Origin of the sequence: Amycolatopsis xylanica (assembly GCF_900107045.1) — a bacterium.
Lineage (GTDB): Bacteria > Actinomycetota > Actinomycetes > Mycobacteriales > Pseudonocardiaceae > Amycolatopsis > Amycolatopsis xylanica.
The window spans coordinates 168578-348174 of sequence record NZ_FNON01000009.1 but is presented as its reverse complement, the minus strand read 5'-3'; the positions used below and the strand labels follow the sequence as shown (position 1 = coordinate 348174).

Annotated in this window: 172 protein-coding genes (1 of these 172 cut by a window edge); 89 read left to right on the top strand and 83 right to left on the bottom strand. The window is 69.2% G+C overall.

What is annotated here, in order from left to right:
- The 6 genes from BLV57_RS35085 to BLV57_RS35060 form a co-directional block, all read right to left on the bottom strand.
- A partial coding sequence (locus BLV57_RS35085; protein ID WP_218134942.1) for a helix-turn-helix domain-containing protein occupies nt 1-191 on the bottom strand: 191 nt, incomplete at its 3' end.
- 132 nt (nt 192-323) lie between these two features.
- Nucleotides 324-1856, bottom strand: a complete 1533-nt coding sequence (locus BLV57_RS35080) for a CocE/NonD family hydrolase (protein WP_091296766.1) — start codon at nt 1854-1856, stop codon at nt 324-326.
- A gap of 21 nt (nt 1857-1877) precedes the next feature.
- Entirely contained in the window at nt 1878-3269 is a 1392-nt protein-coding gene (gene aspA, locus BLV57_RS35075; RefSeq protein WP_091296763.1) for an aspartate ammonia-lyase, read from the bottom strand.
- Nucleotides 3270-3341: 72 nt separating this feature from the next.
- Complete coding sequence (locus tag BLV57_RS35070; RefSeq protein WP_091296760.1) at nt 3342-4307, bottom strand: asparaginase; 966 nt, start codon at nt 4305-4307, stop codon at nt 3342-3344.
- Complete coding sequence (locus tag BLV57_RS35065) at nt 4304-5731, bottom strand: amino acid permease (protein WP_091296758.1); 1428 nt, start codon at nt 5729-5731, stop codon at nt 4304-4306. The genes BLV57_RS35070 and BLV57_RS35065 overlap by 4 nt, the downstream gene beginning before the upstream one ends.
- Nucleotides 5728-6402 (bottom strand): FadR/GntR family transcriptional regulator, encoded by a 675-nt coding sequence (locus BLV57_RS35060; protein ID WP_091296755.1) that lies wholly within the window; start codon nt 6400-6402, stop codon nt 5728-5730. Before BLV57_RS35060 ends, BLV57_RS35065 begins: the two co-directional genes overlap by 4 nt.
- 447 nt (nt 6403-6849) lie before the next feature.
- Here BLV57_RS35060 and BLV57_RS35055 point away from each other — a divergent pair, with 447 nt between their 5' ends.
- Together BLV57_RS35055 and BLV57_RS35050 are read left to right on the top strand one after the other, a co-directional pair.
- Nucleotides 6850-7338 (top strand): hypothetical protein, encoded by a 489-nt coding sequence (locus tag BLV57_RS35055; RefSeq protein WP_143047227.1) that lies wholly within the window; start codon nt 6850-6852, stop codon nt 7336-7338.
- Nucleotides 7339-7378: 40 nt separating this feature from the next.
- Complete coding sequence (locus BLV57_RS35050) at nt 7379-7813, top strand: VOC family protein (RefSeq protein WP_091296750.1); 435 nt, start codon at nt 7379-7381, stop codon at nt 7811-7813.
- Between the two features lie 64 nt (nt 7814-7877).
- Here BLV57_RS35050 and BLV57_RS35045 read toward each other — a convergent pair whose 3' ends face one another.
- Nucleotides 7878-9095: a DUF222 domain-containing protein gene (locus BLV57_RS35045; protein ID WP_091296748.1), complete on the bottom strand. Its 1218-nt coding sequence runs from the start codon at nt 9093-9095 to the stop codon at nt 7878-7880.
- A 246-nt stretch (nt 9096-9341) separates the two neighbouring features.
- Here BLV57_RS35045 and dnaE point away from each other — a divergent pair, with 246 nt between their 5' ends.
- The 3 genes from dnaE (at nt 9342) to BLV57_RS35030 (ending at nt 15917) form a co-directional block, all read left to right on the top strand.
- A complete protein-coding gene (dnaE, locus tag BLV57_RS35040; protein WP_091296746.1) occupies nt 9342-12932 on the top strand; it encodes a DNA polymerase III subunit alpha in 3591 nt (1196 codons plus the stop codon).
- Nucleotides 12929-14344, top strand: a complete 1416-nt coding sequence (locus BLV57_RS35035) for an MFS transporter (protein ID WP_091296744.1) — start codon at nt 12929-12931, stop codon at nt 14342-14344. The genes dnaE and BLV57_RS35035 overlap by 4 nt, the downstream gene beginning before the upstream one ends.
- A 415-nt stretch (nt 14345-14759) precedes the next feature.
- The gene (locus tag BLV57_RS35030) at nt 14760-15917 is read left to right on the top strand and encodes a low temperature requirement protein A (RefSeq protein ID WP_091296877.1); all 1158 of its coding nucleotides are present in this window, start codon (nt 14760-14762) and stop codon (nt 15915-15917) included.
- A 6-nt stretch (nt 15918-15923) separates the two neighbouring features.
- Here BLV57_RS35030 and BLV57_RS35025 read toward each other — a convergent pair whose 3' ends face one another.
- From BLV57_RS35025 to BLV57_RS35015, 3 genes are all read right to left on the bottom strand, one after another.
- Nucleotides 15924-16652, bottom strand: a complete 729-nt coding sequence (locus BLV57_RS35025; RefSeq protein ID WP_091296741.1) for an SIR2 family NAD-dependent protein deacylase — start codon at nt 16650-16652, stop codon at nt 15924-15926.
- A gap of 10 nt (nt 16653-16662) precedes the next feature.
- Nucleotides 16663-17844, bottom strand: coding sequence for a L,D-transpeptidase (locus tag BLV57_RS35020; protein WP_091296738.1), 1182 nt, complete (start codon nt 17842-17844; stop codon nt 16663-16665).
- An 84-nt stretch (nt 17845-17928) separates the two neighbouring features.
- Complete coding sequence (locus BLV57_RS35015; protein ID WP_091296735.1) at nt 17929-18798, bottom strand: patatin-like phospholipase family protein; 870 nt, start codon at nt 18796-18798, stop codon at nt 17929-17931.
- 70 nt (nt 18799-18868) lie between these two features.
- Between BLV57_RS35015 and BLV57_RS35010 the strand changes: the two genes are divergently transcribed.
- The 4 genes from BLV57_RS35010 to BLV57_RS34995 all read left to right on the top strand — a co-directional run bounded on the left by BLV57_RS35010 (nt 18869) and on the right by BLV57_RS34995 (nt 23361).
- Entirely contained in the window at nt 18869-19837 is a 969-nt protein-coding gene (locus tag BLV57_RS35010; protein ID WP_091296732.1) for a LysR family transcriptional regulator, read from the top strand.
- 101 nt (nt 19838-19938) lie between these two features.
- Entirely contained in the window at nt 19939-20514 is a 576-nt protein-coding gene (locus BLV57_RS35005) for a papain-like cysteine protease family protein (RefSeq protein ID WP_091296729.1), read from the top strand.
- Between the two features lies 1 nt (nt 20515).
- Nucleotides 20516-21283 carry a hypothetical protein gene (locus BLV57_RS35000; RefSeq protein ID WP_091296726.1) on the top strand — a complete coding sequence of 256 codons (768 nt, stop codon included), beginning with the start codon at nt 20516-20518 and terminating at the stop codon, nt 21281-21283.
- 134 nt (nt 21284-21417) lie between these two features.
- Nucleotides 21418-23361: an acyl-CoA dehydrogenase family protein gene (locus tag BLV57_RS34995; RefSeq protein ID WP_091296724.1), complete on the top strand. Its 1944-nt coding sequence runs from the start codon at nt 21418-21420 to the stop codon at nt 23359-23361.
- A gap of 730 nt (nt 23362-24091) precedes the next feature.
- Here BLV57_RS34995 and lipA read toward each other — a convergent pair.
- Genes lipA through BLV57_RS34980 form a run of 3 tightly spaced genes read right to left on the bottom strand, consistent with a single transcriptional unit; the run spans nt 24092 to nt 26607 of the window.
- Nucleotides 24092-25093, bottom strand: coding sequence for a lipoyl synthase (lipA, locus tag BLV57_RS34990; RefSeq protein ID WP_091296722.1), 1002 nt, complete (start codon nt 25091-25093; stop codon nt 24092-24094).
- Between the two features lie 37 nt (nt 25094-25130).
- The gene (locus BLV57_RS34985; protein WP_091296719.1) at nt 25131-26075 is read right to left on the bottom strand and encodes an oxidoreductase; all 945 of its coding nucleotides are present in this window, start codon (nt 26073-26075) and stop codon (nt 25131-25133) included.
- 19 nt (nt 26076-26094) lie between these two features.
- Nucleotides 26095-26607, bottom strand: coding sequence for a hypothetical protein (locus tag BLV57_RS34980; protein ID WP_091296717.1), 513 nt, complete (start codon nt 26605-26607; stop codon nt 26095-26097).
- Between the two features lie 128 nt (nt 26608-26735).
- Between BLV57_RS34980 and BLV57_RS34975 the strand changes: the two genes are divergently transcribed.
- Complete coding sequence (locus BLV57_RS34975; protein ID WP_091296715.1) at nt 26736-27326, top strand: TetR/AcrR family transcriptional regulator; 591 nt, start codon at nt 26736-26738, stop codon at nt 27324-27326.
- Between the two features lie 10 nt (nt 27327-27336).
- Nucleotides 27337-28275 carry an LLM class F420-dependent oxidoreductase gene (locus BLV57_RS34970; protein ID WP_091296874.1) on the top strand — a complete coding sequence of 313 codons (939 nt, stop codon included), beginning with the start codon at nt 27337-27339 and terminating at the stop codon, nt 28273-28275.
- Between the two features lie 40 nt (nt 28276-28315).
- Here the strand turns inward: BLV57_RS34970 and BLV57_RS34965 are convergent, their stop codons facing one another.
- Nucleotides 28316-29695: a hypothetical protein gene (locus BLV57_RS34965; RefSeq protein WP_143047226.1), complete on the bottom strand. Its 1380-nt coding sequence runs from the start codon at nt 29693-29695 to the stop codon at nt 28316-28318.
- Nucleotides 29696-29898: 203 nt separating this feature from the next.
- Between BLV57_RS34965 and BLV57_RS34960 the strand changes: the two genes are divergently transcribed.
- Nucleotides 29899-30507: a hypothetical protein gene (locus tag BLV57_RS34960; protein WP_091296709.1), complete on the top strand. Its 609-nt coding sequence runs from the start codon at nt 29899-29901 to the stop codon at nt 30505-30507.
- Here BLV57_RS34960 and lipB read toward each other — a convergent pair.
- The 5 genes from lipB to lpdA form a co-directional block, all read right to left on the bottom strand.
- Nucleotides 30500-31255 carry a lipoyl(octanoyl) transferase LipB gene (lipB, locus tag BLV57_RS34955; RefSeq protein ID WP_091296706.1) on the bottom strand — a complete coding sequence of 252 codons (756 nt, stop codon included), beginning with the start codon at nt 31253-31255 and terminating at the stop codon, nt 30500-30502. The two genes, BLV57_RS34960 and lipB, sit on opposite strands and share 8 nt — an antisense overlap.
- Nucleotides 31252-31866, bottom strand: a complete 615-nt coding sequence (locus tag BLV57_RS34950; RefSeq protein ID WP_091296703.1) for a phosphatase PAP2 family protein — start codon at nt 31864-31866, stop codon at nt 31252-31254. The genes lipB and BLV57_RS34950 overlap by 4 nt, the downstream gene beginning before the upstream one ends.
- Nucleotides 31863-32732 (bottom strand): TIGR01777 family oxidoreductase, encoded by an 870-nt coding sequence (locus tag BLV57_RS34945; RefSeq protein WP_091296700.1) that lies wholly within the window; start codon nt 32730-32732, stop codon nt 31863-31865. The genes BLV57_RS34950 and BLV57_RS34945 overlap by 4 nt, the downstream gene beginning before the upstream one ends.
- 104 nt (nt 32733-32836) lie before the next feature.
- Entirely contained in the window at nt 32837-34594 is a 1758-nt protein-coding gene (gene sucB / locus BLV57_RS34940) for a 2-oxoglutarate dehydrogenase, E2 component, dihydrolipoamide succinyltransferase (RefSeq protein ID WP_091296697.1), read from the bottom strand.
- Between the two features lie 53 nt (nt 34595-34647).
- Nucleotides 34648-36021, bottom strand: a complete 1374-nt coding sequence (lpdA, locus tag BLV57_RS34935; protein WP_091296695.1) for a dihydrolipoyl dehydrogenase — start codon at nt 36019-36021, stop codon at nt 34648-34650.
- A 184-nt stretch (nt 36022-36205) separates the two neighbouring features.
- Between lpdA and BLV57_RS34930 the strand changes: the two genes are divergently transcribed.
- Nucleotides 36206-36550, top strand: coding sequence for an oxidoreductase (locus tag BLV57_RS34930; RefSeq protein ID WP_091296693.1), 345 nt, complete (start codon nt 36206-36208; stop codon nt 36548-36550).
- 271 nt (nt 36551-36821) lie between these two features.
- On the opposite strand, the gene BLV57_RS34925 is transcribed toward BLV57_RS34930, so the two are convergent.
- Nucleotides 36822-37748 carry an SMI1/KNR4 family protein gene (locus BLV57_RS34925; RefSeq protein ID WP_342741229.1) on the bottom strand — a complete coding sequence of 309 codons (927 nt, stop codon included), beginning with the start codon at nt 37746-37748 and terminating at the stop codon, nt 36822-36824.
- Nucleotides 37749-37753: 5 nt separating this feature from the next.
- Nucleotides 37754-39259: a leucyl aminopeptidase gene (locus tag BLV57_RS34920; RefSeq protein ID WP_091296691.1), complete on the bottom strand. Its 1506-nt coding sequence runs from the start codon at nt 39257-39259 to the stop codon at nt 37754-37756.
- A gap of 105 nt (nt 39260-39364) precedes the next feature.
- Between BLV57_RS34920 and BLV57_RS34915 the strand changes: the two genes are divergently transcribed.
- Together BLV57_RS34915 and BLV57_RS34910 are read left to right on the top strand one after the other, a co-directional pair.
- Nucleotides 39365-40192, top strand: coding sequence for a hypothetical protein (locus BLV57_RS34915; RefSeq protein WP_091296689.1), 828 nt, complete (start codon nt 39365-39367; stop codon nt 40190-40192).
- Nucleotides 40185-40823, top strand: coding sequence for a ribonuclease FAU-1 family protein (locus tag BLV57_RS34910; RefSeq protein ID WP_091296870.1), 639 nt, complete (start codon nt 40185-40187; stop codon nt 40821-40823). The genes BLV57_RS34915 and BLV57_RS34910 overlap by 8 nt, the downstream gene beginning before the upstream one ends.
- Here the strand turns inward: BLV57_RS34910 and BLV57_RS34905 are convergent.
- Nucleotides 40810-41115, bottom strand: coding sequence for a hypothetical protein (locus tag BLV57_RS34905; RefSeq protein WP_245757638.1), 306 nt, complete (start codon nt 41113-41115; stop codon nt 40810-40812). The genes BLV57_RS34910 and BLV57_RS34905 overlap by 14 nt on opposite strands.
- Before the next feature lie 104 nt (nt 41116-41219).
- Here BLV57_RS34905 and BLV57_RS34900 point away from each other — a divergent pair, with 104 nt between their 5' ends.
- Nucleotides 41220-42323, top strand: coding sequence for a branched-chain amino acid aminotransferase (locus BLV57_RS34900; protein ID WP_091296687.1), 1104 nt, complete (start codon nt 41220-41222; stop codon nt 42321-42323).
- A 96-nt stretch (nt 42324-42419) separates the two neighbouring features.
- Here the strand turns inward: BLV57_RS34900 and cobT are convergent, their stop codons facing one another.
- Complete coding sequence (gene cobT / locus BLV57_RS34895; protein ID WP_091296684.1) at nt 42420-43499, bottom strand: nicotinate-nucleotide--dimethylbenzimidazole phosphoribosyltransferase; 1080 nt, start codon at nt 43497-43499, stop codon at nt 42420-42422.
- Between the two features lie 79 nt (nt 43500-43578).
- Between cobT and BLV57_RS34890 the strand changes: the two genes are divergently transcribed.
- Complete coding sequence (locus BLV57_RS34890; RefSeq protein WP_176968947.1) at nt 43579-44247, top strand: IspD/TarI family cytidylyltransferase; 669 nt, start codon at nt 43579-43581, stop codon at nt 44245-44247.
- Here BLV57_RS34890 and BLV57_RS34885 read toward each other — a convergent pair.
- Together BLV57_RS34885 and BLV57_RS34880 are read right to left on the bottom strand one after the other, a co-directional pair.
- On the bottom strand, nt 44231-45220 hold the full coding sequence (locus BLV57_RS34885; RefSeq protein ID WP_091296682.1) for an aldo/keto reductase family protein: 990 nt from the start codon (nt 45218-45220) through the stop codon (nt 44231-44233). The two genes, BLV57_RS34890 and BLV57_RS34885, sit on opposite strands and share 17 nt — an antisense overlap.
- A gap of 149 nt (nt 45221-45369) precedes the next feature.
- Nucleotides 45370-46014 carry a DUF3043 domain-containing protein gene (locus BLV57_RS34880; protein ID WP_091296681.1) on the bottom strand — a complete coding sequence of 215 codons (645 nt, stop codon included), beginning with the start codon at nt 46012-46014 and terminating at the stop codon, nt 45370-45372.
- Between the two features lie 136 nt (nt 46015-46150).
- On the opposite strand from BLV57_RS34880, the gene BLV57_RS34875 reads away from it, so the two are divergent.
- Nucleotides 46151-46525, top strand: a complete 375-nt coding sequence (locus BLV57_RS34875; protein ID WP_091296678.1) for a HesB/IscA family protein — start codon at nt 46151-46153, stop codon at nt 46523-46525.
- Between the two features lie 305 nt (nt 46526-46830).
- Here BLV57_RS34875 and BLV57_RS34870 read toward each other — a convergent pair whose 3' ends face one another.
- The 7 genes from BLV57_RS34870 to asnB form a co-directional block, all read right to left on the bottom strand.
- A complete protein-coding gene (locus tag BLV57_RS34870) occupies nt 46831-47010 on the bottom strand; it encodes a hypothetical protein (protein WP_143047225.1) in 180 nt (59 codons plus the stop codon).
- Between the two features lie 113 nt (nt 47011-47123).
- Nucleotides 47124-48365, bottom strand: coding sequence for an MFS transporter (locus BLV57_RS34865; RefSeq protein ID WP_176968940.1), 1242 nt, complete (start codon nt 48363-48365; stop codon nt 47124-47126).
- A complete protein-coding gene (locus BLV57_RS34860; protein ID WP_091296671.1) occupies nt 48362-49612 on the bottom strand; it encodes a phenylacetate--CoA ligase family protein in 1251 nt (416 codons plus the stop codon). Before BLV57_RS34860 ends, BLV57_RS34865 begins: the two co-directional genes overlap by 4 nt.
- Complete coding sequence (locus BLV57_RS34855; RefSeq protein ID WP_091296668.1) at nt 49609-52122, bottom strand: acyl-CoA reductase; 2514 nt, start codon at nt 52120-52122, stop codon at nt 49609-49611. The genes BLV57_RS34860 and BLV57_RS34855 overlap by 4 nt, the downstream gene beginning before the upstream one ends.
- The gene (locus BLV57_RS34850; protein ID WP_091296666.1) at nt 52119-53279 is read right to left on the bottom strand and encodes a LuxE/PaaK family acyltransferase; all 1161 of its coding nucleotides are present in this window, start codon (nt 53277-53279) and stop codon (nt 52119-52121) included. The genes BLV57_RS34855 and BLV57_RS34850 overlap by 4 nt, the downstream gene beginning before the upstream one ends.
- Nucleotides 53276-54403, bottom strand: a complete 1128-nt coding sequence (locus BLV57_RS34845) for a GNAT family N-acetyltransferase (protein WP_143047224.1) — start codon at nt 54401-54403, stop codon at nt 53276-53278. Before BLV57_RS34845 ends, BLV57_RS34850 begins: the two co-directional genes overlap by 4 nt.
- A gap of 370 nt (nt 54404-54773) precedes the next feature.
- The gene (asnB, locus tag BLV57_RS34840; RefSeq protein WP_091296659.1) at nt 54774-56699 is read right to left on the bottom strand and encodes an asparagine synthase (glutamine-hydrolyzing); all 1926 of its coding nucleotides are present in this window, start codon (nt 56697-56699) and stop codon (nt 54774-54776) included.
- A 178-nt stretch (nt 56700-56877) separates the two neighbouring features.
- On the opposite strand from asnB, the gene ctaC reads away from it, so the two are divergent.
- Nucleotides 56878-57786 carry a cytochrome c oxidase subunit II gene (ctaC, locus tag BLV57_RS34835; protein WP_483860472.1) on the top strand — a complete coding sequence of 303 codons (909 nt, stop codon included), beginning with the start codon at nt 56878-56880 and terminating at the stop codon, nt 57784-57786.
- 58 nt (nt 57787-57844) lie between these two features.
- Nucleotides 57845-58267 (top strand): cytochrome c oxidase subunit 4, encoded by a 423-nt coding sequence (locus BLV57_RS34830; protein ID WP_091296656.1) that lies wholly within the window; start codon nt 57845-57847, stop codon nt 58265-58267.
- A gap of 178 nt (nt 58268-58445) precedes the next feature.
- Here BLV57_RS34830 and trpD read toward each other — a convergent pair whose 3' ends face one another.
- From trpD to BLV57_RS34815, 3 genes are read right to left on the bottom strand one after another with little or no spacing between them, the layout of a single operon-like run.
- Nucleotides 58446-59477, bottom strand: a complete 1032-nt coding sequence (trpD, locus tag BLV57_RS34825; protein ID WP_091296653.1) for an anthranilate phosphoribosyltransferase — start codon at nt 59475-59477, stop codon at nt 58446-58448.
- A gap of 5 nt (nt 59478-59482) precedes the next feature.
- The gene (locus BLV57_RS34820; protein ID WP_091296649.1) at nt 59483-59884 is read right to left on the bottom strand and encodes a hypothetical protein; all 402 of its coding nucleotides are present in this window, start codon (nt 59882-59884) and stop codon (nt 59483-59485) included.
- 57 nt (nt 59885-59941) lie between these two features.
- Nucleotides 59942-60355, bottom strand: a complete 414-nt coding sequence (locus tag BLV57_RS34815) for a ribonuclease E inhibitor RraB (protein WP_091296647.1) — start codon at nt 60353-60355, stop codon at nt 59942-59944.
- An 84-nt stretch (nt 60356-60439) separates the two neighbouring features.
- Here BLV57_RS34815 and ctaE point away from each other — a divergent pair, with 84 nt between their 5' ends.
- The 5 genes from ctaE to BLV57_RS34790 all read left to right on the top strand — a co-directional run bounded on the left by ctaE (nt 60440) and on the right by BLV57_RS34790 (nt 65917).
- On the top strand, nt 60440-61063 hold the full coding sequence (gene ctaE, locus BLV57_RS34810) for an aa3-type cytochrome oxidase subunit III (RefSeq protein ID WP_091296645.1): 624 nt from the start codon (nt 60440-60442) through the stop codon (nt 61061-61063).
- A 67-nt stretch (nt 61064-61130) separates the two neighbouring features.
- On the top strand, nt 61131-61958 hold the full coding sequence (qcrC, locus tag BLV57_RS34805) for a cytochrome bc1 complex diheme cytochrome c subunit (RefSeq protein WP_091296643.1): 828 nt from the start codon (nt 61131-61133) through the stop codon (nt 61956-61958).
- The gene (gene qcrA, locus BLV57_RS34800; protein WP_091296641.1) at nt 61955-63112 is read left to right on the top strand and encodes a cytochrome bc1 complex Rieske iron-sulfur subunit; all 1158 of its coding nucleotides are present in this window, start codon (nt 61955-61957) and stop codon (nt 63110-63112) included. Before qcrC ends, qcrA begins: the two co-directional genes overlap by 4 nt.
- A complete protein-coding gene (qcrB, locus tag BLV57_RS34795; RefSeq protein ID WP_091296639.1) occupies nt 63109-64797 on the top strand; it encodes a cytochrome bc1 complex cytochrome b subunit in 1689 nt (562 codons plus the stop codon). The genes qcrA and qcrB overlap by 4 nt, the downstream gene beginning before the upstream one ends.
- Before the next feature lie 238 nt (nt 64798-65035).
- Complete coding sequence (locus BLV57_RS34790; protein ID WP_091296636.1) at nt 65036-65917, top strand: alpha/beta hydrolase family protein; 882 nt, start codon at nt 65036-65038, stop codon at nt 65915-65917.
- Nucleotides 65918-66056: 139 nt separating this feature from the next.
- On the opposite strand, the gene BLV57_RS34785 is transcribed toward BLV57_RS34790, so the two are convergent.
- A complete protein-coding gene (locus BLV57_RS34785; protein ID WP_091296634.1) occupies nt 66057-66341 on the bottom strand; it encodes an Lrp/AsnC family transcriptional regulator in 285 nt (94 codons plus the stop codon).
- 34 nt (nt 66342-66375) lie between these two features.
- On the bottom strand, nt 66376-68094 hold the full coding sequence (locus BLV57_RS34780; protein WP_091296632.1) for a DEDD exonuclease domain-containing protein: 1719 nt from the start codon (nt 68092-68094) through the stop codon (nt 66376-66378).
- A gap of 98 nt (nt 68095-68192) precedes the next feature.
- On the opposite strand from BLV57_RS34780, the gene BLV57_RS34775 reads away from it, so the two are divergent.
- The 5 genes from BLV57_RS34775 to BLV57_RS34755 all read left to right on the top strand — a co-directional run bounded on the left by BLV57_RS34775 (nt 68193) and on the right by BLV57_RS34755 (nt 74519).
- On the top strand, nt 68193-69554 hold the full coding sequence (locus BLV57_RS34775) for an NYN domain-containing protein (RefSeq protein ID WP_091296630.1): 1362 nt from the start codon (nt 68193-68195) through the stop codon (nt 69552-69554).
- A gap of 123 nt (nt 69555-69677) precedes the next feature.
- Nucleotides 69678-71429, top strand: coding sequence for a D-alanyl-D-alanine carboxypeptidase family protein (locus BLV57_RS34770; protein WP_091296627.1), 1752 nt, complete (start codon nt 69678-69680; stop codon nt 71427-71429).
- 86 nt (nt 71430-71515) lie between these two features.
- Nucleotides 71516-71785, top strand: coding sequence for a hypothetical protein (locus BLV57_RS34765; RefSeq protein ID WP_091296625.1), 270 nt, complete (start codon nt 71516-71518; stop codon nt 71783-71785).
- 446 nt (nt 71786-72231) lie between these two features.
- Nucleotides 72232-73290, top strand: a complete 1059-nt coding sequence (locus tag BLV57_RS34760; protein ID WP_091296622.1) for an NlpC/P60 family protein — start codon at nt 72232-72234, stop codon at nt 73288-73290.
- A gap of 71 nt (nt 73291-73361) precedes the next feature.
- A complete protein-coding gene (locus tag BLV57_RS34755; protein ID WP_176968939.1) occupies nt 73362-74519 on the top strand; it encodes a glycosyltransferase family 4 protein in 1158 nt (385 codons plus the stop codon).
- 89 nt (nt 74520-74608) lie between these two features.
- Here the strand turns inward: BLV57_RS34755 and BLV57_RS34750 are convergent, their stop codons facing one another.
- The gene (locus BLV57_RS34750; RefSeq protein WP_091296620.1) at nt 74609-75232 is read right to left on the bottom strand and encodes a nucleoside/nucleotide kinase family protein; all 624 of its coding nucleotides are present in this window, start codon (nt 75230-75232) and stop codon (nt 74609-74611) included.
- A 62-nt stretch (nt 75233-75294) separates the two neighbouring features.
- Here BLV57_RS34750 and BLV57_RS34745 point away from each other — a divergent pair, with 62 nt between their 5' ends.
- The 9 genes from BLV57_RS34745 to BLV57_RS34705 all read left to right on the top strand — a co-directional run bounded on the left by BLV57_RS34745 (nt 75295) and on the right by BLV57_RS34705 (nt 84311).
- Complete coding sequence (locus BLV57_RS34745; RefSeq protein WP_245757637.1) at nt 75295-75666, top strand: SRPBCC family protein; 372 nt, start codon at nt 75295-75297, stop codon at nt 75664-75666.
- A gap of 40 nt (nt 75667-75706) precedes the next feature.
- Complete coding sequence (locus tag BLV57_RS34740) at nt 75707-76870, top strand: cytochrome P450 family protein (protein ID WP_091296857.1); 1164 nt, start codon at nt 75707-75709, stop codon at nt 76868-76870.
- Nucleotides 76871-76951: 81 nt separating this feature from the next.
- Nucleotides 76952-78214 carry an adenosylmethionine--8-amino-7-oxononanoate transaminase gene (locus tag BLV57_RS34735; protein ID WP_281244456.1) on the top strand — a complete coding sequence of 421 codons (1263 nt, stop codon included), beginning with the start codon at nt 76952-76954 and terminating at the stop codon, nt 78212-78214.
- Nucleotides 78215-78273: 59 nt separating this feature from the next.
- Nucleotides 78274-80505 carry a SulP family inorganic anion transporter gene (locus BLV57_RS34730; RefSeq protein ID WP_091296609.1) on the top strand — a complete coding sequence of 744 codons (2232 nt, stop codon included), beginning with the start codon at nt 78274-78276 and terminating at the stop codon, nt 80503-80505.
- Nucleotides 80506-80536: 31 nt separating this feature from the next.
- Entirely contained in the window at nt 80537-81253 is a 717-nt protein-coding gene (gene bioD / locus BLV57_RS34725; RefSeq protein WP_176968946.1) for a dethiobiotin synthase, read from the top strand.
- A gap of 89 nt (nt 81254-81342) precedes the next feature.
- Nucleotides 81343-82356, top strand: a complete 1014-nt coding sequence (gene bioB / locus BLV57_RS34720) for a biotin synthase BioB (protein WP_091296605.1) — start codon at nt 81343-81345, stop codon at nt 82354-82356.
- On the top strand, nt 82343-82534 hold the full coding sequence (gene bsaP, locus BLV57_RS34715; RefSeq protein WP_091296601.1) for a biotin synthase auxiliary protein BsaP: 192 nt from the start codon (nt 82343-82345) through the stop codon (nt 82532-82534). The genes bioB and bsaP overlap by 14 nt, the downstream gene beginning before the upstream one ends.
- Before the next feature lie 57 nt (nt 82535-82591).
- Nucleotides 82592-83185, top strand: coding sequence for a DUF2567 domain-containing protein (locus BLV57_RS34710; protein WP_091296597.1), 594 nt, complete (start codon nt 82592-82594; stop codon nt 83183-83185).
- A gap of 64 nt (nt 83186-83249) precedes the next feature.
- Nucleotides 83250-84311, top strand: coding sequence for a M48 family metallopeptidase (locus BLV57_RS34705; RefSeq protein ID WP_091296593.1), 1062 nt, complete (start codon nt 83250-83252; stop codon nt 84309-84311).
- Nucleotides 84312-84389: 78 nt separating this feature from the next.
- On the opposite strand, the gene BLV57_RS34700 is transcribed toward BLV57_RS34705, so the two are convergent.
- Nucleotides 84390-85103 (bottom strand): LON peptidase substrate-binding domain-containing protein, encoded by a 714-nt coding sequence (locus BLV57_RS34700; protein WP_091296590.1) that lies wholly within the window; start codon nt 85101-85103, stop codon nt 84390-84392.
- Between the two features lie 41 nt (nt 85104-85144).
- Nucleotides 85145-85780 (bottom strand): NUDIX hydrolase, encoded by a 636-nt coding sequence (locus BLV57_RS34695; protein WP_091296587.1) that lies wholly within the window; start codon nt 85778-85780, stop codon nt 85145-85147.
- Between the two features lie 112 nt (nt 85781-85892).
- On the opposite strand from BLV57_RS34695, the gene nadA reads away from it, so the two are divergent.
- The 5 genes from nadA (at nt 85893) to BLV57_RS34670 (ending at nt 92055) form a co-directional block, all read left to right on the top strand.
- Entirely contained in the window at nt 85893-86915 is a 1023-nt protein-coding gene (gene nadA / locus BLV57_RS34690; protein ID WP_091296584.1) for a quinolinate synthase NadA, read from the top strand.
- Nucleotides 86912-88564: an L-aspartate oxidase gene (locus BLV57_RS34685; RefSeq protein ID WP_091296580.1), complete on the top strand. Its 1653-nt coding sequence runs from the start codon at nt 86912-86914 to the stop codon at nt 88562-88564. Before nadA ends, BLV57_RS34685 begins: the two co-directional genes overlap by 4 nt.
- Entirely contained in the window at nt 88561-89454 is an 894-nt protein-coding gene (nadC, locus tag BLV57_RS34680; protein WP_091296577.1) for a carboxylating nicotinate-nucleotide diphosphorylase, read from the top strand. Before BLV57_RS34685 ends, nadC begins: the two co-directional genes overlap by 4 nt.
- Before the next feature lie 259 nt (nt 89455-89713).
- Nucleotides 89714-90931, top strand: coding sequence for a sensor histidine kinase (locus BLV57_RS34675; protein WP_245757636.1), 1218 nt, complete (start codon nt 89714-89716; stop codon nt 90929-90931).
- Nucleotides 90928-92055 (top strand): S8 family serine peptidase, encoded by a 1128-nt coding sequence (locus tag BLV57_RS34670; RefSeq protein ID WP_091296853.1) that lies wholly within the window; start codon nt 90928-90930, stop codon nt 92053-92055. The genes BLV57_RS34675 and BLV57_RS34670 overlap by 4 nt, the downstream gene beginning before the upstream one ends.
- A 489-nt stretch (nt 92056-92544) precedes the next feature.
- Here BLV57_RS34670 and BLV57_RS34665 read toward each other — a convergent pair whose 3' ends face one another.
- The 5 genes from BLV57_RS34665 to BLV57_RS34645 all read right to left on the bottom strand — a co-directional run bounded on the left by BLV57_RS34665 (nt 92545) and on the right by BLV57_RS34645 (nt 95525).
- Nucleotides 92545-92925 carry a hypothetical protein gene (locus tag BLV57_RS34665; protein WP_091296570.1) on the bottom strand — a complete coding sequence of 127 codons (381 nt, stop codon included), beginning with the start codon at nt 92923-92925 and terminating at the stop codon, nt 92545-92547.
- Nucleotides 92926-93007: 82 nt separating this feature from the next.
- Complete coding sequence (locus BLV57_RS34660) at nt 93008-94309, bottom strand: WXG100 family type VII secretion target (RefSeq protein ID WP_091296566.1); 1302 nt, start codon at nt 94307-94309, stop codon at nt 93008-93010.
- Nucleotides 94306-94746, bottom strand: coding sequence for a hypothetical protein (locus tag BLV57_RS34655; protein WP_091296563.1), 441 nt, complete (start codon nt 94744-94746; stop codon nt 94306-94308). The genes BLV57_RS34660 and BLV57_RS34655 overlap by 4 nt, the downstream gene beginning before the upstream one ends.
- Before the next feature lie 101 nt (nt 94747-94847).
- The gene (locus tag BLV57_RS34650) at nt 94848-95147 is read right to left on the bottom strand and encodes a hypothetical protein (protein WP_091296560.1); all 300 of its coding nucleotides are present in this window, start codon (nt 95145-95147) and stop codon (nt 94848-94850) included.
- 21 nt (nt 95148-95168) lie between these two features.
- A complete protein-coding gene (locus BLV57_RS34645; RefSeq protein WP_091296557.1) occupies nt 95169-95525 on the bottom strand; it encodes a WXG100 family type VII secretion target in 357 nt (118 codons plus the stop codon).
- A gap of 284 nt (nt 95526-95809) precedes the next feature.
- On the opposite strand from BLV57_RS34645, the gene BLV57_RS34640 reads away from it, so the two are divergent.
- On the top strand, nt 95810-96727 hold the full coding sequence (locus tag BLV57_RS34640) for a hypothetical protein (protein WP_245757635.1): 918 nt from the start codon (nt 95810-95812) through the stop codon (nt 96725-96727).
- 19 nt (nt 96728-96746) lie between these two features.
- Nucleotides 96747-97415: a hypothetical protein gene (locus BLV57_RS34635; protein ID WP_245757634.1), complete on the top strand. Its 669-nt coding sequence runs from the start codon at nt 96747-96749 to the stop codon at nt 97413-97415.
- A gap of 67 nt (nt 97416-97482) precedes the next feature.
- On the opposite strand, the gene BLV57_RS34630 is transcribed toward BLV57_RS34635, so the two are convergent.
- Together BLV57_RS34630 and eccCa are read right to left on the bottom strand one after the other, a co-directional pair.
- Nucleotides 97483-98172, bottom strand: coding sequence for a S1 family peptidase (locus BLV57_RS34630; protein ID WP_091296552.1), 690 nt, complete (start codon nt 98170-98172; stop codon nt 97483-97485).
- 119 nt (nt 98173-98291) lie between these two features.
- Nucleotides 98292-102245, bottom strand: coding sequence for a type VII secretion protein EccCa (gene eccCa, locus BLV57_RS34625; protein ID WP_176968938.1), 3954 nt, complete (start codon nt 102243-102245; stop codon nt 98292-98294).
- A gap of 147 nt (nt 102246-102392) precedes the next feature.
- Between eccCa and BLV57_RS34620 the strand changes: the two genes are divergently transcribed.
- The 5 genes from BLV57_RS34620 to BLV57_RS34600 all read left to right on the top strand — a co-directional run bounded on the left by BLV57_RS34620 (nt 102393) and on the right by BLV57_RS34600 (nt 106411).
- Nucleotides 102393-103151, top strand: a complete 759-nt coding sequence (locus BLV57_RS34620; RefSeq protein ID WP_091296550.1) for a WXG100 family type VII secretion target — start codon at nt 102393-102395, stop codon at nt 103149-103151.
- 68 nt (nt 103152-103219) lie between these two features.
- Entirely contained in the window at nt 103220-104251 is a 1032-nt protein-coding gene (locus BLV57_RS34615; protein ID WP_091296847.1) for a WXG100 family type VII secretion target, read from the top strand.
- An 18-nt stretch (nt 104252-104269) separates the two neighbouring features.
- The gene (locus BLV57_RS34610) at nt 104270-104599 is read left to right on the top strand and encodes a YbaB/EbfC family nucleoid-associated protein (RefSeq protein ID WP_245757633.1); all 330 of its coding nucleotides are present in this window, start codon (nt 104270-104272) and stop codon (nt 104597-104599) included.
- The gene (gene eccD / locus BLV57_RS34605; protein ID WP_091296547.1) at nt 104596-105972 is read left to right on the top strand and encodes a type VII secretion integral membrane protein EccD; all 1377 of its coding nucleotides are present in this window, start codon (nt 104596-104598) and stop codon (nt 105970-105972) included. The genes BLV57_RS34610 and eccD overlap by 4 nt, the downstream gene beginning before the upstream one ends.
- A 106-nt stretch (nt 105973-106078) precedes the next feature.
- Nucleotides 106079-106411, top strand: a complete 333-nt coding sequence (locus BLV57_RS34600) for a hypothetical protein (RefSeq protein ID WP_091296544.1) — start codon at nt 106079-106081, stop codon at nt 106409-106411.
- Here BLV57_RS34600 and BLV57_RS34595 read toward each other — a convergent pair.
- Nucleotides 106408-107481 (bottom strand): type VII secretion protein EccE, encoded by a 1074-nt coding sequence (locus tag BLV57_RS34595; protein ID WP_425426061.1) that lies wholly within the window; start codon nt 107479-107481, stop codon nt 106408-106410. The two genes, BLV57_RS34600 and BLV57_RS34595, sit on opposite strands and share 4 nt — an antisense overlap.
- A gap of 133 nt (nt 107482-107614) precedes the next feature.
- Here BLV57_RS34595 and eccB point away from each other — a divergent pair, with 133 nt between their 5' ends.
- From eccB to BLV57_RS34580, 3 genes are all read left to right on the top strand, one after another.
- Nucleotides 107615-109021, top strand: coding sequence for a type VII secretion protein EccB (gene eccB / locus BLV57_RS34590; protein ID WP_091296539.1), 1407 nt, complete (start codon nt 107615-107617; stop codon nt 109019-109021).
- 3 nt (nt 109022-109024) lie between these two features.
- Complete coding sequence (locus tag BLV57_RS34585) at nt 109025-109690, top strand: response regulator transcription factor (RefSeq protein ID WP_091296537.1); 666 nt, start codon at nt 109025-109027, stop codon at nt 109688-109690.
- 141 nt (nt 109691-109831) lie between these two features.
- The gene (locus tag BLV57_RS34580; protein ID WP_091296535.1) at nt 109832-111646 is read left to right on the top strand and encodes a hypothetical protein; all 1815 of its coding nucleotides are present in this window, start codon (nt 109832-109834) and stop codon (nt 111644-111646) included.
- A gap of 299 nt (nt 111647-111945) precedes the next feature.
- Here BLV57_RS34580 and BLV57_RS34575 read toward each other — a convergent pair whose 3' ends face one another.
- Nucleotides 111946-113136, bottom strand: coding sequence for a glycosyltransferase (locus tag BLV57_RS34575; RefSeq protein WP_091296533.1), 1191 nt, complete (start codon nt 113134-113136; stop codon nt 111946-111948).
- A gap of 167 nt (nt 113137-113303) precedes the next feature.
- Between BLV57_RS34575 and BLV57_RS34570 the strand changes: the two genes are divergently transcribed.
- Nucleotides 113304-114137: a maleylpyruvate isomerase N-terminal domain-containing protein gene (locus tag BLV57_RS34570; protein WP_091296531.1), complete on the top strand. Its 834-nt coding sequence runs from the start codon at nt 113304-113306 to the stop codon at nt 114135-114137.
- Here BLV57_RS34570 and BLV57_RS34565 read toward each other — a convergent pair.
- Entirely contained in the window at nt 114134-114928 is a 795-nt protein-coding gene (locus BLV57_RS34565; protein ID WP_091296529.1) for a carbon-nitrogen hydrolase family protein, read from the bottom strand. The two genes, BLV57_RS34570 and BLV57_RS34565, sit on opposite strands and share 4 nt — an antisense overlap.
- A 73-nt stretch (nt 114929-115001) precedes the next feature.
- Between BLV57_RS34565 and hisD the strand changes: the two genes are divergently transcribed.
- The 3 genes from hisD to hisB are packed head-to-tail and all read left to right on the top strand — an operon-like array spanning nt 115002 to nt 118002.
- Entirely contained in the window at nt 115002-116318 is a 1317-nt protein-coding gene (gene hisD / locus BLV57_RS34560) for a histidinol dehydrogenase (RefSeq protein ID WP_091296527.1), read from the top strand.
- On the top strand, nt 116315-117406 hold the full coding sequence (locus tag BLV57_RS34555; RefSeq protein ID WP_091296525.1) for a histidinol-phosphate transaminase: 1092 nt from the start codon (nt 116315-116317) through the stop codon (nt 117404-117406). The genes hisD and BLV57_RS34555 overlap by 4 nt, the downstream gene beginning before the upstream one ends.
- Nucleotides 117403-118002, top strand: coding sequence for an imidazoleglycerol-phosphate dehydratase HisB (gene hisB, locus BLV57_RS34550; protein ID WP_091296522.1), 600 nt, complete (start codon nt 117403-117405; stop codon nt 118000-118002). Before BLV57_RS34555 ends, hisB begins: the two co-directional genes overlap by 4 nt.
- A gap of 61 nt (nt 118003-118063) precedes the next feature.
- Here hisB and BLV57_RS34545 read toward each other — a convergent pair whose 3' ends face one another.
- Together BLV57_RS34545 and BLV57_RS43480 are read right to left on the bottom strand one after the other, a co-directional pair.
- Nucleotides 118064-119029 (bottom strand): serine hydrolase, encoded by a 966-nt coding sequence (locus BLV57_RS34545; RefSeq protein ID WP_245757632.1) that lies wholly within the window; start codon nt 119027-119029, stop codon nt 118064-118066.
- 28 nt (nt 119030-119057) lie between these two features.
- Nucleotides 119058-119273 carry a hypothetical protein gene (locus tag BLV57_RS43480; protein ID WP_176968923.1) on the bottom strand — a complete coding sequence of 72 codons (216 nt, stop codon included), beginning with the start codon at nt 119271-119273 and terminating at the stop codon, nt 119058-119060.
- Between the two features lie 105 nt (nt 119274-119378).
- Here BLV57_RS43480 and BLV57_RS43475 point away from each other — a divergent pair, with 105 nt between their 5' ends.
- Nucleotides 119379-119537 (top strand): hypothetical protein, encoded by a 159-nt coding sequence (locus BLV57_RS43475; RefSeq protein WP_176968937.1) that lies wholly within the window; start codon nt 119379-119381, stop codon nt 119535-119537.
- 51 nt (nt 119538-119588) lie between these two features.
- Here the strand turns inward: BLV57_RS43475 and BLV57_RS34540 are convergent, their stop codons facing one another.
- Nucleotides 119589-121742 (bottom strand): MMPL family transporter, encoded by a 2154-nt coding sequence (locus BLV57_RS34540; protein ID WP_091296517.1) that lies wholly within the window; start codon nt 121740-121742, stop codon nt 119589-119591.
- A 196-nt stretch (nt 121743-121938) separates the two neighbouring features.
- Here BLV57_RS34540 and BLV57_RS34535 point away from each other — a divergent pair, with 196 nt between their 5' ends.
- Nucleotides 121939-122535 carry a TetR/AcrR family transcriptional regulator gene (locus tag BLV57_RS34535; RefSeq protein ID WP_091296514.1) on the top strand — a complete coding sequence of 199 codons (597 nt, stop codon included), beginning with the start codon at nt 121939-121941 and terminating at the stop codon, nt 122533-122535.
- 140 nt (nt 122536-122675) lie between these two features.
- On the opposite strand, the gene BLV57_RS34530 is transcribed toward BLV57_RS34535, so the two are convergent.
- Entirely contained in the window at nt 122676-123215 is a 540-nt protein-coding gene (locus BLV57_RS34530) for an RNA 2'-phosphotransferase (protein WP_091296512.1), read from the bottom strand.
- A gap of 30 nt (nt 123216-123245) precedes the next feature.
- Nucleotides 123246-123707, bottom strand: coding sequence for a redox-sensitive transcriptional activator SoxR (gene soxR, locus BLV57_RS34525; RefSeq protein ID WP_091296509.1), 462 nt, complete (start codon nt 123705-123707; stop codon nt 123246-123248).
- A gap of 52 nt (nt 123708-123759) precedes the next feature.
- Between soxR and BLV57_RS34520 the strand changes: the two genes are divergently transcribed.
- From BLV57_RS34520 to BLV57_RS34510, 3 genes are read left to right on the top strand one after another with little or no spacing between them, the layout of a single operon-like run.
- On the top strand, nt 123760-124407 hold the full coding sequence (locus BLV57_RS34520; RefSeq protein WP_091296506.1) for a thiamine pyrophosphate-dependent enzyme: 648 nt from the start codon (nt 123760-123762) through the stop codon (nt 124405-124407).
- Nucleotides 124408-124413: 6 nt separating this feature from the next.
- Complete coding sequence (locus BLV57_RS34515) at nt 124414-125304, top strand: transketolase family protein (protein ID WP_091296504.1); 891 nt, start codon at nt 124414-124416, stop codon at nt 125302-125304.
- A gap of 9 nt (nt 125305-125313) precedes the next feature.
- Nucleotides 125314-125748: an NUDIX hydrolase gene (locus BLV57_RS34510; RefSeq protein WP_091296502.1), complete on the top strand. Its 435-nt coding sequence runs from the start codon at nt 125314-125316 to the stop codon at nt 125746-125748.
- A 32-nt stretch (nt 125749-125780) separates the two neighbouring features.
- Here the strand turns inward: BLV57_RS34510 and BLV57_RS34505 are convergent, their stop codons facing one another.
- The 3 genes from BLV57_RS34505 to BLV57_RS34495 are packed head-to-tail and all read right to left on the bottom strand — an operon-like array spanning nt 125781 to nt 128830.
- Entirely contained in the window at nt 125781-126293 is a 513-nt protein-coding gene (locus tag BLV57_RS34505; RefSeq protein ID WP_091296500.1) for an NIPSNAP family protein, read from the bottom strand.
- Nucleotides 126294-126329: 36 nt separating this feature from the next.
- Nucleotides 126330-127499 carry an acyl-CoA dehydrogenase family protein gene (locus tag BLV57_RS34500; RefSeq protein WP_091296498.1) on the bottom strand — a complete coding sequence of 390 codons (1170 nt, stop codon included), beginning with the start codon at nt 127497-127499 and terminating at the stop codon, nt 126330-126332.
- Nucleotides 127496-128830 carry an MFS transporter gene (locus tag BLV57_RS34495; RefSeq protein ID WP_091296496.1) on the bottom strand — a complete coding sequence of 445 codons (1335 nt, stop codon included), beginning with the start codon at nt 128828-128830 and terminating at the stop codon, nt 127496-127498. The genes BLV57_RS34500 and BLV57_RS34495 overlap by 4 nt, the downstream gene beginning before the upstream one ends.
- Before the next feature lie 103 nt (nt 128831-128933).
- Here BLV57_RS34495 and BLV57_RS34490 point away from each other — a divergent pair, with 103 nt between their 5' ends.
- The gene (locus BLV57_RS34490) at nt 128934-129782 is read left to right on the top strand and encodes a hypothetical protein (protein ID WP_091296842.1); all 849 of its coding nucleotides are present in this window, start codon (nt 128934-128936) and stop codon (nt 129780-129782) included.
- A 60-nt stretch (nt 129783-129842) separates the two neighbouring features.
- On the opposite strand, the gene BLV57_RS34485 is transcribed toward BLV57_RS34490, so the two are convergent.
- On the bottom strand, nt 129843-130388 hold the full coding sequence (locus BLV57_RS34485) for a snapalysin family zinc-dependent metalloprotease (protein ID WP_143047223.1): 546 nt from the start codon (nt 130386-130388) through the stop codon (nt 129843-129845).
- Between the two features lie 207 nt (nt 130389-130595).
- Between BLV57_RS34485 and hisH the strand changes: the two genes are divergently transcribed.
- Both hisH and priA read left to right on the top strand, forming a co-directional pair.
- Nucleotides 130596-131225: an imidazole glycerol phosphate synthase subunit HisH gene (gene hisH / locus BLV57_RS34480; protein ID WP_091296839.1), complete on the top strand. Its 630-nt coding sequence runs from the start codon at nt 130596-130598 to the stop codon at nt 131223-131225.
- A 34-nt stretch (nt 131226-131259) separates the two neighbouring features.
- On the top strand, nt 131260-131997 hold the full coding sequence (gene priA, locus BLV57_RS34475) for a bifunctional 1-(5-phosphoribosyl)-5-((5-phosphoribosylamino)methylideneamino)imidazole-4-carboxamide isomerase/phosphoribosylanthranilate isomerase PriA (protein ID WP_091296492.1): 738 nt from the start codon (nt 131260-131262) through the stop codon (nt 131995-131997).
- On the opposite strand, the gene BLV57_RS34470 is transcribed toward priA, so the two are convergent.
- The gene (locus BLV57_RS34470; RefSeq protein ID WP_091296490.1) at nt 131994-132479 is read right to left on the bottom strand and encodes an anthrone oxygenase family protein; all 486 of its coding nucleotides are present in this window, start codon (nt 132477-132479) and stop codon (nt 131994-131996) included. The two genes, priA and BLV57_RS34470, sit on opposite strands and share 4 nt — an antisense overlap.
- A 5-nt stretch (nt 132480-132484) precedes the next feature.
- Nucleotides 132485-133282, bottom strand: coding sequence for an NAD(P)H-binding protein (locus BLV57_RS34465; protein ID WP_091296487.1), 798 nt, complete (start codon nt 133280-133282; stop codon nt 132485-132487).
- An 82-nt stretch (nt 133283-133364) separates the two neighbouring features.
- Between BLV57_RS34465 and BLV57_RS34460 the strand changes: the two genes are divergently transcribed.
- Nucleotides 133365-134285 carry an AraC family transcriptional regulator gene (locus tag BLV57_RS34460; protein WP_091296483.1) on the top strand — a complete coding sequence of 307 codons (921 nt, stop codon included), beginning with the start codon at nt 133365-133367 and terminating at the stop codon, nt 134283-134285.
- 141 nt (nt 134286-134426) lie between these two features.
- Here BLV57_RS34460 and BLV57_RS34455 read toward each other — a convergent pair whose 3' ends face one another.
- From BLV57_RS34455 to BLV57_RS34445, 3 genes are read right to left on the bottom strand one after another with little or no spacing between them, the layout of a single operon-like run.
- Nucleotides 134427-134810, bottom strand: coding sequence for a PPOX class F420-dependent oxidoreductase (locus tag BLV57_RS34455; RefSeq protein ID WP_091296480.1), 384 nt, complete (start codon nt 134808-134810; stop codon nt 134427-134429).
- 12 nt (nt 134811-134822) lie between these two features.
- Nucleotides 134823-135557: an ABC transporter permease gene (locus BLV57_RS34450; RefSeq protein WP_091296478.1), complete on the bottom strand. Its 735-nt coding sequence runs from the start codon at nt 135555-135557 to the stop codon at nt 134823-134825.
- Complete coding sequence (locus BLV57_RS34445; RefSeq protein ID WP_091296475.1) at nt 135554-136279, bottom strand: ABC transporter ATP-binding protein; 726 nt, start codon at nt 136277-136279, stop codon at nt 135554-135556. Before BLV57_RS34445 ends, BLV57_RS34450 begins: the two co-directional genes overlap by 4 nt.
- Before the next feature lie 85 nt (nt 136280-136364).
- Between BLV57_RS34445 and BLV57_RS34440 the strand changes: the two genes are divergently transcribed.
- Nucleotides 136365-137915: an alpha/beta fold hydrolase gene (locus BLV57_RS34440; RefSeq protein ID WP_425426060.1), complete on the top strand. Its 1551-nt coding sequence runs from the start codon at nt 136365-136367 to the stop codon at nt 137913-137915.
- Nucleotides 137916-137974: 59 nt separating this feature from the next.
- On the opposite strand, the gene BLV57_RS34435 is transcribed toward BLV57_RS34440, so the two are convergent.
- The 6 genes from BLV57_RS34435 to BLV57_RS34410 form a co-directional block, all read right to left on the bottom strand.
- Entirely contained in the window at nt 137975-138535 is a 561-nt protein-coding gene (locus BLV57_RS34435) for a hypothetical protein (protein ID WP_091296472.1), read from the bottom strand.
- Nucleotides 138532-139032 (bottom strand): SigE family RNA polymerase sigma factor, encoded by a 501-nt coding sequence (locus tag BLV57_RS34430; RefSeq protein ID WP_091296469.1) that lies wholly within the window; start codon nt 139030-139032, stop codon nt 138532-138534. Before BLV57_RS34430 ends, BLV57_RS34435 begins: the two co-directional genes overlap by 4 nt.
- Nucleotides 139033-139080: 48 nt before the next feature.
- On the bottom strand, nt 139081-140271 hold the full coding sequence (locus tag BLV57_RS34425; protein ID WP_425426059.1) for a phytase: 1191 nt from the start codon (nt 140269-140271) through the stop codon (nt 139081-139083).
- Between the two features lie 80 nt (nt 140272-140351).
- Entirely contained in the window at nt 140352-140933 is a 582-nt protein-coding gene (locus tag BLV57_RS34420) for a TetR/AcrR family transcriptional regulator (protein WP_091296464.1), read from the bottom strand.
- 1 nt (nt 140934) lies between these two features.
- Entirely contained in the window at nt 140935-141366 is a 432-nt protein-coding gene (locus tag BLV57_RS34415; protein ID WP_143047222.1) for a hypothetical protein, read from the bottom strand.
- 65 nt (nt 141367-141431) lie between these two features.
- Nucleotides 141432-143231, bottom strand: a complete 1800-nt coding sequence (locus BLV57_RS34410) for a tachylectin-related carbohydrate-binding protein (protein ID WP_176968936.1) — start codon at nt 143229-143231, stop codon at nt 141432-141434.
- Between the two features lie 351 nt (nt 143232-143582).
- Here BLV57_RS34410 and hisF point away from each other — a divergent pair, with 351 nt between their 5' ends.
- The 6 genes from hisF (at nt 143583) to BLV57_RS34380 (ending at nt 146771) form a co-directional block, all read left to right on the top strand.
- Complete coding sequence (hisF, locus tag BLV57_RS34405; RefSeq protein WP_091296454.1) at nt 143583-144344, top strand: imidazole glycerol phosphate synthase subunit HisF; 762 nt, start codon at nt 143583-143585, stop codon at nt 144342-144344.
- Nucleotides 144341-144712: a hypothetical protein gene (locus tag BLV57_RS34400; protein WP_091296451.1), complete on the top strand. Its 372-nt coding sequence runs from the start codon at nt 144341-144343 to the stop codon at nt 144710-144712. The genes hisF and BLV57_RS34400 overlap by 4 nt, the downstream gene beginning before the upstream one ends.
- Nucleotides 144709-145062, top strand: a complete 354-nt coding sequence (gene hisI, locus BLV57_RS34395) for a phosphoribosyl-AMP cyclohydrolase (protein WP_091296448.1) — start codon at nt 144709-144711, stop codon at nt 145060-145062. The genes BLV57_RS34400 and hisI overlap by 4 nt, the downstream gene beginning before the upstream one ends.
- Before the next feature lie 9 nt (nt 145063-145071).
- Nucleotides 145072-145431, top strand: a complete 360-nt coding sequence (locus tag BLV57_RS34390) for a DUF1304 domain-containing protein (RefSeq protein WP_091296443.1) — start codon at nt 145072-145074, stop codon at nt 145429-145431.
- A 102-nt stretch (nt 145432-145533) separates the two neighbouring features.
- Nucleotides 145534-146100, top strand: coding sequence for a hypothetical protein (locus BLV57_RS34385; protein ID WP_091296440.1), 567 nt, complete (start codon nt 145534-145536; stop codon nt 146098-146100).
- 86 nt (nt 146101-146186) lie between these two features.
- Nucleotides 146187-146771, top strand: a complete 585-nt coding sequence (locus BLV57_RS34380) for a hypothetical protein (RefSeq protein WP_143047221.1) — start codon at nt 146187-146189, stop codon at nt 146769-146771.
- Between the two features lie 53 nt (nt 146772-146824).
- Here BLV57_RS34380 and BLV57_RS34375 read toward each other — a convergent pair whose 3' ends face one another.
- Complete coding sequence (locus tag BLV57_RS34375; protein WP_091296832.1) at nt 146825-147442, bottom strand: TetR/AcrR family transcriptional regulator; 618 nt, start codon at nt 147440-147442, stop codon at nt 146825-146827.
- 88 nt (nt 147443-147530) lie between these two features.
- Here BLV57_RS34375 and BLV57_RS34370 point away from each other — a divergent pair, with 88 nt between their 5' ends.
- The 7 genes from BLV57_RS34370 (at nt 147531) to BLV57_RS34340 (ending at nt 154002) form a co-directional block, all read left to right on the top strand.
- Nucleotides 147531-149084 carry an anthranilate synthase component I gene (locus BLV57_RS34370; RefSeq protein WP_091296431.1) on the top strand — a complete coding sequence of 518 codons (1554 nt, stop codon included), beginning with the start codon at nt 147531-147533 and terminating at the stop codon, nt 149082-149084.
- 22 nt (nt 149085-149106) lie between these two features.
- Nucleotides 149107-149616: a Trp biosynthesis-associated membrane protein gene (locus tag BLV57_RS34365; protein ID WP_091296830.1), complete on the top strand. Its 510-nt coding sequence runs from the start codon at nt 149107-149109 to the stop codon at nt 149614-149616.
- 140 nt (nt 149617-149756) lie between these two features.
- Nucleotides 149757-150566 carry an indole-3-glycerol phosphate synthase TrpC gene (gene trpC, locus BLV57_RS34360; RefSeq protein ID WP_091296429.1) on the top strand — a complete coding sequence of 270 codons (810 nt, stop codon included), beginning with the start codon at nt 149757-149759 and terminating at the stop codon, nt 150564-150566.
- Nucleotides 150545-151771, top strand: a complete 1227-nt coding sequence (gene trpB, locus BLV57_RS34355) for a tryptophan synthase subunit beta (RefSeq protein ID WP_091296427.1) — start codon at nt 150545-150547, stop codon at nt 151769-151771. Before trpC ends, trpB begins: the two co-directional genes overlap by 22 nt.
- Entirely contained in the window at nt 151771-152553 is a 783-nt protein-coding gene (trpA, locus tag BLV57_RS34350) for a tryptophan synthase subunit alpha (RefSeq protein WP_091296425.1), read from the top strand. The genes trpB and trpA overlap by 1 nt, the downstream gene beginning before the upstream one ends.
- 190 nt (nt 152554-152743) lie before the next feature.
- Nucleotides 152744-153301, top strand: a complete 558-nt coding sequence (locus tag BLV57_RS34345) for a Uma2 family endonuclease (RefSeq protein ID WP_091296423.1) — start codon at nt 152744-152746, stop codon at nt 153299-153301.
- 47 nt (nt 153302-153348) lie between these two features.
- Nucleotides 153349-154002, top strand: coding sequence for a peptidoglycan recognition protein family protein (locus tag BLV57_RS34340; protein ID WP_091296421.1), 654 nt, complete (start codon nt 153349-153351; stop codon nt 154000-154002).
- 462 nt (nt 154003-154464) lie between these two features.
- Here BLV57_RS34340 and BLV57_RS34335 read toward each other — a convergent pair whose 3' ends face one another.
- Nucleotides 154465-155784: a glutamine synthetase family protein gene (locus tag BLV57_RS34335; RefSeq protein ID WP_091296419.1), complete on the bottom strand. Its 1320-nt coding sequence runs from the start codon at nt 155782-155784 to the stop codon at nt 154465-154467.
- Nucleotides 155785-155813: 29 nt separating this feature from the next.
- On the opposite strand from BLV57_RS34335, the gene BLV57_RS34330 reads away from it, so the two are divergent.
- The 3 genes from BLV57_RS34330 to BLV57_RS34320 are packed head-to-tail and all read left to right on the top strand — an operon-like array spanning nt 155814 to nt 159504.
- A complete protein-coding gene (locus tag BLV57_RS34330; protein ID WP_091296417.1) occupies nt 155814-157211 on the top strand; it encodes an APC family permease in 1398 nt (465 codons plus the stop codon).
- On the top strand, nt 157208-158341 hold the full coding sequence (locus tag BLV57_RS34325; RefSeq protein ID WP_091296416.1) for an amidohydrolase family protein: 1134 nt from the start codon (nt 157208-157210) through the stop codon (nt 158339-158341). Before BLV57_RS34330 ends, BLV57_RS34325 begins: the two co-directional genes overlap by 4 nt.
- On the top strand, nt 158338-159504 hold the full coding sequence (locus BLV57_RS34320; protein WP_091296414.1) for a M20 metallopeptidase family protein: 1167 nt from the start codon (nt 158338-158340) through the stop codon (nt 159502-159504). Before BLV57_RS34325 ends, BLV57_RS34320 begins: the two co-directional genes overlap by 4 nt.
- A gap of 437 nt (nt 159505-159941) precedes the next feature.
- On the opposite strand, the gene BLV57_RS34315 is transcribed toward BLV57_RS34320, so the two are convergent.
- Nucleotides 159942-160853 carry an ArsR/SmtB family transcription factor gene (locus BLV57_RS34315; protein WP_143047220.1) on the bottom strand — a complete coding sequence of 304 codons (912 nt, stop codon included), beginning with the start codon at nt 160851-160853 and terminating at the stop codon, nt 159942-159944.
- A gap of 98 nt (nt 160854-160951) precedes the next feature.
- Here BLV57_RS34315 and lgt point away from each other — a divergent pair, with 98 nt between their 5' ends.
- Entirely contained in the window at nt 160952-161995 is a 1044-nt protein-coding gene (gene lgt, locus BLV57_RS34310; protein ID WP_091296411.1) for a prolipoprotein diacylglyceryl transferase, read from the top strand.
- Here the strand turns inward: lgt and BLV57_RS34305 are convergent.
- Together BLV57_RS34305 and BLV57_RS34300 are read right to left on the bottom strand one after the other, a co-directional pair.
- Nucleotides 161939-163003, bottom strand: coding sequence for an NAD(P)H-dependent amine dehydrogenase family protein (locus BLV57_RS34305; protein ID WP_091296410.1), 1065 nt, complete (start codon nt 163001-163003; stop codon nt 161939-161941). The genes lgt and BLV57_RS34305 overlap by 57 nt on opposite strands.
- Nucleotides 163000-163788: an SDR family oxidoreductase gene (locus BLV57_RS34300; RefSeq protein ID WP_091296408.1), complete on the bottom strand. Its 789-nt coding sequence runs from the start codon at nt 163786-163788 to the stop codon at nt 163000-163002. Before BLV57_RS34300 ends, BLV57_RS34305 begins: the two co-directional genes overlap by 4 nt.
- A 309-nt stretch (nt 163789-164097) precedes the next feature.
- Between BLV57_RS34300 and gltB the strand changes: the two genes are divergently transcribed.
- Together gltB and BLV57_RS34290 are read left to right on the top strand one after the other, a co-directional pair.
- The gene (gltB, locus tag BLV57_RS34295) at nt 164098-168651 is read left to right on the top strand and encodes a glutamate synthase large subunit (RefSeq protein ID WP_091296407.1); all 4554 of its coding nucleotides are present in this window, start codon (nt 164098-164100) and stop codon (nt 168649-168651) included.
- The gene (locus BLV57_RS34290; protein WP_091296405.1) at nt 168644-170152 is read left to right on the top strand and encodes a glutamate synthase subunit beta; all 1509 of its coding nucleotides are present in this window, start codon (nt 168644-168646) and stop codon (nt 170150-170152) included. The genes gltB and BLV57_RS34290 overlap by 8 nt, the downstream gene beginning before the upstream one ends.
- A gap of 222 nt (nt 170153-170374) precedes the next feature.
- Here BLV57_RS34290 and BLV57_RS34285 read toward each other — a convergent pair whose 3' ends face one another.
- The 3 genes from BLV57_RS34285 to BLV57_RS34275 form a co-directional block, all read right to left on the bottom strand.
- Nucleotides 170375-171427 carry a hypothetical protein gene (locus BLV57_RS34285; protein ID WP_091296403.1) on the bottom strand — a complete coding sequence of 351 codons (1053 nt, stop codon included), beginning with the start codon at nt 171425-171427 and terminating at the stop codon, nt 170375-170377.
- A gap of 50 nt (nt 171428-171477) precedes the next feature.
- Nucleotides 171478-172164 carry a hypothetical protein gene (locus BLV57_RS34280; protein ID WP_091296401.1) on the bottom strand — a complete coding sequence of 229 codons (687 nt, stop codon included), beginning with the start codon at nt 172162-172164 and terminating at the stop codon, nt 171478-171480.
- Nucleotides 172165-172271: 107 nt separating this feature from the next.
- Nucleotides 172272-172868, bottom strand: a complete 597-nt coding sequence (locus tag BLV57_RS34275; RefSeq protein WP_091296399.1) for a phosphatase PAP2 family protein — start codon at nt 172866-172868, stop codon at nt 172272-172274.
- A 134-nt stretch (nt 172869-173002) separates the two neighbouring features.
- Here BLV57_RS34275 and BLV57_RS34270 point away from each other — a divergent pair, with 134 nt between their 5' ends.
- Both BLV57_RS34270 and BLV57_RS34265 read left to right on the top strand, forming a co-directional pair.
- On the top strand, nt 173003-173863 hold the full coding sequence (locus tag BLV57_RS34270; protein WP_091296398.1) for a trypsin-like serine peptidase: 861 nt from the start codon (nt 173003-173005) through the stop codon (nt 173861-173863).
- Between the two features lie 64 nt (nt 173864-173927).
- Nucleotides 173928-175319 (top strand): class II 3-deoxy-7-phosphoheptulonate synthase, encoded by a 1392-nt coding sequence (locus BLV57_RS34265; RefSeq protein ID WP_176968935.1) that lies wholly within the window; start codon nt 173928-173930, stop codon nt 175317-175319.
- A 53-nt stretch (nt 175320-175372) separates the two neighbouring features.
- On the opposite strand, the gene BLV57_RS34260 is transcribed toward BLV57_RS34265, so the two are convergent.
- The 5 genes from BLV57_RS34260 to pknB all read right to left on the bottom strand — a co-directional run.
- Nucleotides 175373-176638 (bottom strand): wax ester/triacylglycerol synthase family O-acyltransferase, encoded by a 1266-nt coding sequence (locus tag BLV57_RS34260; protein ID WP_245757630.1) that lies wholly within the window; start codon nt 176636-176638, stop codon nt 175373-175375.
- 260 nt (nt 176639-176898) lie between these two features.
- The gene (locus BLV57_RS34255) at nt 176899-177603 is read right to left on the bottom strand and encodes a hypothetical protein (RefSeq protein ID WP_176968934.1); all 705 of its coding nucleotides are present in this window, start codon (nt 177601-177603) and stop codon (nt 176899-176901) included.
- A gap of 56 nt (nt 177604-177659) precedes the next feature.
- Nucleotides 177660-179174: a flotillin family protein gene (locus tag BLV57_RS34250; protein ID WP_091296394.1), complete on the bottom strand. Its 1515-nt coding sequence runs from the start codon at nt 179172-179174 to the stop codon at nt 177660-177662.
- Between the two features lie 46 nt (nt 179175-179220).
- Complete coding sequence (locus BLV57_RS34245; RefSeq protein ID WP_091296392.1) at nt 179221-179430, bottom strand: hypothetical protein; 210 nt, start codon at nt 179428-179430, stop codon at nt 179221-179223.
- Nucleotides 179427-179597, bottom strand: partial view of a Stk1 family PASTA domain-containing Ser/Thr kinase gene (pknB, locus tag BLV57_RS34240; protein WP_091296390.1) — the 3' portion only. The gene runs 1881 nt beyond the window's last position; the window shows 171 of its 2052 coding nt (coding positions 1882-2052); its start codon lies off the right edge, out of view — the gene reads right to left on this strand; the stop codon is at nt 179427-179429. Before pknB ends, BLV57_RS34245 begins: the two co-directional genes overlap by 4 nt.

Here is a 179597-nt window from a genome sequence, read left to right as displayed (position 1 = left end):
GGCAACGCGGTCGGGTGGTGTTTCGGGGCGGTGCTGCGCCGGGTGAACCCCGCCGCTCCTTCGGTCCGGAACCGGTTCACATAGTGGTAGAACCGGTCACGTTTGACGTCGTGGTCACGGCAGAACCGCGTCACGTTGATCTTCTCGCCCGCCGCGACCCGCGCGACCATAGCGACGAACTCAGGATCCATCGAAAACCCTGCTCTGCCCATCGCCGCATGATCACCACAACACCCCTGGTCACCACACCGACAGGCCGGTCAGTGTCTGTGAGGTCCTGAAACATCAACTGTCGGGTAAGTCCTGAACGAAGACAGCCGGTTCTAACCGGTCATACCACTCACGACCGCGGGCAGTTCGATCCGGCTCGCGTGGGAAACCTTGATCTCGCAAGGGTTCTCCGCCGGGCGGTCGAAGCGGGGGAAGGCGCCGCCGGAGACCTGCACGCGCAGGCGGTGGCCGCGGTCGAAGCGGTAGGCAGTCGGGTCCAGCGCCACCTCGGCGACGGTCTGGCCTGGCCGGAGCCGGACGATGCCGTCGGTGACATTGCGCGAGACACCCTTGGGCGAGACGTCGCAGAGGCGGACGAAGATGTCGGCCTGCCCGGCGTCGACGTGGATGTGCGCGGTGATCTCGCCGATCACGTCGAGCTTGGCTTCGAGCGGCTCGCCGGTGTAGACGAGGACGTCCGGCCTGGCCTCGAGTTCGCGGTTGTCCTGCTGTTTGGTCTTGCCGGAGAGCGCCGCTCCGCCGACGGACGGCGTCGGGTCGGCCGGGTCGTAGGTGAACGAGTCCGAAGTGGACTCCGGATCACGTGAGAGCTTGCCACCGGGGCCCAGGTGCAGGGTGGTGCGAACGGCCTCGGCGGGCGGCCACCGGTCGAAGTCGAGCCAGCGGTCGGCGTTCTGCAGGAACAGGCGGACCGGACGGCGGTCCACCAGGGGCTCCAGGCCGAAGTGCGCGCGCAGCCAGGAGACCTGGTCGGTCAGCTGCGGCCCGATGCTCGACGGTTCCGCGTGGCTCCACGGGCCGATCGTGATCCGCGCCGGGGTGCCCGCCGCCTGGAGTTCCTTGAAATCGCGTAGCTGGCCCTGCAGGAAGATGTCGTACCAGCCGGTGAACAGGCTGGTCGGCGTCTTCAGGTCCGAGATCGCCTTACGGTGATGGATGTCCTGCCACGAGTCGTCCGGCGCGGTGACCTCGCGGATGAACGGGATGCGCTCGCCGGTGGCCGCGACGTCCAGTTCGGACACGGGCAACGACCGGATGGCGCGCGCGGTTTTCTTGCCCTGCAACGGACTTGTGCGCTGCTCCTGCTGAGAGACCATGACGCCCCACGGTCCCCAGGTGCCGAGCGCGAAGGCGCCGCCGGGGTAGAACGCGTCGGTCACGTCGGAGCTGACGATGGCCGCGCACAGCGCCTCGAGCTGCTCGTCGAGGTACGGGGCGGTCGCCCAGGCGGTGTAGCCGAGATAGCTCGCACCGGCCATGGCGACGCGGCCGTCGCACCAGCGCTGGTCGCGGAGCCAAGCCACGGTCGCGACACCGTCTTCGCGCTCCTGGTGGAACGCCGACAGGGTGCCTTCGGAGCCGAACGTGCCGCGCACGCTCTGGGTGACCACTTGCAGGCCGCGCCGGGCGAAGGCCGAGGCGACCAGGTCGGGGAAGAGGCCCTTGCGGCCGTAGATGCTGCGGATCAGCACCACGGGCATCGGCTCGTCGCCCGGCGGGCGGTAGCGGTCGGCGTAGAGGCGGGCGCCGTCGGGCATGGGCACGGCGATGTCGCGGGTGACGACCGGTTTGGGGCCCTCCGACGGTGCCAGGCCGAGTAACCGGTCGACCAGACGGTGCAGCATGGGGAGGGCCCCTTTCCAGTGTCAGCGCAGGCGCGCGAGTGTTTCCGGTCGTAGTAGCTCGGCCAGTTTCTCAGCCGGGAGCAAACCCTTTTCGACGACGAGTTCCGCCACGCCGCGGCCGGTGGCCAGCGCCTCCTTGGCGATCTCGGTGGCCGCCGCGTACCCGATGGCCGGGTTCAGCGCGGTGACCAGGCCGATCGAGTTCTCCACATAGCCGCGCATGATGTCGGCGTTCGCGGTGATCCCCGAGACGCAGCGCTCGGCCAGCGTGAGGCACGCCTGCTGCAGGTGCGTGATGCTCTCCGAGAGTGAGTGCAGGATGATCGGCTCGAACGCGTTGAGCTGCAGCTGACCGGCCTCCGCCGCCATGGTGATGGTGACGTCGTTGCCGATCACCTCGAACGCGACCTGGTTGACCACCTCGGGGATGACCGGGTTGATCTTGCCGGGCATGATCGACGATCCGGCCTGCACCGGCGGCAGGTTGATCTCGTTGAGCCCGGCGCGCGGGCCCGACGAGAGCAGCCGCAAGTCGTTGCAGCTCTTGGAGAGCTTGACCGCGATGCGCTTCAGCACACCGGACAGGTGCACGAACGCGCCACAGTCCTGAGTGGCCTCGACCAGGTCGGCGGCGGTGACCACGGGCAGCCCGGTGATCGCGGCGAGGTGCTTGCACGCGGCTTCGGCGTAGCCAGGCGCGGCGTTGAGCCCGGTGCCGATCGCGGTCGCGCCGAGGTTGATCTCGTGCAGCAGCGTGACGGCCTCGTTGAGGCGCAGGCGGTCTTCGCCGAGCATGACCGCGTAGGTCCCGAACTCCTGGCCGAGCGTCATCGGCACGGCGTCCTGCAGCTGGGTGCGGCCCATCTTCAGCAGGTCGTGGAACTCGACGGCCTTGGCGGCGAAAGCCTGCTCCAGCACGGTCATCGCTTCGGACAGCCCGCGCACCGCGATGATCGTCGCGATGTTGACCGCGGTCGGATAGGCGTCGTTCGTGGACTGTCCCAGGTTGACGTGCTCGTTCGGGTGGAGGTAGGCGTAGTCGCCCTTCTCGTGCCCGAGCAGCTCCAGCGCGCGGTTGGCGATGACCTCGTTGGCGTTCATGTTGGTCGACGTGCCCGCGCCGCCCTGGATGACGTCGACCACGAACTGGTCGTGCAGCGCGCCCTCGCGGATTTCCTGGCACGCGGCGCAGATCGCGTCCGCGAACTCGGGCGCCAGCAGGCCGAGCTCGGCGTTGGCGCGCGCGGCCGCCTCCTTGACCGCGGCCAGCGCCTCGATCAGGTGCGGGTACGACGAGATCGTGGTGCCGGTGATCGGGAAGTTCTCACGGGCGCGCGCGGTGTGCACACCCCAGTAGGCCTCCGCGGGGACTTCCTTGTCTCCCAGCAGATCGTGCTCGACACGCGTGGTCACGGTCGTTCTTCCCTTCAGGCTTGCTTTTCAGGCGGCATGCTCTTAGGCGGCTTGCTTTCAGGCGGCTTGCATTTAGACGGAATGGTGCACTTGCTTGGCCAGCTCGCCGACGACGGCGAGCCCGTCTTTCCCGTCCGTGCCCGCGAACGGCGCGAGCAGCGCCGGGTCGACCCCGGCCAGCGCGAGCGCGGCGGCGGTGACCGGCGGGCGCGCGCGGTCGGTGCCGTCGGCGATCTTGACGCCGATCGCGGTGCCGTCGGGCAGCGCGGCGATCTGGACGGCCTCGAAGCCGTCCTTGGCGATCAGTCCCGGCACCGCGCGCATCAGCTGGGTGACGTCGCGGCGGGTGCCGGCGACCATCTCCGGATGCGCTCGGATCGCTTGCGCGACAAGGCCTTCCTCGCGGGTGATGCGCCCGGCGGCGGTGGCGAGCCCGCGCAGCGAGACCGCGAAGAGCGGCGCGCCGCAGCCGTCCATGGCCACGTGCGCGATCTTCGCGCCGGTCAGGTCCTCCATGGTGGCGGCCATCTGGCGCTGCATCGGGTGCGCCGGATCCAGATAGTCCTTCGTGGACCAGCCCTTGAGTCGCGCGGTGCACAGCATCGCCGCGTGCTTGCCGGAGCAGTTGTGCGCGAGCTTGCGCGCGGCCCGGCCCGCGGCGACCCACTCCAGCCGTTCGACCGGGTCGTACGGCAGGTCGGCGGGGTTGCCCAGGTCGTCTTCGGTGAACTCGCCCGAGGCGAGGATGCGTTGCGTGCCGTCGAGATGGATCTCCTCGCCGGAGTGGCTCGCCGCGCTGAGCGCGAGCAGGTCCGGCGGCAGCGCAAGGCCCATCCTGGTCATCGCGACGGCCTGCATCGGCTTCGCGGTGGACCGTGGGTAGAACGTCGTCTCGACGTCACCGGCTTGGAACACGACTTCGCCGTCCGGCGCGACCACGACGACCGAGCCGTAGTGGATGCCTTCGATGAGCCCGTCCCGCAGCACGTGCACGAGCGGCACGTGCCGCGGAACGCCGATCGGGGGAGCGGGGTTCATTCCATCTTCTCCAGTACGGACATGTCGATGCGCTTGCGCACGGCGAACCAGCCGATCACCAGCGCGAGCGCGATGGCGGGCAGCGCCATGAGCGTGATCCGCCCGGTGTGGTCGAAGCCCATCAGCACCACGACGGCGGCCAGGAAGGCCAGCGTGACGATCTCGGTGAACGGCGAGAACGGCAGGCGGTAGCTCGGGCGGGTCAGCTCGCCGCGCTTCGCCTTGCGGACGAAGAGCAGGTGGCACAGCACGATGATCGCCCAGGTGGCGAGGATGCCGATGGCGGCGAAGTTCAGCACGATCTCGAACGCCTCGGACGGCACCAGGTAGTTCAGCCCGACACCGACCACGCAGACGGCCGCGGTGAGCATGATCCCGCCGAACGGCACCTGGTTCTTGTTCATCTTGCCGGTGAACTTCGGCGCCGAGCCCGCCAGCGACATCGACCGGAGGATGCGGCCGGTCGAGTAGAGGCCCGAGTTGAGGCTCGACATGGCGGCGGTCAGCACGACCAGGTTCATCACGCTGCCCGCGTGCGGGATGCCGACGTGCGAGAGCACGGTGACGAACGGGCTTTCCTTCTTGCTGTAGGAATCCCAGGGCATCAGCATGGCCAGCAGCACGACCGAGCCGACGTAGAAGATGCCGATACGCCACATGATCGAGTTGATCGCCTTGGGCATGATCTTCTCGGGGTTCTCGGTCTCGCCCGCGGCGACGCCGACCAGCTCGACGGCGGCGTAGGCGAACACGACACCCTGCACGATCAGGATCATCGGGATGATCCCGGCAGGGAAGATGCCGCCGTGGTCGGTGATCAGCTGCGGGCCGGGGATGCTGCCGTCGATCGGGTGGCTGGTCACCAGCAGGAAGATGCCGATCACCATGAAGATCACCAGCGCGGCGACCTTGATGATGGCGAACCAGAACTCCATCTCGCCGAACAGCTTCACGCTCACCAGGTTCAGCGTCAGCACGACCGCCAGCGCGATCAGCGCGAGCACCCACTGCGGGATCGGCGTGAAGAACGACCAGAAGTGCGCGTACAGCGCGATCGCGGTGATGTCGGCGATGCCGGTGGTCGACCAGTTGAGGAAGTGCATCCAGCCCGCGACGTACGCGCCCTTCTCGCCCATGAACTCACGGGCGTAGGACACGAAGGCGCCCGACGACGGGCGGTGCAGGATCAGCTCGCCGAGGCTGCGCACGACGAAGAAAGCGAAAAGACCGCAGACCGCGTAGACGATCGCGAGCGCGGGGCCCGCCTGCGCGAGACGGCCACCGGCGCCCAGGAAGAGCCCGGTGCCGATCGCGCCGCCGATGGCGATCATGTTGATATGACGGGCTTTCAGCGACTTGCTGTAGCCCTCGTCACCGGCGTCGACAGACTTGTGCTCGCCGTTGAGCATGGTTTGTTCGGTCACGGTGTCCTCTTGGTCGTTTTTGTGACAGTCGTTTTCGTGACAATGGTGGTGAGCGCGTTCTCGACATGCTCGAGATGAGCGGTCATGGCCGAGACGGCCGCGCTTTCGGAGCCATCGGCGATCGCGGTGACGATCTTCCGGTGCTCGCCGTTCGACTTCACCCGCCGGTCGCCCAGCTGGTTCAGGAAGGACGACTGTCTCGCGAGCGCGTCGCGGATCTCCTCGATCACCTTGCCGAAGACGGGGTTGCCACTGGCCTGGGCGATGGTGATGTGGAACAGCGAGTCCAGCGCTACCCAGGCGGTGTTGTCGGTCTCGTGCTCCATCCGCTCGAGCAGATGGGTCAGCAGGTCGAGGTCGTCGGTGCTGCGCCGCAGCGCGGCATAGCCCGCGACCGGGATCTCGACATGACGGCGTACCTCGAAAAGATCGCGGGCCGAATAGGGACCGAACGTAGGATTCTCGGCGGGACCGCTGGCGGTGACGAAAGTTCCCTTGCCGGTACGGGAAACCGTGAGGCCGAGTGCTTGCAGCCCGCGCAGCGCTTCGCGCACCACGGACCGGCTGACCTCGAACTCCTTCGACAGGCTCGCCTCGGAGGGCAGCTTGTCCCCGACCGCGTACTCGCCGTGCTCGATGGCGCCGCGCAGGTGCGCCAGCACGGCCTCCATCGCACTGACCCGCCGGATACCGTGTCCGGCTGTCTGGCTGTCCGACAGGTTCATGAGCGAATAGTGAGACCTGGCGTGAGCGGTTGTCAAGACCAGCGGTGATCCAGTGTCAGCTTGAGGTTGCTCGACGTTACGAAAGCCACATTCGAGCCGGCTCGCGCTGCGAAAGCCGTGGTCCTATGGGGCGGCCAAGGCGTTGGGGACGGGTTCGGGGATGGGGATGCGTGGGCGGGTGGCCCGATGTTGGCGCGGCCTGGTGTTGGGCTCGGGTCGAATGTGAGCGAGACCCGGAGTGTTGGGCGCTGGTCGCAGGTGGGCGAGGCCTGGGGTGTTGAGCGCTGTGGTGTGGGCGCGGCCTGGGCGGGATGTGGGCGGGGGCACCGGCATCGTGAGGTTCTGGTCGGCCGCCGGGACTTCCGGCGGCGTCGTTCGGAGGGGAGCTTCTTGATGGGGAAAGCACGCTGGACAGGTTTGACCGCCGCGGTGGGGATCGCACTGGCGATCCTCACGCCGGACGCGACTGCCGCGCCCGGCGACCACTGCGTCGCCGATGTGGGCACCGGAGCGGTCGCCTGCTTCGCGACCGAGGCGGCGGCCGACGCCTACCACCCCGCGGCCAAGCCCCGGGTGGAGCTCGCCCGGCTCTACGACCTGCCGGGCTACCGGGGACCCTCGCTCCGGCTGGACGGTGACGCCGCCCAATGCACCCCGAGCACGGCCGATCCCGAGGTTGCGGTGCCGAACCTCGCCCTGTCGCACTGGGACAACCGGGCCTCGTCCTTCAAGGTGGCCGCCCAGTGCCGGGTCAAGCTGTGGGACGGGGACCGCTACGCCGGCCAGTCCACGGAGGGTGGGCGTGACGGGTATCTGGATCACTCGGAGAACCTCGCGATCATCGGGTTCGACAACCGGGCGACGTCGCTGAAGATCTCTTAAACGGCGAGAACATCCGAGCGCGCGTGGCTAGGGTGGGCGCATGGGGTCGGTCAAGCAGTTCCAGGTCACGTTCGATTGTGCGGAACCCGAGCGTGTCGCTCGTTTCTGGTGTGAGGTGCTGGGTTACGTCATACCGCCCCCGCCTGAGGGGTTCGCCAGCTGGGACGAGTTCGATCGCTCGCTGCCTCCTGAGCACCAGGGTTCGTCCTTCGCCTGCGTTGATCCGTCAGGGATCGGCCCCCGGCTGTATTTCCAGCGCGTTCCCGAAGGCAAGGTCGTCAAGAACCGGGTGCATCTCGACGTCCGGGCCGGCACCGGTCTCGTGGGTGAGGAACGCCTCGCCGTGCTCGAGGCCGAGTGCGCCAGGCTGGTCGAACTCGGCGCGGTCTGCGTGCTGGTGCAGCGTGCTGACGGCATCAACGAGTCGTGCATCTGGATGGAGGACATCGAAGGCAACGACTTCTGCCTCGACTGAAGCCCGGCGCGACGCTCGCTCAGCACGGCCTCGTTCAGCACGGCCTCGTTCAGCACGGCCTCGCTCAACATGGCGGAGCCTCCGTGATCGGGGTCGTGGGGACGAGGGGGACCAGGGGCGTCTTCTCCTTCTTGTAGGTCTTCTTGGTGATGGCGGAGGTCCAGATGGGGTCGCCGTCGGCGCCTATCTCGACCTTCCAGAAGCCGCTCTGCCTGGCGCGGTGGTGGCGACGGCAGGTGGAGCGGCCGTTGTCTTTGCCGGTCCGGCCGCCCCGGCCGTGCGGGCGGGTGCGGTCGTGGCCGCCCTTGTGCGCGACTCGGGCGCAGCCGGGGGCGTGGCAGGTGGTGTCGCGGAGCCGGGCGAACTCCTTGAGGTGCTTGCCCGGGCGGTACTTCGCCTTGGCCATCTTCTGGGCGTGGCCCTCGTCGTCGACGAGGACGCCGGTCCAGGTGGCCTGCAGGCTGAACGCGATCTCGCGTAGCTGCGAGGCGGTGATGGGGCCGTAGCCACGCAGGGAGCCTGGCAGGTCGTCCAGGCCGAGGATGGTCGAAGCGTTGCCCGCGACGTAGACGTGGGCGACCGTCTTGCTGGAGAACTTGCCGAGCAGGAGGTCTCGGAAGACGTCCGCGCGGAGCCGGCTCATCGAGCGGGGATCCTTGGCGCGCTTGAGGTCGCGGGCGATCGTGTCGACGCGGTCGGAGACCGCCCCGACGGCGTCGGCCGTGTCGCGCCAGTGCAGCGTCGCCATGCCGTCCTCGTCGTTCTGGACCGAGACGCGGCGCTTCTCCCTCGCTTTGGCGTGGCGGGCCGCGGCTCCTTCGGGGTCGATCTTGAGCTTGGTGCGGCGGAGCAGCTCGCCCAGCTGTCTCGGGGTCTTGTCACAGGCGAGCGGGTGGATGATGTCGTCGAGCTCTCGGGCCATGGCCGCGGACAGGACCCAGGAGGCGCGGTCGATCTGGGCGGCTCTTCGCACGCTCAGGAGACCGGCCGCCAAGGCGGCTCTGGTCCGGGGTAGCCGGGTCTGGAGGCTGTACGCCAGCGCGACGTCGTTGCCCGCCATCGCGGTGCTGATCTTCTGCTCCGCGGCGAGGTGGTCGATGGCGGCTTCGGTGTCGCCGATGGCTTCGCAAAGACTGAAGATGACGTTGAGGCGGACGGCTTCCAGGCGGGCTTGGCTTCGGTTGATCGCATTGACGGCCTCCAGTGATTCGGCGGTGGACAGGGTCTCTGGGTTGAGGGTCAGCAGGTCTTGGACCGCGACCGGACATCTCGTGTCGCTCATACGTTCGACTTTAAGGACGTGGGACACTGGCCGCTAGGTGCCTCACTCGAACGTGTCGGCGCGGGAATGGCAATTCATGAATCGATCAGGCGTTCTATGCTGGAATTCGCATTCATGAACCCGGGTCGCCGCCGCGCAACACGCGCGCGGGTCCTACCGGGGAGGCGGCCGCCGAGGGCGCAGACTAGTCTGGTCGCCCGGGGCCGCAGTGCCGCACGTTGATCCACTTCGGGGAGGTTTTCGCTGGTGTCGAACGATTCCTTCGTCCACCTGCATGTGCACACCGAGTATTCGATGCTCGACGGTGCGGCGAAGATCGCGCCTCTGTTCAAGGAGGCGGCGCGGCTCGGGATGCCCGCGGTCGGGATGACCGACCACGGCAACATGTACGGCGCCGACGAGTTCTACCAGCAGGCGGTCAAGCACGAGCTGAAGCCGATCATCGGCATCGAGGCCTACATCGCGCCGGAGAGCCGGTTCCACAAGAAGCCGGTCTTCTGGGGACAGGCCAACCAGCGTGGCTCCGACGAGTTCGGTGAGGGCGGCGACGTCTCCGGTGGCGGTGCGTACACGCACATGACCATGCTGGCGGGGAACTCGACCGGGCTGCGGAACCTGTTCAAGCTGTCCTCGCTGGCCAGCATGCAGGGCTACTACCGCAAGCCCCGGATGGACCGCGAGCTCATCTCGGAGAACCACGAGGGCATCATCGCGACCACCGGCTGCCCGTCGGGCGAGGTGCAGACGCGGCTGCGGCTGGGTCAGAAGCAGGAAGCCATCCAGGCCGCTTCGGACTACAAGGACATCTTCGGCGCCGACAACTTCTTCCTCGAGCTGATGGACCACGGGCTGCCGATCGAGCGCTCGGTCCGCGAAGGCCTGCTGGAGATCGGCAAGCTGCTCGACCTCAAGCCGATCGCCACCAACGACTCGCACTACGTCACCAAGGACCAGGCGGACACGCACTCCGCGCTGCTCTGTGTGCAGGCGGGCAAGACGCTCAACGACCCGACCCGGTTCAAGTTCGACGGGGACGGCTACTACCTCAAGTCCGCCGCCGAGATGCGCGAGTACTGGGACAGCGAGGTGCCCGGCGCCTCCGACAACACGCTGCTCATCGCCGAGCGCGTCGAGTCGTACAAGGACGTGTACACGCACAAGGACCGGCTGCCGTTCTTCGCCGTCCCCGAGGGCTACGACCAGGGCACCTGGCTGCGCGCCGAGGTCGACAAGGGCCTCAAGTGGCGGTTCCCCGACGGCGCGCCGGAAGGCTACGCCGAGCGCATCGAGGTCGAGCTCGACGTCATCATCGGCAAGGGCTTCCCCGCCTACTTCCTGATCGTCGCCGACCTCATCAACTACGCGCGCAGCGTGGGCATCCGCGTCGGCCCCGGCCGTGGTTCCGCGGCTGGCTCGCTGGTCGCGTACGTGCTGGGCATCACCAACCTGGACCCGATCCCGCAGAAGCTGCTGTTCGAGCGGTTCCTGAACCCCGAGCGCGTCTCGATGCCCGATATCGACATCGACTTCGACGACCGCAGGCGCGGCGAGATGATCCGGTACGCGACCGACAAGTACGGCGTCGACAAGGTCGCGCAGGTCATCACCTTCGGCACGATTAAGACCAAGGCGGCGATCAAGGACTCCGCCCGCGTCCACTTCGGCCAGCCCGGGTACGCGATCGCGGACCGGATCTCCAAGGCGCTGCCGCCGCCGATCATGGCGAAGGACATCCCGCTTTCGGGCATCGTCGACTCCAGCCACGAGCGCTACGCCGAAGCCGCCGAGGTCCGCACGCTCGTCGAGACCGACGAGGAGTGCAAGACGATCTTCGAGACCGCGCGCGGCCTCGAAGGCCTGATCCGCAACGCGGGCGTGCACGCCTGCGCGGTCATCATGTCGAGCGAGCCGCTCACCAACGCGATCCCGCTGTGGCAGCGTGACGACGGCTCGATCATCACCGGCTGGGACTATCCGTCGTGCGAGGCCATCGGCCTGCTGAAGATGGACTTCCTGGGCCTGCGGAACCTGACGGTCATCGGTGACGCGATCGACAACATCAAGACCAACCGCGGGATCGACATCGACCTCGACCGGCTCGGCATGGACGATCCGGAGACGTACAAGCTGCTGGCCCGCGGTGACACGCTCGGCGTGTTCCAGCTGGACGGCGGGCCCATGCGTGACCTGCTGCGCCGCATGGAGCCGACGGTCTTCGACGACATCGTGGCGGTGGGCGCGCTGTACCGCCCCGGCCCGATGGGCATGAACGCGCACAACGACTACGCCGACCGCAAGAACAACCGGCAGAAGGTCAAGCCGATCCACCCGCAGCTCGAAGAGCCGCTGCGGGAGATCCTGGCCGACACCTACGGCCTGATCGTGTACCAAGAGCAGATCATGCACATCGGCCAGAAGGTGGCCGGGTACACCATGGGCCGCGCGGACGTGCTCCGCCGAGCCATGGGTAAGAAGAAGAAGGAAGTACTCGACAAGGAGTACGTCGGCTTCGAAGAGGGCATGAGGTCGAGCACGCTCGTCGAAGGCGGCTTCTCGCCCGAAGCGGTCAAGGCGCTGTGGGACACGATCCTCCCGTTCGCGGGCTACGCGTTCAACAAGAGCCACGCGGCCGCGTACGGCCTGATCTCCTACTGGACCGCGTACCTCAAGGCGAACTTCACCGCCGAGTACATGGCCGCGCTGCTCACCTCGGTCGGTGACAACAAGGACAAGTCGGCGATCTACCTGTCCGAGTGCCGCAGGCTGGGCATCAAGGTGCTGCCGCCGGACGTGAACGAGTCGGCGCTGAGGTTCGCGGCCGTCGGGGACGACATCCGCTTCGGCATGGGTGCCGTCCGCAACGTCGGCGCGAACGTCGTCGAGTCGATCATCAAGACCCGTGAGGAGAAGGGGAAGTACTCCTCCTTCACCGACTTCCTCGACAAGTCCGAGCTCGTGGCCTGCAACAAGCGGGTCATCGAATCGCTGATCAAGGCGGGCGCGTTCGACTCGCTCGGCGCCACCCGGCTGTCGATGATCCAAGTGCACGAGGACGCGGTCGAAGCCGTGGTGCCGCTCAAGCGCCAGGAGGCGATGGGCCAGTTCGACCTGTTCGGCTTCGGTGGCGACGACGGGGACGACACGGTGGCGGCCTCTTCTTCGCCGCTCGCGCACCTCAAGTTCGGCGAAGAAGAGTATCCGCGCAAGCAGATGCTGGGCTACGAGCGGGAAATGCTCGGCCTCTACGTCTCCGCGCACCCGCTCGACGGCGCGGAGTTCATCCTCCGCAAGCACGCGCCGAGGCCGATCGCCGCGATCCTCGCCGACCCGCCGAAGGAAGGTGAGCTCGTCATCTCCGGCCTGATCACCTCGCTCGAGCGGCGGGTCAACAAGAAGGGCGAGCCCTGGGCGATCTGCACGGTCGAGGACATGGACGCCGCGCTGGAGGTGCTGTTCTTCCCCAAGGCGTACGCGATGTTCGCCGGTGACCTCATCGAAGACAACGCGGTGCTGGTCAAGGGCAGGGTCAACTGGCGCGAGGACAAGATGTCCGTGTTCGGCGGCGGGCTCGTGCCGCTGGACCTGTCCGACGCCGCCATCGGCGAGGAGGAGCCGCCGCTGGTGCTGCTCGCCGCCGCCGAGAAGATCGACCAGGCCGTGGTGAGCGAGCTGAAGTCGACGCTGCTGGCGCACAAGGGCGACACCCCGGTGCACCTCAAGCTGGTCGGGCAGAAACGGCAGACCGTGTTCGCGCTCTACGACTACCCGGTGAAGGTCACCTCGATGCTGATCGGGGAGTTGAAGGGGATCCGGGGCATCACCGCGAACTCGCGATGACCGCCGCCGAGCCGGACCCGCGGCGCTGGAAGGCGCTCGCGGTCACGCTGGCCGCCGGGTTCATGGGGCTGCTCGACGTCAGCATCGTCAACACGGCGCTGCCGTCGATCCAGCGTGAGCTGCCCGCGTCCAACGGGGGCATCCAGTGGGTGGTCTCCGGGTACGCGCTGACCTTCGGCCTGGTCCTGGTGACCGGCGGCAGGCTCGGTGACATCCTGGGCAGGCGCAAGATGTTCCTGCTCGCGCTGGCCGGCTTCGTGCTGGCGAGCGCGTTCTGCGGCGCGGCGCCGAACGAGTGGACGCTGGTGCTCGCGCGGCTGCTGCAGGGCGCGGTCGCGGGCATGCTGACCCCGCAGAACAGCGGGCTCATCCAGGACATGTTCCGCGGGCCGGAGCGGGGCCGCGCGTTCGGCCTGTTCGGCGCGACCGTCGGGATCTCGACCGCGGTCGGGCCGGTGCTCGGCGGCGCGATCCTGTCCGTCGCGAGCTGGCGCTGGGTGTTCTTCGTGAACGTCCCGATCGGCCTGCTCGCGTTCGTGCTCGCGATGCGCTGGCTGCCGAAGGCGCCGCATCGGCACGGCAGGCTGCGTGACGAGGTCGACTTCGCCGGGATCGTCTTGCTGGGCATGGCGGTGCTGGGAATCCTGCTGCCGCTCATCCAGGACGGGATGTGGTGGCTGTGCGCGGTCGCCGTGGTGGCCGGGTTCGCGTTCGTGCGCTGGGAACGGCGGACCGTCGAGCGGGGCCGCCCGCCACTGCTGGACATCCGCCTGTTCACCGGCACGCCGGGCTACGCCTCCGGCGCCGCGGTCGGCGCGATCTACTTCTGCGGGTTCGCCGGGATCTGGCTGGTGTTCGCGATCTTCTTCCAGCAGGGGCTGGGATATTCGCCGCTGGAGTCGGGGCTCGCGGTGACGCCGTTCGCGCTCGGCTCCGCCGTGTCCTCGGCGGTCGCCGGGCGGCTGGTGTCGACCTGGGGCCGCAAGCTCACGGTCATCGGGCTGACCATGGTCGCGACCGGGCTGACGGTCGTCGCCGTCGTGGTGAACATCGCGGCGCCGCAGTACGCCGGGCTCGTCGTCGCGGTGCCGCTGCTGGTGGCCGGGATCGGCGGCGGAATGGTGATCTCGCCCAACATCACGCTCACCCTGGAGTGCGTGCCCGCGCCGCTGGCCGGGGTCGCCGGTGGCGCGTTGCAGACGGGGCAGCGGATCGGGACCGCGATCGGCACGGCCGTGCTGGCGGCGGTGTTCCACGCGCTGTTGCCCGGTGACTATCCGCGTGCGCTCTCGGCCGCTTTGGGCTGTGCGATCGTGATCACGCTGATCGCGCTCGGGCTCGCGCTGGCGGAACTCCGGGTTCGCCGTGCGCGACGACCTTTGCCCGAAGGGGCAGGAATTTCACAGGACTAGACCACCCAGATGGATCATCATGTCACCCAAGGTGATATATCATACTCCATCTGGGTGACGAGAGATCTGAGGAGCTAGCGCTACTTAGAGCAACCGGGTACATCTTATGGAGCCTTCGTCGAGTGCTACCACTACCCAAAGTGGCGACCTGGCAGGGTGACCCGGGGATGGGGTCGCCCGCCGGATCGTGACGACCCGTGCCCGGTCGCGTTGGGCATCGGAGTCACCTCTCAACCGAAGCACGGTCGGCGTCCGCGGGGGACCGTTCGGCCGGCTTGGGAGTGCCCACGGGTGATTCGGCGCGGGCGTGGGCCCGGGCGAGGGGGAACCGGGCCCACCTTGAGCATTACGGCGGAATTCGTGCTGGGATGTCCGGGTGACCGAGCACTCCGCCGCCCGCGCCTGGTACCGGCCGATGGTGTCCCGCTCCAGCGACGAGGGCCACCGCGCCTCGACCCCGCTCGAGCTGCTGTTCGACCTGTGTTTCGTCGTCGCGGTCGCGCAGGCCGCCGCGTCGCTGCACCACGCGCTCACCGAGAACCATTTCGGCAGCGGCATCCTCAGCTTCCTCATGGTGTTCTTCGCGATCTGGTGGGGCTGGCTCAATTTCAGCTGGTTCGCCTCGGCGTTCGACACCGACGACGTCGCCTACCGGCTGGCGACCATGGTCCAGATCGCGGGTGGCCTGACGGTCGCCGCCGGCGTGACGCGGGCGTTCGACACCGGCGACTACACGGTGATCGTGATCGGCTACGTGCTGATGCGCCTCGCGATGGTCAGCCAGTGGCTGCGCGCGGCCGTCACCGACCCGCCGTGCCGCACGACGGCGCTGCGCTACGCGGGCGGGATCGCGCTCGTCCAGATCCTCTGGATCGCGCGGCTCGCGCTGCCGGATTCGGTGCTGCTGCCCAGTTTCTTCCTGCTCGTGCTGCTGGAGTTCGCGGTGCCCGCGGTCGCGGAACGCACGGGCCGCACGAGCTGGCACCCCGCGCACATCGCCGAGCGATACGGCCTGTTCACGATCATCGTCCTCGGCGAGACGATCCTGGCCGCCACGATGGCGATCAAGGAGGGCATCGCGGCCGGTGAGCACACCGCGGCGCTGGCGGTGCTCGCCGCGGCGGCACTGGTGCTGGTCTTCTCGTTGTGGTGGCTGTATTTCGACCAGCCCGGTCACGCGCGCCTGATGCGCAGCACGACCATGCGCACCTCGCTCAGCTGGGGCTACGGCCACTACCTGATCTTCGCCTCGGCGGCGGCGGTCGGCGCGGGCCTGGAGGTCGCGGTCGACTACGACACCCACGCGACCCATCTCGGACCGGTCATGGCCGCGCTGCCGACCACGGTCCCGGTGGCGATCTACCTGCTCAGCGTCTGGCTGCTGCATATCGGCCCTACCAACGAATGCCGCCCGATCGCGATCGGCTACCCGGTGACGGCGGTCTTGGTGCTCGCGGCCTCGTTCACGCCCGCGCCGATCCACCTCACGGCATTGCTGGCGGCGGCCATGGTCGCGGTGACCGTGATCGCCCGCCACGGCGACAGCAAGACGCTCGGCGAGCCCGGGATTTAGCGGGCTTTATCCCACCAGCGTGGGTAAGGCCTCGCTGAGCGGCTCGCGCACGATCGCCGCGGCGAAGCCGTCGTAGGGCGTCTCCGAGGCGTTGCAGATGATGATTTTGGCGCCGTGTGACGCGGCGAGGCCGACCAGGCCTGCCGCGGGTTGCACGGCCAGTGACGTCCCGGCTGCGATGAGGAGATCGCAGGCGCGGGCCTCGTACTTGGCCGTGTCGAAGATCGCGCGGTCCAGCGACTGGCCGAACGAGATCGTCGCCGACTTCAGGATCCCGCCGCAGACCAGGCACGGCGGGTCCGTCTCGCCCGCGCGGACGCGGTCGAGAGCCTCGCGCATGTCGCGGCGGTCGGCGCAGGCCAGGCAGACCGACTCGAACATCGTCCCGTGCAGCTCGATCACGACCGAGGAGCCCGCCTTCTGGTGCAGGCGGTCGATGTTCTGCGTGATGATCGCCCGCAGCCGCCCAGTGCGCTCCAGGCCGGCGAGCGCGTGGTGGGCGGCGTTCGGCTCGGCCGACCAGCCGGGGTGGACGAGCCTGGCCTGCCACGTCTGCTCGCGGACCTCGCGGCTCGTGCTGTAGGCCCGCAGATTGGACATCTTCTCGGCGCCCGGGTTCTTGGTCCAGAGACCGTTGGGGCCGCGGAAGTCGGGGATGCCCGAGTCCGTCGAGATCCCGGCGCCGGTCAGCACCACGATCCGGCCGGCGCCTGCGACGAGCTCTCGGGCATCCACCCGTCCAGTATTACTTGATGGCGCTCCCGGCCTTCCACTGCTCCCAGGTCGGTGACCAGTCGCCGTAGAGGTCCCAGACCGGCAGCGGCTTGCCGCCGGAGTTGGTCACCTCGACGACGTCGCCGAGGCCGAGGTTCTGGTAGAACCACTGCGCGTTGGCGCCGTTGAGGTTGATGCAGCCGTGCGAGACATTCGAGCTGCCCTGCGCGCCGACGCTGTTCGGGTTCTCGTGGACGAACTCGCCGTCGTTCGAGATGCGCTGGGACCAGTTCTCGTTCGACTTGTAGTAACCCGGCTGGCCCTGGCAGACGCCGTAGGTGCACGAGTCCATCGTGTAGTGCTCGTGCTTGTCGGAAATGACGTGCGCGCCGAGGTGGGTCGGGGTGGAGTCCTTGCCGAGTGAGATGGGCATCGACTTGACCATCTCGCCGTTGTGGAAGATCTGCATCTGCTCGGTGTTGCCGTCGGCCTTGGCGATCCAGGAATCGTGCACCTTGTACGTTTCCACGCGATCTTCCGCGCCGAACACGCCGTTGCCGAAATCGACGCCGTAAATCTTCGCGGTCACCTTCAGTGTGGTGCCGGCCTGCCAGTATTCCTTCGGGCGGTAATGGGCGCTGTTGTCGATCCAGTACCAGCCGCCCTCTTGCTTCGGCGTGGATTCGACCGAGAGCTGCTTTTCCACCTCGGCCTTGTTCTTGACCGGCACCTTGAAGTCGAACACGATCGGCTGGCCGACGCCGACCCCGTTGTCCTTGACCGACGCGGGCGCCGGGATGAGGTTCGCGTTCGCCTGCTGCTTGGGCGAGATCGTGGTCAGCTGGCTCTGCTGCTCGACCGGCTTGCCGTCGGCGCCGGTCGCGTGCGCGAGCACCTTGTACGTGCTGCCGTACCCGAGTGGTTCGGTGGTGGCCCAGGAAAGCCCGTCGGCGGCGAGCTCACCCTTGACGGCCTTGCCCTTGGCGGCGTTGGTGACCGTGACATCGCTCAGCTTGCCGTTGGTCACCTTGACGGTGATCGGCGTCGCCGGGTTGACGTTCTGGCCCGCGGCGGGCTCGATGCTCACCGAGACGCCGGGCGCCGCCTGCTTGCCGCCTTCGGACGGCGCGGCGGCGTTGTCGCCGGAACTGCACGCGGACAGCGCCAGCCCCGCGATCAGCAAAGCGGAAAGTAAAGTCTTCTTGGGAAACATGTGGTCTCTTCTTGTGAGATACCTGGACGTCTTCTGCTTTCAAAACTACGCGATAGCCAAGACGTCCATTCCCGCGGAAGGTTGCTACGTGACCAGGCCCGGCGCGCCGTATAGGCCTGGGCCATTGATGACGATCTGGTCCAGAAATGTCCTGGCTGACTGATATGCCTGCTCCGACAATTCCTCCGTATGGCTGAAATCGAGCGGGCTGAGCCGGATCGGGGCCGGGCCTGGGAGATACACCACAGGCACCGACGCCGCCGCGACCGGTGCTTCGAGCACCGCCTGGTTGCGCATGCTGATCATCGCGGTGAACATCATCACCTCGGCGAACGTCTGCGGCCTGCTCGGCAGTTGCCCGGGGAAGGCGCAGTCGAGCACCACCAGCGAGCGGGCGCCCATGGCCAACGCCTGGCGCATCGGCACATTGGCGACCAGCCCGCCGTCATAGAGCAGCCTGCCGTCGTGCTCGACCGGCGGGTAGATGCCCGGGATGGCCGCGCTCGCCAGCAGCGCGGGCTTGAGCGGGCCGGACCGGATGAGCACGGGTTCGGCGGTCTCGACGTCCGTCACCACCACGCCGAGCGGCATCTTGGCGTCGTCGAAACCGCTGCCCTCGCCGAGATGTTCGTCGATGATCGCGGCCAGCCCGGTGTTGGGGAACAGGTGCGTCTTCGTGTGCCGCAGCGTCCTGACCTGGCTCAGCACCCCGCCGGGGAACGCCTCGTGCCGGGTCATCTGCGACCAGATCTTGCGCAGCCGCTCGGTCGAGTCGGCGGCGTCCCCGGTCGCCAGCACGGCGGCGTTGAGCGAGCCGACGGAGGTGCCGACGGCCAGGTCCGGCTTGATCCCGGTCTCGTCGAGCGCGCGCAGCATCCCGACCTGCATGGAGCCGAGGCTGCCGCCCCCGCCGAGCACGAAACCGACCGGACCGGGTAGGTGGGGCGCTGCCATGCGGCCGAATGTAACGGGCCCCGACTTTCGCAGGTCGTTTTGCCCCCGAAAAGGGGGATAACCTCACTGAATGGCTGAGCTGGAGCTGCGCCATCTGCGCGCCGTCCGCGCCGTGGCGGAAACCGGCAGCGTGAGCAAGGCGTCCACCGTGCTGGGCATCAGTCAGCCGGCGCTGACCGCTCAGCTCAAGCGGATCGAGCGGATACTCGGCGGCGAGCTGTTCGAGCGCAGCGCGCAGGGCTCGCGCCCGACGGCGCTCGGCGGATTCGTGCTGAACCGGGCCGACGCGCTGCTCGCCGACATGCGCTCACTGGTCGTTTCCGCGCGCAAGCACGGCGAAGGCGGGATACCGACCACGCTGCGTGTCGGCTACGTCCCGCTGCTGATCATCGGGAGCCTCATCGAGCAGCTGCGCACGCGGCTGGTCGAGGTCGACGTCCAGACCTGGGCGGAACCGGCCGCGCTGATGCTGCTCAAGCTGCTTTCGACGGGCCGTGTCGACTGCGCGCTCGTCGAGAAGTTCGACGGCACGGAGGCCCATCACTACGACGGACTGGTGGTGCGCCCGCTCGCCACCGAGCCGATCTTCGCCGGGATCGCCGAGGGGCACCCGGCCATCAAGGACGGGCAGGTCGCACTCGAAGAACTCGCCGACGTCGACTGGGTTTTGCCGCCACCGCACGAAAACGCGGTGCGCGTGCGGTTCCAGGCGGCGTGCGCGGCCGCGGGATTCGTGCCGCGGATCCGGCACTACACCTCGGAGGCGGGCACCGCGGGCACGCTGATCGCGCAGGGCGCGGTGTGCCTGGCGCAAGCCGCCTCCGCGCCGCCACCGGGACTGGTCGCGGTGCCGTTCAAGGGTGATCCGCTCTGGACGACGCTGCTGTTCGCGATGCGCGACGACAAGGCGTTGCTGCCGATGCTGGACGAGGTGTTCCAGTGCGCGATGACGGCTTATCGGGCGTCCATTGACCGGAATCCACACTTCGCCAAGTGGTGTAAGGATCACCCGCACGCGTTAGCAGAAGCGTCACTTTAAGTCAGATAACCCGCCCATAAGGTGGGTGTTATCCCCGATGGGATTACTGCTCCGTTCGTTTGCAGGCGAGTCTCGACAAGACCGACTGCAAAGGAGCAGAAATGCGGTTCAGACACTCCAGGATGGCGGGCGCGGTCATCGCGGGCCTGCTGTCACTCGGGCTGTTCGCGCCACCGGCCAACGCCGGTGTCGAAGCGGCCGTCACGGTGCCGATCTCCCAGCTCGTCCAGGAGCAGAACCAATGGTGCTGGGCGGCCAGCGGGCTCACCATCGCCCGCTCGCTCGGCTACGGCGCGAACACCAGCCAGAACACCTTCTGCGCTTACTCGCGTGGTTACCAGCCCGGCACCCCGTGCCCGAACCAGGCGGGCCAGCTCAGCTGGGTCCAGCGCGGCTACCAGGCGCTCGGCCTGCGGCCGGGCACCGTGACGCAGGCGCTGAGCTTCACCTCGGTCCGCACCGAGATCGACGCCAAGCGCCCGATCGAGACCGGCATCTACTGGACGGCAGGCGGCGGGCACGCGCAGGTCATCTACGGCTACGACTCGACGACGCAGCAGCTCTACTACGGCGACCCGTGGCCGTCGAGCCAGCGCTACAGCGCGATGTCCTACAACTCGTATGTCCGCAATGGACAGTTCCAGTGGGCACAGTCGCTCTACCGGATCGGGGCGTGACATGAGGAAGATCGCATTCTTTGGCGCGCTCGCCGCCCTGCTCGCGCTCGGCGCGGGCACCGCTTCGGCGTCGGCCGACGGTTATGGTGTCGGCGGTGTTTCCGACGCGGACATCGCCGCGGCCCGGCAGGTCGCCGCTTCGCCTGACACGCAAGCGAAACTGTCGAAGTTCTTCGTGCAGCTCGACCGCCGTTCGGGACTCGCGGTGCAGGCCGAGTCGGCCAAGGCTCCGCAGGTGACCGGCCAGCCGCTGCGCGTGTTCTCGCTGACGCCGGAGTTCGTCACCGGCCAGAGCACCGAACCCGCCGGGTTCGCTTACCTCGCGGTGAAGACCCGCGCGGCGAGCGGCCAGGAGGCCACCGTGTGGCTGACCCGTGACGGCCGTCAGGGCTGGGAAGCCTCCAACCTGACCACCGGCACCGAAGAGGTCACCTACCCGGCACAGGGCGGCACGGTGTTCACCGAGCCGCAGATCAACGCCTGGTACCGCGTGGACAAGGGACAGGTCGTGCCGTTGAACGACCCCGCTCGCGCCCAGGTTGGCCAGGGCATGAGCGTGGCCGCTTACCAGCGGCTCGTGCACCAGCAGTATGCCGACAAGCTGCCCGGGTCCGCCTATGTCCAGCAGGGCAAGCTGGGCGGTTTCACCCCGGGCGCGTCCCCGACCGGTGACGGCTCCAGCGCGCCGGTCTGGCCGTACGCGCTGATGGGCGCCGGTGTCGCACTGGTGGTGATCGGCTGGTCGGTGCGGCGGGTCTCCTCCCGCTGACCGGACCCGGCCTGCCGAGGAGTGGTGACCGGGCGAGCGCGGATTTCGCCCGGTCACCGCTTTTCATTTCCGCTACCGAGGGGTAACACTGATGAGTAACGCTCGTCACACCCCCCTTCGGCAAGGAGGCCGCCGTGGTCGACCAGGTGAAAGTGACCGAGAAGGAAGCCAGGGCTTTCGCCGAGGAGGCGCGGGAGACGGGCTGGTCCAAGCCCTCCTTCGCCAAGGAGCTGTACCTCGGCCGCTTCCGGCTCGACCTGGTCCACCCGCACCCCCGGCCGACGGCCGAAGCCGATGCGAAGGCCGCGAAGTTCCTCGAAGCACTACGCGCGTACTGCTCGACGATCGACGGCAGGGTCATCGAACGCGAGTCGAAGATCCCCGACGAGTACGTCAAAGGCCTGGCCGAGCTGGGGTGTTTCGGGATCAAGATCCCCGAGGAGTACGGCGGCCTCGGGCTCACGCAGGTCGCGTACAACCAGGCGTTGATGCTGGTCGGCTCGGTGCATTCGACGCTCGGCGTGCTGCTGTCCGCGCACCAGTCGATCGGCGTGCCCGAGCCGTTGAAGCTCGCCGGGACGCCTGAGCAGAAGGCGGAATTCCTGCCCCGGTGCGCGGCGGGCGCGGTCAGCTCGTTCCTGCTCACCGAGCCCGACGTCGGCTCGGACCCGGCGCGGCTCGCGTCGACCGCGACGCCCACCGAGGACGGCGAGGCGTACCTGCTCAACGGCGTGAAACTGTGGACGACCAACGGCGTGGTGTCCGAGCTGCTGGTCGTGATGGCGCGGGTGCCCAAGTCCGAGGGCCGCAAGGGCGGCGTGACGGCGTTCATCGTCGAAGCGGATTCGCCGGGCATCACGGTGGAGAAGCGCAACGCGTTCATGGGCCTGCGTGGCATCGAGAACGGCGTCACCCGGTTCCACGACGTCCGCGTGCCGAAGGCGAACGTGGTCGGCGGCGAGGGCAAGGGCCTGAAGATCGCGCTGGCTACGTTGAACACCGGGCGCCTGTCCATCCCGGCGATGTGCGCCGGCGCGGGCAAGTGGGCGATGAAGATCGCGCGCGAATGGTCGTCCGAGCGGGTGCAGTGGGGCCTGCCGGTCGGCAAGCACGGCGCGGTGGCGGAGAAGATCTCGTTCATCACCGCGACGACGTTCGCCTTGGAAGCGGTGCTGGACCTGTCGGCGCACATGAGCGACGAGGGCCGCAACGACATTCGGATCGAAGCCGCGCTGGCGAAGCTCTGGGCGAGCGAGATGGCGTGCCTGATCGCGGACGAGCTGATGCAGATCCGCGGCGGCCGCGGTTACGAGACCGCGGAATCCCTTGCGGCGCGCGGAGAACGCGCTGTCCCCGTCGAGCAGCTCGTGCGGGACCTGCGGATCAACCGGATCTTCGAGGGCTCGTCGGAGATCATGCGGCTGCTCATCGCGCGCGAGGCCGTCGACGCGCACCTGTCGGCCGCCGGCGCGCTGGCCGACCCGGACTCCGACACCAAGGCGAAGGCGAAAGCCGCGGCCAAGGCGAGCGGTTTCTACGCGAAGTGGCTGCCGCAGCTGGTGACCGGCAAGGGCCAGGTGCCGACGGCGTTCAGCGAATTCGGCGCGCTGGCCTCGGAACTGCGCTACGTCGAACGGTCCGCGCGCAAGCTGGCGCGCTCGACGTTCTACGGCATGGCGCGCTGGCAAGCGGGTCTCGAGAAGCACCAAGGCTTCCTGGGCCGCGTGGTCGACATCGGCGCCGAGCTGTTCGCGATGTCGGCGGCCTGCGTGCGCGCGGAGATGCTGCGCGCCGACGACGAAGCCCAGGGCAAGGCGGCGTACGAACTCGCGTCGGTCTTCTGCGCCCAAGCCCGCCTGCGCGTCGAAAAGCTCTTCGATGCCTTGTGGGACAACACGGACGCCCTCGACACCAAGCTGGCCGCCGACGTACTGAGCGGGCGTCACGTCTGGCTCGAAGAGGGCGTGCTGGACCCGAGCGAAGGCACGGGCCCGTGGATCTCCCGCTGGGAACCCGGCGCCTCGACCGACGAAAACGTCGCCCGCCGCTACATCCCCTCCACCCGCAAGACCCCCTGACCCCGGGAGAAGCCCGAAAGCCACTTTCGTCAGGTCTATTGGGAGGAGAGCCAAACGTGGCTTGCTCCGGGCTGGGCTTGCCTGGCCGAGGCCGGTGTGGCGCGGCCTTGGGTGCGCTGTGAAGTGAGGGGGCCGTTGGGTGCTTATTTGGGCGGAAAGCCAAACGTGGCGCGTCTGGGTGTGTCGTGCGCGTTGCGGGCGGTCCTAACCGCCCGCAACGCGCACGAGCACTTCGCGTCCCTCACCCACGCCCGGAAAACCCGCGCGAGTGGTAACTCTGCTCCGCTAGATGCAGCAGAGTTACCACTCGCGCAAACCACGCCGCCCGCCTGTGGCCGATCGCGCAGTGAGGGGACCCCTGAGTGCTTACTACGCACTCAACGGCCCCCTCACTTCACAAGGCGCCCAAGGTCGGGCGACCCAGCGAACTTGGCCGAAGAAGCCCACGCCGACCGGGCCAGAACACACCACCTTTGCCTTCCCCTCAAAGAGAAACGCCCGCAACGCTCACGACCCCAGCCCGACAAGTCAAGCAAGTTGACTGAGGGGGATTTGAGGCGTTGAACGACCCATTTCCTCCTCAGTCAACCGGCCTGACCTTGCCGACAGGTGATCAGCCGCAGCGAACGGACGAATCTGGCCGCACAACGTCCAGATTCGTCCCTTCGCGAAGATCGACTCAGCGCCAGTTTGGCTTTCCTGCCGATAACCGTCCGAAACCGGGCCTTGGTCAGCGGGCGAGGAGGGAGCTGGCCTCCTGGGCCGCGGGGCCCTGGGCGGCCAGGTGGGCGAGGTTCTCGGGGAGGTCCTCGCCGCGGTGCTGCTTGGTCTGGGCGTAGAGGCGGCCCGCGCGGTACGAGGAGCGGACCAGCGGGCCCGCCATGACGCCCGCGAATCCCATGGCCTCGGCGGCCTTCGAGTGCTCGACGAACTCCTCCGGCTTGACCCACCGGTCGACCGGGTGATGCCGCGGCGACGGCCGCAGATACTGCGTGATCGTCAAGATCTCGCACCCCGCGTCCACCAGGTCCCGCATCGCCGGAGCGACCTCATCGGGAGTCTCGCCCATGCCCAGGATCAGGTTGGACTTTGTCACCAAGCCTGCTTCGCGGGCGGCCGTGATGACCGAGAGCGAGCGGGCGTAGCGGAAGCCGGGGCGGATGCGCTTGAAGATCCGCGGCACCGTCTCGACGTTGTGCGCGAGCACCTCGGGCCGCGACGAGAAGACCTCGGCCAGCTGCGCGGGGTCGGCGTTGAAGTCCGGGATCAGCAGCTCGACACCGGTGCCCGGGTTCAGCTCGTGGATCTGCCGGACGGTCTCCGCGTACAGCCACGCGCCGCCGTCAGCGAGGTCGTCGCGGGCGACGCCGGTGACCGTCGAATACCGCAGGCCCATCGCCTGGACGGACTCGGCGACCTTGCGCGGCTCGGTGCGGTCCAGCTCAGCGGGCTTGCCCGTGTCGATCTGGCAGAAGTCGCAGCGCCGGGTGCACTGGTCGCCGCCGATCAGGAAGGTGGCTTCACGGTCTTCCCAGCATTCGTAGATGTTGGGACAGCCGGCTTCTTCACAGACGGTGTGGAGGCCTTCGCGGCGCACCAGGCCTTTGAGTTCGGTGAACTCGGGGCCCATGCGTGCCTTGGTCTTGATCCACGGCGGCTTCTTCTCGATCGGCGTCTCACTGTTGCGGACTTCGAGACGCAGCAGCTTGCGGCCTTCAGGTGCGGCACTCACGGGGTCAACAGTACGCCCGTGAGCCGCCGCACCCTGATCACGCGGGGTCGGGAGTGATGCCGGTCAACTTCGCGGTCACGTCCCACAGCGCCGAGCCGCTCGCTTCGTCACGGGCGGGCCCCAGCGTGGCCACCTTGACCGGGTTTCCGCGCATGCCGCCGACGCCCGATGGCCCGTAGTAGTCGCCGCCCTGGACGGCCGGGTCGGTCGCCGCGCGGAGCTGGGGGAGCGTGCCAGCCTGGGTGCCCTGGGCGAGCACGAGCTCGCCGAGCTTGTTGCCCAGGCCGATGACGGTGCGCAGCACGGGGTTCGAGTACGAGTTGGCCATGCCGGAGCCCAGGCCGGTCGAGGTGTAGCCGGGGTGGGCGGCGACGCTGATCACGGCCTCGCCTGCCGCGCGCAGGCGGCGGTCCAGCTCGATCGCGAAGATCTGGTTCGCCAGCTTGGACTGCCCGTACGCCGACGCCGGGTTGTAGCGGCGGTGCTCGAAGTTCGGATCCTCGGCGTCGAAGCGGCCGGTGTTCGCGGCGATGCTCGACAGCGTCACGACGCGGGACTTGCCCGCGCCGCGGAGCGCGGGCATGAGCAGCCAGGTCAGTGCCGCGTGGCCGAGGTGGTTGATGCCGAACTGGGTCTCGAAGCCGTCTTTGGTGTGTCCCTTGGGCGTCGCCATCATGCCCGCGTTGTTGATGAGCACGTCCAGCTTGTCGCCGGTGTGCTCGCGGACGATCGTCGCCGCGTCGCGCACGGACGACAGGTCGGCCAGGTCGAGCCGGACCAGCTCGGGCTTGGCGCCGGTCGCGGCCGCTTCGACCTTCGCGAGCGCCTGCTCGCCGCGCTGCGGGGAGCGGCACGCCAGCAGCACGTGCGCGCCCTTGCCCGCGAGCACCTGCGCGCTGCGCAGGCCGAGGCCCGAGTTCGCGCCGGTGATCAGCACGGTCCGGCCGGTCTGGTCGGGGATGTCCTGCTCGGTCCACGTCATAGGAAGTACCTAACCGTCCTCACGCACTGGGCGCCAGCATGCGCAGGAGGTGTCCGACAGGTCCGCGGCGGCGTTCCCGGCGAACGGGACCGTTGCGCAGCAGCGCGCCGAACGCGGAGCCGACCCGGCGGATCTCGGCGGGCGGCTCGCCGGGGTCGGCCAGACCGGCCGTGACCACCAGCATCTTCCGCTCGGCGTCGTGCGCGGCCTGCAGCATCGGGTGCGCGTCGAGGTTCGCCTCGAGCACCGCGTGCAGGGTCGCGTGCTCGGTGACGGCCTTGCGCCACGCGCGGGCGACCGCGTCGACCTGGTCGGTGTCGGGCGCCTCGTCCGGGTCGGCCAGCTCGGCGCGGAGGTAGCCGCTCAGCAGCTGGTTCCAGCGGTACTGGAGCGCGAGCAGCAGGTTCTGGCGGGTGCCGAACAGCTCGGCGGCACCGGGGATCTCGTCGAACGGCAGCGCGGGGCTCCTCCGCGCTTGCCGGATCACGGCGTCGAGCACGTCACGCCGCTGATAGAAGTCGTTCCAGCTCATGGTGGTCCCCTTCCGTGTCCCGTCGGCATACCGCGGGTGTGCGGCATACTCTCGGTACGGACCTGACACGCCCAACATACCATGAGTATGGTCGGCGAATAGGGCGTAAGCTCGTGACCGTGGCGACAATGCGGTCCAGGCGGCTCGACTATTCCGAGTCCACTCGTTCGGCGCTGGTGAACAGCGCCGTTGAACTGTTCACGAAGCGTGGCTATGCCGGCACTTCGCTGGACGAGATCGCCAAGCGCGCCCGGGTCACCAAAGGTGCGCTGTATCACCATTTCAGCGGAAAGCAGGCGCTTTTCGAGGCGGCGTTCGATTCCGTGGAGAGCGCGGTTTACGGCCGCCTGGAAAAGATAATCAACGGCACGGACGCGCCGTGGGAGCGCGCGCTGAACGCGTTGAACGGATTCATCAAAAGCTGCCTCGATCCGGAATACCAGCGCATCGCCATTCACGAGGCCCCGGTGGTCATGGGCTGGGAACGCTGGCGTGAGGCCGAGGACCGGTGCAGTTTCGGCCTGGTCCGGGACACCCTGAAGGCGCTCATCGAAGCGGGCGAGGTCGACGACGTGCCGGTAGAGATCACCGCGCGCCTGCTGTTCGGCGCGCTGTCGAGCGCCGCGATCGAGATCGCCAGCTCCGCCGACCCGAAGAAGGTCGGCGCCGAGATCGAGGCCCTGATCGTGCAACTGCTGGGGCGCCTGCGCCGCCAGTAGGGTGGGCTTCGTGGACTTGCGAATCTTCACCGAGCCCCAGCAAGGGGCCAGCTACGACGACCAGGTGCGCTTGGCGAAGGCGGCCGAGGCCGCCGGGTACAGCGCCTTCTTCCGAAGCGACCACATCATGCGGATGGGGGACTCCAGCGGTCTGCCCGGCCCGACCGACGCGTGGATCACCCTCGCCGGGATCGCCCGCGAGACCAGCACCATCCGGCTCGGCACCCTGGTCACCGCCGCGACGTTCCGGCACCCGTCGATGCTCGCGATCTCCGTCGCGCAGGTCGACCGGATGTCCGGCGGCCGCGTCGACTTCGGCCTCGGCTCCGGCTGGTACGCCGACGAGCACACGGCGTACGGCCTCGACCTGCCGCCGCTGAAGAAGCGCTTCGACATCTACGCCGAGCAGCTCGCGATCCTCACCGGCCTGTGGGAGACCCCGGAGGGTGAGACGTTCTCGTTCGACGGCGAGCACTACAAGCTCGTCGACGCGCCCGCGCTGCCGAAGCCGGCGCAGAGCCCGCGCCCGCCGATCGTGCTCGGCGGCGGTGGCAAGAAGCGCACCCCGGAGCTGGCCGCTCGCTACGCGGACGAGTTCAACATCCCGTTCTCGCCGCGCTCGTTCGCCGTCGAGCAGTTCGCGCGCGTGGACACGGCGGCCGAGGCCGCGGGCCGCGATCCCAAGTCGATCATCCACTCGGCCGCGCTGGTGCTGGCCGTAGGCCGCGACGAGGCCGAGCTGGAGCGACGCGCGAAGGCCATCGGCCGCGAAGTCTCGGAGCTCCGTCAGAACGGCCTCGCGGGCACCGTCGCCGAAGCCGTCGACACGATCGGCAAGTGGCGCGAGGAAACCGGCGTCACCCGGCTCTACCTGCAGGTACTGGACATGACCGACCTGGACCACATCGAGCTGGTGGCCTCCGAGGTCGCGCCCCAGCTGGCTCAGTGAGGTCGTGAGTGTTCCGGCCGGTTCTAACCGGCCGGAACACTCACGAGCCCAGGATGTCGCGGACGAAGGCGGTCCGGCTGACCAGGGATTCCTTGCTCATCAAGCGGAACACGGGCTTGCGGGCGTCGCGGTCGCGCCTGCTCGCGATCTCGAGGTTGTCGAGCACGTCCTCGATCCGGTACTCCCTGGTCTGGAAGAAGCCGGTCGCCTTCTCGAAGCGCGTCGGCCAGTCGAGGTCCAGCCGCAGCTTGACCTCCAGCACCGCGCCGAGCGGGCGGTTGGCGAACCGCTCCGGGTTGGTGAGCAGTTCGCGCAACGCCCACGCGGTGCCGGGGCCGTGGATGCCGCCGCAGATCACCGCCCGGTAGCGGCCGTCGGCGCACCACGGGTTGCGTGCCATGGTGACCACCGCGAAGTCGTTCGAACCGTAGGTGAACTGCGCGTGGTGTTCCTGGTCGGCCGGGTCGAGGATGCCGAGGCTGCGGAACTTGTTCATCATCGCCTTGGCGGTCGACCCGTCGAGCACCGTCTGCGCGAGCGCCTCGGCGCCGGCGATGAGCTGGCGCTCGTCCTCGTCGAGTGTGGTCATGCCGTCGCCGTGGTGCGAGCGCCGGAGCAGGTCGCCGAAGACCGACGCGAACCGCTCGTCCTGCATGCGGTCGTCCGCGCGCAGGCACTCGTCCCGCGCGACGACGTCCTCGTCGATGCGGAACGAGAAAATCGCGTCATCCTTGTTGAGTATCCGGGCGCCCCAGTTGGCCGCCGGGCTGCCGATGATGAGGAGGTTGCTCTTCGCCACCTCCGGCATGGATTCCAGGTAATCCTGCGGCATCCGGACGAGCAGCTTGTCCGAGCGGATCACCGTGTGGTCCATATGGCCGCCGAGCAGGTTGATGGACATCGCGTCGGTCGCCGAGCCCGAGTAGATGAGACAGTCGGCCGCGCTCTTCGCGCGCGATTCCCTGCGGTCGCCCAGAATCACGGTCAGCGGGTCGTTGCCGGGGAAGTCGGCCAGCGACCGCAGCGGCCCGTCGGGCCCGCGCCGGGTGTCCCGGTGCCGGTCGGGGTTTTCCAACAGCCGCAACGCGTCCGACAACAAGGCGGACGGCGCGGTCGCGTCCGTCGACGACTTCGCGCTCGTCCAGGCGACGAGCCATTCGGCGAACTCCTCGGCGTCGGGTTCGCGGTCGGTCAGCGGGCCGTGCAGGATCTCGTACAGCTCGACGAGCACGCTGACCGCGGGGATGTTGCGGCCCATCTCGAAGGTGCTGAGCTGCTGCGGAGTGCGTTCCGGGGTGAACTGCCGCGCCAGCCACTGCTGCGTCGGCTTGCTGCCGTCGATCGGCCTGGCCCGCTCACGGGCCTCGCGGATCCGGTGCCCCAGCTTCAGTGCTTCCAAGGTCGGTTGCTGCGCGCTCAAGGTCCGCCCCCTCCAGCTCAACCAAATTCATGAGCGTACGCCCGAATTAACCGTGTTGTGCAACAGTTCGCGCACACGCATCCCCGCGCGCGAATGATCTCGGAGTGTGGAAGGAGGTGCGTGCGCATCCGTGAGTGCTATCGCGGGCCTTGAGACACACACTGGAACGTGAGACAGCGCTGTCCAACCGCAGGGAGGCGGTCATGAGCCTGCAGTCCGAACAGTCCATCGGTGTGGTGCTCCCCGCGGACGAAGGCATCAGGTACCGGCTGGGGTTCACCGTCGACGTCGTCGCCTACACCGGCCGCACCATCGACACGCAGCGGCAGATCCAGGATCGGCTGTTCAGCATCCTGCACCGGTTCGTCGCCGCGGCCGGCATCACGCACGAGCAGGTGAACTTCCAGCCCAACGGCGACGGCTACCACTACTTCCTGCCGGACTCGGACATGTACACCGCGGTGCGGCACCTGCTGTCCACCCTGCCCAGGCTGCTCATCGAGGACAACGCCGCGCACGACGAGCGGATCCGGCTCAGGATGGCGGTCGATGTCGGCACGGTCGGCTCCGGCCCGCTCGGCTTCACCGCCGACGCGGTCGTCCGGTTCAGCAGGCTGGTCGACAGCCTGCCGATCCGGGCCGCGGTCGTCGAGCACTGCGACGCCGACCTGATGGCGATCGTGTCCGAGACGCTCTTCCAGGATGTCGTCGCGCGGTTCAGCGACCTCGCCGCGCTGCCGTTCACGCGGGTGAACGTGGAGGTGAAGGGCTACCAGGCTCCGGCGTACCTGCTGGTCTGCGGCCTCAGCTGACGCAGGAGGCGGCGTCTTCCGGGGACTGCAGCGCGAAGGTGATCCCGGGCGCGGTCGGCGCGGCCGCGCGGGCCAGCGTCCGGTCGGTCACCTCGAGGTCGCCGTCCAAGGCGGCGAGCACGGCGTCGCGGGTGAGCGGCAGCGCCTCCTCGACCGTGACCTCGCGCTGGAGTTCCCACGACAGCGAGGTGACGCCCGCGTCGCGGATGCCGCAGGGGACGATCTTGTCGAAGGCGGCGAGGTCGGCGTTGCAGTTGAGCTCGAAGCCGTGCATGGTGACGCCGCGCTGGACGCGGATGCCGATCGCGGCGATCTTGCGCTCGGGACCGCGCTCGTCGGCGGCGATCCAGACCCCGCTGCGGCCCTCGACACGGCCGGTGGTCACGCCGAACTTCTCGCAGACCACGATCAGCGCCTCTTCGAGACGGCGGACGTAGTGCACGACGTCGATCGGGTCGGCGAGCTTGATGATCGGGTAGCCGACCAGCTGGCCGGGGCCGTGCCAGGTGATCTTGCCGCCGCGGTCGACGTCGATGACCGGGGTGCCGTCGGTGGGGCGGTCCTCGGCCTCGGTGCGCTTGCCCGCCGTGTACACCGACGGGTGCTCAAGCAGGAGCATCGTGTCGGGTGCTTCGCCGTCGGCGCGCGCGGTGACGTGCTGACGCTGCAGCTCCCAGGCTTCCAGGTAGTCGATGGTGCCGATCGGGCGGACGTCGACGGGTGCGGTGGCGGCGCGGCAAGAACTCACTCTTGCGAGGTTACGCCTTCGCCGGGCAGCAGCCGAAGCGCGGCCGCCGCGAGCAATCCCACACCCAGCACCCCCAGCACCGCGCCCACCGTGTCGGTGAACCAGTGCACCCCGAGGATGATCCGGAACACCGCGCTCAGCACCGTCGCGGCCGCGAACAGCACGACGATCCGCCTGATCAAATGCGGCGCGACGGCCACGCACAGCAGCACGGCCACGAACCCGGTGCTCGCCACCGAGCCCACGTGCCCGCTCGGGTAGCTCAGGTCGGGGTACTCACGCGGCCTGGCCCTGTCGAACATCGGTTTGACGATGGTGGACGTGTATCCGGTCAGCGCCAGCACGCCCAGCAGCTTCGGGTAGAGCGGGTCGCGTTTGCGCAGGCCCTGCACGATCAGCCCGAGCGCGAACGCGTACGGCAGGATCGGCCCGAACAGGTCGGTGAGCCAGGAGACCACCTTGCCGACCGGGCGGTCGTACTCGCCGTGCAGTGCGTTGGCGATCGCCGAGTCGAGCGTGGTCGGGTGCACCGCGACGAACATCCCGAGCGCGATGAAGGCGCCGAGCAGCACCAGCCCCATGACGAACCAGCGGGTGCGCGTGATCGTCATAGCGCGGCGGCCAATGCGCTCTCCACGTCGTTGTGGCGGAACGTGAAACCGGCTTCTTCGAGCACGCGAGGCATGGCCCGCTGCCCGAACAACGCCATCTCCTCGGCGGCCTGGCCGAGCACGAGCTTCATCGCGATGCCCGGCACCCACCACGGCGCCGGCCGGTGCAGCACCCGCCCGAACGCCCGGGTGAACTCGGCGTTCGGCACCGGCTTGGGCCCGCACACGTTCACCGGGCCGTAGAGCTCTTCGTTCTCCAGCAAGAAGACCATCGCGGACACGTGGTCCTCCAGCGCGATCCACGGCATGTACTGCCTGCCGTCGCCGAGCCGCCCGCCGAGCGCGAGCTTGAACAGCGGCTTCAACGGCCCGAGCAGGCCGCCGCCCGGCGCGAGCACCAGGCCGGTGCGCAAGGTCACCACGCGCGCGTCCGGGTCGGCCGCGCGTTCCCACGCGGTGCACAGCCCGGCCAGGAAACCCTTGCCCTGCGTGGTTTCCTCGTCGACGACCGTGTCGCCGGTGTCACCGTAGAAGCCGACGGCGGAGGCGTTGAGCAGCGTCGGCACGCCGTGTTCGGTGATGGCTTCGGCGAGCACTTCGGTCGGCTCCACACGGCTGTCGAGCAGGACCTGCTTGCGCGCGGCGCTCCAGCGCTCAGGGAACAGGGGCGCGCCACAGAAATTGACGACGGCGTCAACGCCGTCGAAAGCGCCTTCAGCGATGCGTGCCGCAGGGGGATCCCAGCTGAACTCGGTGTCGTCGCGGGATTCCCGCCGCACCAGCGTCCGCACGTCGTGCGTGCCCTTGAGCCGCTCGATCAGCGCCTGTCCCAGCAACCCGCTCGCACCCGCGATCAGCACCCGCATACCCCGATCCTGGTCCCTTCCGGTGCGCACCGCACCTTCGGGTCCCAGGACGTGATAAAGCCCGCTTTATCCCGGGGGATAAAGCGGGCTTTATCTCAGTTGACTCAGAGACCGAGCTCGGACTCGAAGTTGCCTTCCTCGAGACGCTGCTTGATCGTCGTGACGAAACGGCCCGCGTCGGCGCCGTCGACCAGGCGGTGGTCGTAGGTCAGCGGCAGGAACACCATCGAGCGGACGGCGATCGTGTCGTTGCCGTCGGCGTCGGCGATGACCACCGGGCGCTTGACGACCGCGCCGGTGCCGAGCATGCCCGACTGCGGCTGGACGATGATCGGCGTGTCGAACAGGGCGCCGTTGCTGCCGATGTTCGTGATGGTGAAGGTGCCACCCGACAGCTCGTCCGGCTTGATCTGGCCGGACCGCGCGCGGCCCGCCAGGTCGGCGATGCGGTGCGCCAGCCCGGCGAGGCTCAGTTCGCCGGCGTCGTGGATGACGACCGAGAGCAGGCCCTTGTCGGTGTCGACCGCGATACCCAGGTGCACGGCACCGTGGTACGTGATCTCCTTCGTCTCCTCGTTGTAGGAGGCGTTGACGTTCGGGTGCTGCTTGAGCGCCTCGACCGTGGCCTTCGCGAAGAACGGCAGGAACGTCAGGTTGACGCCCTCGCGCTCCTTGAAGGCCGCCTTCGCCCGCTGGCGGAGCTTGGCGATCTTGGTCACGTCCACCTCGTGGACCTGCGTGAGCTGCGCCGAGATCTGCAGCGACTCGCGGGTCTTCGTGGCGGTGATCTGCCGGATCCGGCTGGCCTTCTGCACGGTGCCGCGCAGCGCGGCGATCTCCGGGCGGACGGCTGCGGGAGCCTTCGGCGCCGCGGCCGCGGGAGCTGCCGCGGGTGCGGCGGCCGCCGGGGCGGCCGCGGGTGCCGGAGCTGCCTTGGCGGCTTCCTTCTGCTTGGCCTCGGCGGCGGCGAGCACGTCCTGCTTGCGGATCCGGCCACCGACACCACTGCCCGTCAGCGACGAGAGGTCGATGTCGTGCTCCGAGGCCAGCTTGCGGACCAGCGGCGTCACGTACGGGCCGTCGGCGCTGTTCGACTCGGCCTCGGCCTTCGGCGCCGGAGCGGCGGCGGGCGCCGGAGCAGGAGCCGGGGCGGGCTTCGGCGCCGGTGCGGCGGCGACGGGCTCCGGCTTCGGCTCGGGCTTGGGTTCCGGCTTGGGCTCGGGCTTCGGTTCCGGCTTGGGCTCCGGAGCCGCGACCGCGCCTGCGTCACCGATGACGGCGAGCACGCCGCCGACCTCGACGGTCTCGTCCTCCTGCGCGCGGATGGCGAGCACGGTGCCCGCGACCGGCGAGGGGACCTCGGTGTCGACCTTGTCGGTGGAGATCTCGAGCAGCGGCTCGTCGACCTCGACCGTGTCGCCGACCGACTTCAGCCAGCGGGTGACGGTGCCCTCGGTGACGCTCTCGCCGAGCTCCGGCAGGGTCACCGGGGTGCCCTGCGCGTTGCCCGAAGGCGCGGCGGCGGGTGCCGCTTCCTGAGCCGGGGCGGCCGCCGCGGGCTCCGGCTCGGGCTGGGCGGCGGGCTCCTCGGCGGGCGCGGGCGCCGACGCCTCGACGCCGCCGGTGCCGTCATCGATGATCGCGAGCACGCCGCCGACCTCGACGGTCTCGTCTTCCTGGGCGCTGATCTTCACGACCTTGCCGGCGACCGGGGACGGGACCTCGGTGTCGACCTTGTCGGTCGAGATCTCCAGTAGCGGCTCGTCGACCTCGACGGAGTCGCCCTCCTGCTTCAACCACCGAGTGACAGTGCCCTCGGTGACGCTCTCCCCGAGCTCCGGCAGTGTGACGGAGTAGGCCATCGTTCGCTGACTCCCTTGAAAGTTTCTGGTGTGGTCTGGGTTTTCTTAAGACGTCAGCTGTGCACGTGGAGCGGCTTGCCCGCGAGGGCAAGGAATGCTTCGCCGAGGGCCTCGGTCTGGGTGGGGTGGGCGTGGATGAGCGGGGCGACGTCCTCCGGGAAGGCCTCCCAGCTGTAGATGAGCTGCGCTTCACCGATCAGCTCGCCGACGCGGTCGCCGACCATGTGCACGCCGACGACGGGGCCGTCCGGCGCCTTGATCAGCTTGACGCCGCCCGAGGTCTTGAGGATCTGGCTCTTGCCGTTGCCGCCGAGGTCGTAGGTGAAGGTGGTCACCTCCGCGCCGTACTTGTCCTTGGCCTGCGACTCGGTCAGCCCGACCGAAGCGACCTCCGGGTGGGAGTAGGTGACACGCGGGATGCCCGCCTCGTCGATCACGCGCGGCTCGAGGCCCGCGATCTCCTCGGCGACGAAGATGCCCTGCTGGAAGCCGCGGTGCGCGAGCTGCAGGCCGGGCACGATGTCGCCGACGGCGTAGACGTTCGGCAGGTTGGTCCGCAGGCGCTCGTCGGTGATCACGAAGCCGCGGTCGATGGTGACGCCCGCTTCCTCGTAGCCGTGGCCCGCGGAGTTGGGGCCGCGGCCGACGGCGACGAGCAGCAGGTCGGCCTCGAGGGTCTCGCCGGACTCCAGCGAGACGGCGACACCGTTGTCGTCCTGCTTGACGCCGGTGAACCGGACGCCGGTCTTGAAGGCGATCTTGCGGCGGCGGAACGCGCGCTCGAGCTGCTTCGAGATGTACTCGTCCTCGTTGGGGACGAGCCGAGGCAGCGCCTCGACGATCGTCACCTCGACGCCGAAGGACGCCCAGACGCTGGCGAACTCGACGCCGATGACGCCGCCGCCGAGCACGACGACCTTCTTGGGCACGAAGTCGAGCGCGAGCGCCTGCTCGCTGGCGATCACGCGACCGCCGAGCTCGAGGCCGGGCAGCGTGCGCGAGTACGAGCCGGTGGCGAGGATGACGTTCTTGCCGGTGTAGCGGGTGCCGTCGACCTCGACGGTGGTGCCGCCCGCGAAGGTGCCGGTGCCCTCGACCAGCTGCACCTTGTGCGCCTTGGCCAGGCCCTGCAGGCCCTTGTAGAGCCGGGCGATGATCGAGTCCTTGTACTTGTTGACCCCGGCGATGTCGATGCCCTCGAAGACCGCCTTCACACCGACGGATTCGGCTTCACGGGTCTCGTCGGCAACCTCGGCCGCGTGCAACAGTGCTTTGGTGGGGATGCAGCCTCGGTGGAGGCACGTCCCGCCCAGCTTGTCCTTCTCGATCAGGATGACGGAAAGGCCCAGCTCGGCCGCGCGGAACGCCGCGGCATAGCCGCCCGATCCGCCACCAAGGATCACAAGGTCGGCGGAGGTGTCGGTCACGGTGAAAACTCCTCGGCAAGCATCGGGGGTGAAGCTTCTACGATCGCGCGCACGCGATCTTCGCGCGCGCGGACGTACGCCATCTTGTCACTACGTCCGCCAATGGTGCGAACGAGCCGGGTGTCCCACACCGGGCACACCCGTGAGTCGGGATAATGGGTGGTAGACGGTGACGAGAGGTGAGGTGGTCGAGGTGGGTCTCTTCGACTCGCTGCGCAGGCGGGGCAAGGACGGTCAAAAGGCCGGTACGCTGCGGAAAGCCACGTCCAGCGACACCCGCCACCTCGAGGAGTGGGCCGCCTCCCGGCACGGTGTCGAGGCCTATGTGGAGCCGCGCACGGCCGTGACCGAGACGACCGTGGTGTTGGTCGCACACGACGGCGAGTGGACCCGCCGCCGCATCGAAAGCCTGGAGGCCGCGCAGGCCTTCGGCAAGAAACGCCAGATGCCGGTGTACGAGGTCGCCCGCGTGGGCTACCCGAAGCGGATGCGCGAGTACACCGAGCGCCAGAAGCGCGCCAAGGGCTGATCCCCGCCCGGGATAAAGCGGGCTTTATCCCGGCCTCGCGGGTGAGATCTGCGCTGGTCGAGCTGTATGAAGGGAGCCTCCATACAGGTCTGGCCGTATGAAGGGAGCCTTCATCGCGTATAGCGGGATGAAGGGAGCCTTCATACAGCCCAAGTTGTATGAGGGGAGCCTTCATACACGGCGAGCTTGGAGAGGGCGGGAGTCTCGCCGATTCCGCGATTCTCGGGCGGGATAAAGCCTGCCAAATCCCGGGAATCTCGGCACGACTCTGTCAGGTGAGCAGGCTCAGGTGGTGCTCCATGAGCGCGCGGAACCCCGAGTGGACGGTCGTGCCCAGCTCCGGGTCGTACTCGACGACGTGACCGGTGCGGGCGAGCGTCAGCACGGCGGGCTCGCTGAGCACCACGACGTCGCCGCGTGCCCAGAGCTCCCCGGCCGGAAGCAGGCGCGGGAAGATCACGTCGGCGGGTAGTCCGTCAGACGTCAGCAGGAATTCGCGGTAGTCGTCGGGGAGCCGGGCGCGCAGCCTCTGCTCGGCAAGATCGAGAGTGTCCACAGTGGCGCCTGGCGCCGCGACGCCCTCGCCGCGCAGGCGGAGCACGGCGGCGACGAGCTCCGGCCAGCTGCCGGCGGTGGGCGGGTAGCGATGGCGCAGGGCCGCGATCAGGTCGCCGGTGAGGGCGGCGGCGTCGAGGGCGAGCGGGTTGGCGCCCGCCGCGAGCGCGGGGCCGAAGCGGCGGCAGGCGAGCAGCGAGGCGACGTCCGGGAGCGGCCTGCCCGCGGCGATGGCGGCCCAGTCCTCGAGTGAGCCGTCCGCCAAAGCGGCGTTGAGCGGGTCGACGCGCGGCGGCTCGACCATGCTGACGAGTGTGGCCAAAGTGGACTCACCGGACCGCTTCAGGTAGGCCTCGTGTGCGGCTTCCTCGGCGTCGAGATCCAGTGGTACCAACGCTTCCGCCCACGAAGGACGGACACCGCGCGCCTCGAACCACATCGCGAACGCCCGCGCGCGGACGTGGCCCTGCGCGAGCAGTGAGACCGGGCGCTCGGTCGCCCGTGCCCAGGCCAGGACGAGCCGGTCGGCGTCCTCGGCGGCCCCGGCCGAAGCCGCGAGCAGCACCGCGTAGCCGATCCGGTCGTCGACCTGGGTTTCGGAGGCCGTGAGCACATCGCGCACGGCCTCCTCGAGGAACTCCAACTGACTCAGCCGTTGGCGACGATGTCTTCCAGGACCGCGTGGATCGTGCGGACCGGGACACCCGTGCCGCCCTTGCCGGTGTAGCCCCACGCGCCGCCGGTGTTGAACGCCGGGCCCGCGATGTCGATGTGCGCCCAGGTCAGGCCCTCGGCGACGAACTCACGCAGGAAGATGCCCGCGGCGAGCATGCCGCCCCAGCGGTGCCCGGTCACGTTCGCCAGGTCGGCGAGACGGGAGTCGAGGTCCGCGCGCAGCTCCTCCGGCAGCGGCATCGCCCAGCCGCCCTCGCCGGTCGCCTGCGCGAGCGTGGCGATGCGGTCGCGGAACTCGTCGGTGCCCATGATGCCCGCGGTGCGGTTGCCGAGCGCGACGACCTGCGCGCCGGTCAGCGTCGAGGTCTCGATGAGGTAGTCGGGGTTGTCCTCGGCGGCGCGGACGATCGCGTCGGCCAGCACGAGACGGCCCTCGGCGTCGGTGTTGAGCACCTCGACGGTCTTGCCGCCGTACATGCTCAGCACGTCACCGGGACGGTACGAGGTGCCGGACGGCATGTTCTCCGCCAGCGGGATGTGCGCGATGACCTCGAGCGGCAGCTTGAGCTTGGCCGCCAGCAGCACCGAGGCGAGCACGCCGGCCGCGCCGGACATGTCCGAGGTCATGTGGTCCATACCGGCGGCTGGCTTGATCGAGATGCCGCCGGTGTCGAAGGTGATGCCCTTGCCGACCAGCGCGACCTTCTTGGTGGCCTTGGTGCCCTTGTAGGCGACGCGGACCAGGCGCGGCTGGCGCGACGAGCCGCCGCCGACGCCGAGGATGCCGCCGAAACCCTTGCGCTTCAACGCCTTCTCGTCGAGCACCTCGACCTCGAGGCCGGCGGCCTCGGCGAGCTTGACGGCGCGGTCGGCGAACGAGGCGGGGAACAGGTCGTTCGGCGGGGTGTTGATCAGGTCGCGCGCGACGATGACCGACTCGGCCACCGCGGTCGCGGTCTTCAGCGCGGCCTTGTGGTCCTTCGCGGCGCCTTCGGCCGGGTTCGCGAAGTCCACTTTGGACACGGGGGCGTCGCCCTTTTCCGAGCGGTACTCGGTGAACACGTACGCGCCCAGCACGGTGCCTTCGACGGCGGCCTGCAGGTCGAGCGCGGACAGCGTGACGAACGCGCGCTCGGTGCCCGCGAGCGCGCGGGCGGCGGCACCCGCGGCGCGGCGGACGTTCTCGCCGCTGACGGCGCCTTCGGCGTCGGCCTTGCCGAGGCCGACAGCGAGCACGACACCCGCGCTCAGCTTGCCCAGCGTCGGCAGCTTGACGACCTCTTCGAGCTTGCCGCTCGCGCCGAGCGTGGTGAGCACCTCGGCGAGCTTGCCTTCGAACGCGGCGTCGGCGACGTCGGCGCCCGCGGCCAGGCGCACGCCGTCTTCACCCTGGACGGTGCCGATCACGACTACGTCAGCGCGGGTCTTGCTCAGTGCCGCTTCCGAGTTATCGGACAGGGCAAGCTTCGGCACGGTCACTTCTGGCTCCTCGCGCTTTCGCGGTGGGACCGGGCTCCGGGCCCGGTCAGATCGTGAGCCATGCTAATGACAAGTGTTAAACAGGCGAAAGGGTGGTGGGTCGGGGTGCGGTTGGCGGCGGGCTTGGTGATCGCGCTCGCGGTGGCCGCGTCGTACGCGGGCGCGGGTGTCATCGCCGCAGGTGCCGTGGCCGCGCTGCTCGCTTTCGGGTCCGCGCTGCCGCCCGGTGAACCGCTTTCACCCGACCGGCGGACGGCGGCGGTGAGCACGATTTCCCAACTTTCGTTGGCCGCCGTGTCCGCCACCGCGTTCGGCGCGTACGCGTTTCCCGAGTATCCGCGGTACGCGGCGGCCGCGCTGCTGGTCGTGGCCGTCGCGCTCGCCACACTGGGCGTCCGGCTGCCCGGTTCGGTCACCCGCGCCGTCACCGGTGTGCTCGCGCTCGGCGGCGTGCTGCTGCTCGCGGTGAGTTTCGGGATCGAGCCGGTGAACACGACGCCGCCGCAGGGCGCGACCGTGGCCGGATTCGCGCTGGCCGTGGCGGCGCTGTATCCGGCTTTCACGACGGCACGGGGACCCCGGCCGGTGGTGCGATCACTGGTCACGGCCGTTTTCGGGCTCGCGATCATCGTCGGCGCGGTGTACCAGCTCGGCGCCGGGCGGCTCGGGCTTTCGCTGACCTCGATGAAGGACCTGGTCACGGCGGCGGACGCGGCGCGGTTCACGACCGCGCTCCTGCTTTTCGTCGTGCTGGCCACGGTCACCGCCACGCTCGACACCGTCGCCGAGCTTCCCGCGGGCCGGGAGACCTGGGCGTGGACGGTGGCGGCGGTCGCGGTGGTGGTGGCCGGCGGCCCGGTCGTCACGCTCGTGCTCGCCACGCTGGCCGGGCTCGGCGAGGCCGTGCTCCGGTACCGTGCGCATCGTGGTTGATCACAGGTGGCAGCCGGGGGACACCGTCGTCGAGCGGTTCCGGCGCACGGACGGGTCCATCGGGCAGCATCACCCGCTGCGGGTGCTCTCCGACGACGGAGCCACGCTGGTCGGCTGGCTCCCACCGGGCACCGAGATCATCGGCACCAGGCTCGTCGACGGCAGGCTGATGCGGGACGCGCCGCTCGGGGAGCGGTTCCGCATCCAGCGCGAGCAGTACCTGAGCACCTGGCACGGCACCGCGAACGTGCGCCGCGTGGTCGACGACGAGTGGTGCTCGGTGTGGTGGTTCTTCGCGCCGGAGTTCACCGGCTGGTACGTGAACCTGGAGATCCCGGTCGGCCGCACGGAGACCGGCTTCGACCGCATCGACGGCGTGCTCGACCTCGACGTCGCGCCGGACGGCACCTGGTGCTGGAAGGACGAAGACGAGGCGGAAGCCGCGCTGGACGCGGGGAAACTCACCCGCGAGCAGCTCAAGCGGCTGCGGGAAGAGGGGGAGCGGATGGGCGCGCTGGCGTCCGCGCGCGCGTTCCCCTTCGACGGGACGTGGACCGACTTCGTCCCCGATCCGTCCTGGGCCGCGCCGGAGCTCCCGGCGCGGCTGCGCGAAGGGCTCAGCCCGCGCTGATGAAGAGCAGGACCGTGAGCGCGACGGTGATCGCGCCGAAGATGATCAGCGACTTCACCGGGATGTCGCGCGGGAACGCCTTGCCGTGCGCCTTGCGCCAGAACACGACGCCCGCGATCGACGCGGCGATGCCGAGCACCACGCCGAAGCCGCCGATGAGCGCGTAGCCGACCAGCAGCGTGACACCGCAGAAGTAGGTCAGCAGCAGCGCGGCGATCAGCGTCTTGACGTCCGACCCGGTGCCCGCGGAGACGCGGTTCTCGCGGGTGGTCTGCATGGGTTGGTAGGTCACACCGCCATCCTAGTTCGAAGCGTGGCCGGGTGTGGGACGTACGCTTCAGGAAAGTAGAGGGACTTCCGACTAACGCTCTTCCGACTAAGCGTTATCGTTACCACATGACGACCACGACGCAGTTCGACCACATCCCGAACCCGCAGCCCGCGAGCCCGGAGCGCGTCGCGGAAGTACTGGCCAAGCCCGGTTTCGGCACCTACTTCACCGACAACATGGTCACCGTGAAATGGAGCACCGCGAAGGGCTGGCACGACGCCGTCGTCGGGCCGTACGCGCCGTTCACCCTCGACCCCGCCACCTCGGTCCTCCACTATGGACAGGCGATCTTCGAGGGACTGAAGGCCTACCGCCAGCCGGACGGCTCCATCGCCTCCTTCCGGCCCGACGCCAACGCGAGCCGGTTCCGCGACTCCGCCGAGCGCCTCGCGATGCCGCTGCTGCCGGACGAGATCTTCCTCGACTCGCTGCGCGAGCTCATCGCCGTCGACGAGCGCTGGGTGCCGACCAAGCAGGGCGAGTCGCTCTACCTGCGCCCGTTCATGATCTCGACCGAGACCGGCCTCGGCGTCAACCGCCCGGCCGGTGAGTACCTGTACGCGCTCATCGCGTCGCCGGCTGGCCCGTACTTCCCGAGCGGCATCAAGCCGGTCAGCGTGTGGCTGTCCACCGAGTACGTGCGCGCGGCGCCCGGCGGCACCGGCTTCGCCAAGTGCGCAGGCAACTACGCGGCGTCCTTCGTGGCGCAGGCGCAGGCCGTCGAAAAGGGCTGCGACCAGGTCGTCTGGCTCGACGCGGTCGAGCGCCGCTGGGTCGAGGAGATGGGCGGGATGAACCTGTTCTTCGTCTTCGGCTCCGGCGCCGACGCCCGTGTGGTCACCCCGTCGCTGACCGGCTCGCTGCTGCCGGGCGTGACGCGCAAGTCCCTGCTCCAGCTGGCGAAGGACTTCGGTCACACGGTCGAGGAGCGCAAGATCTCCACCGACGAGTGGGAGAAGGCCGCCGCCTCCGGCGAGCTGACCGAGGTCTTCGCCTGCGGCACGGCGGCGGTCATCACCCCGGTCGGCCACGTCAAGCACGCGGGCGGCGAGTTCTCCGTCTCGGGCGGCCAGACGGGCGAGCTCACCATGAAGCTCCGCAACGCCCTCACCGGCATCCAGGAAGGCACCCGCGAGGACCCCCACGGCTGGATGGTCCCCCTCGCCTAGCCGCCCAAAGCCCGAAAGCCACTTCCGGCAGGTGTGATAGCCCGAAAGCCACTTTCGTCAGATGAGACCTGACGAAAGTGGCTTTCGGGCTAAAACTTAGGGGGTCGGGGGCGGGGTGAGGGGGCCCGCGACCCCGGCTTGGTCGTGGGTGGACATCTCGGCCAGTACGCGGGTGGCCATGAAGAGGAGCGGGAGCGCGGCGACCGCGCCCGTGCCTTCGCCGAGGCGGATGTCGAGGTCCAGCACGGGTTCCAGGTCGAGGTGGTCGAGCAGCAGCGCGTGCGCGGGCTCGCCGCCGCGCTGGCCCGCGACCCACCACTGGCGGGCTCCGGGGGCGAGCTCCTCGGCGATCAGGGCGGCCGCGCCCGCGACGAGGCCGTCCAGGATGACCGGGGTCTTGCGGACCGCCGCCTGGGCGAGGAAACCGGCGATGGCGGCGATGTCCGCGCCACCGGCCGTGCGCACGAGCAGGATCGGGTCGGCGAGTACGCGGCGGGCGCGACGGAGGCCGTCGCGGACCGCGATCGCCTTGCGCATCCAGGTGGCGTCGTCGATGCCGGAGCCGCGGCCGACGACCGCGACCGGCTCCGACCCGGTCAGCGCCGCCACCAGCACCGAGGCCGGGGTGCTGTTGCCGATGCCGAGATCGCCGGCCACGAGCAGGTCCGCGCCGCCGTCGACCTCGGCGTCGGCGATCTTCATGCCGGCGCGGATGGCCGCGCGCACCTCTTCGTCGGTCAGCGCGTCTTCGGTGTCGATCGAGCCGGAGCCGCGGCGGACCTTGAACTCGCCGATCGAGCGGGTCGCGGGCGCGTCGGTGTCGACGGCGATGTCCACCACGCGCACCGAGGCGCCTGCCGAGGCGGCGAGCACGTTGATCGCGGCGCCGCCGGTGAGCAGGCTGCCGACCAGCTGGCCGGTGACCTCACGCGGGTAGGCGGAGACGCCCTTGGCGGAGATGCCGTGGTCGGCGGCGAAGACGACGACACGGGGCCGGGTGAACGGGCGCGGCGGGGACTGGCCCTGGCAGGCGGCGATCCAGACGCCGAGCTCCTCCAGTTTGCCCAGCGATCCGGCCGGTTTGATGAGCTTGCCGTGCAGCTCGATGGCCGCCGAGCGGGCGTGCTCGTCCGGCGCCCCGATCTCGGCGAACTCGATGATGGTGTCCGCGTCCACGCCTGGCCTTTCGTCGTAGCGGGTGAGCCGGGATCAACCTACCGGTGACCACTATCTTGGCCTTGTGACAGCTGCCGGTGTGGTCCTCGCGAGTGGTTCGGGCTCGCGCGTGGGCGCGAAGATGAACAAGGTCTACCTGCCCGTCGCCGGCCGCCGGGTGGCCTCGTGGTCGCTCGACGCCTTCCACCAGGTCCCCGAGATCGGCGTACTCCTGCTGGTGATCCGCCCCGAGGACGCCGACCTGGCGGCGGAGGTCACCGACGGGCTCGACGTCGAGCTTGTCCATGGTGGACGGACACGCCAAGAATCGGAGCTGAACGCGTTGCGGCACTTGGCTTCCCGCATCGCGGACGGGTCCGTCGACGCCGTGCTGATCCACGACGCGGCTCGCCCGCTGGTGAGTCCCGCGCTGATCGGCGAGGTGCTCCGGGTGACCCGTGAGCACGGCGGCGCGGTGCCCGGCCTCGCGGCGCACGACATCGTTCCCGCCTCGGAAACCGCCACCACGGGCGGTTTCCTGGCGGACGCCGTCCGGGTGCAGACACCGCAGGGTTTCCTCGCCAAGCCGTTGCTGGAGGTCTACGAGCAGGCCGAGCGCGAGGGCTTCCTGGGCACGGACACGGCTTCCTGTATGGAAAAGTTCTCCCCGCTGCCGGTGCGCTGGGTGCCCGGCCGCGAGGAGAACTTCAAGATCACCTATCCCCACGACCTCACGGTCGCGGAGCAGGTGCTCACGGGCTCCTGGTGAGCGTCGCGTCCCGCTCGATGACGCCGTCGAGCACCTCGTCGATGGCCTGAAGCAGCTCGGGCTCCAGCTTCACGCCCGCGGCCTTGACGTTCTCGTGCACCTGCTCCGGGCGCGAGGCGCCGATGATGGCGCTGGCGACGTTCGGGTTCTGCAGCACCCACGCGACGGCCAGCTGCGCGAGCGAAAGCCCGGCCTCGGCCGCGAGCGGCTCCAGCTTGGTGACGCGCTCGAGCACCTCGTCGTTGAGGAAGCGCTGCACGAAGTTCGCGCCGCCCTTCTCGTCGGTGGCGCGGGAACCGGCCGGGAACGGCTGGCCCGGCTTGTACTTGCCGGTGAGCACGCCCTGCGCGATCGGCGACCAGACGATCTGCGACAGGCCCTCGCGCTCGGACGCGGGCACGACCTGCGGCTCGATGACGCGCCACAGCATGTTGTACTGCGGCTGGTTCGAGATGAACGGCACCTTCAGCTCGCGCGCGAGCGCGGCGCCCTGGGTGATCTGCTCGGCCGTCCACTCCGAGACGCCGACGTAGAGCACCTTCCCCTGCCGCACGAGGTCGGCGAAGGTGAGCATGGTCTCCTCCAGTGGCACGGTCCGGTCGAACCGGTGTGCCTGGTAGAGGTCGACGTAGTCGGTGCCGAGACGCTTCAGCGAGGCGTGCGCGGACTCCATGATGTGCTTGCGCGACAGGCCCGAGTCGTTCGGACCCTTGGGGCCGGTCGGCCAGTAGACCTTGGTGAAGATCTCCAGGCTCTCGCGGCGCAGGCCCTTGAGGCCCTTGCCGAGCACGGTCTCCGCCGCGGTGTTCGCGTACGTGTCGGCGGTGTCGAACGTGGTGATGCCCGCGTCGAGCGCGGCCTTGATGCAGGACTGGGCCTGCTCGTCCTCGACCTGGGAGCCGTGGGTGATCCAGTTCCCGTACGAGATCTCACTGACGTTGAGGCCACTGCGGCCAAGGCGACGAAACTCCATGGCCGCACTCTAACCCGAGAACGTTCGCCTTGCTAACGACCCCGCCTGAACAGCGAGTAAACGATATCCCGGAGCGCGCGAAAAATGGGGTCGTGAGTGTTGCGGCCGGTTCTAACCGGCCGCAACACTCACGACCCCTGAAGCCTGGGTCAGCTGATGGCGTCGCCGGGGCGCAGGCGCGGCTTCGGGACGCGCAGCTTGCGGATCTGGCTCGCGCGGATGAAGGCGTACCAGCCGATGGAGCGGCCGCTCACGGCCTCCTTCGGGAACTTCTCGCGGACGGCCTTGGAGATGCGGCGGCCGGACAGGAAGCCCTCGACGATCATCGCGAGCAGCATCAGCGTGCAGAGCAGGGTCGCGTACTGCTGGATGCGCGTGTTCGGCACGAGCATCGCCACGAACACGAGGATCGCGAGCGGCATGAACAGGCCGAGCAGGTTACGGCGCGTGTCCACGAGGTCACGGACGTAGGCCTTCACTGGGCCGCGGTCGCGGGGGAGCAGGTACTTGTCCTCGCCCGCCATCATCCGGTCGCGGCGCTCCTTGGCGGCGGCGCGGCGCTCGTCCTTGGAGACCGGGTTGGCCTTCCGGAGCTCCTTGTTGCGCTTCATCGCCTCGCGCATGGTGGTGGGCGGCGGCGCCACCGGGCCGCGTTTCTTCGCCTCGGCCTCGCGCCGCTTGGGGGTGGCACGGCCCTTCCCGGCGGTGACGTTCTTGGGCAGAACGTCGATCTGCTCCTCGACGGAGTCGGGGGCATCGGTCTCGGTGGCGGAGCTACGGCGCAGGAACCTCACCTGACCAGGATATGGCCCGTGTGCCGCGTCATGTCCGGCAGGTCACGTGATGTGCGAACATGGAGTGGAACAGATCAGGGCACACCGGTGTTGGAAGCACCGGGAGTGTCCATAGACGTTGAACTTGAGGAGTGCCATGACGACCGCTGAAACCGGCGACGTGCAGACCGAGGCCGGCGAAGCCACCCACGGCGTGACGTTGACCGCGGCCGCGGCTGCCAAGGCGAAGGCCCTGCTCGAGCAGGAGGGCCGCGACGACATGCACCTGCGCATCGCCGTCCAGCCCGGTGGCTGCGCCGGCCTGCGTTACCAGCTGTTCTTCGACGAGCGCACGCTCGACGGCGACCTCTTCCGCGACTTCGACGGCCTCCAGGTCGCCGTGGACCGGATGAGCGCGCCGTACGTGTCCAGCGCGGTCATCGACTTCGTCGACTCGATCGAGAAGCAGGGCTTCACGATCGACAACCCGAACGCCACCGGCTCCTGCGCCTGCGGCGACTCGTTCCACTAAAGCCTCACCGACGAAGGGGTCGTGAGTGGCATTGCCGGTTCTAACCGGCGTAGCCACTCACGACCCCTTCTTCGTTCGTGCCGAGGTCGGCTGGAACGCACAAACGCCACCTTGGGAACGCTGAGCCACACATAAGCCACTCTCGTTCCTGGTGCGTGCGTCGCCGGTGCGCGGATGGACGACAAGCGTGCATGGATGGACGACACGCGTGCATGGATGGACGACACGCTGGGCCGCTGGGAACCCCGAACATGAAGAAGGCCCCCGGCCGTCGCCGGGGGCCTTCTTCGTGCTTGCGGTGTTCGTCAGACGAACATCTCCATGCCGTCCACCTGGGGCGCGCACTTGCAGATGTCGTCGTGGGTCCAGCGGCGGGCGGCCGGGGGCTGCGGGAGCGGGAGCTCCGCGTGGAGCGTGTCGGGGATGCACTTGCAGTCCGCGATCAGCTCGGTCATGGTCTCGGGGTCTGAGATAGCGATGCTCACGCCAACCACGGTATGGATCCTTTCGTCACGGCGACAGCCGTACTAAGCGGTAGTGTTTTCCGGGCACGGCGAAACAACCCGGATGGGTCATGACCAGCGGGTAACTTGACTTATTACTGGGTCGGCTCGGGCAGCCTGGAGAGCACGAAACCGATCACCAGCAGGCCTGCCGCCTGAACCAGGCAGAGCAATTGCGGGCTGATGGCGTCGCCGATCGCACCGAAGGCGAGGAACGCCACCGGGAACGTCGCGGTGACCGAAGCCATCATCGCGGCGAAGAACCGGCCCTTGGCTTCCGGCGGGACGACCGCCTGGAAGAGGGCGGTGAACTTGACGTTCGACACGCCGAGGCAGAAGCCGGCGAGCGCGAGCGTCACGATCGAGACCGGGCCGGACACGACGAGCCCCGGCACGGCGAGGAACAGGCCGAACGCGCCGATGCAGACCGCGCCGAACTGGGTGATCCGGCCGCGTGTCGGCACACGGACCGCGCCGAACGCGCCGAGCAGCAGCCCGAGCCACAGTGCGGACTCGAGTGTCGCCAGCGTCGCGGGCCCCTGCTGGAGCACGGACTTCGTGTACAGCGGCAGCACCAGCAGCGTCGGCGCGGAGAAGAAGTTCACCGCGGCGAAGCAGACCAGCAGCGGCCGCACTCCCGGCAGCGAGCCGAGAAACGCCCACGTGCCCTGCTTCTTCTCCGCCGCAGCGGAAGGACCGGCGGGCAGCGCGTTGAAACGGGCGTAGAGCAGGCACAGCGCGGCGACGACGTACGTGGCGGCGTTGATCGCCACCGCGCCCGCGAAGCCGACGGTCGCCAGCAGGCCGGCGCCGAACGCGGCGCCCGCGAAGTTCGCCACCGACTGCGTCGACGTCCCGAAGCCGACCGCGCGCTCCATGTCGGCGCCGTCGAGCAGCTCTGGTAGCGCTTTCATCAGGCACGGGTCGAAGAACGCCTGACACGTCGCGAGGGCCAGCCCGATCGGGTAGACCAGCCACACCGGCACCGAGTCCAGGTACGCCAGCACGGCGAGACCGGAGACCAGCACGCCCGCGACGACCTCGGCGCGGAGCATCACCCGGCGCGCGGGCACCGAGTCGATGAGCCTGCCGATGCGCCCTGCCAGCAGCAGTGATGGCAGGGCACCGACCACCAGGAACGCACCGGCGGACAGGCCGCGCGACGACGCGGGCAGCTGGCCGAGCAGCCACCACAGCAGTGCGATCTGGTAGATCCGCGTGCCACCCTGGCTGAGCACCTGGCCCAGCCAGACGGCCGCGAAGTTCTTGTTACGGAACAAAAGGGGGAGCGGCCGCGTCGCGACCTCGGTCAGCCGTTCGGCTTCGCGGACGTTCATACCGGCCGCTCGTCGATGAGCCGGAGCACCTTGCTGGTGCGCGGGTTGACGGCGATCTCCGACGGCGTGACCCATTCCACGGCGAGCGGCTGGATGATGCCGCGGGCGACGTGGTCGGCGAAGCGCGGCGAGATCTCGTCGACCTGCGCGCTCAGCGTCTCGAGCACGGCCGCGCGGTCGGTCGCGTCGCTGGCGAAGCGCAGCACGAGCTGGTCCTTCGCGTCGACGCGGCGCAGCACGACCTGGAAGCCGTCGACGCGCGAGCCGGTCGCGGTGTCGACGCAGCCGCGCAGGTAGTCCAAATGCAGGGTGACCGGCCCGACGCGGGCGCCCTCGTCGGCGCGGCCCAGCAGCCGGAAAGTGCGCTCCTCGAACGAAACCCACTCGCCGAGGTCGCCGACCGGGTACCGGATCATCGGCTGCAGCCGCCTGCCGAGGTCGGTCACCAGCAGCCTGCCGGGGCGGCCCGGCTCCACGATCGGCTCGCCGGTCTCGGTGTCGACGATCTCGATCACGTTGGTCGGCTCGAAAGCGCGGAACACCCGCACGTCCTCGCAGCCCTCGACCGGCGCGCCGAGCACGCCGCCGTCGACACTGCCGTAGCCCAGCGACCGGATCACCGCGTTGGGGAAGGCCTCGTGCACGATCCGGCGCTGGTCGCCGTAGAACGCCTCACCGCTGAACAGCACCACCCGCACGTGCGGCAGCGTGCCGACGTTCTCCTTCACGTACTGCGCGAGCGCCACGAGCGCGGTCGGGAACGCCGCGATGACCGTGGCCTCGAAGTCCTGCAGCGCCTGCACCTTGAAGTCGGCGGGCGCGCTGCCTGCGATGGGCAGCTGGACGGTGTCGACCTGCTGCATCTGCAGCATGTTCAGCATCAGGATGAAGCTGGAGTACAGCTCACCGGCGTACAGCAGGTTCGCGACGCGGTCGCCGTGCCGCACGCCCGCCGCGGCCAGGCCGGTGGCGAAGGTGCTCGCGAGGGTCTTCCACTCGGGACGCGTGTAGGCGGACAGCCGCGGCGCGCTGGTGGTGCCGCCGGTCTTGAAGATGATCCCGTCGGTGTGCGGGCCGGTGAGCGCGGTGTTGCCGTGCATGGTGTTCGCGGCCCAGAACTCGGACTGGTCGATGATCGGCAGGTCGGCCAGCCGCACCGGACCGGCCGGGACGCCGTCGTAAAGCTGCTTGTAGAACGGGGAGTTCGCGCGGGCGAACTCGACGAGCTCGGTCAGCTGGTCGCTCATGAGGTGCTCCTGGAGGATCGGTTCTCGACCACCGCGATGAGCTTTCCGCTGCTGGCGGTCTTGGCGAAGGCGCTCTGCGGCGCGATTTCGGTGTGCAGGCGGAGCAGCCGGGTGCCTTCGACGGCCTCGGTCAGCTCGGGGTAACGCGCGATGAACTCGCGGGTGACGGTGTCGGGGTCGCCGGATTCCAGGCGCATGGTGAGGATGTCGCCCTGGGCGTCCTCGCTCAGCACCACCTGGAACGCGCCGGAGTACCCGAAGGCGTCCGCGGCGATGGCGACGAACCGCCGGTAGTTCAGCGTCACCGCGGCCGTGCGGAACACGTCGCCGACGCGGCCGAGCAGCTCGAAGCGCGGGCTCTGGCGGCCGCAGCCGCACGGCTCGGTGATCCAGCGGCCGAGATCACCGATCTCGTAGCGGTCCACGCGCTGGCCGCGGCGGGTGTGCGCGGTGAAGACCAGGCGGCCCACCTCGCCCGGCGCGACCGGGGTGTCCGACTCGGTGTCGAGGATCTCCAGCGTGTGCAGGCCGGGGAACATGTGGTGCACGCGCGCCGGGGACTCCAGGCACTGGTACCCCATCGGCCCGGCGTCGATGCCGCCGTACGCCGCGGAGCGGACGATCTCGACGCCGAATTCCTCGCGCAGCCACTGGATCTGGCTGTCGCCGAAGTGCTCACCGGCGTAGAAGATCTTGCGCACGCCCTGGTAGCGGCGCAGCGTGTCGCCGCCCTCGGTGAACAGCCGCATGACGAAGCTCGGCACCGTGACCAGCGTGTCGATCTGGTTGTCCACAATGGACTGCGCGATCGCCTCGAACCGGTCCCACTCGCCGCCCATCGGGAACTGGACGGCGCCGAGGCGCTCGAGCGCGGAGAAGTAACTGACGAAGCTGCCGTACATGTGCCCGCTGAAGAACAGGTTCATCACGCGGTCGGTGCGCGGGTCGATCCCGGTCGCCAGCAGCGCTTCGGAGGCGAAGTTCGAGATCTCGTCGTAGTCGGCCCACGAGAACTTCGACAGCTTCGGCTTGCCGGTGCTGCCGCCGCTGAGGAAGAACACCTCGCCGCGACCGGCCCGCAGGGTCTCGAACTCCGACTTGGGCGTCACCGGCACGTTCGGCGCTGGGAGCTGCGCGCCCAGCGTGAAGTCGTCGAGCGCGGCGTCGGTGGCGAAGCGCTCGTCGAGCTGGACGTCGACGCGGCGGCTGTAGCGCTGCATCGCGTAGACGCCGTCGTGCGGCTCACCCGCGTAGCCGCCCAGCATCCGGCCCGGCACGGTCACGCGCTGGACGCCGGTGCTCACCAGCGTGCGTGCGAGCACGGCGGTGTCCTGGCGGGTGGCGGCGAGGCCGACCGTCTGCAGGTAGCGGCGCATCGGGCGGAGCGTGGCGGTGATCTCGTTGCGCGGCAACGGTTTCACCCACACCGTGCGGTACAGCGGCGAGGCGCGCAGCGCCGACCGGGTGTCGGCCATGACCCGCCAGGTGCCGTCCTCGGCGGTGAGCACCTTGGTGAGACCGAGGTTCTCCTCCAGCTTGGCGACGATGACCGTGTTGTTGATCTCGGCCCATTCGGCGTCGCTCGGGTCGCGCGGCTGCCGCTCGCGCACGACCTCGGCCAGCACCGGCGCGAAGCGCTCGGCGAAGGCGAAGACCTCTTCCTCGTCGTCGGTGTCGAGGTAGATGACCTGCGGGCTGGAGCAGGCCTGCTGGTCGAGGCGGCAGACATCGGCGGCGACCGCGTGCAGCGCGTCGGTGGCGGACCAGGTGTCGGCGGTCAGGTAGGCGAAGGAGAGCTTGGGACCCCAGTCGATCAGGCGGGTGCCGGGTCCGGTGAACTCGGCGATGCCGCTGATGGCCTCCTCGCCACCCCAGACGGCGACGGCGTCGGCGGGCGCGACCATGCGCTCCAGCCATTCCTTGCGCGAGGACGAGAACCGCAGCACGATCAGCCGCTCGGCGATCTTGCCGGTCGGGTCCTGCTCGGCCAGCGCGGCGAGGAACTCCGCGGTGAACAGCGAGTCGGCGCCGCTGGTCTTGATGACGTTGAGGTTGCCGGTGAGCAGGCCCTCGATCGCGCTGAGCGCGCCGACGGCGGGCGCGTTGCCCGCCGCGACGTGCGCGAGCAGGCCGACGGGCACCCAGGCCTCGAAGATCGGGAGCTTGAAGTCGAAGCGCGCGAGCCGGGCCGGGTCGACGCCGCCGAGCTCACGGGTGACCTTGCGCTCGAGCTCCTCACGGGCGAGCTGGTCGACCAGCAGATCGAAGGTCTCGGCGATCTCTTCGCGGGGAAGGCCCCAGTCCTGCAGGCGTTCGGTGAGCTGGATCCGCACCACACTGTCCGGTTTGGACAGCCGGTCGGCGAGCTTCTCGCACGCGGCGAGCACGGTCAGCGGGCTGAGCCGCTCCGCGCCCAGCACCCGCTGGGTGGTCTCTTCGAGGGTTTCGAGCAGGTCGCCCGCGCGGACGTCGTCGACCCAGGTTCCTTGCCAGTAATGCTCGTTGCTCAAGACTTGTCCTTCAGAAGTTCGGCGGCGGCGATGGCACAGCTGCGGTTGCGGGAGATGCCCGCGCGCCCGTGGATCTCGAACCACGGGGTCGGCGTGCCGCAACCGCACTCCTGCGGGGCGTGCAGCGTGCCGAGGTCGCCCATCAGCACGCTCTGCGCGGGCGCCGAGGTGATGTACGGCGAGATGAACTGCAGATAACCGCGCTCACCGAAGGGAAGCGGTTCGAGCGTCCGCACCGACCGGACCAGCGCGCGCGACCAGGTGGGCACGTGCAGGTTGTGGTTCGGGCACTCGATGTACGGGATGGAATGCTCGACGGAGCCGTAGGCGTCGCGGATGCGCGCGTCGGGGATGCCGAGCTGGCCGTTGATGCGGCGGTAGAGCTCCGGCTTCGCGATCTGCTTGTCGGCGTTGCCCTTCCAGCCGCCGCCGAACAGCACCAGCGAGCGCTCGTTGAGCTTCAGCGGCGGGATGCCCAGCGCGCGCATCCGGTCCAGCGTGAAGGAAAGGAACGCGGGGAAACCGAAAACGCGGACCGGGACGTCTTCCTCGGCGAAGCGCTGCAGCGCGCGGATGGAGCCGAACGCGTCGAACTCGTGGCCGGTGCCGGTGTGCGCGAGGCCGTAGTCGACCGTGCCCGCCGGCGCGAAGTCGGTGAGCAGCTGGCCGGTGCGCGCGCTGCCGGTCTTGAGGCCCGGCTGCGGCTGGTTCGTGTAGAGCAGGTAGCTGACCGGGTCGGCGTCGATCCAGCCGTAGTGGTCGAAGATGCGGGCGATCATGCGCTGGCCGGAGCGCACGGTCCACTCGTCCCAGAACATCTGCGACTTCTGGCCGGTGGTGCCCGAGGAGGTCGGGTTCACCAGCACGTCCTCGCGGGGCACGGACAGGATCTCGTGCATCTTGAAGAAGTTCGCGTGGATGTACGGCTGACGCGTCAGGTCCTCAATGGACTTCAGCTCGGTCATGCCGTCGAAAAGGTTGGCGTAGAACGGGGAACGCCGGACGTGCCAGTGGTTCGACTCGTTCATCGCGGCGACGAACAGCGCGTCGGTCTCCGCGTCGTGGCGGTACGGGTCGGCGATGTCGCACAGCGCCTGGACGTTCTTGAGCGCGACGGTGTCGGGGACGGTCGCCGGGTCGGTCAGGTGCGGGCTCACCGGAAAACTCCACTGGTGTCGAGGTGGCGCTGGGTCCACAGGTCGATGTACTGCTCGGCGTAGGGGCGGAAGGCCTCGTCGATCTTCAGGCCGCGGAAGTCGAGCGGCTGCATGGTCCGCGCCATCACCACGTAGTCCTGGAAGAGGCCGCCGTCGCGGCGCATCGCCGGGTACATGGCGGCGGGCAGGAAACCGTGCGCCAGCAAGGCACTCAGCTCCTCGAAGGCGCACAGCGGGACGATCGTCTCGAGGTAGGCGGCGCCCGCCTCGCTCAGCTTCCCGACGATCTGGCCGAGATGCGGGACGACGGCCAGCCCGTTCGGCGTGCCCGCGATCATCGTGCCGTAGCCGTCGTGCTTGGTGAGGCGCGCGTAGAGCTCGAAGGTGCCCTTCGCGTCGGTGAGCAGCATGTTCGGGGTGTGCAGCGGGTAGTACCGGCGGTACGGGTCACGCACCTGGGCGTCGAAGGTCCTGGCGACGAAGTGCGGCGCGTCGAGCAGCTCGAGTTCGACGTCCGGGCCGGTGGTGGGGTAGTCGGTCGCGGGGACGAACTCGGGGCGCGCCGGCATGCCGACGCTGTGCTCGACGGCGGTGACCAGCCGTTCGAGCTCGGCCGGGACCTTGTACACGGGCTGACGCTGGTCGAGCACGCCCTCGGCGTGCTTGACCGTGAGCAGCACGGTCTCCTGGCTGGCGAACTTGTGGGCGTTGGGGAACACGCCCAGCGCGACGAAGTCGTTGCTCAGCATCATCCGCTGCGCCGCGGTGCTGGAGGTGCGGGACTTGCCGTACGCGGAGTCGATGTGCCCGCTGGTCAGCAGCAGGTCGGCGAGCGCGCCGACGGCCTTGCGCGCCATGCCGCGGCCACGCGCGTCCGGGTGGACGATGAGACTCTGTGTCCTGGCGATCCGGTCGTCGGCGGCGATCTCGGCCATGATCGTGGTGACGATGCGGCCGTGGTCGCGGGCGACCAGCCAGGAGGGGATCGGGTTGGCGATGGCGGCGGCCATCATCTCGGGGTCGTTGCCGCTGGGCAATGGGTAGCTGTCGCCGTACTGCAGGCGGAAAAGGGCCAGCAACTCCTCTACGTCATCGAGTCGAGCGGGCTCGAATTCGGTACTCAACAAGGTCTCCTAGCGAACATCGGATTCCCCGGGCACGCCGAACAAGCCGTCACACTCGGTGAGTGGGACCGGAGGGTGGTGGGGAAGGCCGGGCCGACTTGGCCCTGGTGCTAGGAAGAATTTACCTGATCGAAACCGGTGACAGGATGTGACTGAATCGGTCTTGACTCGTCTACCTGGGGAAATAAACAAACCAGGTGGTCACCGTCACGAGACCTTTCAACCTAATGTCGCAACATACGTTCGTATAAGCAAACGGTGTGATCAAGGTCGCGTACCCGGTGAGCGGGACGTACCCGGGCCCGGACGGCATAAAGCGGGCTTTATCCCGTGGAAAGCATCCGGGATAAAGCCCGCTTTATGCCGTTTGTCAGAGCTTGACCGGGTAGACCGGCTCGGGGATCTCCGGCTTGATGCGGTGCTCGATGAAGATGCCGTGCCAGAGCATGAAGACCAGCAGCGCCCAGAGACGGCGCGAGTGGTCGAGGGTGCCGGCGCGGTGCTCCTCCAGGAGCCTGAACACCGCGGCCTTGTCGAACAGCTCGTCGGTCTGCGAGTCGGTGATGATGCCGCGGGCCCACTCGTACATGTCGGTGCGCAGCCAGTGCCGGATCGGCACCGGGAAGCCCAGCTTGCGCCGGTTGAGCACGTGCGCCGGGATGATCTTCTCCAGCGCGCGGCGCAGTGCGTACTTCGTGGTCCCGTTGGCGAGCTTCTCCTCCAGCGGGATCGACGCCGCGACCTTGAACACCTCGGCGTCGAGGAACGGCACGCGCAGTTCCAGCGAGTTGGCCATGGTCACCTTGTCGGCCTTGACCAGGATGTCGCCGCGCAGCCAGGTGTAGAGGTCGACGTGCTGCATGCGCGCGACCGGGTCCCAGTCCTTCGAGACCTCGTACCAGGGCGCGGTGACGTCCTTGAAGCCGACGCCCTCGGTGAACGTCTTCAGCACGCCGCGCAGCTGGTCGTCACGGAAGATGCGGGCGTTGCCGTAATAACGGTCCTCGAGCGAGAGCGAGCCGCGGCGCAGCAGGTCCTTGCCGCGCGTGCCCTCGGGGATCTTCGTCGAGACCTTCCCGATGAGCTTGCGCACACTGCCCGGCACCTTCTCGAACGGCGCCAGCGAGATCGGCTCGTTGTAGATCGTGTAGCCGCCGAAGAGCTCGTCCGCGCCCTCGCCGGACAGGACCGCCTTGACGTGCTTGCGCGCCTCGCGCGCGATGAACCAGAGCGGCACGAGCGCGGGGTCGGCGACCGGGTCGTCGAGGTACCAGACGATGAGCGGCAGCACCTCCATCATCTCGGCCGAGGTCACCGTGCGGACCACGTGCTTCACGCCGATCGCGGCGGCCGACTCGGCGGCGACGTCGACCTCGGAGTAGCCCTCGCGCTCGAAGCCGGTGGTGAACGCGATCAGGTTCGGGTTGTGGCGCTTGGCCAGCGTCGCGGTGGCCGTCGAGTCGATGCCGCCGGAGAGGAACGCGCCGACCGTGACGTCGGGGTCGCTGATCATGTGCTTGGCGACCGAGTCCTGCAGCACGTCGGCGATGCGCTCGTACAGCGCCTCGCCGCGGTCACCGGTCTTGGCGGTGAACTGCGGGTGGAAGTAGCGGGTCAGCTCCGGCGTGCCGCCGGGCTTGACCGTGAACGAGGTGCCCGACTCCAGCCTGCGGATCGCGGCGTGCAGCGACTCGGGCTCCGGCACGTACTGCAGGACCAGGTAATGCTGCAGCGCGGTGCGGTCGAGCTTCTCCTCGACGCCCAGCGTCGACGAAAGCTCCAGCAGGCTCTTCTTCTCACTCGAGAACGCGATGCCGCCGGGGCCCTGCGCGTAGTACAGCGGCTTGATGCCGAACGGGTCGCGCGCGCCGTAGACCAGCTTCTCCTGCGAGTCCCAGATGAGGAACGCGAACATCCCGCGCAGCTTCTTCACCGCGTCGGCGCCGAGATAGTGGTACGCGGCGACGATCGCCTCGCCGTCGCCCTCGGTGTCGAACTTCGCGCCGAAGCGCTCTTCCAGCTCCGCGCGCAGCTCCTGGAAGTTGTAGATCTCGCCGTTGAAGTTCAGCGTGTAGCGGCCGGGCGCCTCGGGCGGGCCCCAGTGCAGCGGCTGGTGCGAGTGCTCCAGGTCGATGAAGGCGAGCCGGTTGAAGCCGTAGACGACCTCGCCGTCGGCCCAGGTGTCCTGCTCGTCGGGACCGCGGTGGCGCTGGCAGCGCATCGCCGCGTTGACGGCTTCGCGGGCGTTGACCGCGTCGCTCTCAGTGGCGCAGATCAGTCCAAGCAGGCCGCACACGCGTATTCACACACCTCAAGATCGGCAACCGGGGGGAGAAGGCCCCAAGTATGCCCGGGGCGTGCCCGCACCTGCCCTTGTGGGTGGACACGCGCGATGAGTTACCCCTTGGTCAGCAGGACCCGTCAACTCGGCTAGGCTCCGCTGCAGTTACGAAGTTCGGTCGAGGAGGCTTTGGGTGAAGTCCGGCAAAATCGCCGCGCTGGCCGTGCTGGTGGCCGTCATGGCGACCGGTTGCTCCGGTGATGAAATCCTGCGGTTCGGCTGGCCGGTAGGCGTCACCCACCAGGCCGAGCAGATGCGGCAGCTGTGGACGTGGACCGTCATCGCCGCGCTGGCCGTCGGGGTCGTGGTCTGGGGCCTGATCTTCTGGACGGTGATCTTCCACCGCAAGAAGAAGGTGGCCGACGGTGAGCAGGAAGTGCTCCCGCGCCAGTTCCAGTACAACATCCCGCTCGAGATGTTCACCGTGATCACCCCGCTGATCATGGTCGTCGTGCTGTTCTTCTTCACGGCCACCACCGAGAGCAACGTCCTGGACAAGAAGCCGAACCCGGACGTCAAGGTCGACGTGATCGCGTTCCAGTGGAACTGGGACTTCCGGTACCCGGGCACCAAGAACGCCGAGGGCACCGAGATCAGCACGGTCGGCAGCTCGACCGAGATCCCGCTGCTGGTGCTGCCGGTCGGCAAGACCATCGAATACCGCATCGAGTCGACCGACGTCATCCACTCCTTCTGGGTGCCGGAGTTCCACTTCAAGCGCGACGTGATGCCGAACCCGCGCAAGAACAACCAGGACGACACGTTCCAGAACACCATCGACCGCGAGGGCTCCTTCGTCGGCCGCTGCGCGGAACTGTGCGGCACCTACCACTCGGTGATGAACTTCGAGGTCCGGGCGCTGTCGCCGGACAAGTACGACGCGTACCTCAAGCTGCGCGGGCAGATCAACCCGAAGACCGGCAAGTCGAACACCGCGTCCGAGGCGCTCACCGCGATGAACTGCGGCGAGCTGTGCACCCCGCACGCCGTCACGACGCAGCCGTTCAACACCGACCGCACCGCGCGCACCGCGTCCGGCTGAGGTCCCGGTCCTTCCCCGCAGCCCGCAGCAGTTCGACACCAGTAAGGACATCTCAGTCATGAAGGTCGAAGCCAGGATCTTCGAACTCGTCACCGGCTTTGCTTTCCTCGCGGCGATCGCCTACGGGATCATGACCCACTTCTGGAGTGGGTACGGCACCGAGCCGGTCGGCCTGGTCGCGCTGATCCTCACCGGTGGGCTCTCGCTGCTGGCAGGCACCTACCTGCGCTTCGTGGCCCGTCGTCTCGAGACGGCCCGTCCCGAGGACAACGAAGAGGCCGAGATCAGCGACGGCGCGGGCGAGCTGGGCTTCTTCAGCCCCGGCAGCTACTGGCCGATCGGCCTCGCGGCCTCGGCGGGCCTCGCCGGGCTGGCGCTGGCGTTCTTCCACGTCTGGCTGCTGGTGATCGCCATCGTGCTGCTGCTCATCAGCATCGGCGGCCTGGTCTTCGAGTACCACACCGGCCCCAACCACGACTGACCCCCTGATCAGCCAAAAGGCCCCCTCCCGAGATCCCGGGAGGGGGCCTTTTCGCACGCCAGGGCCCGGGAAAAAAATCCCAATGTGGCATTGGTCAGTTTCCAGGCAGCCAATGTGGCTTTCGTCAGCTCGAATCTGACGAAAGCCACATTGGGATTTTTTTTAGCCGGGCCTGGGGTCAGGGGGTGGGCTTGAAGGCGGCCCAGTCGGCCAGGAGCGTGGCCGCGGCGCCTGAGTCGATCGCGGCGGCCGCCCGGGTGAGACCGGCGCGGAGATCGTCCGTGAGGGAGCCGGAGAAGCCCTGGTGCGCGGCCAGTGCGGCGGCCGCGTTGAGGAGGACCGCGTCGCGGACCGGACCTGACTTACCGGCCACGAGCTGACGGACCACCTCGGCGTTTTCCGAGGCGTCGCCGCCGCGCAGGTCCTCGGCCGTGGCGCGCGGGATGCCCACCGTGGCCGGGTCGAAGGTCTCCTTGCGGATCTCGCCGCCGCTGATCACCCAGACCGTCGACGTCGACGTGGTGGTGATCTCGTCGAGGCCGTCGTCGCCGCGCACGAGCAGCACCGTCGCGCCGCGCCGGGCGAAGACCTCCGCGAGCACCTCTGTCTTGTCCGCGTACGCGCAGCCGATCAGCGCGCTCGACGGCTGCGCCGGGTTGGTCAGCGGCCCCAGCAGGTTGAACGTCGTCGGCACGCCCAGCTCGCTGCGTGTCGGTCCGGCGTGCCGGAAGCCGGGGTGGAACACCGGCGCGAAGAAGAACCCGATGCCGACCTCGCTGATGCAGCGTGAGACGTCGTCGGGGCCGAGCCCGATCGTGACGCCCAGCGCCTCCAGCACGTCGGCCGCGCCCGACTTCGACGAGGCGCTGCGGTTGCCGTGCTTGGCGACGGGAGCGCCTGCCGCGGCCGTCACGATCGACGCCATGGTCGAGATGTTGACCGAGTTCGACCGGTCGCCGCCGGTGCCGACGATGTCGACCGCGTGCCCGTCCCAGGTGACCCGGCGCGCGTGCGCCAGCATCGCCGAGGCGAGCCCGGAGATCTCCGCCGGGGTCTCACCCTTGGCGCGCAGCGCGATCGCGAACCCGGCGATCTGGGCCGGGGTCGCCTCGCCGGCCATGATCCGGTCCATGGCCCACGAGGTGTCCGCCTCGGACAGGTCGGCGCGGGCGACCAGCTGGGTGAGCAGCCCTGGCCAGGTCTGTGCCATCCGGCTCACCCGTGCACGGCTGGGACGCGCCGCAGCACGTCCGCGACCGTCTCGGCGGCCGTCAGCGGGTCGAGCGGGTGCACCAGCACGGCGTCCGCCTGCGACCAGGTGGCCAGCCAGCGGTCGTCCTTGCGCCGGACGACCACCACGATCGGCGGGCAGTTCTCGATCTCGTTCTTGAACTGGCGCGTCAGGCCGATGCCGCCGGTGGGCTGGGCCTCACCGTCGAGCAGCGCCAGGTCGACGGCGCCCGCGTCCATCTCCTCCATCGCCTTGCCGACGCCGGAGACCTCGACGAACTCGACCCTGGGCAGGTCGGTGGCCGGACGGCGGCCGATCGCGTTGATGATCGACTCGCGCACCTCCGGCTTGTGGCTGAACACCAGGATCCTCAGCGAGTCGCTCATCGTGCATTCCTCCAGAAGCGGTGGGGTTCGGCCCGATGCTATCGGCCATGACCGAGATCACGTAGGAGGAGGGCCTTGCAGTGCGTCCCACCCGAGCGAGTCGCCGCCGAGCCGCTGCGCCAGACCGGCCATCCGCGACCGCTCCTGGGCGCAGTGCAGCGCGTCGAGTGCCTGGACGCGCAGTGCGTGCAACGTCACGCCCGCGTCCGAGCGGGACTGTTCGCGCAGCTCCCAGCCGTCCTGGGCGAGTGTCCGGGCGGCCTCTTCGACACGATCCGACGGCAAGACGAGGTGATGGCGCAGCACCGCCTGCCGGTCGGCGACCCAATCAGGTGATCTGGCGAGCACGGAAGAGTCGGCTTCGGCGGGGTCGAAGGCCTCCGCGACGACCGTCAAACCGGGCGTTGAGGTGGATAAATCGGGCTCTCGCGGCTTTCTGACCAGGTCGCGGAGCCGATCAAGCAAACTCACGGGTAAGTCCCTCCTGATTGTGATCGAGTCCGCACGCGACCCGCCGTGGACCCGCGCGGACACGCCTGGCCTTGAGAGGACATAATGCGACGCGTGACAACGGCAGCTCCCACCATCAGCCAGCGGGTGCACTCGCTGAACAGGCCGAACATGGTCAGTGTCGGCACGATCGTGTGGCTTTCCAGCGAGCTCATGTTCTTCGCTGGTCTGTTCGCGATGTTCTTCACGGTCAAGGCCCAGAACTCCAGCGGCCATTGGCCGCCACTGCTGCACGGCGAAGAGTTCCATCTCAACCTGCCGTACGCGATCCCGTTCACGGTGATCCTGGTGGCCTCGTCGTTCACCTGCCAGCTCGGCGTGTTCGCGGCCGAGCAGGGTGACGTGTACGGGCTCCGGCGCTGGTACATCGCGACCCTGATCATGGGCGCCATCTTCGTCGGCGGTCAGGGCTACGAGTACATGAACCTCGTGCACGAAGGCCTGACGATCCCGTCCGGCCCGTTCGGCACGGTGTTCTACCTGGCGACCGGGTTCCACGGACTGCACGTGATCGGCGGGCTCATCGCGTTCGTGTTCCTGCTCATCCGCACGAGGATGAGCAAGTTCACCCCCGCGCAGGCGACGTCGGCGATCGTCGTGTCGTACTACTGGCACTTCGTCGACATCGTGTGGGTCGGGTTGTTCGCGGTCATCTACCTGCTTCCTTGATCGACCGCACCACAGCCAGCCACCACGTCCACATCGGCCCGAACTGACAGCAAGGGTTGCCGCAGAGATGACCACCAGTAAGAACACCGAGGCGAAGACGGAGCGCAGGTTCCGGGCCCGGACCAAGGCACGCAGGCGGTTCGCCGGCGCACTCGCGCTCGGCATCGGTCTGCTCAGTGTCGGCGGGCTGTACGCGGTGTTCGCCCCCTCGCCCCAGACCGCGCAAGCCCAGGGAGACCCGGCTCTGCTGCGCAAGGGCGAGCAGGTTTACAACAACACCTGTATCGAGTGCCACGGCGCCAACCTCGAAGGTGTGCAGGACCGCGGGCCGAGCCTGATCGGCATCGGCGACGCCGCCGTCTACTTCCAGACCTCCAGCGGCCGGATGCCCGCCGCCCGTCAGGAAGCGCAGATCCCGCGCAAGCCGCCGAAGCTGACGCCGGAGGAGATCGACGCGGTCGGCGCCTACGTGCAGGCGCACGGCGGCGGCCCCGAGCGGCCCGCCGAGAAGGGCGCCGCGCTGCGCGGTGACAACCCGGCCCGCGGTGGCGAGCTGTTCCGCCTCAACTGCGCCTCGTGCCACCAGTTCACCGGCCGCGGCGGCGCGCTCTCGGGCGGCAAGTTCGCGCCGAACCTGGACCCGGCGACCGAAGAGCAGCTGTACACGGCGATGCTGACCGGCCCGCAGAACATGCCGAAGTTCTCGAACCGGCAGCTCACCGTGAGTGAGAAGAAGGACATCATCGCCTTCGTGAAGTCGGTGTCCGACGGGAACAACAACCCGGGCGGCAACGGCCTCGGCGGGTTCGGCCCGTCGTCCGAAGGCGTGATCGCGTGGATCGTGGGAATCGCCGGTCTGATCGGCGTGACGTTGTGGATTGGATCGAAGGCATGAGCGCCGCGGAGGGGCCGAAGCCGCCGAGCGAGGCGGAGTTGGCCGAGATGGACCGTGACCAGCTGGTGGAGCTGGGCACGAAGCTCGACGGGGTCGAACTCGTCGAGTACCCCGACCCCTGGCCGGTCAAGGGCACCCGCGCCGAGAAGCGCGCCGAGCGCGCCATCGCCGCCTGGTTCGGGCTGTCGGCCCTGTCGGCGATCGCGTTCGTCGTGGTCATCGCCTCGCCGTGGGACCCGCACTGGTGGGAGTACAAGTCCCCGTTCGACGAGGACGCGCACGCCACCTACAGCCTGTACACGCCCGCACTGGGTGTGACGCTGGGCCTGGCGATCCTCAGCCTGGCGATCGGCCTGCTGCTGTACACGAAGAAGTTCATCCCGCACGAGGTGGCGATCCAGGAGCGCGGCGACGGCGGCTCCCAGGAGGTCGACAAGGCCACCATCCTCGCGCAGCTGGCCGACGCGGGTAACCGCTCGACCATCGCCCGGCGTTCGCTGATCAAGCGCTCGGCCGGCCTCGGCGTGGGCGCGATCGGCCTCGCGGCCGCCGCGCTGCCGGTGGCGTCCTTCATCAAGGACCCCTGGAAGGACACCGAGAACAAGGACTCCCTGTGGCACACGCCGTGGAAGTCGGAGTTCCCCGGTGAGGTCGTCTACCTGCGCCGCTTCACCGGCAAGTGGGACGAGACCGAACCCGTGCTGGTCAAGGCGGAGGACCTGGACGCGGGCGCCATGGAGACGGTGTTCCCGTTCCGTGAGTCCGAGCGCGGCAACGAGAAGGCCATGCTCCACGCGCTGAAGCGGGTGGACAGCCCGGTCATGCTCATCCGCCTGCGCCCGTCCGACGCCGCCAAGGTCGTCAAGCGCCAGGGCCAGGAAGACTTCAACTACGGCGACTACTACGCCTACACGAAGATCTGCAGCCACGTCGGCTGCCCGACCTCCCTGTACGAGCAGCGGACCAACCGGATCCTGTGCCCGTGCCACCAGTCGCAGTTCGACGCGCTGCACTACGCGAAGCCCATCTTCGGACCGGCCACCCGGCCGCTGGCGCAACTTCCGATTACCGTGGACAAAGATGGATACTTAATCGCGAAGGGCGATTTCATCGAGGCCATCGGACCGGCCTTTTGGGAGCGGAAGTCACAATGAGTTCACTGACGACACCGACGAAGGGCACCAACCCCGTCGAAAAGGCGGCCGGAGCCGGTGCGAAGTGGGCCGACGATCGGTACCACCTCGCCAAAGGCATGCGGCACCAGCTCAACAAGGTGTTCCCGACCCACTGGTCCTTCCTGCTGGGCGAGATCGCGCTCTACAGCTTCATCATCCTGCTGCTCTCCGGCGTGTACCTGACGCTCTTCTTCGACCCGTCGATGGAAGAGGTCATCTACCACGGCAGCTTCCAGAACCTCCAGGGCGTCGCGATGTCGCGTGCCTTCGAGACCACGCTGGACATCTCGTTCGACGTGCGCGGCGGCCTGTTCGTGCGGCAGCTGCACCACTGGGCGGCGCTGATCTTCGTCGCCTCGATGATGGTCCACATGTTCCGGATCTTCTTCACCGGCGCGTTCCGGCGCCCGCGTGAGGCGAACTGGGTCATCGGTGGCCTGCTGCTGATCCTGGGCTGCTTCGAAGGCTTCTTCGGCTACTCGCTGCCGGACGACCTGCTCTCGGGCACCGGTATCCGCGCGACGCTGTCGGGCATCGTGCTGGCGAGCCCGGTCATCGGCACCTGGCTGCACTGGGCGATCTTCGGCGGGGAGTTCCCCGGCAACGAGATCATCCCGCGCCTGTACACGATCCACATCCTGCTGCTGCCCGGCATCATGCTGGCGCTGGTCGGCGCCCACCTGGCGCTGGTCTGGTACCAGAAGCACACCCAGTTCCCCGGGGTGAAGCGCAAGGAGACCAACGTCGTCGGCGTGCGCATCATGCCGGTGTTCGCGCTGAAGGGCGGCGCGTTCTTCGCGGTCGTCACCGGCGTCATCGCGCTGATGTCCGGCCTCTTCCAGATCAACCCGATCTGGAACATCGGCCCGTACAACGCCGCGCAGGTCTCGGCCGGTTCCCAGCCTGACTGGTACATGGCATGGGCCGACGGCATGCTCCGGATCTGGCCGCCGTGGGAGATCGACCTCGGCAACTACACGATCCCGGCGGTGGCGTTCCCCGGCATGATCGGCATGCCACTGCTGTTCGGGCTGCTGCTCGGCTATCCGTGGATCGAGCGAAAACTCTCGGGCGACACCGCGCACCACAACCTGTTGCAGCGTCCGCGCGACACCCCGGTGCGCACCTCGCTGGGCATCATGGCGCTGGCGTTCTTCATGGTCATCGAGCTGTCGGGCTTCAACGACATCATCGCCGACCAGTTCGACATCTCGCTGAACGCGACCACCTGGGCAGGCCGTATCGGCGTGCTGCTGGTGCCGCCGATCGCGTACTACATCACCTACCGGATCTGCCTCGGCCTGCAGCGTGCGGACCGTGAGGTGCTGGAGCACGGTGTCGAGACCGGCATCATCAAGCGGCTCCCGCACGGTGAGTTCATCGAGCTGCACCAGCCGCTGGGCGGGGTCGACGACCACGGCCACGCGATCCCGCTGGAGTACCAGGGCGCCACGGTGCCCAAGAAGATGAACAAGCTCGGTTCCGCGGGCGAGGCGGTCCCCGGTTCCTGGTGGACCGCGGACCCGGCCGAGGAGACCGCCGCGCTGGCCCGTGCCCGCGCGAACGGTCACGGCGGCCAGCCGGACTCCATCGGCGGCGAGCCGACGGAGGCCTCCGGCAACGGGCACGCGCCCGCCGCCAAGGAGATCACCTCCGGCCACTGAGTCACTCAACGCACAAGGCCCCCACCTGGTCATGGTGGGGGCCTTTTGCGTTGGGGTCGTGAGTGTTCCGGCCGGTTCTAACCGGCCGGAACACTCACGACCTCTTTGTGTGAGGCCATCGGGCAGCCTTCGAGGCGAGCGCCACGTTCTCCCGCCGCGGTTGACTAAGTGGAACGTTGCTCCGTATAGTTCCGGAGCAGCGCTCCGCTTGAGTGCAATCGACGAAAAGGTGAGCATCATGAGTGAATCCCCCGTCCTCTCGGTAAGCCCGGTGACCGTCCCGGCGCCCGGCCGCGCCGTGGAGCTGCGGGTGCGGGTCTCCGCGCCGATGACCGGCGACGGACTGCCGATCATCCTGCTGTCGCACGGGCTCGGCTTTTCGAACCACCTGTCCTCGCTGAACGGGTACGCGCCGCTCGTCAACTTCTGGGCGGCGCGAGGATTCGCCGTCATCCAGCCCACGCATCTGGATTCCAAGACGTTGAGCCTCGAAGTCTCCGATGCCTGGCGGACCCGCACGCAGGACATGAAGCACGTGTTCGACGGCCTGGACGCGATCGAGGCCGCCGTTCCCTCGCTGGCCGGGCGGCTCGACCGGGACAAGGTCGCCGTGGTGGGGCATTCGATGGGCGGGCACACGGCGAGCCTGCTGCTGGGCGCACGGGTCGACGAAGACCTGTCCGAGCCGCGGATCAAGGCGGGCGTGCTGCTCGCGGCACCGGGCAACGGCGGCGTCACCGAGTTCGTCTCCGAGAACTACCCGTTCCTGTCGGCCATGGACTTCTCGTCGATGACGGCGCCGGCGCTCGTCGTGGCCGGTGAGAAGGACACGTCCACGCACCTGACCGTCAGGGGAGCGGAGTGGCACGCCGATCCGTACTTCCAGGCCCCGGGACCGAAAGCACTGCTCTCACTGGTGGACGCGGAGCACGGGCTGGGCGGGATCTCCGGCTATGACGTCGCGGAGACGACGGACGAGAACCCGGACCGGGTCGCGGTCGTCCAGGAGCTCACCACTGCGTACTTGCGCTCCACGCTCTACCCGGGAGATGCCTCCTGGCAGGCGGCACGCGACGGGCTCTCGGCCGAATTCGGGCACGTCGAGTCCAAGGACTCGTGAGCGCGCGAAACCCGAGTTTGGGCCGTCCAATGGCCCAAACTCGGGTTTCGCGACGGCGGGCGTAATGAGCGGGGCGTTTGCGTCGCTCAGCGTTGTGAACGCCCCGTTCACAACGTTCAACCGCCCCCAGAATGAGCGGTCAGACGCCGTCGACGCCGATGGAGAAGGCCGCGTCGGTGTCCGCGCGCGAGTAGGAGCGGAAGGCGATGTGCGTGTCGGTGCCGAGGACACCGGGGACCTTGCTGATCTTCGCCGGGATGAGGTCGGCGAGGTCCTCGTGCGCGGCCACCCGGACCTTCGCGATCAGGTCGACGTCGCCGGCGCACGAGTAGACCTCGGTGACGCCTTCGATGTCGGCGATCGCCTGCGCGGCTTCCGGGATGGATTCGGCCGCTGCCTGGATCAGGACGATCGCGGTGATCAAGAGAGCCTCCCAAGTGTCTGTGGCTGGATCTTAACTAACCGACCCGCTCCAAGCTGGCCGCCGTCGCGGCGAGGTCCAGCCACGACCGCCAGCCGCCCGCCGCGCGAGCGGGCTCGGCCCACGGGACCGAGGTGCGGACCAGCCGGACGCCCGGTTTGGCCAGCCAGCGCACCAGCAGCCCGACCTCCTCGGCCGGGGCGCCGAACAGCGGGCCGGGGCCGGGCAGGATCGTCTCCGAGGCCGCCACGAGTTGCTCGACCACCGGCATTGGGGCGATCCCGCGCCTGGCCACGCCCGCCGACGCGAGCCTGCCGTGCCGGATGACCGCGAACTCCCAGCCGCCCGAGCCGTCAGGGCCCGCGGCGATCAGCTCCGGGATCGCCGCCAGTGAGGCCAGGCGGTGCGCGCGGTCGACGGTCCGAACCAGCGCCGCCAGGTCGTCGCGGTGACGGGCGGCCTGCTCGAAATGCTCGCCGTCGGCCAGGCGTGACAGATAAGCGGCCGCCGAGTGCAAGGGCTCGCCGCTGCGGCCTGCGATCAGCTCGGACACCGCCGTCACGCCGGACGAGTACTCCTCGACGCTCTGCAGCCCGGCGCACGGCGCACCGCATTTCCCCAGTTCCGCGAGCACGCACGGGGTTCCCGAGGCCCCGAGCGCGGCGATGCGCTGCGTGCAGGTGCGCAGGCCGGACGCACCCGCCAGCGTGTCCGCCGCGGTACGGGCGTCGGTCTGGGACCGGAAAGGGCCGAGCAGGCCGTCCCTCGGGATCCGGACCACCGACAGCCGGGGGAACGCCTCGTCGGTGAGGCCGACCCACCACGCGCTGTGCGGGTTCTTCGACCGCCGGTTGTACGCGGGCTTGTGCGCCGCGAGCAGCCGCAGCTCGCGGACCTCCGCCTCCAGCGAATGCGCGCACTCGATCGCGTCGACCCGTTCGGCGAGCGCGATCATCTCGCGGATGCGGCCGCGGCTCTCCGAGCCCGTGAAGTATTGGCGGACGCGCCTGCGCAGGTTCGACGCCGTGCCGACGTACAGCACCTCGTCGCTGGGCCCGCGGAACAGGTAGACCCCCGATTTGTCCGGCAGATTCGCCGCCATGCCGCGTTTGCGCCGCTGCGCGGGTGTCACCTTCGGCAGATAGTCGATCAGCTCCTCGAGCGAGTGGACGCCCAGGTTGCCCACGCGCTCCAGCAGCCCGTGCAGCACCTCGACCGTGGCGCGCGCGTCTTCGAGCGCGCGGTGGTTCGGCGTCGTGCGCGCGTTGAACAGCATCGCGAGCGCGGACAGCCGGTAGCTCGGGGTCTCGTGCCGCGGGATGACGCGCCTGGCCAGCCGGACCGTGCAGACGACCGCGTTGCGCGGCTGGGCGTAGCCGTGCGTGTGGCAGGCGGCGCGGAGGAAGCCGGTGTCGAACGGCGCGTTGTGCGCGACCAGCACGGCGCCGCCGATGAACTCGAGGAACGCCGGGAGCACGCGGTCGATGGTCGGCGCGTCGTAGACCATCGCGGTGGTGATGCCGGTGAGCGCGACGATCTGCGGCGGGATCGGCATCCCGGGGTTCACGAAGGTGGCGAACTCACCCAGCAGCTGCCCGCCCCGCACCTTCACGGCGCCGATCTCGGTGATCGCGTCCGAGCCGGGGCTGGTGCCGGTCGTCTCCAGGTCGAAAATGACGAAAGTCGTGCTACGCAAGGGTGTTCCCAGCTCGTCGAACGTCAGCTGGGCGTCTTCGAACCGCCGCCCCGAATCCATGTCGCGCACCCTAAGGTCACCCACCGACATAAACTCGTCACCGTGTCCACGGCATCCCATCCAGCGCGGGTGGTGGCCAGTGGGCCTACGCTGAGCGAATGCACCCGCAGCCCGCGCACGACGAGCACCCGGAGGACGCCACGTCCGCCGGCGCTCAGCCGCGCGCGGAGACGGTGCCCGTCGACTGGTCGGAGCTACCGGAGGCGGTGCGCGAGCGGATCGCCGAACTCGCCGCCGCCGCACTCGGCAAGTTGCCCAATGTGGACGTCCCGCGCCAGCTCAGGCCGGTCGCCAAGTTCGCGCCAGCCAAGCGCGCGAAGCTCGGCGGGACCGCGCTGATCAGCACCTTGGGCGAGTCGTCCAAGTTCAGGACCGCCGTCATCGAATGGCTGCGCGACCACCGCCAGGACGCGCTCGACCCCAACTCGGCCGACTCCGTCGCCGCGGCGGCCGCCGCCGTGCTGCTCGGTGAATCGAGTGCGACGTCGCGTGTGCGGCTGGTCGCGAAGAACGCCGAGGAGACGACGCTGCGCGCGGAGCGCGACGCGGCCGTCGCCCGCAACCAGCGGCTCGAAGCGGAGCTGGAGCGGCTCAAGGAGGAGCTGGCCGAAGCGCGCAGCGCGGCGGAGAACGCGCGCGGCGAGCGGGAGGCGGACCTCGAGAAGCTGCGTGGACGCCTGCGTGAGCAGGGCGTCCTGCTGCGGCAGGCGAAGGACGCGGCGGAGCAGGCGCGAGGCGAAGCCGAGCGTGGCGGAGCCGAGCAAGCGAGCGAAGTGAGCGCGCTGCGAGCGAAGCTGGAGCGGGAGCGGCAGCGAGCGGACCGCGAGCGGGCGCGCGCGGAGCGGGCGGTGACCGACGCGGAGGTCGCGCGGCAGTCGGCGCGCGAGGCCAGGCAGGCCGATGAAGTGCGGCTTTCGCTGCTGCTCGGCACCATCGAGGGCGCGGTCAACGGGCTGCGGCGTGAGCTGTCGGTCGGGTCGGGCACGCGGCGTCCGGCGGACACCGTGCGCGGCGCGACCTCGGGGATCGGAGCCGGTGGCCGGGTGCAGGACGCGAGCGCGCTGGACAAGCTGCTGGCGTTGCCGAACATCCATCTCATCGTCGACGGCTACAACGTCACCAAGACCGGGTATCCCGAACTCGCGTTGTCGGATCAGCGTGACCGGCTGACCACTCAGCTCTCCACGCTGGCCGCGCGGACGGGCGCCGAGGTCACGGTCGTGTTCGACGGCGCGGGGGTGCTGTCGGTGCCCGCGGCCGTGCCGCGGGGTGTGCGGGTGCTGTTCTCCGACCGGGGCGTGCTCGCCGATGACGTGATCCGGTCGCTCGTGGCCGCGGAACCGCCCGGGAGACCGATGGTGGTCGCCACCTCGGACCGGGCCGTCGCGGACTCCGTGCGGAGCGCGGGCGCGCATCCTGTTCCGGCTTCTGTGCTGGTCAGCCGGTTGGGTCGGGTTTAACCAGTACAGCGGCGCGCAGCGCCTCCGTTGAGGGCGGTGGTGGGCGACGGGCGGGCGTAACCTGATACGTCATTCCGCGTTGTTTTCATCAGGACAACAAGCCCTTGCCGCCGAAGGAGCTTCTTGAAGTCGCGCCTGCTAGTCGTGTTCTTGATCGCCGCTGCTCTCCTGAGCGCGCGGACCGCGAGCGCGCAGAATCAGCCGCCGACCGACCCCGGTGACCTGCGGGTCGAAGCCGGTGTCGCGCCGGGCGCCGCCGTGCCGGACCCGCGGCCCGGTGACGCGTTCGCCGACCCCAAGGTCGCCGAGCTGCAGCGCAGCGCGTCCGATGTGCAGCGCCAGCTCGGGGAGCTCGCCGGTCAGGTTCAGGTCGCGCAGGAGAACCTGAACGACGCCGCCGCGAAGCTGCAGCACGCGACCGCGGAACGCCAAGCGGCCGAAGCTGTGGTCGCCGCGCAGCAGGCCGAGGTCGATCAGCTTTCGCGTGAGGCGTTCACGTCGATGATCAGGCCGAGCAGGCTGTCGGCCTTCATTTCCGCCGGGAACAACAAGGATCTGCTCGACGGCGCGTCGATGGTCCAGATCATCCGCGCGCAGCAGGACACCCGGCTCGGCGCGGCGCTGGAACGCCACCGCAAGGCCGTCGACGCCGAGCAGGCCGCGTCCGGGGTCGAGCGGCAGGCGGCGGACCGCCGGGCCGATCTGGACAAGCGCACCTCCGACGCGACCAATCGCGCCGACGCCGTGTCCGCCGAGCTGCGCGGGCCGATCACCGCGGCCAACGACGCGGTCGTGGCGCAGCAGAAGTCCCAGCAGGAGCTCAACGCCAAGACGGCCGCGAACTGGAAGGACTACACCGACCGGCTCGCCGCCGCGGGCATCACGCCGCCGTCGGCCGCCGCGCTGCGCGATGCGGCACGGCTGCCCGCCGGGCTCACGCCGCTGGGGCCGGACGGTGGCGCTGCCGAGGCCGTGCGCGACGGCCAGCGGCTGCTCGTGCTCCCGCGCGAGACGATCGCGGCCGTGACGGCGGCCGTCGGCGCGCTCGGCAAGCCGTTCGTGCCGCACACCGGGGGTGAGGGGCCGGTCGCGTACTCGTGCGACGGGCTGGTCAAGTCGGCGTTCACCGGCGCCGGGCTGCCGCAGCCCGGCTCGGCGGCCGAGCAGCTGGCGGTAGGCCGTCCGGTCGCTCTCGCTGTCACCCAACCGGGTGATCTCGTGTTCCTCGGACCGGCTCGCTACGGCGTCCAGTCGGTCGGCATCGTGCTCGACGGACGGACGATGCTGGTCGCGGACGCCCGGACGGCGGGCGTGGTCGTCTCGGCCATTCCTTCGGGTGACACCGTTGTGGGTGTCTCGCGGCCGTCGCTCGGCGCGCGCCGGGCCGAGGACGTCCCTCAGCGCGCGAAGGGCGAGCTGACCTGGCGATGTGGTGGCGTCGAGCTGCCCGTGAAGCAGGGTTCGAGCGGTGGCGCCTGGGGTGGCTATCCGAACGGCCTGATCCCGGTCGCCGCGCTGTGCCCGATCGGCGCGGGCTCGCATGTTCTGCGTTGTGACGCGGCGCAATCCTTCTACGCGATGTCTCAGGCTTATGGCGCCACATTCGGCTCGCTTATCTGCGTCACCGACTCGTATCGGACGTTCGACGCGCAGGTCGATCTTTATCGGCGTAAACCGTCATTGGCCGCCATTCCGGGTACCAGCAATCATGGTTGGGGATTGGCCGTCGATCTCTGCGGCGGCGCGGAATCTTTCGGCAGCGCGCAATACCGGTGGCTGACCGCGAACGCGGGCCGTTTCGGCTGGGTCAACCCTGGCTGGGCGCGGGCGGGCGGCGGCCGTGAAGAGCCCTGGCACTGGGAATTCACGGGCTAGCGCGCTCGTCGCCTGCTGTGTCGTCCAAAACTGTCGGTGCTCGGTCCTATCGTTCCTGTCATAAGCCCACGTGACGGGAGCGAGTGATGGAACTGAGGCCGGAAGGCGTCGACGTCAGCGTCGAAGAGATCGAAAACATGGTCATCGACTGCACTCGGTGCCAGGTGCGCGGCGACGCGTGCTCGGACTGTGTGGTGAGCGTGCTCCTCGGCGCGCCACCCGAACTGGAATGGGATCCCGACGAGCGCCGCGCGATCGACGCGCTGGCCGAGGCGGGAATGGTGCCGCGCCTGCGGATGGTTCCGCTGGCCGACCCGAAACCCGAGGTCTGGGGTGATCATCGACGGCCCGCCTGACACGCTCTGATAGTGACGACGCGCCGAGTGGTCGTTCTGAGTTGATGAACGGTCGGTAGCGAACAAACGCCCTGCATGTAGCGTCAGTCACACTAATACGCATTTGCTGGTCCGATGGTGTTTCGGCGCATCACTGAGAGTTTTTGCTCTCACCCTGGTGGACGGCGCGCCCGAGGTTTCGTAACCTAGCCGAGATCTCGTGGCCGAACGCCGTCGCAGCAGGGGCGGCTACGCGGGATCGCCGCCGAAACAGCTTTGTCGGGGAGCTGTGCCGGAACCACCGTGTGCCATACGAGTTGAGGTAGAACTCGGCCAGGTGCACGGCGGGAAATCGCCACGTGTGGCGCGGGTGTGTGTCCGCCCGCGACGCGCAAGGAAGAGAGCCCCCGATCTCTTCGACGGCGTTGCTCGGTAGGCGGCTGACGAGCAGAGGAGACACGCGCGGCGTGAAGTCGCATCCAGTCAAGCGCGTGGTGTCCGGAGCATTGGCTGCTACAGCTGTTATCGCGGCTGTCAGCGTCCCCCAAGCACCGGCCATCGCGGCCCCAGTCCCCGCCCTCCAGACCCCGCCCGGCAACGCGTCCGAAGCGCTCACCAAGTACCGCGAGCTCGCGACGCAGGCCGAGAAGATCAACGAGGAATACCTCAAGGCCAAGGACGACCTCAGGGATCGGGAAGCCGACCTGCAGAAGGCCGGTACCGATGTCGAGGCCGCCAAGGCCGCGGGCGCGGCCGCCGGTGTCGAGGTCGACAAGTTCCGTGTCGAGGTCGACAAGTTCGCCGGTGCCTCCTTCACCAGTGGTGTCCAGCTCAACAAGGTCTCCGCGCTGCTGTCCGGCGCCTCCACCCAGGAGTTCCTCGAGCGCGCCGCCGCGCTCGACGTGCTGGCCACCGACAAGAACAACGCGCTCAAGGGCCTGACCGGCGCGGTCGACCAGGCCAAGGCCGCCGAGGCCGCCGCCGTCGCGGCGCAGACCGCCTCGCAGACGGCCAGGGACGCGGCAGCCAAGCTCCAGGGCGACATCGAAGCGAAGAAGAAGTCGCTCGACGCCCAGATCGACGAGCTCGAGAAGGCCTACTCGTTCCTGAACCCGTCCGACAAGAACGCGCAGAAGGACGTGGGCGGTGCCAAGCCGAACGTCAAGGCGCCCGGTCCCGCCGCCCAGGCCGCCGTCAACGCGGCGCTGAGCAAGCTCGGCAGCCCGTACGCGTGGGGCAAGACCGGTCCCGGTTCGTTCGACTGCTCTGGCCTGATGGTCTGGGCGTTCCAGCAGGCAGGCATCACGCTGAAGAACCGGTCGAGCGCCGCGATGGCGTCTTCGGAAGGCGTCGCGGTCTCCAGGGACCAGCTCGCCCCCGGTGACATGGTGTTCTTCGGTTCGCCGGTGCACCACGTCGGCATGTACATCGGCGACGGCAAGATGGTCCACGCGCCCACCACGGGTGACGTGGTCAAGATCTCGCCGCTGCAGAGCGGATACGCCGGCGCCCGCCGGGTCACGTAACGAGATGTGCCGAAAAAGAGCCGGGGCCATGCCGCCCCGGCTCTTTTTCATGGGCCGGATAGGTTGACCCCGTGGTGCGCACGCTTCTGCTGACGAACGACTTCCCGCCCCGTCCCGGCGGGATCCAGAACTATCTGCACTCGCTGGCCACCCGGCTGCCCGCGGACGACCTGGTCGTCTACGCGCCGTCGTGGGAGTCGCCGTCGGGGTCGCACGGCGAGTTCGACGCCGAAGCCGCCTTCGAGGTGGTCCGCCACCCGACGTCGCTGATGCTCCCGACGCCCGACGTGCTCAAGCGCGCCAAGGAGATCATGCGCGCGCGTGACTGCGAGGCAGTCTGGTTCGGCGCGGCGGCCCCGCTCGCCCTGCTGGGGCACTCGCTGCGGGACTCCGGCGCGCGCCGGGTCATCGCGTCCACCCACGGCCACGAGGTCGGCTGGTCGATGCTCCCGGCGGCCAGGCAGGCGCTGCGGCGCATCGGCGACACCACGGACGTGCTCACCTACGTCAGCAAGTACACCCGCACCCGCTTCGCCGCCGCGTTCGGCCCGATGGCGGGCCTGGAGATGCTCCCGTCCGGCGTCGACACCGAGCTTTTCCGCCCCGACCCGGCCGCCCGCGCCGAGATCCGCGCCCGCTACGGCCTGCGTGACCGCCCGACTGTGGTCTGCGTGTCCCGCCTGGTGCCCCGCAAGGGTCAGGACCAGCTGATCAGGGCGACGGTCGAGCTCCGCAAGCGCATCCCGGACGTCGCGCTGCTCCTGGTCGGCGGCGGCCCGTACCGCAAGACGCTGACCCGCATGGTCTCCGACCTCGAGCTCACCGGCAACGTCGTGATCACCGGCTCGGTCTCGTGGCCCGAGCTGCCCGCGCACTACAACGCGGGCGACGTCTTCGCGATGCCCGCCCGCACCCGCGGCAAGGGCCTCGACGTCGAAGGCCTCGGCCTCGTCTACCTCGAGGCCTCCGCGACCGGTCTTCCCGTCGTCGCAGGCCGCTCCGGCGGCGCCCCCGAGACGGTCCTCGACGAGGTCACCGGCCACGTCGTCGACGGCCGCGACGTCGAGCAGCTCCACGAGACCTTGGCCGCACTGCTGGCCGACCCCGTCCGCGCCCGCCGCATGGGCCAGGCGGGCCGCGACTGGGTCAGCCAGGCCTGGCGCTGGGAGACCATGGTTTCCCGCCTCACCGGCTTCCTGGACGGCAACCCGGTCGCCGCCATCCGCTGACCGAAACCCCGAAAGGGCCGTTCGTCAGGTCTTGAAGCCCGAAAGCCACTTTCGTCAGATAGGACCTGACGAAAGTGGCTTTCGGGCTTTTACGGGTCCTGGAGGCGGAGGGCGGGGTGGTTGGGGTCGTCGGCGCGGACCACCAGGTCGGCCAGGGAGGCGGGGTCGACTTCGGACTCGTAGCGGGCGAAGGCGGGGAGCGCCCAGTGGTCGGAGGCGGGGAGATGGCGGCGCAGGGCGCCGGGGGAGAGCCAGAGGTGGACCGTGAGGTCGGCGGCCAGCCCGGAGCCGAGGAGCATCTCGCCGTCGAGGAGGACTACCCCGTCCGGGGGCAGGGGGACGCGGGGGAGGCGGGTCGCGCGGTCACGCTCCGTGTCCCAGAGCGCGGGGAGGACCTCACCGCTGCCGCCGGGGCGGAGCGGGTCGAGGACTTCGCGGCGGAGCGCGCCGAAGTCCGTCCAGTCGCGGTAGCGGGACTCGGGATCGGTGCGGCCGTGCTCGAAGCGGAGTGACGCGGGTCGCAAAAAGCCGGAAGACGAGACGCGCAGGGGCGCGCGGCCGTTGAGGCGTAAGGGATCCACGAGTGCGTCGGCCAGCTCGGCCGTTCCGGCCGCTCCGTCGATCAGCACCGCGACGCGGCGGCCGGGAAAGGCCAGCACACGGCGGGTGAGGTCGTCGGCGAGCAGGGGATAGGAGATCGGCTGGTAGCGCACTCCGACGATCCTGCCCGATACCGGTGACAGGGAGCTACTTAACCCGATGGGATGATGGCGGCGTGGATAGTGCACAGACGGTTGAGGTCTCCCAGGCCGTGCCGGGTACGGCGAAGCAGGTGTGGGAGTTCCTGCTCGGCCGCGACGGCAGCGAGATCTGGCTCGGCCCGGGAACGGACCTCGTCAACGACAAGAGCTACGAGACGGCCAACGGCACCGCGGGGCGCGTCCGGAAGATCAAGGACGCGAAGCAGCTGAGCCTGACCTGGCAGCCGAAGGACTGGGACCACGATTCGGACGTTCACGTCATAGTGGGCGAAGGGACACTGAAGTTCCGGCAAGAGGGGCTGATCGACGCAGCGGAGCACGCCGAACAACGGGAATACTGGGAAGGAGTGGTCGAGCGCATCGCCACCGCGCTCGCGGAACGTTGACCTTGGGGGCACCGTGATTCCAGTTCTCGGCGACGACTTCATGCAGGACCCGCACGCCGCGCTCGCGCTGATGCGTGAGGAGGGGCCCGTCCGGCAGGTCGTCACCCCGCGCGGCCTCACCGTCTGGCTGGTCACGCGGTACGCGGACGTGCGGAGCCTGATGTCCGACTCGCGCGTCGGCAAGGACGCGAAGCTCGCGCAGGAGCTGTTCGCGCGCAGCCTCAGTGGCACCGGCGTCGCCGACGCCACCGTGCACGGCTTGAACGCGCACATGCTCAACAGCGACCCGCCGGACCACACGCGCCTGCGCAAGCTGGTCAACAAGGCGTTCACCAGCGGTGTCGTGTCCCGGCTGCGGCCGAGGATCGAGCAGATCACCGACGAGCTGCTCGACGGGATGAGCGGCGAGGTCGACCTGATGAAGGCGCTCGCGTTCCCGCTGCCGATCACGGTCATCTCCGAGCTGCTCGGGGTCGAGCTCGAAGACCGCGACCAGTTCGGCGCCTGGTCGAACGTGCTCGTCTCGCAAAGCGACTCGGAGAAGATCTCCGAGGCCGCCGGCGCGATGGCGAACTTCCTCGTTCAGCTCATCGAGCGCAAGCGCGAGAACCCGACGGACGACCTGATGTCCGCGCTCGTGCACGCCTCCGACGAGGGCGACAGCCTCGGCCCGTTCGAACTCATCGCGATGGCGTTCCTGCTGATGGTCGCGGGCTACGAGACCACGGTGAACCTCATCGGCAACAGCGTCCTCGCGCTGCTGCGCCACCCCGATCAGCTCAAGGCCGTCCGCGCGGATCCGTCGCTGGTGCCGAACATGGTCGAGGAGGTGCTCCGGTTCGACGGCTCGATCAACATCGCCACGCTCCGCTTCGCCAAGGAGCCGATCGAGGTCTCCGGCGTCGAAATCCCGGCGGGCGAGTTCCTGTTCCTTTCGCTGCTGTCCGCGAACCGTGACGCGGAGCGCTTCCCCGACCCCGACGCGTTCGACATCACCCGGCAGACCAACGGCCATCTCGCGTTCGGCCACGGCATCCACTACTGCGTCGGCGCGCCGCTGGCCAGGCTGGAAGGCGAGATCGCGATCGGCAAGCTGCTGCAGCGGTTCGACGGCATCGAGCTGCTCGGCGAGGTCGAGTCGCTGCGGTTCCGCGAAAGCCTGCTCGTGCACGGAGTGGAGAGCCTGCCGGTCCGCCTGTCGTAGTCTGCGAGCGTGACCCCCTCCCGTCGCCCACCACCGCCCTCAACGGAGGCGCTTCGCGCCGCTGCCCATTTCGAACAGCTCTTGGCCCTCGACATCGCCCACGTCTGGCACCCGTACGGACCCATGCCGGGCAAGGTCGAGTCGTTGCTGGTCACCGAGGCCGAGGGCGTGCGGCTCAAGCTCGCGGACGGCCGCGAGCTCGTCGACGGCATGTCGTCGTGGTGGGCGGCCATCCACGGCTACCGCAACCCCGTGCTCGACGCCGCGCTGACGGACCAGATGGCGAAGATGAGCCACGTGATGTTCGGCGGGCTCACCCACGAGCCCGCCATCACGCTCGCCAAGACGCTGGTCGACCTCACCCCGGACGGGCTGGAGCACGTCTTCCTGTGCGACTCCGGCTCGGTCTCGGTCGAGGTCTCGATCAAGATGTGCCTGCAGTACTGGCAATCGATCGGGAAGACGGCCAAGCGCAAGCTGCTCACCTGGCGCGGCGGCTACCACGGCGACACCTTCCACCCGATGAGCGTCTGCGACCCCGACGGCGGCATGCACGCGCTCTGGCGCGGCACGCTGCCCGAACAGCTCTTCGTGCCGGAACCGCCTTCAGGCTTCGACGCCGAGCCTGAGCAGTCCTATGTGGACAACCTGGCCGCGGAAATCGAGCGCCACAAGGACGAACTGGCCGCCGTCATCGTCGAGCCGGTCGTGCAGGGCGCTGGCGGCATGCGCTTCCATCACCCCGGCTACCTCAAGGCGTTGCGGGAAATCACCGCGCAGCACGGAGTTCTGCTCATCTTCGACGAGATCGCCACCGGTTTCGGCCGCTCGGGCGCGATGTTCGCCGCCGAGCACGCGGGCGTCACACCCGACGTGATGTGCCTCGGCAAGGCGCTCACCGGCGGCTACCTGACGATGGCCGCCGCGCTCTGCACGGCCGAGATCGCCGACGGCATCTCACGCGGCGAACTCCCGGTGCTCGCGCACGGCCCGACGTTCATGGGCAACCCGCTCGCGTCCGCCGTCGCCAACGCCTCGCTCGGCATCCTCAAGACCGGCGCCTGGAAGGCCGACGTCGCCCGCATCGAGTCGGGACTCCACAGTGGACTCGCGCAAGCACGGGAACTGCCCGGTGTCAAGGACATCCGGGTGCTCGGCGCGATCGGGGTGATCCAGCTCGACCATCCGGTGGACATGGCGGTCGCCACGGACGTGGTCACGGCCCAGGGCGTGTGGCTTCGCCCGTTCAGGGACTTGATCTACGCGATGCCGCCGTATGTCAGCACGGACGCCGACGTCGAGGCCATCACCCGGGGCATGTGCGCGGTGGCCGCGAAGGCCTGACGTCACACGAAGGGGTGGGCGTAGCGGACTTTTCGCCGGATCTTCGGGATCCTGCGAGCATGATCAACAACACACACGAAGAACACGACACCGGTCCCCCGATTTCGCGAAAGATCCTCGCGAATCTCCGCTATGACCTCCCCGCCTCGATCGTCGTCTTCCTCGTCGCCGTCCCGCTCTCGCTCGGCGTCGCGCTGGCCGCGGGCGCGCCTCTGGTCGCAGGCCTGATCTCCGCGGTCGTCGGCAGCATCGTCGCTTCGCTCTTCGGCGGGTCCGCGCTCCAGGTCAGCGGCCCGTCGGCGGGCGTGACCGTGGTGCTCGCCCAGACCATCACCACCTTCGGCTGGCGCGCGACCTGCGCCATCACCGTCGCCGCCGGGCTGCTGCAGATCCTCTTCGGCCTCGCCAGGATCGCGCGCGCCGCGCTGGCCATCTCACCCGCCATCGTGCACGGCCTGTTCGCCGGCATCGGCGTCATCGTCATGCTGGACCAGCTGCACATCGTGCTCGGCGGCAAGGCGCACGGCAACACGATCGACAACGTGCTCGCGCTGCCCGCCCAGCTCATCGGCCACCACGACGAGGCCGTGCTGATCGGTGTCGTGACGATCGCGACGCTGCTCGCCTGGCCGCATCTGCCCGCCTTCGTCCGCCGAGTGCCCGGTCCGCTGGCCGCGATCACCATCGCCACGGTCCTCGCGAGCACCGCGAAGATGAACGTGAGCCGCATCGACGTCCCCGCCGACCTGCTTTCGCTGCACTTCATGCCGCAGCTGCCCACGAGCGGCCTGTTCCCGGCCGCCTTCGCCGCGTTGACCATCGCGCTCATCGCGAGCCTGGAGAGCCTGCTGTCCGCGGTTGCCATCGACAAGCGCCGCCCCGGGCCGCGCACGGACCTCAACCGGGAGCTGATCGGCCAGGGCATGGCCAACGTGGCCTCCGGCTCGCTCGGCGGTTTCCCGGTCACGGGCGTCGTCGTGCGCAGCATGACCAACGTCGAAGCGGGCGCCCGCACGCGCATGTCCGCGCTGCTGCACAGCGGCTGGATCCTGCTGTTCGTGCTGCCGCTCGCCGGGCTGTTGCGCGACATCCCGCTCGCCGCGCTGGCGGGCCTGCTCGTCTACGTCGGCGCGAAACTGGTCAACCCGGCCGAATTCCGCGAGGTGGTCCGGCACGGCGACCTGGCCGTCTACCTGGTGACGCTGGCCGGAGCCGTCGGCGTCAACCTGCTGACCGGTGTCGCGCTCGGCATCGCGCTGTCGCTGGCGATGATGCTGCGCCGGACGATCTGGTCGGGCGTGCACGTCGAGCGCGACGGCGGCCAGTGGCGCGTCGTGATCGAAGGCGCGCTGACGTTCCTTTCCGTGCCACGGCTGACCAAGGTGCTCGCCACCATCCCGCCGGACGCCCCGGTGACGCTCGAGCTGCTGGTGGACTACCTCGACCACGCCGCGTTCGACTGCCTGTTCAGCTGGCAGGCCGCGCGCGACGGCGTGGTGACCGTCGACGAGATCGGGCATCCGTGGTTCGAACGCGGCCGCTCCGGCACGCCGATCGTGCGTGGCGACCTAGTCGGCAAGGCCGTGCCGCGCTGGCTCGCGCCCTGGTCGGAATGGCAGGCCGACCACGGCGTGCCCGAGCAGCGCACCGGCCCGCATTCGACGAAGGCCTTGTGCCGCGGCGCCGCGGAGTTCCAAAGACGTGCGGCGCCGGTGCTGCGGGACGAGTTCGGCAAGCTCGCGCACGGGCAGCATCCGCACACGCTGTTCCTGACCTGCGGCGACTCGCGGATCGTGCCGAACCTGATCACCACGAGCGGGCCGGGTGACCTGTTCACCGTCCGGAACATCGGGAACCTGGTGCCCACCGAAGGCAGCGACTCGGTCGGCGCGGCCATCGAATACGGCGTCGGCGTGCTCCACGTGCGCGAGATCGTCGTCTGCGGGCATTCCAGCTGCGGCGCGATGAAGGCGCTGCTCGGCGGCGCGCCGGGCGGCATGCTCGGCAACTGGCTGCGCCACGGCGCGGCGAGCCTGCGCCGCCGCGCGACGCACGGGCCGCTGCTGCTCGACGGGCGGCGCCCGGACACCGAGGGCGACCAGCTCGCGCTGCACAACGTGGTCCAGCAGCTGGAGCACCTGCGCGCGCATCCGGTGGTCGCCGAGGCCGAGGCGCGCGGCGAGCTGCATCTGACCGGGATGTACTTCGACGTCGGCGCCGCGCAGGTGTTCCTGTTCGACCGCGGCGCCGAGGCGTTCGTGCCCGCCCAAGCCGTCACCACGACGGCTTGAGACGGGACTGCTAAGTTTCCCGGACGTGAGCATGCTGGTGATGACCGGAACCGGAACCGGAGTCGGCAAGACCGTGGCCACGGCCGCCGTGGCGGCGCTGGCCGTCGAGGCCGGGCAGAAGGTCGCGGTGCTGAAGCCCGCGCAGACGGGATTACAGCCGGGTGAGCCCGGCGACGTCGACGACGTGCTGAGACTCGCCGGTCCGGTCACCACCAGGGAACTGGTCCGCTTCCCCGACCCGCTGTCGCCGGAGGCGGCCGCGCGGCGCAGCGGGATCGAGCCGGTCGGGCCCGCCGAGATCAGCAAGGCGGCCAGCGAGCTCGACGAGACCCATGACCTGGTGCTCATCGAAGGCGCCGGTGGCCTGCTGGTCCGCTTCGACTCCTACGGCAGCACCCTCGCGGACGTCGCGTGGTCGCTCGGCGCGGTGGTCGTGATGGTCGCCGAGGCCGGTCTCGGCACGCTGAACGCCACCGCGCTCACGGCCGAGGTCGCCACGAAACGCGGGCTGAACCTGGCCGGGGTCATCATCGGCTCCTGGCCGTCCGAGCCCGATCTGGCCGCTTTGTCCAATCTCGAGGACCTGCCGACCGCGGCGCGCGGGCCGCTGCTCGGCGCGCTGGCGGCGGGCGCGGGCACGGCGACGCGAAGCGAGTTCCTGGACTATGCCCGGAATGGCTTGTCACCGTGGTTCGGCGGGGAGTTCGATCCGGAGTGTTTCGCCGGGAGCGCGTCCGCCCAGAAGTGACTTGCGTCGCTGGTTCCACACGGGATCGTCGTGCACCATGCTGTCTGTAAAGCGAGGACCGGCCACCGCCGTTCGACTAGGAGAGCTCTGTGACTTCAGCCCCTGAGAAGACCGTCCTCGATGTCGCGCGTGAGCAGGTGCTCGAGCGTGGTGTCGGCCTCTCGCAGGAGCAGATCCTCGAAGTGCTGCGGCTCGGCGACGACCAGCTGACCGACCTGCTGGAGCTGGCGCACGAGGTCCGGATGCGCTGGTGCGGGCCCGAGGTCGAGGTCGAGGGCATCATCAGCCTCAAGACCGGCGGCTGCCCGGAGGACTGCCACTTCTGCTCGCAGTCCGGCCGGTTCCCGACCCCGGTGCGCTCGGCGTGGCTGGACATCCCCGGCCTGGTCAAGGCCGCGCGGCAGACCAGGGACACCGGCGCGACCGAGTTCTGCATCGTCGCGGCCGTGCGCGGGCCGGACAAGCGGCTGCTCGGGCAGGTGCGCGAGGGCATCAAGGCCATCCGCGAGGACGGCAACGACATCCAGATCGCCTGCTCGCTGGGCATGCTCACGCAGGAGCAGGTCGACGAGCTGGTCGAGATGGGCGTGCACCGCTACAACCACAACCTGGAGACGGCGAAGTCGCACTTCGCGAACGTCGTCACCACGCACACGTGGGACGAGCGCTGGGAGACGCTGCGGATGATCCGCGAGGCGGGCATGGAGGTCTGCTGCGGCGGCATCATCGGCATGGGCGAGACCGTCGAGCAGCGCGCCGAGTTCGCCGCGCAGCTCGCCGAGCTGAACCCCGACGAGTGCACGATGAACTTCCTGATCCCGCAGCCCGGCACCCCGTACGAGAACTACGAGGTGGTCGAGGGCAAGGACGCGCTGCGCACGGTCGCCGCGTTCCGGCTCGCCATGCCGCGCCCGCTGATCCGGTTCTCCGGCGGCCGTGAGCTGACCTTCGGCGACCTCGGCACCAAGCAGGGCATGCTCGGCGGCATCAACGCGATCATCGTCGGCAACTACCTGACGAACCTCGGCCGCTCCGCCGACCAGGACCTGGAGATGCTGGAGGAGCTGAACATGCCGGTGAAGGCGATCAGTGACGTCCTCTGAGCCGTTCTGTGTCCATTGTGGACAATCGGGGCCGCCGCACCCCGGCTGCTCGACCCCGCGCAACGCGCTGGAGCCGCCCCGCTTCTGCGCGCAGTGCGCGCGGCGCATGGTCGTGCAGATAACGCCGGTCGGCTGGACCGCGCGGTGCAGCCGACACGGCGAGCTGGCCAGTAGCTGAACTTCACGCCCGACCGGTTACTCTCGGTGGGTAAAGCCGAGTGGAGGGAGGCCGGGCGTGGCCGAATCGTCCGTGGGCGCACACCGGTCTTCGCAGCTGAATGACCCGTGGTCGGTGCCGCCGGTGTACCGGATACCGCTGGAGCGGCCCAAGGTGCGGGTCAAGGCCGACATCCTGCCCGCCATCAGCCTGGCGGGCACGTCGACACTGCTGGCGTTCCCGCTGGTCTATCTGTGGTCGTTGCTGGCGCCGGCACAGCGTTTCCGGGTTTACGAAGCCGGGCTGGCCCCGCTCGACCTGGAAAGCTGGCACCGGTTCGACTCGCTCGCGATCTTCGGTTTCCTTTCGGTCGGCGTCGGCGTGCTCATCGCGGCCGTCGCCTGGCTGATGCGCGAACGGCGCGGCCCGGTGATGCTCGTGGCCGCGGCACTCGGCGCGCTCGGCGCCTCGGCGGTCGGCGTGCTGTCGAAGGGCATGTTCCTGGGCAAGTACGACATCGCGAAGCCGCCCTCGGTCGGCGATGTCATCGTGGCGGCGCCGACGCTCGACACGTGGTGGGTGATCATCGCGGCGCCGACGGCCGCGGTCGTCGTCTACGGGATTTGCGCTGCCTGGAATGGCCTGGATGATCTAGGGCGCCGATTGGGGTAAATACCCTGATACCCCCCTTGTCGTTTTCGCCTACTGTGGGTTGAAAGCCGAAGGGGGCAACCGAGTGCCAGAAGACATTGAAGTTTCACGGTCCAATGCCGTGCGTTTCCCGGGGATCAGCCCGAGGGCCTATGAGCATCCGGTCGACAGGGGCGCGCTCGCCACACTGCGCGCGGTCCCCGGATTCGCCCAGGTGGTCAAGACGATCTCGGGGTTCTACAGCGAGCGTGGTGAGCGCCTGATGGCGCTCGCGTCGGCGATCCGCGTAGGCCCGACGCAGTATCCGGAATTGGACAGACTGCGCCACGAATGCGCCGAGACGCTGGACATCTCGCCGGTGCCCAACGTGTTCGTCGAGCGCAATCCCGCGGTCAACGCGATGGCGATCGGCATGGACGAGCCGTTCATCGTGATCACCACCGGCGCGCTCGAGGTGATGGACACCGAGTCGCTGCGCTTCGTCATCGGGCACGAGATGGGCCACGTGCTCTCCGGGCACGCGGTGTACCGGACGATCCTGATCCGGCTGATCAGCCTGCAGATGTCGATGTCGTGGACCCCGGTCAGCGCGCTCGGCATGCGCGCGATCATCGCGGCGCTGCGCGAGTGGTTCCGCAAGGCCGAGCTGTCCTGCGACCGCGCGGGCCTGCTCTGCAGCCAGGACCCGGCCGCCGTGCTCCGCGCCCAGATCCTGGTCGCCGGCGGCATCGACCCGGCCCAGGTCGACATCCCCGCGTTCCTGCAGCAGGCGCAGGAGTACGCGTCGGTCGACGACATCCGCGACTCCTACCTCAAGCTGCGCTACGTCGAGGGCATGTCGCACCCGCTCGCCGTCGTCCGCGCGGCCCAGCTGCAGAAGTGGGCGGCCTCGGAGGAGTACCGGGCGATACTGGCCGGTGACTATGCCCGCCGCGACGACGACACCCCGACCTCGACCTGGACCGACGACATCAAGTCGGCGGCCAAGTCGTACAAGGACTCGTGGAGCGAGTCGACCGACCCGCTGACCAAGGTGTTCAGCGACGTCGGCGAGGCCGTCTCCGGCGCGGCCACCAAGGTCTGGAGCAAGTTCGGCAACAACGGCGGGACGAACGGCGGCTCGCAGGAGCCCCCGGCCTCCTCCTGAGCTGCGTCATGAACGCCTCGTTCACAACGACCAAGGTTGTGAACGAGGCGTTCACAACGTCCGGGGGTCCCCTAGGGGTCAGTTCAGGGTCGAGGGGCCGGTGAGGTCCGCGAACTCCGACATGGGGGCGGGGACCGCACGCAGGGTCGAGAGGAAGCCCGCCTCGCGCGTCAGCAGGCGGCACAGCATGCGCAGGCGGCGCAACGGCTGGGTTTCCTCGAGCAGGCGCTGGCGGTCGGCCAGCGGGAGCAGGCAGTCGGCGGCCAGCAGGTAGGCGAGGTCCTGCGCCGGGGTGTCCGGCGGCGGGACGTGCCAGTCGTCGCTTTCCCACGCCGAGTCGCAGTAGCGCTGGTGAGCCGCGCGCGCGACGGTGGAGAGGCGGTCGGCCACGTCCGTGCTGCCCGCTGGGAGCGGCTCGTCGGGAAGCCATTCGACCGTGCCTACGAGGTAGGGCGCCGAGGTCGTGTCGACCTCCAGCAGGCGGAACCGGCGCCTGCCGGTGGTGACCACGTCGAACCGGCCGTCGGGGAGGCGCTTCGCCTCGCGGAGCTGGGCGGTGCAGCCCACCGCGTGCAGGTGGTCCACCGACTCGATTTCGCGCACCAGCGCGGCTTTGATCGCGATGACGCCGAACTCCTGGCTCGGCACGGTGCCGGTGACCAGGTCCACGGTCAGCTGCCGGTACCGGGGTTCGAAGATGTGCAGCGGCAGGTGCACACCCGGCAGCAGCACGGTTTGCAGTGGGAACAACGGCAAAGTCGTCGTCGCACGTCCACCCACCGGATTCGCCACGACTCACACGGTACGGGGAACCCGCCCACCGCGCAGCGTGATCAACCGTGCTGCGGCGGCTTGAAGACCGCGAACGGGTCCGTGATCTGCATGCCGTCCCCCGCAAAGGAAAAAAGCGCGGCGGGACGGCCGCCGCTGCGCCCGGACGGCGCGGTGTTCCCGGTCGGCACCAGCAGGCCGCGCCGCGCCAGCACGCGTTGCAGGTTGGTGGCCGAGACGCGGTAGCCGAGCGCGGCCGAATAGAGCGATCGCAAGGCGGAGACGCTGAATTCTTCAGGAGCCAGTGCGAAACCGAGGTTTGTGTAGCACAACTTCGAGCGCAGCCGGTCGCGGGCGCGCAGCACGATCGACTCGTGGTCGAAGGCCGTGCGGGGGAGCGAGGCGACGTCGTGCCACCGCGTGTCCTCGGGGATCACCGGGTCGACGTCGGAGGGGACGAGGCCGAGGAACGCCGTCGCGACCACCCGCGGGCCGGGCACTCGATCAGGTGAGCTGAACACCGCCAGTTGCTCTACGTGTTTGAGCTGGCGCACGTCGACCTTCTCCGCCAGCTGCCGCCGGATGGACGTTTCGACGTCTTCGTCCGGCCGCAGCCGCCCGCCCGGCAACGACCAGCGTCCGAGGTGCGGATCGAGGGCGCGACGCCACAACAGCACCCGCAGTGTGTCCGATCGCACTTGAAGTACTGCCCCCAAGACCTCGTGTGCCAGGGGGGCGCTGCTGTTAATATGGCTTCGCACGGTTTTCGATTATAAGGCGAAAACCGGTGAGTGGTCCAGGGAGGGTCACATGACCGGAACGATCACGCTGGAGACGCCGGAAGGGCTCACGCCTTACGGTGGCGTCGAGGCGAACGCCGCTTGGGCCGAGGAGGTTCGGGCACTCGCCCGCAAGCGCGACGCGGTGCTGCTGGCGCACAACTACCAGATCCCGGAGATCCAGGACATCGCCGACTTCACCGGTGATTCGCTGGCGCTGAGCCGGATCGCGGCGAGCAGCGACGCGTCCACCATCGTCTTCTGTGGCGTCCACTTCATGGCCGAGACCGCGAAGATCCTGGCGCCGCACAAGACCGTGCTGATCCCGGACGCGCGGGCGGGCTGCTCGCTGGCTGACTCGATCACCGGCGCCCAGCTGCGCGAGTGGAAGGCGCAGCACCCCGGCGCGGTCGTGGTGTCCTATGTGAACACGACCGCCGAGGTCAAGGCCGAGACCGACATCTGCTGCACCTCGTCGAACGCGGTGGACGTGGTCCGGTCCATTCCCGCTGACCAGGAAGTTCTCTTTTGTCCCGACCAGTTCCTCGGCGCGCACGTCAAGCGGGAGACCGGCCGGGACAACATCCACATCTGGGCGGGCGAGTGCCACGTACACGCCGGGATCAACGGTCCCGAGCTGGCCGAGCGGGCCGCCGCGAACCCCGATGCGGACCTGTTCATCCACCCGGAATGCGGCTGCGCGACCTCGGCGCTCTACCTCGCGGGCGAGGGCACGGTGGCGCCGGCGCGGGTCAAGATCCTGTCCACAGGGGACATGGTGACCGCCGCGCGCGACACCAAGGCGTCGACCGTGCTGGTCGCCACCGAGATCGGCATGATCCACCAGCTGCGCAAGGCCGCGCCGGAGATCGACTTCCGCGCGGTGAACGAGCGGGCCTCGTGCCGGTACATGAAGATGATCACGCCGGCGGCGCTGCTGCGGTCGCTGCGCGAGGGCGCCGACGAGGTCCATGTCGACCTTGAAACGGCCGCCCGCGCGAAGGCTTCGGTGCAGCGGATGATCGAGATCGGCAAGCCTGGCGGCGGTGAATGATGGACGGGGTTAGCGACCATCAGGCGAAAACCCGCCCCGCGTGGGAGGCCCGCGCCGATCTCGTGGTGATCGGCAGCGGGGTCGCCGGGCTCACCGCAGCACTGCGCGCCCAGGAACTCGGGTTGCACGTCCTGGTCATCACGAAAGCCGCTGTCGAGGATGGCAACACCCGCTGGGCGCAGGGCGGGGTCGCCGTCGTGCTCGACGGTGAGCACGACGAAGGCGACTCGGTCGCCCAGCACGCGGAGGACACGCTCGTCGCGGGCGGCGGGCTGTGCGACGAAGACGCGGTCCGCGAGATCCTGGCGGGCGGACCGGCCGCGGTGGCCAGGCTTCGCGCTTCCGGTGCGACCTTCGACCCGGCGGCCTCGCGGCCAGGGCTCGCGCGGACCCGCGAAGGCGGGCACAGCGCGTTCCGCGTGATCCACGCGGGCGGCGACGCCACGGGCGCCGAGGTCGAACGGACACTGGTCGCGCAGGCGGGCGGCCGCCGGGTGCCGGTGCTCGAAGGGCACATCGCGGTCGACGCGCTGCGCACGCCGCTCGGCGAGGTCGCGGGTGTGACCGTGCTCGACCGCGCGGGCACGCCCGGCGTCGTCCGCGCGGCGGCGGTGCTGCTGGCGAGCGGGGGCATCGGCCAGCTGTACCAGGCGACGTCGAACCCCGAGATCGCCACCGGTGACGGCCTCGCGCTCGCGTTGCGCGCGGGCGCGCACGTCGCTGACCTCGAGTTCGTGCAGTTCCACCCGACGGTGCTGTACACGCCGGGCGCGCGCGGGCGCTGCCCGCTGGTGACCGAGGCCGTCCGCGGCGAGGGCGCCACCCTGCTCGACGGCGCGGGCGCGCCGGTCATGCAGGGCGTTCACCCGCTCGGCGACCTGGCGCCGCGCGATGTCGTGTCGGCGGCCATCACCCGCCGGATGACGCTCGCGCCCGGCGGCGTCGACGATCACGTTTTCCTGGACGCCACCGGTGTTTCCGGGTTCGCCGCCCGGTTCCCGACGGTGTACGCCGCGTCGATGGCCGCGGGGTTCGACCCGACGCGGGAGCCCATCCCGGTCACGCCCGCCGCGCATTTCGCGTGCGGTGGCGTGGTGGCCACAGTGGACGGACGCACCAGCGTGCGCGGGCTGTACGCGGCGGGCGAGGTCGCCAGGACGGGGCTGCACGGCGCGAACCGCTTGGCGTCCAACAGTTTGCTCGAAGGCCTCGTCGTCGGCGAACGCGTCGCGCACGCGGTCGCGGCCGACCTCGCGGCCGGTCTGCTGCCCGACCCGAAGCACGGCAGGCTGCCGGAAACCGTGCTCGCGCCGATCGCCGACCGCGACTCGCTGCAGCGCGTGATGAGCCGCTACGGCGCCATCGGCCGTGACGCCGAAGGGCTCGCGGTGATCAGCTCGGTGCTCGATTTGTCGACAGTGGACAGTCTGCTGTGGACGCACCGGGCCGTGGAAGACGCCGCGCTGACGCTCGTCGCGCAGGCGCTCGTCACGGCGGCCGCCCGGCGCACCGAGTCGCGTGGGTGCCATGTGCGCACGGATTTCCCCGAACGTGACGACTTCGGCTGGCTGCGCAGCCAGTTGATCCGGCTCAGCCCTTCCGGGCAGCCGGTGCTCGCAGATCCGGTCTTGACGGAAGGAGCGGCATGATCCACGAATTTTCCAGCCTGGCCAAGGCGGAACTGATCCACACTGGCCTTGACGTCGAAGATGTCCGCCGCGTGGTGGAGACCGCGCTCGGCGAAGACCTGCGCTACGGCCCCGACGCGACGACGGAGTCCACCGTGGCCGCCGACGCCGTCGCGGTCGCGGAACTCACCCCGCGCGTGACCGGCGTCGTCTCGGGCCTCCCCGTCGCGCTGGCGGTCTTCGACGCCGTCCTCGGCGACGGCTACGAAGTGCTCGGCCGCCGCGACGACGGCAGTCGCCTGGTCGCGGGCGAGCCCGCGCTCGTCGTGCGCGGTCCGGTGCGCGGCCTGCTGACCGCGGAGCGCACGGCGTTGAACCTGCTCTGCCACCTGTCCGGCATCGCGACGACGACGGCGGCCTGGGTGTCCGCAGTCGATGGCACCGGCTGCGCGATCCGCGACTCGCGCAAGACGCTGCCCGGCCTGCGGCTGCTGGAGAAGTACGCGGTCCGGTGCGGCGGCGGCGTCAACCACCGGCTCGGTCTCGGTGACGCGGTCCTGATCAAGGACAACCACGTGGTCGCGGCCGGCTCGGTCACGGCGGCGCTGGAAGCCGCGCGCCGTCACGCGCCGACGCTCGCCTGCGAGATCGAGGTCGACACGCTCGTCCAGCTCGACGAGGCCTTGGCGGCGGGCGCCGACGAGGTCCTCTTGGACAACTTCACCCCCGAGGACTGCGCCCGCGCGGTGGCGCGCCGCGACGAGGTCTCCCCGAAGACCCGCCTCGAATCCTCGGGCGGCCTGAGGCTGGCGAACGCCCGCGCCTACGCGGACACCGGCGTCGACTACCTCTCCGTAGGCTCCTTGACCCACTCGGCCGCCGCCCTCGACCTCGGCATGGACCTCCGCTAGACCTAGCCCGAAAGGGGCGTTCGTCAGGTGTGATAGCCCGAAAGCCACTTTCGTCAGATGCGATCTGACGAAAGTGGCTTTCGGGCTTCTGGATCTGACGAACGCCCCTTTCGGGGTTTGGGGGTGCACCTGGTTGGTGGTTGTCCAACCGGGCGGTTCTTGCTAGAAGTACCAGGCTGGCGAGAAGGGGCTTGGGATGGCGTCGGTCGGGGAACGGCGTAGCGCCTTTTTGCCTGCCTTGCTGAGGAAGGGTGCGCCCGTGCTCGCGGGGACTCCGCGTGAGCTGCCGCCGGAGATCGACGATCCGGCCATGGTGCCCGGTGCGCAGCGGATACGGGCGCTCGCCGCGACCGATGCCGTCGCGCCGCGGAATTCGCTGATGGCGCGGGCGACGACGTACGCCGTGCTGCTCCCTTTGGCGTATCGGATCGTGCTGCTTCCCGCGACCGCGCTGTGGCTTGTGGTCGCGCAAGGGTTCGGGAACGCCTGGGCCGCGTGCCTGGTGGCGGTGCTCGGGTTCGCGGGCAGTCTCGGCGCGACCGTGTGGGTGCTCAAGGTGCCCGATCGGCGGGGCACGATCCGGCGGGTGCTGCTGTGGTCGGATGCCGGGTTCGCCGTCGCCGCCGGCCTCGTGGTCGGTCAGGTCAACGCGAACGCGACCTCGGTGCCGTGGGTGTACTTCACCGGCACCGTCGCGTTGTGGACGGTCGCGCGGGGTGTGCCGTCGGGGCTCGTGCTCACCGCGCTCGGGATTCCCTTGCAGTACTTGATGGGCGCCGACCTCGCGGGTGTGGTCGGCGGGACGGGGATGCTGCTCGCCGCCGTCGCGACCGCCGTCGGGGTGCTGGTGCTCGTCGGGCTGGGGACACGGCTCGCGCTGGCGATCGGGATCCGGCAGGGGCGGACGGCCGAACGGGCGCGCGGGGACCGGACGTTGCACGACACCGTCTTGCAGTCGCTGGAAGTCATGGCGATGGAGTCGCCGGAGGACGAGACCGATCCGCGGGAACAGCTTCGCAAGCTGCGCGACGCCGCGCGGGCGCAGGCCAACCAGGTGCGGCGCGGGCTCGCGTATGACGAGGACGGCTCGCCTGCCGGGCTGGGTGCCGAATTGGCCGGGCTGGCCACGGAAATGGCGCGTGACGGGTTGCGTGCGCAGCTGGTGGTGGCCGATATCCCCGATGACATTTTGCCGGATGTGCGATTGGTGGCGGTTCGGGATGCCGTGCGGGAAGCTTTACGCAATACGATAAAGCACGCGGGCACCGGATCGGTCGTGGTGCGCATGGAGGAGAGGGACGGTGGCATCGCGGTGATCACGCGCGATCACGGAGTCGGCTACGACGAGGGCAAGCGCCCCGCGGGCTTCGGCGTCAGCAATTCCATGCGGGCCAGGCTCGCCGAAGTGGGCGGACGGTGTCACATCGAATCCTGGCCGGGACGCGGCACGCGCGTCACGCTGTGGGTGCCGCGGTGAAGCGGATCCTCGCGGTGACCGGGGTTTGCGCCGCGCTCACCACCCTCACCCCGCTCGCGCACGCGCAGCAGAACTCGCAATGCGCGAATCCCAGTGGACGGTACGCCGGCGGTGTGCCATGGGGGCAGAAACTGGTCGACCCGGCCAAGATCTGGCCGCTGACCACGGGAACCGGGCAGACGGTCGCGGTGCTCGCGCCCGGTGTCGACGGGGACAACGGCCAGTTCGGGCCCGGCCAGATCCTCGGCAACGCCGACGCCGACTGTGATGGCCGCGGCACCGTCGCGGCCGGGATCGTCGGCGCGCAGAAGAGCTCGGCGACCACGTTCACCGGGATCGCGCCCGGCGTGAAACTGTTGCCGGTCAAGGCGGATCCGGCGAACCTCGCCGCCGCCATCGACACGGCCGCGCAGGCCAAGGCCGGGGTCATCCTGGTCGCGGTGCCGTCGCCTGTGGACAGCCCCGCGCTGACCGCCGCCGTGGCCGGCGCGAAGGAACGCGGCTCGGTGGTTATCGCGCCCGCCGGCGCGACGCAGCAGGGCGCCCGGTCGTATCCGGCGGCGACGCCGGGTGTGCTCGCGGTCGGTTCGGTGAACCAGGCGGGCGAGCCGGTGCAGCAGGAATCCGGTGACTACATCAGGATTTCCGCGCCGGGAGCCGATTTGGTGAGCACCTCGGCCGACGCGAACGGCCAGGTCGCGCACCGTTATCTGATCAGTGACCCGAGCCTGGCCGCCGCCTACGTGGCTGGCGCCGCCGCGCTCGTGCGGGCGTATCACCCGTCACTGACGCCGGACCAGGTCGTCACGCGGCTGCTGCTCACCGCCAACCGCCCGGCCAGTGGCGCCCAGGATCCCAAGCGCGGCTGGGGCATGCTCGACGCCTACGCCGCGGTGTCCGCGCAGATCCCGGCGGACGCCACACCGCCTGGCGCGCAAGGGAAATCCGCCGGTTCGGCGGGCTCGATCATTCCGGCGCAGGCGGCTCGTCGTCCCGAGTCGGACACCTTCTCCGGGGTCATCGCGGTCGGCGGGGTCGGCGCCGCGGTGGTGGCCGGGATCGCGGTCGCGGCCGTCCGAAGTGGACGCAAGCGTGGCTGGCGGCCCGGCCGTTTCAAGGCTTAGAGGTCGTGAGTGTCGCGGCCGGGGTGGCTGTGGTGGAAATGCGTCGTTGAACGCCTCAAAACCCACACAGTCAACCCGCTTGTCCAGTGGCTGGGGGTCGTTCGGGATGGGTTGAGTGCCGTTTGCGGCGTTGGACGACGCATACCGCACTCACCTAGGCGCTAGGGCCCAGGTATGAGGGGGCCTTCATCCACGCTCGGCGTGGGTGAGGGCCTCCCTCACTCGAGCCGGGTGGGTGAGGGAGGCCCTCACCCGCATATGCGGTCGAACCAGGCCCTCACTCCACGGATCCGAGCGAACTAGGCCCTCACCAAGCTGGACCACACCCCTGACCCTGGCGAGGCAGCCGAGAAAGGGTCGTGAGTGTTTTCGCCGGTTAGAACCGGCCGTATCACTCACGACCCCCAGGGCACGCGTACCCGGGAAGGACGACACGCGGCCGCTGGGGTCGGCGGCGTGTCGTCCATCGGGGTACGCGTGCCTTGGGCGTCAGAACGCCGCTACGCAGCGGGTGGAGCCCATGATGGCGACGTCGCCGCCCTTGCGGCCGACGTGCACGGTGAGGTGCGCGCCGTCCCGGCTGAACTGGGCGACCAGTTCGCGGGCCGTGCTGCGGTCCTTGACCTGCCAGCCCGCCCGCTGCAGTGACGGGACGACCACGTTGGTGAGCCGTTTGTCCGGCTCCGCCGGCGAATCCAGATGCACCCCGTACTGCCAGCTGAGCAGCTTGCCTGGCTGGTTCGGGTCGCAGTCGATGTCCCCGTTCACCGTCTGGGTCGCGCCCGGACCGAACGCGCTCGCCATGCCGTCGATGACCTTGCACAGGTCGGCGGCCAGCCGGTCGAGTTCCGTCTTTTCGATGATGATCATGTGCCCCTCGCCTTTCCGGCGAAAACGGCCCGGCGACCTCACGGTCACCGGGCCACCTCCCTCGATACTGTCCTAAAAGGACCTAACGCCCCTCTGTGTCCTCACCGATCACCGACGGCGCGATGGGCGCCGACTGGCCCCACACGTCCTCGGTTTCCACCAGCCACGGCGGAATCCGCCGCCCGGAGCCCATGTCGTTCCCGGCTCCGGTCATCGGCATCATCGGCATCATCGGCATCATGCCCTTGCCCGCCGCGGCGGCCGCCCCGCCCGCGGCACCGCCCGCGATGGAGCCCAGCGTGTTCCCGACGTCGGGTGACCCGGCCAGCCCGGAATGCGCGGCGGGCATCGCACCCGTCGCCGCGCCGCCGAGCGAACCGGCGTCGATGCCACCGCCGCCGCCGCCGAAGGCGCCCACGCCACCCAGGTTCGGCGCTTCACCGCCGCCGAGTCCGGACGCGCCTCCACCCAGCTTGGCACCCTCGGAATCCTTGTCCTCGTCGGGGTTCTTGCCGGTCGCCCAGCCGGGGACCTTCGGCATGATCGAGCCGAAGCGGCCGAAAGCCGCCGCCGAGGCGGCGGCCAGTCCCGCGGTGAACATGTCGCCGAAGAGCGGGTTGCTCCGCGGCGTGGTGCCCGGCGGCACCAGGTTCGTGCCCTCGCCCGGCAGGATGTGCGGCTGGCCTGGATCGACGACCGTGCCGACCGGCGCGATGCCGGGCATGCCGTTGCCGATCGGGCCCGAGGTGCCGGTGGACGTGCCACCGCCGACGACACCGGGCGGCGGGGTCGCCGCGTTCGGGGACGCCGGGATCGAGTCCTCGGCCGAGGTGTACTCGCCCGCCAGGTTGGTCATCACCAGGATGGCCTTGCTGTGCGCCGCGCTGGCCGCGCTGGCGGCCGCCTGCTGCGCCTCGACGACCGCGATCGCCTGCTGCCGCTGCTGCGCGATGGCGGACACCGTCTCCGGCGGCGCGTTCGGCGGCAGCATCACCGGCGTCGTCGCCAGCGCGACCTGCGCCGGCGGGACGTCGGGGACGTTGACCGGCGGCGGCATCTCGGCCTTCGCCTTGACGAGCGCGTCGGCCGCGTCCTCGAGCAGGTGCTCCATGGCGGCGGCCGTCTGGCCGACCTTCTTGATGCCGCCGACCAGGTCGGTGATCATCGTCTTGTACTTGTCGGCCGCGCCGCCCGACCAGTTGTCGTCGAAGTCGTCGAGCTCGCGGCACAGGCTGTCGCCCGATTCGTAGAGCCCGATGGCCGTCGACTTCCACTTCTCGGCCGCGGCCCGCGCGGTGTGCGGGTCACCGGCCTGCAGCATGGCGTAGAGCTGCTGGTGGGTGTACGCCGCGAAGTTGGTGTGTGCCGTGTTTCCCTTGGTCATCCGTGCGTTCCCCCTGAACTGGTGCCGCCGCCGAGCAGGCCGCCGACCACGCCGGTCACCGCGTTGACCGTGCCGCCGACCACGTTCGTGACCGCGCCGGTCACCTGCGTGACGACCCCGTCGTGGCCGGAGGTGTGCAGATCGCCCGCGACGGACTGGTCGGCCTGCTCGTAGCCGTCCGCGACGGTCGTGGTGACGTCGGTGGCGAACCCGATCGCGCCCTTGACCTGATCGAGCAGGCCTTGCATTTCGAGCACCGCGGCCTTGTGCGCGTCGGCGAGCGAACCCGCCTCGCCGAATTCGCCGAACAGCAGGGGGTGGTCGCCCAGTGTCAGCAGGAAGTCGTTCGGCTTCGCCATGGCATGGATCTGGTTCTCCAGCTCACGGACGAAATCGTTCAACGATTCAAGATGAACGTAGTACGACTGGTCGTGCATCTCTTCGACCCGTTCCTCCGTTTAGGACGGACAAAAGCCGGTTGGCCGGCGTGAGCGGGGGGCGTCTCACACCGGCCAAACGACGTCTATGGACGGAAAACTCAGGCGAAGTAGCCCTGGTTCCGATTCTCGAGCGAAGCCTGCAGGTCGTGCGCCTCGCTGACCTTGCCGCCGAACTGCGCGATGATCGCGATGATGTCGGCGGTGGCCTGGCGAAGCCGGGTCTCCGAGCCCTCGGCCGCGGTACCGGCGGAGCTGCCGGACGCGTACCAGCTGGCCTTCAGCGGCTGCAGGTTGCTCTGCAGCTGCTCGAGCTGGGTGGTGAGCGCCTTGGCCTTGGCGGCCAGCGAAGCCGAGCTGTGCTGCAGCGCGGCGAAGTTGATTTCTACGACATCGGCCATGACTGTGGAGTCCTCTCTGAGCTAGTTCGCGCCCGACAGGCGGCCGAGCACGGAACCGCCGGCGTCGGAGGCGGTGGCGGCCACGTTGCGCAGCTGCGAGGACACGTCCGCGTCACCGGAGCCGTAGTTGTGGAAGCTCTGGTTCACCAGGCTGGACATGGTGTCGAGCTCGCGGACGGCGGCGGCCATCTTCTCCTGCAACCGGCGCTGCAGGTCCCAGAACGCGACGGCCTGGTCACCCTTGTAGTTGCGCAGCGTCTCGGTCAGCTCGGACTCCAAGCTGGCCATCGTCGTCTTGGCGCTCGACGCGGTCTCCTCGAAACCTTGGACCGCGCGCGTCATAGCAGCCGCATCCGCCTGGAATCCCGGACTACTCATCGACGGGCCACCTCCTCTCAGTCGATGGAAAGCGCAGTAGAGCGCTCGTTGTGAATGTCACGCTAGAAAAGGCGGGGTCATGGTCAAACGGCACAACTGCCGGGAGCGGTGACGGCACTATTACCCACGTGCGGCGGGGTGGGGGAAACCCCACCGTGGGTACGGGGGACCACGGGAGTGCCGGCCCGTCCAGTCTCGGTCAGGCTTTTCGCATGTCAGACAGGGGATCGGGGATTTCGCGGGCCGTGTTTTCGCACCGCCCGCTGGTGATCATGGCGGGGGCCATGACGGTACTTTTCGCGGTCGCGACGGTCGGGCTGATCGTCGATGACAGGACGCTGGTGAACGCGTCCCTTTGGGCCAAGCCGTGGAAATTCTCGATTTCCATCGCGCTGTACACCGTGACGCTCTCGTGGATGATCACTTTACTGCCGAAATGGCGGCGCGCCGGTTGGTGGGCGGGCACCGTGGTCGCGGTCGCGCTGGCGGCCGACATGGTGCTGCTGGTGTGGCAGATCGCGTTCCGTGGCAGGCAGCTGCATTTCAACGTGGCGGGCGAGCTGGACCGCACGATCAACGGCTGGCTCGCGAACGCGGCGTTCACCGCGTGGGGCGCGACGCTGGTGCTCGGTGTGCTGCTGCTGTTCCAGAAGCTGCCGGACAAGGCGCAGGCGTCGGCCGTGCGTGGTGGTCTCGCGGTCGCGCTGACCGGGCTGATGCTCGGGATGCTGATGTTCGGGCCGAAGCCGGAGCAGGAGGCGATGTGGCAGGCGGGCATGAAGTCGCCGGTCGTCGGCGGCCACAGCGTCGGCGTGCCGGACGGTGGCCCGGGGCTGCCGCTGATCGGGTGGAGCACGACCGGCGGGGACCTGCGCATCCCGCACTTCGTCGGCATGCACGCGTTGCAGCTGCTGCCGTTGCTGGCGGCCCTGCTGCTCATGCTCGCCACCCGGTTCCCGGTGCTGCGGGACGAGCTGGTGCGCCGCCGTCTCATGCGGACGGCGACCGCCGGCTACTTCGGGCTGGTGGCGCTCGTGACGTGGCAGGCGCTGCGTGGCCAGTCGATCGTGCGGCCGGACTTCTGGACCATGGCGGCGGGTGCCGGGCTCGTGCTCGGCGTGGCCGCGGCCGTCTGGGGCGTGCTGGCCGTCACTCCGGCGCCGGATATTCGGAAGACACCCGCTTTGCATGATCTAAAGTGATCATGACAAAGGGGGATTCATGGGGAAATTGTGGTTCGGTGCTGCCGCCGTCCTGCTGGTCGCGGGCTGTTCTTCGACACCGGAGGCGCCGAAGGTGTTCGGCCCGACCGCCTACGGCAAGCTCACGCTGGGCATGACGGCCGAGGCGGCGCTCGCGACCGGTGAGCTGGCCAAGGAGCCGACGTCGCGGTTGGACGGCTGCACCGACTATTCACTCACCGGCGGGCCCGCGCCCGACCCGGCGCGGATGGCGGCTCAGGACGCGGCCGAGAAGGACCTCGCGGAGAAGGACAAGATCTACGAGGAAGCGGCCGCGAAGAACGGGCATTCGGCAGCGGAATCGGCGGCTGTCGCCAAGGCCGCCGCCGATTCCGCGATGGCCGCGGTGCCCAGGGCGGAACAGCGGGAAATCCGCGACAAGGCGATGGGCGTTTCCGGCGGCGTTTCGATCGGGAAGTCCGGGCTGGTGACGCTGGCCGCGCCCGCGGGGGCCAAGACGCCGGAGGGTGTCGCTCAGGGGTCCACTGTGGACGAGCTGAAGAAGGCCTACGGCGCGCGGGTGACCGAAAAGGACGGCGAGTTCTCGGCGCCGATCCCGGAGAAGGACGGGTTCGTGTACCGGTTCCTGACTTCGGGCGGCAAGGTGACCGGGGTGTTCGTCACCACGCCGAAGATCAAGTGCTCGTAGGTTCAGGATTTAGCGGGCTTTATCCCGGGAAAAGCGCCCGGGATAAAGCCCGCTAAATCCCGCTCGGCTACACGCCTGAGGTGGTCTTGATCCAGGCGCGGCTGGCGGCGACGCGGGCGTAGTTCTGGGTGCCCTGCGGGTTGCTGCCGGAGTTGGAGCCGGTCGAGCAGACGCCGACCTGCTGGCCGTTCTGCATCTCGGGGCCGCCGGAGTCGCCGTGCCAGGCCGCGCCGTTGATGCCCTGGCTGCGGATCGCCGGGCCGCCGTAGGCGTCGGTGCTGGTGCCGGTGACGCGCACGTTGGCGGTCTTGAGGATCGGCGACGGCGGGTTGTTGTTCAGCGTGCGGCCCCAGCCGTAGATCTGGTTGGTCGCGCCGACCGCCGGGATCGCGCTGGAGAGCGTGACGTGCGAGGAGCCCGCTGCCGTCGACAGGCGCAGCAGCGCGATGTCACCGTTGGGAGAGGTGTACTTCTGCGCGACCGTGGCGTTGATGCCCTGGCCGAGGTTCACGTTGCCGACCTTGACGCTCATCGCGCCGGAGCTCACGCAGTGCCGCGCGGTGAGCACCCAGGTCGGCGCGATGCTGGTGCCGGAGCAATTGAAGCTGCCTGCCCAGTAGATCTGCGCGCCCCAGGGTGCCGAGCTGACCGTCCCGCCGCCGATGATGTCGGTCTGTGCTTGTGCCACGCCGGCGCCCGCGATGCTCAGCGCGGCGGCCACGGACGCGACGGTGCCGATCAATTTTGAAATCCGCATGAATGTACCCTTCTCCGGAAGTAAGGGAATGCGCTCAACTTGAAGCAGCGATTGAACGTTAATCCCCGTCTTGACGTCCGGTAAGCGCCGAAAGTCGTGGGCCGCTCAGGTGACCCCCCTCACGAATCGGCGGGTTTCGTCCACGCGATCTGGATCAGGCCGGTGCCGTGGCGGCGGCTGACGAGCGTGCCGCGGCCCGGCGGCTGCGGACCCGGTTTGACGTCGCCGAGCAGCACGCCTTCGTCCTTGGAACCCGCCATGACCAGGCCGGGGGAGCCGAGTTCGCGGATGCGCTGGAGCACCGGCTCGAACAGCGCGCGGCCCGCGCCGCCCGCTCCTCGGGCCAGGATGATGTGCAGCCCGATGTCGCGTGCCTGCGGCAGGAACTCCAGCAGGGGCAACAGCGGGTTACGGCCGACCTGGGCGACGAGCTCGTAATCGTCCACCAGGATGAACAGTTCCGGCCCTTTCCACCACGAGCGGTTGCGCAATTGCTCGGCGGTGACATCGGGGCCGGGCAGCCTGCCGCGCATCGCCTGTTCGCATTCCTTGATCAACCCGGTCAAGACGGTTTCCGAACCCGCGTAACCGAGCAAATGCCGTCCGGTGACCGCGTCGAGCAGGCCGCGCCGGTAATCGGCGACCACGATCGCGGCTTCGTCGGGGGTATAAGCGGTCATGATGCCCTGCGCGAGCGCGCGCAGCAGCGAGCTCTTGCCGGACTCGACGTCGCCGAACGCCAGGAAGTGCGGATCGGAGCCGAAATCGAGTGCCACCGGCCCGAGGTTCGACTCCGCGATGCCGAGCAGCACCTGCTTGCCGGGCGCCGCAGGCAGCGAGTCCAGCGGGATCTCGGCGGGCAGCAGGCGGACCTGGGGCGCGCGCATTCCTTGCCACGCCAGCGAAAGCCGCTCGACGAGGTCGACGCCACCGTCGCCGATCGTGGCCGGACGCTGGTCGGAGTCGACGCGGGGGAGCGCGCCGAGGAAGTGCAGCTTGTCCGCGGTGAGCCCGCGCCCCGGCGCGTCGGCCGGCACGTTCTGCGCGGTCTTGCGGTCGATGATCGAGTCGGCCGGGTCGCCGAGGCGCAGCTCGAACCGGGTGCCGATGGCGTCGCGCAGCGGCGCGCGGATGCCCATCCACTGGTTCAGCGAGATGATCACGTGGATGCCGAACCCGAGCCCGCGCTGAGCGAGCGCGGTGATCTGCTCTTCGAGCTTCTCGTATTCCTGCCGGATGGTCGTCCAGTTGTCCACGAACAGGAACACGTCGCCGAATTCACGGCCTTCGCGGCTTTCGGTGAAGTCCGCGCGCCGCTCGCGGAAGGTCGCGATCGACTCGATGCCGTGCGCGGCGAAGAACTCCTCGCGCTGTTCGAGCAAGGTGGTCAGCTCGGCGACCACGCGGCGGCACCGCTGCGCGTCACGCCGCGTGGCGTAGCCGGAAGTGTGTGGCAGCCCCGAAAGCGGGGCCAGCGCGCCACCACCCATGTCCAAGATGAACAGCTGGACCTCGCGCGGGGTGTGTGTCAGCGCGAGCATCCCGGCGATCGTGCGCATCAGGATCGACTTGCCGCTCTGCGGCGCGCCGACGATCAGGGCGTGGCCCCCGGCACTTGCGAAGTCGGCCCACAGCATGTCGCGGCGCTGCTCGAACGGCTTGTCCACCAGCGCGACCGGGATGGTCAGCCTGCCGTTGCCACCCCAGCCGAGCGGGCACAGGCCACGCTCGGGATCGATGCCGAGCGGCGGCAGCAGCTGGTCCAAAGTGGGCGGTTCCTGCAACGGTGGCAGCCAGATCTGGTGCGCCTCCGGACCTTTGCCTTCCAGCCGCGAGACCATCGCGCTCATGATCGTCTCGGTTGGACTGTCCGAAGTAGACACTGTGGACTCTTCGGCGGCGATCATCGCGGGGATCTCGGCGGGCAGCTCGACGGGCGCGAGCGTGAACGGCAGCACGTTCGAGTTCTTGGCGGCCGCGGCGGCGACCAGGTTGCGCGGCGGCAGGTCACCCGAGACATAGGCGGCCTTGAGCCGGATCAGCGTGTCCGTGTCGACCTTCAGGTAGGCCGAACCCGGCACCGACGGCAGCTGGTACGCGTCCGCGACACCGAGCACCGCGCGGCTTTCCTGCGCGGAGAACGTGCGCAGGCCGATCCGGTAGGACAGATGCGAATCGAGCCCGCGCAGGCGGCCCTCTTCGAGCCGCTGCGACGCGAGCAGCAGGTGGATGCCGAGCGAACGCCCGAGCCGTCCGATGGTGACGAACAAGTCGATGAATTCGGGGCGTGAAGAAAGGAGCTCCGAGAACTCGTCGATGATCACCAGCAGTGACGGCAGCGGCTTGAGGTTGACGCCGCTCTCGCGTGCCCTCTCATAGTCGCGCACCGAGGCGTAGTTGCCCGCCGCGTGCAGGAGTTCCTGACGCCGCAACACCTCGCCGTTGATCGCGTCCGCCATCCGGTCGACCAGTGAGAGGTCGTCGGACAGGTTGGTGATGACCGCGCAGGTGTGCGGCAGCCCGGTCATGCCGGCAAAGGTCGCGCCGCCCTTGAAGTCGATCAGCGCCAGGTTCAGCTTCTCCGACGAGTGCGTGACCGCCAGCCCGACCACGAGCGTGCGCAGCAGCTCGCTCTTGCCGGACCCGGTCGCGCCGATGACCAGGCCGTGCGGGCCCATGCCGCCCTCGGCGGACTCCTTGAGGTCCAGCTCGACCGGGCGGCCCTCGGGGTTCACGCCGAGCGGGATGCGCAGCCGGTCACGCGGCGCGCGCGGCGCCCAGGTCACGGCGGTGTCGGTGTCGCGCGGGTCGCCGATGCCGAGCAGGGCGGCGAGCCCGAACGTCGCCGACATCGGCGTCTCGCTGACCACGGCCGTGCCCTGGTACAGCGGGGTGAGCATGCGGGCCAGCGCCTCGGCCGAGCCGCGGTCGAGCGCGTCCGGCTTGCCCAGGAAGCCCAGCCGGACGTCGTTTCCCTCGCCGACGACCATGCCGAGCTGGCCGGGACCGCTGTGCAGGCACAGGATCTGCTCGGTCGACGACGCGCGCGGCTGCTCGGTGCCGACGTCGAGCACGGTGATCCCGAGGTGCCCGGTCTCGGTGATCAGCCGGGGCTCGCCGTACGTCTGGCCGCCGTCGACGATGACCACGATGTGCGGGTGGTCGGTGCTCTGGCCCTTGCGGCTGAACGCCGGGCGTTCGCCGAGGTCGTTGCCCAGCAGCTCACCGAGTGTCTTGACGTTGTCGGCCACCAGGCGGCGCGGTCCCGCCGCGTCGGCGGCCGTCGACGCGGTCGCGTGCGGCAGCCACTTCGCCCATTCCCAGTCGTGCAGCCGGTTTCCGGCGACGCACAGCGCGATCCGCAGATCGGTGGGTGAGTGAAAGGTCACCAGCTGCGCGAGCAGCGCGCGCGTGAGGCCGAGCGTGTCGGGGCGCCTGCCGGAGAGATACACGGCCGCGAACGAGCGCAGCGAGATGGCGACCGGCAGGTCGTTCACCGTGGAGTAGGTGCGGATGAAGTGCTTGAGGCTGGTGGAGGACACCGGGTCGAGGTCTTCCAAAGGCACGGTCTGCGGCGCGCGCAACGGCGTAATCAGCCGTTGTGGCCCCGTTCCGACGCGGATTTGGCCGAACTGCGGCGCGGAACGCCGCCGATCCCACAGTTTCCCGGCCTCGACGTAGGCCCACAGGTCGGCCGGATCGGGCTGCAGCGAGATCATCTCGGCGCGCTGATCGTCGGCGATTTCCCGGACCTGGCCACGCAGACCGGCCAGATAACGCTGGTAGTCACGGCGTTCCTCGTTGACCGCCGCCTTTTTCGCCGCGCCGCCCCGGCCGAGCGACATCACCACCATGCCGCCCATCACCACGACGAACAGGCCACCGAAGATCCAGGTCATCGCCCCGCCGTCGCGTCCGATGTAGACGAACGACATCGCGCCCATGCCCAGCATCATCGGCAGGAACATGAGCAGCTGCAGCATTCCGCCCGACCCGCCCTTGGGGATCATCGGCGGGGACTGCAGGACGATCTCGGCTGGCTGCTCGCCGATCATCGGCAAACGCTGGGACATCAGTGGCGATCCTTGGTGGTCGTGGGTACCCTGCCGATCATTTTGGCCACTTCTTCACGCGGTGCGGTGGGTACTTTTGCCGTCCGCTCCGCGCGCGGGCCGAACCTACGCTGGCGTATCGAGTGGAGATGGGCGGGAAGGAGGGTCATGGAGTACCGGGCGCAACCCGAAGCGATGCGGTCCACCGTCGGGAACGTCGGCGGCATCATCGTGCAGGGCATCAACGTGGTCTCCGACCTCGAACGCACCATCATCGCCCCGGTGTCCTTCGCCGCGCTCGGCGGCGCCGTGGCCACCGCCAACGCGTCGATGCAGAGCTACCAGGTCACCGCGCTGCGCAAGCTGCTCACGCTGCTGCAGCAGGTCAACGATCTCGTCAAGCGCAGTGCCGACGAGTACGACGCCGCCGACCGCGCCGTGGCGGGTGCGTACGGCGGCGGCAACGGCGGTGGCCTGATGGCGAAGATCTGGGGAACCCCGCATCAGGCGTCCGAGCTGGCCACGGCGGCGATCAGGGACAGCGCGGGCGCGGCGGGCGAGCCGGACTCGGTCGGGAACGTGCTGCGCTACCTGGGGGACGCGGGTCTGGGGCAGCTCGGCGAGTATCCCGTGGCCGCGGCCCGGTTCCACGGGGTGACCGATTTCAACGACTGGCTCGGCGGCAACGCCGACAACCAGGCCAGGATCGGCGTCATCGAGGTGTACGCGGGCACCGCGCGGGGGTTCGGCGACGTGCCGGGCGGGGTGCACAGCGGCGATGTGGTCGTGGTCGAGCCGGGCCTGTTCACCGGCGGGCGGCCGTTCATCGGCGTCGCGGGTGACGGCGGGCTGTTCTACAACCACGGTGTCGTCGACCCCGGCATCCGCGGCCTGGCCAACGTCAGTGTCTACCGGCCGGCTTCTTGAGTCTTCCCGTGTCTTTGGCAGCCACCTTCCAGAGAGGTTGAGTAGTGATCTATCCCAACTCCAGCGCCATGGACGCCACCGCGGCTTCCGGCGGGCCCATCACGGTGCTGCCGCAGATCTACACCGGCCAGCCGGAGCAGATCGCGAAGCACGTCGCCGAGCTGCTGAAGAAGGCCTCCGATTTCGTCGGGCTGTACACGGACTTCAAGAAGGCCGCCGACCAGCTGTCCAAGACCTGGTCTGGCGCGGCCTCGCAGTCGGCGCTGAAGAAGATCCACGACTCGCTCGAATCGCTGACGAAGATCATCGGGGTGGTGCAGAAGGGTGCCGAACTGCTGGGGGTGTCCGGCACCCTGATCAAGACCGCGCAGGCGGCCTACAAGGCGGTCGTCGGCGCGGTCAACCCGATCGTCGCGGGCCTGATGTCGAACCCGTGGACCTACGGCGCCGCGGTCGCTTTGTCGACGGCGACGAGCGCGACGCTGCGCGCGTTCATCACCGCGATCGGCGCGCTGCTCAAGGCGCTCGGCGTGGTGCAGCTCGCCAACCAGATCAGCCAGCTCGCCACCATCATCGGTGACATCGAGAAGCTGTTCGGCAGCAAGAGCACGACCCCCGCCGCCGGTGGCGCCGCGTCGACCGCGGGCAACACGGCGATCTCCGGCACCCCGGTGACCTCGCCGCAGGCGCCCGCGCCGGTCGCTTCGGCGTCCGGGCAGGCCGTCGCCGGTGGCACCGGCGCGACCGGCCCGGCGACCGCGCCGCCGTTCACCCAGTACACGCCGCCCGCGCTCGGCGGTGGCGGCGCTTCCTCGGGTGGCGCCTCGCCTGATTCGTGGATCCCGGTCAACGGCGGTTCCGGCGCGACCCCGCCCGCGACCACGCTCCCCGCGAACGGCGCGACTCCGCCGGTGTCCGCACCCGTCACCCCGCCGGCCTCGGCCCCGTCGAACGGCCACGTGATCATCACGACCGACCTGACCACCGGTCACTCGGAGATCCAGGCGCCGGCCGGGCAGGACGCGAAGGTCGACATCGACATCACCTACAACGGCCAGCACTACTCCGAGCACGTCAACTACGACGTGGCCAACAGCTAGTCCAGGAAGGTTCTCCCGTTGAACACCGATCCTTACGCCGTGCCGGACATGGACGAGCTGCTCGAGCAGGTGCGCCGCCAGACCGAGGAGGTCCAGCGGATCCAGCGCTCGGTCGAGGCCATGGAGGTCAAGGCGCACTCGCGGAACAACGAGGTCACCGTGACGCTGCGCGGTGACGGCCGGTTCACCTCGATCGACATCGATCCCGAGACCGTCCGCCGCTACGACGCCCGCAACCTCGGCGAGATCGTGCTCGAAGCGGTCAACAACGGCCTGCAGAAGCTGGCCGAGAACTCGGCGGCGAAGTTCGCGCCGGTGATCGAGCAGGCCGGTTCGCTCGAGTCATGACAGCGGCGGTCTCCTCCGGCTCGACCCGGCGCGTCACGGTGGTCACGCCCCGCGCGCGCGTCGATGTCGCGCTGCCACCCCAGAGCACGTTCGCCGAGCTCGTGCCGCAGCTGGTCCGGCTGGCGGCGGCCTCCGGGCAGGCGTCGGCCGACCATCCCGGCTGGGTGCTGTCCCGGCTGGGCGGCGCGCCGCTCGCGCTCGGCCTCAGCGTCGCCGCGGCCCAGATCCGTGACGGCGAAGTGCTGCATCTGACCCCGCGGGAGCGCCCGCGGGGTCCGCTGCTGTTCGACGACGTGGTCGACTCCATCGCCAGCGTCGCCGAGTCCGGCACCGGCGCCTGGACCCCCGCGATCGCCCGCCGCGGCGGGATCGCCGCAGCGGTCGTGTCACTGCTCGGTGCGGCGGTGCTGTTGCAGACCTCGGCGGCCGGGACGGTGCTGGCGCCGATCGGCACCGGGCTGCTGGCCGTCGTTCTGCTTCTGGGCGGCGGTGCGCTGAGCCGTGCTTACGGCGACGCGGGCGCCGGTGCGGCCGGCGCTTTGGCCGGAGTCGGCGCGGCCCTGCTCGCCGGGATGTCGGCGCTTCCGCCGCATGCGCCGTTTTCGCTGGCAGCCGGTCCTTTGGGGGCAGGGCTCGCGACGGTGACCGTGTACGCCGTGCTGGGCGCGGTCGTCGTCGCCGACCGCTTGCCGTGGTTCGTCGCGGTGGCGGGTTCCGCTGGGCTCGGGGCGTTGACGACGGCTTTCGTGTTGCTGTTCGACGCCCGTCCGGTCGCGGCCGCTTCGGTGCTCGCGGTGCTGGCCACGGCTTTGGCCGCTGTCGCGCCGATGCTCGCGCTGCGGCTGGGGCGGTTGCCGTTGCCCCGCGTGCCGGATGACATGGATTCCTTCCGTGCCAACGAACAGCCGTCGCTGGGCGCGGACATGGTCGGGCAGACGGCTCGCGCGCAAGGGTTGCTGAGCGGGCTGCTGTTCGCACTCGGCCTGCTGATGCTGGCGTCGTCCGTGGTGCTTTCCTCGGGCGGGCCTTGGGAAGGCGGGCTCGTCGCGCTGCTGGGGATCACGTGGATGCTGCGGTCGCGGTCGTACGCGGGCGCGGTGCAGCGGATCGTGCTGGTGGCTTTCGGCGGTGCCGCCTTGGTGTGCGCGGGGTTCTGGCTGGTGTCGCGGGGCGCGCCTGAGTTCCTGTTCGCGGCGGGCCTGGCGGTGGCCGTCGCCGCGGTGGTGTGCCTGGTCTACGCGGGGCGGGTCGCGCGCGGGGTGCGTTCGCCTTACTGGGGCAGGCTTTTGGACGTGACCGAGTTCTTGGCGCTGCTCTCGCTGGTGCCGTTCGTGGGCATGATCGCCGGCGTCTACGAGGCCGTCCGAGGCTAGGGGTCGGGATAAAGCGGGCTTTATATCGGGACGCTTTTCCCCGATATAAAGCCCGCTTTATCCCGTTCTGGGACCCCTCCCCGGCCGGGCTTCCTACGCTGCGGCCATGACGTTCAAGTGGGTACCACCGTTGCTCCTCCTGGCAGCGTGCGGCTCCGGAGGCGGAGGGCTGCCCGCCGCCGCCGACGGGACCAATCTCGCCGCCTGCTCCGACGGCAGCTGCGAGGTGCTGGTCAAGACCGGCGACCGGATCCCCAATCAGAAACTCGGCCCCGTGCTGGTGACCGTCAAGGAAGACCGGGTAGAGGTCTCCGGCGGGATCAACGTCAGCCTTTCGGCCTCGGGCATCGCGGACCGGACGCTCAACCTCAACGGCGAGTCCTTCAAGATCATCGCCGTCAAAGATGGCCAAGCCGTCGTAAAAGTCGGGAAGCCTTAAGAGACCAGGGCGAGCGGCAGTGAGCGCCGGACGCCCGAAGCGTGACGGCCGTGCAGCGGGACCGCGCGGATGCCCAGTTCCGAGGCGCGCACCTCGCCGCCGACGCGGATCACCACGTCGGCCTTCTCCTTGCCGCCCGGGGTACGGCGGAGCGTGTACGAGCTGGCCGTGAACGCCGCGGCCGGGACGAAGACGTCGAGCGCGCTGACGGCGTCGTGGTCGGCCACCGGCGCGAAACAGACCTGCGTCGCCTGGCCCGCCGTCCAGGAGCGCCACGCGTCGGTGGGCTCGGCCTGGCGGCCCGCGCCCAACGCCACGCGGAGTTCTTCGGCGAGTTCGTTCGCTTCGAGAACGGTGCTCTCGTAGCCCGCCTCGGCGAGTGCGCCCATCAGGCCGAGCGCGGCGCAGGCCGTGCTGCGCAACGCGCCGAGTTCGCCGCCGCCTCGGGCGAGCGCCGCGACCGGCGCCTCGTCGGGGCGGTAGCGCACGGTCAGCCAGTGCACCCGGTACGGCTTGCCGGTCTGGCCGCGGGCGACCGTCCAGGTGAGCAGTTGCGCGGTCGAGAGCGGGATGTCGGCGCGGCGGTAGGTGTCGCGCAGGATGCGCACGACCGTCGCGGTGTCGGGGGTCATCGGGCCCTTGAGTCGGACGATCGCCGACCAGCCGCCGTCGATCTCGGCGACGCCGAAGCGGTTGCCAGCGCGATCGACGTGCTGGCGCACCTTCAACGCGCCCGCGACGCGGTGCAGCGGGTCGGGGCTGTCTCGCCTGCTGTCGTGACGGCGCAGGCGATGGCCGAGCCAGGTGAACGCCCAGCCCGCCAGATGCTTTCCCGCGATGCGCACGGAGGTCGTCACGAAGATCAGCCCGGCCAGCGCGGCGACGGTGATCTGCGTCGGCCGCGCGACGCCATCGACCGTGTAGGCCAGCAGCACCGCGAGCGCGGCGATCTCCCAGATCGCGACCTGGATGGCGCGCACCGGCAAGATCCACGGCGCGTTCGCCACCGACATTTTCGGCCTAGCCGCCCGCGGTGTGAGCACCCCGCTCGCGGGCGCGTCCACAGACACAGCGCCACCCCTTCCTGACCACAGGCAACGTTATCGGGCAACGCGTTTCCCGCTGCCGGAAAAATTGCCCACACGTGCGCGGGTTATCCGCGCCTAACATGAGCCCCGGGTCGAAGAGCGGGGGTTAAGAAGGGTGTGGACGCAGCGAGATCAGATCCAGGCGTATCAGTTCCTGCGCCGGAGACTGGTTTCGGCGCTGGTGGCCGCCGACGCGAACCATCCGGTTTCGCCGAGCAGGCGCCTGGTACTGGGCACGGTGATCGGTGTGGCGGTGATGCTGCTGGTCACGGCCGTGTTCGGGGTGATCGGCCTGCTCAAACCGTCCGGTGGCAAGGACTGGCTGGCAGGCGGGCACGTCATCGTCGAAGAAGGCACCGGAGCCCGGTACATCCTCGGGCAGGACAACGCGCTGCATCCGGTGCTGAACTACGCCTCGGCGCGGCTGCTCGCCGGCGGTAACGGCGACGCGACCGTGTCGGTCTCGGCGAAGAACCTCGCTACCGCACCGCGCGGCGGCGGTGTCGGCATCGCGGGCGCGCCCGATTCGCTGCCCGGCGCGGGCAATCTCGTGACGAGCCGGTGGAACAGCTGCTCGAAGACCACGCCGGACGCGCCGTCCTCGGCCGAGCCGACGTCGGTCGTCGTGCTCGGCGCCGCCGCCACCGGCCGCGAGGTCGGATCGGCCGAGGGGCTGCTGGTGCGCCTCGCGGGCGGCGAGAGGTACCTCATCGCGGGCGGGCAGCGGTACAAGCTGAGCGCGGACGCGAGCGCGGCGCTCGGCTACGACGCCGGTTCGGCCGTCGTGGTGTCCAGCCGATGGCTCAACACCGTGCCCGCCGGGCGCGACCTGAGCTTCATCGCGGTCGCCGACGCCGGGCGCGCGGGGCCGAAGGTGGGGGCCGCCACCACGAAGGTCGGCCAGATTTTGGTGGTCAACGACGCGGTCACCGGCACCGCGGCCGGTTACTATCTGGTGCGCAAGGACGGGCTGCAGGTCGTCACCCAGACGGAAGCGGCCCTGATCATGGCGGCACCCGCCAACTCCGACGCCTACGAGAAGCCGGGAACGACGGTCGTGAAGGCCGCCGAGGTGGCGAAGACCGGCCGGGTGACGGCGGAGAACGCGGGTGGCTATCCGGGGCGCATCCCGGCGCTGCTCACGGTGACCGGGGGCGTCGTGACGGTCTGCGCGGAGGGCGACGGCGCCGGTCCCGCCAGGATCGTGCTGTCCGGCGCGCCGCCGGGCGGGCGGACGATAGCGGTGCCGAAGACGGACTCCCGCGCCGCGGACGAGGTGTTCGTGCCGCCGTCCGGGGGAGCGGTGGTGACCGAGCTGATGGGCTCGGGCACGGTCTACCTGGTGACCGACACGGGACTGAAGTATCCGGTGGCGAGCGCGCAGGCGCTGGCCGCGCTGGGCTACGGAGCGGTGCGGAAACAAGCTGTTTCGAGTGGTTTGCTGGGACTGGTGCCAACCGGGCCCGCGCTGGATCCGGCCGCGGCCGCCCAGCTCGTGGCCCCGGTGGCAGGAGCGGGGTGAGGGATGACTGAGCAGCAGCCGGTGCGGCGTGAACGCATCAAGGTCGGGGTGATCGAGGACCACCCGCTGTACCGGGACGCGGTCGCGCGCGTGCTGGCCGAGGCCGACGACATCGAGCTCGGCGCGGTCGAGGACTCGGTGGCGAAGTTCGCGGTCAGCAAGCAGCCACCGGGCAGCGTGATCGTGCTCGACCTGAAGCTGCGCGGGGTCGCCGACGCGGCCGCCGTGCTCGAGGTCAACGGCATGGGGCACAAGGTGCTGGTGGTGTCCGCGCACGCGGGCAAGAACGAGGTGCTCGGCGCGATCGGCGCCGGCGCGCACGGCTACCTGTCCAAGGACGCCGACGGCGAGGAGATCCTGCGCGCGATCAGGACGATCCACGCAGGCAACACGTACGTGTCGCCGACCTTGGCCTCGATGGTCATCGACGCTTCGCACGACCGCAACGCGGGACCGCGGATCGACCTGTCCAAGCGCGAGCGTGAGGTGCTGAAGCTGGTCGCGGGCGGCGAGCGGGACGTGGACATCGCCGAGGACCTGGGCATCAGCGTGCGGACCGTCCGGTCGTACCTGGACCGCATTCGTGACAAGACCGGCGAGCGCCGCCGGGCCGGGCTGACCTTGATCGCGATCAAGGAAGGCATCGTCCCGGAGCCCGCGGTGCACTGAGTTTCGACAATTACCTAACGCCCCTTCCGGAATTTGTTTCGGAAGGGGCGTTCGTATTCCGGTGAACGGGCCATTCCCGTCGGTGACCATTCGCGCTAATCTGCGGCGTCCCTGCTCATTCGCCGAACGCGGAGCCCCCCAATGAGATTCCTGCTGTCGCTGGTGCTCGCTTTGTGCGTGCTCACCCCGCCCGCGAGCGCGGCGGCACCACCGAGTGGGACATGGGAATCGGTCGGCCCGAATACGACCGGCGGATACCTGGCTTTCACGAGCGCCAAACCGTCGCGGATTTACGCGCAGCCGCCCGCGGATCATCGGTTGTATCGGTCCGACGACCGCGGCCACACCTGGCGGCAGGGCGGCCTGTACCCCGGCGGCTATCTCAGGGGCACCAAGCTCGCCGCCGACCAGCGCGACCCCGACCTCATTTATGTCGCGGGCTATGTCGGCGGCGGCGGTCAGGGCGCCGTGTTGCGCAGTACCGACGCGGGAGCGACATTCCAAGCGGTGCTGACAATGGACGGCGACGTCAATGACGTGCTCATCGCGAATGGTCAGGTGTACGCGTCGGGCACGAAAGGCGTGTACCGCAGTTCCGATGGCCGGAAATGGAAGCTGATCGCCGGTTCCCCGGCGGAGGCCGACAGTTTGCGCGCAGCCGGATCGGATTTGTTCGTCACCGCGGGCCACGATCTGTTCGTCATCCGGAATGGCAAGAGCACGAAAGCGCCGGTGGTGGCGGGTTCCCAGCTCACCGTGCACGGCGACAAGGTGCTCACCGGCGGTGGCTCTTCTAGCGGCGTGCACCTTTCCGCAGACCGGGGCGCGTCCTGGCAAGAGGTGAAAGGACCGTTCTCGGGCTGGATCCTGTTCGCCGCGCTCACCGTGACCGGTGACCTTCAGGTCGAGAGCCTCCACGGGCACTGGGTGAGCACCGATCTCGGCCGCACCTGGCGCGCCACGCAAGGCCTGGCCAAGCTCGACGTCTACGAAGACCTCGGCAGCTTCCCCGACCGCCCGGCCGAGCAGGTCGTCTACGGCAGCGGCGGCATCTACACCACGACCGACGCGAACACGTTCCAGCGCATCGGCCTGCCGGCCGGCGTCGTGTATTCGCTGGCCATCAGCGGCGAGTCGCTGATCGCGGGCACCATGGTCGGCTCGTTCCAGACCACGCTCCCCGCCCGCGACCAGGAATGGGGCTTCGACGGCAAGGCGCCCGCCGCCATCGGCAACCGCGTCGGCGCGCTCGCGGTGAACCCCGAATCGCCGAACGTGGTGCTGCGCGGGCGAAACGGCTACCGCGGCAGCAACGACACGATCTTCCTGGAGCGCTCCGAAGACTCGGGCAAGACCTGGACGCTCCTCACCGCGGTCGACGGCAACACCAAGTCCATCGCGATCCACCCGGCGTTGCCGCGCAAGCGGACGTACGTCGCCGCGTACCTGGTCAACGCCTTCTACTTCAGCGAGGAGGCGGGCGATTCGCTGGTGCCTCGCATCCACGACGAGCTGCGTGGCGTGAAGGCGATCGCGATCGACCAGCACGGGCTCGACTCGGTGTGGATCGGCGACGTGAGCGGGCTCTACCACAGCGACGACACCGGGATCACCATGACGAAGGTGCTCGACGGCACGGTCGACGCCATCGCGATCGAGGGCGAGCGCGTGGTGGTCGCCGTCGGCCAGTCGGTGCGGGTGAGCACCGACGGCGGCAAGACATTCAAGTCCTACCCGACGCCGCGGCTGTCGGCGCTGACCTTCGGGCGCGGCGGGGTCTTGTACGCGGCTTCGAAGGAGTCGCCGGTGCTGCGCAGCTCCGACGGCGGGCGGACCTGGTCGAAGCTCGGCGGCGCGCCTTCGACCGAGTCGGTGGTCGCTTCGCCGGACGGGACTTGGGTGTTCGCGGGCACCAACGACGGCTCGGTCCAGCGCCTTCGGGTCAAGGGCTCGTGAGCGTCGGGGCGGTTCTGCTGAAGGAAAGCCCAAGGTGGCGCGCTCTTCGAGATGGGGTTTGTGCGAGTGGTGATTTTGCTGCATCTAACGGAGTGGAGTTACCACTCGCGCATGTCTCTTGCTCGCGTGCGGCGGCGGAACCCCCTGGCACACGGTCTGGCCTGAGATTCGGGGGTCGTGAGCGTTGCGGGCGGTTCTAACCGCCCGCAACGCGCACGAGCCCTTCGCGCTGGTGCGCTTGCCCCTAAAGAGGTCGTGAGTGTTTAGGCCGGTTAGAACCGGCCGGAACACTCACGACCCTAGGTGAGCAGGCGCGCGGCGACGTCCGTGCCGTCGGTGCGGACGCCGTCGGCGACCAGCTTCGCGTTGGCCGCCACCTCCGGTTCCAAGGCCCGCGTGAGGGCCTCGGTGAGCGAAGCCGCAGTCGGCGCGCTTCCCGCGTGCGCGACGCCGATGCCCAGTGAGTAGACCCGGTCCGCGAGGTAGAACTGGTCGCTGTGCTGCGGGATCACCACCTGCGGCGCCCCGGCGCGGGTGGCCGTGGTCGTCGTCCCGGCGCCACCGTGGTGGACGACCGCCGCGACGCGCTGGAACAACGCCTGCTGGTTGACCTCGCCGATCGACAGGCAATCTGGCGCGTCGTCCGGCAGCGAGAGATCCGCCCAGCCCCGCAGCACGATCGCGCGCCGCCCGAGCGCGCGGGCCGACTCGATCATGGCCCGGCTCAGGTCCTCAGGCGCGCGGATGCTGCCGAAGCCGAAGTAGACCGGCGGCTCGCCCGCCTCCAGGAACGCCTCGATCTCGGCGGACAGCGGGCGCTCGTCCGGCAGGATCCACGCACCCGTCTGCGTCACCTCGAGTCCGTCGGCGGGCAGCCACGGTGCCAGCACGGGGTCGGCGGCCAGCCACGGCTTGTCCGTGAACAAATGGCTCCGCACGTCGGTGACCGGGGCCAGCCCGAGCGCTTCCCGGTGCGCGTTGAGCGGGTCGCGGAAAATGGCGTAGCGGTGCTGGTCTCGCTCCCAGAGTGTCGTGTTGTCGGCGGAACCCGGTTCGTCGCCCAGCATCGGGAAAACCGGCGGCGCGTGATGCGGCGACGGCAGGAAAACCGGGCAATAGGCCGCCATCATGTAGCCGATCCCCATTTTCTCCGCGACCGTCCGGCCCGCGATCACGAGATAGCCGCCCGCCACGATCACATCGCAGCCTTCGGCGGCCGCCGTGATCGCCGTGAACTGGTCGGCGACCGTGGTTTCGATCAGCTGACGCCGCTGTTCCGGCGTGGGCGGCGCGACCATGCCGGTCTTGCCGGTCGAGCGCAGTTCCGGGCCCACCGGGAAGAACGGCACACCCAGGCCTTCGACCTGGTCGCGGAAGTCCGGCGGCGCGCAGACGCGGACCTCCTGGCCGAGCGCCTTCAGGCGGGCGGCGAGCGCCACGACCGGCTGGACATCGCCCCGTGAGCCGATCGTGGACAGCAGAACACGCATTGGGAATTCCCCTCACATACCTCGGTCAAGGTGATCAAGTGTGGACCCGGACCGGGGCCTTGCCGCAAGACCCACCCTCTGCTATACGTTTAAATGGGAAGAAAAGCCGCCATTCATTGAGCACGCGGCGATAATCCCGTCGGCGCGATGTGGTGTTTCCTGGTGGCATGCCTTCGCCGATCTCGGACGCCCAGTGGCACGCCGTGCGTGTCTCGCTCAAGCACGCCGGGGATCGCTTCGCGGAGCTGGTGTCCAGCCGCGACCCGGACGCGAAGGCGACCCAGGATTGGACCGTCGCCGACACGGCGGCCCACGTCGCGGTCATCGCCAAGCTCTACACCGCTCAGATCGGCGCCGAAGAGACTCCGCATCCGTTGCCATCGCTGCGGAGCACGGTGCTCACGACCACGGTCGACACCGTCTCGGATCTCAACGCCACGGCGCTCGCCCGCTTCACCGAGCGCGACACCGGCCGGATCATCGAGCAGCTCCAGGCCGACATCGACGTTATACTCCGGATCAGCGACGGGCTCGACCCCGAGGAGCCGCTGCCCTGGCTCGGTGATTCGCGAGTGCCCCGGGCGGGCGTGCTCGCGCACCTGGTCAACGAGCTGCTGATCCACGGCTGGGACATCGCGCGCTGGCGGATCCCGCCGCAGGACGCGGCGCTGTTCGTCGACCTGTTCCTGGTCGGGCTGCTGCGGCACGACCCCGGGCACCTGCTGGCCAACGACGAGCCGCCCCGAGAACGACGGATCGCGGTGCAATTCCGTTCGGACCACACGAATCCGGTCACGCTGGTGCTGCACCGGGGCAAGGTGACGGTCGAGGATCCCCGCGACGACAACGACGTCCGCCTGCGCTTCGACCCGCCGACGCTCAACCTCATGAACTTCCACCGCGTCAGCAAGGCGCGGGCGGTGCTCACCGGCAAGATCGGCATCAGCGGGCCGAAACCCTGGCTTTTACCGAGGTTCCTGAAGACCGTCCGCTTGCCTTAAAGGCGGCGGTTCGCCAGCGCGCCTGTCGCGATCCGGGCCTTTTCCGCGATTTCGGGATCGATATCCACGACGACCGTTTCCGGAGCGCTGCCCAAAGAGGCGGACATTCGGCCAAAACCGTCGGAGACGAGCGAATGACCGATTCCCGTCGGCGCTTTCGGGTTCACTGTGACACCGGTCGCCGCCGGGTCGGCCTGGCCCACCGCGACCACCCAGGTGCCCGAGTCGAGCGCGCGGGCACGCGCGAGGACTTCCCACTGCTCGCGCTTGCCCTCGCCGGCGCCCCACGACGCCGGCACCAGCACCGCGGCGGCGCCCGCCTCGCCGTGTGCGCGGAACAGCTCGGGGAAACGCAGGTCGTAGCAGGTGGCGACGCCGTACGTGACGTCGTCCACAGTGAACCGCGCCAGTGAGGACCCGGGCGCGACCGTGTCGGACTCGCGGAAGCCGAACGCGTCGTATAGGTGGATCTTGTCGTAGCCGCGGTGCTCGCCGAGCCCGGTGATGAGCAGCGTGTTCTTCACCCGGCCGTCTTCCGACGGCGTGAACATCCCGGCGACGATCAGCACGTCGTACTCGGCCGCGATCCCCGCGACGGCGGTCGCCCAAGGACCGTCCAAAGGCTCCGCGATCGGTCCCAGCGGGATGCCGAACCGCGCCATCGCGGCCTCGGGGAACACCACGATCCGCGCGCCCTGGCCCGCGGCCTCGGCGACACCCTCGCGGATGAGCTTGAGGTTCGTGTCCGGTTCGTCACTGGAAGTGACCTGGCAGAGGCCGATACGCGGCACGGTGGTCTCCCAACATGTGGTGCGGGCGTCACCACGGAGTATGCCCGCCGGGGCCACCTCGTACCCTGGTCCCATGCTGAACCGAACCGACCTGCGAGGGCAGGTCCCGTCCGCCGCCGAACTGCGCGCCACGCTGCCGCGTGCCGAGATCGACGTGGACGCGGCACTGCATCAGGTGCGGCCGGTGGTCGAGGCGGTCCGTGACCGTGGTGTCGAGGCCGTGCTCGAGTTCACCGAGCGGTTCGACAAGGTGCGCCCGGCGAGCGTGCGCGTGCCCCGCGAGCGGCTGGCCACGGCACTGTCCGAGCTGGACCCGCAGGTCCGCGCCGCGCTGGAGGAGTCCATCGCGCGCGCCCGCAAGGTGCACGCCGACCAGCGCCGTGAGGACGTCACGACGACCGTCGTCGACGGCGGCACGGTCACCGAGCGCTGGCTCCCGATCGACCGGGTCGGCCTGTACGCGCCGGGCGGGCTCGCTGTGTATCCGTCCAGTGTGGTCATGAACGTCGTCCCGGCGCAGGCCGCCGGTGTCGAGACGCTGGTGCTGTGCTCGCCGCCGCAGGCAGAGTTCGGCGGGCTGCCGCACCCGACCATCCTGGCGGCCGCCGAGCTGCTCGGGGTCGAAGAGGTCTGGGCGGTCGGCGGCGCGCAGGCCGTCGCGCTGCTCACCTACGGCGGCGTCGACACCGACGGCGCCGAGCTGGTGCCGGTCGCGCTGGTCACCGGGCCCGGCAACATCTACCTGACCGCGGCCAAGCGCATGCTGCGCGGCCTGATCGGCATCGACTCCGAGGCCGGGCCGACCGAGATCGCCATCCTCGCCGACGAGACGGCCGACCCCGCGCACGTCGCGGCCGACCTGATCAGCCAGGCCGAGCACGACACGCTCGCCGCGAGCGTCCTCGTGACCACCTCGCCGGAGCTGGCCGACGCCGTCGACGCCGAGCTGCAGCGCCGCGTCGGCGCGACCAAGCACTCGGAGCGCGTCGGGATCGCGTTGCGGGGCAAGCAGTCCGGCACCGTGCTGGTGTCCACTGTGGAGGATGGCATCCGGGTCGTCGACGCGTACGCCGCCGAGCACCTGGAGATCCAGACGGCCGACGCGCGCGCGGTGGCCGCTCGAGTGCGCAACGCCGGAGCGATCTTCGTCGGTGCGTACGCGCCGGTTTCGCTCGGCGACTACTGCGCGGGCTCCAACCACGTGCTGCCGACCGGCGGGTTCGCCAGGCACTCGTCGGGCTTGTCCGTGCAGAGCTTCCTCAAGGGCATGCACATCGTGGACTACAGCGAGCAGGCGCTGCGCGACGTGGCGTCGAAGGTCGTCGCGCTCGCCAACGCCGAAGACCTGCCCGCGCACGGCGAAGCGGTGACGGCGAGGTTCCCGTCATGAACGAAGTGACCCTCGACGACCTGCCGCTGCGCGAGGACCTGCGCGGCAAGTCGCCCTACGGTGCGCCGCAGCTGGACATCCCGGTCCGGCTCAACACCAACGAAAACCCGTATCCGCCGCCGGACGCCTTGGTGGCCGACGTGACTGAGGCCGTCCGCGAGGCGGCGGCGAACCTGCACCGCTATCCGGACCGCGACGCCGTCGAGCTGCGCCGCGACCTCGCCGCGTACCTGACGACGTCGACCGGCGTGGCATTGACCGAGCGGAACCTGTGGGCCGCCAACGGTTCCAACGAGATTCTGCAGCAAATCCTGCAGGCTTTCGGCGGGCCGGGACGTTCCGCGCTGGGCTTCGAACCGTCGTACTCGATGCACCCGATCATCTCGGCGGGCACGAAGACCGACTGGGTTCCGACGCCGCGCCGTCCGGATTTCACGCTGGACATGGATAAAGCGGCCGAGATCGTCCACACGCGACAGCCGGACGTCGTGTTCGTGACCAGCCCCAACAACCCGACCGGTGGCTCGATCCCGTTGGCGGACTTGGCGGGCGTGCTCAAGGCGGCGCCGGGGATCGTGGTCGTCGACGAGGCGTACGCCGAATTCTCGTCGCAGCCGAGCGCGGTGGAACTGCTCGCCGAATACCCGGCGAAGCTGGTCGTCTCGCGCACGATGAGCAAGGCGTTCGCCTTCGCGGGCGGACGGCTCGGCTACCTCGCGGCGGCGCCCGCCGTCATCGACGCGCTGCAGCTGGTGCGCCTGCCGTACCACCTGTCCGCGCTCACGCAGGCCGCCGCGCGTGCGGCACTGCGGCACGCGGACGCGACGCTGGCGTCGGTGCACAAACTGGCCGCCGAGCGCGACCGAGTCGTGGAAGCCTTGCTGGGCTTGGGTTTCACGCCGGTGCCGAGCGACGCGAACTTCGTCCTCTTCGGACGGTTCGCCGACGCGCCCGCGAGCTGGAAGTCTTATGTGGACAACGGGGTGCTGATCAGGGACGTCGGTATCGAGGGCCACCTGCGGGTGACCATCGGAACCCCCGAAGAGAACGACGCCTTCCTCGAGGCGAGCAAGGAGGTGCCCCGATGACCCGCGTCGGAAAGATCGAACGGACCACGAAGGAATCGTCCATCCTGGTCCAGCTGGACCTGGACGGGACCGGCCAGGTGGAGATCTCCACCGGCGTCCCGTTCTACGACCACATGCTGACCGCGTTCGGCGTGCACGGCTCGCTCGATCTCAAGGTCGAGGCGACCGGTGACGTCCACATCGACGCGCACCACACGGTCGAGGACACCGCGATCGTGCTCGGCCAGGCCCTGCGCCAGGCACTCGGCGACAAGAGCGGCATCCGCCGCTTCGGCGACTCGTGGATCCCGATGGACGAGACACTCGCGCACGCCGCGATCGACGTCTCCGGCCGCCCGTTCTGCGTGCACCTGGGCGAGCCGGAGCAGTTCAACTCGTTCACCATCGGCGGGAATTACCCGTTCGTGCTGACCAGGCACGTGTTCGACTCGCTGTCGTTCCACGCGCAGATCGCACTGCACGTCCGGGTGCTGCACGGCCGCGACCCGCACCACATCGCCGAGGCCCAGTACAAGGCCGTCGCGCGCGCACTGCGTGCCGCGACCGAGCCCGACCCCCGCGCGGGCGGCATCCCGTCCACCAAGGGCGTCCTGTAGCGACCGGGATAAAGCGGGCTTTATCCCACACCGGGATAAAGCCCGCTTTATCGCGTGGGGACTAGCCGCCGTTCGAGGGGCGGTAGGCCGGGGCCGCGGTCAGTGCGCGGGCCGTCGCGGGCGGGGCCAGCTTCTCGACCGCGTCGAAGAACGCGCGGCCCATGACCGCGCGGGCCTCCACGAGCGGGTGGGTCGCGCCGAAGTTCTCGGGCTCGTCGGGCGTGTGCGCGAAGAGCGAGTACGTCAGCACCGGCTTGCCCGCGGTGTCGAAGATGATCCCGGCCTCGTTGCGGCCGTCGTTGAACCAGCCCGCCTTCGTGGCGACCCTGCCACGCTCCACAGAGGACATGTTCCGGCGGATGCCGTCGGTGAACGCGGCCTGCGAGCGCAGGATGTTCAGCAGGTAGTCACCGGAGGCCTTCGACAGCAGCGTCCCGCCGACGAGCGCCTGCAGCAGGTCGTGCGTCTCGCGCGGGGTGGTCTGGCCGAGGAAGAACCGGTTCGGGTTCGCGACCGGCTTGACCTGGGTCTTCGGGAAACCCTTCGCGACCAGGATCTCGTTGATCTCCTTGGACGGTGCCACGAGACCGCACAGCCGCACGCATGTGTCGTCGGAGACGGTCAGCAGCAGCGCGAGCACGTGGCCGAGGGTGATCGAACTCGGGTACGCGCCGTCGAGGCCGAGAATCCCGTCGCCGCCCGCGACGATGATGTCGGCGGGCACGTCGACGCGCTGGTCGAGCTTCAGCAGGCCACGGTCCACTTTGTCCAGTACCGCGGTGGCGACCGCGATCTTGTTGACGCTGTAAGCCTCCACCAGCTCGTCGGCCTTGTCCTCGACAATGGTGGAGCCCGTTACGCTGATGAACGAGTTCCACGTTCCGCCCGCACGCGAAGACTGCTTCTCGTAAACCCGGCGCACCCGCTTCTGCGGTGACGCGGATTCGGTTTCCGCGAGTGCCGGCGTGGCGGTCGCGAGCACGGCGGCCGTCGCGGCGCCCAGTCCCAAGAGGACTCGGCGGTTCACCTGTTCTGCCACAACAATCCCCAATCGATCACAGTGTGAAGACCGAACCGGGCGCCGCGTAGGCGATCGGTCCGGTGTAGACGGTCGACGCCTGCGCCTCGCGAGGCGTCCGCGACGGCCCGGCATAGGTCAGTACGAGCCGTCCGGTGCCCGCAGCGGCGCGCCCTGCGTCAAGCGGCGTCAGATGCACTGGGGACTGCTCCGCGCTATCGGCCTCGCACAGGAACAGGTCGGCTCCACTCACGATCTTAGCCAGACTTTGACATGGTCCGGTGTCACCAGGCCGCGGGCCCGGCGTCGAGCTGCCCAGCACGGTCAGGCTGAGGGTCGTGTGGCACCCTATGGCACCGTGAGCAACGAAATGATCGGAATTCTGCTGCTGGCGCTGGCCGGTTTCCTCATCGGCGGCGTGTACGCGACGTGGAAATCCGTCAAGCTGATGGCGATCGTGCTCGGCCTGGCCGCACTGGTGGCCGCGGGCGCCGCAGTCGCCTGGTTCGTAGGCTGACGTCGTGAGTGATGCCGACGGCCAGAACCGTCGGCATCACTCACGACCCTTTCAGACGGACGCGAGTTCGCGCTCGTCGTCGAGCTTCTTCGTGAGCTGCTCGCCCTCGACGTCGACGTTCGGCAGCACCTTGTCGAGCCAGCGCGGCAGCCACCAGGCGCCCTTGCCGAGCAGCGACATCACCGCGGGCACAATCGTCATCCGGATGACGAAGGCGTCCACCGCGACCCCGAACGCCAGCGCGAAGCCGATCGACTGGATGAGCGAAGACTCGGCCAGCACGAAGCCCGCGAACACGCTGATCATGATCAGCGCCGCCGCCACGACCACCCGCGAGCCGTGCTGGAAGCCGGTGACCATGGCCTCCTGCGGGTCGGCGCCGTGCACGTGCTCCTCACGCATCCGCGTCACCAGGAAGACCTGGTAGTCCATCGCGAGGCCGAACAGCACGCCGATCAGCAGGATCGGCAGCATGCTCATGATCGGGCCGGTCGACTCGACGCCGAGCAGGTCGTTCAGCCAGCCCCACTGGAACACCGCGACCACGGCGCCGAACGTCGCGACCACCGAGCCGAGGAAGCCGAGCGTCGCCTTGAGCGGCACGATGACCGAACGGAACACCAGCATCAGCAGCAGGAACGCGAGGCCGACGATCAGCGCGAGGTAGGGGAGCATCGCGTTGGAGAGCTTCTCCGAGACGTCGATGTTGGCCGCGGTCTGCCCGGTGACGGCGATGCTCGCGCCGGTTTCGGACTTCAGCGACGCGCCCTGGGCGCGGATGTCGGCGACGAGATCCTCGGTCTGCTTGCTGCTCGGGCCGCTCTTCGGGATGACGGTCAGTAGTGCCGTGTCACCCGTCTGGTTGACGCCGGTCGGCTTGACGAACGCGACGTCGTTGAGCGTGCTGAGCTTGGCGACCACCTGCGGCACCGCCTGCGGGTTCGGCATGTCGACGACGACCAGCAGCGGGCCGTTCGCGCCTTCGCCGAAGCTCTTGCTGACGATCTCGTAGGCGCGGTGCTGGGTCGACTCCGGCGCGGCCGTGCTGTCGTTCGGCAGGCCGAGCTGCATGTCGGCGACCGGGATCGCGACGACCGCGAGGCCTGCGACGGCCGCGATCAGCACCGGCCAGCGGCGCTTCGCGACGAACCTGGCCCAGCGCTCGCCGTGGGTGGCCTTGGCGGACTCGTGGTCCTTGCCAGGCTTGATGCGGTTCCTCGCGAAACCGAGGATCGCGGGCAGCAGGGTCAGCGCGATGACCACGGAGATCGCCACGGTGATCGCGGCGGCGACGCCCATCTCGCCGAGGAACGGGATGCCGACGACGGTCAGCCCGGCCAGCGCGATGATCACGGTCAGCCCGGCGAACACGACCGCGCTGCCCGCCGTCCCGGCGGCCCGGCCCGCGGCTTCCTCCAGGGTCCGGCCGATCGCGAGTTCATGTCGATAGCGCGAGACGATGAAGAGCGCGTAGTCGATGCCGACGGCGAGGCCGATCATCAGCGCGAGCACCGGGGTGTTGTTGTTCAGGTCCAGGAATCCGGACGCGGTGGTGATGCCCGCCATGCCGATGCCGACGCCGACGAGCGCGGTCAGCAGCGGGATCCCGGCGGCGATCAGCGAGCCGAAGGTGATCACCAGCACGAGCGCCGCGACCGCGACGCCGAGTCCCTCGGTGGCGTTGGTGACCGGCTGGGTCTGCACGGCGTCGCCGCCGAACTCGACCTGCAGCCCGGCCTGCTCGCCGACCTTCGCGGCCGACTTCAGCGCGGTGCGGTCCTCGTCGGTCAACTCGAAGGCCTTCTCCTTGTAACTGACCTGCGCGAGCGCGACGCGCTGGTCGGGCGAGATGGACTTCATCTGGAACGGGTCGGCGACGTTGACCACCTTCGGCGCGGTCTTCAGCTGCGCGACCACGCGCTCGACGGCGGCCTGGTTGGCCGGGGTGGTGACCGTCTGGCCCGGCGCCGCGGCGATGACCACGCGCGCGGTCGCGCCACCGGCGGCGGCCTGCGGGAACTTCTCGGCGAGCCGGTCGATCGCCTGCTGCGACTCGGTGCCGGGGATGGTCACGGAGTTCGTGAGCTGGCCGGACAGCGTCACGGCGCCCAGGCCGAGGCCGAGCAGCACGGCGGCCCACAGCATGGCGACGAGCGCCCGCCTGCGGAACGCGAACCGGCCGAGCCGGTAGAGGAAGGTGGCCACTGTGGGTGACTCCTTGGAAGAGGTCTCAGTCGATCAGGTGACTCCGAAGCTAGCCGATCGGCAAGGGGAGTCACAAGCCGATCGGCAAGTATTTGACTAGCCGCACGGCTAGCTCTTGGCTAGCCGATCGGCTAGGGAGTCGGCTTGTCGATCGGCCAGATGGCGGCGTACAGTCCGACTGAATCGAGGAGGACCGATGGCGGCCGGAACGGCTGAAATCCGCGAGGACACCGCACCTGAAAAAACCAGGACCAGGCTGTTGACCACAGCGCTGCGCCTGTTCACCGAGCACGGCGTCGAAGGCACCTCGCTGCAGATGATCGCCGACGCGCTCGGTGTCACGAAGGCGGCGGTGTACTACCACTTCAAGACCAAGGACGAGATCGCCGAAGCGGTCGCCGAGCCCGGCATGCGCGAGCTGGCCGCGCTCGTCCAAGAAGGACTCAAGGTCCGGCGTCGCGGCGCGCAGATCGACTTCGTCCTCGAAGGGTTCGTCGACCTGGTGGTCCGGCACCGTTCACTGGTCGCGTTGTTCTCCAGCGACCCCGGCATCGCCCGCGCGCTCGAACGTGGCTTCCACACCTCGGTCGACATGAAGGAAGGCCTGATCACGCTCTTTGTCGGCGAGGACCCGGACGTGTCGGGCGTCATCACCGCCCACGTCCTGCTCACCGGACTCGCGCTGACCGGCGGCGCCCCCACACTCGCCGACCTCGACGACGAAACCCTGCGCGCCTCCCTGCTCGAGGTCGGCCGCAAGCTCCTGGGCCGCCGCGCCCGCCGCATCTGCTGACCGAGCCGACCGCGCACCTCGTGAAAGCCCGAAAGCCACTTCCGGCAGATCGCATCTGACGAAAGTGGCTTTCGGGCTATCACCAGCGGGGCGGCCGCGCCTGGCTCAGGGGCGGGATAAAGCCCGCTTTATCCTGCCTTTCAGGCGAAGGTGAGGTAGGCGGGCGGGACCGCCTGGGCGAGCCAGACGCCGTTGGCCGAGAGCTGGAACTTGTGGCCGTCGGCGTGCATGGCGGCCGCGTCGACGCGGAGGATGACCGGCTTGCCGCGGCGGGCGCCGACCGTGATCGCGGTGTCCGTTGTCGCCGAGAGGTGGACGGCGTGGCGGGAGCCGGGGTTGAGGCCCTCGCGCATGATCGAGTCGAGGAAGCGGGCCACGGTTCCGTGGTAGAGCACGGCCGGCGGGACCGAGTCGGGGAGCGCGAGGTCGACCGGGACGCTGTGGCCTTGGCTGGCGCGGATCCGGGTGCCGGTCTCGTCGAAGGCGAAGCGGCGCTTGTCGTTGTTCGCCACGACCTCGTCCAGTTCGGCGCGCGTGAGCCGGAAGCCGTGCGCGGCCAGCGCGCGCAGCAGGACGTCGACGGAAACCCAGCCCTGCGGGTCGAGGGTGATGCCGAGCAGATCCGGTTCGTGCCGAAGGTGGAACGAGAGTTTCTTGGAGACACGTTTGAGGTCTTTCATAACGGTCTCATCGTCGCACCGAGGCGCAACTCAAATTCCGCCTTCGACCGCCGGCCGCAGCTTCACCGCGCCGGAACCGAAGCGGGACATCTGGTCGTCGGAGTTGTAGAGACCGCAGCTGCGCAACGAAAGACAGCCACAGCCGATGCAGCCGGTCAGCCGGTCGCGCAGGCGTTGCAGTGCGTCGATGCGGGCGTCGAGTTCGTCCTGCCAGCCCTTGGACAGCCGCGCCCAGTCGGCTTTCGTCGGCGCGTGGTCGGTCGGGAGTGTCGACAGCGCGGCGCTGATGTCCTCCAAGGTCAGGCCGACGCGTTGCGCGGCGCGGATGAACGCGATCCGGCGCAGCACCGAGCGGGCGTAGCGGCGCTGGTTGCCCGCCGTGCGTTCGGAGCCGATCAGGCCTTTGTCCTCGTAGAACCGCAACGCGGTGTGCGGCACGCCGCTGCGGTCGGACACCTGTCCGATGGTCAGGTGGTCGGCAAGCTTGGTCACACCGCCAGGCTATCCTTGACTTCGAGTTTGGTCGAGGTTGCAGCCTGGGTACATGACCACCGCCACTGAACTCGACCGGCTCATGTCGCTGATGACGGGCGACGAGAAGCACGACGCGGCCAGTACGTCCACTTTGGACGTACTGTGGACGCTCTACGACCGGGTGCTCGGTCCCGGCGACCGCTTCTTCCTGTCCAAGGGACACGGCCCGATGGCATTCTACGCGATCTTGACCGCCAAGGGTTTTCTCGACGAGTCCGAGCTGAAGACCTGGGGCCGCGCCGATTCCCGGCTCGGCTACCACCCCGACCGCACGCGGGTGCCCGGCGCCGAGATCTCCAGCGGCTCGCTCGGGCACGGGCTTCCGCTCGCCATCGGCACCGTCTTCGGTCTCGACGCCCAAAACCTGCCCGGCAGCATCATCGTGCTCGTCGGAGACGCCGAACTCGACGAGGGTTCCAACGCCGAAGCCATCGCCGTCGCCGGCCGTGCGGGCATGGAACGGCTCACCACGGTCGTCATCGACAACTCGTCGGCCACGCACGGCTGGCCCGGCGGCATCGCGAGCCGGTTCGCCGTCGAAGGCTGGGAAACCCGCACCGTCGACGGCCGCGACCACGACGCGCTGTATCGCGCCTTCACCGAGCCACACCCCGGACGCCCGCTCGCGGTCGTCGCCGTCGTCGAACCGAAAGGCTGACCCGCCATGGACATGCGCCAGACTTTTCTCTCCACAATGGACGAAGTGCTCGACGTCGACCCGAGGGTCGCGCTCGTCATGGCCGACATCTCCGCGGCCTCCATGGACGAAGCCAAGGCCCGCCATCCCGGCCGGGTGATCAACGTCGGCATCCGCGAGCAGCTGCTGATCAGCGTCGCGGGCGGGCTCGCGCTCTCCGGCATGCGCCCGGTCGCTCACACGTTCTCGTCGTTCCTCGTCGAGCGGCCCTTCGAGCAGGTGAAACTCGACCTCGGCCATCAAGGCGTCGGTGCCGTGCTGGTGTCGGCCGGCGCGTCTTACGACATGCCGTTCGCGGGCCGCACACACCAGGCGCCCGGCGACGTCGCGCTCATCGACAGCCTGCCCGGCTGGACGATCCACGTGCCGGGGCATCCCGACGAGGCGCGGCGCCTGCTGCTCGAGTCACTGCCCGGCGACGGCAACGTCTACCTGCGTCTTTCCGCGCAGGAGAACGCCGAAGCCCATCTCGGCACCGGTGTCCAGGTCGTCAAGTGGGGCAACGACGGCGTCGTGCTCGCGGTCGGCCCGATGCTGGACCGGGTGCTGGCCGCGACGGAAGGCCAGAACGTCACGGTGCTCTACACCTCGACCATCCGCCCGTTCGACGCCGAGGGCCTGCGCACCGCGGTGTGGGACTCGACGCCGAACGTGCTGCTCGTCGAGCCGTACCTCGCGGGAACGTCGGCGCACGTGGTGTCGGCGGCGCTCGACGACATCCCGCACCGGCTGCGCTCGCTCGGCGTCCGCCGCGACATCGAGGTCCGTACCTATGGTGACGTGGATGACCACGACCTCGCGCACGGGCTCGACGAGGCGTCGATCGCCATACAGGTCAAGGACTTCCTGGCCCGGTAGGGTCGCCGGGTGACCGCAGACATCCGCCCGCTCGCACTGGCCGTCATCCGCCGTGGCGACGACATCCTGGTTTTCGAAGGCCACGACGTGATCAAGGGGGAGACGTTCTACCGCCCGCTGGGCGGCGGCATCGAGTTCGGCGAGTGGGCGGCCGAGGCGCTCCGCCGCGAGTTCCGCGAAGAACTCGCGGCCGAGCTGACCGACGTCGAGCAGATCGGCGTGGTGGAGAACATCTTCCTCCATGAAGGCGGCCCAGGGCACGAGATCGTCTTCCTGTTCAGCGCCGAGTTCGCCGACCCGTCCTGGCTCGCCCGCGAAGACCTCGGCACGATCATCGACGAGCCGGAGACCCGGGTGCTCTGGTACCCGATCGCCGAATTCCTGGCAGGTAAAGCGACTCTCTACCCGGACGGCCTGGCCGAGTTGCTCGCGACAGGGTCGTGAGTGGCACGGCCGGTTCTAACCGGCCAAAACACTCACGACCCCACGCGGGAGAGCCGGAGTGAGCCCATCGCCTCGCCGCTGAAATCGAAGCGCACGAACACCTTCTCGCCTTCGCGGACCGGCAGCCGGGGAAACGTGTTCTCCACATCGAGCGTCTCGAAGCAGACAGAGCTCTTGTCGAAATCCTCCACCGGATCGCTGATCGTCACGGTGACCAGCGGCGGGACGACGGCGGGGAAATCGGCGCCGAGCGGGCGCAGGAGCAGCACGTTGCCGGAGTCGAGCATGGTCGCGTTCGCCGCGGGCCCGTGCCGCTTCCATACGGGCCCGGTGTAGAACGCCTCCAACGCGGCCTTGCGCGCTTCCATGCTCTCGAATCCGCGCACCCAGACGAACCGGTCGGGATCGTCGAGGTCGCGGAAGCGTCCGGGCAGCCGGATGCCGAGTGCCTCCTGGCTCTCGACGAACTCGCGCTCGAAGAGCTCGATCAGTTCGTCACGGCGGCCCGGACGCAGGGTGTACTGACGCAGTTCCACGACATTCATGCCGCGAAGCTAGCCAGTCTCCACTGACATCCTGTGTCAGCGGAAAGCGGCGAGTCCCGTCACGGACTGGCCGAGCGAGAGCGCGTGCATCTCCTCGGTGCCTTCGTAGGTGAGCACGGTTTCGAGGTTCGCCATGTGCCGCATGACCGGGTACTCCAGCGAGATCCCGTTGGCGCCGAGCATCGCGCGCGCGGTGCGGGCGACCTCGATGGCGGAGCGGACGTTCGCCATCTTGCCGAAGCTGACGTGGTTGTGGTGCAGCTTGCCCGCGTCCTTGAGCTTGCCGATCTGCAGCGCGACCAGCCCGGCCCGGTTGACCTCGACCACCAGGTCGGCGAGCTTGCGCTGGGTGAGCTGGAAACCGGCCAGCGGCTTGCCGAACTGCTCGCGGCTGAGCGTGTACTCCAGCGCCGACTCGTAGCACGAGCGCGCCGCGCCGACGACGCCGTAGAGGATGCCGTAGCGGGCCTCGTTCAGGCAGGACAGCGGGCCGCGCAGGCCCCTGACCTCGGGGAACGCGGCGGATTCCGGCAGGCGGACGCCGTCGAGGACGAGCTCGGCCGTCAGCGACGCGCGCAGGGAGAGCTTGTGCTTGACCTCGTTGGCGGTGAAGCCGGGCGTGTCCGTCGGGACGACGAAGCCGCGGATGCCGTCGTCCGTCTGTGCCCAGACCACCGCGACCTGCGCGACCGTGCCGTTGGTGATCCACATCTTGGCGCCGGTGAGCACCCAGTCCTTGCCGTCGCGGACAGCACGCGTGCGCATCGAGCCGGGGTCGCTGCCCGCGTCGGGCTCGGTCAGGCCGAAGCAGCCGAGCGCCTCGCCCGCGGCCATGCGGGGGAGCCACTCCTGCTTCTGCTCCTCGGAGCCCCACTTGTAGATCGCGTACATCGCGAGTGAGCCCTGCACCGAGACGAAGCTGCGCAGCCCCGAGTCGACGGCTTCGAGTTCGCGGCACGCGATGCCGTACGCGACGGCGCTGGTGCCCGCGCAGCCGTAGCCCTCCAGGTGCATGCCCAGCAGGCCGAGCTGACCGAAGCCCTTCGCGAGCTCGGCGGCGGGGAGCGAGCCGGACTCGTACCACTCCGCGACGTTCGGCAGGAGCTGGTCGTTCGCGAAGGCGCGCACGGCGTCGCGCATGTCGCGTACTTCGCCACTCAGCTCGGCGTCGAGGTCCAGGAAGTCGTGGGCATCCGGTTTCGTCATCGTGTTGCTCCCGTGCGCATCGTTGAGCCGTCGGCGATCGACTCTACGGAACGTCCGGTGGTAGGGGGACCGAGGAGCGCGACGTCGACTATGAGAATCATCATGGCCCCGGCCACTATCGCGAACATCGCGCCAGGGCCGCTACCGGTGAGTACAGGCAGCAGGACGAACGGCATCGCGGCCGTCGCGAGCCGGGAGAGCGAGTACGCCGAGCCCGCCGCGGTCGCGCGCAGCTCGGTCGGGAACAGCTCGCCCTGGTAGGTGTGGAAGGCGTTGGAGAAGACATTCGACAGCAGGGTGTAACAGAAGCCGAACGTGATGATCGCCGCCGACGTCGTCGCGTAGCCGAACGCCAGCCCGAACCCGGCCATGCCCGCCGCGCTGCCGATGATGAGCCACTTGCGTTGCGCGCGTTCGATGATCGGAATCGACAGCGCCGAGCCGAGCGGATAACCGAGGAAGGTCAACGCGACATAGGTCAGCGATGTGCTGAGGTGGAATCCCTTGGCCGCCAGCACGATTGGCACGAGTGATCCGAAGCCGTAATAGCCGAATGCCTGCAGTGCCTGGAAAACGTAAAGCATCGCGGTGCGTTTGAGCCACGGCGGACGGAAGAGCGCGGTCGCCGGCGCTTTGGGTGAAGGCGGTGCTTCCGGGGTGATGACTTCCGGTGTTTCCTTTTCGAAACGGCGGACGACGGCCTCGGCTTCTTCGTAGCGGCCTTGGCTGACGAGCCAGCGCGGCGATTCCGGCAAACCCGTGCGCAGTGCCAAAACGACGACCGCCCCGAGTCCGCCGATCACGAAAAGCCAGCGCCAGCCGTTCTCGTACTCCGCGAGCCAGCGCGCGAGGAAACCGGCGGCGGGCACGCCGCAGAAGCCGATCGTGTAAGCCCAAGCCGTCGCGCGGCCGCGGTGTTTCGCGGGCAGGAGGTCGGCGAGGTAGGCGTCGGCCAGCGGGAGTTCCGCGCCGATGCCGATGCCCGCGATGAACCGGCAAACGACCAGCATCCAGACTTCCGTGCTGAAAGCGCCTAAAAGCGTGAAAACCGAATACAAGCCGAGGGTGACCAGGAAAGCGGTCCGCCTGCCGACCCGGTCGGCCAGCCTGCCGAGCCCGAGCGCGCCGACGAACGCGCCGAGGAACGCCGACGCGAGCAGCAGCTTCAAATCGCCTGGTGAGACGGCGAATTGCTTGGTCAGCACCGTGCTGATCGTCCCGGCGAGAAACAGGTCGTAAAGGTCGAAAAAGGTCGCCACCCCGACCAGTGCGACGACATAACGGTGGCGACGCGTCACCGGCAACCGGTCCAGGCGCTCCGAGATGGTCATGGTCAAGATCGTTCCACCGAACGGCGGTCATCGAAACCGGTGACCCGATGCGAGAATTCCCCCGCCGCCGCCGCGATAACGCTTTCTCGAGGAGATCATGCGCATGCGTGTGACGGTAAGGATCGCCGCGATACTGGCGGCCATGGTCGCGTTCAGCGGGACCGCTTCGGCGGCCTCCCTCGGCGGCTGGCGGCAGACCGGCCATGCCACGGTGGACATCAAGTTCAGCAACGAAGGCATCGCCACGGTGCGCGTGCCGGGCAAGCCGCCCGCGCTGGTGTACCGCGGCAGCGGCGCGATCCCGCAGGCACAGCTGGACAAGGGCTGGGGCCACGTCGGCGACGTCGACTCGCACCGCGGCTACATCGTGGACGCGTACCAGAACACCCGCGACGTGCCCGCGCCGAACAAGATGTTCCTGGTGACGACGCCGACCGGGCAGACCTATGAGTACGTCCACAAGCTGACGCCGGAAGAGCCGCCCGCCAACGCGAACTCCGCGGTCGCGATCACGCCGGACGGCCGCTGGCTGGTCGCGGCGGCGCTGGGCGAGCTGGACCAGCTGTTCGTGTTCCCGGCGCCGCTGACCGGGACCGGCGGGTCGATCGAGCTGAGCGGGCACGTCAAGCTCGACACCAAGATCCGCAACGCCCAGGGCTGCGACTTCGTGTCCGCGTGGAAGCTGCTCTGCGCGACCTCGGACCCGTATAACGACTTGTACCCGACGTCGTTCCAGTTGCTGGAGATCAACCTCGCGTGGCCGGTGCAGGGCCGGGATGTCCGCGCCCACGTGCGTTCGCTGGGCCAGGTGCCGCTGGTGAGCACCTGCCCCGGGCTGTTCGTCACCGAGGGCGTCGACTACGACGCCCCGACCGGCGAACTGCGCGTCGAGGTGGTCCCGCCGAGCCCGTGCAACACGGTCACCGACGTCTACACCTTCCGCAGGTACTAGGAACGGGATAAAGCGGGCTTTATCCCGGGGTGGGATAAAGCCCGCTTTATCTCGCGGGGACTACTTGGCGTAGACGGTCTCGTAGATCGTGTTCGACGGGGCCGAATTGGCCGCGAGGCCGTTCGCCCAGAGGCGCTGCACGCGGGCCGCCTCGGTGGCGTTCGGGTTGGCGTTGTGGCACGAGGTGCCGGGGCCGCCGCCGGACATCAGCTCGGAGCAGGGGCCCGAGTAGTGGTCGGGCAGGCCGAGCGCGTGGCCGGTCTCGTGGGCCGCGATCCGGACGACGTCGTACTGCCTGGCCTGGGTGTAGTCGATGAAGATGGTGCCGCTGCCGTGACCGTTGGTCTGCGCGTAGGAGCCACGCGGGTCGTTGCCCTCGGTGTAGCGCAGGGTGGCGCCGGAGGTGCGGGAGCGCAGCTGGACGTTCGACACGGCGCGGTTCCAGTTGGCCGCGCCGGAGGCGATGGCGGACTGGAAGGTCGGGGCGCCGGAGGCGTTGTAGTACACGACCGTGGCGGTCGGCGCGGCCGACGCCATACCGGCGGTCAGCGGCAGCACGGCGGCGGCGAGCGCGACGGCGCCCATCACGAAGTTTCTGCGGGACACAGGGATTCTCCTTGCCAATGAAGGGGATTACGGCGCGCGCTTGGCTAGGAAATCTAAGGGTGTGGCCCGCCCGATACATCCGACTTTCGTACGGATATCGCTATCTGTTAATAGATCTCGTGATCCTTTAACAGTCATGGGTCCTTTCGGGCTAGCGATCATGGGTCCGTCCAGGGGGTTCCGCCGTTCACCGGTACCGTGGACGCCGTGCCTACTGTCGTGATCCTGGACTACGGTTCGGGCAACCTCCGCTCCGCCGAGCGCGCCGTCCAGCGCGCAGGCGCCGACGTGGAGGTCACCGCGGACCCGCAAGCCGCGCTCAACGCGGACGGTCTCGTCGTGCCCGGTGTCGGCGCCTTCGCCGCCTGCGCCGAGGGGCTGCATTCCGTGCAGGGCGAGCGGATCATCGGCAAGCGGCTGGCCGGCGGGCGCCCGGTGCTGGGCATCTGCGTCGGTATGCAGATCCTGTTCGAACGTGGCGTCGAGCACGGTGTCGAGGCGGCGGGCGCGGGGGAGTGGCCCGGCACGGTCGACAGGCTGACCGCCGACGTGCTCCCGCACATGGGCTGGAACACCGTCCGCGCGCCGGCGGACTCGCAGCTGTTCGCCGGGCTCGACCCGGACGAGCGCTTCTACTTCGTGCACTCGTACGCGGCGCGCACCTGGGACCTGGAGTCCGGGCTGGCCGGGCAGCAGCCCAAGGTCACCTGGGCCCACCACGGCGAGGACTTCGTCGCGGCGGTCGAGAACGGCCCGTTGTGGGCGACCCAGTTCCACCCGGAGAAGTCGGGTGACGCCGGCGCCCGGCTGCTCAAGAACTGGCTTGACACCCTGTAGCCGTCTTAGCGTTTGGACGTCATAGAGTTACCTCGTGACTTTCACGCTGCTTCCCGCCGTTGACGTGGCCGACGGCCAGGCCGTGCGCCTGGTCCAGGGCGAGGCCGGTACCGAGACCTCCTATGGCAGCCCGCTCGAGGCGGCGCTGCAGTGGCAGCGCGACGGCGCCGAGTGGATCCATCTGGTCGATCTCGACGCCGCGTTCGGCAAGGGCTCCAACCGCGAGCTGCTCGCCGAGGTCGTCGGCAAGCTCGACGTGCAGGTCGAGCTGTCCGGCGGCATCCGCGACGACGCCTCGCTGGAGGCCGCGCTGGCCACCGGCGCCCGGCGCGTCAACCTCGGCACGGCCGCGCTCGAGGACCCGGACTGGACCGCGAAGGTGATCAAGTCGCACGGCGACCGCGTCGCCATCGGCCTCGACGTCCGGATCAGCGAGGCCGGGCACCGGCTGTCCGCGCGCGGCTGGACCTCCGACGGCGGCGACCTGTGGGAGACGCTGGAGCGGCTCGACCGCGACGGCGCGAGCCGCTACGTGGTCACCGATGTCAGCAAGGACGGCACCCTGCGCGGCCCGAACATCGACCTGCTGCGTGAGGTGGCCGCCCGTACCGACGCCCCGGTGATCGCGTCCGGCGGAGTGTCCAGTGTGGACGATCTGCGCGCGATGGCCGCGTACACCCGGGACGGCATCGAGGGCTCCATCGTCGGAAAGGCCCTGTACGCGGGCGCTTTCACGCTTCCGGAAGCCCTCGCCGCGGTCGCCGAGTTCTAGTTCAGCCAAAGGATGACGGCCAGGCCTGCCGCCGGGAGCAGGCTGGTCAACGTCCGGACGTGGTTCCAGCGCGTCCAGTTCTTCAGGTAGTCCTGCCACAGCGCGGCCGCTTCGGCGGATGCCGGGTCCTGTACCGCAGCGAGCGCGTTGTTGAGCGGCACGTGGTAACCCATGGTCAGGAAGACGACCCCGGCCAGGTAAGCCGCCGCGCACAGCAGCATCGGGATGGCGAACTTCTGATCCCAGACCTGGAACGACCACACGATCAGCGCGACGCACAGCGCCGCGGTGCCGAACATCGCGGGCATGAATGCCGATCTGACGATCTTGACGTTGATCGAGTTCATGGCGTTGATGCCCTGCTCGGCCGGGATGTCGCCGAACGACTGCATGATGAAGGTCGAGAAGGCGAAGAACACCCCGCCGACCAGCCCGGCGCCGACGATGGTCAGGATCATGACAACGGACAGTGACGTGCTCATCTTTTTCATGCCTCCCAGACGCCCCTAGCGGCGGTTTCGCGAGCGTAGTCCGTGAAATCACGCGGTGCGCGCCCCAGTGCGCGCTGCACCCCGTCGGCGAGGCTGGCGTTACGGCCGTCGAGCACCTCGGTGAACAGATACTTGAGGAGTTCCAGCACATCGCCCGGGATCTCCGGGCTCGCGAACTCCTCGAAGGTGATCTGCTGAAACCGGACGTCGCGCCCGCTCGCCTTGGCGATCTCGGCGGTGACCTCGGCGAAGGTCAGCAGCCGCGGCCCGGTCAGCTCGTACACCTCGCCGATGTGCCGGTCGTCGGTGAGCGCGGCGACGGCGACGTCCGCGATGTCGTCGGCGTCCACGAACGGCTCGGGCGTGTCACCGGCGGGAAGCGCTACGGTCCCCTCGAGCACGGGCTCGAGCAGGTAACCCTCGCTGAAGTTCTGGTTGAACCAGCTCGCCCGCAGGATCGTCCAGTCCGCGCCGGACTCCTGAACGGCTCGCTCGGCGTACTCCGCGCCCTCTTCGCCGCGGCCCGACAGCAGCACAAGCCGTTTGGTGCCTTGGGAAGCGGCGAGTTCGGCGAACGCGCCGACGATCTCGGCGGCACCCGGGACCGCGAGGTCGGGGAAGTACGACAGGTAGGCGGCGTCCATGCCTTCGAGCGCGGGTTGCCAGGTCGAGCGGTCCTCCCAGTCGAAGGCCGGGAGACCTTGCCGAGACCCGACGCGGGCCTGGGCGCCGAGCTTCCGAGCGATGCGGCTGCCGGTCTTGCCGGTGCCTCCGGTGATCAAGGTGTTTGTCATGGGACTTAGTTAAGCGGCGTCGAGTGAGACTCTCCATAGCTGAGAATCGCAATTTCATACGCAAGCGTCTACGCTGACGGACATGGACGCACTCGCCGGTTTGCTCGACGGCCCCCGGGCCCAAGGCGCCTTCCTGCTCCGCTCGGTCTTGAATCCGCCCTGGTCGATGCGCATCCAGGACGAGGCGCCCCTGACAGTGGTCGCGGTGGTGAGCGGGTCGGCTTGGATCGACGAGGTCCGTTTGTCCGCCGGCGACGTCGCGATCATGCGCGGCCCCGACCCGTACACGGTCGCCGACGACCCGTCGACCCCGGTGCAGGTGGTCATCCACCCCGGTCAGCGCTGCGCGACCCCGGACGGTCAAGAGGTCGAGATGCGCGACCTCGGCACCCGCACCTGGGGCAACGACGTCGACGGCTCGACCACGTTGTTGACCGGCACCTACCAAATGCGCGGCGAGGTCAGCGCCCGCCTGCTGAGCGCCTTGCCCCCGCGCGTCGTCGTGTCGGCCGAGGGACCGTTGATTCCGTTGCTGGCTGAGGAAATCGGTAAAGATCAGCCGGGCCAGGAGGCGGTTTTGGACCGCCTGCTGGATTTGCTGCTGATCGACACCTTGCGCCGATGGTTCTCCCGGCCCGAAGCGGAGGCGCCTGCCTGGTACCGGGCGCACAGCGATCCTGTCGTCGGGCCCGCGCTTCGGTTGCTGCACAACAATCCCGCGCATCCTTGGACGGTTGCGAACCTGGCTTCGGAGACCGGGATCTCGCGGGCGTCACTGGCGCGGCGGTTCACGGACCTGGTCGGGGAGCCGCCGATGTCGTTCCTGACGGGCTGGCGGCTGGCGATGGCCGCCGACCTCCTGCGCGAGCCGGACGCGACGGTCGCTTCGGTGGCGCAGCGGGTGGGGTACGGGAGCGCTTTCGCCTTGAGCACGGCGTTCAAACGGGAGCGCGGCGTGAGCCCGCGCGAGTACCGGCTCTCGCTGACCGTCGTGGGGTCGTGAGTGTTGCGGCCGGTTCTAGCGGACCGGCTCACCTTGGCACGTGACAAGGGCCGCCCTTGCAACGCTCTGGGTGACAAGGGCCGCCCTTGTCACCCAGACCGCGCCCCGGTCTGAACACTCATGACCCCGAGGAGACGCGGTTCATCCGAGCTTGATGGCGACGCCGATGGTCCGGTCGCGAGGGCCGCGGAGCTTGCTGAAGAACATGGTCACCTGCCCGACGATGCCGTACTTCTTCGCGATCAGCTTGCGGACGCGCTCGGTGCCCTCGTCGTCGAGCAGGCGGGCCTCGCCCGTGACGACCGCGCCGTGGGTCTGCTTGCCGCGCAGGTCGCAGGCCTGGAGTTCGACGCGGCCGCTGTTGCGGATGCGCTTGATCTTGCCGGCCTTGCGCTCGGACCACAGCACGATCTCGCCGTTGTCGCCCGCGGCCCAGAGCGGCGTCGCGACCGGGACGCCGGTTTTGCGGAACGTCGTCAGCATCAGGTACTTCTCGGCGGCCAGGCGCTCGTACTCGGATCCCATGCCAGCAACCTACTAGGGCGTCCGGCGGCGCAGCGTCGCCGCGCCGAGCACCAAAGCGGCCAGCGCGCAGCAGGCCACGATCAGCAGGTTCCGGAGCAGGGTCGCGTCGACCGTCGACGAGGTCGTCACGCGGGTCAGCGCTTCGACCGCGTACGAAAGCGGCATGACGTTCGAGAGCCAGTTCAGCAGCCAGCCCATCTGGCCGCGCGGCATGAACAGGCCGCACAGCAGGATCTGCGGCAGCACGAACACCGGCATGAACTGGACCGCCTGGAACTCCGTGCGCGCGAACGCGCTGACGAACAGGCCGAGCGCCATGCCGAGCAGCGCGTCGAGCACGGCGATCAGCAGGAGTGTCCAAATGGAACCGTTGATGTCCAAACCCAGCCAGGCCAAGGAGATCCCGGTCGCGATCGCGACCTGGGCGACCGCGATCAGGCCGAACGCGAGCGCGTAGCCGAAGAGCAGGTCGAGCCTGCCGATCGGCAGTGTCATCAGCCGCTCGAGTGTTCCGGTGGTGCGCTCGCGCAGGGTGGTGATCGAGGTGATCAGGAACATGATCAGGAAAGGGAACACCCCGAGTAGCGCGGGCGCGATGTGGCTGAACAGCAGCTCGTTGTTGAACACGAAGCGCAGCAGCACCATCAGCAGCGAGGGCACCAGCAGCAGCATCGCGACCGTGCGGTGGTCGTGGCGGAGCTGGGTGAGGATGCGGCGGGCGGTGGCGAGCACGAGTGCGGGGTTCATGACGGGGTCACCTCGGTTTCGCGGACGAGCCGCAGGAAGGCCTGCTCCAGGTCGGTGGCCTCGGTGCGTTCGCGCAGGTGCTGGGGAGTGTCGTCGGCGAGTAGCTTGCCGTCGCGCATGAGGAGCAGCCGGTCGCAGCGGGCCGCCTCGTCCATCACGTGGCTGGAGACGAGCAGGGTGACCCCGGACGCGGCGAGCTTGCGGAACAGGCCCCACAGCTCGTCGCGGAGCACGGGATCGAGGCCGACGGTCGGCTCGTCGAGCACCAGCAGCTCCGGCTTGCCGAGCAGGGCGACCGCGAGGTTGGCGCGGCTGAGCTGGCCGCCGGAGAGCGAGCCGGTGAGCTTGTCGGCGTGGTCGGTGAGGCCGACCTCGGCGATCACTCTGTCCACATCGGACTTCGGCGCGCGCAGCACGTCGGCGAAGTAGCGCAGGGACTCGGTCACCGTCAGGTCCGCGTAGATGGCCGGGCTCTGCGTGGCGTACCCGATCAGCCTGCGCAGCGGCGGCGCGCCCGCCGGATGACCGAGCACGGTGACCGTGCCGCCCGCCACGATCTGCACGCCGACGATCGCGCGCAGGAGCGTGGTCTTGCCGCAGCCACTGGGCCCGAGCAGGCCGGTGACCACCCCGCGCGGCACGTCGAAGCCCACCCCGTCGACGACCACGCGACCGCCACGCCGGACCCGCAGTCCGGCGACCGAGATCGCAGAATTAGCCATGCGTTTAATTCTGCGCTCCTCCAAGGGTGGAGTCAAGCAACCTCGGGGCGGTCCGGGAGTCTTACGGACGTTGAATCCTGACCACATGGAGGTATTTCGCGTGAGATCACGCCTGGGGGTCCTGTTCGGTGCGGTCATCGCACTGACCGGACTAGTCTCCGTACCCGCGTTCGCCGAGCCTTACAGCGATGTCCGCGTCGACGTCGCGGCGACCCCGAAACTGAACTGGGTCGACTGCGACGGCGGGTTCCAGTGCGCCACCGCGTCCGTCCCGCTCGACTACGACCGGCCGTTCGGCCAGAAGATCGACCTCGCCCTCATCCGGCTGCGCGCCTCCGATCCGTCGAAGCGCATCGGCAGCCTGTTCGTGAACTTCGGCGGCCCCGGATCGTCCGGTGTGGACCGGCTGCGGCAGCGCGCGGAACGCACCTGGATCTTCTCGCCGGAGCTGAAGGCCCGGTTCGACCTCGTTTCGTGGGATCCGCGCGGCATCGCGCGCAGCGCGGGCGTCCGCTGCTTCCCGACCGAGGCCGAGCAGCAGGCCTTCTACGCCGCGCGCCCGGAAATGCCGGGCGACCCCAGCGGCGAAGCCGCGTTCTACTCCGACGCGAAGGCGCTCGCGGCGCACTGCCAGTCGCAGGCGGGCGAGATCCTCAAGCACGCTTCGACCGCCAACACCGCGCGCGACCTCGAACTGCTGCGCCGCGCCGTCGGCGACGCGAAGCTGACCTATCACGGGATCTCGTACGGCACGCAGCTCGGCGCCATCTACGCGAACCTGTTCCCCGGCCGCGTCCGCGCGATGGCGTTCGACGGCTCGATGGACTTCGTCGGCAACGTCTCCGGCCACGGCGACCAGGGCACGACGGTCCCGCTCGACAGCCGCCAGGACGTGCCGCGCGGCATCGCCGACACCTTCGAGTACTTCCTGCAGCAGTGCAAGCTCGCGGGGCCGAAGTGTGCCTTCTCGGCCGGTGACCTGCGTGCGAAGTGGGAGGCTATCGTCGCGAAGGCCAAGCAAGGGCCGATCGTCGTAGACGGGACCTCATACAGCTACTCGGCGATCGTGAACGCCGCAGGAGACCTGTCCATCCCCAGTGGCTACGCGGACACCGCCTCGCTGCTTCAGAAGCTTTACGACGCTCCCACCGCTGCGGCGGCTAGGTCGGCCGCTGTCGCCGGCGAGCCTTATCTGAGCAACCGCGACGAGGCGTTCAACGCGATCCAGTGCACGGACAGCGTCTTCCCGCGTGACCCCGCCGTCTACAGCGCCGCGGCCATCACCGAGGACCAGCGCGTGCCGTACTTCGGCCGCATCGGCGTGTTCGACATGATGAGCTGCGCGTTCTGGCAGTCCAAGGACGACGACCGCTACACCGGCCCGTGGAACCGCCCGACCTCGGCGCCGATCCTGGTGCTCAACGCCCGCTTCGACCCGTCGACGCCGCTGCACGGCGCGTACGACGGCGCGAAGCAGCTCGCCCGCGCCCAGGTGAACGTGATCGAGGGCTCCGGCCACAGCACCATGTTCGCGATCAGCACCTGCGCGGAGAAGATGAAGCGCGAGTACCTGTTCACCGGCGTGCTGCCGCCGGCGAGCGCCTCCTGCAAGGTGGACGCCCCGCCGTTCGGCTGAGCCTGACGTGATTTAGCGGGCTTTATCCCACACCGGGATAAAGCCCGCTTTATCCCGGGTCAGGGGAACTGCACGGCGTCCGCGATGCGCAGGGCCATGGGCCGGGCTTCGGGCACGCCTGTCAGCCGCAGCTGCAGCACGTGCGCTTCGTCGGGGAGCCAGGTCAGCACGGCCGTGCTCGCCTCCTCGGTGAACTCGGCGACCCGGCCCTTGATCAGGATCTGCGACTGCAGCCGCGCGATCCGCACCGCGTTCGCCGACCACTCGCGCTCGTCGGTGCCGTGGATCGTCAGCTCGATCTCGGCCGCGCCGGATCGCCACAGCCTGGTGTTTTCGCCACCTGCCTGCTCGGTGAAGCCATCGGGGAGCCAGCCGGCCGCGACCGGCGCCCTGACCTGCTCCTGGGCCTGGTCCTGGGGGAGCAGCTTGATCCCCAGCGGCACCCCCGCGGCCACCACGACCACGGCGGCGGCGACCGCGACGAGGCGCGCCACCGGACGGGGCCGCGCACGCCGCGCGAGCCGCTCGCGGACATGGCCCGCGTCGGGCGCGCGCGAGGCGATCTGGTCGAGGCCGTGGCGCAGGAGTGCCTCGGCCTGCTCATCGGTCAGTCGGCTCATCGCGGTGCTCCGGTGGGCTCTCGGGTGGTCTCGATGTCGCGCAAGGTCTTGAACGCCCGCGAGATCTGGCTGCGCACGGTCGAGGTGCCGCAGCCCAGCACCGCGGCGATCTCCTCGTCCGAGTAGTTCTCGTAGAACCGGAGCACCACGGCCGCCCGCTGTTTGCGGGGCAGCGCGGCGAGCCGCTCGAACATGGCGTCGCGCTCGGTGTAGCCGATGCTCGGGTCGTCCAGCGGCGGGCTCAGCGCGTCGAGCAGCTCGGGGGTGGACGGGCTGACCGCGCGCACCGCGCGCCGCCTGCGCCACGAGAGGTACTCGTTGGTGACCATCCGGCGGACGTAGGTGGGCGGATGCTCGATCCGCGCCCACCGCTGCTGTGCCCGCAGCAGCACGTCCTGGACGATGTCCTGCGCCAGATGCGGATCGTCGGTGAGGACGGTCGCGTAGCGCAGGAGCCCGTCCAGCCGCTCGGCCACGAACTCCTCGAAGGGGGTCACGCACCTATGGACGCGCGAGCGGCCGGACTCGCTGCTTCGGAGTGAGATTTATTTCGCCGGCACATCCTGGAGCGGGACGAACGCGAACCCGGTGGTCGGCAGGTCGCCGACGGCGGGACGGCGCTCCCCGTCGTGGACCACGAGCAGGCCGCGGGGGAACCTCGGCCCGAGGTAGGCGGTGCTGATCGTGGCGCCGTCGGAGTGCTCGACCGAGTCGGTGTGGCGGCCCGCGACGATCCGGAAGCCGACAGTCGACCGTCCGTAGCGGACGAAGCGCGAGTCGCCCTGGCTCGAGGCGAGCAGCGTGCCGTGGTCGAGCGCGAGGCCTTCGGCGTCGGCGGTGAGCCAGCGGCCGCCGAATCCGGGGTCGGGCCCGTCGTCGACGCAGGACTCGGTCGCGGCGTCGTAGTGCTGGGGGAGGCCGAACGAGCGGACCTTGTCGATGAGCACGGGCGTGCCGAACCCGGTTTCGCTGAGCGGGATCCGCCAGATGCCGACGTCCTCTTGAGCGGTGTAGACCACCCGGTTCGCGGAGTCGATCACGGTGCCTTCGAACTGCGGGCCCTCGCCGGGCTCTTCGCACGGCGACCAGGACTTGCCGTTCGGCAGCGCGAACGTGGACGGCATGTCGAGCTTGGTGACGGTCTCGGTGCCGACTTTGCCGCCCGGCTTGTCGACAAGTCGCAAAAGCGCCAGCCGCGCCTCATGGCGCTGCGTGGTGACGACCAGCCGGCCCATCCCGGCCGCGAGCCCGTACACGGTGCGCTGACCGTCCACATCGGACTCTGTGGCAGAGAAGACCGGCCGCGCGTCCGGATCGGTGACATCGGTGAGCACGTCCGGCCCGGCAGAGACCTTGTACACCCGGATCCGGTCCCGTCCCCGGTCGCTCACGACGGCGAGATCGCCGACGACGTCGACGTTGTTGAACCGCCCCGGCGCGGCGCCGGTGCCCGGCTTCGGCGGCGCGGGCACGTGCGCGATCTGGCGCGCGTCCAGGTCGAACGCGGCGAGCCCGCCCTCCTTGAGCGCGCCGAGCACGACGCTGCGCTCGGGGTGGCGCGGGTTCACCCAGATCGCCGGGTCGTCGGCGTCCGCGTTGGCCGGATCGGCCGACCCGTCGTCGACGAAGGCACGGGTCTGCAGCACCGGCGAAGGCGGGCAGGCCGCTTCGGCGGGCGCGGCGCCGAGCAGCAGGACGGCCACGGCGGGAATCGGGAGGAATCGTGCGATGGTCACCGCCGGAACCTAGGCCCGCCGGGTGACCAGAACATGAACGAGTCGTGAGTGTTCTGACCGGTTAGAACCGGCCGCGCCACTCACGACCCGTCGCCGTCCAGGTAGTGCTGGACGACCGGCGCGAGCAGCTTGACCAGCTCGTCCGGCGTCGCGTCGGCCAGCGCGGGCACCCGCACGATGTACCGCAGCAGCGCGACCCCCATCATCTGCGCCGCCGCGGCGGCCACCCGCGTGCGCGGGATGCCCCTGGCCTCGGCGACCTTGGCGAGCACGGCCTGTTCCATGAACTGCCGCATCATCGCCGCGGCGGGCTCGCTGGTCGCGGCCGACCGCAGCATCGCGAGGAACGGCGCACGCCCGTCCGGCGTCTCCCAGAAGCCCAGGAACATCCGCACCAGCCGCTCCCCGGTCTCCTCGACCGGCCCGCTCAGGATCAGCGGGACCACGACCTCCGGGTCGACCGGGATGTTCATCGCCGCGACGAACAGCTTCTGCTTGCTCCCGAAGAAGTGGTGCAGCAGCGCGGCGTTGACCCCGGCGTCCGCCGCGATCCCGCGCACGGTCGCCCCCGAGTACCCCTGCGCGCCGAACCGCTGCCTGGCGGCGTCGAGTATCCGCTCGCGGGTCTCCGTCTGCCCCGGTCGCCTGCCAGCCTGTGCCATGTCAGCGAGCGTACTTGCTGACCATGATCAGGAACTCGTCCTCGTCATCGTGGTAGAAGGCCGCCTGTACGCCGGCCTCGGTGACGATCGCCGATTGGCTGCCGAACGTCAGCGGTTCATAGACCTCGTACTCGCAGTCCAAAGCCTTGAGAAAGTCTTCGCGCTTTATCGGCGCAGGGTAAGGATCCGGTGTCAGCGGCAGCCGGATCGCCGGACCCGGCCAGGTGTGCACGGTGACATCTTCGACGATGCCGCCCCTGATCGTCAGCGCGAGGCTTTCCCAGTAGTAGGGGTAGCCGTCGATGCCCGGCTTCATGCGGATCGCCGGATGCGGGCTTCCGGGCCCCAACAGGGTTTCCGCCTCGTCGAGCGACATTCCACAATGGATCGGGCCGAGGTGCCCCGAGGCCGCGAAGGCGAAGATGTCCATCACGATCGCCAGCGTACGGATCTTCTTGCCCCCGCTCGCGCGAGCGGGGGCAAGAAGACGGCGTCGGCTCAGCCCTTGACGGCCTTGCCCAGCTTCTTGAAGGAGAAGCCGGGTGCCGCGGACTTCGCGGCGGGCGGCGGGGCGGAGCTGTAGACGTAGACGTTCTCGTCCGTGTCGCGGTAGGTGAACGCGAGCACGCCCGCCTTGGTCAGGATCAGCGTCGGGTCCGTCGCGGTGGCCACGAAGTGCTCGGGGTCGACCGCGACCCACGCGCGGTAGCTTCCGTCCGCGGCCTGGCCGGTGGACTGCACGTGGTTCTGCTCGTCACGGACGACGACCTCGATGCCGGACGCCGTGCGCACGGCGGACGGCTGGCCGACGGCCTTGACGCCGGTGAGCGCGGGCAGCGCGGTCCACGCCTGCGGCCAGGTGCTGTCGGCCTTCTGCTTCTGTGTGTAGACCACGCCGTCGGCGCCGGTCGCGAACGCCTGCATCGTGTGGTCGGCGTTCAGGACCGCGGTGGCCGCGCCCAGGGTGGCAGGCCCGCCCAGCGGCTTGACCGGCGTCGGGCCGCCGCAGCCGAGGTACTGGGCCGACTGGTAGGCGCCGTCACGGGTGCGCAGCAGCAGCCCCTTGGTGGAGCCGTCGGTGACGTACACCGGGGCGTCGCCGGTGAACTGCAGCGTCCCGGTCAGCTGGCGGTACCAGATCGGGCTGTAGCCGTCGGGCCCGACGGTCCGGCAGTACAGCTTGCCGTCGGCGGCGTTGACCGCGTGGATCACCAGGTTCCCGGGGCTGGTGGTGCCCACGGTCGCCGGGCTGGCGAAGCCGCCTCCGAGGTCGCTCGTGCCGAGCGGCGTTCCGTCGGGCTTGACGGCGGTGGTCCGCGCGACGGAGTCGCGGCCCTGGGTGAGCACGTGCACGGTGCCGTCGGCCTGCTGGGCCGCCGACGGGGTGCCGTTCACCGCGGTGTTTGCGACCTCGTGCAGCGTGATGTCACTGGAGAGATCCGGCTGCGAGCCGACGACCAGCTTGCCCGCACCGTCCACATAGGAGTATTCGAGCGCGCCGCCCGACGACTGCAGCAGCGTGGTCCGCGCGTGCGGGCGGACCGTGATCGGCGCTGTCGGGTTGAAGTTCTTCTGCAGCTTGCAGGCGTTCGAGGTGGCCACCAGGTCGGTGAACGCGTCCCAGCCGCCGAAGCCGATGGTCGACGGCGAATTGGCCGTCCAGGCCCCGGCGTCCTCCTGGTAGCGGTACCAGCGCAGATTGCCGTCCCAGGTCGCGACGTAGAGGATGTCGCCGCCCGCGGAGGTGATGTTCTTGTACTGGTCCCAGCCGCCGCTGCCGACGGTGACCGGCTCCTGCAGGAACCGCTGCGCCGACACGTTGTACCGGGCGCGGTCGAGGTCGCCGCCCGGTGTGCGGCCGTAGAGCACGCCGTCGCCTGCGGCGACGATCAGGTCGTACTTGCCCCAGCCGGAGGTCAGCTCCTTCTTGACCCAGCTGTGTGTCGTTTCGTTGTAGCGGCGCCACACGAGCGTGTTGCCCGCGCCGACCGAGTAGATGTCGCCGCGTTCGTCGACGGCGATCCGGTTGCGGTACTGCGGCTGGTCCCAGCCGGCCCAGTCGTTGTCGACCACTTCGCCCGAATCGTCGGACCAGCCGTCGCCGGTCCAGACATAACGCAGCAATTCACCAGAGGGCCGGAAAGCCCAAATGACGCCATTCGGCCCAGCGATCACTCGGCTGAATTGCGCCCAGCCGCCGTTCCCGATGACCGGGCTATCGCTTTCCAGCGCTTTGCCGGTCTCCGGGTCCTGGTGCTCGATATAGCGGACATCGTCATCGACCGCGAACAGTGGCACCGCCGCTGAGCAGCGCAAAGCCACCGCCGCGGCGGCAGGTGCAGTAGTGATGGCCAGCGGCGTGACCGCCAGCAACGCGGAAACCAGCGCAGCCCGAATGGGCGCACGTCTTCCTCGGAAATTCATGCGTTCAATACCCCATGTAGTCGAAATGTCGGCGACAGACCGGACCCCCGGAAGAATGTCCACCCCAGCCGGTAAACGTTATCCCACTTACCGCCGCCAGATCTGTGTCCCGGATCACAATCATGGGTCGTGAGTGGTATTGCCGGTTAGAACCGGCAATACCACTCACGACTGCGACCTGAGCCGCGTTCGAGGGGCCGGACCTGCGTAAGTAGGCTTGAACGCATGTCTGTAGCGGTCAGGGTGATCCCGTGTCTCGACGTCGACGCAGGTCGAGTGGTCAAGGGGGTCAACTTCGCCGACCTGCGTGACGCCGGCGACCCGGTCGAGCTGGCGCGGGCCTATGACGCCGAGGGCGCCGACGAGCTCACGTTCCTCGATGTCACGGCCTCCTCCGGCAATCGCGAGACCACGTTCGACGTGGTGCGCCGGACGGCCGAGCAGGTGTTCATCCCGCTCACGGTCGGCGGGGGCGTGCGGTCCACCGAGGACGTCAACCGGCTGCTGCGGACCGGCGCTGACAAGGTCAGCATCAACACCGCCGCCATTTCCCGGCCCGAGCTGCTCAAAGAGGCTTCGCGGCGGTTCGGTGCGCAGTGCGTCGTGCTCTCGGTCGACGCGCGGCGTGGCGGGGAGACCGAGTCCGGGTTCGAGGTGACCACCCATGGCGGGCGGCAGGGGACCGGGATCGACGCCGTCGAGTGGGCCGCGCGGGGCGAGGAGCTCGGGGTCGGGGAGATCCTGCTCAACTCGATGGACGCCGACGGGACCAAGAACGGATTCGACCTCGAGCTCATCGAGCTGGTGCGCAAGGCCGTGCGGGTGCCGGTGATCGCCAGCGGCGGCGCGGGCGCGCTCGAGCACTTCCTGCCCGCCGTCCAGAGCGGCGCGGACGCGGTGCTCGCGGCCAGTGTGTTCCACTTCGGACAGTTGAAGATCAGCGAGGTCAAGGCCACGCTGCGGGAAGGCGGGGTGGTGGTCCGATGAAGAACGCCATGGTCGAGGTCAAGATCGTGGTCGGGCTGTTCCTCGGCATCGCGCTCGCCTGGACGCTGCTGATCGCCTTCGAGGTGGTGTTCGTCGGCGCCAGGCCGCTGTCGTTCCTCGTGCCGGTCGCCAGCCTGATCCTCGGCGGGCTGGTGGTGGCCGGGATCGCGTTGCGGATGCCGTCGTCGCGGATCGCCGGGTTCGTGGTGGCGGGCCTGTTCGGGCTGCTGCACGCGCTGTTCCTGCTGGGCGCGCAACTCTGGTGGGTGAAGGTGTTCTCCGGGCTGGCGTTCGCCGGGTACATGTACGCCGCGGTGCTGCTCAATTCGATGCCGGTGCGCCGCTACGTGCTGGGAGCGCGGGCATGAGCCTCGATCCGGACCTCGCGGCCAGGCTCAAGCGCAACGCCGACGGCCTGATCTGCGCCGTGGTCGTCGAGCACAGCACGTCCGACGTGCTCATGGTGGCCTGGATGGACGACGAGGCGCTCGACCTGACATTGACCACCCGGCGTGCTACGTACTTCTCACGAAGCCGTCAGAAACTGTGGGTCAAGGGCGAGACGTCCGGTCACACGCAGTACGTCCGCGAAGTGCGGATCGACTGCGACGCCGATACCGTCCTCCTGCGCGTCGACCAGACCGGCCCGGCCTGTCACACCGGCGAGCACAGCTGTTTCGACTCCGATGAGCGCCTGCTCCTCGCCGAAGAGAAGTGAGACCCTCCGTTGAACGTCGTGGCGAACATCCTGGTCGGCCTGGTCGTGCTGATCCACCTGTACATCGTCGTGCTCGAAATGTTCCTGTGGACTTCCAAGGGCCCGAAGGCGTTCGGCGTCACGCCTGAGTTCGCCAAGGAGTCGGCTTCGCTGGCCGCGAACCAGGGGCTCTACAACGGTTTTCTCGCGCTGGCGCTGATCTGGGGCCTGATCGCGACCGGCTCGACCGGGTTCCAGTTCAAGCTCTACGGCCTGATCTGCGTGATCGTCGCGGGCATCTACGGCGCGCTCACCGCGAGCAAGAAGATCCTGTTCGTGCAGGTCGTGCCCGGCACACTGGCGCTGGTCGCGGTGCTGCTCGCCGGCTGAGGGCCTGACTCGGTAACGCAGGGGGCGGCGGATCGGTTGCCCGGGTGAGGGGTGCCGGACAAACCCCCGGTTAGCGCAGGTCAGCGGCAGTATCTTCGCCGCATGACCAACACTGGGGAGTTCCGCCGGGTCCGCTTCTTCGGAGCCCTTCTCGGCGACGACGTCCATCGCCCTGGCCCGCGGCCCGCCGATCCGGCGCTCGCGGGCGCCGCCGTCAAGCGGCTGCTGGACCGGGGCGTCGCGATGCTCGGCGGTGGCGTGGCGCTTTTCGTGATCGGCATCGGCATGCAGGTGCAGTTCGACCCCGAAGGCGGGTCGCTCGAAGCCTTGCCAATGATCGGTGCGCTGATGGCAGGCCTGGCGTTGATCCCGTACGGCCTTATCGGGCTGGGACGTTGGCGACCTCGGGTGCGGGCCGCCCAGAACGGGCCGTGGCGGGCGGGAATCGCGCTGCTCGGTGAGTCCGGCCGGAAGAACGGCGCCCGGCTGAGCGTGCGGTACGACGAGGGCGACCTGGACTCGCTCACCACGAACACGCCGGTGGCCTTTCCCTTGCCTGGCAACGTGATGACGGGCGAGCAGCGGGTCTGGATCAACGGCACCGGCGACGCGGTGACCGTGATGTTCGAGTACGGCCCGTTCCTGGTCGCCGCGCGCCGGGTCCGCTGACGGACGTGGTCTGGGCCACATCGGCTGACGGGCGAAGTGCCTGCCGCGCATGATGTCCGGGTGTGACGAGCTGGGGAGGACCGTCGATGAGTGACCTTGGGGGATTTCGCAGGATCACCCTGCGCAGTATCGCGATCAAGCACATGGACGACGTCCACCGCGATGCCACCGAAGCGGCCGATCCCGAACTCGCGGGCGAGGTCACGGCCAGGCTGTTGCGTCGTGCCGTGCTGCTCACGGCCTGGGGAGTGCTCGCGCTCATCGCCTTCGTGGTGATGGTGGCCGTGGGGTACGACGATCTGGTGGGCCGCAAACCGTCGGGGTTTCTCGTCGTCGTCGTGACGCTCGTGTTCGTCGTCGCGGTCTGCGGGGTGATCGGCGGATCGATCGGGATCGGCCGGTGGCGGCCCAGGCTTCGCGCCGCTCGCGAAGAGCCGTGGCGGCCAGGGCAGGCCGTGCCGTTCAGGGGGTCGTGGACGAAGACGGAGCTGTCGGTGCGTTTCGACTCCGGTGACGAGCAAGGGTTCGCGACCACGTGGCCGGTGCAGCTTCCCTTACCCGCGGCCGTTTTCCGAGCCGAAGGGGTGCGTGTCTGGGTCAACGGCACCGAACACCTGGCGACGGTGATGTTCGAGTACGGGCCGTTCCTGGTCGCGGCCAAGCGCACGTGAGAGGGGTCGTGAGTGTTTAGGCCGGTTAGAACCGGCCGCGCCACTCACGAGCCCTAGTCCAGGGAGCCCGTCAGGTAGCGCTGCAGGTTCGGCGCGACCGCGCGGATCACCGTGTCGTGGTCCGCCGAAGCCAGCGGCTCGAACTTCGCGACGTAGCGGACGATGCCCATGCCGACCATCTGGGACGCGCAGAGGGTGGCGCGCAGGTCCTGCTGGTCGACGTCGATCTTGGCCGCCAGCTGCGCGAAGACCTTGTTCATGAACAGCTCGCGCAACGCCTGCGCGGCCAGGTCGTGGCCCGCGATGCTGCGGATCAGCGCGGGGAACACGCCGCCGTCGGTGGCGTCCCACACCGTCAGGAAGTTGCGGACGATGCGCTCGCCGAGCCCGTCGATGTCGCCGTCCAGGAAGGACGCGATGAGCTGGGTGGGGTCGAACGGCAGGTGCAGCACCGCCTGGGCGAACAGGTTCTCCTTGCCGCCGAACCAGTGGTTGACCATGGCCGCGTCGACGCCTGCCCTGGTGGCGATCGCGCGGACCGTGGCGCCCTCGTAGCCGGACTCGCCGAAGACCGCGCGCGCGGCGTCGAGCAGTGCCGTCTTGGTGTCTTGGCCTGCGGGACGGCGGCCTCGGCGTTTACTCTCGGGCGGGGAAGCGTTCACATCAGACATCATGAACGCCCGCGCGGCAGAATTCAACAGGCAGTGAATTTGTCCCCCGCCGTGGGGAGACCGGGCCGGTTTCGGCACAATGAGGTCCATGGTCACTGCCGCACACGCAGGTCTGGGGTCGGTCAGCCCGAACCGTGATGAGTTCCGCGCCCTCGCCGAGGGCCGCCGAGTCATCCCGGTCGTGCGCCGTCTGCTCGCCGACGGTGAGACGCCCGTCAGCCTCTACCGCAAACTCGCCGGGGACCGCCCCGGTACCTTCCTCTTCGAGTCGGCCGAGAACGGCGCCTCCTGGTCACGCTGGTCGTTCATCGGCGTGCGGAGCCCCGCCGCGCTGACCGTGCGTGACGGCAAGCCGGTGTGGGTGGGGAACCCGCCGGTCGGGCTGCCGGTCGACGGCGACCCGATGAGCGTGCTGCGCGAGACCATCGAGCGGCTGCACACCGAGCCGCTCACCGGCATGCCGCCGCTGACCGGCGGGATGGTCGGCTACATCGGCTACGACGCCGTGCGCTGGCTGGAGCGGCTGCCGGAGCTGGCGGTCAAGGACATCGAGATCCCCGAGCTCACGATGCTCTTCGCGACCGACCTCGCCGCCTTCGACCACCACGAGGGCACGGTCACGCTCATCGCGAACGCGGTCAACTGGGACGACTCGGCCGAGCGCGTTGACGCCGCCTACGACGACTGCGTGCGCCGTCTCGACGAGATGACGCGCCAGCTGGCCGTCGCGACGCACCCGACGTCCAATGTGTTCGATCGGCCCGCGCCCGAGTTCAAGCGTGCCCGCACGAAGGCCGACTTCGGCGCCGCGGTCGAGAAGGCCGTCGAGGCGATTCACGCCGGTGAAGCGTTTCAGATCGTCCCTTCGCAACGGTTCGAGATCGAGACGCAGGCCGACGCGCTCGACGTCTACCGCGTGCTGCGCACCTCGAACCCGAGCCCGTACATGTACCTGCTGCGGCTCGAAGGCTTCGACATCGTCGGCTCCAGCCCCGAATCGCTGGTCACCGTGCGGGACGGCCGCGCGACCACGCACCCGATCGCGGGCACGCGCTGGCGCGGTGTCGACCCCGAGGAGGACGCTCAGCTGGCCAAGGACCTGCTCGCCGACGAGAAAGAGCGCGCCGAGCACCTGATGCTGGTCGACCTCGGCCGCAACGACCTGGGCAAGGTCTGCAAGCCGGGCACCGTCCGCGTGGTCGACTTCTTCGAGGTCGAGCGCTACAGCCACGTCATGCACATCGTCTCGACCGTCACCGGCGAGCTGCGCGGGGACAAGACGGCCTATGACGCCGTCGCCGCCTGCTTCCCGGCAGGCACCCTCTCCGGCGCTCCGAAGGTGCGCGCCATGCAGCTGATCGAGGAGCTGGAGCCGACCAGGCGCGCGCTGTACGGCGGCGTCGTCGGATACCTCGACTTCGCGGGCGACGCGGACACCGCGATCGCCATCCGCACCGCGCTGATGAAGGACGGCACCGCCTACGTCCAGGCGGGCGGCGGCGTCGTGGCCGACTCGAACGCCGAGTACGAGGACAACGAGTCGCTCAACAAGGCCAGGACCGTGCTGTCCGCGGTCGCGGCCGCGCAAACGCTTGCCGCGGCCGCCGAACTCGACCCGGCGGGTGACTCCAGCGTTGTCTAAACCACAGGGTCGTCCACTGTGGATCGTCACGGTGCTGCTGCTCCTCGGCGCGCTCGCGCTGTGGGGCGGCTCCCGCTTCACCTGGTTCGCGGAGTTCCGGGACGGCGGCGTGCGCGGGACGGTGCTCTACACCGAGAAGGGCGACCAGCGCGCGACCGTGCTCGTGCCGCTGGCGCTGCTCGCGCTCGCCGGTGTCGCGGGCATGGTCGCCACCGGCGGCTGGGCCAGGCGCGTGCTCGGCGTGCTGCTGGCGCTCGCCGGTGTCGCCGCAGCGTGGGCCGCGGTTAACGGTGTTTCCTTTCAGTTCGAGGCAGGTCTGCCGTCCGGCGCGATTCTCACTGGCCGGACTTTGGCTCTGCTCGGGGGAATTTTCGTGCTCGCCGGTGGGTTGCTGGGCGTCAAGCACGCGAGTGCCATGCCGCGCTTGGGTGCGAAGTACTCGGCACCGGCGAAGAAACGTTCTGCTCAAGATCCGGACACGGAGCTGTGGGATGCGTTATCAAAGGGCCAAGACCCGACGACTGACCACTAGTACCTGCCAAATGGACTAACGCGATGCCCCGGCCCAAGGGCTCCCACCAGCGCGGGTTAGCATCTTTTCAGCGGGAAGGGGAAGGTTTTTGTGAGCGAGACTGCGAAGGAACCTTTGAACACTGCGGTTGAGGCTGCCCGGTGAGCGTGCTCGAAGACATCATCGACGGCGTGCGCGCCGACCTCGCCGTGCGCGAGGCCGCCTTGCCGTTCGACGAGCTGAAGCGGCGCACGGCGGACGCGAAGCCCGCCCGTGACGTCATGGCGGCGCTGAAGGAGTCGGGCATCGGCGTCATCGCCGAAGTCAAGCGCCGCAGCCCGTCGAAGGGCGATCTCGCGGAGATCGCCGATCCCGCCGCGCTCGCGCGGGACTACGCCGACGGCGGCGCCCGCGTGATCAGCGTCCTGACCGAACAGCGCCGCTTCGGCGGTTCGCTCGCGGACCTCGACGCCGTGCGCGCCGCGGTCGACATTCCCATCCTGCGCAAGGATTTCATCGTCAGCCCGTACCAGGTGCACGAGGCGCGCCTGCACGGTGCGGACATGGTGCTGCTGATCGTCGCCGCGCTGGAGCAGAACGCGCTCGTGTCCTTGCTGGACCGGGTCGAGTCGCTCGGCATGACCGCGCTGGTCGAGATCCACAACGCCGAAGAGGCCGACCGCGCGCTCGAGGCCGGCGCCAGGGTCATCGGCGTCAACGCGCGCAACCTGCACACCCTCGAGGTCGACCGTGACGTGTTCGGGCGCCTGGCGCCCGGCCTGCCGATGGACGTCTTCAAGATCGCCGAATCGGGGGTCCGCGGGCCGGGCGACCTGATGTCGTACGCCGGTCACGGCGCCGACGCGGTGCTGGTCGGCGAGGGGCTCGTGGCCTCCGGCGACCCGAAGGGCGCGCTCGTCAAGCTGGTCACGGCCGGCTCGCACCCGGCTTGCCCGAGGCCCAGCCGGTGACGGAGCAGAAGCACAGCAAGCACGACCCGGACGAGAAGGGCCGTTTCGGCCCGTACGGCGGCCGCTACCTCCCCGAAGCGCTGATCGGCGCCATGGACGAGCTGTCCGCCGAGTACGACAAGGCCAGGCTGGACCCGGAGTTCACCGCCGAGTTCGCGCGGCTGCTCAAGGACTACGCGGGACGCCCGTCGCTGCTCACCGAAGCCCCGCGCTTCGCCGAGCACGCGGGCGGCGCGCGCGTCTTCCTCAAGCGCGAGGACCTCAACCACACCGGGTCCCACAAGATCAACAACGTGCTGGGCCAGGCGCTGCTCACCAAGCGGATGGGCAAGAAGCGGGTCATCGCGGAGACCGGGGCGGGCCAGCACGGCGTCGCCACGGCGACCGCGTGCGCGCTGCTCGACCTCGACTGCGTCGTGTACATGGGCGAGGTCGACACCGAGCGCCAGGCGCTCAACGTCGCGCGGATGAAGCTGCTGGGCGCCGAGGTGATCCCGGTCAAGACCGGTTCACGCACGCTCAAGGACGCGATCAACGAGGCGCTGCGCGACTGGGTGACCAACGTGGACACCACGCACTACCTGCTCGGCACGGCGGCCGGTGGCCACCCGTTCCCGGTGATGGTGCGCAACTTCCACAAGATCATCGGCGAAGAGGCCCGCGCGCAGATCCTGGAGCTGGCCGGCAGGCTGCCGGACGTCGTCGCCGCGTGCGTCGGCGGCGGCTCCAACGCGATCGGCATCTTCCACGGCTTCATCGACGACCCCGGCGTCCGGCTGGTCGGGCTGGAGCCGGGCGGCCACGGCATCGAGACCGGGGAGCACGGCGCGACGCTGACCGAGGGCACGCCGGGCATGCTGCACGGCGCGCGGTCGTACCTGCTGCAGGACGAGGACGGCCAGACCATCGAGGCGTACTCGATCTCGGCCGGGCTCGACTACCCGGGCGTCGGCCCGGAGCACTCGTGGCTCAAGGACACCGGGCGCGCCGAGTACCGCTCGGTCACCGACGACGAGGCCATGCAGGCGATGAAGCTGCTGTCGCGGACCGAGGGCATCATCCCGGCCGTCGAGTCGTCGCACGCGCTGGCCGGCGCGCTGGTGCTCGGCCGCGAACTCGGGCCGGACGGCCTGATCGTGGTCAACCTGTCCGGCCGCGGCGACAAGGATATGGACACCGCCGCCAAGTACTTCGGGTTGGTCTGATGAGCACGCTGGACGATCTGTTCAAGCAGACCCGCGCCGAGGGCCGTGGCGCGCTGATCGGGTACCTCCCGGCCGGTTTCCCGACGCTGGCGGGCTCGAAGGACCTGCTGTCGGCGGTCATCGACGGCGGGGCCGATCTGGTCGAGGTCGGGGTCCCGTACTCCGACCCGGTGATGGACGGCCCGACCATCCAGCGCGCGGCCGAGACCGCGCTGGACGGCGGCTTCCGACTCAAGCAGCTGTTCGAGGTCGTCGAGGCGGTGTCGTCACGCGGCGGCAAGGCCGTCGTCATGACGTACTGGAACCCGGTGAACCGTTACGGCGTGGACGCTTTCGCACGCGACCTCGCGTCGGCGGGCGGGCTGGGCCTGATCACGCCGGACCTGATCCCTGACATGGCCGACGACTGGATGGCCGCTTCCGAAACGCATGGGCTGGACCGGATTTTCCTGGTCGCGCCGTCTTCTTCGGAGCAGCGGCTCGACCTGACCGCCAAGGCTTCTTCGGGTTTCGTATACGCCACAGCGGTTATGGGCGTGACAGGCGCTCGGGAAAGCATCGGCGCCGGCGCTGAAGAACTCGTGCGCCGTACTCGCGCGCACACGGAGCTGCCGATCGGCGTCGGACTGGGTGTGCGCTCCGGCGCGCAGGCGGCCGAGGTCGCGGCGTTCGCGGACGCGGTGATCGTCGGCTCCGCGCTGGTCACCGCGGCCGACGGCGGAACCGACGCGGTGCGCGCGTTGTCCGCCGAGTTGGCCGAGGGTGTGCGAAAGGTCGTTTAACGGCTTAAGAAGCGCTGCGAAAGGACCGTTTTCCCTTTAACAAGAGGGAAACGGTCCTTTTGCCGTTGGTGGCGTTGGGCGGAGCGGAAATTTCTCTCGATACTCCCGGTGTGTCAACCACCGACAAGGAGTCACCATGTCACACTGGGCAACGGCAACATTGCACAAACCGTGCGAAGGGGGGAGCGTCATGGTCGCTCCAGCCGAAACCGAATCCGTGCCGATACGACCAGGCGGCTGGACCGCCGACGATGTATTGGCCTTCAGTGAAGACCAGTTCCCCGGCCAGCGGGTGGAACTCGTGGACGGGGCGCTGCTCGTGAGCCCCGCACCGTCCTCCGGTCACCAGCGACTGCTGCACCGGCTTCAACTCCAGCTGGCCACCGCGCTGCCGGACGGCGCGGAACTGCTGCCGGGCGTGAACGTTCGCCTCGGTGGCAAGAGGTTGCTCGTGCCCGATCTCGCGCTGGTGGCGCGTGCCGGGATGGAAACCTCGTGCTACGACGAATCCGATCTGCTGCTGGCGGTGGAGATCGAGTCACCGTCCACCCGGCTCAGGGACCGCGGCCTCAAGCACACGCTGTACGCCGAGGCCATGGTGCGGTACTACCTGCTCGTCGACCCGGATCTCCACGCCGCGACGCTGTTCGAGCTCGGCACCGGTGAGTACGTGCCGATCGCGCGCAGCGAGAGCGGCCGGATCGAGCTGCACAGGCCGTTCGAGACCACTGTGGACCTGACCGGCTGACCTGCGATTTGTACGAAAACTGTATGACCGGTCGGCATCATCTCCCCATGGAGATCGACTTCGACCGCCGCGGCTTCCTCCGCGCAGCCGGGCTCTTCGCGGGCGCGTGCGCGGCAGGGCTGCTCCTCCCCGGAGTGGCCGCTGCCGCGTCCGCGCCCAAGATCTACAGCTGCGCGGACTGGAAGGCCCGGCCGCCGTCGGAGCCGCTGACCACTCTGGACCATCCGGCCAACCGGATCCTGATCCACCACATGGCGAACGCCAACAGCGCGGAAACCTCGCTGGCGCACGGATGTCAGGTCTGCCTGGACAACCAGCAGGACCACATGGACAACAACGGATGGTCCGACACCGGCCAGCACTTCACGGTCAGCCGGGGCGGCTACCGCTTCGAAGGCCGCCACGGCAGCCTGAGCGCGCTGCGGTCCGGCAAGCAGATCGTGCGCGCCGCGCATTGCCCCGGCCAGAACGAAAACGCCATCGGCATCGAGAACGAGGGCCTTTACACCACGGCCGAACCGCCACAGGCGCAATGGAAGTCACTTGTCGTACTGTGCGCCTATGTCTGCAGGCAGTACGGCATCCCGGTGACGGAGATCAAGGGACACCGGGACTTCTTCAACACCGAATGCCCTGGCGACCTGTTGTATTCGAAGCTACCCCAGCTGCGCGCGGAGGTCGCAGCCGCTCTGGGGCACTAGAGGTTGTGAGGGGCATGCGGCGCCCCAGCCCCGCATGCCCCTCACAACTCCCAAAACCGTGACAAAGCCCGCCAAGCTCCGCACAGGCAACGGAGACGTCGCAAGTTACAAGGGCGGCCCTTGTCACTCAGAGCGTTACAAGGGCGGCCCTTGTAACGTCCCGCCTCCTCCACTGGGACCGCCCGCAACACTCGCGACCGCGACCTGGCGAGACCTGGCCTGTATGAAGGCTCCCCTCATACAACCCGCCCCGTATGAGGGGAGCCTTCATACACCCGGGCCTGGATGAAGGCTCCCTTCATGCCGCTATACGCGATGAAGGCTCCCTTCATCCAGTCAGACCTGTATGAGGGGAGCCTTCATACAGGAAGGCGCAGAGAGGGCTTGCCGCTCAGTAGTAAGCACTTGAGGGCGCCATCGCTCACGACCAAGACCGGGATAAAGCCCGCTTTATCCCGGTCCTCAAGGCAGCCAGCGGCGAGCCTCTGTCAGCTGGTCCGGCGAAAGTCCTTCGCAGACGCGGATTTCGCCCTTGCGGACGTCCACCAGTGTCGTCGCGAGTTCGGCGCCGAACGTCGAGTTCAGCAGCTCGTCCGACTCGAACGCGGCCACGGCCTCGGCCAGCGTCGACGGCAGGCGCTCCACATCGGGCAGCGTGCCGGGGTCGACGTCGAGCGGCTCCGGCAGTTCCGCGTGGCCGAGCATTCCGTCGAGTCCGGCGAACAGCAGCGCCGCCACCACGAGATACGGATTCGCGGTGAGGTCGAAGCATTTGACCTCGAGATTGGGTGAGCGCCCCGCGATCAGCCGGAGCGGCGCCTCGCGGTTTTCCAAGCCCCACACCCGGAAAACCCCGGCCCAGTGGTGCGGTTCGAGCCGCAGGTAGCTGACCACCGACGGCGCGCCGATGGCCATCAACGCGGGCAGGCGGCGCAGGATCCCGGCGCTGAACCCCTCGGCGAGCGCGGTCATCCCGAAGCGCCTGTCCCCGCCGCCGAACAGGTTCTCGCCACCCGCGGACACGCTCAAATGCACGTGACCGCCATTGCCGACGCCCTCGGGCGCGAACTTCGGCGTGAACGACGCGCGCAGCCCGTGCGACTGGCTGACCTTGCGGATCGTCTCCCTGACCAGCACCAGGGTGTCGGCGGCGCCGACCGGATCCTCCGCGCGGACGGACAGTTCGAACTGACCGGCCGCGTACTCGGGATGGATCTGCTCGACCTCGATCCCTTGACTGTCCAAAGCGGACACAACGGCACGCAGGTAGTCGGCGTGCTCGGAAAGCCTGGTGTACCCGTACGCCGGACCGCCGACCGGCTCGTCCGCCACGGCCACCCACTCGACCTCGAAGGCGAGCTGGACCGTGAACCCGCGGGTGCCGAGCATGCGCACGGCGTGTTTCGCGAGGCCGCGCGCGTCCTGTGGGTGGACCGCGCCGTCCTGGGTGCGCCGGTCGCCGGGCGCCCATGCCCAGCCCGGCTGTGCGGTGAGCACGGTCAGCCGGTCGAGGTCCGGGTGCAGCCTCAGGTCGCCGACGGGACCTCGGGAGTACCGGCCGCCGGTGATCTCGTCGTTGAACAGGAAGAAGTCGAACGAGTTCGACGCGCCGACGCCCCAGGCCGCGGCCTCGGCCAGCTTGCGCAGCGGGACCGCCTTGGTGCGGACGATGCCGCTGTTGTCCACGAACGTGGTCGCGACCAGGTCCACCCCCTGCTCGGCCAGCAGGCCGGTCATTTCCTGGGCTCGTGCCTCAATGGCTGCCCGATCGAACTCGCTCATGGCTCCCCTCTCGCGGTTGAATGCGGGGCATGTCCGGACTCAAGCGCACACTGTCGGTCTGGCAGGCCGTGGGCCTGTCCGTCGCACTCATGGCCCCCAGCATGGCCGCGAACATCAACCCACAGCAAACCGCGGCCGCCGCCGGGCGCGCCGTCCCGCTCGCGTTCCTGCTCTCGGCGGCCGGGGTGCTGCTGGTGGCCTACGGATTCGTCCGGATGTGCCAGTACTACCAGCACGCCGGGTCCGTGTACGCCTTCGTCGGGTCGACGCTCGGGCCGCGTGCCGGGGTCGTCTCCGGGATCGGCCTGCTGGGGACGTACACCTTCTACGCCGTGGTCACCTGCTCGGCGGCGGGCAACCTCGGCACCGCGTTTCTCACCCAAATGGGCGTGTGGACGAACCCGCCGTCGTGGGCGCCGTTCGCGCTGACCGGCGTCGCGCTGGCGGGCGCCTGGCTGCTCGCGGTGGTGCCCGCGAAGCGCGGCACGAGCCTGCTGCTGATCGTCGAGTGCCTGACGGTCGCGGTGATCCTGCTGATCACGGTGGTCATCGCGGTCCGGCTGGGTTCGCGCTCCGAGGTGCGACTTGACGTATTCAAACCCGAAACCGGACCTTCCGGGCTCTTCCTGGGTGCAGTGTTCGGATTCCTCTCGTTCGCCGGGTTCGAGGCGGCCGCGACGCTCGGCGAGGAGACGCGCGACCCGAAGCGAGCCATCCCGCGCGCGATACTGGGGACGGCCTTGTTCGGCGGGGTGTTCTTCGTCGTGGTCACCACGGTCGAGATGCTCGCTTTCGGCTCTGACGCGGCGAAATTCCACGATTCGCCGTCGCTGCTCGGCGACCTCGGCACGGCTTACGTCGGCGCGTGGGTCGGTGACGTGATCACGCTCGGCGCGGCCATCAGCGCGTTCGGCTGCTGCCTCGCGTGCGTGGTCGGCGGGTCGCGGCTGCTCTTCGCGCTCGGCCGGGACGCCTTCGACGGCCGGGGCGTCGCCACGACCTCCGCCACCGGCGCGCCCGCGGTCTCGGCGACCGTCGTCACGGGACTGGCCGCGCTGGTCATCGCCGTCTGCGCGGTGTTCTTCGGCGCCACCCCGGCCGACACTTTCGCCTGGTCAGGGTCCATCGGGACGCTGATCCTGCTGGTCGTCTACCTGCTCACCACCCTCGGCTCGATCCGGCTGGTGTTCGTCCAGCGCAAGCTCGCGGTGCCGCGCTGGCAGCTCGTCTTCCCACTCTGTGCGCTCGTCTTGCTCGGATACACCGTCTACGTCAATGTCATCCCCTATCCGGAGTCAGGTCCGGCACAATGGTTCCCGGTGGTCGCCGCGACGGTGCTCGTGCTCGCCGTCGGGCTGGTGCTCGCCAGGCCAGCGTTCGCCCGTCGAGTGGGGGAGCGGTTGTCCCTCGCCGAAGGAGGAGCGTGACGGTACTGCCCTTCGTGGCCGATCTGCCGCTGGTGGATCACCACTGCCACGGCCTGGTCACCGCGGAACTGGACCGCGTGGGCTTCGAGGAGATGCTCACCGAGGCCGACACCGTGTCCCCGCTGGGCACCACCGTGTTCGAGTCGCTGATCGGGCTCGCGGTGCGCCGCTGGTGCGCGCCGGTGCTCGGCCTGCCCACCCGCGCGCCCGCCGACGACTACCTCGCGCGCCGCGCCGAGCTCGGCGCCGACGAGGTCAACCGGCGGTTCCTGCGCGCCACCGGCATCACCGACTTCCTGATCGACGGCGGGTTCCAGCCGGACCGGCTGACCACGACCAAGCAGCTCGCCGGGCTCGCGAACGCGCGGGCGCACGACATCGTCCGGCTGGAGGTGGTCGCCGAGGACGTGATCCGCGGCGGCACCACGGCGAGCGGGTTCGCGGACGCGCTCACCGCCGAGCTGGCCCGCCGCGCGGCTGGCGCCGCCGGGGTCAAGTCGATCGCGGCCTACCGGGTCGGCCTGGCGCTCTCGGGAGCACGCCCGAGCGCGGCCGAGGTGGCCGAAGCCGTGGGCAGGTGGCTGGCCAAAGTGGACACCGGCGAAGAGGTCCGCCTGGTCGACGAGGTGCTGCACCGGTTCCTCATCTGGACCGCGATCGACCTGCGGCTGCCGGTCCAGCTGCACGTCGGCTACGGCGACTCGGACGTCGACCTGCACCGGTGCGATCCGCTGCTGCTGACCGACCTGCTGCGGGCGACCCGCGTGTCGGGCGTGCCGATCCTGTTGCTGCACAACTATCCGTTCCACCGCAACGCCGCGTACCTCGCGCAGGTCTTCGAGCACGTCTTCGTCGACGTCGGGCTCGCGACGCACAACACCGGCTACCGCTCGTCGGCGGTGATCGCGGAGACGCTCGAGCTGGTGCCGTTCGGGAAGTTCCTGTTCTCCACCGACGCGTTCGGCCTCGCCGAGCTGTATCACCTGGGCACGCTGTTCTTCCGGCGCGGGCTCTCGGAGTTCCTGGAAGCAGGCCTCGAAGCGGACGAGTGGTCCGAAGAGGACGCGCTGCGGACCGCGTCACTCGCCTGCTTCGAAAACGCCCGTCGTGTATACCGGTTGGCAGAATGAACGACTTGCACGGACTCTGGGCGGACTGGCGCGCCGCCGTGTCCCACGAACTTCCCTTCGCGACGACGTTGCGCCATCGTCTGCACGCCGACCCCCGCATCTCCGGCGACGAAGAGGACACCGCGCTCGCGGTGCTCGAAGCCATGCCCGCCGGGGAAACCACACGCGTCGCGAAGACCGGCCGCGCGCTGCGGCTGGGCTCGCCCGATGGCCCGGCGGTGGCGTTGCGCGCGGAGCTCGACGCGCTGCCGGTGCTCGAACGGACCGGCGTGCCGTTCGCCTCCGAAACGGATCTCATGCACGCGTGCGGGCACGACGTGCACCTCGCCGCCTTGGTCGCGGTGTGCCGTGCGGCGGACCAGATCGGCGTGCCGCAGCCGATTCTCGCGTTGCTGCAGCCGCGTGAGGAGACGCCGCCGTCGGGCGCGCTGGACATCGTCGACTCGGGCATGCTGCGCGACCAGCAGGTCACCGCGGTCGTCGGCGCCCACGTGCAGCCGCGCCTGCCCGCGGGCGTGGTGTCGGTGGTGCCCGGCCCGATCAACGCGTCCACCGACGAGTTCGAGGTGGTCGTGACCGGCCACGGTGGTCACGCGGGCTACCCGCACCTGCTGCGCGACCCGATTCTGGCGCTGGCCCAGATCATCGTGAGCCTGCAGCAGATCGCGTCCCGGCGGATCGACCCGGTCTCGGGCGCGGTCTGCTCGGTCGGGCGCATCCAGTCGGGCACGGCCGCGAACATCGTGCCCAACCAGGCGACTGCGCTCGGGTCACTGCGCGTGATGCGCGACTCCGACCGCGAAGCCGCGCTGGCCACCCTGCGCGAGATCGTCCACGGCACCGCCCGCGCCTACGGCTGCGAGGCCGAACTGCGCATCATGCCGTGCGAACCGGTGCTGCAGAACGATTCCGCGCTCGCCCTCGACGCCGCGGGCTGGCTGACGCGCGGCGGCGTCACGGTCGACACGGCGTTCCGGTCCTTCGGCGCGGACGACTTCGCGCACTACTGCGGCTCGACGCGCGGCCTGATGATGTTCGTCGGCCTCGGCGACTCGGCGGGCGCGCCGACCCTGCACGACGAGCGCTTCCTCCCGCCCGACTCCTCCATCGAGCTGGTCGCCACGGCCCTGGTCGCGGGCTACCTCGCCGCTCTTGGGTCGTGAGTGGTACGGCCGGTTCTAACCGGCCTAAACACTCACGACCCCCGAGGGACCCGCCTCGCAGTCGGTGGGCTTGGGTCAGGGCCTCCCTCACCCGAACCCACCGAGTCAGGGCCTCCCTCACCCGAAATGTCGGGTGAGGGAGGCCCTGACCACCTGCAACCGGGTGAGGAAGGCCCTCACCCAGCCGCATCGGGCACGCCACATTCGCCCTCCCCTCAATAACCGCCCGCAACGCTCACGACCCCCGGTCGGGCGGGGACGGTGAGTGCCCTTTGCGGCGTTGGACGACGCAAAACGCGCTCACCCCGGTCTGCGGGGAGCCTTGGTCCGGCTTGAGTGAGGGCCTCCCTCACCCAAGCCGGACCACGCCCCTGACGGGGCGAGGCCGCCGAGACCAGGTCGTGAGTGTTTTGACCGGTTCTAACCGGCTTTAGCACTCACGACCCCAAGAGGCTGTGGCCTAGCCGGGTGAGCGTGTGGCGGATGTGCGGGCCCGCGCGGCGTGTGGTGAGCAGGCCCGCGTCGTGCAGGACCGCCAGGTGGGCGCGGATCGTCGAGCGGGGCACGCCGAGGCGGATGGCCAGCTGGGTCGCCGACGAGGCGACCCGGAGTTCGGTCAGCACGCGGGCGCGCTCCGGGCCCAGCAGCCGCCCGAGCGTGTCGGCCTGGACGAGGTCGGCGCACGGGTAGACGAGCACCGGCGGCTGCTCGGGGTCGACCATCGTCACCGGGGCGCCCCAGCAGAAGGACGCGGGCACCAGCGTGAGGCCGCGGCCGCGCAGGTGGATCGTGTGCTCGCAGAGGTAGTCGGCCTCCAGCACCGGATAGCGCCAGCGGATCGACGGATGCAGCCCGCTGAGCAGGCCGTCGACGCCCGTGCTCAGCGCCTGCTTGGCCCGCATGGCCCGGTCGGCCTCCACCGCCCGGCGCACTTCGGGCCAGCGGGCGGCCAGCGCCGAGTCGTGGAAGTCGCGCAGGCCGGCGACCAGGCCGTCCAGCCGCCCGGTGTCGTGCGCGTCCCAGGCCCAGTCCGGGACCGTCGAGCCGTACGTGAGCTCGAGGTCTTTGCGGACCGAGTCCTTCGGGAGGCGGAGCATCGCGTCGAAGTGCGCCTCGATGTCGGCGTCGTCGAGCGGCGGGGTGAGGAAGTCGGGGAACGAGGTGCCTGGCGGGGCCAGCGCGGCGATCCGGCCGGCGTCGGCCGAGGCGCGCCAGGGCTGGAACCGGTCGGGGGCCGTGCGGCTCTGCAGCGTGTTGATGCCCAGCACCAGCTCCCAGAGCGGGTGCGGGTGCTCGGCGACCCGGACACGGCTCAGGTCGTCACGTGTGAAAACGATGCGCAGGACCATGGATTCCCCCACGGCCATCGTACCCGGCAAACGTTTGCCGGAAGTCCCACCGGGGTGTTCTTCTCCCGCGTGCGGACCCGGCACGTTACGGTGACCCCGTGATTTCCGCTGCCGCTCCGTTCCTGGCCACGATCCCCAGCCCTGACCGCGGGGTATGGCATCTCGGGCCGATCCCGATCCGGGCCTACGCGCTGTGCATCATCGCGGGCATCGTGGTGGCGCTCTGGTGGGGCGAGCGCCGCTGGATCGCGCGGGGCGGCTCGAAGGGCGCGGTCGTCGACATCGCCGTGTTCGCGGTGCCGTTCGGCCTGGTCGGTGGCCGGTTGTACCACGTCATCACGGACAACCAGCTGTACTTCGGCGAGGGCAAGAACCCGCTGAACGCGCTGCGCATCTGGGACGGCGGCCTGGGCATCTGGGGCGCGATCGCGCTCGGCGCGGTCGGCGCGTGGATCGCGTGCAGGCGCAAGGGCATCCCCCTGGCCGCGATGGCCGACGCGCTCGCGCCCGCGATCGTGGTCGCGCAGGCGATCGGGCGGCTCGGCAACTACTTCAACCAGGAGCTCTACGGCGACCACACGGATCTGCCGTGGGGACTGGAGATCTACGAGCGCATCGACGCCGCGGGCAACCGCGACCTGCTCGGCGGTGTCGCGGTCGGGCACGTGCCGCTGGCCGACAGCCCCGTGCACCCGACCTTCCTCTACGAGCTGCTGTGGAACCTCGGCGTCGCGCTGCTGGTGGTCTGGGCGGACAAGAAGTTCAAGCTCGGGCACGGCCGCGCGTTCGCGGTGTACGTCGCGGGCTACACGGCGGGCCGGTTCTGGATCGAGAACATGCGCTCGGACGCCGCGAACCACATCCTGGGCCTGCGGGTCAACGTGTGGGTCTCGCTGCTGGTGTTCGCCGGCGCGGTCGTCTACCTCGTGCTCGCCAAGAAGAAGGGGCCGCGCGAGTCGCCGGAATCCTTGCGCGGGAATGACGCCGAAGACACTGTGGACAGTCCGGACGAGCCCGCTGAGAAGAAGGCCGGGGAAGAGGAGTCCGCCGACGTGTCGGCAGGCGCCTCAGCCCCAGCCTCGGCCTCAGCGCCGGACGAGGCCCCGGCCGGTGACGAGCGGAAGGTCGAGGGCGGTCAGTAGCCCCGGAGGCGCCGCCACCACGGCCGGGATCGCGTTCACCAGACGCATCGCGGTGGCCTTGAGCCCGGCCGTGTTGTGGTCGCCGTCGGTGCCGAGCAGCCGCAGATCGAGCGTGTAGTTCGGCTCGCCGGTGACCTGCACGCGGTAGCACCCCTGCCCGGTCGGCTGCTGCCAGTCCGGGCCGAGATCGGGCCGCAGCCGCGTGATGTGCTCGAGCACGCAGACCGGGCGGCCGTTCAGCATGCCCCGCACTTCGAAGTGCAGCGCCGCCACGGTCCCTTCCTTGACCGTCCCGGACGCGATCTCAAAAGTCTCGGGAGCGGGCAGGCGCTCGTAGTTCTCTTCGACGGCGTCGAGTTCGACGTCCAGCCCGGCCGCGAGCTGACGCACGACACTGCCCCAGGCGAGACTGAGCACACCGGGCTGCAACAGCAGAGGCAGCTCGTCCATCGGCTTGCCGAAGCCCATGATGTCGAACAGCACTTTGCCGTTGTCGTACGTCGAGTAGTCGAGGATCTCCAGGCAGCGCACCTCTTCGATGCGCTCGCACACCCCGGTCAGCACGAGCGGCAGCCAGTCGTTGGCGAAACCGGGGTCGACGCCGTTGACCCACAGCGAAGCGCCGCCGTCCCGCGCGGCCTCGCGGATCGGATCGCTCATCTCGGGCGGCACGACGCCGTCGGGGAACTGCAGGAACACCGGTCCGCTGGAGACGACGTTGATGCCCGCCGCGAGGAACCGCTTGAGGTCTTCGACGGCTTCCATCAGCCGGTCGTCGGCCATCGCGGTGTAGACGACACAGTCCGGTTTCAACGCCAGCAGCGCGTCGGCGTCCGTGGTCGCGGTGACGCCGAGCGTCCTGCCGAGACCGGCCAGCTCACCGGCGTCCTTGCCTTCTTTGTCCTTTGAGGACACCCAGACGCCGGCCAGTTCGAGATCCGGCCTGGCGTCGATGCCCGCGATCGCGTGCCGTCCGACGTTTCCCGTGCTCCACTGAACGATCTTCATAGGTCAGGCAGCCCCAGTTCCAGGTTGGGTGTTTGCAGTCCACCGTCCACTTCGAACACTTTGCCGGTGACGAACTTCCCGGCCCGCGACACGAGATAGACGATGGTGGCCGCGATGTCCTCGGCCTCGCCGATGCGGCGCAGGGGAGTGGCGTCCTCCATTTTCCCGCGCAGTTCGGGATTGTTGACCACGACGTCCAAAGCGGACGTCGCGACCGAGCCGACCGCGATCGCGTTGACCCTGATGCGGGGCGCGAGGTCCGTCGCGGCGAGCCGGGTGTATTGCGCGAGCGCGCCTTTCGCCGTGCCGTAGGCGAGAAAGCCGCGCCCGGCGAGCCTGCCCATCACCGACGAGATGTTGACGACCGCGCCGCCGTCGCCTCCGAGCATCGCCGGTGTGGCGGCCACGGTGAGCGCGTGCGCGGTGGAAACGTTGAAGCGAAAGGCTTCTTCGAGGAATTCGGTGGAGGTTTCGAGTATCGGCCGGGGATAGGTCCCGCCGACGTTGTTGACGACGATGTCGAGTCTGCCGAAGGCGTCCGTCGCGGCCTGTGCCAGGGAAGCGGCTTCGGCCGGATCGCTGAGGTCGGCCGCGACCACGTGCGCGCGGCGTCCGACGGCTTCGACGCGTTGGGCGATGAGTTCGAGCTGATCACGGGTCCGGGAGGCGATCACCACGTCGGCGCCCGCTTCGGCCAGCGCGACCGCGGTGGCGGCGCCGATCCCGCGTCCGGCGCCGGTGACCACGGCGACCTGCCCGGTGAGCTGGAAACGATCCAGGATCATGGGGCAAAACTGTAACACGTTCTACTGTGGAAATCCCGCACTGAAGAAGAGGCCGCGGGGCGTTACGATCGGCCTGGTCGACGGCCATCTATACTTAGCGGTACGAAGTACTCGCGCGTCATCAAGAACGATGTCGTTCTGACCATCCAGATCGTTACCGTTCAGGTGAACAGTGCGTCGCATCTCATGCTGCCGAGACGTTTCCTGGGTGTTAAAGTCGCGCTAACGAGCGGGCCATCGTCGTCCCGTGCGCACTGGACCTGGGGATTTCCACCACTGAGCACGAAACACGACGAAGGAGGTCCCTTCATGATCTTCTCCGCCATGCCCGAGAAGCAGGGTCTTTACGACCCCGCCGACGAGCAGGACTCCTGCGGCGTCGCCATGGTCGCCGACATCCATGGGCGACGCACCCATGGCATCGTCACCGATGGCCTGGCCGCCCTCACGAACCTCGACCACCGTGGCGCCGCGGGCGCCGAGCCGACCAGCGGTGACGGCGCCGGCATCCTGCTGCAGCTGCCGGACGAGCTGCTCCGCGCCGAGACCGGCTTCGAGCTTCCCGAGCCTGAGCAAGGAAAACACCGTTACGCGGCCGGGATCGCCTTCCTGCCCGCCGGCCTCGAAGACCGGCGCAAGGCCGTCGAGCTGATCGAGCAGGTGGCCATCGAGGAGGGCTTGAACGTCCTCGGCTGGCGCGAGGTGCCGGTCGACCCGGACAAGGCCTACCTCGGGCCGACGGCGCGGTCGGTCATGCCGCACTTCGCGATGCTGTTCGTGGCGGGGCACGGCCTCGGCCCCAGCGGGCTCGAACTGGACCGGCTCGCCTTCTGCCTGCGCAAACGCGCCGAGCACGAGACCGAGGCCGCCGGCGTCGGCACCTACTTCTCGTCGCTGTCGTCGCGCACGCTGGTCTACAAAGGAATGCTCACCCCCGAGCAGCTCCCGCTGTTCTTCACGGACTTGGGCGACACCCGGCTGGCCAGCGCCATCGCGCTGGTGCACTCGCGCTTCTCGACCAACACGTTCCCCTCGTGGCCGCTCGCGCACCCGTTCCGGTTCGTCGCGCACAACGGCGAGATCAACACGATCCGCGGCAACCGCAACCGCATGCGTGCCCGCGAGGCGCTGCTCGAGTCGACGCTGATCCCCGGCGACCTGACCAGGCTCTTCCCGATCTGCTCCGCCGACGCGTCCGACTCCGCCTCCTTCGACGAGGTGCTCGAACTGCTGCACCTCGGCGGGCGCAGCCTGCCGCACGCGGTGCTGATGATGATCCCGGAGGCGTGGGAGAACCACACCACCATGGACCCGGCGCGGCGCGCGTTCTACAAGTTCCACGCCAGCCTGATGGAGCCGTGGGACGGGCCCGCCTGTGTCACCTTCACCGACGGCACGCTGGTCGGCGCGGTGCTCGACCGCAACGGCCTGCGCCCGGCGCGCTGGTGGCAGACCGCCGACGGCCGCGTCGTGCTGGCCAGTGAGGCGGGCGTGCTCGACGTGGCCGCGGCCGACGTCGTCGCGAAGGGACGGTTGAAGCCGGGCCGGATGTTCCTGGTGGACACCGAGGCCGGGCGGATCGTCAACGACGACGAGGTCAAGTCCGAGCTGTCGAAGCAACTTCCCTACGAAAGCTGGCTGCACGCCGGGCTGCTCCAGATCGCCGAGCTGCCCGACCGCGACCACATCGTGCAGAGCCACGACTCGGTGCTGCGCCGCCAGCAATCCTTCGGCTACACCGAAGAAGAGCTGAAGATCCTGCTCGCGCCGATGGGCCAGAAGGGCGCGGAGCCGCTCGGCTCGATGGGCACGGACACCCCGCCCGCGGTGCTGTCCCAGCGTTCCCGGCTGCTCTACGACTACTTCAAGCAGAACTTCGCGCAGGTCACGAACCCGCCGCTGGACGCGATCCGCGAAGAGCTGGTCACCTCGATGAAGCGCATCATGGGCCCGGAGCAGAACCTGCTCGAGCCAGGCCCGGCGTCGTGTCGTCACATCCAGCTGCCGTACCCGGTCATCGACAACGACGAGCTGGCCAAGCTCATCCACATCAACGACGACGGCGACCTGCCCGGCTTCGCCTGCTCCGTCCTTTCCGGACTGTACGAAGTGGACGGTGGGGCTGCCGCGCTGGCCGACGCGATCGAGCGGGTCCGGCGCGAGGCGTCCGAGGCCATCTCGGCCGGCGCGCGCACGCTGGTGCTGTCCGACCGCGACTCCGACCACCGGATGGCGCCGATCCCGTCGCTGCTGCTGGTCTCCGCGGTGCACCACCATCTGGTGCGCACCAAGGAAAGGCTGCGCGTAGCGCTGGTCGTCGAGAGCGGCGACGCGCGCGAAGTGCACCACATCGCGCTGCTGCTCGGTTACGGCGCCGCCGCGGTCAACCCGTACCTGGCCTTCGAGTCCATCGAGGACCTGATCGCCACTGGCGCGCTGCCGCAGATCGAGCCGAACAAGGCCATCCGCAACTACGTGCAGGCGCTGGTCAAGGGCGTACTCAAGATCATGTCCAAGATGGGCATCTCGACCGTCGGTGCTTACACGGCCGCGCAGGCGTTCGAATCCTTCGGCCTGTCCCAGGAACTGCTCGACGAGTACTTCACCGGCACCGTCTCGAAGCTCGGCGGCGTCGCGCTCGACGTGCTCGCCGAAGAGGTCGCCGTGCGGCACCGCCGCGCGTACCCGGACAACCCGACCGACCGGGTGCACCGCAGGCTCGACACCGGCGGCGAGTACGCCTACCGCCGCGAGGGCGAGCTGCACCTGTTCACCCCGGAGACCGTGTTCCTGTTGCAGCACGCCAGCAAGACCGGCCGCGACGAGGTGTACCGCAAGTACTCCGACGAGGTACACCGGCTTTACCGCGAGGGCGGCACGCTGCGCGGGCTGTTCTCGTTCAAGACCACCCGCGAGCCGATCGGAGTCGACGAGGTCGAGTCGGTCGAGTCGATCTGCAAGCGGTTCAACACCGGCGCCATGTCGTACGGCTCGATTTCGGCCGAGTCACACGAAACGCTGGCCATCGCGATGAACCGCATCGGCGGCCGGTCGAACACCGGCGAGGGCGGCGAGGACCCGGAGCGGCTCTACGACCCCGAGCGGCGCAGCGCGATCAAGCAGGTGGCATCGGGCCGTTTCGGTGTCACCAGCGAATATCTGGTCAACGCCGACGACATCCAGATCAAGATGGCGCAGGGCGCCAAGCCCGGCGAAGGCGGCCAGCTGCCGCCGAACAAGGTGTACCCGTGGATCGCGCGGACCCGGCACTCGACGCCGGGCGTGGGGCTGATCTCCCCGCCGCCGCACCACGACATCTATTCCATCGAGGACCTCGCGCAGCTCATCCATGACCTGAAGAACGCGAACGAGCAGGCACGCATCCACGTGAAGCTGGTGTCTTCACTGGGCGTCGGCACGGTCGCGGCGGGTGTGTCCAAGGCGCACGCGGACGTCGTGCTCATCTCCGGGCACGACGGCGGCACCGGCGCCTCGCCGATGAACTCGCTCAAGCACGCGGGGACGCCGTGGGAGATCGGCCTCGCCGAGACCCAGCAGACGTTGCTGCTCAACGGGTTGCGCGACCGGATCACCGTGCAGGTGGACGGTGCGATGAAGACCGGCAAGGACGTCGTGATCGCCGCGCTGCTCGGCGCCGAGGAGTACGGTTTCGCGACCGCGCCGCTCGTCGTCGCCGGCTGCGTGATGATGCGGGTGTGTCATTTGGACACCTGCCCGGTCGGTGTCGCGACCCAGAGCCCGGAGCTGCGCAAGCGGTACACCGGCCAGGTCGAGCACGTGGTGAACTTCTTCCGGTTCGTCGCGCAGGAAGTCCGGGAAACGCTGGCACAGCTCGGTTTCCGGTCGCTCGACGAGGCCATCGGCCACGCGGAGTTCCTGGACACCGACGAGGCCGTCCAGCACTGGAAGGCGTCCGGGCTCGACCTCAAGCCGATCTTCGAGATGCCGTCGGAGACCCCGTATGGCGGCGCGAGGCGGCGCACGCGCGGGCAGGACCACGGGCTCGAGCACGCGCTCGACCGCACGCTGATCCAGCTCGCCGAGGCCGCGCTCGAGGACGCGCACCCGGTGAAGCTCGAACTGCCGGTGCGCAACGTGAACCGCACGGTCGGCACGCTGCTCGGCTCCGAGATCACCCGGCGCTACGGCGGCGAAGGCCTGCCGGAGGACACGATCAACGTGGTGCTCACCGGGTCGGCCGGGCAGTCGCTCGGCGCGTTCCTGCCGCGCGGCATCACGCTCGACATGGTCGGCGACGCCAACGACTACGTGGGCAAGGGCCTGTCCGGCGGGCGGATCATCGTGCGCCCGCACCCGGACGCGAAGTTCGCGGCCGAGCGGCAGACCATCGCGGGCAACACGCTCGCGTACGGCGCGACCGCGGGCGAGATGTTCCTGCGCGGTCAGGTCGGCGAGCGGTTCTGCGTGCGGAACTCGGGCGCGACCGTGGTCGCCGAGGGCGTGGGCGACCACGCCTTCGAGTACATGACCGGCGGCCGGGCCGTGGTGCTCGGGTCCACCGGGCGCAACCTGGCGGCAGGCATGTCCGGCGGGGTGGCGTTCGTGCTCGACCTCGACCGCAAGAAGGTCAACCACGAGATGGTCGATCTCCAGCAGCCGCAGTCCGAGGACCTGGCCTGGCTGAAGAAGATCGTGCAGAAGCACTACGACCTGACCCGCTCGGCCGTCGCGGCTTCACTGCTCGGCGACTGGCCCCGGCGGTCGGCGTCGTTCACCAAGGTGATGCCGCGTGACTACCAGCGGGTGCTGGACGCGGCGAAGGCGGCACGCGCGGCAGGCCGCGATGTCGACGAGGCGATCATGGAGGCGGCTCGTGGCTGACCCGACCGGTTTTCTGAAGCACGACCGCGAAGAGCCGAAGAAGAAGTCCACTGAGGACAGGCTGGCGTCGTGGGGCGAGGTGTACGCGGAGGTTCCGCCCGCGGTGCGCAACGAGTCGGTGCGCAAGCAGGCTTCGCGCTGTATGGACTGCGGTATCCCGTTCTGTCACTCGTCCGGTTCCGGCTGTCCATTGGGCAACCTGATCCCCGAGTGGAACGACCTGGTCCGCCGCGGCGACTGGGAAGCGGCTAGCGACCGTCTCCACGCGACGAACAACTTTCCCGAGTTCACCGGGAAGTTGTGCCCCGCGCCCTGTGAAGCGGGCTGTGTGCTGTCCATTTCGGACTTGTCAGGCGGCCCGGTCGCGATCAAGCGCGTCGAGCAGACGATCGCGGACCAGTCCTGGGAAGCGGGTTACGTCCAGGCACAGGTCTCGTCCGTCTCATCGGGACAGAAGGTCGCCATCGTCGGCTCCGGCCCGGCGGGTCTGGCCGCGGCCCAGCAGCTGACGCGGGCCGGTCACGAGGTGACCGTGTACGAGCGCGACGATCGCCTCGGCGGCCTGCTGCGCTACGGCATCCCCGAGTTCAAAATGGAGAAGAAGGTTCTCGACCGCAGGCTCGCCCAGCTGCGCAAGGAGGGCACGAAGTTCGTCACCGGCTGCGAGGTCGGCGTCGATCTGTCCGTTGAGGACCTTCGCGCCCAGTACGACGCCGTCGTACTCGCGGTCGGCGCGCTGCGCGGCCGTGACGACAAGACCACCGAGGGCCGCTCGCTCGCGGGCATCCACCTGGCGATGGACCACTTGGTGCCCGCCAACCGCCAGGTCGAAGGCGACGGACCGTCCCCTGTGGACGCTCAGGGCAAGCACGTGATCATCATCGGCGGCGGCGACACCGGCGCCGACTCCTACGGCACCGCGACCCGCCAGGGCGCCCTGTCGGTCACCCAGCTCGACCAGTACCCGACCCCGCCGACGACCCGCGACGACGACCGTTCGCCGTGGCCGACGTGGCCGTACATCCTGCGCACCTACGCGGCGCATGAGGAGGCGGGCGAGCGCAAATTCGCGGTCGCGGTCAAGCGTTTCGTCGGCGACTCCAGCGGCCACGTCCGCGCGATCGAGCTCCAGCGCGTCCGTGTCCACAAGGACCGCGAGACAGGCCGCCGCGAGGTCATCCCGGTCAGCGACGAGGTCGAGACCCTGCCCGCGGACCTGGTCCTGCTGGCGATCGGCTTCGAAGGCGTCGAGCACATGGCACTGCTCGACGGGCTCGGCTTGGCACTGACCCCGCGCGGCACGCTCTCGTGCGGCCCGGACTGGCAGACCGAGACGCCCGGCGTCTTCGTCTGCGGCGACGCCCACCGCGGCGCTTCCCTGGTCGTCTGGGCGATCGCGGAAGGCCGTTCGGTCGCCCACGCGGTCGACGCCTTCCTCACCGGCGCCTCGGACCTCCCCGCGCCCGTCCACCCGACGGCATTACCGCTCGCCGTGGTTTAAGGGCTCGTGGCCGGCGCGCACGGGCGGATTCTGGGTGACAAGGGCGGCCCTTGTCACCCAGAGCGTGACAAGGGCCGCCCTTTTCACGTACCACGGTGGACGAGCCGAGCGAGTGGAAGAATTTCTGCACCCAACGGCGTTCACGCATCCGGTCCGCCCAGGAGCGTCGACGTAAGACTTGGGGTCGTGAGTGGTACGGCCGGTTCTAACCGGTCATACCACTCACGACTCTTGGCCGGGGAAAACCGGGCTGAGGTCCATCGGCGAGCGCGGGTGGAAGTCGGCGGGCCAGTGCTCGGACACCATCTCGTGGTAGACGAGCTGCGGGTCCTTGCCGTTCAGGTAGGTCCACGGATAGGTGCAGAACCGGTCACGGGTGCCGAACAGGTGCAGGAAAGTCCGCTCGGAATGCCCGGCGCAGCCGAACGCGGCCGCGAAGTGGTTGTGCGCGTGCATGGCGCGCGGATGCGGCCGCTCGGCGGACATCCACCGGTCCGACGCGGCGAGCAGGAGCGTGAGTATCCGCTCGTTCGAGAAGTAGGTGCGCTCCAGCTCGCGCCACTGTGAACTGTCCACTCGGGACTTGGCCATCAGGTAGACCTCGAAGCACGCGGCGGGGAAGATGGCCGTGAGCGCGTCGCCGACCGGCGCGGTGCGGGCGGTCTCGATGGCGAAGGTCATCATCTCTTCTTCGGTGCCGCCCCATTTCGGCGCCAGTATCTGCAGCCGGGACGAATGCGCGCTGTAGTGGGTCGGGCAGCGGCGGAGCACCTCCTCCCACACCTGGTCCTGCTGTTCACGGGAAGCGTTCAGCAGCATTCCCGCCGACATCAGCGCGACCAGCGGCGTCGGGTCGGACGGCAGCAGCTCGGCGGCGCGGTGCAGCGGCCCGATCGCCTTGGCGCAGGTGCGGTGGACCATTTTGAACCGGTCCTCGCCGACGCTGCTCGCCCAGCCCGCGCCCCGGATCGCCCCGGCTTCGGCGACGAAACCCTCGCCTGCCAACAGCCACAGCTCGGGGTCGTCGTGCCGCGCCGCCAGTTCGGCGATCTCGTCGACGTGCCCGACGAGGTCCTCCGACAGGTTGCTGAGCCGCAGATCACGCACTTCGGGGTCATCACGGCATTCGGCGAGCACCGTCTGCGCGGCGCGCAGGTCGCCGTCACGGAGCGAGGCGAGCGCGGCGTCCAGCGCGAGGTCGTCGTAGCAATGACCGGTGATGAGGGTGCGGCGGTCGGGTTCCGGCTTCGCCGCACGTCTGCCGAAGAGCTTCACGCCCGCAGGATAGCTTCGCGAAACCGGCGAACGTCGCGAACCGGCGTATTTCAGGCATGCTTGAAAGGGGACACTGGCCGGTGAGCCTGACAGTGCTCGACGTGGAGCTCCGCGTAGTCGCGGCCCCTCCGCAGGTAGGCACCCATGCCGATTTCGGCGCAGCAATGGGTTCCGGGGCTCGCGGCCAGGTGTGCCGGGCATTCCTCGGCCAGGGTGCGCACCTGCTCGGCTTCAAGTTCGAAGGCATGCCTGCTGCCGGTGAGAAAAAGCGTGTCGGCGGTGATGTCCCAGCGAAGATGGTCCCGGAAATCACGATGGTACCTGCGCGAATGCGTCTCACGATCGAACTGGGGGAGCGCCTGCTCCGGCATGCGCACGGTCTGCGGTGAGCCCGCGCCCAGCCGCGCGCGGACCCGCTTCCACCGCGACACCGGGAAGCCGAGACTGTGGTGCAGCAGCACCAGGTCCAGCTTCCGGCCGCCGTATTCCTCGCCGCAGCACGACGGGCTTTCCCGCAATGGCAGGTATATCAGCGTGTGTGGTGAACGGGCGGCCAGCCACCAGGCGATCGCCAGCTCGGCGCTCGCGGCCTTGTCGATGGTGAGCTGCGCGCCGAGCCTGCCTTCGTACAACGGCGCGTGCGGTATCGGCCGCGCGGGCCGGATCACCCGGTACTCATCGCGCCCCAGACGCACGGTGCTGACCACCGTCCGCCAGGTCTTGCCCGCTAGCCGCATCTGTCGCTCACCCGCGAAACCTTAAGCACATAAGGCATCGCGAGCCACCGTATTACGGGCTCGTGAGTGGTACGGCCGGTTAGAACCGGCCGGAACACTCACGACCCCTAACCCTGAATCGCGGCCAGGATCGCCCAGAACCCGAAGCCGCCGACGACCAGTCCCATCACGGCACCCGAGAGCACCTCGGACCGCGTGTGGTCGCCCAGCTCCACACGGGACCAGCACACCCAGATCACCAGCGGCAGCAGCACCCAAGCCCACGGCCCGTACGTGAAGATCAGCACCACCAACGCGCTCACGGCGACGGCCGCGTGCAGCGAGATCTTGAACTTGAAGCCGAACGTGATCGCCACGCTCACCACCAGCGAAGCCAACATCGACGCGGCGAGCGCGATGATCTCGTCCGGGGCGTGCCAGACCACGAGCACCACGAAGCCCGTGCCCAGCGAGATGCCCGCCACCAGCAGCGGCACCGCGCGGCCTGCGCGGTTGGTCACGTGGTGGCCGTCCCACTTGCCCTTGCGGGCGCCGCGGACGATGACGGCCATCGGGATCAGGGAGCCGGTCACGGCCACCAGGAGGCCCCACAGCAGGGTCGGGCCGACGCGGCCGGTGGCCATCCAGGCGACGGCGAGCGGCAGGCCGAGCACCCAGACCCAGGGCGCCAGCAGTTCGGTGCCCCAGCGGGCGAAGCGATGCACGAGCGAAACCGTATCGGGTAGGCCGAATGGCCCCGCAGAGCGGCCGATCAGCGGATTGTACGCAGAGTAGTCAGCGACTTACTTTCGAGTAGCTCTTTCGGCAATTCACCGTCAACGCAGAAGGTGGGTGTGTCATGAAGCGAACTTCGCTGGCCGCGCTTCTAGTGGCGCTTGTCGGGCTGGTGGCCCCTCCGGCCCATGCCGGGCCGAAGGTCTGGACCGTGCGGGACATGCGCGAGGCCGTCCCGATGGAACAGCTGGTCAAGGCTCCGGCCTTCATTCCCAAGCAGGTCGAGCAGGGTTTGCCGATGAGCATCCCGAACGGCGGCGGCGCGTGGACCGGTGGAGGCAAGGTCACCCAGACCGCCGGGCGGGTGTTCTTCACCTTCCAGGGCCGGAAGGCCTCGTGCTCCGGTGACGCCGTGACCAGCACGAACGGCAGCGTGGTCGTCACCGCCGGCCACTGCGTGAAGTATCAGGGCTCCTTCCACACCGACTGGGTCTTCGTGCCCGGCTACGACAACGGCAACGCGCCGTACGGCCAGTGGGCCGCGAAGACCACGCTCACCACGCCGCAGTGGCAGGCCAGCGAGGACATGAACTACGACGTCGGCATGGGCGTGGTGAACCAGCTCAACGGCCAGCGGCTCACCGACGTGGTCGGCGCGCAGGGGATCGCCTTCAACCAGGCGCGCAACCAGTCGATGTACACGTTCGGCTACCCGGCCGCGGCGCCGTACGACGGTTCCAAGCTGATCTACTGCAGCGGCCCGACGATCACCGACTTCCTGCTCACCAAGGACCACGGGATGAGCTGCAACATGACCGGCGGGTCGAGCGGCGGGCCGTGGTTCCTGAACTTCAACGAGGCCGCGGGCACCGGCATCCAGGCGTCGGTGAACAGCTTCGGATACGTGTTCTTGCCCAACTACATGTTCGGCCCGTACTTCGGGACGGACGCGCAGAACCTGTACACCAAGGCCCAGACCTCGTAGTTCCACTTTTTGAGAGATTCGTCCCGGCGGACGGGAGGAGATCGGGGAGCCCTATCCTGAAGGGGTGAACTGGACAGTGGACGTCCCCGTCGACACGCTCCCCGAACTCCCCCCGTTGCCTCCCGAGCTGCGCGCGCGCCTCGACGCCGCGCTGGCGCTGCCTGCCGCCCAGCAGCCCGAATGGCCCGATCCCGAGCTCACCAAGCGCGTGCGCAGCCTGCTCGAGAGCGTGCCCCCGATCACCGTGCCCAACGAGATCGACCGGCTCCGCTCGCACCTGGCGATGGTGGCGCGCGGCGAGGCGTTCCTGCTGCAGGGCGGCGACTGCGCCGAGACGTTCGAGTCCAACACCGAGCCGCACATCCGCGCCAACCTGCGCACCCTGCTGCAGATGGCCGTCGTGCTCACCTACGGCGCCAGCCTGCCGGTGGTCAAGGTCGGCCGGATCGCCGGCCAGTACGCCAAGCCCCGCTCGAACACCACCGACTCACTCGGCCTGCCGGTGTACCGCGGCGACATCATCAACTCGCTGGTCGCCAAGCACGAGCTGCGCGTGCCCGACCCGGGCCGCATGGTCCGCGCGTACGCGAACGCGGGCGCCGCGATGAACCTCGTCCGCGCGCTGACCGCGGCGGGCATGGCCGACCTGCACCAGGTGCACGACTGGAACAAGGACTTCGTGCAGCGCTCGCCCGCCAGCGAGCGGTACGAGGCGCTGGCCGCCGAGATCGACCGCGGCCTGCGGTTCATGTCGGCCTGCGGGGTCACCGACACCTCGCTGCAGTCCACCGAGATCTTCGCGAGCCACGAGGCGCTGCTGCTCGACTACGAGCGCGCCATGCTGCGGATGGACAACGCCGACGCCGCCAACCCGAAGCTCTACAACCTCTCGGCCCACTTCCTCTGGGTCGGCGAGCGCACCCGTCAGCTCGACGGCGCGCACATCGCGTTCGCGGAGCTGCTGGCCAACCCGATCGGCCTCAAGATCGGCCCGACGACCACGCCGGAGCAGGCCGTCGAGTACGTCCGCCGCCTCGACCCGCGCAACGAGCCCGGCAGGCTCACGCTGATCGCGCGGATGGGCAACGGCAACGTCCGCGAGGTGCTGCCCGCGATCGTCGAGAAGGTCGAGGCCAGCGGGCACAAGGTGATCTGGCAGTGCGACCCGATGCACGGGAACACGCACGAGTCGTCCACCGGCTACAAGACCCGCCACTTCGACCGCATCGTCGACGAGGTCCAGGGCTTCTTCGAGGTGCACCGCAAGCTGGGCACCTACCCGGGCGGCATCCACGTCGAGCTGACCGGCGAGGACGTCACCGAGTGCCTCGGCGGCGCACAGGAGATCTCCGACGTCGACCTGGCCGGTCGCTACGAGACCGCCTGCGACCCGCGCCTGAACACCCAGCAGTCGCTCGAGCTGGCCTTCCTGGTCGCGGAGATGCTGCGCAGCTAGCGTGATTTAGCGGGCTTTATCCCGGTCCGGGATAAAGCCCGCTAAATCCCGGTCTAGGCGAGGAGCTGGGCCGCGGACTTGCTGACGGCGTCGGCGAGGCCGCCGATGTCCGGGACCGCCGCGCCGTTCGCCTGGAGTCCGATGTGGATCCCGCCGCGATACAGCGACACCGCGAAGCCGAGCGCCTGGCGCGGCGCCAGCGGAACGAGCGGGTACATCTCCGTCAGCTGCGCTCCGTCGAGCGACATCCGCACGTTCGGCAGCGGCACGTTCGTCACGACCGTGTCGAACAGCAGCGGCGCCGCCTGGCCCGTCACCTTGCCCGTCAGGCGGTGCAACATGGTCGGCACGCGTCCAGCGAGCAGAGGGAACGCTCCGGCGCCCTTAGAGGGCCCTGAAGCCTTGTTACGCGCCATCGCGCGGCGCACGATGCGTAGTCGTTCGAACGGGTCGTCTTCGCCGATCGGCAGCTCACACAAGTAGCCGGAAAGCTTGTTGCCGCCGACCTGCTCGGCCTCACGCGCACGCACGCTCACCGGAATCAGCGCGCGCAGGCTACGGCCGTCGGCGCGCTGGCCGCGGTTGACCAGCCAGCCACGCAGCGCGCCCGCCAGCACCGCGAGGATCACGTCGTTCGCGGTGCCGCCGTGCTCCTTGCGGATGCGGCGCACGTCGGTCATCTCCAGCCGGACGAAGCCGACGCGGCGTTCCTTCGACGACGGCGCGGTGATCGGCGAGATCGGGTACGGCCGAGTGGCACGGACCACTGACCGTGCGATCGAAGCGGTTTCGCTGGCCTGTGACAGCGTCGAGCCGATCGTGTCCAGCACCGTGTCCAAAGTGGACCGGTCCGATGTTTCGACGACCGCCGGTTTCCGGCGGGCGGGCACCGTGAGGTCGTCCAGCAGTCCGGAGGCGATCGCGAATGCACCGGCGCCGTCGGTCAGCGCGTGGTGCAGCTTGAGCAGCAGTGCGAAGTCGTTGTCCGGCAATCCGGTGACAAGATGCAAGTCCCACAAGGGTTTGCTGGTGTCGAGCGGCTCCGCGATCCACCGCGACGCGTACGCGGCGAGCGGGTCGGGCTCGTACAGGTTGCTCACCCGGTGGAGGTGAATATGTTGCAGTGGCGTGAAATCCGGGTCATCGGACCAATTCATGGCTCCCGGCGGGAAGAACGCGGGAGTGGCGAGCCGGCGGAATTGGGGGATCCTGGCCGCGCGTTCGGCGAGCAGGACGGCCAGCTTCGGAGGATCGATCGGCTTGCGGGGACGGAACGTCACCACCGCCCCCATGTGCATGGGTGTGTTTTCGCCTTCCATGCTAAGGAAAGCGACATCGAGTCCGCTGAGCTGAGTGCCCGACATCCAAGACCTTTCGACCGAGGCGAGTAGGGGGAACTGCCCATACTGCACCAGCCACACATGACGGGGGAGTGGTCCTTATGTTTCGTTGGCGCTAACGGCGGGCCTTTTCACCCGATCGGGGGCGAAGATCCTGTCCTGCGCGAAAGTGTTGCACGTGCAGCCTGTGGTGAACCCGGCGCGAAGTCAGGTTAGGGGCCCCACAGGGGTGGTCTGGATCACGCCTGTGGCGCGGACTCGCCACCGGCTTCCGGGGCGCCGAAAGCACTCCAGCCGTCCGAGGCGTCCGGAGTGCGGCGGGTGACTCTGCGTATCGGGAGTCCGTGATGGACACGCTTGGGCAGGCCCGGCCAGATCTCCTTGGCGTCCGCCGCCGACTTGCGGATCAGCGTGCCGTCGAGCTCGGTGCGGGTCTCCTCGATCTCCCGCTCCAGCCACTGCACGACCACCTGCATGGGACCGTCCGGTGGCAAGGGCCAGATGAACACGTCATGCCGGAAGTGGAAGCTGCTGCCGCCGCCGCTGTCGGCGCGCAGCACGGGAGTGTCCGGTTTGGTGGGTGACGGCATCGAGATGGTGTCGGAACCGGCACGGCCGCCGTCGGCGAACAGCACGCCGATCAGCAGGGCGTTGCGGTCGGGGACGCGGCGGTGGTCCACCAGCCCGCTCTTCGACTCGTCGATCAGGTTGTCCCGCGAATAGACGGAGACGCGCAGGGTCAGCGCCTCTGGCCAGACGTCGATACTGCGCAGCGCGACGATCGTGCGCTCGGAGCGGCCCAGCGGCAGTGACCACGGCAGTATCGCCGGGACGATGTACTCGGCGGGCGCGCCCGTCCACGGCCGCCCCGGGTACCCGTGTAGCTCTTTCTCGGGTACCGGGAACAGCGGCCGCGGACGAGGCTCCTCTTCGAAGAAGTTCATCGCCTAGTACTTTTCGCGATTTCCCTCGGTTGCGCAATCGTTGAACGGGGCAGGACTCAGTCCTTGGTCAGATCCTTCGTGGTGAAGTCGCTGACGTTGAGTTCGCCGTTCTTCTTCGCCTGCTTCTCCGACGTCGCCGACTGTCCCATGGCGTCCATCAGCTGGCGAGCCAGGCCGAGGCCCGTTCCGCCCAGCGAAAGCGCCTTGGCGAACATGTCCGACATCCCGTCGGCGCCGTTGAGCACCACCATGTTGTCGATGTTGCTGAACGCCTGCGCGCCCGCCTCGACGATCTCCGGCCAGCGCTCGGCCAGCTGCTGCGCGACGACGGCTTCCTGGTTCTCGGCGAGCGCGGACGCGCGCGCCTTGATCGCGTCGGCTTCGGCGAGACCCTTGGCCTTCGCCGCCTCGGCCTCCGCCAGGCCCTTCGCGCGGGTCGCCTCGGCCTCGGCCAGGCCCCGTGCCTGCGCCGCGGCCGCCTCGGCCTCACCGGTCGCCCTGGTCGCGGCGGCCGCCGCCTCCGCACGGGCCTTCACCGACTGCGCCTCGGCCTCGGCCGCGGTCTTGACCCTGGTCGCGTCCGCCGCCGCGCGCAGCTCGGTCTCCTTCGCCTCGGCCTGCGCCTTGGCGATCGAGGCGTCACGGGCGGCGTCGGCCGAGGTACGCGTGTCGTACGCCTTCGCGTCCGCGGGCTTGCGGACCTGCGACTGCAGGCGCTGCTCGGCGAGCGCGGCCTCGAGCTCGGCCGCGCGGGTCTCCTGGACGACGACCTCCTGGCGCGCGGTCGCCTCGGCCAGCGGGCCGGACTGGCTGGCCTTCGCCTTGGCCTGGTCGACCTCGGCCTGGTAACCGGCCTGCTTGATCTGGCTCTCCCGCGTCGCGCTCGCCCGCAGGGTGGCCGCGACCTGCTCGGCCTCGGTGGCCTCCTGGTCGCGCTGCGCCTCGGCGATACGGGCCTGCGCCGCGACGGCCGCGGCGTGCGGCTTGCCGAGGTTGAGGATGTAGCCGGACTCGTCGTCGATCTCCTGGATCTGCAGCGAGTCCACGATCAGCCCGAGCTTGATCATCTCGTTGGCCGAGGACTGGCGGACCTCACCGGTCAGCGCGTCCCGGTTGTGGATCATCTCCTCGATGGTCAGCCCGCCGACGATCGAGCGCAGGTGACCAGAGAACAGCTCGTGGATCGTGTCGTTCATGCCCTTCTGCTGGTCCAGGAACCGGCGGGCGGCGTTGGCGATCGAGGCGAAGTCGTCGCCGACCTTGTAGATGACCACCGCGCGCACCGTCACCGGCAGGCCCTGCTTGGTGACGCAGGAGACCTGCAGGTTGACGCCGCGCGTGTCCAGCGAAAGCCGGCGAGCGGTCTGGAAACCGGGGATGACGTTCACGCCACGGCCGGTGATGATCTTGAACCCGAGACTGTCGGCCGTCTCGGCGCGGTTCACGCGGACTCCCCAGCCCGAAATGATCAGCGCCTCGTTCGGCTCGGCCACCTTGTACAGAATCCGCAAGATCACGAAAAGCACGATGATCGCGCCCACCGCGGTCAGTGCAATGGTCAACGCGTCCATGCGTCTACCCCCACTCTCAGGACAACTTGGTGTCCCTCACACGCCGTTATCGACCCAGAGGTTGCCACCGTTCGACGTAGACCGTACGCGGTTCTTCGAAGTCCACCACCAGAACCTGGGTTCCCTGCTCAAACCGTTCTTCGCCGTTCGCCGGATAGGCGTAGAAGGCCTCCGTGCCGCCCCGCACGTTGAGTAGGACCTCGCCGATCAGGCCGGGGCCGATCGTGCCGGTGACCCGGCCCCGGCTGCCGATCATCTGCCGAATCCCTTCAGCTTCACCTTGGTGCCCGCCGGTACCCGCGTGCCGGGTTCGGGGTCTTGGGTGAAGACGAGGTTGAAACCACCGCCTCCGTGCCCGTTGCCGTCCTTGATGTCGGCCTTGAGCCCGGCGGCTTCGAGAATCTGCCTGGCCTCCTCGAACTG

What these genes read in the sequence shown, in the direction of transcription:
- BLV57_RS34370 (WP_091296431.1), top strand. Translation starts at nt 147,531, where the DNA reads ATGGTCACTGCCGCACACGCAGGTCTGGGGTCGGTCAGCCCGAACCGT.
- bioD (WP_176968946.1), top strand. Translation starts at nt 80,537, where the DNA reads ATGCTGGTGATGACCGGAACCGGAACCGGAGTCGGCAAGACCGTGGCC.
- BLV57_RS35030 (WP_091296877.1), top strand. Translation starts at nt 14,760, where the DNA reads ATGGTGTCCCGCTCCAGCGACGAGGGCCACCGCGCCTCGACCCCGCTC.
- BLV57_RS34535 (WP_091296514.1), top strand. Translation starts at nt 121,939, where the DNA reads ATGGCGGCCGGAACGGCTGAAATCCGCGAGGACACCGCACCTGAAAAA.
- BLV57_RS34630 (WP_091296552.1), bottom strand. Translation starts at nt 98,172, where the DNA reads ATGCGGATTTCAAAATTGATCGGCACCGTCGCGTCCGTGGCCGCCGCG.
- qcrB (WP_091296639.1), top strand. Translation starts at nt 63,109, where the DNA reads ATGAGTTCACTGACGACACCGACGAAGGGCACCAACCCCGTCGAAAAG.
- hisI (WP_091296448.1), top strand. Translation starts at nt 144,709, where the DNA reads ATGAGCCTCGATCCGGACCTCGCGGCCAGGCTCAAGCGCAACGCCGAC.
- BLV57_RS34385 (WP_091296440.1), top strand. Translation starts at nt 145,534, where the DNA reads ATGACCAACACTGGGGAGTTCCGCCGGGTCCGCTTCTTCGGAGCCCTT.
- BLV57_RS34740 (WP_091296857.1), top strand. Translation starts at nt 75,707, where the DNA reads ATGCAGGACCCGCACGCCGCGCTCGCGCTGATGCGTGAGGAGGGGCCC.
- BLV57_RS34400 (WP_091296451.1), top strand. Translation starts at nt 144,341, where the DNA reads ATGAAGAACGCCATGGTCGAGGTCAAGATCGTGGTCGGGCTGTTCCTC.
- BLV57_RS34300 (WP_091296408.1), bottom strand. Translation starts at nt 163,788, where the DNA reads ATGATCCTGGATCGTTTCCAGCTCACCGGGCAGGTCGCCGTGGTCACC.
- BLV57_RS34585 (WP_091296537.1), top strand. Translation starts at nt 109,025, where the DNA reads ATGACTGAGCAGCAGCCGGTGCGGCGTGAACGCATCAAGGTCGGGGTG.
- trpD (WP_091296653.1), bottom strand. Translation starts at nt 59,477, where the DNA reads ATGGCACAGACCTGGCCAGGGCTGCTCACCCAGCTGGTCGCCCGCGCC.
- BLV57_RS34470 (WP_091296490.1), bottom strand. Translation starts at nt 132,479, where the DNA reads ATGAGCACGTCACTGTCCGTTGTCATGATCCTGACCATCGTCGGCGCC.
- BLV57_RS34660 (WP_091296566.1), bottom strand. Translation starts at nt 94,309, where the DNA reads ATGACCAAGGGAAACACGGCACACACCAACTTCGCGGCGTACACCCAC.
- BLV57_RS34490 (WP_091296842.1), top strand. Translation starts at nt 128,934, where the DNA reads ATGCGTGTGACGGTAAGGATCGCCGCGATACTGGCGGCCATGGTCGCG.
- BLV57_RS34765 (WP_091296625.1), top strand. Translation starts at nt 71,516, where the DNA reads ATGGAACTGAGGCCGGAAGGCGTCGACGTCAGCGTCGAAGAGATCGAA.
- nadC (WP_091296577.1), top strand. Translation starts at nt 88,561, where the DNA reads ATGATCCACGAATTTTCCAGCCTGGCCAAGGCGGAACTGATCCACACT.
- BLV57_RS34505 (WP_091296500.1), bottom strand. Translation starts at nt 126,293, where the DNA reads ATGAATGTCGTGGAACTGCGTCAGTACACCCTGCGTCCGGGCCGCCGT.
- sucB (WP_091296697.1), bottom strand. Translation starts at nt 34,594, where the DNA reads ATGGCCTACTCCGTCACACTGCCGGAGCTCGGGGAGAGCGTCACCGAG.
- BLV57_RS34790 (WP_091296636.1), top strand. Translation starts at nt 65,036, where the DNA reads ATGAGTGAATCCCCCGTCCTCTCGGTAAGCCCGGTGACCGTCCCGGCG.
- BLV57_RS35010 (WP_091296732.1), top strand. Translation starts at nt 18,869, where the DNA reads ATGGCTGAGCTGGAGCTGCGCCATCTGCGCGCCGTCCGCGCCGTGGCG.
- BLV57_RS34780 (WP_091296632.1), bottom strand. Translation starts at nt 68,094, where the DNA reads ATGGATTCGGGGCGGCGGTTCGAAGACGCCCAGCTGACGTTCGACGAG.
- BLV57_RS34580 (WP_091296535.1), top strand. Translation starts at nt 109,832, where the DNA reads ATGAGATTCCTGCTGTCGCTGGTGCTCGCTTTGTGCGTGCTCACCCCG.
- BLV57_RS34980 (WP_091296717.1), bottom strand. Translation starts at nt 26,607, where the DNA reads ATGAGCTGGAACGACTTCTATCAGCGGCGTGACGTGCTCGACGCCGTG.
- BLV57_RS34635 (WP_245757634.1), top strand. Translation starts at nt 96,747, where the DNA reads ATGGGGAAATTGTGGTTCGGTGCTGCCGCCGTCCTGCTGGTCGCGGGC.
- BLV57_RS34975 (WP_091296715.1), top strand. Translation starts at nt 26,736, where the DNA reads ATGCGGTCCAGGCGGCTCGACTATTCCGAGTCCACTCGTTCGGCGCTG.
- gltB (WP_091296407.1), top strand. Translation starts at nt 164,098, where the DNA reads ATGATCTTCTCCGCCATGCCCGAGAAGCAGGGTCTTTACGACCCCGCC.
- BLV57_RS34960 (WP_091296709.1), top strand. Translation starts at nt 29,899, where the DNA reads ATGAGCCTGCAGTCCGAACAGTCCATCGGTGTGGTGCTCCCCGCGGAC.
- BLV57_RS34640 (WP_245757635.1), top strand. Translation starts at nt 95,810, where the DNA reads ATGACGGTACTTTTCGCGGTCGCGACGGTCGGGCTGATCGTCGATGAC.
- BLV57_RS34650 (WP_091296560.1), bottom strand. Translation starts at nt 95,147, where the DNA reads ATGGCCGATGTCGTAGAAATCAACTTCGCCGCGCTGCAGCACAGCTCG.
- BLV57_RS34820 (WP_091296649.1), bottom strand. Translation starts at nt 59,884, where the DNA reads ATGAGCGACTCGCTGAGGATCCTGGTGTTCAGCCACAAGCCGGAGGTG.
- BLV57_RS34865 (WP_176968940.1), bottom strand. Translation starts at nt 48,365, where the DNA reads ATGAACGTCCGCGAAGCCGAACGGCTGACCGAGGTCGCGACGCGGCCG.
- trpA (WP_091296425.1), top strand. Translation starts at nt 151,771, where the DNA reads ATGAGCACGCTGGACGATCTGTTCAAGCAGACCCGCGCCGAGGGCCGT.
- BLV57_RS34500 (WP_091296498.1), bottom strand. Translation starts at nt 127,499, where the DNA reads ATGACGAAACCGGATGCCCACGACTTCCTGGACCTCGACGCCGAGCTG.
- BLV57_RS35035 (WP_091296744.1), top strand. Translation starts at nt 12,929, where the DNA reads ATGACCGCCGCCGAGCCGGACCCGCGGCGCTGGAAGGCGCTCGCGGTC.
- BLV57_RS34685 (WP_091296580.1), top strand. Translation starts at nt 86,912, where the DNA reads ATGATGGACGGGGTTAGCGACCATCAGGCGAAAACCCGCCCCGCGTGG.
- BLV57_RS35020 (WP_091296738.1), bottom strand. Translation starts at nt 17,844, where the DNA reads ATGTTTCCCAAGAAGACTTTACTTTCCGCTTTGCTGATCGCGGGGCTG.
- BLV57_RS34330 (WP_091296417.1), top strand. Translation starts at nt 155,814, where the DNA reads ATGTCCGGACTCAAGCGCACACTGTCGGTCTGGCAGGCCGTGGGCCTG.
- BLV57_RS34455 (WP_091296480.1), bottom strand. Translation starts at nt 134,810, where the DNA reads ATGGGATCCGAGTACGAGCGCCTGGCCGCCGAGAAGTACCTGATGCTG.
- BLV57_RS34645 (WP_091296557.1), bottom strand. Translation starts at nt 95,525, where the DNA reads ATGAGTAGTCCGGGATTCCAGGCGGATGCGGCTGCTATGACGCGCGCG.
- BLV57_RS34420 (WP_091296464.1), bottom strand. Translation starts at nt 140,933, where the DNA reads ATGGCACAGGCTGGCAGGCGACCGGGGCAGACGGAGACCCGCGAGCGG.
- BLV57_RS34555 (WP_091296525.1), top strand. Translation starts at nt 116,315, where the DNA reads ATGAACGAAGTGACCCTCGACGACCTGCCGCTGCGCGAGGACCTGCGC.
- BLV57_RS34375 (WP_091296832.1), bottom strand. Translation starts at nt 147,442, where the DNA reads ATGTCTGATGTGAACGCTTCCCCGCCCGAGAGTAAACGCCGAGGCCGC.
- BLV57_RS34900 (WP_091296687.1), top strand. Translation starts at nt 41,220, where the DNA reads ATGACGACCACGACGCAGTTCGACCACATCCCGAACCCGCAGCCCGCG.
- eccCa (WP_176968938.1), bottom strand. Translation starts at nt 102,245, where the DNA reads ATGTCCCAGCGTTTGCCGATGATCGGCGAGCAGCCAGCCGAGATCGTC.
- BLV57_RS34280 (WP_091296401.1), bottom strand. Translation starts at nt 172,164, where the DNA reads ATGCGGCTAGCGGGCAAGACCTGGCGGACGGTGGTCAGCACCGTGCGT.
- BLV57_RS34380 (WP_143047221.1), top strand. Translation starts at nt 146,187, where the DNA reads ATGAGTGACCTTGGGGGATTTCGCAGGATCACCCTGCGCAGTATCGCG.
- BLV57_RS35015 (WP_091296735.1), bottom strand. Translation starts at nt 18,798, where the DNA reads ATGGCAGCGCCCCACCTACCCGGTCCGGTCGGTTTCGTGCTCGGCGGG.
- hisF (WP_091296454.1), top strand. Translation starts at nt 143,583, where the DNA reads ATGTCTGTAGCGGTCAGGGTGATCCCGTGTCTCGACGTCGACGCAGGT.
- BLV57_RS34615 (WP_091296847.1), top strand. Translation starts at nt 103,220, where the DNA reads ATGGACGCCACCGCGGCTTCCGGCGGGCCCATCACGGTGCTGCCGCAG.
- BLV57_RS34320 (WP_091296414.1), top strand. Translation starts at nt 158,338, where the DNA reads ATGAACGACTTGCACGGACTCTGGGCGGACTGGCGCGCCGCCGTGTCC.
- BLV57_RS34250 (WP_091296394.1), bottom strand. Translation starts at nt 179,174, where the DNA reads ATGGACGCGTTGACCATTGCACTGACCGCGGTGGGCGCGATCATCGTG.
- BLV57_RS34775 (WP_091296630.1), top strand. Translation starts at nt 68,193, where the DNA reads ATGCACCCGCAGCCCGCGCACGACGAGCACCCGGAGGACGCCACGTCC.
- BLV57_RS35055 (WP_143047227.1), top strand. Translation starts at nt 6,850, where the DNA reads ATGGGGAAAGCACGCTGGACAGGTTTGACCGCCGCGGTGGGGATCGCA.
- BLV57_RS35050 (WP_091296750.1), top strand. Translation starts at nt 7,379, where the DNA reads ATGGGGTCGGTCAAGCAGTTCCAGGTCACGTTCGATTGTGCGGAACCC.
- BLV57_RS34875 (WP_091296678.1), top strand. Translation starts at nt 46,151, where the DNA reads ATGACGACCGCTGAAACCGGCGACGTGCAGACCGAGGCCGGCGAAGCC.
- BLV57_RS34600 (WP_091296544.1), top strand. Translation starts at nt 106,079, where the DNA reads ATGACGTTCAAGTGGGTACCACCGTTGCTCCTCCTGGCAGCGTGCGGC.
- BLV57_RS34665 (WP_091296570.1), bottom strand. Translation starts at nt 92,925, where the DNA reads ATGATCATCATCGAAAAGACGGAACTCGACCGGCTGGCCGCCGACCTG.
- BLV57_RS34445 (WP_091296475.1), bottom strand. Translation starts at nt 136,279, where the DNA reads ATGGCTAATTCTGCGATCTCGGTCGCCGGACTGCGGGTCCGGCGTGGC.
- BLV57_RS34345 (WP_091296423.1), top strand. Translation starts at nt 152,744, where the DNA reads ATGGTCGCTCCAGCCGAAACCGAATCCGTGCCGATACGACCAGGCGGC.
- BLV57_RS34435 (WP_091296472.1), bottom strand. Translation starts at nt 138,535, where the DNA reads ATGAGCCGACTGACCGATGAGCAGGCCGAGGCACTCCTGCGCCACGGC.
- BLV57_RS34860 (WP_091296671.1), bottom strand. Translation starts at nt 49,612, where the DNA reads ATGAGCGACCAGCTGACCGAGCTCGTCGAGTTCGCCCGCGCGAACTCC.
- hisD (WP_091296527.1), top strand. Translation starts at nt 115,002, where the DNA reads ATGCTGAACCGAACCGACCTGCGAGGGCAGGTCCCGTCCGCCGCCGAA.
- BLV57_RS35045 (WP_091296748.1), bottom strand. Translation starts at nt 9,095, where the DNA reads ATGAGCGACACGAGATGTCCGGTCGCGGTCCAAGACCTGCTGACCCTC.
- qcrA (WP_091296641.1), top strand. Translation starts at nt 61,955, where the DNA reads ATGAGCGCCGCGGAGGGGCCGAAGCCGCCGAGCGAGGCGGAGTTGGCC.
- BLV57_RS34495 (WP_091296496.1), bottom strand. Translation starts at nt 128,830, where the DNA reads ATGACCATCTCGGAGCGCCTGGACCGGTTGCCGGTGACGCGTCGCCAC.
- qcrC (WP_091296643.1), top strand. Translation starts at nt 61,131, where the DNA reads ATGACCACCAGTAAGAACACCGAGGCGAAGACGGAGCGCAGGTTCCGG.
- nadA (WP_091296584.1), top strand. Translation starts at nt 85,893, where the DNA reads ATGACCGGAACGATCACGCTGGAGACGCCGGAAGGGCTCACGCCTTAC.
- BLV57_RS34830 (WP_091296656.1), top strand. Translation starts at nt 57,845, where the DNA reads ATGAAGGTCGAAGCCAGGATCTTCGAACTCGTCACCGGCTTTGCTTTC.
- BLV57_RS34520 (WP_091296506.1), top strand. Translation starts at nt 123,760, where the DNA reads ATGACCACCGCCACTGAACTCGACCGGCTCATGTCGCTGATGACGGGC.
- BLV57_RS35060 (WP_091296755.1), bottom strand. Translation starts at nt 6,402, where the DNA reads ATGGAGGCCGTGCTGGCGCACCTGCGCGGCGCCATCGAGCACGGCGAG.
- BLV57_RS34465 (WP_091296487.1), bottom strand. Translation starts at nt 133,282, where the DNA reads ATGACAAACACCTTGATCACCGGAGGCACCGGCAAGACCGGCAGCCGC.
- BLV57_RS35070 (WP_091296760.1), bottom strand. Translation starts at nt 4,307, where the DNA reads ATGAACCCCGCTCCCCCGATCGGCGTTCCGCGGCACGTGCCGCTCGTG.
- BLV57_RS34460 (WP_091296483.1), top strand. Translation starts at nt 133,365, where the DNA reads ATGGACGCACTCGCCGGTTTGCTCGACGGCCCCCGGGCCCAAGGCGCC.
- BLV57_RS34655 (WP_091296563.1), bottom strand. Translation starts at nt 94,746, where the DNA reads ATGCACGACCAGTCGTACTACGTTCATCTTGAATCGTTGAACGATTTC.
- BLV57_RS34515 (WP_091296504.1), top strand. Translation starts at nt 124,414, where the DNA reads ATGGACATGCGCCAGACTTTTCTCTCCACAATGGACGAAGTGCTCGAC.
- BLV57_RS34730 (WP_091296609.1), top strand. Translation starts at nt 78,274, where the DNA reads ATGATCAACAACACACACGAAGAACACGACACCGGTCCCCCGATTTCG.
- BLV57_RS34315 (WP_143047220.1), bottom strand. Translation starts at nt 160,853, where the DNA reads ATGGTCCTGCGCATCGTTTTCACACGTGACGACCTGAGCCGTGTCCGG.
- BLV57_RS34260 (WP_245757630.1), bottom strand. Translation starts at nt 176,638, where the DNA reads ATGGAAGGCGAAAACACACCCATGCACATGGGGGCGGTGGTGACGTTC.
- BLV57_RS34340 (WP_091296421.1), top strand. Translation starts at nt 153,349, where the DNA reads ATGGAGATCGACTTCGACCGCCGCGGCTTCCTCCGCGCAGCCGGGCTC.
- BLV57_RS34575 (WP_091296533.1), bottom strand. Translation starts at nt 113,136, where the DNA reads ATGCGTGTTCTGCTGTCCACGATCGGCTCACGGGGCGATGTCCAGCCG.
- BLV57_RS34885 (WP_091296682.1), bottom strand. Translation starts at nt 45,220, where the DNA reads ATGGAGTTTCGTCGCCTTGGCCGCAGTGGCCTCAACGTCAGTGAGATC.
- ctaE (WP_091296645.1), top strand. Translation starts at nt 60,440, where the DNA reads ATGCGACGCGTGACAACGGCAGCTCCCACCATCAGCCAGCGGGTGCAC.
- eccD (WP_091296547.1), top strand. Translation starts at nt 104,596, where the DNA reads ATGACAGCGGCGGTCTCCTCCGGCTCGACCCGGCGCGTCACGGTGGTC.
- BLV57_RS34305 (WP_091296410.1), bottom strand. Translation starts at nt 163,003, where the DNA reads ATGAAGATCGTTCAGTGGAGCACGGGAAACGTCGGACGGCACGCGATC.
- BLV57_RS34255 (WP_176968934.1), bottom strand. Translation starts at nt 177,603, where the DNA reads ATGAACTTCTTCGAAGAGGAGCCTCGTCCGCGGCCGCTGTTCCCGGTA.
- BLV57_RS34570 (WP_091296531.1), top strand. Translation starts at nt 113,304, where the DNA reads ATGCCTTCGCCGATCTCGGACGCCCAGTGGCACGCCGTGCGTGTCTCG.
- BLV57_RS35000 (WP_091296726.1), top strand. Translation starts at nt 20,516, where the DNA reads ATGAGGAAGATCGCATTCTTTGGCGCGCTCGCCGCCCTGCTCGCGCTC.
- BLV57_RS34620 (WP_091296550.1), top strand. Translation starts at nt 102,393, where the DNA reads ATGGAGTACCGGGCGCAACCCGAAGCGATGCGGTCCACCGTCGGGAAC.
- BLV57_RS34945 (WP_091296700.1), bottom strand. Translation starts at nt 32,732, where the DNA reads ATGCGGGTGCTGATCGCGGGTGCGAGCGGGTTGCTGGGACAGGCGCTG.
- BLV57_RS34270 (WP_091296398.1), top strand. Translation starts at nt 173,003, where the DNA reads ATGAAGCGAACTTCGCTGGCCGCGCTTCTAGTGGCGCTTGTCGGGCTG.
- BLV57_RS35005 (WP_091296729.1), top strand. Translation starts at nt 19,939, where the DNA reads ATGCGGTTCAGACACTCCAGGATGGCGGGCGCGGTCATCGCGGGCCTG.
- BLV57_RS34335 (WP_091296419.1), bottom strand. Translation starts at nt 155,784, where the DNA reads ATGAGCGAGTTCGATCGGGCAGCCATTGAGGCACGAGCCCAGGAAATG.
- BLV57_RS34450 (WP_091296478.1), bottom strand. Translation starts at nt 135,557, where the DNA reads ATGAACCCCGCACTCGTGCTCGCCACCGCCCGCCGCATCCTCACCCAG.
- BLV57_RS34440 (WP_425426060.1), top strand. Translation starts at nt 136,365, where the DNA reads ATGGAGGTATTTCGCGTGAGATCACGCCTGGGGGTCCTGTTCGGTGCG.
- hisB (WP_091296522.1), top strand. Translation starts at nt 117,403, where the DNA reads ATGACCCGCGTCGGAAAGATCGAACGGACCACGAAGGAATCGTCCATC.
- BLV57_RS35080 (WP_091296766.1), bottom strand. Translation starts at nt 1,856, where the DNA reads ATGCTGCACCGTCTGGTCGACCGGTTACTCGGCCTGGCACCGTCGGAG.
- BLV57_RS34985 (WP_091296719.1), bottom strand. Translation starts at nt 26,075, where the DNA reads ATGACGTGGACCGAGCAGGACATCCCCGACCAGACCGGCCGGACCGTG.
- BLV57_RS34530 (WP_091296512.1), bottom strand. Translation starts at nt 123,215, where the DNA reads ATGAAAGACCTCAAACGTGTCTCCAAGAAACTCTCGTTCCACCTTCGG.
- BLV57_RS34245 (WP_091296392.1), bottom strand. Translation starts at nt 179,430, where the DNA reads ATGATCGGCAGCCGGGGCCGGGTCACCGGCACGATCGGCCCCGGCCTG.
- BLV57_RS34950 (WP_091296703.1), bottom strand. Translation starts at nt 31,866, where the DNA reads ATGACGATCACGCGCACCCGCTGGTTCGTCATGGGGCTGGTGCTGCTC.